Raw genomic sequence first — 230,686 nt, forward strand, 5'->3', positions numbered from 1 at the left:
GTTCTTCACGACCAAACCCGACGGCCACGGCACCGGCCTTGGCCTGTCGATGGTGTTCGGCTTCGCGCGGCAAAGCGGCGGGCATGTGTCGATAGAAAGCGAAGTGGGACACGGCACCACGGTGTCGCTGTTCTTTCCGCGCTGCTGCGAGGCGGAGACGCCGGAGACCGTCGATGGCACCGCGGCACCGGTCGGCGGCGGCGAAACGATACTCGTCGTCGAGGACGATGCCGACGTGCGGCTGACCGCGGTCGAAATGCTCGCGCAGCTCGGCTACAAGGTGCTGACCGCGTCGAACGGCGACGCGGCGCTCGAATTCATCGACAGCGACATGCCGATCGATCTGCTGTTCACCGACGTCGTGATGCCCGGCAAGCTGAAGAGCGTCGAGCTCGCGCAACGCGCGGCCGCGCGCACGCCACCGCTGCCTACGCTGTTCACGTCGGGCTATACGCGCGACGAAATCGTCCACCACGGCAAGCTCGACGCCGGTATCACGCTGCTGTCGAAGCCGTACCGGCGCGACGATCTTGCCCGTCTGGTGCGTAACGTTCTACGCGCGGGCGCCGCGCGCGTGGACCACGCGGCCGGGATGCGCGAAGCGCGTATCGCCGCATGCGTGCCGCCCGCCGCGTACGAAGGCGCCAACACGTGCGCTACTGCGAAGGGCCCGCGGAAAGCGTCGAACAAAGAGCCGAAGAAAAAGCCGCACAAGCCGATCCAGCCGCGTGCGGCCCACGAAGCCGCGCGCGTGCTGTTCGTCGAGGACGACACCGAATCGCGCGAGGCGCTCGGCGAACTGCTCGGCGCGTTAGGCCTCGCTTGCACCGCGGTCGCGAGCGCGGAAGCAGCGTTGCCGCTCGCGAACACGCAACGCTACGACGTATTGTTGACCGACCTCACGCTGCCCGGCATGTCCGGCCACGAACTCGCGCGCGCGGTGCGGCAAGTGCAGCCGGAGATACGCGTGCTGCTGGTGTCGGGGTACGGTCGCAGCGCGGAGATCGGGGCGGCGATTCCGGGTGCACGGCTACTCGGCAAGCCGCTCGATATCGCGCAGTTGCGACACGAGTTCGCGCAATGGCTCGACCACACCGAAGCGGCGTCCTAGATGCTATGAGGGAGAGCAGCGTCAGCTCCTTCAACGTGGTCGCGGTAATCCCCGGCGCGTCGCTGATGAAGGTTTGAAAAGCAACGCTAGCATCTCTGTGGGTCGTCACGCGCAACGAGAAATGGCATCGGCTGCCCGGCACGTTTCCGCCGTCGCAGACGTGCTACATCAGGTGGCTGCAATGGCGCCGCACGGGCTTGATGAGCGCGATTCTCGACGAGCTCGGCCTGAACGGTTGCGCGCTTGCATCGGCGTCTCGCGCGGATTCGGCGCCTCCGGCGGGGTCGACTGCCGACGCCTGAAATCGCGGCCTGGAATGGCATATATTGTTGGTAAGGATGAGTACCGCAACGGCGCGGCCCCGATCTGCATCAGCCGCGCGGGTGCGGGTATGATGCCGGGCGCGGTGCCCTCCGCACCCGCTTCCGATGCCGCGTTTTTTGCCACGAGAACCATCATGCCTGCCCAACACGACGAAGCACCCGGCGCTCACGACACGACGGACAAGCGGCAGCGCAAGACGCTGTCCATGTCCGTGCGCAATCTCCTGATGGTCGCCATTGGCGTCGTGATGTTCACGATCGTGTCGGGCGTCGTGCTGTACAACCCGATCATGTACGGCGACGAGATCCCGAACTTCGGCATCATCCTGATGCTGACCGTGCCGGTCATCGCGGGCGTCGCGTTTCGGGTCGGGCTCGACGCGTGGCTCGATCGCGAGTGAGCGGCAAGAACGCCACCGCCTCATCCCATCATGCCGCCTTGACCGGCAATACGACCCACACTTCGAGGCCGCCGCCGTCGCGCGGATGAAACTGCAGGCCGCCGCCGTGCAGCCGCGCGATCCGATCGACGATCGACAGCCCCAGCCCCGTGCCGCCGCTATGCGCACGCGCATTGCGGCCGCGCTGGAACGGCGCCTTCAGCTTCTCCAACTCCTCCGCCGTCAAACCTTTACCGCGATCGCCGACCGCAACCGTGACCGCGTCCTGCGTCGCCCACGTGCGCACCGCAAGCCCGCTGCCGCCGTAGACGATCGCGTTCTGCATCAGATTCATCAGCAGCCGCATCATGCTGATCGGCCGATAGCGAACGGCCGGCAAGCTGCCCAGCGACAGGTCGAACTCGTGCCCGAGCCCCGCGAAGTCGCCCGCGAGCCGTTCGATCAGCGCATTCAGATCGCCGGGCTGCGCTTCCTCGCGCTCGCCGCTGCCCGCGTAATCCATGAACTGCTGCAGAATCGTCTCGATCTGATCGAGATACGATTCGGCGGCGATGACGAAACTGCTGTCGGCCCCCTGCGGCATCGCCATCGCCATCGACAGGCGCAGCTTCGTCAACGGCGTGCGGATGTCGTGCGAGATGCCCGCGAGCATCAACGCGCGCGTCGCTTCGGCGTCCTGTAACGCGCGCGTCATCTGATTGAAAGCGCTGCCCACGGCGGCGATTTCGGCGGGGCCGTCGGTGGGCAGCGGCGCGGGCAGGTCGCCGGCGCTGACGCGCCGCGCCGCTTGCGTGAGCTCGTGCAACGGTTCGTTCAGGTGCAGCTGTATCGCGTAGCCGGCGAGCGCGGCGAGCACGCCGAGACCCAACGACAGGAAGATCGCCGCTTCGAGGCCGCTGCCCTGCGCGTCCTCGGGAACCGGCAGCGCGATCCAGTATGGCGCGCCGGCCAACGAACCGGCCGCGTGGTCGGACCCGGCAGCCGGCGCATGCATGCGAATCCACAGCCGCTGCGCGCCCTCGGTCTGCCACCGCACGGGCATATCGGCGGGCAGATGCTTCTGCAGGCTGTCGATGAAAACGCCGCGCTGATAGGTGCTGTACACATGCAACAGATCGTGCGGCGGTGTGTCGGTCGCTTCGGGCGGCAACTGCTCGCGCGCGTCGAGACGCGCGGTCAGCGCCGCGCGCGAGGCGGGCGGAGTGGCCGCGAGCAGGTTGTCGAGCGTCGTCACATAGGTCGCGAACACGGCCGCCGCGCGTTCGACGCGTGGCCGCTGCACGTAATGCAGCAGCACGACGATCGAGCAGATCTGGCTCAGCATCACGAGCGCGATCAACAGCGCGATATTGCGCGCGAGCAGCGTGCGCGGCAGCAGTGCGCGCGACAGTGAGCGCATCATGATTCGACATCGGCGACGAGCATATAGCCGACGCCCCAGACGGTGCGAATGAAACGCGGCTTCGACGGATCGTCCTCGACGATCTGCCTCAGCCGCAGCACCTGTACGTCGATGCTGCGATCGAGCGCGTCATGGTCGCGCCCTCGCGCACGCGCGAGCAGGTTGTCGCGGCTCACCGCACGATTCGGCGACGACGCGAGCGCGACCAGCAGCAGCATCTGCGCGGAATGAATCTCGAGCGGCTCGCCCGCGCGCGACAGCTCCTGCTTGCCGATATCGAGCGTGAAGTCGCCGAAACGCACGCGCTGCGACGTCAGCGTGAGGTCGCCCGCGGCCATCTTCTGGCGGCGCAGCAACGCATTGATTCGCGCCACCAGTTCGCGCGGCAGAAACGGTTTCGCGAGGTAGTCGTCGGCGCCGGTTTCGAGGCCGGTCACGCGATCGAGCGGATCGCCCTTCGCCGTCAACATCAGGATCGGCAAGGTCTGCCCTTGAGCGCGCAGCTTCGCGCAGATCTCGAGGCCGTCCTCTTCGCCGATCATCAGATCGAGTATCAGCAGGTCGAACGGCTCGCGCTCCAGGTAGCGATTCAGGCGCTTGCCGTCCTCGGCCGCGCGCACGTCGAAGCCATGACCGCGCAGAAAGCGCAGCAGCATGTTGCGCAACTCGGCTTCGTCGTCGAGCACGATGATCCTGGCGGGGCGTTCCATCCGAAAGCTCCTCGATAACCGAGCCGCTCAGTGTGCGGCCCCGCGTTCCTGCATGAATGCCTCGATCTGCGGGAGCGTGATGTAGCCGGCCTTCTGCGTGTCGATCTCGTCGAAATGACGCGCCAGCCGCGGCATGCCGGCCGCTGCCTGCTCGCGCGTCAGCTTGCCGTCGTGGGTGGTGTTCGCGCTTGAAAAACGCGTTTGCAACTGCTGCTCCATGCGCTCCATCCGCTGCTGGCCGATATCTTGTGGCGCGGCGGCCTGAGCGAACGCGACGGTGGACGCGCAGCACAGCAGCACGGTGGCGAGCAACTTCTTCATGACTGACTCCTTCGGTTGGAACATCGACCGTCGCCTGCCTGGGTGCCGCGAGCCGTTTCGATGACAGGCCGAATTGTTGGTCAGACGCCGCGCGATCGCAATTCGAGAATCATGTCGAATCATGTCACGGCACCGGGTGCCGCTGCAGCTTGACATCGAATGAAATGAGTTCGCAGTTTCGTTTTGCGGACCTGCTGCGTATCGTTTCGTCTGCCGTTCGTCGGCATTCACGTATCAGGAGTCCCAAATGACTATCCGTCTCGCCTGCGCCTCGACTTTCACCGCCCTCGGTCTCGCCTGTTCTTCCGCTGCATAGGGTCTGTTTACATATGGAACGCACGTGCGTTGCCGCGAGAAGGGCCGCTCGCAAGGACTGCGACGCCGCGAATACTCGACGTATTCGCAAGGAGCATGACGCAGCGAGCGGCCCTTCTCGCGGCAACCCCATTGCCTGGATTTCATTCCAGGGGAATGCCCGCTATCGGCCGCATGGCGGCGTCGCGCGTCGCTCACGTGGCGCGGCCACGCAGCGCTCCTTACTCCTTGCCCTGCGGCCGATAGCGGGCATTCGCACGTGCGTTCCATATGTAAACAGACCCTATGCGCGAGTCGTCGTGTATCTGCCCGCCGCCGTGGTCTACGCGCCGCCGCCGCGGCCGGTCTACTACCCGGTGCCGGTCAATCCCGTGTACGTATCGGCACCGCCTGTCGCCGTGCCTGTGGCGGCCGCGACCATCGTCGCGGCGCCGCCCGCGCTCAGCTATGCGGTGGTGCCCGCGCCGACGGTCAGCTATGCGCAACCGCTCGTGATCGCGCCGCGTTGAAAGCGCGCGCCGGGCCGTCGCGCGGGCGGTTGCGATCGCCCCGAGACCGGCCCACGCCGTTGACTCAGCATAGGACACGCGCCTCGCGGGCACGCCTGGTGAATTCCCGTTGTCCCGTTGAAAGGTGGAGCGCCGCGTAAAGCTTGCATGGAGTTTGCCGCTTCTTACCATCGCGCACCGCGCCAGGCGCGCGCCCGATGTGGCGCTCTGCGCCGGCACGGCTGATATTGACTACATATAGGCGGGATGGAACGGACCTTGCGATCCCTGTCAGATTCGCGCGCCGCTATCCCACCTTCTTTCGTGGACCTTTGTGATGAGCTACCAAGATATCGACAAGGAAATCGCCCACCTCGAAGTCGTTTTCAACGCACTTTCTGGGCGCGACCGTTTTCCGTTGTCGTACTGGCATCGTCGGCTGCATGCGTTGAACCGTTCGTCGATGGTGCCCGCGCAACGCCAGCGCGTCGCCCACCTCGAAGCAAGGCTGCGCTCGGTCGGCGCGCGACTGGACGAGCTCGCCGGCGCGACGCGCGTCGGTTCCTGCACAAGCCCGCTGATGGCGGGCGGGTCCGGCATCGGTTCAGCCAGTTAATATCCGCGCCCCAAGCGCCAGCGCGAGCGCGGGCACCATCACCAGCGCGCCGACTTTCAGAAACTTCATGAAGCTGACGTCTTCGCCTTCGCGGCGAATCGCGTTGAGCCACAGGATCGTCGCGAGCGAGCCGGTGATCGACAGGTTCGGCCCGAGGTCGACGCCGATCAACAGCGCGTCGATCACGCGCTCGGGGCTGTGCGCCTGCATCACGGTCGAACTCGCGATCAAGCCGGCCGGCAGGTTGTTGATCAGATTGCTGAGCAACGCGACGCTCGCGCCGGCCCACCCGGCCGCTTCCATTTCGTTGTGTTCGGTCGCGCGGCGCAACGCACCCGCGAACAGGTTGATCACACCGGTGTGATCGAGCATCTCGACCAGCACGAACAGCCCGGCGACGAGCGGCAACACGTTCCACGAAATTTCGCGCATCATCGGCAGCGGCGATCTGCGCTCCTTGATCAGCACGACGAGCGCGGTCAGCGCGCCGAGGATCGCGGTCGGCAGGCCTAGCTGGATGTCGTAGGCGGAGACCGTCAGCAGCGCGCCGGCCGTCACCGCGATGCCCGCGAGCGCGACGCGCCCGCTCGCCGAGAGCTCGACCGCGTCGAGATTTGCCTCGCAGACGCCAGCGAGCGCCTCGCGTTGCGTCCAGCGCAGCATCACGAAGGTCGCGGCGATCGACAGCACCGACGGCAGCGTGAAGCGCAGCATCCACGGTCCCAGCGGCGGCGTGTGATTGCCGTACAGCACGATGTTGGCCGGATTCGAAATCGGCAGCACGAAGCTCGCCGCATTGGCGACGAACGCGCAGACGAACAGCAGCGGCAGCGGCGGTGTCTTCGCTTTCTTCGCCGCCGCGAACACGGCGGGCGTCAGCACGACGGCGGTGGCGTCGTTGGAAAGAAACGCGGTGATCACCACGCCGAACAGATACACGAGCACGAACAGCTTGCGCGGCGAACTGCGCGCATGATTGACAGCGAGCACCGCGACCCAGTCGAACAGCCCTTCGCGGCGGCCGACTTCGGATAGCAGCATCATGCCGAACAGGAACAGATAGACGTCGGTGCCCTTGCCGATCGCTTCGACCGCGAGATGCAAGGGCAATAGGCCGAGGGCGACGAGCAGCACCGCGCCGGCGACGGCCCACACGGCTTCGGGCCATTTGAACGGCCGTGTGATCACGCCGGCGGTGGCGAGCGCGGCAATACTCCAGGAAAGAAAAACGGAATTCACGGCTTGACGCCCGGATATTGGGTTATGTCGGTGGCTGCGCAAAGCGCGCAACCTTGTTGTTCGGGGCAACAAATTACCACAGCGGTACCACGGCGAGCGCTCCATAGCAGTGTGCGTGCCTTCATGCGCGGACCTTTCAGCGCGCATGCCTCTCGACACGATTAACATCACCGCGACAACGATCTGTTCCCGCCCACCCGCCTATTCAGTTTGAATGGGCATCCCTACTATCCGCATTCTCACGCGGCTTCTCGCGAGCAACGGATAGAACACGATGCAAACACACGCTTGCGCTCCCACGCGCTACCACGGCGCGGCGATCGCACTGCACTGGCTGGTCGCCGCGCTGATGATCTGCGGCTTCTACATCGGCTGGATCATGACCGATATCCCCGGCTTCACGCCGACGAAGCTCAAGTACTTCTCGTGGCACAAATGGATTGGCGTGACCGTGTTCGCGCTGGCGCTGCTGCGGGTGCTGTGGCGCGCGACGCATCGCGCGCCCGCGCTCGATGCCGCGACGCCCGCGTGGCAGAAGGCCGCCGCGCATCTGGTGCACGGTCTGCTGTATCTGCTGATGCTCGCGATTCCGCTGTCCGGCTACTTCTACAGCTCGGCGGCCGGCATTCAGGTCGTGTATCTGGGCATCGTGCCGCTGCCGACGATCATCGGTCCCGATCAGGCGCTGAAGGCCGCGCTACGCACGCTGCACGTGCTGCTCAATTACGCGCTGCTCGCGCTCGTGATCATGCACGTGCTTGCGGCGCTCAAGCATCAGTTCGTCGATCGCGACGGATTGCTCGCGCGCATGGTGCCGTTTCTGAAGACCCGCGCATAACGATATGACGGCTTGAAGAAAGCCATAACTCCTGTCGATTGGTTACGACTGGTTGGCAATCAAATTCCTCGCGGTGTGCAATCAGGCCGCGAAGCTCGGATAGGATGCGTACCATCATGAAGACACCTTTTTATCTCTCCACTCGTCGCGCGACGCTCGCTTCTTTGGCGGTGCTTGCGCTGCTCGGCGCGAACCTCGCGCACGCCGACGTCGACCTCGCGAAAAGCAGCGTCATCGCTACGACCAAACAGATGAACGTGCCCGTCGACGGCAAGTTCAGAAAGTTCTCCGCGCAACTGAATTTCGATCCGGCGAAGCCTGCCGCGGGCAGCGCGAACGTGTCGATCGACACCGCGAGCTACGACCTCGGCGCCGACGACTACAACAAGCAGGCGCAAGGCAAGGAATGGTTCGACAGCGGCGCCTTCCCGAGCGCGACCTTCGTGTCGAGCTCGATCGCGCCGGCTGGCGGCAACCAGTACAAGGTGACCGGCAAGCTGACGATAAAAGGCAAATCGCAAACGGTCGTCGTGCCGGTCGTGATCGCGAGCCAGGGCGCCACGCAAACGTTCGACGGCTCGCTGCCGATCAAGCGCACGCAGTTCGACGTCGGCACCGGCGAATGGAAAGACACGTCGGTGGTCGCCGACGAAGTCGTCATCAAATTTCATCTGGTCGCGGCGAAGCAATAACCCACCACGCCGCAGCACCGCTTTACCCTTCGACCTCTGGAGTCCAACTTGAAGCAATCCTTCCTGCTCGCCGCCGGCGCGCTCGCCGCTGCATGCTCGTTCAACGCGATGGCCGCAGCCGAAACCTACCTGCTCGATCCGACGCACACGTCGCCGAGCTTCGAGACCGACCACTTCGGCGGCCTGTCGATCTGGCGCGGCAAGTTCCAGAAAAGCAGCGGCACCGTCGTGCTCGATCGCGCGGCGAAGACCGGCACGGTCGAGGCGACGATCGACATGACCTCGGTCGGAATCGGCAACGACAAGCTCAACGAGGAACTGGTCGGCGACAAGTTCTTCGACACCGCGAAGTTCCCGACCGCGACCTACAAGGGCACGCAGATCCGCTTCGACGGCGACAAGCCGGTCGAAGTGATCGGCACGCTGACGCTGCACGGCGTCACGAAACCGGTCAACCTGAAGATCGAATCGTTCAAGTGCATCCAGCATCCGGTGCTGAAGCGCGAAGTGTGCGGCACCGAATCGGTCGCGACGTTCAATCGCGACGATTTCGGCATCGATTTCGGCAAGGCGTACGGCTTCAACATGAAGACCACGCTGCATATCCAGGCCGAAGGCATCAAGCAGTAAGCGCATCACGCCCGGCACGGCCGGGCGCCGAACTACTGGATCGCGGGCTGCGCCGGCGCGTGCGACGCGCGGCGCGCCTCCAGCCACGCGACCAGCTCCTCGCGGCGCATGGCCTTCGCGAACAGCCAGCCCTGTCCGTACTGAACGCCTCGGCGCAGCAGATACTCGACCTGCTCGTCGCGCTCGATTCCCTCCGCCACGATCTCGACCCCTAATTCGTGCGCCATGTCGATGATATGCGGCGCAACGATGCTCGACGCCGCCTGTTGGGCGATCGTGTCGACGAACGATTTGTCGATCTTCAGAGCGTCGATCATGAAAGTCTGCAAATAGGCGAGGCTCGAATAGCCGGTGCCGAAATCGTCGATATAGACCGGGTGGCCGGCGCTTCGGAAGGCCGCGATCGTCTGCCGGGTCGCATCGGCGTTCAGGCAACTGCGCTCGGTCGCTTCGATCCTGATCTGCGCGGGACGCAGGCCGGTTCCGGCGAGCCTCGCGGTGATCAGGTTAAGAAAGCGCGGCGTGCGCAGATCCTCGCCGCTCACGTTGAATCCGCTTTCTCAACAACGCGTTGAACGACACGCGTGCGGCCGGCCGCGCCGGCCCTGACCGGAGGCGAGCGCGGCAAGGTACCATTACGGGCTGGCGGCGTCGCGACGCGCGCCGTCACCGCTTTCGTTCATTGCCATCGCCCGCTTCAACTCCCATGAATTCGCCAACCCGCCGCATCGCGCACCTCGACATGGACGCGTTTTACGCGTCCGTCGAACTGCTGCGCTATCCGGAGTTGCGCGGGCGCGCGGTGGTGATCGGCGGCGGGCGCAACAGCGCGCCGCAGGTGCTCGAAGACGGCAGCAGGCGCTTCGCGAAGCTGCGCGATTACGCGGGCCGCGGCGTCGTGACCACCTCGACCTACGAGGCGCGCGCGCTCGGCGTGTTTTCGGCGATGGGCATGATGAAGGCCGCCGCGCTCGCGCCCGACGCGATCCTGCTGCCGACCGACTTCGATTCATACCGCCACTACTCGCGTCTTTTCAAGGCCGCCGTCAGGACGTTCACGGACCGCATCGAGGATCGCGGCATCGACGAGATCTATATCGACCTGACCGACCTGGCGGGCGAACCGGCCGACATCGGCCGGCGCATCAAGGACGCCGTTCATCAGGCCACCGGTCTCACGTGTTCGATCTGCGTCGCGCCGAACAAGCTGCTCGCGAAGATCGGCTCCGAACTCGACAAGCCTGACGGCCTGACGATCCTCACGCCGGCCGATATACCGCTGCGCGTATGGCCGCTGCAGGTACGCAAGGTCAACGGCATCGGCCCGAAGGCCGCGCAGAAGCTGACCACACTCGGCCTCGCGACGGTCGGCGATCTGGCCGCCGCCGACGCCGGGTTGTTGCAGGACAACTTCGGGCGCAGCTATTCCGCCTGGCTGATGCAGGTCGCGCAGGGTCACGACGAGCGGCCCCTGGTGGTCGAATCGGAGCCGAAGTCGATCAGCCGCGAGACCACGTTCGAGCGCGATCTGCATCCGCGCCACGATCGACCGGCGTTATCGAGCGCGTTTACGGGGCTGTGCGTGCGTGTCGCCGACGATCTCGTGCGCAAGGGTTACGTGGGCCGCACGATCGGCATCAAGCTGCGTTACGACGACTTCCACACCGTCACGCGCGACCTGACGCTCGACGAACCGACCGCCGACGCGACCGAAATCCGCCGCGCGGCGACCGAATGTTTGCGACGCGTGGAGTTGAACCGCAAGCTGCGGCTATTGGGCGTGCGCATCAGCACGCTGACGTCGGCCAGCGAACAGGCGCTGAAGCCGCGCCTGCCGGTTCAGGCCGACTTGCCTTTCGCGAGCGACGAATAGGCGCTGTCGCCGGCGACGCCGGTCGCGTTCGCACGCATGGCCGGCACGTCGCCCGACGTGGACCGCGCCGACGCCGCCACCGAAAACGAGAACGTGTTGACGCCGTTGGCGCTGTGCGCGGACACGGTGCCGCGATGCATCTCCGCGATCGCCTTCACGATCGCGAGCCCGAGCCCGTGGTTTTCGCGGCTATTGGTGCGCGAGACTTCCGCGCGATAGAAACGGTCGAACAGATGTTCGAGGACGTCCGGCGCGATCGGCTCGCCAGGATTTGCCACGGCGACGCGCACCTGGTCGCGCATCGGTCCTTTCCCGCGCGCGATCGTCACGCTGATCGACGCGCCCGGCTCGCAATGCTGGATCGCGTTCATCAGCAGGTTCGTGCACGCGCGGCCGAATAGCGACCGGTTCACGCGCGCGAACGCATCGCCGTGCAACTGCGCATGCACGTGCGCCTCTTCGAGCGGAATCTCCAGAAACTCGAGCGTATGCGCGAGTTCCGCCGCGAGCGACACCTCGACGAGCCCCGTCGCGCGTTCGCCCTGATCGGCGCGCGCGAGGAACAGCATGTCGTTGATGATCGTGCGCATCCGCTCGAATTCTTCGAGATTCGATTGCAGCGTGTGGCGCAGATCGTCGACCGAGCGGTTGCGGGTCAGCGCGACCTCGGTCTGGCCGATCAGGATCGTGACCGGCGTGCGCAGTTCATGCGCGACGTCCGCGTTGAACGATTCGAGCCGGCCGTAGGCGCCGTCGAGCCGTTCGAGCGCGCCGTTGAACGAGTTCGCGAGGTCGTTCAGTTCGAGCGGCAGCGACGCCGTATTGAGCCGCTGCGAGCGGTTGTTCGGGCTGACCGCCGATGCGTCGCGCGTCAGACGCGTGAGCGGTGCGAGACCGATGCGCGTGACCGAGTAGCTGAGCAGCAGCACCGCGAGACTGCCGAGCGCGGACAACGCCGCGAGCGCCGAGCCGAACACGCGCATCGTGCGCAGGTTCGGTGAATAGCTCGACGCGACCTGCAACTGCACCGGCGGCCGCGCGGCGTTGGCGGGCAAGGTCACCGTCGAGGTCAGCATGTCGGGGCCGCCGCCCGCCGGCGCGATGCGCGCATAGCCGCCCGGCCAGCTCTTCGTGACGGTGCCCTGCACCGGCGTGCCGAAGTGATAGCTCGGGTCCGCGCTCGTCACCGAGTACACGGTGCTGCCGTCGTGCGGCGTCATGTCGGTGAGTTTTTCGCGGCACATCCGCCATTTTTCGGGCGTCACCGCGTGATAGACGATGATGCGTGCGATTTGCGTGCGATCGTCGAGCGACTCGCGCAGATGATGCTCGAGCTGCGTGCGCAGCACCAGAAAGAGCCCCGTGCCGACGAGCGTAAACACGAACAGCGCGACCAGCGCGAACATCGACGCGAGACGGCGGGCAATCGAACGGTTCATGATGTCTCGGCCTCTTCGCGCACTTCGAGCACGTAGCCCATGCCGCGCACCGTGTGCAGCAGCTTCGACGGGAACGGGCCGTCGAGCTTCGCGCGCAGCCGCTTGATCGCGGTCTCGACGACGTTCGTATGGCTGTCGAAGTTGACGTCCCACACGAGTTCGGTGATCGCGGTCTTCGACAGAATGTCGCCCTGACGGCGCGCGAGCACGCTGAGCAGTTGAAACTCTTTGGCGGTCAGGTCGAGGCGTACGCCGTCGCGCGTCGCGCGGCGGCCGATCAGATCGACGAACAGATCGCCGACGGAAATCAACGTGGACTCCTGCGAACGCGTGCGGCGCGCGAGCGCATGCAGACGCTCGACCAGCTCGAGGAACGAGAACGGTTTGGTCAGGTAGTCGTCCGCGCCTTCGCGCAGGCCGCGCACGCGGTCGTTCACGTGATCGCGCGCGGTCAGCATGATGACCGGCGTCGACTTGCGCATGCGCAGCGCCTTCAGCACGCTGAAGCCATCGCGCTTAGGCAGCATCACGTCGAGGACGATCACGTCGTAATCGAATTCGGTGGCCAGATGCATTCCTTCCTCGCCGTCGAGCGCGACATCGACGACCCAGCCCTGCTCTGTCAAACCGGAGCGCAGGTAGTCCACCACCTTGTGCTCGTCTTCAACGATCAGCAATTTCATCCGCGTCCCCATGCCACGTTTGGCGGTCAACTGTCCATTATACGAAACGCCCCTAACGCCCCTAACGCCTCGCGCCGATCCCACTCCCTCGGCACGGAAGCTCTGCCGGGGCGATTCAGTGTGCAGGAGCCGGCATCTCCCTCTGCTGCGCGCCGCCGGCTGGCGCTTGCTGCGGCGATGCCGTAGCACTGGCGACGTTCGCTGTCGCGTTCGTACGGGTAGCCTCGTTCCCGGCCATTGCGCCACCTTGCGCGCCGCCCTCCCAGCCGCCGCCGAGCGCCTTCACGAGCGCCACCGACAGCGTCAACTGCTGGCCGTGAATCTGCACGTCCGTGCGCTCGCTGGTCAGCAGCGACTCCTGCGCGTCGATCACGTTCAGATACGCGACGAGGCCGCCCGAATAGCGATCGTTCGCGAGCGACAGCAGCCGCTGCGCGTCCTCGACCGCCTCGCGCGACTGCTTCGCCGCGCCGTCGAGCACCGACAGTCCTGTAATGCCGTCCTGTACCTGCTGGAACGCGCTCAGCACGGTCTGCCGATAATTCGCCTCGGTCGCCTTGTAGCCCGCGCTCGCGTACTGGACGTTGGCCGCGCGCCGGCCGCCGTCGAAGATCACTTGACCGACCGTCGCGCCGAGCGTCCACATCAGCGTCGGCGCGCTCAGCAGATTGGCGAACTCGGTGCTCTCCCAGCCGATGCCCGGCGTCAGCGTGAGGCTCGGGAAGAACGCCGCCTTGGCCACGCCGATCTGCGCGTTGGCCGCCGCCATCGCACGTTCCGCCGAGGCGACGTCGGGACGCCTTTGCAGCACGTCGCTCGGCACGCCGAGCGGTACGGTCGGCGCCTTGATGTCGAGCACCTTCGGCTCGATCGCGAACTGCGGTGCCGGCACGCCGACCAGCGCGGCGATCGCATGCTCGAACTGCGCGCGCTGATTGAGCAGCAGTTGCGCCTGCACGCGCGTCGAATCGAGCTGCGATTTCTGCTGCAGCACGTCGAGGCCCGATACCGAACCGAGATCGTGCTCGGTGTTCACGTAGTCGAGCGCTTTCTGCTGTAGCTTCACCGACTGGTTCAGCACGTCGATCTCGCGGTCGAGCTCACGCAGCGAGAAGTAGTCGGTGGCGAGGTCGGTCGTCAGCACGAGGCGCGCGTTCGCGAGATCGTCCGCCGACTGTTCGGCCGACGCCTGCGCGCCCTCGACCTGACGACGGATGCGGCCGAACAGATCGGTGTCGTAGCTGATCGTCGGCCCGAGCTGGAGGTTGTTCTGCACCGTCGATTCGGTCGGCGTCGCGTAGTTCGTCAGCGGCCGGTCGTGCGAAATACGGAAGCGCGAGGCCTGTGCGTTGAAATCGACTTCCGGCACGCGCTGCGCGCTGGTGTTCGCGAGCGTCGCCTTCGCCTGCTCGTAGTGCGCGCTCGCCGCGGCGAGCGTCTGGTTCTGCGCGAGCGCCTGGGTTTCGAGCGTCGCGAGCGTCGGGTCGGCGAAGCCCGTCCACCAGTCCGGGGCGATCGGCGCATGCGACGGCGCGGCGACGCGCCAGAACGAATCGGTGTGCCATTCGGGCGGCACCTCGGCCTGCGGCCGCTGATAGTTCGGGCCGACCGTGCACGCGGCGAGCAGCGCCGCGCCGGCGCACGCGCTCAGCGCGGTGAAGACAGTGCCACGCGTACGCGCCTGGCGTGAAACCGCGAACATCACGACGCCCCCTTGCCGTTCTTCTGCAGCGGCTGCACCTGCACGTGATCGCCATCGGCAATCGAATCGCTCGGGTTGACGATGATGCGATCGCTCGGCGAGATACCGCTTTCGATTTCGAGCTGCTGTCCGAGGTCCACCGCGATCACGACCTTGCGCAGGCTCACGTTGCCCTTTGCATCGACGACCGCGAGGCGCGGACCCTCCGCGCGAAATAGCAGCGCGTTGCCGGGCACCGTGAGACGCGCATGCGCGGCGGCCGGCACCGCGACCTGCACGTACGCGCCGGGGCGCAGCTTGTCGTCGGGATTCGGCAGCGTCACTTCGATCTGCAACGAGCGCGTGGGTACGTCGATCGCGCCGGATATATGCGTGATCTTGCCGTTGAACTGCTGGCCCGGCAGCTCGGCCTGCGTGACCACGACCTTCTGCCCGACCGCGACGTTCTGCGCGTAGGCCTGCGGCAACTGCACATAGACGCGCAACGGGTCCGATTGAGCAAGCGCGAACAACGCACGGCTCGTGCCGCTGCCCGCGTCGATCAGATCGCCGACGTCGACGTTGCGCTGCGTGACCACGCCGGTAAACGGCGCGACGATCCGCTTGAACGATTCGAGCTGCTGCAGACGCTTGACGTTCGCATCGGCGGCCGCGAGATTCGCGAGGTCCTGCGTGTAGGTGCTTTGCCGTTCGTCGAGCTCCTGTTGCGACACCGCATCGCGCTGGCGCAGCTGCTGCCAGCGTTCCAGCGAGGTCTTCGCGAGCGCGAGGCTCGAATTGATCTGCTGACGCTGTGCCAGAGCCTGCGCGAGTTCCTGGTCGATTTCCGGCGTATCGAGCTCGGCGAGCAGTTGCCCCTGCTTCACGTGGGTGCCGATGTCGGCGTACCAGTGCAGCAGATAGCCGGTCGCGCGTGCGTAGATCGGCGACTCGACATAGCCGCGCAGCGTGCCCGGCAGCAGCGTGTCGCCGCCGCCCTCGGTCTGGGTCGGCGTGACGACATTCACGTACTGCGTGGCATTCTGCTGCGCGATCGCCGCGACTTCGCGGTTTTGCAGCACGTTCGCGATCACGGTGCGAAGTGTGCCTGCCACGAGCAGCATGAGCACGATCACGACGGCGATCTTCGCGCGCTTCCATTCGCGATGGCGCGGCGGCAGCCGGTGCTCTCCTTCTTCGGTTTCCCGCGCGGGGATCGCTAGCGATGCATGAGTTTTTTCGGTCATCTCAGTCAACCATCGTTTAACTTTTACGCGGGCGTCGCCGCACTGCTGGGTTCCGGTGCGGGGGTGTCACTATGGCCGCCACTGCCACCGCCGTTGCCGCCAGCGTCGCCACCGCCGTTGTCGTCGTCGCCGCCGTTCTTATGACGGCGCGCGAGCCACGAATGAATTCCCGCAAACACGAGCGGCACGAAAAACAGCGTCGATACGGTCGCGAACAGCAACCCGCCGATCACCGCGCGGCCAAGCGGCGCATTCTGCTCGGCGCCCTCGCCGAGACCGAGCGCCATCGGAATCATGCCGATGATCATCGCGAACGCGGTCATCAGCACCGGACGAATCCGGCTCGCGCCGGCTTCGAGCGCGGCCGTGAGCGGCGGCGCGCCGGCCGACAGCCGCTGGCGCGCGAACGCGATCATCAGAATACTGTTCGCGGTCGCGACGCCCATGGTCATGATCGCGCCGGTCAGCGCCGGCACGCTCAGATGGGTGCCGGTCAGGAACAGCATCCACACGATGCCCGCGAGCGCCGCCGGCAACGCGCTGACGATGATCAGCGGATCGACCCACGACTGGAAGTTCACGACGATCAGCAGATACACGAGCACGATCGCCATCGCGACGCCGATGCCGAGCCCAAAGAACGAACTGCGCATCGTCTGTACCTGGCCGCGCACGGTGATCGTGCTGCCGCGTGGCAGCGAGCCGCGCACCTCGTCGACGATCTTGTCGACCTGATTCGCCACGCTGCCGAGATCGCGCTTTTCAACGCTCACATACAGATCGATCACCGGACGGATGTTGTAATGCGTGACTTCCGCGAACTGGCTCTTCGGCGAGATCTGCACGAGGTTGCCGAGCAGTTGCGTCGGCCCGTTCATCGTGGCCGAGACCGGGGTGCGCAACAGTTCGTCGATCGAAGACACCTGGTACTGCGGCGTCTGCACCGCCACCTTGTATTCCACGCCGTTCCTGTTGTTGACCCAGAAGCCCGGCGACGTCTGCGAGCTGCCCGACAGCGAAACGAGCACGTTCTGCGCGACGTCGTTCGCGGTCAGGTTCAGTTGTTGCAGGCGGGTGCGGTCCATGTGCAGATCGATCACCGGTTCGTCGAGCTTCTGCTGGATATGCGTGTCGACGGTGCCGGGAATCAGTCGCACCTGCTTCAGCAGCTTGCGCGCGACGTCGAGGTTGCCCTGCTGATTCGCGCCCGAAATCTGCACGTCCACCGCGGCAGGCAGGCCGAAGTTCAGGATCTGCGTGACGATATCGGCCGGCTGAAAGAAGAACTCGACGCCCGGGAAACGCTGCGGCAGGATCGCGCGCAGCTTGTCCATGTAGATCTGCGACGGCTTGTGGCCTTCGTTCAACGCAATCTGGATCTCGCCGTCGAGCGTGCCCATCGTGCCCGCATTGCTATACGACAGGTTGATGCCGCTATACGGGACGCCGAGGTTGTCGAGAATCGTGCCCAACTCCCTGGGTGGCACGACTTCGCGGATCACCTTTTCGACCTCGTCGGCCAGCCGCGCGGTTTCCTCGATACGCGTGCCGGTCGGCGCGCGCATGTGCAGACGGATGTCGCCCGCGTCGACGCTCGGAAAGAAGTCTTCGCCGAGTGCAAAGAACAGGCCCATCGACAGCACGCAGAAACCGAGGAACAGCGCGCCGAACATCTTGCGACGCACGAGCAGGTTGCTCAGGATCATGATGTAAGTCGCGCGCATGCGCTCGAAGCCTGCGTCGAAGCGGTGATACAGACGCATGAACAGATTCGGCTTCGTGCCCGCCTTCGGCTTGTGCGCGTGGCCCATCAGCAGCATCGCGAGCGTCGGCACGAGCGTACGCGACAGGATGTACGAAGCGAGCATCGCGAACACCACCGCTTCCGCGAGCGGCACGAATAGATAGCGCGCGACGCCGGTCAGGAAGAACATCGGCACGAACACGATACAGATACACAGTGTCGAGACGAGCGCCGGCACTGCGATTTCGCCGGCGCCTTCGAGAATCGCATCGTGCAGATTCGTGCCCAAGTGCAGGTGCCGCTCGATGTTCTCGATCGTCACGGTCGCGTCGTCCACCAAGATGCCGACCGCGAGCGCGAGGCCGCCCAACGTCATGATGTTGATGGTCTGCCCGAGCGCGTGCAGCACGATCAGCGACGACAGAATGGACAGCGGAATCGAGATCGCGATGATGCAGGTGCTGCGCCAGTTGCCAAGGAACAGCAGGATCATCGCGGCGGTCAGCGCGGCGGCGGCCAGCGCTTCGCGCACCACACCCTGCACCGCCGCCTTCACGAATACCGACTGGTCGAACAGCGCGGTGATCTGCAGATCCGGCGGCAGCGCGGCGCGCGCGGCCGGCAAAATGGCTTTCAACGTATCGACGATCGACAGCGTCGACGCGTTGCCGTTCTTCAGCACCGACATCAGCACGCCGCGATGGCCGTTCTGCCGCACGATGTTGGTCTGCGGCGAGAAGCCGTCGCGCACATGCGCGACTTCACGCAGGTAGGTCGTCGCGCCGTTGACGGTGCGCACCGGAATGTCGTTGAGACCTTCCAACGTCGGCGGCGACCCGTTCATTTCGACCGTGTATTCCTTCGGCCCGATCTTGGCCGTGCCGGTGGGCAGAATCAGGTTTTGCGCGTTGAACGCGTTGACCACGTCGGCAGGTGTCAGGCCCTTGGCCAGCAGCGCGCGCGTGTCGAGGTCGACCGAGATCAGCCGCGATTTGCCGCCATACGGATATGGCACGGCCGCGCCCGGAATCGTCACCAGTTGCGGTCGCAGGAAGTTCAGCGCGGTGTCGTTGAGATCCTGCTCCGAGAGTTTTGGACTCGACAGGCCGAGCTGGATGACTGGAATGCTGGAAGCCGAGTAGCTGATGACCAGCGGCGCGGTGGCGCCCGGCGGCATCTGCTTCAATTGCGCCTGCTCGATGGCGACCGTCTGCGCGATCGCCGTCTGGATGTTCGCGTTCGGCTGCAGAAACACCTTCAGGATCGCGATGCCGGGGAGCGATTGCGATTCGATATGTTCGATGTCGTTGACCGTCGTGGTCAGACTGCGCTCGTTGACCGACGTGATGCGGGTGGCCATGTCTTCGGCCGACAGCCCCGTATACGTCCAGATGATGCTGACGACCGGAATGTTGATATCCGGCAGCACGTCGACGGGCATGGTGAACAGCACGAAGGGCGTCGCCAGCACGATCAGAATTGCCATCACGATGAACGTGTATGGCCGCTTAAGCGCTACGTTGACGATCCACATTGAAACGGGCCAGAGAAAATGCGGGTGGAGGGAGGGATTGAATCTGCGCTTATGCTAGATCGATGGCACCAACGCCTGCATGGCATGAAAATGGCGAAATCGTCAGGAAGCTTGTTGAAAGCAAATGCGCCATTTTTGAAGGCGAAGGGCTCTCGCCGAATTAGCTGCGAATTAGCCGCAAAGCAAACGTTTGTTGAATAAATTTACGCGCAGTTAATGAAACGTTTGCTGATACGCGGCACGTTTTTTGGCCGAAATGATATGAAACATGCTTTCAGATTGATTCGCAAGACGGGGCGATTTTGCTCCGTGCGGCCATCCCCTTCAACCAAAATAGGCCGGTCGACCTGAATGGTCGACCGGCCTTCATTTGCAGTTATCCGTGTCCTGGCGTCAACGCCCGCGACGCTTATTTGGCGAACAGCGACGACATATCGGCGAACGCCTTGAACTCGAGCGCATTACCCGACGGATCGAGGAAGAACATCGTCGCCTGCTCGCCGACCTCGCCCTTGAAGCGCACATGCGGCTCGATGATGAATTCGATGCCGGCCTTCTGCAGTTTGTCCGCGGCGGCCTGCCATTGCTCCATCGACAGCACCGCGCCGAAGTGGCGCACCGGCACCGCGTCGCCATCCACCGCGCTGGTATGACGGTGACCGACTTCGTCCGGCGCCAGATGCGCGACGATCTGATGACCGTAGAAATTGAAATCGACCCATGCGTCCGAACTGCGCCCTTCCGGGCAGCCGAGCAATTCGCCGTAGAACTCACGCGCGGCGGCGAGGCTATGAACAGGAAACGCCAGGTGGAACGGCGGCAAAGCGGTTTCGGCAACGCTCATGATAGGAAGACTCGCTGGGGTGGGTGTGAGGATGAATTACGACTGGCACGACTGGCAACCGGTTCAGTTGAAGCAAAGTTTAATCATGAATAAAAATGTTGAGAAACGATATATATTTGACCTGACCATCATCAAAATCGATTGATCGATCATGCTCAGCGAGTTGAAAACCTTCATCGCCGTCAGCCAGTACGGCACGTTCTCCGGCGCGGGCGCGCGCATCGGGCTCACGCAATCGGCCGTCAGCGCGCAGATGCAGCGGCTCGAACAGGAACTCGGCTTTCAGCTGTTCGATCGCACCGGCCGCTCTGCGACGCTCAACGAGGCGGGCCGCGAAACGCTCGCGCTCGCAGAGGAAATGATGACGCTCTATGCGCGGCTCTCCGAGCGCAGCGGCGGCGCCGCCGAAAGCGGCATGCTGCGGGTCGGCGCGATCGCGTCCGCGCAGGTGTCGCTGCTCGCCGACGCGCTCGCGCGCTTTCGCGACGACCGTCCCGGCTGGCGGATTCGCGTGGTGCCGGGCGTGTCGCTGGGGCTGCTCGGCCAGGTCGACTCGGGCGAGCTCGATCTGGCCGTCATCATCAAACCGCCGTTCGCGCTGCCGTCGGAACTCGAATGGCGCACGCTCGTCGCCGAACCGTTCGTGCTGCTCGCGCCGAAACAGCTTGCGCGCGGCGGCCGCTCGTGGCGCGAACTGCTGCGCAGCGAGCCGTTCATCCGCTACGACCGCGCGTCGTTCGGCGGACGGCTGGTCGACCGTTTTCTGCGGCGCGCGCGCCTTGGCGTGCGCGATGCGGTCGAGCTCGACGAATTGCAGGCGATCGTGCAACTGGTCGCGCGCGGCATGGGTGTCGCGCTGATTCCGAATACGGCCGGGCTCGGCAAATGGCCAGCGAGCGTCGTCGCACTCGAACTCGGCGATGCGAGCTTCGAGCGCGAGATCGGGCTCGTACTGCGGCCGCGGCATAGCCGGCCGGTGGTCGCCGATGCGTTGGCGGAGTGTATTGCGAGCGCGGCGCACGGTTGAGCGCTTTGCACGCCGCATTCGATGCGAGTTCGCTTCGGGTTCGCATCGAGTGTGCTGCCATACGTACGCGCAACTGTATCTGTGAGTCGCGCGCGACGGCGCGCAGAATCGTTGCTTCATTCAACCGGCTGTGTGGCGCGTTGCATTGCATTGTCGAACACGCGCTTCGCCCTTGCATTTGCCCGCCATGATCGCCAGCCCTCTGCTCACCGCCGATGTCCTGATCGCCTACAGCGCCTATTTCGTCGGCACCGTGAGCCCTGGGCCGAGCAATCTCGCGATCATGTCGCTCGCGATGAGCGCGGGCCGACGCGCGGCACTGGTGTTCGCGCTCGGCGTGGTGTCGGGCTCGTTCTCATGGGCGCTGCTCGCGTCGCTCGGGTTGTCGGCGGTGCTCGCCGCCTACTCGGAATGCCTCGTCGCGATCCGGATCGCGGGCGGCTTGTATCTGCTGTGGCTCGGCTTCAAGTCCGCACGCTCGGCGTGGAGCGCCGGCAAGCCGGCCGCGAGCGCGGCGCGCGTCGACGAACCGCTCGGGCGACTCTATCTGCGTGGCCTTTTGCTGCATCTCACGAATCCGAAAGCGGTGCTGGTGTGGCTGTCGATCGTGTCGCTCGCGATGTCGCCGGTACACGGCGCCGCGCACGTGACGCCGGTCGTGCTGGGCTGCATGGTGATCGGCGCGACGGTATTCAGCAGCTACGCGGTGCTGTTTTCGACGGCGTCCGCACGCCGTGTCTATACGGCGATCCGGCGCTGGCTCGATGGCTCGCTCGCGGTGATGTTCGGCATTGCGGGGGTCAAATTGTTGACGTCGAAGAGTTGAGGTGGGTCGGGCGCGTCTGGGTCGCCCGAGGCCGCGCTCTGCGATACTGGCGGTTCGGCTCCATCAACGACGGCACCCACCCACGCAACGATGAACGGCAACGACTACGACGCACCTTCTTCCAACCAACGCTCGCCGCTGCAAAAGCGGCTCTATCTCACCGGCACGGCGATCCTGGTCGTCAGCCTGATCGCCGCGGTGCTCATCTACGTGAGCGTGCCGCCGCCCGATATCGCGGTCGCCATGTACGGCATCGTCGATCCGCGCTATCAGATCGAGCTACAGCAGATCGGCGGCAACGCGGCGGTACTGATGGCGCAGTTGCATCAATGGTTCGATAGCTTGTGGCACGGTGTCAGGCTCGCTTATACGGTCGCGGCGCTGGGCGCCGCGCTCGCGGCTGGCTGCATTTTCATCGGCCATTTTTTCGCGGACGATTGAGTCGCGAGGCGCTCGCATCGAGGCGCTCTAGTACCAAGACCGAGTCACCGCCTGCGTTGTTCTTCTAGATATCGAAGTACAGGTAAAACTCCCATGGATGCGGACGCAATTTGATGGTGTCGATCTCGCGGCTGCGCTTGTAGTCGATCCAGGTCTGGATCACGTCGTCGGTAAAGACATCGCCTTTGCGCAGGAACGTGTTATCGGTTTCGAGCGCCGCCAGCGCCGCGTCGAGGGAGCCCGGCACCTGCCGTATATTGCGCGCTTCTTCGGGCGGCAGATCGTAGATGTTGCGGTCGAGCGGCTCGCCGGGATCGGTCTTGTTTTCAATGCCGTCGAGGCCGGCCATCAGCATCGCGGCGAAAGCAAGATATGCATTGGCCGACGGGTCCGGACAGCGAAATTCGACGCGCCGCGCGTTCGCCGAATCCGAATACATCGGAATGCGCGCCGCGGCCGACCGGTTGCGCTGCGACATCGCCAGATTGACGGGCGCCTCATATCCCGGTACCAGGCGTTTGTATGAATTCGTCGTCGGCGCGCAGAAGGCCATCAGCGCGGGTGCGTGCTGGAGCAATCCGCCGATGTACCAGCGGCACAGGTCCGAAGTCAGCGCCCAGCCGCCCGCGTCGTAAAAGAGGTTCTGTTCGTCTTTCCACAGGCTCTGGTGACAATGCATGCCGCTCGCATTGTCGGCGAACAGCGGCTTCGGCATGAAGGTTGCGACCTTGCCGTGCCGACGCGCGACGTTCTTGCAGATGTACTTGTAGATCATCACGTTGTCGGCCATGCGGGTCAGCGTCGTAAAGCGCATGTCGATCTCGTTCTGTCCCGCGGTCGCAACTTCGTGGTGATGCACTTCGATCTGTACGCCCGCCTGCTGGAGCGTCAGCGCGATTTCCGAGCGGATCTCCTGCAGCGTGTCATGAGGCGGCACCGGAAAATAGCCCTCCTTGTAGCGCTGCTTGTAGCCGAGGTTGCCACCGCCGTATGCGCCTTCGTCGCGACCGGTGGTCCAGTCGCCCTCGCCCGACTCGACGTAGTAGTAGCCGCAGTGCTGATCCTGGCCGAAGCGGATGGAGTCGAAGATGAAGAATTCGAGCTCCGGCCCGAAATAACACGTCGTCGCGATGCCCGTCTGGCGCAGATAGTTCTCCGCCTTTTTCGCCACGTAGCGCGGATCGCGCGAATACGGCTGCCGCAGCACGGGATCGACGACGTCGCAAATCATCGACAACGTCGGCGTGCCGCAAGCCGGGTCGACGAAGGCCGTCGCCGGGTCAGGCCGCAGCAGCATGTCGGACTCGTGGATCTCCTGAAAGCCGCGGATCGATGAACCATCGAAACCGATGCCGGCGCTGAACAGGTCGTCGTGAACCTCGGGAAGCGTGATCGAAAAATGCTGCCAGAGTCCGGGCAAGTCGGTGAATTTCAGATCGACCATCTGAATATCGCGCGCTTGCAGCAGGCCGATCACATCGCTTGCGCTTTGTGGTCGCGTGACGCGATAGCTGCCCGCTTCGACGGACGCCGCAAACGGCGATCCGGTGGTTCCTTGCGTACTGGCCATGAACTTTGCCCTCTTCCGCCCCATTACCGCCCGTGTACTTATAGTCCAACGTTAGTACGTCCACGCGCGAAAGCAAGGCGGCAGTGCGTGGACCTAGCGGTCTTGCTCCAGTGCCTTCAAATGAGCCTCGCCGGCATCTCTGGCAGCGGCGGAGGTCGCATACGTCTCGTCCGAAACGAGCGAGCGTTTGACCTCACGGGCCGCGAAGTCGACCAGCGTGATGACCCAGACATGCTCGCCACTCTGCTCGGCCGTTTGCACGAAAGCGCGCACGTCGCCCTTGTCCTCTGATTTCATCGTGACCTCCTTGTGGAAAAGTCGCGCGGAAAAAGGGGAGCGCGACAATAAAGCCGTTCGCGAGCCGCGGTGCTTTCCTCACGGAGCGCGTAGCTTGATCTTAGGCAATGGAATCGGTCCGATGACAGTTTTCTCGCTTCCGATGCCGAGCACAGCCGATGGGTTCGGCGGTGAAAGCGGCTTGCCCGCAATCATCTAAAGTCCTCATCGAGACCTTGTCGGCAGGCGCGGTTGCGCCGGTCGAGTAACGCGGACGGGCGTTCGACTGGGCGAGCCGTCTCCCCCAGGGACCTCAGTCGCGGAAATCGAGCTCATTCAGCTTGCGGCGTGGAACGGCGTTGGCCAGTCCGTCTTGCGAACGAGATGAGCGCCGCCCGAGGCAATTCTTCGACTGAAAGCGCCCATAGCGAATACGCAACGCTGCGCTGGAACAACAAGCCGACAGCAGCCCGAAGCTGCCCCTTGCCCAGCGCGTACACCGAGTCGGTCACGGCGACGGCACCGTGCATCAGAATGCTGGCATGCCGGTAGCATCCCATCATGCAGTCATTGCAGGGTTGCCGTTGATCGGGCAGGCGGTCGAGGTCGAAGACGGAGCCCATCGGCTCAGGCCACGCCTCGCAACGCCAAACATCGAGGTTCCAGTCGATATAAAAGTACTTGCTGCCACCGATGCATGGAACCAGTTGCTGTTCGCCGCGCACGAAACGCGCGACCTCGGCCAGCGCAGCGCTCGGGTCCATAACACGGAAATGCTTCTTGAGGCGCGCGATTGCGCTCAACGCTTCGAGTAGTTCGTCGGTGTTCAGGTCGACGAGTTTCGATTCTTCGTCGTAAACAAGCGGGACCCTCAGGGCCTGCCGACGAGTTCGGCAAGAAGCTTCATAGAATACGCTCGACGCGCTGCGCGTGATCCATTCTTACGCCAGCCTACGCCCCGACCCGTGACGGTCAGCGGATGGAAACTACGCACCGTTGAAGTTAAACAACCGCATAACGGCAACCACGCGCAAATGACGTTGCCTATCATGCGTACCGCGCTGTCAATCTGGCAGCAGGCACTGTCTATTTCCAGATTTGCACGCTCCCATCGAGATACCCAATCTCCTTCGTCTTGCTGCCCGTAAGCAGGCACGAGGTTGAAACGGCCCGAGTCCGGAGCGCAAGTCGGCTCACGTCTCGCAGATGTGCAAGGATTTCAAACGAGTCGGCGTTTTCGGTGTGACATCCCGTTTCAGGCTCCTGATAAACACGCGCCGCACAGTCGGCAACCGGCTTACGCCATCCCACAAGGCGACGGGAGGATCGGCGAACGAAGATCCGCCGGCAGGACAGAACCGACGCACGAATGTCCGCACAAAAGCATGGGCGACGGCTGCAAATGGCCCGGATTTTGCCGTCGCCCGGTCAGACAGGTTTCAGCTCTTTCTGGAGGTTTTCGGCACAAATAGCGTGGGTGTGTGCAGAACCTTCTCGCTTCCGCACTTTGGGCAAGCCGGATGAGCGTTTTCATGTTCAGCAAGATGCTCGGCATGTTCGAACATCTCACCGCACTTCTCACACCTGTACCGGTAAGTCGGCATGGCATTCCTCCAACGAGAATCCCGCACGTCGGGCTGACCAGATACGTCTACGACGTCGGCAATAACCATTCTAGTGCAGGAAAGTGCGAGAAACGCCTGCGTGCACCTCGCGCGCAGCGCTCATCGTATGGGGCGAATGTCAGTTTGCCCGTCGCCTACCAGCCGAAATACCTGCACGGCATCTTCCAATGTGGACGCCTGTTCTTGCATGCTGGCTGCCGCGGCTGCCACCTGCTCCACCAGGGCAACGTTCTGCTGGGTCATCTCGTCCATCTGCCCGATCGCGCGGTTGACTTCGCCGATGCCGGTACTTTGCTCGTTGCTCGCGTGGGTAATCTCACCCATCAAAGTGACCACACTATCGACAGCCGTGACGATTTCGGTCATGTCCCGGCCAGCCTGGTCGACCAGTTCGCCGCCTGCATTGACGTTGCCGACCGAGTCGGTGATCAGCGCCTTGATTTCCTTGGCGGCCGTGGCGCTGCGTTGGGCCAGGCTGCGCACCTCGGCGGCGACGACCGCAAAGCCGCGTCCCTGGTCGCCGGCGCGGGCTGCCTCGACGGCCGCGTTCAAAGCCAGGATATTGGTCTGAAAAGCAATTGAGTCGATCATGCTAATGATGTCGACGATCTTGTGTGAACTGCCGCGGATCAACGACATGGTGGTCACCACATGCCCCACCACGGTGCCGCCTTTGACCGCGAGATCGGAGGCCGAGGCGATGTGTTGGTTGGCGTCCGAAGCGCGTTCGGCATTGGCGCGGACCATCGCCGTCAATTGTTCCATCGTCGACGCGGTTTCCTCGAGCGAGCCAGCCTGCGCCTCGGTGCGGGACGAAAGCTCCGCGTTGCCGGCCGCAATTTCGCGCGCGCCCAGCGCGATCATATCGGAGGCACGTCGGACGTTGCCGACTACCGAGGCCAAACCGACACTGATGCCGTTCATTGCCTGCATCAACTGGCCCAGTTCGTCGCGCCGGCTGACATGAACTTGCGCGGTCAAATCGCCGGCCGCGAGTTTTTCGGCGGCGGCCTTCGCTTCGAGCAGTTGCATGCCGAGACCGCGCCGGGTCGTCACGAAGACCAGCGCGCTGACCAGCAGCGCGCCGAGTAGCCCGAAGCCGATCACCCCGGTTTGCAGGAAAGCGGGCAACGCCGCTCCCGGGCTCGATCGGTCGGGGGGGATCACGGCCTCCAGCAGCCGACCATAGGCCAGCAGAAGTACGGTATTGGCGGCCAGGGTAAGCAGCGCGAGTCTGGCTCCGATCGACAGGTTCCACACCTCACTGACGTCGAGGCCGACATACAGCGCGCCGATTACCTCGCCAGAACTGTCCCGGATCGGCTCGTACCGTGTCATGTATTGCTTGCCGAATAGCGTCGCGTAACCGGTGTAGGGTCGCCCGCCGCGCAGCATCCGATAGCCGGGATGCGAGCGGTCGAGTACCGTGCCCACGGCCCGCTCGCCGGTTTGCCTTTTGACCGAAGTGGCGACGCGCACGAAGTCGTCGCCAATTGCGACGAATAACGTGCCCGTCGCGCGGGTCTTGCCGGTGAAGTGGTCCACTTCGCCGTAGTTGAGGTTCAGCAGGGTGCTCCCGTTCAGCAGCCCGGGGGTCATGACACCGAGGATGTCGACACTGCTTGATTCGTCGCGTGAAAATGGAGCTGGAAAATACCCGGCGAGCGTTCGCGCGTGACGGCGCACCTGGGCCTTGAGCGGCAGCAGAAAGTACATGAAGTGAACCCCGTCGACTAAGTCAGCGAGCCGAATAAACCGGACGTTTTATTCTGAATTCATTAGACAGAATATTGCATGAGATGGCAATAGAGTGTGCTCGCTAATCTCAGCTCACTGAAAGGCGGCGCCAGGGCGAACCTCAAGAATATCGGCATGCGCCGTGGCGCTCCGCGCGGATCATAGATGTTTGACACGCCAGCAGCCTTCCGACGAAGAGCGCCACGACACCGCTGAGAAGCGTCGCGAGAACTATTTCGCGCCGCCATTCGGGGCGCCCGTCTTGCTGAAACCAGATCCACCAAAGCACGGCAATCAGTACCAGGCGTTTAAAGGTGTAGAGGTCGGCGATGGCTTGTATCGATTGGGTCGCGAAATGACCGAAGTGTATGCTGGACAGATATGTTTCGATGGTCGAATCGAAGCCGTTCATGTTCCTGTAATCGATATCTGCCAATCGAAGCGGAACGTCAGAATAATTGAGGCAAGCGACAACAAAAGAGGCGCAGACAACGTTTGCTAGCAATTTGCCCTTCCGAGGCGGTGTTCGCGGCATGCGCCGCCTCAGTGCGAAGCCAGGGCGGCCCGTTATGGCGCCCCCTTAACCCGCTCATGCGGATTCTCCACTCCCGCCATGCTCAGCGCCTCATGCAGCGTGCCGAAAATACAGCGCTCCTCGACGATCGGCGTGATTCCATGCCGATCCATATCCGAGCGCAAATAGCGATTCACCCGCGCAAAGACCACCTCGATCCCATTGCGCTTGAGCGCCGAACACAACTCGCCCACCGAGCGCGCCGCCGAATAATCGACATCCGTAATCGCGCTCGCGTCGACGACGAACCAGCGCACGGCGTTCGGTGCGTGATCGATCAGGCGGCGCGTATCGTCGACGAAAAAATGATCGTTCGCGTAGAACAGATCGGCGCCGAAACGATACACGATCAACCCCGGCGCGGTCTCCACGCCGGGCACCGCCGGCACCGGCACCCACATGCCGTCGCCGTTGGGCGCGAGCATCATCGTGTGGGGGCGGTAGCTGTGTCGCACGTGACGCAGCAACGACAACGCAACGGCGACCAGAATGCCGTGCTCGACGCCGATCAGCACGACCGCCGCCGCCGTGAACAAAGCCAGCGCGAATTCGCCGGGACTTTCGCGACGAATCGAAAAGAGCGACTGCAGATCGATCAGGCCGACCGCGATCGTAAACACGATGCTCGCGAGAATGCAGTGCGGCAGATACTGCAGATAGCGGCTGAAAAACAGCAGCACGACCACCACGACCGCCGCGAACACGAGCTGCGCGAACTGGCTGCGCGTGCCGGCGCGATCGGCCATCGCGGTCTGGGTCAGGCTGCCGTTGACGACGAACGCGCCGGAAAACGCCGCCGCCGCGTTGGCGGCCGCGATGCCGAGCAGGTCTGCGTTGGTATCGATCGGCTCGTGATAGCGGTCGGCAAACACCCGGCTCGCCGCGGCGCTTTGCGCGACGATCATCACGAAGCACGACGCCGCGACCGGCACGAGATCGAGCATCTGCTGCCACGTCACCGACGCAATCCGCAGCGGCGGCAATCCGCCCTCCACCGGTCCGAGGATGGAGATGCCGTGCGCGGCGAATCCGAACACATCGCTCGCGGCAATGCCCGCGACGACCGCGACCAACGGCACCGGCAGGCGCGGCCAGAAACGTTTGCAGACGAGAATCGCGGTCACCACGAGCAGCGAGATCGCCAGTGTCGGCCGATTGATCTGCGCGGCGTCGCTCACGACGAGCAGCAGTTGTTTCACGCTGCTCGCCGCATGTCCGGGCACGCCGAGCATGTCGCCGAGCATCGCGATGCCGACCTGCACGCCGACGCCCGCAAGAAAGCCGACCAGCACCGTACGCGACAGGAAATCGGCGAGAAAGCCGAGCTTGAAGATGCGCGCGACGAACAGCAACGCGGCCGTCAGCAACGCGACCATCGCCGCGAGCGCCGCATACTCGGCGCTCGACGCGGGCGCCATCGTCGAAAGACGACTCGCGAAGATCGTCGCGGTGGCCGAATCGGCGGCGACGACCAGATGCCGCGAAGCACCGAAGAACGCGAACGCGACGAGCGGCAGGAACACCGTGTAGAGCCCGGTGACGGCCGGCATGCCGGCAATGCGCGCATAGCCGAGGACCTGCGGAATATCCATCGACGCAAGCTGCACACCGGCCAGCGCATCGCGCGCCGCCGCAATCCGGCTCAAAGGAAGAACGCCCTTCAGCACGCCGGCACGCGCCGCCATTTTTTGCAGAGAATCTTGCATACGCGATGCTGACCTAAAACGAAAGTAATCGCGCATCGTGCCGCGAACCGGCGCGCCAAGGCAAGACTTATGAAAAGGAGAACGGGCTATTGACGAAAACGAAAACGAGAAAGCAAACCGAAAGAACGCAAACGATTGCTCCTTTCAAGCGCACAACAAACTAACGGACGTTAATCGCAAAGCGAAAATCTCCACGGCGCAGCCGCGGAAAAAACTCGCGAAGAAGATCTACCGTTTGAATTGCCCTGTCTGCGGGTCCACATGGCGCGCGAAACCGAACAGCGCAGCAATGCAGATCGGACAGGCGATCAGAAAGATGACCAGCATCACACTCACCCCGTAACAACTTGTTACCGGGAATTGTAAAGAAATTTGAAGTAAGTTTAATGAGGGAAAACCGCAAAGCACTATTGCGCAGGATTACGGGAGCCTTAAAAAGATCGTCGATGCGTAAGTGAAAACGCGAATAGGCCGCCACGGCGCGCGTCCGCGCGCCAGGCATCACACCGCCACGATTAGCCAAACCCTTCTACCGCTTTGCGCCGCGCGTATTTTTCTTCGGCATCGGCGCTGGCCCGACCGATTCGCGCATCGTCACGCTGAGCGGAAACTCGCGCAAGATCTCCCAGTTGGTGCCGTAACACTGGTTGATGAGCCAGCGCACCGCGTTTTGCGTAAGTTCCCCGGTTGGGATATGCACCGACGTGAGCCCGGGCGCCGCGTAGGCGGCCGAGTAGTCGTCGTCGTAGCTGATCACGGAGATGTCGTGCGGCACCGAAATGCCCGCCTGGTGAAAGCGCGCGAGCACGCTGACCGCCATCGTGTCGTTCGCGCAGAACAGGCCGGTCACGCGCCGCTGCGTCTCGAGCAGCTTCTGCGCGGCCGCGTAGCCGCCTTCGGGCGAAAAGTCGGATTCGATCAGCGTGACGTCGTCGCGCGCAATGCCGGCTCGCGCGAGTTCGGCGAAAAAGCCGTCGATCCGCATCACGTTGTCCGATGCGGTAGCGGGCCCGGAAATCACCGCGATGTCGCGATGCCCGTGATCGAGCAGCGTGCGCGCCGCGAGTTCGCCGCCGCGCCGATGATCCGCGCTGAACGACGCCTCGGGCCACTGCTCGAACGCGCGATTCAGGAACACCATCTTCGGATGCATGCCATGCAGCATGATCAGGTCTTCGTCGTGCAGATCGTGGCTGATCACGACCACGCCATCGCAATCGCGGCCGATCAAAAAGCGCACTGCCTCGATCGCCTGCTCGCGCGGCGACACCTCGCCGCAACCGGTCGCGACCACGACATGGCGCCCCACCGCGCGCAGCTCGGTGTCGGTCTGCTTCAGGATCGTGCCGTAGTAGGAACCAAAGAAGGTCGGCACGAAGATGCCGATGATGCCGAGCTGCTGCGTCGCCATCGCCCGGCCGATCGACGACGGGCGGAAATTCAGCGCCTCGATCGCCGCCTTCACGCGCGCCGCGGCATCGGCGGAAATCGGTCCCTTGCCGGAAATGGCTCGTGAGGCGGTCGACATGCCCACGCCGGCCAGTTCCGCGACGTCCTTGAGTGTTGCCACGCGGTTCTCCATCAAGCCTGTCTCGACGAGCCGCTTCGCGCGTGACGCGCCGCGGCGTTATAAGCGCGCGCCGCTCGCTTCGTCGAATAGCGAGACATGCGCGGCGTCGAACGAGAACGCCACGGTGTTACCCTCCGCAATCGGCGCTTTGGTCTGATCGATCGACGCGATCTGTTCGCCATGATAGTCGAGCCAAATCACGCGGTGGTTGCCCATCGGCTCCATCAGCGAAACTTTCGCGCGCTCGCTGGCGCCTTCCGTGATATGCACGTCTTCGGCGCGCACGCCGAGCACGCAGCGCACGCCCTGCGAGGGCGCCCCCTTGAACGCGTACGCCGAGACGTCGATCCGCACCTGCGCAGTGCAAAAGTGAAGCGCGCCGTCGCGCGTCTCGAGCGTGCCCCTCAGCAGATTCATCGCCGGCGAGCCGAGGAAGGTCGCCACGAACAGATTGTTCGGCCGCGCATAGACCTCGGCCGGCGTGCCGAACTGCTGGATCACGCCGCCGCGCATCACGGCCATGCGCGTCGCGAGCGTCATCGCCTCGACCTGGTCGTGCGTCACGTAGATCATCGTCGCGCCCAGGCTGTGATGCAGCTGCTTCAGTTCGCGGCGCAGTTCGGTGCGCAGCTTCGCGTCGAGGTTCGACAGCGGCTCGTCGAACAGGAACACGTCGGCCTCTCGCACGATCGCGCGGCCGATCGCGACGCGCTGCCGCTGTCCGCCCGACAACTGCGACGGCTTGCGCTTGAGCAGCGGCCCCAGTTGCAGCATCTCCGACGCGCGGGCGACACGCCGCGCGATTTCCGCCTTCGGCGTGCCGTTGATGCGCAGCGCGAACGACAGGTTGCGCTCGACGCTCATGGTCGGATACAACGCGTACGACTGGAACACCAGCGCGATGCGGCGATCCTTCGGATCGGCCCACGTCATGTCTTCGCCGGCGATCTCGATGCTGCCGTCGCTGACATCGATCAATCCCGCGATGCTGTGCAGCAGCGTGGACTTGCCGCAACCCGACGGCCCCAGCAGCACGACGAACTCGCCGGCGAGCACGTCGAGATCGAGGTTCTCGATCACCGTGCTCGAACCGAGGCGAATCGTCAGATTGCGGACCGCCACATTGGCGGGATGCGTGAGCGCCGCGGCGTCGGAGTCAACGTCAGCGCTTGCACCCGGCACGCCGGCCGCATCGATCGTATTAGCCATGTTTGCTATGCCCTACCCCTTGACGGCGCCCGACGCAATGCCGCGCACGAACCAGCGGCCCGAAATGAAATAAACCGCGAGCGGCACCAGCGACGTCAGGATCGTCGCCGCCATATTGACGTTGTAGAGCCGCTCGCCGGTCGTCGTGTTGATGATGTTGTTCAACTGCACCGTCATCGGTAGATTCTTCGTGCCAGCGAACACGAGGCCCAGAATGAAGTCGTTCCAGATGTTCGTGACCTGCATGATCAGCGCGACGACGATGATCGGCGTCGACATCGGCAGCATCAGTTGAAAGAAGATGCGCCAGAAGCTGCCGCCGTCGATGCGCGCGGCCTTGAACAGCTCCTGCGGAATCGACGCGTAGTAGTTGCGGAACAGCAGCGTCATGACCGGCATGCCGAACATCGTATGGATCAGCACGATGCCCGGCAGCGAGCTGAACAGATGCACGCTCGCGAGCACGCGCACGAGCGGATAGATCATTACCTGCACTGGAATGAACGCGCCGACGAGCAGCACGCCGAACAGCAGACCCGCGCCGCGCGGCCGCCAGAACGACAGCGCGTAGCCATTCACCGCGCCGACCATGATCGACAGCACCGTGCTAGGCACGACGATACGCACCGAGTTCCAGAAGCCGACGCGAATGCCGTTGCAATCGAGCCCGGTGCAGGCCGACTGCCATGCGGCGCTCCACGCGTCGAGCGTGAAATGCATCGGCAAGCCGAGCAGATTGCCGAGGCGGATCTCGCTCATCGGTTTGACCGACGTGACCAGCATCACGTAGAGCGGCAGCAGAAAGAACACCGCCGCGGTGAGCAGAAACGCGTAGATGCCCAGGCGCGCCGGCGAAAACGCCGAGCGGCGGGGCCGCGTGCGCGCGCGATGCGGCATGCCGCCTTTGAGCGTGGAATCGAGCGTGTTCATCCTCTCTCCCCGCGCAGCGCCGCACGGCTGCGTGCATAGAAGAACGGCGCGAGAACCGCCAGCACCGTCGCGAGCAGCACGATCGATGCGGCCGACGCAAGGCCGATGTTCGCGCGCCCGAACAGATAGTCCATGATGAATTTGGCCGGCACTTCGCTCGCAGTGCCGGGGCCGCCCTGCGTCATCGCGACGACCGCGTCGTACAGCTTCACGACCATCACGAACAGCAGCACGAACGCGGTCGAGATCGACGGTCCGAGCATCGGCACCACGATGCTCGCGTACACGCGCCAGCGTGGAATGCCGTCGACGCGCGCGGCTTTCCACAACTCTTCGTCGATGCCGCGCAGGCCCGCGAGCAACAGCGCCATCACGAGGCCCGAAGCTTGCCACACGGTCGCGATCACGATCGTGTAGATGACCCAGTCCTGATCGACGATCCAGTCGAAGCGCGCATGCGCGAAGCCGAGGTTGCGCAGCACCTGCTGCGCACCGAGCGCGGGATTCAGGATCCATTGCCACACGAGCCCGGTCGCGACGAACGACATCGCGTACGGATACAGAAACACCGTGCGCAACGCGCCTTCCGCGACCACGCGCTGATCGATAAAGATCGCCAGCAGCAAGCCGATCACCATGCACGCGATGATGAAACACGCGCCATAGATCACGATGTTCTGCAGCGACGTCAACCAGCGGTCGTTGTGAAAGAGCCGCACGTACTGCGTGAAGCCCACGAAGTCGTGCGACGGAAACGTGTGCGAATTGCTGAGCGACACGCGCGCGGTCCAGACCATCGTGCCCAGGTACGTGAACACGACGGTCAGGAGCATCGGCAGCAAGGCCAGCCAGACCGCGATCGAAAACCGCCGGTTCAGCGGCTTGTTTCGCGGTTTGGGGTGCGGCTTGCCTTGTGGTTTCGGACCCCCGGCTGGCAGCTTGAGCGCGTGCACGGCGAGGCCTAGCCCTTCAACGCGCTGGCGAACGCTTTCTGCGCGTCGTCGACGGACTCGTTCTTGTTCCAGAAGTTCGTCACGACGTCAGTCAGCGCACCCTGCATATCGGGCGACAGCAGCATTTCCGGATTCGGCAACTGGCGCGACTTGTCCTTCATGATCGCGATGCCCTCCTTGGCGCAGACGTCGAGGCTGCTTGCGTCGACGTCAGACCGGATCGGAATCGAGCCCTTCTTCGCGCTGAACGCGACCTGCGCGGACGGCGAGGTCATCACCGTGGCGAGCAGATTCTGCGCCTTGATCGCCGACGCGCTGTCGGTCTTCGGGAACACGAAGACGTCGCCCGCGACCAGATACGGCGAACGCGGACCGAAGCCCGGGAAGCAGCCGAAGTCCTTGCCCGCCGTTTGATTCGCCGCGACGAACTCGCCCTTCGCCCAGTCGCCCATGATCTGAACGCCGGCCTTGCCCGAAGTCACGAGCGCGGTCGCGTCGTTCCAGTTGCGGCCAGGCGAGCCCGGATCGACGAAATCGTGCAGCCGCTTGAACGACACGAGCACCTTCTTGAACGCATCGGAGTTCACCCAGTTCTGATCGTGATCGCGATAGACCTTCATATACAGGTCGGGGCCGCCCACATCAGCGAGCACCGCGTCGAACGTGATCTTCTCCTGCCACGGCTGGCCGCCGAACGCGAGCGGAATCACGCCCGCGCTCTTCAGCTTGCCGAGATCGGCGATGAATTCGTCGTAGCTTTTGGGCTCGCTCGCGATGCCCGCTTTCCGGAACACCGGCTTCGAGTAGAAGAACCACGCGGGCATGTGAATGTCGACCGGCGCCGCGTAGAAATGGCCCTTCACGCGGATACTGTCGAGAATCGACTGCGGGAAAATGCCGTTCCAGTTTTCTTTCGCGGCGACGTCGTCGACGTTATTCAGGAGTCCCTGGTCGATCAGATCGTGAAACTGCTTCGACGTATTGAACTGGGCGGCGGTGGGTGGATCGCCGCCGACGATCCGGTTGATCGCGGTGGCACGCGCCTGATCTCCGCCGGCGACTGCGTTGTCGACCCATTGGCCGCCGGCCTTGTCGTACGCGACGGCAAACTGCCGAATCGCGGCCGACTCGCCGCCCGAGGTCCACCAGTGAATCACGTTAGCCTTGAGCGGTTCCGCATGCGCGACGACGCCATACAGCGCCAGTGCCGCAACTACGCCTCGCAAGACCATTCTGTTGCTGTTCATTCCGTCTCCTCCAGGCTCAGCGCCCGTGTGTCAAGTCGAAATACCTTCCAGCTCCACCCGGCTTTACATCGTTGCTGCGTCGTTTTAATTGTGTTTATTGCGCTTGCGCGTTGCGATCTTCGAGGAATTTCGACACCAGCTCCGCGCTGCGCTTGACGGTACGCTTCTGCGTTTGGTAGTCGACGTGCACGATGCCGAAGCGCCGCTCATAGCCGAAAGCCCACTCGAAGTTGTCCATCAGCGACCACAGGAAATAGCCGCGCACGTCGACGCCCGCCTTGATCGCCTGATCGACCGCGGCGAGATGGCGCTTCAGGAACGAGATGCGCTGCGTGTCCTCGACGCGGCCGTCGATCACCTTGTCGTCCGATGCCATGCCGTTCTCGGTGATGTAGATCGGCGGCAGATTGGCATAGGTATCCCTGAAACCGGTCAACAGATCGCGAAGACCGTCAGGGTAAACCTCCCAGCCCATCTGCGTGCGCTCGACACCCTCGAGCGGCACGTCCTTGAAACCGTGCCCACCATCGCTCGCCACGTTGGTGCGGAAATAATAGTTGATGCCGAGAAAATCGAGCGGCGTATTGATCGTCTGCATGTCGCCTTCGAGCACGAGCGGCTCGCTGCCCGGCCACAACTCGAACAGGTCTTGCGGATACTCGCCCTTGAACAGCGGATCGAGAATCCACGCGTTGTGCTGAACTTCGAACAGCTCGGCCGCGCGACGGTCGGCGGCGCTGTCGCTATTCGGCGTGCCGCGCCCGACATTCGCGACGATGCCCTTGTGCGAGCGCGGATCGTTCGCGCGCAGCACCGGAATCGCGAGACCGTGCGCGAGCAGCAGATGATGCATGGCCTGCGCGGCGAAGCGCAGGTTCGAGAGTCCCGGCGCGTGATGGCCGTTGCCGTAGCCGAGGTACGCCGAACACCACGGCTCGTTGAGCGTCGCCCACGCATCGACGAGGCCGTGCAGCTCGCGGCTCATCAGATCCGCGTAATCGACGAAACGGTACGCGGTTTCGCGATTGAGCCAGCCGCCGCGATCCTCGAGATGCTGAGGCAGATCCCAGTGATAAAGCGTGACGAAAGTCGTGATGTTCTTCTCTTTGAGCCGTCCGAGCAGGCGCTTGTAGAAGTCGAGCCCCTTGCGGTTCGGCGTGCCGTTTTCGTCCATCACACGCGGCCATGCGGTCGACAGCCGGTACGCTTCGAGGCCGAGGCCCGCGAGCAGGTCGACGTCCTGTTCCCAGCGATGATAGTGATCGCACGCGACGGCGCCGGTGTCGCCGGCCAATACCTTGCCCGGTGTGGCCGAGAACGTGTCCCAGATCGACGGCAGGCGGCCGTCTTCGTTGACCGCGCCTTCGATCTGATACGACGCGGTGGCCGCGCCGAGCAGGAAATCCTGGCGCCACAGCGACGAATCGGCGGGCGGTGTGAATGGATCGGAATGCGGGTCGCCGTGAGCGGTTGGACGGGCGGCGTCGATGACTGCGGATGCGTCGTTTACCACGGATTCTCTCCTGCCGATGAGGTCGTTGAACCGGGTGTGGTGGAGCTCGAGGCGCTGGCGTTCGAACTTGCTGTGAACGCTTAAGTGGAAGCGCTTCCACACTGTCCAGCGAACGATAGCAGCGGGGAAATCGGCGCAGCAATCCGGGTTTGTCTGGAGGGGTTTCTGGCATGCGTGCGAGGGTGATGCGGCGCGCATCGGGGGTGTTCACTGCAACGGATAGTTACGGCTTCCGACGAAAATCCCTGGCAGCCGTGCAACGCAAAGTCTCGGATCGCCGACAATCGGCTTATCCACTGAAGCATGGAAGACGATTGCGATGAGCGAATTCAATCTGCCGGAACTCTACCGCGGCTATATCGCCTGCCTGAACACGCAGGACTGGTCAAAGCTGCGAGACTTCGTTGGCGAAGACGTGAAGTACAACGGCCAACGAATCGGTTTGTCGGGCTATCGCGAGATGCTGGAAAGAGACTTCCGCGACATTCCCGACCTGCACTTCGAGATTCAGATGCTGGTTTGCGAGCCGCCACATATCGCAAGCCGATTGCATTTTGACTGCACACCCATCGGCACGTTACTTGGGCTTCCCGTGCAAGGAAAACGGGTGGAGTTTTCCGAGAACGTCTTCTACGAGTTTGGTGACGGCAAGATCCGGCAAGTCTGGTCGGTCATCGATAAAGCCGCGATCGAGAGTCAGTTGTAGCGGCTCAGGGACACGCCGCGCTCAAACGTTTCTCTTTGGCATCAGCGCACCGCGTTCTCGGGTCCCTCGGTGTCGACCAGTCGCGCCGCGCGCTCCGCCCGCATTTCACTTCGATTCTTTTTATCGGGCGAATGCGCTCGTCTATGGCTTGTCGTCCTCGCGATCGGGGTCGATGTCGGGATCGAGCGGCGGCTCATCCGGATCCTGCGATGGACCGAGGTCGGGCAGATCCGTCTGCACGACGTCGGACTGATCCGGGCGGATCGGGTTTTCGTCCTTGTTCGGTGTGGTTGCCATGGCCGGTCCTCCTTAGGTCGTTGCCATGCTGAAGACGCAGCAAGTTCCGCTCCCGATCCAGACGCGGCCATGCCCGTTCCGGTCACAAGTCGAAGCCCATTTGCGCACGGCCAAGCTCGGTGAGATCGTCTGGCGTGGCGCGGCCGACGAAATCGACTTCGAAATGATCGGCCGGAAAATCCGGCGGGCTCCTGCCTTCGAGAAAGCCCGGCAGTTGCCGCTTCAGATACGCATCGTTCTTCGCGCAGCCCGGCAGCGAAGCGATATACATCACGTTGCTATAGCCGTTGCCGCGATGCGCGTCCTCGACCGCGTGAATGACGTCGCTATGCCAGAACACGGTGTCGCCCGCCTGCATCAGCGGAATCGACGACAGCGCATGAAACAGCGGCGCGTGATAGTCGGACTTGATCGACAGCGCGCGCCCCGGCAGCGCTCCGCACAGATCGTCTTCGGCGACATCATCCTGAAGCGCGCGCAACAGGATATAGACCATCGAGTTCGCCATCGGCACCAACTGCAGCGTGCCGTCGCCGGGACCCTGCGGCGTCAGCGCGGTCCAGCCTTGAAACGTGCGGAACATCGAGCAGACGGCCGGCGATGCGATCTCCTCGACTTCGGTTCGCCACGCGGCGTCGAACGGATCGTAGTCGCGCCAGTGGCCCGAGAACACATGGCGATAGACCTTGCGGAAGTTCGGCTCGATCCAGCGCTCCACCGAACCGCCGTCGCAATGCGCAGACAACCCGAGCGATTCCGAGCCGGGCGGCCGACGGCGCAGGCGGTCCGCATACACCGGCACATGGTTCGGATCGAAATGCACGCGCCCTTCGCTTTCGGTGCGCCACAGCCGGTTCAGGAACACGCGGGCCTGCGTGAGCTCGGTCGATTGCCGCGCGAGCACCTGCGGTTTCGACCAGTACACACCGTAGATTTGCGGCTTGCTCGAGGCGAGCTGCCCAAAGTACTTGTCTTCCGCGCGATTCTGCAGCTTTGCGTCGAGGTCGTTGCGCTCGACGTAGTCGGCGATGTCCTGATCCCATTGCTCGACGAGCGACCGGCCGAACACCTTGCGGATCACACAGGCGCCGCGCGCTTTGACGAGCGCGATCTGCTCGTCGGTGACCCGGTTCGCCACGATGTCGGCGAACTGGATTTCCGGAATGACCGGCTCGCCGCGCTCACGCAGCGTCGCGATTCGCTCCGCCTCCTTCGTCATCGCCGCTTCGACGTCGGCGAACACGTCGCGGTAGTTCGGCAGCATCGCGCGCAGTTGGCGCTTCGCTTGACGGATGGCTGGCGGCAGGTCGTCGATTTGCAAGGCCATGGCATCGTCTCCATGTGGTTTCTGATGCTTGAAGCGTACGCGAACGATCGCCGCCTGCGTGATACTATCCGGTCAAAGATTTGACGATTTCGGACATGAAAGCCGCTTTTGAACATGTGGATTTTGGCCGGGACTGTTCGGTCAGGGTTTACCACCGCCGGCTGCCCCGCATCCCTTTCGAATGGCACAACCATCCCGAGTACGAGCTGACGCTGACGATGAACAGTCAGGGCAAGCGGTACATCGGAGACTCCGTCGCGACCTACGGCGCGGACGATCTGGTGCTGGTGCCCCCGAATCTGCCGCACACTTGGGCCTCGAACCGTTCGATCGACGCGGCGCACCCGCAGGTCGCGATCGTCGTATGGTTCGACGGCGCGTGGGTGCGGCGACTCGCCGATGTCTGCCCCGAATACAACGGACTTTGCGACCTGTTGCGCAGAGCGGCCTGCGGCCTCGCGTTCGAAGACGGTGCCGGCACACGCATGCGCGAACACCTCGACCGCCTGCTGTCCGACAAACCGCGCGAACGCTTGCAGGCGGCGCTCGATGTACTGGATCTGCTGTCGGCGCTCCCCGCCACGCCGCTCGCGTCCCCAAGCGCATTCGACGCGCGAACCGGCACGCCGACTGGCCACGAATCCGATCAAATCAATCGCGTGCTCGCGTTGATCGAAACACAGTTCGCGCATCCGCTTCGGCTTTCCGCGCTGGCCAAGGCGTCGGGGCTTTCCGAGCGCTCGTTGACGCGGCATTTCACGCAGCATCTTGGCGAGAGCGTCGGGCGCTACGTGACGCGCGTACGAATCGGCCACGCATGCCGGATGTTGACCGATACGCAAGCGCCGATTTCCGTCATTGCGACGCGCTCCGGATTCGCGAACGTCGCGAATTTCAACCGGCAATTCAAAGCCGCCAAGGACATGACACCGGTTGAATTCAGGCAGCAGTTCGCGGGCGCGCGGCGGGCGGAGCAACAGATGTCGCCAATGCTCACCGAGCGCTCGCCTTCTCTGCAGAGACTTCGCAACAAAGGAGACGGCAAGCGGATGTCTCGGCCCGCGCGGGCCGGCCGGCAGTCCGAATGACCGGACTACTCGGCGAGCAATCCCTGCAGGCGCCAGACATTTTTTGCACGTCCGGGGGAGTACTTGCAGCAAGGGTGGGGCCAGGGATTTATGGCGCAGACTATGCGCTGGCGGCGAAATTTCAACGCGACGGCAACGCGCGGTTGGTCGACTGCAACACCCGACTCTGGAGGCACTCCATGAACGAACAAGCGATACGTGAAGCCTTGAACGCACACTGGCGAGCGTCGGCGGACGGCGATCTCGACGCCGAACACGCTATCTACGCCGACGATGCGATCTGCGACTATCCCCAATCAGGCGAGCGAATTCATGGACGAACCAATTTGCAGGCTCTGCGCGGCCATCATCCCGGCAAGCCATCGGGTTTCGCGATCAGGCGAATTCAAGGCGAGGGCAGTCTGTGGATCACCGAGTACACGATCAACTATCAGGGGCGCATCGCTTACACGGTCAGCGTGATGGAGTTCCGCGAAGGCAAGGTCGTCCACGAGACGCAGTATTTTGCTGATCCGTTCGAGGCCCCGGATTGGCGGAGTCAATGGGTTGAGCGGACCGCGTGAAAAACGCGCCGCCGCCGTGTAGGACCAAGGTCCGATTGATGGCAAACGCGCGCATGCGACTATGCTTCGAGGGGGCTGAAGCCCGAACTTGACGAGGTTCGCTATGCGGCAGGCCAAGATCGTTATCGTCGGCGCGGGGCTGGTCGGGGGATCGGCAGCCCTGTTCGTGGCGTTGGCCATTCCGAGCGCGAAAGTCGTCATCATCGATGTCGCGCGGGTGCGCGCTGAGGGACAGGTTCTCGATCTCGCCCACGCCGCGGCACTCTGGGGGCACAGCCGTTTTCGCGCAGGGGACTACGAAGACGCGCGTGACGCCGACATCGTCGTGATCACGGCCGGCGCCGGCGTCAAACCCGGCGAGACTCGCCTGCACCTTGCCAGAATCAATGCGGACATCGCGACCGAAATCGTCGGGCGGATCGCGCCGCTCGCGCCCGACGCCATCTATCTGATCGCGACCAACCCATGCGACGTGCTGACCGGCGCCGTTTACGACCAACTGCGTTGCGAGCGTGAACGCGTCATCAGCACGGGCACCTCGCTCGATACCGGGCGGCTGCGCTCCCTGCTGTCCGAGCGGCTCGGCGTGGTGGCCTCCGCGATTCACGCCTATGTGCTCGGCGAGCACGGCGAATCGGCCGTGATCCAGTGGTCCGCCGCAACGGTCTGCGGCATGCCCCTCGAAACCTTCCTGACGCGCAACGGCAAGGAGCTGGGCCCCGCCAGCAGGGATCTGATCCTGCGCTCCGTCCACGAGGCGGCGAAGCTCATCAAGGAAGGCAAAGGCGCCACCCATTACGGCATCGCCAGCGCGATAGGAAGGATCTGCGAGGCCATCGTGCACGACACCGATCTGATTCTCACGGTTGGCATCGTCCAGCCCGAAGTGGAAGGCGTACCGGACGTGTGCGTGTCGCTGCCAATGGTCGTCAATGGCGCGGGCGCGCGGTTGATCGCCTATCCGGAACTCGACCCTATCGAGCGCGAGACCTTGCTCGGTAGCGCGCGCATCGTCAAGGACGCGACGGAAAGCGTGCTCCACGTGCGGTGACGCCTTCCCGCGCACTCCGAAAATACCCAACCACGCCGGCACGAGGTCCATCATGGCTCCTACACCTGCCAAGGTTTCACGGCCCACCAGCTCGCCTCCCGCCACGCCGAAGCCCTCGGTCGGACTGCCGGCCGGCGTCTGGAAATATCTGGTACCGATCGCGGTCGGCGTCGCGCTGTGGTTTCTGCCCGCGCCCGCCGGCCTCCAGCCGAAGGCGTGGCATATGTTCGCCGTGTTCGTCGCGACCATTGCCGGCATCATGACCGCCCCGCTGCCGATGTCGGTGGTTGCCATCATCGGCTCGACCATTGGCGTGCTCGTCGGCGTTCTGTCGTTTGCCGACGTCACCAAATCCACCGGCACCGACCTCGTATGGCTCGTGATGCTCGCGTTTTTCATTTCACGCGGCGTGATCAAGACCGGCCTTGGCCGCCGGATCGCGCTTCTGTTCATGCGATTGCTGGGAAAGCGAACGACGGGGCTCGGCTACGGGCTCGTGTTGACCGAACTCGTGATCTCCCCCGCGATGCCGAGCATCACCGCGCGCGCGGGCGGCGTGATGTTGCCGATCACGCGAGCCATTTCCGAAGTGCTGGGCAGTCACGCCGACGATCCGGAATCACGCGTGAAGGTGGGACGCTACCTGATTCTCTGCGCCTTCCACGCGAACATCATCACGGCGGGCATGTTCATCACGGCGATGGCGGGCAATCCGCTGGCGGTCAGGCTGGCCGCGGACCAGGGCGTGTCGATCAGCTGGCTCGACTGGGCGTTGGCGGCGTCGATCCCCGGTCTGCTGTGCCTCGCCGTGATTCCGATCGCCATGCTGTGGATCGCCCCGCCGCAGGTCAGACGCACCCCCGATGCCACCGACCTCGCGCAACGAGAGCTCACGACGATGGGGCCCATCTCGGTCAAAGAAATCATCATGGCGTGCATCTTCGTTGGCTTGCTGGTGCTGTGGGTGTTCGGCGACGATCTCGGCGTCGGCGCGACGCTCGCGGCGGCGATCGGCGTTTCGTTGCTTTTCATCAGCGGCGTGCTGACCTGGCAGGACGCGCTGAACGAGAAGTCCGCCTGGGACACGATGATCTGGATCGGCCTGCTCATCATGCTGGCCTCCAAGCTCAACGAATATGGCATGGTGAGCTGGTTCGGCAAGGAATTCGGCGCGCATCTCGCGGGCTTTCCGATGCTGGCGGTCTATATGATGGTGGCGGCGATCTACGTTTACATTCACTACTTTTTCGCCAGCGCCACCGCGCATATCAGCGCGCTGTTTCCGCTCTCCATGGCACTGATGGTCGCCGCCGGTATCCCGCCCTTCGTCGCCGCAGTCTCGCTCGGGATTCTGAGCAATGTGAACGGCTGCCTGACGCAATATGGCATCGGCTCCGGTCCCGTCATGTTCGGCGCGGGCTACGTGACCCAGGGCGAATGGTGGAAGGCGGGATTTTTGATGAGCCTGTTTTACATGGTGGCCTGGCTGGTCGTTGGGCCGCTTTGGTGGAAGGTGCTGGGGCACGTATGAGACAACGCGACTTTCGCCGCGCGGCTCGTACGGCCCGCGCACACGTGATCCTGCTCCGCTTCCCGCTTCGTCAATCGCGAGCGGTCATGGCCCGCGCAACTTCCCCGATCGTCATCGATCGCCGCCGATCACCGCGACGCCGTCCGCAGCCCTGACGCCCGCGCCGGCCCTCCAATGCAACGCTTCAGTTGCCCGTGCCACTCGTCTCGAAGGTTCCCCGATCATAAGCTTCGCAATAAGCCTTCCAGTCCGCCGCGACCTGCGCCTCACACTGCGTCGCCAGATCGATCAACGGCAGTTGCCAATCGCGCCGACTGCCAAACGCGATCAGATCGTCCGCGATCGCCGACTTCTGCCGCCCTCCGCTGCGCAGATGCGCCCACGCGCTCAACTCGGCCATGCTGTTGATCACTGCCTCGAGCCGCGGCAGCTTGCCGTCCCAGTCGGCAAGCGCGACGCGATCTTCCGATGGCTGCAAGCTCCGCAGCACATAGGAGCGCTGGTGGAATTCCACCGCGTGCAAAAAGGCCTGCGAGACCGCCTGATTGCGCCGCTGCACTTCGACGACACGCTGTGCCTCGGTCTGCCACTTCGGCTGCGTCGCCGTCACGTGCGCACTCACCGATGACGGCAGCGCCTCTTTCAAATCGATCAGGTAGTTGCCATCGGGCGAGCCCTTGCCCTCGACCAGAATCACATAGCGATCGACACCGAGGCTGCCCGTCCCCGCAATGCGGCGCGCGACATCTAGCGTGCGGTAGAACTCGGGATTCGGCTCCGTCACCGCGAACTGCTGCATGAACTGCGCGACCGCGGCACGCCGTTCATCGCTGACGGGCAGCGCTTTCTTGCCGTCGACCTTCAGCATGCGCGTTTTGCCCTTGAGCACCGTGCGACGGTCCAGATGCGCGGCGCGCGTGCGGCTCGCGAGCGCGACGAACAGATCGCGCACCATGCCGGTCGCGGTCTCCGCTTCGATCCAGCGCGACTTGCCGTACGCGAGCGCGGCGCCGTAGGCATCGAGAGCGGTGTGGCACAGCGCGAGCGCTTCAGCGCGGCTCAGCTTCAGGTTGGCCGCGCCGACCAGCACGCTCGTCAACAGACGCACGAGCTCGTACGGAACCGGCGCGAGACAGGCTTCGTCGAAGTCGTTGTTGTCGAAGTAGACGAGGCGATTGTCGCCCTTGTAGCTGCCGAAATTTTCGAGGTGCATGTCGCCGCAGATCCACACGTGCGGCGCGTCGTCGAGTACGTTCGCGCGCGGCAGACGCGCATAGAACAGATGGCAGGTGCCGCGCAGAAACACGAACGGCGAGCCGCGCATGGCTTTGTATTTCATCGCGAGTCGTTCGGGGTCTCGCCCGGCGTTGAAGTTGGCGATGATCTTTGCGATATCGGACATAGCGGGTTCCGTTGAATGGGCAAGCTCGACGTGAGCTCCGTGCCTGCTGCTGTGACCTCGGGGCGTGCCGCGAATTCAATGCGCGTTCAACCGGGATGCAGTGAGGTGGCTGTCGTTGCTTGTCGCGGCAGTGGCGATCGGCGGGCTGCTTGCCTACGGGTATCGCCAGTGGGCGTGCTCGACAGGCTCGAACTTCGAGTTCTATGCATCGTTGTTGGCGTTCAACGCGACCGCGCTCCTGTTGCTGACGAACGCGCTATGTTGGTTCGAATACATGTCCAACGTCATCAATGTGTCGCATCCATTGTGCTTACGACCTGCTGGACTCACCCCTCCCCACCGAACCTGCGCCGATACGCCCCCGGACTCGTCAACGCGATCCGGCGAAAATGCCGCCGCAGCGACTCCTCCGACCCGAACCCCGCCAGCTCGGCGACGCGCGCCATCGGCAGCGGCGTCGCGGCTTCGAGCAACTCACGCGCAAGCGCGACGCGCTCCCTGACGAGCCATTCATAAGGCGCCATGCCGGTCGCGTCGCGGAACTGCCGTTGCAGCGTGCGCGGGCTCATCGCCGCGCGCCCGGCGAGCGAGCGCAGCGTATGCGGCTCGGCCGCATGGCTGCGCACCCAGTCCATCAGCTTCGCGATACGTCCGCTTTCGTCGGGCGGCATCGGGCGCGGCACGAACTGCGCCTGGCCACCCTCGCGATGCGGCGGCACCACGAGCCGTTGCGCGACGCGATTCGCGACCGCGCCGCCATGATCGCGCCGCACCAGATGCAGCAGCATGTCGAGCCCGGCCGCCGATCCCGCCGAGGTGATCACCTGCCCTTCATCGACATACAGCGCGTCGGGCTGCACACGCAGTTGCGGATAGCGCTGCTGCAACTTGTCCGCGTAGCGCCAGTGGGTCGTCACGGTCTTGCCGTCGAGCACGCCGGCCGCCGCGAGCACGAACACGCCCGAGCAGATCGAGCAGAGCCGCGCGCCGCGCTCGTAAGCCGCGCGAAGCCTGCGCAGCAGCGCGGCCGGCGGCACCTCGTCGGCATCGCGCCAACCCGGAATCACGATCGTGTCGGCGCTCGCGAGCAGCTTCAGCGTGTAGGGCGCGGCCAGCGTGATGCCGCCCGCCGCGCGGATCGGACCGGGCTCGCTCGCGCAGACCGCGAAGCGATACCACGGCACGCCGAGCTCGGGACGCTCGAGCGCGAACAGTTCGGTCACGCAGCCGAATTCGAAGGTGCAAAGCCGGTCGTAGGCCAGCGCGACGACGAGATGATTGTGCATGGCGCAATGTTACCGAAGATTGACGATCACGCCACTTACCGGGCGACCCGCCGCTCGTCACAATCGACCGTGCCTGAAACGCGCGCGCCCCACCACCCGATCAACTCACCCCTGTTTGCCATGACTCACGACAACCTCACCACCGTCCCGAACGCCGTCACCGCGATCCCCGCCGCCGACAGCGCCGCCGCGCTCGCGCACTTCCAGGCGTCGCTGCGCTTCGAAACCGATTGCGCCGACGTCCACGCCGCGCTCGCGAGCGGCGCGCCCGGCTTCGTGCTGCTCGACGTGCGCAGTCCCGCGCTGTTCGCGCAGGGCCACGTGCCGGGCGCGCTGAATCTGCCGCACGGCAAGATCGTCACGTCGAAGCTCGCGGCTTATGCGCCGGACACGCTGTTCGTCACCTACTGCGCGGGCACGCACTGCAACGGCGCGGCGCGCGGCGCACTGCGGCTCGCCCAGTTGGGGCGGCCCGTCAAGCTGATGGCGGGCGGCGTCACCGGCTGGCTGGACGAAGGCTTCCCGCTGAGCCGCGAGGACGCCGATCCGCCGTCCGATCCACGCTCCGATGCATAGCGTGACTCGCAATCCGACACGCGTTCCAGCGCGGCATCCGCCGCCGTCCGCGCGCCGGTTTTGCTTCTGTTCGCAAATCGCAAATAAGTTGAACAAAGTTCGAAAAGTGCCGATAACATGTCCAGCCGGACTCCTCCCGGCGGACCCAATATGCAGAGTTCATATAATTTCTGGCTCGTCGCGATTTCGTTCGCGGTCGCGACCCTCGCGTCGTACACCGCGCTCGATCTGACGGGCCGCATCTTCCTGCTCGGCTCGACGCGCCGGCGGCATGCATGGCGGCTCGGCGGCGCGTTCGCGCTCGGTGTCGGCATCTGGTCGATGCACTTCGTCGCGATGCTCGCGTTCTCGCTGCCTATCCCGCTCGGCTACGACCCGGCGACGACCGCCTGCTCGCTGGCCCTCGCGATCGGCGCTTCGTATCTGGCGCTCTCGCTGACGACCCAGCAGCGCCTGACGCCGGTCCGGCTGCTGATGGGCGGCGTGGCGATGGGGATCGCTATCGCCGGCATGCATTACACCGGAATGGCGGCGCTGCGCATGGCGCCCGCGATCCACTACCAGCCGGCATGGTTCGCGACCTCGATCGCGATCGCGATCGGCGCGTCGAGCGCCGCGCTGTGGATGGCGCGCGCGCTCAGCAACGAAGACGAGCGTCATATCGCGCGCAAACGTCTCGCCGCGGCGCTGGTGATGGGCGTCGCGATCAGCGGCATGCACTACAGCGGCATGGCCGCCGCCGACTTCGCGCCGGGCGCGATCTGCGGCGCGGCCAACGACATGAATGCGCAATGGCTCGCCACCTCGGTGGTCCTGCTCACGTTCGCGGTGCTGATCGTCACGCTGATGCTGTCGCGCTTCGACGTGCGCACCACCTTCCTGCTCGGCGCGGTGTCGCGGCTGAACGGCCAGATCGTGCGGCTCGCGACGCTCGACGCGCTGACGGGCCTGCCGAACCGCGCGACGCTGACCGAGCGGATCGAACGCGCGATCAGCGGCGCGCGCCGCCAGCGTACGTCGTTCGCGGTGCTGTTCATGGATCTCGACGGCTTCAAGACGATCAACGATTCGCTCGGTCACTCGGCTGGCGACGCGGTGCTGTCCGCATTCGCGCAACGCCTGCAGCAATGCGTGCGTTCGAGCGACACCGTCGCGCGGCTCGGCGGCGACGAGTTCGTCGTGCTCACTGAACATCTTACGTGCGGCGACGACGCGGCCGCGCTCGCCGACGGCGTGCTTCACCGGATGCGCCAGGGCACGTGGAGCGACGAACAACCGCTGCAGGTGATGCCGAGCATCGGCATTGCGCTCTATCCGCGCGATGGCGACAGCGTCGAGACGCTGCTCCAGCACGCGGACGCCGCGATGTACGAAGCGAAGCGCGCCGGCCGCGGCACCTACCGCTTCTTCGAGCGCAGCATGAACGAGGCCGCCACGCGCACGCTGCGGATCCAGCAAGTGCTGCACGACGCCTTCGCGAATGATCGTTTCTCGCTGCTGTTCCAGCCGAAATTTGAGCGCGGCGGCGACGCGCTCGCGGGCGCCGAGGCGCTGATCCGCCTGCACGATCCGGAGATGGGCGCGCTGATGCCGGCCGAGTTCATCCCGGTCGCCGAGCGCTCCGGGCAGATCGTGCAGATCGGCTACTGGGTCGTGCGCGAAACCTGCCGGCGCATTCGCGGCTGGATCGAACAGGGCCTGCCGGCGATGAAGGTGGCGATCAACCTGTCGCCGCGTCAGCTGTTGCAACCGGACCTCGTCGAGACGATCCTCGACATCGTCAGGAGCGAGGACGTCGCGTGCGAGCAGATCATGTTCGAGATCACCGAGACCGTAGCGATGCATGATGCCGCGCGCACCGTCGAAGTAATCCGCGCGTTTCAGGCGAGCGGCTTCGACATCTCGATCGACGACTTCGGCACCGGCTATTCGAGCCTCGCGTATCTGCAGCGCTTCCAGGTGAAGCAGTTGAAGATCGATCGCTTCTTCATCAACGGTCTCGACGCGAACGGCGCCGCGGGCAGCGCAATCGTGTCGGCGATCATCGCGCTCGCGCACTCGCTCGAAATGGACGTGGTCGCCGAGGGCGTCGAAACCCAATCGCAACTCGACAAGCTGTGCTCGATGATGTGCGACGAAGTGCAGGGCTACCTGCTCGGCAAGCCGATCAACGCCGACGACTTCGGCGCAATGCTCCGCGGCAGAACGATGGCCGCAAGCGGAGTCTCTATCTGAGCAGCGTCTCCCCCAACGCCGCGAGCCGTTCGGTCAACGCCTCGCTCGCACGCGTCATCGGCAAACGCAATTCGTTGCGCACCCATCCCCTCGCCGCGAGCAGCGCCTTCACCGGCGCGGGATTCGGTTCCGCGAACGCGAGCTGGATCTGCGGCACGAGCGCGTGAAAAATGCGTCGTCCTTCGTCGAGCTTGCCCTGCGTCAACGCGCGATAAAGCGCGACGAAACGCTCGGGCCGCCAATGCGCCGACGCCGCGATCGCCCCGCTTCCACCCGCGCACACCGTCGAGAAGAGCTCGAGGTCGTTGCCCGCGAGCACTTGCAGACGGCCGTCGCGAATCAGCGCGAGCGTCGTGTCGAGCGAACCGGCGCAATCCTTGATCGCCTGAATTCGCGGATGCACGGCGAGCGTCAGCAGCGTGTCGAGGTCGAGCCGCACGCCGGTGCGTTGCGGAATATCGTAGAGCACGACTGGATGCGCGCTCGCGTCCGCGAGTGCGCTGAAATGCGCGACGATGCCGTCCTGCGAGGGCCGGGTGTAATACGGCGCGGCGATTAGCACGCCGGCAATCGGCAACGGATTCAACTGCTCGATCCGCGCGCGCATGCTCGCCGTGTGATTGCCCGAGACGCCGACCAGCACCGGCAACGCGCGCCGCTGCGGCGACGCACTGACGGCTTGCACCGCGTCGAGAATCGTCGCGAGCACGGCGTCCTGTTCGGCGGCGTCGAGCGTGGCGGGCTCGCCGGTCGTGCCGAGCGCGACGAGCCCGGCCACGCCGGCCTCCGCATAGCGACGCACCAGCGCACGCAACGCGGCGTGATCGACGGCGCCGTCGGCGAACGGCGTGATCAGCGGAATCCAGATACCCGAGAAATCAGACATGTTTTCTACCTCGATGACGACCGTATCGATTCCGGGTCAGCGGTGCGAGGGAGAACAGAGGAGAAAGCCGCAGGCGGGCGGTCGACCGGTCGTTCCGTCGCACATCTGACGACGGAACAGCGTGCTCCGGTCAGATGAGCGGCTGTTTTTTGGCTTTGGCGCCGACGTTGCGCGAAACACCGATCGCGCGTGCGACCGCCGCGCTCGCCAGAGCGACGCGGGCGAAGGTCGAAGAACGGAGCGGGAACGTGGGGCCGGAGTGCATGGACCGCAGTGTAACCGCGAAACCCGCGTCGCAGGGTCTTCGGCGCCTCGCGAACCAGCTCGCGAAGGAAAACGCTTGACTTCTACGCGCCGGAAACTAATATACGCACCGCGTACATCAACGCGTTTTGCTGCCTTACTCCCGCCGACCCCACTTTTGCGACAGGTGCCCTCATGAGCGTTCCGCAACAAGCCTTCCTACGCGATGCGATGCGTCGCCTGAACATGACGCGCGATACGTTCGCTAACCGCATCGGCGTGTCGCGCCGGGCGCTGGATACGTGGCTGCTGCCGGACGACTCGCAGGAATCGCGGGCGATGCCGGAAATCGTCGAGCGTTTCGTGTCGGAGATCGTCGCGAACACGGAGCCGGGCGAAGGATATACGCAAAGCGTAGACTCGCAATCGCTCGCAAGCCAGATTCTGTTCGAGGGCAAGCCGCAGCTGCTGTCGGTCGATCAGTTTTCGCGCGACTCGGTCGAGGCGCTCTTTCGCGTCGCCGACATCATGCAGCCGATCGCCCGGCGCCGCAAAATCTCGCGCGTGCTCGAAGGCGCGGTGCTCGGCAATCTGTTCTTCGAGGCGAGCACGCGTACCCGTGTGAGCTTCGGCGCGGCGTTCTGCCGGCTCGGCGGCTCGGTGTGCGACACGACCGGCTTCACGTTTTCGTCGATGGCGAAGGGAGAATCGATCTACGACACGAGCCGGGTGATGAGCGGCTATGTCGACGCGCTGGTGATCCGCCACCCGGAGCAAGGCTCGGTGGCCGAATTCGCGCGCGCGACCAACGTGCCGGTGATCAACGGCGGCGACGGTCCCGGCGAGCATCCAAGCCAGGCGCTGCTCGATCTCTACACGATCCAGCGCGAGTTCTCGCGGCTCGGCAAGATCGTCGACGGCGCGCACATCGCGCTGGTCGGCGACCTCAAGTACGGACGTACCGTGCATTCGCTCGTGAAGCTGCTGGCGCTCTATCGCGGCATCAAGTTCACGCTGATTTCGCCGCCGATGCTCGAGTTGCCGGGCTATATCATCGAGCAGATTTCGCGCAACGCTCACGTGATCGAACAGACGCACGACCTGCGCACTGGCTTGCGCGGCGCCGACGTCGTATACGCGACGCGCATCCAGAAGGAGCGCTTCACCGACGAATCGTTCGAAGGCTACACGCCCGACTTCCAGATCAACCAGGCGCTCGTCGATAGCGTGTGCGGCGCCGAAACGCTGATCATGCACCCGCTGCCGCGCGACAGCCGGCCCGACGCGAACGATTTGAGCACCGACCTCAATCACGATTCGCGGCTCGCGATTTTCCGGCAGACCGACAACGGCATTCCGGTGCGGATGGCGATTTTCGCGGTGCTGCTCGGTGTCGACAAACAGGTCCAGCATTCGATGCGCGATGCCGCGTGGCGCCCGCCGGTCTACCTGGGACCGGACGACGCGGTGTTTCACGGAATCGATTGACGCGGATAGCCGTCCGCCGTCAGGCCGCGGCCGCGGCGTGCGCGTCACGCATTTCGCGCGCCGCCTGCCTGAACGTGCCGGCAAAGAACAGCACCTGATATTTGACCGCGTTCGACCAGTACTTCCACGTATGGCCGCCGGGCCGCTCGGCGTAATCGTGCGGCACGCCGAGTTCGACGAGCCGCTCGTGCAGCAGCCGGTTCGACTGCACGAGCGAGTCGTTCACGCCGCAATCGATCGTCAGCGCGATATGGTCGCGGCCGAAATCCTCCGCACTCGCGACGATCGCCTTGCGGTTCCAGAAGTCCGCATATTGCATCGGGTCGCCGAACACCCGCTCGATGCCGGGCTCGTCCTCGCTCCCGCGCGGGTCCACCGCACCGCTGATGCTGCCCGCCGCGCCGAAAGCGTCGGGCCGGTCGAGCGCAATGCGTAGCGCGCCGAAGCCGCCCATGCTCAAGCCCGTGATAGCGCGCGCCTGCTTCGTCGCGATCGTGCGGAAATGGCTGTCGATATAGGCCACCACTTCCGTACCCACGTAGGTTTCGTAGCGGCTGCGCGGATCGACGGGGCTATCGATGTACCAGCTGTCGCGGCCGCCGTCGGGCATCACGAGGATCACGTGATAGCGGTCGGCGAGCTTGCCGATATGCGAATTCGCGGTCCAGTCCGTGTAATCGCCGCCCGAGCCATGTAGCACGTAGACGACCGGAAAGCGCGCGGCCTGGTTGCCACGCGCGTATCGATCGGGCAGCACGACGGTTGCGTCGAACGTACGATGCATCGCCGCGCTCGGAATCGCGACGACGCGCGACTGGAACGCCCACGCCGGCGATGCGATCAGCATCAGAATGAGCCAGAACGTATGGACTGGATTCATGGTGAGTCGCCCCTTGCGCTTGCTTCCGGCTGCTTACGTTCGTCAGGCATCCGAAGAAGAGCGCCCCAGCATGCCTCGGCCTATGTCCGCGAACGACTGTAGCAATGGCGACTTACAACCAAATTTCAGCGAAACATACGATCCAGTCAGGCTTTGGTCGCTTCATCGGCTTCAGTTGCCGTCTCTGCGCCCGCATCTTCAACGTGCGCGGCAAACCCCACCCGCCCCGGCGCCAGATCGTCCCGCAATGTGAGCGCCGGAATCTCATACGCGCCGCCGTTCTGCGGCAGGAACGCGATCGGCGCGGCCGTCTACAGCGTGTCGAGCCGTCGCCCGAGCGCCTCGCTGACCTCGGCATACTTCGCATCGTCGACGCGGCTCGTGCGATAGACGACGAACGGCGGCAATACCTCGAAGCCGGGGTAATACAGCACACCGTGCTGGATCGGGAACAGCACGTCGTCGATCGGACCGTTGATGCCGCGTGCGCTGTAGTGCGACTCCCAGCCGCCCGTCGTGACGATCAGCATCGCGCGCTTGCCCGCGAAACGGCCCTCGCCATAACGCTCGCCCCAGCGCGCATCGGAATGCTCGCCGACGTCATACGCGAGACCGTACGCATAGACGCTGAAGTGGGCCGATGCGGTGATCCTGCAGTTTCCGCTGTGGTGCTCACGCGCGATGTCCTCGCTCTGCAGGCCGTTCTCGAACGCATGCTTCGATTCGAGCGACGCGACGAAGCGCTCGCCGCTGTGACGCTCGCTGGTGTCGTGTGCGTCTAGCGACGCTTTCCGGTTCATCGCGTACAGATCGGACACCTGCACCGTATGGCCGGCGCGTTCGAGATGGCGGACAGTGAAGTCCTTCAGCGAACCGTTCAACGATTTCGGTTCGGGATGCGCATAGATGATGAGAACGTTCATGATGGGACCTTCGTGGCTGAAAACAGTCACGATAGGCATCGCCGAGGTATATTGGAAATGAATTCCCAATATGTCAGGTATTGCCGTGGTTAATCTCAGAAGACTCGACCTGAACCTGCTGGTCACGCTCGTGTTTGCCCACAAAAAAAAGAAAAAAGAAAACAATAAAGATGAAAAAACCGTTGCCGACGCGACTCAATAAAGAACGAAAAATGCAAGCAAAACGAAAGATGTAGAGCCTCCGATTTACGGGCACAACCCAGCTAAAGGCGTTATCGGCAGGTGGATGTCAGTGCGGCGACCCGCTCCGAATGCTCGAATTGCGCCTCTCCCGGCATACCCCCCCCCCCCGCCGACCGAAGGACCAAATCCGATCCACCGTTGCGGGTCGCGCGCCGACTGATCCGGTCGCCACGTCGGCCAAAGCTGACGCTCGCCCGTTTGACGGCGAAGGCTGCAGGTCGCTTCGCTGCCGTTCGCAGGCAGATGTTGGCGAGCGGACACTTCTCGCGTTCAGCAAATGACAGTCCCAAAACCGCCTTAGTCGCCCGCAATTACGCCGACAGACGTCTCTTCCTTTAACACGCTGCTGAAGAAAACGGCTACTACTGGATCATTGACGACACCGGCTTTCCAAAGAAGGGACGTCATTCGGTCGGGGTGGCACGTCAGTACTTTAGGCAACTTGGAAAGCAGGACAACTGCCAGGTTGCAGTGAGCCTGTCGATCGCGACGCAACGCGGCAGCCTGCCGATTGCCTGGCAGCTGTATGTCCCAGCGGGCATTCCCGACGATCTGGCCTTCGAGACCAAGCCTCAGATTGCGCTGGCCCAGCTTCGCGAGGCTATGGCATCCGGCGTTGCACCGGGCATTGTGCTGGCCGATGCCGGGTATGGCGACGAAACCGCTTTCCGGGAAGGCGTAACGGAACTGGGTTTGTTGTACGCGGTAGGGATCCGGCCGGGCACCTCTGTGTGGGCACCAGGTACGGCGCCGCTTCCGCCCAAGCCCTGGAGCGGGCGCGGCAAGCCACCGACATTGTTGCGCCGTGCGCCCGGCTACGAGCCGATCGCCGTGAAGGAACTGGCCATGCAATTACCCGTAAGCGCCTGGCAATCCGTAACCTGGCGCGAAGGCAGCAACGCGGCACTTTCCTCGCGCTTTGCCGCCGTATGGGTTCGTCCCGCACATCGCGACTATTGGCGACGCACCGTTCGCGACGAAGAGTGGCTGCTTATTGAATGGCCTGATGGCGAACCGGAGCCGCTCAAATACTTTCTCACTACCGCGCCCGAGGAGGCGACACTTGAGCAGCTTGTGTTCGTGACCAAAATGCGCTGGCGCATCGAGCGCGACTATCAGGACCTGAAACAGGAGTTCGGGCTCGGTCATTATGAAGGGCGAGGCTGGCGTGGCTTTCACCACCACGCCACACTGAGTCTCGCTGCGTATGGGTTTCTGATGGCTCAGCGACTCCGAATGCAATCAGATGGACGCGATAAAAAAACTTCCTTGAACGCGCGCTGTCTGCCCTTCCCCCGGATTACATCCCCCGGGGCAGTCCAGCGCGCTCAACGCCACGTTCCTGATTCCATTACTACGTTGCGCATCCTGCTTGGACTAAGGATCATGCAACGATGGCTCTCTTCCTGTATGGCAATAGAGCGCGCAACTAATTATCTGACACAGTAAGATTAGGGAATCGTCATAGCGCCGTCGCAGTTATGACCATGGTTGCACCCTTCGCTATGTCATTGATCCGGTCTTGAGCACCGGCAATACGTTGATCTGCGTAGTCGTAGTCATTGGATTCGCCTCTTGCTGGTTCAACCGGCCGCAATCATGCGTACCGTAGCGCCACGATCAACAACGACGCGCGAATCATTCCAAGCGCCGCAGCGTGTCGTGCCGGGTCAGGCGCGCTCCAGCGCAGCGAGCTTCTTCCGACCACGGCATGCAGACCCGGAAAGACGCGGGCTTCCAACCGGGAATCTTCCGGTTTCCTCCATGCTCACCCGTGCATGGCATTACCGGAAGTCACCAGATCCAACGAGATAATCACCGCTCCCGGAACGCTTCCCGAGCCTTGAAAATCGGCTTCAGAATGTAGTCAAGAATGGTTTTCTCACCGGTACGGATGTCGACCGTCGCAACCATCCCGGGCAGAATCGGTAAGCTTTTTCCGCCTGCATGCAACTCACTGGAGTCTGTCAGCACAAGCACGCGGTAATACGTCGCATCGGGCCGGCCCGCGGCGGCCTTCTGGTCGTCCTTGAGCGTGTCGGGGCTGATGTGCTGAACCGTGCCTTTCAAGCCTCCATAAATTCCGTAGTCGTAAGCCGTAATCTTCACGGTGGACGGTTGATTAGGATGCAGGAATGCGACGTCCGAAGGCTTGATGCGTGCCTCGACGAGCAATTGATCTTCCAGCGGGACAATTTCCATGATGTGCTCGCCCGGCTGGATGACCCCGCCAATCGTGTTGAAGCGTATATTCTTCACCGTGCCGTACACCGGTGCAATCACAGTCGTACGCTGTAGAACATCCGCACGACCCACTACGGTTTCGCTGGTTTGCGCCAGTTCGAGTTCCAGCTTCGTGAGTTCCGAGTTTGCGTCGGCCTGAAATCTGTTGCGACGCTCGACGATCTGTGAGCGCAGCTCGTTTGCCTGCCGGCGCATGCGGAGCAGTTCGACTTCAGAAACAAGACCTTTGGCCGCCAGCGGCTCGGCCAGGCCAATTTCCTTGCTCGACAGCGAGTAGCTCTTTTCCAACGCGGCCACGCTATCGTTCAGTGCACGACGTCGCGCGTTGTAAGCAAGCGTCTCCTGCTTCACGACCGTAGGCACGGCTTTCACGTCGTCAGGAAACGTCAGCGGCTGCTCGTACGCCTCGGCACGCAAACGCGCAATCGTCGCCTTCAGTCCTACTGACTTGGACCACGCTTCGCGATAGCTCGTCTCGGCTCGCGTCGGATCGATCTTTGCCAGCACTTGTCCCTTCTTGACAATGTCGCCTTCACGTACGTCCAGTTGTTCGAGAATGCCGCCCTCAAGACTCTGGATGACCTGTTCGCGGCTCTTCGAAATGATGGTCCCCTCGCCGTGCGTTATCTCCTCCACGCGCGCAAAGTACGCCCAGGTCAGACCGCCGGCCAGGACCGTGAGAATGACGTAAAGCATGATCATTGAGCCCGGCGTCGACTGCGTCAGCAGCGATTCCCGGATGTCGCTCATGAAAGCAGCGTCGCCTTTGGCGAGCTTAGCCTTTTTCTTGCCTCGTTTGAAAATATTGAAGTTCATTGCGATTGCTCCTTGTTCGGTGCGCCTGCCTGCGTACTACCCGCTTGCGCAGCGGCTGCCGGTACCGTCTCTTTGGCGCTCATGATCCTGATCTTCGCGGCAACGGCCTGAGGCGCCACGGGCGTATTTGTTGCGGCCGCGACGCCGGGCGAGGTGCCCGGTCGCGCGCGCTTCGGCGTTCCATCCACCGCTGCCGGTTCGCTCTTGCCTGACAGCATCGCGAGGATCTTGTCCTTCGGACCATCGGCCACGACCTTGCCTTCTTCGACTACGACAATCCGGTCAACCAGGGCCAGCAAGGATGGGCGATGGGTCACCACAACGATCGCCTGCCCCGCAGTTGCACGCGCGAGATGTTCAAGGAAGAGCGCCTCGGTTTGGGCGTCCATTGCGCTCGTCGGCTCATCGAGCAACAGGAGCTCCGGCCGGGCAAGGAGGCTGCGGGCCAGCGACACCAGCTGACGCTGGCCACCGGAGATGCCCGCACCACCTTCTCCGATTGGGAGGTTGATACCCCGTGGGTGGCGGCTAGCGACATGATCAAGCCCTGTCAAACGTATCACGCGTAGAAACTCGTCGGCGCTCGCTTCAGGCCGTCCGATCATCACGTTTTCGCGCAGACTGCCGTGAAAAAGACGCGCGTCCTGGCCCACGTACCCCACAGCTTTGCGCCAGTCGGCGAGGTCAATCTGCTCAACGTCCAGACCGTCCGTGAACATCTGCCCTCCGACCGGCGCGTAAAGACGCGCCATCACACGCAGAAGGGTCGATTTACCGCTCCCAATGCGGCCCAGGATAGCAACCCGCTCGCCGGACTGGATGCTCAAATTGACGTCCTTCAGAACCGGCGGATTCGGTTGCATCTCCTGTGTGGGATACGAGAAGCAGACGTCCTTCAGGGTGATTTGCCCCGAGAGCGAAGGCTTCGGCAGATACGTGCGCGATGAATCGCGATCGACAGGCATCGCCATCAAGCTATTCAACGAATGTAGCGCGGCCTTTGCCTGCTGGAAGCGCAAGGCGAGTCCCATCACCTGGCTCAGCGGCGCAGTAATCCGGCCAGCCAGCATCACCGTACCGATCAACGCGCCTTGCGTGAGCTCGCCTGCGTCGATCAGGTAGACGCCGAACACGACCAGCACCACGGTCTGCAACTGCTGCAACAAGGTAATGAAGCTCGTCGCCTTGCTGGAAATCTGACGCGACTTCATCGAAGAAGATGCCGCCATCGCGCTGAAAGACTCCCAGCGCTTTTGCATATGCCCTTCGCCACCCACCGCCTTGAGTGTTTCCAGACCTTCAACCGATTCGATCAGCACACCCTGCTTGAGCGACGCCTCCTTGAGGTTCGCTTTCATGATCCGCGCGAGCGGCCATTGCACCAACAGACTCACACCGATGATCAACGGAATCATCAGCAACGGCACCCAGCCGAGCGAACCGCCGACCGCGAATACCACGCCTACAAAGACGAGCACGAATGGCAGATCGGAAATTGCAGAGAGCGTGGCAGAGGTTGCGAAGTCGCGCACCGACTCGAACTCGCGCAACTGGTTGGCGAATGACCCTGCTGACGACGGTTTGTGCTCCATGCGGATGGAGAGCGCCTGGCGGAACAAAAGCGTGCCCATGACCAGGTCGGCTTTCTTGCCGGCGACGTCGAGTAAATGGCTACGTACATGGCGCGAGATCGCTTCGAACAGCATCGCAATTCCAACCCCGATCGCGAGCGACCAGAGGGTGACGTAGGCCTGGTTCGGGACCACGCGGTCATACACGTTCATCGTGAAAAAGACGCTGGCAAGGCCGAGCACATTGATCAGCAATGCACCGAGCGCAGCACTCGCGTAGTAGCGTCGATAACGCCATAGCGTGCCCAGCAACCAGTGGCCGGCCGGTTCGACGCTATCCCCTTCGCGCAGTTCGACTTTGGCCGTCGGCTTGACAAGAATGGCGTAGCCCGAATAGATTTCGTCCATTTCCTCTTGGGTGTACTCCACGGGCTCGGGACCAATTTCCGGCACCATCACCTGATATAGAACGCGGCTTTTGGCTTCCTTGTCCGGATTCGCACGCCGACCCAGCAGGACGCAGCCACCCGTGCGGCGATGCAGCAAGATGACCGGCAGCACGTGCTCCGGCAGCAGTTGCAGACGACGCTCCACCAAGCCCGCCGTGAGGCCCGCGTTTGACAGGGAGTCGAGCGCCAGTGACGGCAAAAGCATGCCGCTCTTCGGCAGCCCCGCGGTGAGCGCCTGCGCCGTCTTGCCGCAACCGTAGCGCTCGCAGATCCACATCACGGAACCGAGGAGGCCGTCCTCGTTGGTGAGGGGCGCGGCAGCCTGTACGTCAGGAAAATCGTTTCGAGTCATGATCGTAACCGGTTAGATTGAAGTATGTGGTGCGACACCTGAACCGCAATCCAGACTCAGAAAACAATGAAGCAATGCTCGTCGTTTAAAGGATCGATTCGGCTAATTCGGGTGACCTGATGAACGAAACATGAGATTTCGTACTGGCTCCAATTGTCCGGATATCGGTGACCCCGCGAAATCAGACAGCCGCGACAACATAGTGAGACTGGTACGAATTTTTAGTTCGCAGTCTTTCACGAGCACTGATTTCCGCGCGCGATTGTCTGACCGGATAGGGCCGCCAGTATCAACGGTGGCCAACCCACTATTCGCCTGTTAATCTTGTATCGTTACTAGTAACATGAAGTTAAAGTCCGACGTTTGTCGATTTAAATTCGTCTCAGTGCGGTGAAACATGAAAAGGCACCGATTTAAGGTTAGAAACCTGACAGACAGGCTGACCAGCCCCAGGAAAACGGTCCCGCTTTCTCATAGTCGAATTGCTTATGCGGGCGCGTTGTAATGCAAGGCATTGTGCCCGGAGATAAAGGACGCCCCAAATGGAGAATGCCGCCATCCAGGTCATGTTTGCCGACGATCACCCTGCGATCGTTGCCGGACTGATTTACATGCTTGAAGAACACCGTACCATCAAGACAGTGGGCACCTGCACAAACTCGACCGAGCTCATCGCGGAACTGGGCACGCAGCCATGCGATGTACTGGTGTGCGATTACTCCATGCCGGGCGGCAATTACGGTGACGGCATTACGCTGTTTTCATTTTTGCGGCGCCGATACCCGGCCATGCGCATTGTCGTGCTGACGATGATCGACAACCCAGGTATCATCCGCTCGCTGCTCAAGCTCGGCATTCAGTGCATTCTGAGCAAGGCCGACCCGATGGAACATCTGGTCGCCGCGATTCACGGCGCATATGCGGACGCACGTTATTTCTCTCCAACCATTTCAAAGATTGTCTGGCAACTCAACGTGGATACGCCTGCCTCCGGCAGTCGAGCGCTTACTGCACGCGAATCCGAAGTGGTCCGACTCTTCGTGTCGGGACGGTCGGTCAACGAAATCGCAGCGCAACTCAAGCGCAGTAAACAAACCATCAGTTCGCAGAAAGCCAGCGCAATGCGCAAGCTAGGCGTGGGAAACGACATCGAGCTGATCAGGTGTTCGATTGACACGGCGCCTACCTTCGTACCGGAAGATGGTGCCCATGATGCGTCCGATCCGACGCAGCCACGCGACGGCAAACCCTGACGACGAGATGAGAGCGGCGACGAGGGCCTTTAAGTGCATACGCGACCGAGGGTAGCATCGCAACAAAAAACACTAAAAGCGCAAAAGCGATGAGTTTGGACGCGTGTGATGCGAAGACTGATCCGGTCAGATCTCCGACTGCGACCCATCGGTCGCCACACCGAGCCCGGCTTCGTATGCAAAGTGAAACAGGTCGGCGTCCCGTTCAATCCCGAGCTTTCGCATCGCGCGGGTCTTTTGGGCACTGATTGTCTGCTTCGTGCGATGTAGTCGATCGGCGATTTCATTCACAGACATACCTGACACGAACAGCCGGATGACTTCCGTTTCGCGCATGCTCAGCGTTTGGGTGCGTTCGTTCCGACCAGGAGAGGAATCCGGAATAGCGTCTTTCAGGCTTCGCGAGGTAGAAAGAAAGTAGGTGGCGCCCGCATAGACAGCGTGAATCGCGGAGATCAAATGGCTCGTGTCATGCGCTTTACTTAACACCGAATGCACGCCACGCTTTGACATTTCACGCGTAATGGCAGGGTTTTCGATAGTCGTGAAGACTACGATCTTGAGCGCCGGGTAGGTTCGTCGCAGGAATGCCAGCAACGTCAAGCCGTCCCCGTACTCTCCACCGGGCATCGCGTAATCGGTAATGAGGACATCGCAAGGGGCGCTGTTCAGCACCTTGATGAGCTCGCCGGAGTCTCCTGCCGTGCCTGTAATTTCCAGCGTAGGTACAGCGGAAAGTTCGTGCTTGATACCGGAAAGGAGTGCCGGATGATCGTCGGCCAGCACGACACGGATTTTCATTTTGCTCATGCAAAGCTCCGCGGAAATGGGATGAACCGGGCCGCGACGGCAAGCTCAATGTACCCGAATCTGACTTATCCGAGAATACCCTCTGGAAAACTGGAAAGCAAAAAAAGTGGGGCAAATTCGACTGACTGGAGAATTTATGGCTTTCCCTCGTATGTGTCGGATTTCCGAGGGCTGGCCACCTGGAACCGGGAGCCGGGCCATTGTCGACGTTGTCAGGTAGCTGAGGTCGTCGCGAAGAGGGTCAGATGAAGAAATCAAAATCGCCGCTTCACGGTCACCGCTTGTCCGCTGGCGTCATCAGCACGCCGTGCGTTGGTATTTTCTCTTTCAGTTGAGCTTGCACGTCATCGAGGATGCTCTTCGAGCGCAGCGTGGTCGTGACGTACGAGACGATCCGAGGCTGGCGCGACAGATTCCGTGCAGGCTTTGATGCCGCTTGAAAGCGGCCCGACGCGAGACAGATAGCACCCGGCATCTCGATGCGATGTTTTTGACGCCGCGCACCGAGCCTTCCCGGGGGTGTCCGGAATTTTGTGTAAACGGGTTGAGGTTTAACCCGGCACCAGCCGCTCTTCGAACTGGATCGTGAAGCGGTTCAGTGCGGCCTTCCAGTCGCGGATCGGCATCGTCCACTTCTTGCTGATGTTGTTCAGGGCCAAGTAAAACAGCTTGGTGACGGCCTCATCGGTCGGGAACGAGCTGCGGGTCTTGATCACCTTGCGCAGGCTCTTGTTGATCGATTCTATGGCGTTCGTAGTGTCCCCCAAGGGGACTTCCTCCGGGGCGTAAATCACCTTCCTGATCTCCGGTGGGTAATCGAAGAACGGAATCACCCGTGCCCAGTTGCGTCGCCAGCTCTGCCCGATGGACGGATAGTCCTTGTCCCACCTGGCCTCGAACGCGCCCAGCATCTGTTCGGCCATCTCGACGGTCGATGAAGTGTAAATCGTCTTCAGGTCGGCGGCGACTTCCCGCTGCATTTTCCACGGTACGAAGTTCAGGCTGTTGCGCACCATATGCACGATGCACAGTTGCACGGCCGCTTTTGGGTAGACCGCTTCAATGGCTTCAGGAAAGCCTTTGAGCCCGTCGACGCAGGCGATAAAGATGTCCTGCACGCCGCGCGTCTTGAGCTCAGTGATCTTGTCGTCGAAGCCCGTCCAGCGCGTCTGATGGCGCTCCACCAGCTTCGGCTCGAACGCCCCCTGACGGTCGCGCGGGATATTGAGCGGCAACTCGCCAAACTCCCCCTCCAGCGTCTTGGCGCTATGACCATTACGGGTGTTGCCCGTGGCATTGGTCACCGTTTCGCTCTTGCCATGGCCCAGGTGCTCGGACATCTACGTCTCTAACGCACGCTCCACCAGCATCTTGGTAAGCTGCTTGAGCAGGCCGTTCTCGCCTATCAGGTCTTCCGGCTTCTGGTAATTCGCCAGCAGGCTGTCTGCCACCTTGACGAGCTCAGGATCGGGTTTCTCTCTTTTATTGCGTTTCGCTACGGTCATTGATGCTCCTGTTGCTGGCAGTCTCCTGCCAAATGACCGTTTACACAAAACTTTTTACACCCTCCCGGGCCCCGAACAGTCATCAACCCACGCGTAAACGTGGGCGCCGCATGCGAGGCTTATTTGACAAACCGCCTCAGCATGCGCTGGCACTGGATCGTCACGTTGATAACCCATCCCGTGGACGTCCTTTCACCAGAATCAGATTTCTCAACCGACCTCAGGACACTCAGATTCTGATACCTCCGCAAGAATTTCACGCAGTGTTTTCGTGTCGGTCAGAACATCGGTGCGCAAACGGGCGCCAAGAGTCTCAATCATTTTCTGCGCCACCTGAACACCATCCTTCGATATCGTTATTTCCAGCCGGGCGCATTGATCTGCCAGGGCGTCATGCCCAAACACCGCTAACGCGCCTCGCAGCGAATGCAACTCAGCCAGCAACCGGGTTGCATCCCCGTCATTGTGTGCCGCACGGATCACCGTCAACGATGCCTCACACGACTTCCGGAACGTTTCACGCGTCTGTTCCGGGACGGCTCGCCCCCCCAGCATGCCGTCGCGCCTGGGCTCGCTTCCATCCGCTTCTATCACCACGCGTGGCACGCCAGTCACTTCCGACAGAACCGCCGACAACTCATCCAGTTGTAGCGGCTTGGTCACCACGCGTGCCATGCCGGTCGCCTCGCACCACGTTCGCACCTCCAGCGTTGCGCTCGCCGTGGCCGCCACAATCGGCATGTCCGGCCAGTGCACCTGTGCTTCGCGTGCCAGCGCGTAGCCGTCCAGTACCGGCATCGACAGATCCGTCAGTAGCACATCAAAGCGTTCCCGCGATAGCCAGTCCAGTGCGTGCTGCCCATCTTCTGCCGCCCGCGTCTCGCAGCCCAGCATCCTCAACTGCTCCTCGAACAGTTGACGGTTCACCGCGTTGTCCTCCGCGATCAGCACTTTCAACCGGCGCGACGACAGCACCTGCTGCGTCTCATCGCACGCCTGGAGCGCCTCGCCTTGCAAGGTGTACCGCAACGCCGCCACAAGCCCCTTCAGGCTGTAGCTCGAGACCCTGACTACCGGCTCTACCGCTACCGGATATGCCGGACCTTCCGTACTACTGTCGATCACCCACGACGACTCCGCTAACAAACCGCTTTCATCATCCGCGTGCCAGGTGTCACGCTCGCCGCAGAGGATCAGCGCGTCCGCCTCGTTCAACATCGCCGGGTGAAGTTGCGCCGGATGCCGGTATGCCTGCACCTGCAGCCCCCACGCCTCCAGCGCTGCCACTGCATACGTGTGCCAGGCGTCCGCCGCAGCCACGAACAGTATCCGCTCTCCCGCGAAACGCGGCATGTCCGACTCGCCTTCGCTCTCGCCCAGCGGCACCCGCGCCGTAAAGCAGCTGCCCTGATCTGGCTCGCTGCGCACGGCGATCGTACCGCCCATCGCGTCGATCAGCCGCGCGCACAACGCGAGGCCAAGACCCGTGCCGCCAAAGCGACGGTTGATCGTTGCATCCGTCTGGCTGAACGCCTGGAACAAAAGCGCCTGCTGTTCCGACGACATTCCGATCCCGCTGTCTTCCACCTCGATCGTCAACATCGCGTCCTGATCGTCCACGCCCGCCTCTACCGACAACCGCAGCGTCACCTCCCCATACGCCGTAAACTTGATGGCATTCGCCAGCAGGTTGTTCATCACCTGGCCAAGCCGAGTGGGATCACCCTGCATCGGCAGCACCGGCGACGTTCCGAACACGCCCGACAGCCTCACGCCCTTTGCGCGCGCCAGCGGTCCGAACATCAACAGCGCCCGAGACGCGACCTCCTGCGCGTCGAATGCGATCCGCTCCAGTCTCATCTCGCCGGCCTCGCTCCTCGAGAAGTCCAGCACATCACTGACGACCTCAAGCAGTCCGTCCGCCGAGGCCCGGATCGTCGTCAGACGGTCGCGCTGCAACGCATCCAGTTGCGAGCGCGACAGCAGTTCCAGATTTCCCGTGATTGCATTCAGCGGCGTGCGGATCTCATGGCTCATCGCCGCAAGGAACGCCGATTTCGCCGCGTTGGCGGAGTCGGCCGCCTGCTTCGCGTCACGTAGCTGCCGCTCCAGACGCTTTCCCGCCGTGATGTCCGTGAACGCCGTCACAAGCACGTCCTGTCCCTGGTAGCGCGCCGGCACAACGCTCACCGAGAGGTCCATCGCCCCGCCGTCGCGCGTAGGGAGCGTCAGTTCCTCGTGCAGCATGCCGTTCGCCCCCGTTGCCCCGCCGCGCTCCCGGTGACGTCGAACCAATTCCGCCGACAGCGTCTCGGTCGGCACGACTACCCGCGCCGCAGCGTCAATCATCGTCGGGCTGCGCAATAGCGCCTTTCCGCTCTCCACTGCGATCAGCCCCAGCCCCACTGGCGCCGTTTCGACCAGCATGCGGCTCAGGTGCTCACTCTCGAACACCCGTCGCGATCGCTCAATTGCCGGCCGGAAAACGCGTTGCTTGAGATAGATCAGAAACCCCCATACGACGGCAAGCGTCGCAAGCGTAAGCACAGCACCGATACCGATCTGTTTGCCGATGCCCGCAACAACGTCGCGCCACGTAAATACATAGACAAGCACCCAGCCCGTATCGCCAAGACGATCCGCAATCGTGAATACGCCGTCCCGCCAGGTTTCGCGTTGCATGCTGCCGGTCGCTCCCGCGACACCTAACGCCCGAACGCGATCAATCAATGCAGGGGCCTGCTCATTCCAGGCTGTGCTCGCTACTATTTCTCCTTTCTCTGACACGACCATATACGTGCCATCGAACCCGCCAACGGTCAGAGGTGCTGTCAAGATCTCCGGGTCGTATTCCGTCACGAGGATCGCAAACGGTGATCCGTCTGAGAACACCGGCGCGGCGATGCGAATCGCCATTTTTCCCGTCAAGGGACTGATAGCAGGCAGCATCCAGGATACGGGCCGACGATTATCGGGTTGCTCGCCCGCATGGATGCCGGCCAGACCATCCAGCCCATCCCCCAGATCCGCAATCAAATGCGCACGGCCGGCAGACGTCCCGGCCATCGCTGCCTGGTGGGGCAAGGGCGCAGACAGAATTCCGGCAATATTGTGCTGCGCACCATAGAAATAGCGGCTCGCCTGCTGGCCCCGCACCAATGAATTTACTGCGCTGACACGACCGAGTTGTGCAGTGAGACCAAGGTAGCGACGGCGTTCATCGTGGGTCAGGGATTTACCTGGCATGTCGAACAACAACGGCGGTTGTGCCGTGGACGTGGGCAATGGCACGAATGCGTACCCCTGACTGCGAAATCGCGTGATTAGCTCAAGATCGACCTGATCCGCGTCCTGCCACGCCAGCTCCGCGCTGACTAGCGCGGGGCGGAACAATGCTTCGCTCGAGTTGACTTCGCTCATGACGAGGTTGCGATCGACGAGGAAGTTCTGCCGCTCGGCTGCAACCTGCCCGCGTACCGCCGACAACGCCGCGAGCGTGAAAGCGAAAATCATCATGATCGTGGTCACCAATCCACCACCGAACACCAGCAGCTTCTTGTAGCGCTGCAACTGGTTCAAGGCATCATTCTGTGGAGCGGAGGACATGGCGGCACCGGTTCGTTCTGGAGACTGTCGATGCACCTTTGACAATCACACTGACGTAGCGCACCGAACCAAAACGATTATCGCGGCGCGAGAGCGGATCCGATCAGCCGCCCCCACAAATCAGACCCATGCGATGCGAAAGCAAATAATAATCAGACCCGTCAACGTGCCGGCGTGCGCACTGAGTGTGAGTCAAGACTTCGCGAGTAGGTTCGGACGAGTCAGTACTCGCGAACATTTTTGCCAACAGTAGTTCTTCACCCCTGCCTCACTCATCTCTGTGCAGACTGTATTGAGCGCAATGAAGATCCCGCATCGTGCTCGCTGACGATCATTCCGCGGTGCTTTTTCGGCATTAAGCAATAACTGGCTGTAGTCCTCCCACTACACGTTTTAGGCACGGCGAAGGACTCAGGCGAACCAGGCAAGTCGCTAGACGCTTCCTCTTGCGACATCCTCGTCACGGCATACGCGATGCCATGGGGATAGTACGGTGACGGCTTGAGGTTTTTAGCCTTCCTGCTGCGAAAGTATCCTGCACTCAGTTCAGAATCGTGGTCTTTACGACATTCGAAAATGCCGCCTCACCCGTGCAGGTATCTTCACGTTGCTGACATGTTGACGGGATCGCGGTGAGAAGCAACACAACACACCTGCCACAGACGTCATTTCTTACGCCGGCTACCGATTTCCGTCCGACGTGATTGGCTAGGCGGTGTGGCGATACTTGCGCATGGCCAGAGAATCGCTGGCTGGGCGTGGCATTGAGCTCACGTACGAAACGGTGCGACGCTGATCGGTGAAGTTCGGGCTTGCCATTGCTCGACGCATCCGTTCCACCGCGTTGGACCCGGCCAACAGGTGGCACCTCAACGAAGTGGTGATCACGATCGACGGCAAGCAGTACCCGCCGTAGCGTGCGATGGACCAGCCTGGCACGGTACCGGATGTACTCGCACAAAGCCGGCGCGAGTCGCATGCGGCGACGCACATCATGCGTGATCTGCTTAGGAAGCACCGCCGCGCTCCGCGTGTTCTGATCACCAGTAACGTGGAACCCCGACAGCACAAAGAATTGCACAACCGGGCGGAGAACTCGCACCAGCCGACGCGAGTGCGCGAAAAAGTGTTGCACGCTTCAAATCAGCGCGCTATCTGACGCGATTCGCGTCGGCTCATGCTCAGGTGAGCAATCGGTTCAAACGCTGCCGGTACAGCGCGAACGCGCAACAGAAGCGGCAGACACGCAAGGAGGCCTGCGAGGCGTAAGAAGCTGCAACCGGAAATCCGATTCCGGATCTCCTTGCCAACCAAGTGAGCCAAACTTATGTCATGCGATTTCGCATGCACGTCATTCGGCAAGTTGACATGCCAGTCACGGAAAATATCGACTGAAGCACGCGAGACTCACCGAGCGCGAAGCGACCGACTCATCCAGAGAAGCATAGTGTCGTAACTCAGACCAACGAGTCTTTAGGATTCTCTGCGTGGTTCAGCGTGCGTTCGGCGTTCGATGCTGTCCTGACCGTCGGGGCGTCGACCGTTAACGCCGCCAGTTGCTCACGCATGCCGCCCGTCATACCGTCGAACGCGATGCGCTGACTGGCCGTAAGCGGCGAAGCGCCAGTTCGGCTCGTCAATGCGAGTGGATCGGTAGGGTGATTGTTCCGCCGCACCTCGAAATGCAGGTGAGGTCCCGTGGACCTGCCGGTGCTGCCTACTGCGCCGAGTCGTTGTCCTTCAGTCACGGACGCGCCAACGCGCAAATCGCGGGCGAAGCTAGACAGATGTGCGTAATACGTCGTATAGCCTTGTGGATGATTGAGCACAACGTACTGCCCATATCCGCTTTCGTTGCCTACGAACTTCACGGTTCCCGAAGCCGCCGCCACTACGGGCGTCCCCTTCGGCGCGCTAAAGTCCACGCCGGTGTGAAAATGCTGCTTGCCGCCGACCGGATGGACACGATTGCCGAAAGTCGAACTGACCCTAACGTAATCGAGCGGCATCGAAAAGGGTTCAGCGGCAAGCCGCCGTCCGTCGAATGAATAATAGTCCCCGTTGGCGTGCCCCGGTGCGACAAACCACACGGCCTGGTAGACCTTAGCGCCTGAGCGGAGTTCGACTGCCGTCACGCGCCTGCGCTGTGGCGCCGCGGCATCGCGCCCGTGGAAAACGCGGTAGGTGTCGCCCTTCTGCGCGGGCGCCGCAACGTCGAGCCGGGAGGCAAAAATACGTGCAATCTGTTCCCGTATCTCGACAGGCACGTCGGCCCGCACCAGAGTATCGCGCAAGTTGCCTTCGATCTGCCCAGCGTATGACCCGATTTCGGCCTCCGGCGCGACAAGCGGCACAGCGCCAGATAGCGGACTATTTTGAGCCTCGCCAACGAACCCGCTGAACTTGCCGGCAATATCGGCCGAACCTTCGGACATCTGCCGAGGTCGCTCGACGGGTTGCGCAGCCGGCACGGTCACCCCAAGGCCAGACCAGATCGCGCTGGATGCCTTCACGCGATTGAATATTTCTGGTGCTGCAGTCGAAACTGATAGGCCGAGAATCGCGACCATGCCACACAGCACTCCTGCGCCCGCGATGGAACTCGCTGGAGATTTACATCTAGAACGCATAGAATTGCCCACTTCGATGGCAATGGCTTGCGCCTTGGGGAAAGTGTTACCTAGAAAGTGGAACGACATCATGTCAAAACCTCGCAGTCAAAATAGAGGGCTGCAGGCGTAAATGACAGTGCTTGAAACGCGCGGCAGCGGGCGGAAACGGGATAGAGCGAAAATCCAACAGTCTGGGTACCCTTCCGCGCTACACAATCCGGTCAGAAACCGTTGGAAAGGGTCCCTTCGCTATCTACATGCGAGTCCTAAAAGGGTTAATGCGATAGAGATAGAGTAAGGCGACGCCCCGTTTCGCCCTATGTGACCAATCCGAAAGAACTCTGTCCCCATAAGTATCGACCTGCGGCAGCGAGTCGCATCGCCCCCCCGCACGGCACAATCACGAAGCTCGACGACCTCAGACGAGCGCCAGAGGTTCATGGAGATTCGACTCTTCGCCCGCCCAATTTGCTTTGACCGGAGGCATGCAATTTCGGACTTGTAAAGCGGCGCGCCTTATACCTCCTCGCTTTTATCGGTTGTTCTTCACGGGATCGCCGGCGCAAGCTAGTGCATCCAACTTGCTGGGCTGATCCCCGCGCGATTCATGACGCCGACGGGTTTGCCAACAGGCCAATTTCGACTCATGGGAAAAATTGAGCATCTTCGGTGACATCGTGAACAAGCTGTTCCACGAGGCAAATCCCGACGCGAGGACGCCGACAGTTGAGCCTGCTCCTGATCCGGCACAGAAGCGTTGAATATCGCAAACAGCTGACGCAGGATCTGAAGTATTCCGGACACTTGAATGACTCGGCGAGCGTGATCCTCTGGCTGCATAGCGAGGTGACGGCGACGCTGGTCGCAAAGGGTGGCAAGTTTCCGCCCGATCTGGGCGGTTAAGCCACGCGTTGACAGAAAGTCCAATACGGGCCTCTTCTAATTCGCCAGAGCCCTAAAATTCATACGTGTCATATTGGCTGAATGCCGTGAATCGTGAAAACTGATTCGGAAAGGCGCACGGGCATGCACGGATCACATCTGCCGTCCCTCGCAGCTAACTCGGCGATGGCGCTTGCATTGACAGACCGCGACGAATACAGCTCATCGGCATAGACATGCCAGAGACGTCCGCTCTCGCTTTTTGCGATGACAAGTTCTACCGTTAGAAGCTGTTTCGAAATTAGTTAAACATCGGCTTGAGACACGCTCAACACATCAAAGCGCAAGCGAGAGAAAGGAAATCTTCATGGATATGGGCGTATCGTTCGTAGCGAATCTTCAGGCGTCGAAACGAGCGAAGCCACGGAATCGATCGTTCGACTGGCCAATGCGTTTCTCCGAGACCACTGCCGTGTGGCAAACCGATTTTTGCGAGCGCCGGCGTGACGCCATGTTTTTACAGGCGCTGTCGATGATTCTCAGAACTGTAGCCCCGGTCGCGCTGAACAGTTTACGGTCTATGCAGTGGACCTCCCCACTTGCCACGAATGCGCGCATGGGATCTATTGGAATGAAAAAACGGGTTTGCACAGCAACCGTGTGAACGGTACTAGTTTTGCCCCGCAAGGCGAGACGCTGGTGCGTGCGGCCGAAAAGCCCTTCAAGGTGCAACATGATTTCGGCGATCACCAACCGCGGTGAGTTGAACTTCATGATCTTCGAAGGAATGCTCAGGAATGCCACCTTCATCGAACTCACGAAGCGGTTTCTCAAACAGCTCACGCGCAAGATCTACTAGTGGTCTGCGTCAAACGGATTGCATCTTATTCAGCTTGGTGCGGGCACGCGTGACTTTCGCCAGAATGTCGGAAGCTTTAGCGGTCCAGATGAAGGGTTTTGGATCACCATTGTGCTTTTCAATGTACTGCTCGATCGTGCTGACCAACTCGGGTACCGAGCGAAAGGCTGACCGCCGTAGCTGGTTCTCGGACAGATCACGAAAGAAGCGTTCGACCATATTGAGCCAGGAAGCGCTGGTGGGCGTGAAATGCATGTGAAATCGTGGGTGCTTGGCCAGCCACGCCTTCACCTCGGGATGCTTATGAGTGGCGTAGTTGTCGGCAATCAAATGTAGTTCCTTACCCTTGGGGGTGCTGCGATCGATCTTGCGCAGGAAGCCCAGCCATTCTTGATGACGATGCTTCGTCTGGCACTGGCCAATGATGCTGCCATCGAGCGTGTTCATCGCGGCGAACAACGTCGTCACACCATTGCGCTTGTAATCGTGCGTCATCGTCTGACCTCGACCTCGCTTCATCGGCAAGCCAGGCTGGGTCCGGTCCAGAGCCTGAATCTGGGACTTCTCGTCACAACTGAACACCAGTGCGTGCTCAGGTGGATCGAGATAAAGGCCGACGATGTCCTCCAGCTTCTCGGCAAAGTGCTTGTCGTTCGAGACTTTGAAGGTTTCTATCCGATGCGGCTTGAGTCCATGCGCCTGCCAGATGCGCCTCACGCTCGCCTCGCTGACGCCGGCCACTGCCGCCATGCTGCGCGTACTCCAATGCGTCGCGTTATCGGGACGCTGCTGCATGGTCATCGCCACGATGGCCTTGACCTTGCGCGCAGAGATCTTCGGCTTGCGCCCGGGTCGCGTCTCGTCCCGCTCGATCCCCGCCACACCGTCCGCGATGAAGCGCGCTCGCCAGCGCGCCACCGTGCCTCGCCAGATACCCAACTGCACACCGATCTCTTTGTCTGTGTGGCCCAGTGCCGCGAGCAATATCATCTTGGCACGCTCGGCCAGTCGTACCGGAACCCTCCGCCCAGCCGCCCACGTTTCCAATTGTTTGCGCTGGCCTTCGCTCAGCTCAACTTTTGCCGCGATTCTCATGGGTTCTCCCTCATCACCTGGAAGGAGACTCGCAAATCGCGATTAAGTTGCATTATTTACGACGCACTACACTAGATGGTCGACGGCCATCCGGGCCGCATTGGTCTGCTGCTATCAAGATGTTTGCCGCCGACCAAGCACCGCGTCTGCGGTTGATCCGGCTGGCGAGCTATTTTCAGGAGCCTAATCCCAGACGAGACGCCCAACCAGGGACGTCAAGACTAACGCGATCGGCAAGATCTAACCGACCATCAAGACGGGAATGAGCCGGGATCAGCGGTGGCATCTGCATCGTCCGCAAAAGGAACTCCCGTGATTCGCAACCCTACTGCAGTAAAAGCATGTCGATATAGCACTCGATCGACTACGAACTAGTTAATGATTTCATCAGTGCCTTTGTAATTTTCATTATTAATTTACCAATACTTATCACGAAAATGCGCTTTTTTTCGGGGCCTTTTTACGAAGAGGCATCGATGATGCGGGCAGTCCATTAGAGAACTCGCGCTGAACGACAACTTGACAATACTTTTGAGGATTCTATGAGAATTGCTGTCCTAGACGACGATCAGGCACAAACCGACTTTTGCTCTCAGACGTTATCGCCGGCAGGGCATATCTGCCACGCGTTTTCCTCTGGCCGGGAACTGGCACGGCAACTGAGACGGCAGACCTTTGATCTACTCATACTCGACTGGAACGTGCCAGACATGTCGGGCAAAGAGATCTTGTGCTGGGTTCGAGGTAGCCTCTCTGAACGACTTCCTGTTCTGTTCATGACGAGCCGCAGCAGTGAAGCGGATATCTCGTCAATACTTAATCACGGAGCCGACGATTACGTCGTCAAGCCGGTCCCTGGAAGGGTCCTGCTCGCGCGCGTCAGTTCGCTGTTGCGACGCACCTATCAGCTCAGTGCTGCTGGGCGCGAAGTCTATGGAGATTACGACTTCGATCTGATTGCGAAGCAGGCGCTGCTTAAGGGAACCGCTGCTGCGCTGACCCCAAAGGAATTCGAACTTGCACTGCTGCTGTTCCAACACTTGGGCCGACCGTTGTCTCGCGCCCACATTCGCGATGTAATCTGGAATCAGATCGCCGAAATCTCGTCGCGGACAATTGACACGCACGTGTCGGTACTACGTGCCAAGCTCAATCTGCGCCCGGAAAACGGTTATCGGCTCGCAGCGGTTTACGGTTATGGCTATCGCTTGGCTCAGATGAATAGTGTCGAGACACTCGAGCGTACGTCCCATTAATCGCGCACCGATGACGTCAGCGGACAAATGGTGATCGTGAAGCCGCGATTTTGATTTCTTCTTCTCACCATCTTCGCGACGACCTCAGCAACTGACAACGTCGCTCGAGCGCAACGGAATAGAGGACGGACTGCGGTCGCTGGTCGGTTCGATTCCTGTTTCACATCTCGCGGTGGTGCAGGCTCGAAACCTTCCGTGCCATGCGCTGGCAGCGTCAAGCCTTGAGAGAAATTAAATACTTTTGAAACGTGGCGGATGAGCCGTTGCGCGTCTCGTGGCGCAAAGTGCGCCGGGTTTTCTTCGGTGAATCGCCAATGTCGTGCTTAGGTATTTGCGGGCCTCAGCCGGCGAGCGCGTGAAGAATGAATTTGCCACCTTTGACGACGCCCATACGAACGAGGCTTATCGCGCGGAGCCGCTCAATCAACCGTCTGCTTGATGGTGTTTGCCGTCGATAACGGCTATCAAACCGTTGTATTCGCCGCGCCGGGCCAGCGACGACAATGCCTATAGCCTTCCGGGAACATCAGAGTTCATTAAAGTTTTCCCCTGAAGTTGGGCAATGATTTTCCGCCGTCCTTTTGCAGAGGCTCGAAGCAGGAGGTTCATTGTTACTATAAATTCGCGCTCTTCATTCTTTTGGAGATTGACGAACGCGAGTAGCGCCTGAATAGTTGCGGCCTCTTTGTTATTCGACATTTCGATTTCCTTTGATCTTCACACTACATCGCAAGTTGTAAAACTGCCGAAGAAAAGAAAGACTTATATCGCCCTGAAAAAATCCACCAGAACTCAACAAAAATAACAGCCAAACGTTGCTAACTGAAGTTGCAAAGGTTGCCCGAGAACGCACTGCGTATTGCCGATACAAGCTCGCTGACGTCAGCACTCTTTAGAATAAGGGAATGCACTCCAATCCGCTCGAGCGACCGTCGAAGATCAGGGTCGCCATTCATACTGAATACGATGATCTTCAAATCCGGAAAACACTCTCTCAAGAACGCCAGATAGGGAACTCCGTCGCCGTATTCGCCTCCGGGCATCGCGTCGTCAGTGACAAGTACACTGCAGGGCACGCGAGCAAGACGTTCAACAACCTCAGTCGAGTCGCACGCAGTCGCTACCATTCTTAAATCAGTAGGTCCGCTCAGTACCATTCTGACACCCGATAATACGACAGGGTGGTCATCGGCCACAATAATATTGACTATTCCTTGCACTTTACTACCTCGCGATCTATCGGAAAGACAGTTTTTCGCGCCATCTCGTCTGAGTCGCGACTCCAGGTGCACAATCCAAAACCCTTCATTGCCGTGAGTTTTATGAATTCAGATCGCACTCGGAATATTCATGCTGGAATAAAAGCACTTTCTATGCAAATAGCATCAACCAACGCCTTTCATACATTCTATTTTTCTGAGTATCGACGGAAATGCGACGGGTGTTATTTTTCTTTTACACCAGTCGGACTCGTCATAAATTTGTTTTTGGTGTTGTGGCGGCGCATAGAAAGAGGCTGGAGTTGCTCCTGTAACTCAGGACGTGGACACCGTTAGCAGGCTGCGGAAATACACCCCAGCAGAAGCAACGTCCATCTCGCTGAGCGGTTGCCGCCGCAGATTTTCTGCATGGCGAAATTCCAGCGCCCATTCAACGCCCTTTTCGACGGCTTGAGGCGCATTTTTCGCCCGATTACCGCGATTTCCGCTACTGCGGGCGGACCTGCCCCAGAGAGCGCATGCGCACGAGGTTGTAGGCGGCCATGTTCAACACGAACATCTGGTCGACTTTTTTCAACCCGCGCACCATCACCTAGCGCATGCGCCCCACGGTCTTCGCCCAACCAAAGCCTTGTTCGCTCAGCTTGCGCTTTTGCTGCGATATCACATAGCCCACGCTGTGTGCGATGGCATCGGGCACTGCTGAACGACGACCCGAGGTGTTCTGTGCCACGTGCGGCGTGACCTTCATCTGCTGGCACGCTTCGATGAATTCGTGTGCGTCGTAACCCTTGTCCGCCCCCAGCGTGATTTGCGCAGCCGCGTCCTTCGCTGCTTGCCGCGCATCGTTGATCATGACCTTGGCCGCTTCACGTTCGGCATGCCCGTCAGCACGACTCACGCGGGCGTTGACCACCAGTCCATGGCGGTTGTCGGTCAGCGTGTGGTCCATGAAACGCAGTTCGCTGGCCGTCTTGCCCTTGCAGTAAAGCCGTGCGTCGGGATCGGTCGTCGACTCGTGCGTCTCGTTGCTCCGCCTGCTACCCCTGAAGTCGCCCCTCGCCGCTACCACCGTCGTTATCGCTGTCGTCACCGTCCTTGCGCACAAAGCTCTTGTGTCCCCGCCCACGCCTGGATCAGCGTGCCGTCCACGCTGAAGTGCTCGCCCGACAACCAGTTCTTCTTCTGCGCGATAGCCAGCACTTCACTGAAGAATTCGACCACCGCGTCGTGCCGGATTAAACGCTCGCGGTTTTTCGTGAACACCGTCGGCACCCACACCGAATCGTCCATCGACAGACCGATAAACCATCGAAAAAGCAGGTTGTATTGCGTTTGCTCCATGAACTGGCGTTCGGACCGGATGCTGTACAGCACCTGCAGCAGCATGGCCCGCAGCAGTTTCTCCGGCGCGATGCTCGGGCGGCCGCCCTTGATGTCAGCCTCATACATTCCGGCGAACAACCGGTCCAACTTCGCCAGCGCCTCATTCGCCATGACGCGAATCGAGCGCAGCGGATGTGAGTCCGGAACGAAATCGTCCAGCTTGCGCACGGAAAACAGACTTTCGGTGAACGTGTCGGCGCCGCGCATGATCTCCTTGGGGGGCGGGTGAGCTTCTCACATCAACGCTTTTGCTATCCGTCGCGATGACTTCCGCGCGAGGTATTTCCGCAATCTGTTAGGTTGATGGCGCAGCAGTTCGCCGGAACCCGCGAGCGAAGCTGCGCGTGCGATGGTCGATGTAGCCAGGGCCGTTGTCCGACAGCCGTTCAACGGCCGCACCCGCCTGGGTCGCTCCGAAGCGTCGCTCGACCGCAGCGAGCATCACATCACGCACGACGCGTCGTCATTATGTGCGCCAGTAGTCGCTGCCCAACGGATGTCACCTACCGGTCATGGCAGTCCAGCGCGAAGGTCCCACGTAACGGCGAGCCATCGTCACAACGGAACTCGAAGCCTTCTGAGCATCAGCGGGCATTGCTCCGATCAACGGCGACGAGTCCATCACGCCAACGATGCTTCGCGCTCGCGTGAACTGGATAAGGCTCGACGCTCTTGCGTGACAATGGCAGTACCAAGCCCGACATCAATCCTCAAGCCTGACATGGCGATATCGCATCCTAACGTCTGCGCTCCAGTTCATATATACTCGTCCGATTCGTCGACTCCTCCTTTCAACAAAATCGCTCGAATTCTTTCCACTAAATAGTACCAGGCATTGGCTGACGATTAGACACCCGTATTTGGGTATAACCTGACATTCGCGTCGATATCCTCTACGTGAATCGGGGAGGCCGAAAATCCGCTTTCATATGCAAACCTGAATAAATCAGCGTCACGTTCTATGCCCAGCTTGCGCATCGCCGCCCTTTTCTGTGCGCTCACTGTCTGCTTCGTCCGATTCAACTGGGCGGCTATTTCGTTAATCGTGACGCCGGACACGTACAGACGTACAACCTCGGCTTCCCGTCCCGAAAGATTGCGCGGAGGTATGGCTTGCGTTGGGCCGACTCTTCCGGGTTGCTCGCGTGAAGTCGGTGAAAAGTAGGTTGCACCCGCGTGAACTGCATGTATGGCGGTAATCAGATAGTCAACATCTTTCGATTTGTTCAGTACCGATTGGATACCAATTTTTCGCATCTTGGAAGCAATGGCGAAATTGTCGATCGTGGTGAAGACGATTATCTTAAGGTCGGGATATCGGCGCTTTAAGAACGAAAGCATGGCCATCCCGTCACCGTATTCTCCCCTAGGCATGGAGTAGTCTGTGATGAGAATGTCACATTCGACATTTGACAGAAAATTGACGATTTCCGTCGAATCCTGCGCCGTCCCAAGGACGCTGAGAGTATGGACTCTGGATAGTTCGTATTTGACGCCAGTGATTAATGCCGGGTGGTCGTCTGCAAGTATCAGCTTGATTTTCATTGCTCGCTCGATCGGTCAACTGCATTTATGAATCGAATTTTGGAATGCGTAATGTAACGGCGGCCATCGAGGGCAGGTATCTTACTAGCCTCATTCAATCCACCAAACTGCCTGACTGATCCGAAAAACCAACGGGATATATCTGGAGATAGCGCATTGTCGTCCGTATGATCCGACGACGGAGTGGTTCGTTTTCAACGAGCTTCGGGCGGCGAAAGCGTCAGTCGGATATTGCTGGGACGGTATGGAATTCACATACGAAACGGTGCGACGCTGGTCGGTGAAGACCCAAGGGTGTCTTCGAGGCGCAAGAAGCTGCAACCGGAAATCCGGTTCTGGATCGCTTTTTCTACTAGATTAGTATAACTAACGTCACTCACTTTCTCATTCACGTCATTCTGGCAATTTGACAATTTTTCAATTCCACATCGCTCGAAGATTCCAGGTCTTCTAAAACATCGGGGCTACCGTACAAGTTGGTCAAACGCCCGCACTGTGATTCTGAAAAATATTGCAGGCGCAAAAAAATGCCAGCTCTTTCTCTCGCTCATTGAACTTGATGTGAAACGTTCTTGTCAGACCAATCCTCATCTTGTTTTCATCTGCATGACTATCGATTGGATCATGCCCTGGTCGATACGCGCGATGAACTCGTTTCATTTTGCATAGCCTGTGTTCAAAGGGTCCACCTTGCGACCAGGCTTTACCTGATCAGGGAGTTAGTGGCCATGCATCGTCCCAAGAGCATGCTTCTCGCCGATATCGTATGGGCGCGAGAAACCGCTGAACGCGCGCCAGATTTCTTCACCACCCTGTCGCTCGGCCAAAATCCCCGTGTGCTCTGGATAGGCTGCTCCGACAGTCGGGTGCCTGCTGAAGCCATCACCCACAGTGCGCCGGCCGAGCTATTTGTCCATCGCAACGTCGCCAACCTTTTTCATCCGAGCGACAATAGTTACGCGAGCGTGCTCGAGTATGCCGTGCGCGCGCTGATGGTCGAGCACGTGATCGTTTGCGGTCAATACGGCTGCGGCGGTGTACGCGCATCTCTCCTACCGCCCTCTTCCGGAATGCCGCACGTCAACCGCCACATCGCACCACTTCGCGCGCTTGCCCACCGGCATTGCGCAGAGCTCGACTGCGAACCGAGCGACCGGGCGGCCGGCCGGCTCTCCGAGTTCAACGTGCTCGAACAGGTGAGGTTGCTGCGTGACACGGCGATCATCCGTGACAGCGTCCCCGCCCCCCTAGTGCACGGCTGGATCTTTTCTCTCACCGATGGCCGCATCGAGGAATTCGACTCTGGCTATTCCGCAGGTAGCACCCACCAGGACACACCACATAAGAACGCAGGCTGATCCACCACAATGAATCGCCCTCCAAATCACACTCCTTTTTTCCGTCCATCATGAATCTACGAGCATCACTCTCAACGCTCCCACTCGACCTGATTGCGGGTGTCGTTGTCTTTCTTGTCACGCTGCCGCTGTGCCTGGGTATTGCCAATGCATCTGGTGTTGAGCCCTTCGCAGGCCTTGTGTCCGGCATCATCTGCGGCCTCGTCGTCGTGGTTCTGTGCGGCTCGCCACTCTTTGTCAGTGGACCGGCGGCGGACCTCGTCGTCATTCGTCGAAGGCATTGCGCGCCTCGGCAGCTTCTTGGCCTTTCTGCTCGCCGTGCTACTGTCCGGCGCCATTCAATTTGGCTTCGGAATGGTGAAGGCAGGCCGAGTGGCCGCACATGTGCCTTCGCCCGTTATCAAGGGTATGCTTTCCGCCATTGGCATATTGCTGATCGTCAAGCAGTTGCCGTTCGCGTTAGGCATTGCAGGTGACCTTGATACGCCCGTCGGCAACATGCCATTCAGCCTCCGCGCACTAACCGCCTTCGCCGTCGCGACGGTGTCACTCGTCCTGCTAGCCAGTTGGGAAACCCGAGCGCTGCGACGCTTGAGGCTTGTGCGCCTAGTCCCTGCGCCGCTCGCCGTTGTGCTGCTCGGCATTGCCGCGACGCTGTTACTTGACATGCTGTCCCCAAGCCTCGCCTCGCCCGCCGAACACCGTGTCGCCCTGCCCGAGCTCGCCTCGATTGCTGCTCTCAGCGCCGCAATCAAGAGCGCTGATCTCGGGCCGAATTTCGCGCAACTACTAAACCCCGACATCTGGCGCGTCGCGTTGACGCTGGCGGTCGTCGGAAGTCTCGAGACGCTGCTGAGCCCGGAAGCCGTCAAACAGATCGATCCGAAGCGCCGCCCGACTCTGCCAGACCGGGAGCTGAAAACGCTAGGCGTGGGCAATCTGATTGCAGGAGCAACAGGCGGCCTGCCGATCACGTCGGTAATCGTGCGCAGCTCGGCGAACGTCAATGCAGGTGCACAGAGCCGCGTGTCCGCCATCGTGCACTTCATACTGCTGCTAGTCAGCGTGTTTGCACTCACCGGCCTGATTAATCAGATCCCCCTGGCAAGTCTTGCCGCGATCCTCATCCATACCGGCATCAAGCTCGCCAAACCGAGTTTGTTCCTGTCCGTTGCGAAACAGGGACCAGGTGCATTCGCACCGTTCATCGCGACGATAATCGGCGTGCTCGCCGTGGATCTCCTGTTCGGCATCGCGCTCGGACTCGCGGTCGTTGTCCTCATGGTCGCGTGTGCGAATTTGCGTGGTCCCGTTATGTTTGCGCAGCAAGACGACCACTACCTGCTGTCTTTCCGCAAGGATGTGTCATTTGTCGGCAAGGTGAAGGTCAAGCACTATCTATGGCAGATTCCTGACCAATCGGCCGTTATCATCGACACGACCCGTGCCGACTACATCGATCACGATGTGCGCGACCTGATCGACGCGTTCATCGTCGATGCACGGGGCCGCGGTATCACGGTCGAGATCAGGCTGCAGCCACATCACGCGAAAGAACGGAATGGACGCTGGCTGTTCCGCAACCAGACCTCGCGATAAGCATTAAATAGTGGAGCAGACACAGGGACGGGTTGTGCCACGATGAGGACCACTCATCTGCCCGACAGGTAGGAATGTTGGGCGGATGTCTGTGCAACGCCGCCATCGCCACAACCGGATTCACCGTCTGCTCCGTCAATCGCCGGCATACGAAATGGCGGCCGTGGCAGCGTGTTGTGTTGCGGGGCGTGGGCTGTTGGGTATCGCAGCCCCGATCGGGGCAAGCGACAGAGGTACGGAATGATGGTCAACTGGGGGATAGTGGAGGCACCTTGACGATCCGATCAGCTATTCCCGTCCGGCACGTTGCAACCTCGCTGCCTGCGTAGCAGATACAACCGAACCGACGATGCCCTACGTCGAAACGTGATGAGTCTCGACGCGTTTGGGCACTTAAGTAGCCCGCGAAAAGGTTGACGACTTTCTTGAGATGTTGGCGGAGTGGACGGGACTCGAACCCGCGACCCCCGGCGTGACAGGCCGGTATTCTAACCAACTGAACTACCACTCCTTTTCGAGGTTAACCTTAGCATGTCTGCCCGCGTTTTTCCAGCAAGAACCTTGCTCAAGAAGCACGAATCCGGATTGCGTCGCTACATGGAAGATGATCCCAACAAATGTCAATATGACCAGTATTACTAATCGTGCCAACGAGTAGCATGACTGCACGAATGTTTGTGCGACGCACACCGTCTTTTATCCTGGCCCCGCGCGATGCAATAAACCGGCGAGAGCGGCCTGCGTGCAGGCTTATGGCGGCTGCGGCATCAGGAATACACGGATGAAGAAGCTGTGCAGCGCGCCGACGATGAAGGCCTTGAACTTCAAGTGGATCAAGTCAGGATAGTGGCACTCAACTGGCTATCGAAAGCATCAATCATGTCCTGCGCCGCCCCGACACCCTCCTTCGATATCGCGACTTCCATTTGAGCGCACTGCTCTGCAAGCGTGCGGTATCCAAACACATTTAGCGCGCCCCGCAACGAATGCAACTCGGCGAGTATCCGGGCCGCGTCGCCGGCATCGTACGCGGCATGGATCGCCGCCAGCGCCTCTTCGCACGATTTCAGGAATGTAGCCCGCACGTGGGCTGGCATTGCACGGCCGCCCAGCATCCCATCGCGTTTCCTTTCCTGTTCCTGTTCCTGTTCCTGTTCCTGTTCCTGTTCCTGTTCCTGTTCCTGTTCCTCCGCCTGCACCGCCACACCCGGCACGCCGGTCACCTCCGACAGCGTTGCCGACAGCTCGTCCAGCTGCAGCGGCTTGGCCACGACCCGCATTACCCCGGCCGCCTCACAACGCGCTCGCTCCTCCTGCGTCACGCTCGCCGTCGCCACCACGATCGGCATTTCTGGCCAGCGTGCCTGTGCCTCTCGCACGAGCCCATAACCGTCCAGCACCGGCATCGCCAGATCGGTCACCAGCACATCGAAGCGCTCCCGTGAGAGACGTTCCAGCGCCTGCAGCCCATCTTCCGCCACCTGCGGCTCACACCCGAGCATCTTCAACTGCTCGCTGAACAGTTCCCGGTTCACCGCGTTGTCTTCCGCCACCAGCACCTTCAGCCGGCGCGACAATACCCGCTGTGTCTCTTTGCCCGCCGCCAGCGGCATGCCCTGCAAGGTATGGCGTAGCGCCGCCGCCAGCCCTTTCAGACCATAGCTTGAGACCTTCACCGCCCGTCCCGTCGCTACGGGATACGCCGGTCCTTCCGCGCTGCAGTCAATCATCCAGGACGACGCTTCCAGCAGACGACGGACGTCGTCCGCATGCCAGGTGTCGTGCTCGCCGCAGACAATCAGGGTATCCGCCTCCTCCAGCGTCTCCAGATCGAGTTGCGCAGGATGACGATACGCCTGTACCTTCAGCCCCCAGGCCTCCAGTGCCGGCACCGCATACGCGTGCCACGTGTCCGCCGCCGCGACGAACAGCACCTGCTCGCCCTCGAAGTGCGGCATATCCAGCCCAGGCTCGCCGTGACAGTCGCCCAGCGGCACCCGCACCGTAAAGAGGCTGCCCTCGCCGGGCACGCTGTGCACTGCGATCGTCCCTCCCATCGCATCCGTCAGCCGCGCGCATAATGCCAGCCCCAGACCGGTGCCACCGAAGCGACGCTTGATCGTCGTATCCGCCTGGCTGAACGCGCGGAACAGCATCGCCTGCTGCTCCGGCGATATCCCGATCCCGCTGTCTTCAACTTCGATCACAAGCTCTGGCTGATCATCACTGCCCGCTTCCGCCGACAGTCTCAATGTCACCTCTCCGTGCCCGGAAAACTTGATGGCGTTCGACAGCAAATTGTTCATCACCTGGCCAAGCCTCGTCGGATCGCCCTGCATCGGTTGAGTGGTCGATGTGCCAAATTCGCCCGACAACCTCACGCCCTTCGCCCGCGCCACCGGCCCGAACATCGTCAGAGCCCGCGAGGCTACCTCCTGCGCGTCGAACACGATCCGCTCGAGCGTCATCTCACCGGCCTCGATCTTCGAGAAATCCAGCACGTCGCTCACGATTGCAAGCAGTCCGTCCGATGAACCCCGGATCGTTTTCAGCCGGTCACGCTGCAGCGCATCGAGTTGCGAGTGCGACAGCAGCTCGAGATTCCCCAGGATCGCGTTGAGCGGTGTGCGGATCTCATGGCTCATCGCCGCCAGGAAAGCGGATTTCGCGGCATTGGCCGAGTCCGCCGCCTGCTTTGCTTCCCGCAGTTGCCGATTGAGGCGCTTTTCCACCGTCACGTCCGTGAACGCCGTCACCAGCACGTCCTCGCCCTGGTAGCGCGCCGGCACGACACTCACCGAGAGATCCATCGTCCCACCCTCGCGTGTCGGCAGCGACCACGCCTCGTGCGCCATGCTGTTTGTACCGGTTACACCGCTTACATCTGCGCGTTGCCGGTGACGGTGAACCAGTTCTGCCGAAAGTGTCCGTGCCGCCGGCAGGACCACCCGCGCCGCGGCCTCGATCATCGTCGGACTGCGCAACAACGGCTTACCGCTCTCCACGGCAATCAGCCCCAGCCCTACCGGTGCCGTCTCGATCAGCGCGCGGCTCAGGTGCTCGCTTTCGAACACGCGTCGAGAGCGCTCAAGAACAGGCAGGAACACGCGCCGGTTGAACAGTAGAATCAGCGACCACACCACGAGGAGGATCACTCCAGTCGTCGCGGCCGACGTTCCAATCTGACCAGTCAGTGCCCGGGCAATCGAGCGCCACGACTGCGCAAACACGAGCGTTGCGCCAGTCTCGCCGATTGGCCAGCCAAACAGCATGTGGCCGTCACGAAAGATCCTGCCTGTCGGCTCGACAATTCCTGCGACACCTAAAGCACGCGCGGTATCCGACGCCTTCGGGTCGACCGGTTGACGCGAAAATGAAGTGATAACCTGTCCATTGCGCGCGAAGAGCATAAGAGAGCCGTCAAGCCCACTCTCCCCTAGAGCGGCAGTGATAATGGTGACCGGTAACTCGTAAACAGCGACGGCGAACGGCTTGCGCTCCTTGTCAAACAGGGTCGCTGCAACTCGAACTGATCGCCTGCCGCTTAACGGACTATCGTAGGGAGGGAGCCACCGAAATGCACGCCCCCCGGTGCGGGGATCGAGCAAGGGCACGTCTCGCGGAACAAGGAGATTGCCGCCAGGTCCCGCGAGTGCAGAAAAAAAAGCAGCACGATCGGCAAGCAAGGTCGCCATCCGGGCATCGCCAGGCGATGGTACCAGGATGAGCAGTGGACGGTCAGGCCTGTACAACCAGAATGTCAACAGGCCTCCGTTTCGTTCGGAAGCTGCCGTCGCCGCCTGACTTATCTGTTTAGCAAGCCGAATGTACCGGGTTGCCAACAAATCAGGAGGCGTTGCAGACGAGGCACCCACCACGAGCACCGGCAGATGATCTGGGGCCTGCTGAAGACGAAGCATCTGGCCATTGCCTGTGAACTGTTCGATAAGGCGTGACTCGGCCTGTTCGCCGGCCCTCCAGGCGACCTCGATGAGCCGTACGCCGTTTTGCATAAGCACGACGTTGCGCGAGTTAAGGTCGGTGAGCCGGTTCACGCCGGACATCAGTTCTTGATGCTCGAGCGCAACATAGGTACGTACAGTGGCCACCGTGTTCAGGACGAACGCAACCAGCACCACCGCCGTTACCACTGCCCCGCCGCCGAACATCAACAAATGCTGATAGCGGCGAAAGCGGTCCAATACATTGCGTTGTGCGTATGGAGTCATAGGTGCCAGCGGAGTTGACGCTTTCGCCGGGTGCCCCCTCGAAGGAAGGTTCACGTGGCAGGTAACAACCTGATTATCCACCGCGCGGCGCAACAGCGAAACGCTTCTTTACACGCGTGCTGACGGCCAGTCCCGAAGCACCGAAGAAAATCGTTACCGACCTGTTACGCATTTACCTGACCGCAAAAGCAGAACTCGCCGCGCTGGCGAGCGTGAAGCACATCAACTGCTGCGCTGTTCGCTTTATCGCCAATAGTTCGCCGCGCAATGCGTGGCGTTTTTCATAGGCGTCGCCCAAGTTCCGTCCGTTAAGCTTTGAATGGTGGCATCGCCTGCCAATCTTCCGCCGCGTGAACGCTAATGTGACAACGCCGTTCTTTGCCCCGGTCGGGACTGCGATTGCCCCACAGCCCTTACCCAGCAGGGCGCCGACGCCGGGACCGGATTGACGAATTCTGCTACACCTCTCGGCGAGGTCAATCCTTCAGCGTGAGCGACAATACCCTCACCACCAGTTCCTGATAGCCGATACCAACCGCGCGAGCAGCCTTCGGCAACAGCGAGTGATCGGTCATTCCTGGTGATGTGTTCACTTCGAGGAAGTACGGCTTGCCCTCGCCATCCATCATGAAGTCGACACGCCCCCAGTCCCAGCAACCGAGCACGTCAAACGCGCGGCGCGCGAGTTGCTTCAGGCGCATCTCTTCCTGGGATGCCAGTCCGCATGGAATCAGGTACTGCGTCGAATCGTGAACGTACTTCGCGTCATAGTCGTAGAACTCGCCCGCTGGCACAATTTGGATGACCGGCAGATCGAGGTCGCCCGCAATGCACGCAGTGTATTCACCGCCGCCTTCGATACTCTTCTCGACCAGCACGATAGCGTCGAACTTTGCTGCTTCCGCGATCGCTGAGGGTAGCGCCTCGGCCGCTTTTACCTTGATCACGGCGACGCTTGAGCCTTCGCTCGCCGCCTTCACAAATAGCGGCAACCCGAGTTGCGCGACGATCTCCTGCGCACGCGCATCGTAATCGTCGCCGCGCATCACGGCCTCGAACGGCGGCGTCGGAATACCCAGTTGCTGCCACACAAGTTTCGCGCGGAACTTGTCCAGCCCGAGCGCCGAACCAAGCACGCCGCTGCCCGTATATCGGATCCCATAGAAATCGAGCGCGCCCTGAATCTGTCCATTTTCGCCGTAGCCGCCGTGCAGCACGTTGAACGCGCGCACAAAGCCCTCGTCCTTTAACGCTGACAACGGCCGCGTGGATGGATCGAAGGGGTGTGCGTCGACGCCTGCATCGCGCAGTCTCTGCAACACGAGACGACCAGAATTGAGCGACACGTCACGCTCGGCGGACACTCCACCAAACAACACTGCCACCTTGCCGAATCGCTTCGGATCGATACTGTCCATCGAGCTCCCTATTTATGCGCAAGGCACCTTTATCTTCTCGTCCGCTCATCGAGACTTTGACCAGCGAGGCCGGTATCTGGGGGTGCCCCTAACGCGCGACGAAAGACATAGCCCCCTGCTCAAACCCACGACCACCGTTTCGCGATCATCCCATCGCAGGCAACTCCGGCACGAGCCCGGTTTCGAAGCGTCATACAGCCAAGTCGGAACGGAAATTGAGGCGGCAACTTTCAACCACAAATCTCACTGTCGAAGCCAGGGACGCAGCGAATAACAAGCAACCAGCCGTGAACAAGTTTAGGAAAAATACCGTCAGGTGTCCATCGACAGTGGATGCTGTTCCGGGGCTAACGTAACGACGGAAACAACTACCCAAACGAAAGCGCGCGGTCTGTCCGATCGGCTGCCGCAGGCTGACGGCGACAACGACACAACGAGCTTTCGGACCACTACGAATCGGCTGCATGGGTCGCTTGACGGCATCAACGTCAGCCCCCACGCCCGGCCCGATTTGCTGACCAATGCTCCTCACCATGACAACGCCAGTCAGTGCTCCCTGGAGGTCGCACCTTTTCGTGGCTTACTTAACCTGCGACAGGTCAAGTTCTGCAAGCGCCATGTGGATTTCCTTCGCTGATTTCCCTTGAGCCAAAAGCGTTGCAGCGCGTTTCGCGTGTCCGGCGAGCAGGTGATGCTGCGGCCCGGGAGCATTGGCGTAGATGTGATGCGGCTTGAGGCCGGCGGCACGCAGACGGCGGACATAATACAGCTGGCTGTAAAAGGGAACCACACGATCCTCCGGATCAGAAATCACATAGATTTCCGGTCGTGGATCCCGGCGAATGCGCCCGATTTCGTCCACAGGATCGTAATAGCTCCGGGCATCATAAAGCAGTCGACCGGGGATTTCCCGCTTGTATTCCCAGTACGCCGCGACCTGTTTGGCGGAAACAAGGGCAGAAGAAACCACCGATGCCGCGACGTCTCCGCGTCTGTTCAGGAGCGCAGCGGCGATCTGGCCTCCTGCGGAATGTCCGGTCAGAATGAATGATGCAATGTTGTAACGCTCCTTGAGCATGTCCAGTGCGCGGTCCATCAGTTCGATCTCGCGATGCGTGCGGCGCATGTTATGGTCGCCAGAGGAGCCATAGATACCCGGCCGGGCAAGATAGAGCGTGGGACGGCCGGAATCAGCGGACCATTTAGCCATATCTTTCCCAATCTCCATGGGCGAAACAGACAGGTAGGATTGTGTAACGTACCTGACTCCCTTCGTCGTTCTCAGCATGACATCCCCGCTGAAATAAACCAGCACAGTGGGGCTTTCGCTGCCGGACAATCCATGCGCGTAGTATCGAATGCAATCTCCCTTGCCGTTGACTTCGACCCACAGGCTATCGGGCACTCGCGCGCAGTGTTCCGGTGAACTGAATGAACCGTTCAGGGCTTGTGCGGCATCGAATGGCTCGCGTCCCACAGGGATATTAAGCTCCCCAGGCCGTGGAGTCTCAAACGGCCCCAGTGTGGGTCGGTCCGCCAGACTGGGTTCGGTAACGCCCAAAACGCCAAAGACAACGAACAGGAAGCGCCGGAGTCTCCAGCGCAGAAGGTGCGATAAACGCCGACAATGTCGGCCAAACCATTTCATAAATAAGGTTCCGTGAGGTTATGCAGAAAAGACAGAAATGATCAACGATGGCCATGCGCGCAGGCAACGAACTCGCCTGCACCAGACGCAGGCGAGCACCTTGGGTAGTACGGCTGATTTGGCATTCGGGTCCCGTGCTGCGCGCAGACTACCCCGCGCGGCTTACCGCCATCGGGGTGAGCGCTGGAAGCTTTCGGGTCGTTCAGGCACGCCTGAAGACCCATTGCTCGCAGGGCCAGAGGTCAATGCTACTTTTGCGCGCCAGCCCTCAGCCACGCTACGACCTCATGGAGACGCGTACTGTTCGAGCCCTTGAGCAGCACTACGTCCTTGTCGACAAGCTCTTCTTGAAGTGCAAGCTTCAATTCGTCACGCGAATTCGTGTAGCGCCCACGGCGTGCAGCCGGCAACCGTTCCCAGAAGTCGGTATAGAGCTTGCCCATGACATAGACGCGATCGATCCCGCAACGCTCGACCACTGCAGCCAGGTCGGTATGAAGCAGCGACGCCTGGGGACCGAGTTCCGCCATCTCGCCCAGCACAGCGACTCGTCTGGCTGCATTCTTCATGTCCCGCAAATGTTCCAGAGCGGCCTGCATCGAGCCGGGATTGGCATTGTAGGCATGGTCGACAATGGTCACGTGCCGTCCGTCGAGCGTCAGCTCAAACTCCTCGCCGCGGCCGGACAGGGCAGCAAAGCGTGCGATCCGTTCGAGCGCAGGTTCGAACGGATAGTTGAGCGCCGACACAGCGGCAAGTACTGCCAGGCTGTTCAACGCCATGTGCAAGCCTGCGGCCCCGATCGGATAGGTGATATCGCGCCCTCTAATACGCGCATCGACCCGCTGCCCCGACGCGTCATGATCCACGAGTTGAAACTCGCTCTCGGCAGTCGTGCCGTAAGTAAAGATTTTCAGATCCCGTTCGATGGCCGCCTGGTAGACGGTATCCCATTCCAGCATGTCACGATTGAGCACCACGACACTTCCCGCAGACATGCCAAGAAAAAGCATGCTTTTGGTCCGGGCAATATCAGTGATTGTGCTGTTTTTCCCGAGGTGAGCAGGCTGGATGTTAGTGAAAATGCCGACGTCCGGGCGGGCAATGGCCGCGCTCTGTCTCATTTTTCCCACGGCAACTTCCAGGACGACATGAGGGGTGTCCCACTTGATTGACGCAAGATTCCAGCTCACACCTTGGGGAAGGTTTGCGTTGAACGCGCTCGCCGCTGTCGGACCGTAAGCATTGAGGGCGTCAGCCAGCATGGCCACGAGTGTGGTCTTGCCAGCGCTTCCGGTCACCGCCAGGACAGTGCCGCTCATCTGGCTGCGTGCATAGGCTCCCATCGCAAGAATTGCCGTGGCCGTATCTGCGACATGCAGGACCGGCAAATCGGCAAGTTGAGCCTGCACATCAGAATGGCTCGAGATAACACCCGCCGGGCGCGGCTGCATCTGTCGAATGACAGGAACAGGGATCCCCCGGCTTACCTCACCGGTTCGGGCAACCACGACGTTTCCAGGCTGCATGGCAGGCGCGTAAATGCAAAGGCCGCTCGCCGTCCACCCCAATGGCGGCTGCTTGAGCCACGTCCCCTGCGTGGCCGCCTCGATCAGGGAGGCGTTCCATTCCCGCGCCAGCGTTGAGGATACTGAATGCCGCTGCGACTCCAGATAGTTCAGATAGGCGACAAAACCCGATAGATAGTGCTCGACATCGTCAATGCGGACCCGGAAGGCATGGTGGCGAATGAAGAAGCTGCCGGTGATCCTGCCCGGATTGGCAAAGTACATGGCAAGTTCCGGCCAGAAATGGCCATCTAACAGGCGCTGCGCCCGCGCATGCAGTGCATGGAAGAACTTATCCAGATCGACCTCGGCAAGCAGGTGCTCCAGGCCGGGCTGCTGCTGCATGCGGCTAATCATCTGCTCGGCAGCCGTCATCAATTCAAGCAGGGTTGGAAACGTCGTCACCCTTTCAGCCACGAAATCAAGATAGGTGGCGAAGTTCTGGATTCCAAATTTGTAATACGCTTCCAGTGGCCTGTGACGGGTCAGTTCGTTCACACAATAGCTGAGCCAGTGGTCATGCGCCTTCCAGTGTTTTGCCTCGATGAAATGGCCGAACGCCTTTTCTACTGCTGCGAGCCACCTCGCATCGCCAGTCAGACCATAGAGGCGCATCAGGCCGAAGGCCGCTTCGCCGTCGTAATAGATGATCCGGAATGCCTGCTTAACCGACAGATCCGGATAGTTCAGCACATGGCTGAATTTGCCGGTGTCCGCATCCTGCATGAAGAGGATGCCTGTTGCGAGCTGTTCTAGCAGAGTCAGATATTCGTCTGAGCCGGTCAGCTGGCTGTATTTGACCAGCGCCAGAAGGCACACGCCGTTGCCACCCAGTTTGACTTCGCCCTGCCGGTCAACCAGAAACGCCGCGCGGGCACTGGACGGTAATTCCGCCGGCATGATGAGTTCATTGACGAGATAATGCAGCGCTGCGTCGATTGCTGTCTTGAGGTCGTTGTCCTGGGTCACTTCCCAGGCTTCGAGCATCGCATAGATCGAACTTGCATGACGCAGGGTGTTGTAAGTGCCGATTTCGCGATCGAAACAGGGATGCCAGCCATAGTGGAAGCGCCCGCCAGGCTGTACCTGGCCGGCCAGATAACGGCTGCCGGATGCGACGAGCGCCCTGACGTCTGCCGGCCGGAGATGTTCGATGATGCGGCGGCCCGCGTTCAGACCCGTCCCGTGCAGAAGGTGTACCTCCGGCGCTTGCAGGCTTGCGAACGCCCCGCGGGTCGAGAACACATTAACGTTTTGCTGATCCTCGAAATTCACGCTGGCAAGCTGGTGCCGAATGGCGGCATACCGTTCGAAGTTTTTTGTGTTCACAACCGCATGCGTCTGTGCCGGGCCGCCATACAGCATGGCATTGCCATTCAGTTCGGTCTCCAGAAAGGCATGCCTGAAATTACTGTCCAGCGACAGGCCGCAACGAAAATAACTGCGCCGGGTCTGTTCGAGGCGGCCCCGCAGTGCCTCCCAGGTCATGCCTTCAACGCTGGTAACCCAGTCCACCCGAAGCCACTGGACGACCAGTCCAGCCGCGCCGGCAGCCTGCGTCACGTGCTCCATGCCTGCGTCCCAGGCCTCGGCAAATGTCGCCGCCGTTGCGGTCACGACGTCGGCCCGCCGCTGCCCGTCGCTCCATGAAAAGAACAGGACAAAGGGCGGCCAGGACGCCGCAAGGGGATTGACCTGCGGTTCAACGACGGAGCGCAATCGCGTGAACAATGCGGCGAAGCCTGTGGGGTCGGGATGCGCGTGCTCAGACGGGGTAGATGTCATGTGGTTTTACCCTTGGGTAGAGGCAGCCAGCACGCCTGCGGCCAGATACCTGGCGACGATGTCTCGTCTGGCCGCAGCCATTAAAATCTTACCGAACACGATTTCGCCCTTCAGTATATACATTTGTTGTTCGAGATTTTTGCAGGGGCACGATCCGCGTGGATCGCAAGACTCATGCTCTGCACTCCGGCAAATTCTCCAGCCGCCAGGATCTGCATTTCAGCATCGCGAACCCTGAATCAACTGCAACTAATCCGTTGCAGCCCGAAGATCTGACTGCACCTGACAGTGCCCTTCATTTTGAATGATTCGTGTCTATCGGCGTTGTTCCGGTAGCCGCGAGCGCTCGCTGCCACTGTTCGATTAACTCACGTTTGCTCGATCGGGACGCAAACACGAACTCATTGAGCTTCCCGTTAAAAAATACCTGATCCCTGTCGCGCAACTCTGCATAGGCGAGCAGCACATTGATTGCAGGAATCTCTGTTTGTCTGGTCATCGCGACACTCCCGTTCTCGGAAGGCCCTCACCGTTTGCCCGGGCATGCGGTGAAGGCCGGTAGGTACGCGACCTTCCCGATTCAGGAAGATCGCGCCTCAGGACTCAACATCAGGGCTCAGCATCCCCCCCATGCCTTTATCGGGCCGGGCCCGACAGACTCAGTTGCACCACCACCCGGCGGTTGGGCTCATTGCAGGCAATCTTCTGCTGCATCGTGCCACTGCAGTCGGCGACCACCGGATCGGAATTGCCCGCGCTTTCCGCGGTGATCTTCTGCGCCGGAATACCCTGCTCGATCAGCATCCGGCGAACCGTCATCGCACGCTGCTCGCCAAGCTTCTGCGCCGCCGCCGCCGAGCCGATCAGGTCCGCGTGGCCGATCACCGTCACGGCTTGCAGCGAGGTGTTTTCCGCGCGAATCTGCTCAGCCAGATGTGCAATTGCCGCATGGCCTGTGACAGTCATGTCGCGATTGCCAGACTTGCCGAAGGCGAACAGCGTGTCGCCCTTGAGCGTGTATTCTTTCGCCGCGACAGGCTGCGCCACCGGAGCTGCCGTCACGGGGATCGACGCAGGGTCACACGCCTCCACTGCCGATGCGCGCGAAAGAACGTGCATCTGGGCGCGCATGCCTTGCAACTGGGCTTCGGCTTCGTTGCGCGGCACCATGATCGGTGCGTCATTGCTGCCAGCCGGCCCGACCTTCACGAAGTAGGTCATGCCGCCCTTCAGTTCTGCGCCGGATCGCCCGGTGGTCTTGCCTTTGTACAGCGGTGCGTCCTGAATGTAGGCGCCCAGCATGTGCTGGCCCGGCTTGACGCAGAAAATGCTATAGCCATTGGGCAGCAATGCGGTCTGCAGCTCGCCATCAACGTAGACGTCGGCAGCGGCCGAACGGCCCGCACCCGCGGATGCATCACGGTAGTAGACGATCTGCGCCTGCTGGGGGCCGACCTGTCCGACCGGCGCGTAGCTCTGGCCGAATACCTTGCCGGGCTGCGTACCGGCACGGGCCGTCGGCGCGGTGCCGGGTGCGGCTGCCTGGGTGACCGGCGGTTGCGGGTTAGAGAAAGTCTGTTGTGCGATGGCGGGCAAGGTACCCGCCGTCACGAGCAATGCGCCTGCGAGCGCACGCATCAGGGTTTGATTGAAAGTCATGATCAGTTCGTCAAAAACGGTCCCCCGGGCAACGCGATGCTGCTCAGGGAGCCTGATTAAATGGGTGGTGATTCCGGGTCCGCGACGCAGGTCATGCGTCGCGGACCATCCGGAGGTCAGTGGTTGTTCAGCACCGTCTCGACACCGTGCTGCACCAGCAGTTCGGCGTTCAGACCCGAATGGTAGAAGACGTCATACTCGATGCCACCCACAGTCGTGTTGCCAGACTGTTGCGTCCAGTCGCCGATGTCCTCCCCGTCCGGCAACAGATCAGACAGCTCGACCTTGTCACCCGCATCGCCCTTGACCATCACTTGCGTGCGGCCATCAGCAATGAACAGGTCCTTGCCGCCCTGCTCGAGCACATCGCCCAGCGACAGCTTGAGCGTGTTGTTACCCGTGCCGGTAATGTCGAACACTTCGATCGACGACACCACAAAGCTAACCTTGCCCAAGTCCAAGGTCTGGCCAGCGCCTGCCAGCTTCAGCGTGTCTAGACCGCCGTTGCCAAAGATGAACCCGGCGTCCATCACTTCATTAACGTCGTCCACCGTAAAGACGGTATTTGCATCGGTGCCGACGTAGGTGTCGAAGGGCTCGCGACCCGAGAGGAGGGTTCCCGGATTCACGACATGTAGCTGTTCCGTCTCGATAGAGGTACCGCTTTCCCCAACGATATAGTTAGAGCTATTGCCAGCAGCATCCATAACCGCAACCCCATATGCAGCACCTGACTCAATCGCTGCTATAGCACCGGACGTCATCTCCACGCTGGCCGATCCGCGAGCTATATCCGAACTAGTCACGTAGATGTGGAATCGCACGTCACCCACTGCAACCAGTAGGGTATCGCCCGCCATGGCACTCGGAGAAAGCGTCACGGTGAGGCGGCCAATCTCACCCACCATGTCATACGAGACCCCGAGTATCGACGACGGGGCAATCGTATCCAGCGTTACATTTTGTGACGCCACCTTGCCAATATTGCCAGCCGTATCGACCACGCGCGTCTGGATCGTCCAGGACGCGTTGTGCGCCGTATTGTCCTGGAATACCCAACTTCCCTTGTTGTCGACCATCGCATCCTGCCAGGTCTTGCCGCCATCCACTGACACCTGAACCCTCTCGTTGGCCGCGAGTTCTGTCGTCAGCTCGCCCATAATCAAACGGCCTGCTGAGCCATCATTGGTCAGGAAGTCGCCGCTGTCCATTCCGCTGTCCTTGCCCATGTATGTGATGGACGCCTCAGCAGTCGGCGCTACCGTATCCACGATCACCACGTGCGGATCCGACGGCTTGCTTTCGTTGCCCGCGGGATCACGCTCCACCACCGTGAATTCGTGCTCGCCTTCGCCCAGCGGCGTATCAGGCGTGAAGCTCCAGTTTCCGTCCTCGTCGACCTCCGTCTCGCCAATCGGCGTGCCGTTGTCGATCACGATGATCGTGTCACCCGGTTCGCCCTTGCCCACCAGCGTCGGCGTCGTGTCGTCCGTGCTCTCCCCATTGTCCACCGGACCCTGCGGACCCACGTCGTCAATGACTTCGTCAATTTCTGGCTTGTCCGGTCCCATCGTGTAAATCCTCACATGGGTAGTCGGACTCGGCGATGAGACGTGGCCCGCTGCGTCCGTCACCGTATAGGAGATGTCGAACGCCGTGTCCTGCCCGATCAGATCGTCTGCCGGGATCTTCACCTTGATCCCGGTGAGTACGTCGACCGCCCCCACCACGTGCTCGTAGCTCTTGCCGTTCCAGTCAATCGTGATCACGTCACCCGCGACCATGCCCGTATAGGCAGGGATCAACACCCACGTGCCATCGCTGGCCTCTGTCGCGTCGATTACACCGTCTGCCATCTCCGGTACTTCAGGTGCCTTCAGTACCAGTGCTGGCACTGTCGTATCGATGATCACCACGTGCGGCTCCGACGGCCTGCTTTCGTTGCCCGCGGGATCACGCTCCACCACCGTGAACTCATGCTCGCCCTCTTCCAGCGGCGTCTCAGGCGTGAAGCTCCAGTTGCCCTCCTCGTCGACCGTCGTCTCGCCAATCGGCGTGCCGTTGTCGATCACGATGATCGTGTTGCCCGGCTCACACCTGCCCCAGATGCCCTCCAGCGTCGGCGTCGTGTCGTCCGTGCTCGCACCATTGCCCACCGGACCCTGGGTCGGACCCACGTCGTCAATGACCTCGTCAATCGACGGCTTGCCCGGCGGCGTCGTATCCACGATCACCGTCCACGGATCCGACGGCCCACTTTCGTTGCCCGCAGGATCGCGCTCCACCACCGTGAACTGATGCTCGCCCTCTTCCAGCGGCGTCTCAGGCGTGAAGCTCCAGTTGCCCTCCTCGTCGACCGTCGTCTCGCCGATCGGCGTGCCGTTGTCGATCACGATGATCGTGTCGCCCGGTTCACCCTCGCCCACCAGCGTCGGCGTCGTGTCGTCCGTGCTCTCACCATTGCCCACCGGACCCTGGATCGGACCTTCGTCGTCAATGACCTCGTCAATCGACGGCTTGCCCGGCGGCGTCGTATCCACGATCACCGTCCACGGATCCGACGGCCCACTTTCGTTGCCCGCAGGATCGCGCTCCACCACCGTGAACTGATGCTCGCCCTCTTCCAGCGGCGTCTCAGGCGTGAAGCTCCAGTTGCCCTCCTCGTCGACCGTCGTCTCGCCGATCGGCGTGCCGTTGTCGATCACGATGATCGTGTTGCCCGGCTCACACCTGCCCCAGATGCCCTCCAGCGTCGGCGTCGTGTCGTCCGTGCTCTCACCATTGCCCACCGGACCCTGGATCGGACCTTCGTCGTCAATGACCTCGTCAATCGACGGCTTGCCCGGCGGCGTCGTATCCACGATCACCGTCCACGGGTCCGACGGCCCACTTTCGTTGCCCGCAGGATCGCGCTCCACCACCGTGAACTGATGCTCGCCCTCTTCCAGCGGCGTCTCAGGCGTGAAGCTCCAGTTGCCCTCCTCGTCGACCGTCGTCTCGCCAATCGGCGTGCCGTTGTCGATCACGATGATCGTGTCGCCCGGTTCACCCTCGCCCACCAGCGTCGGCGTCGTGTCGTCCGTGCTCTCACCATTGCCCACCGGACCCTGAACCGGACCTTCGTCGTCAATGACTTCGACAATCGACGGCTTGCCCGGCGGCGTCGTATCCACGATCACCGTCCGCGGGTCCGACGGCCCACTTTCGTTGCCCGCAGGATCGCGCTCCACCACCGTGAACTCATGCTCGCCCTCTTCCAGCGGCGTCTCAGGCGTGAAGCTCCAGTTGCCCTCCTCGTCGACCTTCGTCTCGCCAATCGGCGTGCCGTTGTCGATCACGACGATCGTGTCGCCCGGTTCACCCTTGCCCACCAGTGTCGGCGTCGTGTCGTCCGTGCTCTCGCCATTGCCCACCGGTCCCTGGATCGGACCTTCGTCGTCAATCACTTCGCCAATGACTGGCTGGTCCGGCGCATCAACATCCGCATCCGCATCCGCATCCGCATCCGCGTCAGCATCGGCATCGGCATCAGCATCCGCATCCGCATCCGCATCCGCATCCGCATCCGCATCCGCATCAGCATCAGCGTCCGCATCGGCATCCGCATCAGCGTCCGCATCGGCATCGGCATCGGCATCGGCATCGGCATCGGCATCAGCGTCGGCATCAGCATCAGCATCAGCATCAGCATCGGCATCCGCGTCCGCATCGGCATCCGCGTCCGCGTCCGCGTCCGCGTCAGCATCGGCATCCGCATCGGCATCGGCATCGGCATCGGCATCGGCATCGGCATCGGCATCGGCATCGGCATCGGCGTCGGCGTCAGCATCCGCATCGGCATCCGCGTCAGCATCGGCATTCGCATCGGCGTCCGCATCGGCATCCGCGTCCGCGTCGGAGTCAGCATCCGCGTCCGCGTCGGCATCTGCATCAGCGTCAGCATCCGCATCGGCATCAGCATCCGCATCGGCATCCGCATCAGCATCAGCATCAGCATCAGCATCAGCATCAGCATCAGCATCAGCATCAGCGTCCGCATCAGCATCAGCATCCGCGTCCGCGTCCGCGTCGGCATCCGCGTCGGCGTCGGCGTCGGCGTCGGCGTCAGCATCCGCGTCAGCATCCGCGTCCGCATCGGCATCCGCATCCGCATCCGCATCGGCATCGGCATCCGCATCCGCATCCGCATCCGCATCCGCATCCGCATCCGCATCCGCATCCGCATCCGCATCCGCATCCGCATCGGCATCAGCATCAGCGTCCGCATCGGCATCGGCATCGGCATCGGCATCGGCATCAGCATCGGCATCCGCATCCGCATCCGCGTCAGCATCGGCATCGGCATCGGCATCGGCGTCAGCATCCGCGTCGGCGTCAGCATCAGCATCCGCATCGGCATCCGCGTCCGCGTCCGCGTCAGCATCCGCGTCCGCGTCAGCATCGGCATCCGCATCGGCATCGGCATCCGCATCCGCATCCGCGTCAGCATCGGCATCCGCGTCAGCATCGGCATCCGCGTCGGAGTCAGCATCCGCATCCGCATCCGCATCCGCGTCCGCGTCCGCGTCGGCATCTGCATCAGCGTCAGCATCCGCATCCGCATCCGCATCCGCATCCGCATCGGCATCGGCATCGGCATCGGCATCGGCATCGGCATCCGCGTCGGCGTCAGCATCAGCATCAGCATCAGCATCCGCATCCGCATCCGCATCCGCATCGGCATCCGCATCGGCATCCGCGTCAGCATCCGCATCCGCATCCGCGTCAGCATCCGCGTCCGCGTCAGCATCCGCGTCCGCGTCAGCATCGGCGTCAGCATCGGCGTCAGCATCGGCATCCGCATCGGCATCGGCATCGGCATCGGCATCGGCATCGGCATCGGCATCGGCATCGGCATCGGCATCGGCATCGGCATCGGCATCGGCATCGGCATCGGCATCGGCGTCCGCATCCGCATCCGCATCCGCATCCGCATCCGCATCGGCGTCCGCATCGGCATCAGCATCCGCATCGGCATCGGCATCCGCATCGGCGTCCGCATCCGCATCGGCATCCGCATCGGCGTCCGCATCGGCATCCGCGTCAGCATCCGCATCCGCATCCGCATCCGCGTCGGCATCCGCGTCGGCATCCGCGTCGGCGTCAGCATCCGCGTCTGCATCGGCATCGGCATCGGCGTCCGCATCCGCATCCGCGTCGGCGTCAGCATCGGCATCGGCATCGGCGTCCGCATCGGCATCGGCATCGGCATCCGCGTCAGCATCGGCATCCGCATCCGCATCCGCGTCAGCATCCGCATCGGCGTCCGCATCGGCATCAGCGTCCGCATCCGCGTCGGCGTCAGCATCCGCATCCGCATCGGCGTCCGCATCGGCGTCCGCATCCGCATCGGCGTCAGCATCCGCATCGGCGTCAGCATCAGCATCCGCATCCGCATCCGCATCCGCATCCGCATCCGCATCCGCATCCGCATCCGCATCGGCGTCCGCATCCGCATCCGCATCCGCATCCGCATCCGCATCCGCATCCGCATCGGCGTCCGCATCCGCATCCGCATCCGCATCCGCATCAGCATCCGCATCCGCATCCGCATCGGCGTCCGCATCCGCATCGGCGTCAGCATCGGCGTCAGCATCCGCATCGGCATCGGAATCTGCATCAGCATCAGCATCGGCATCAGCATCCGCATCGGCATCCGCATCCGCGTCGGCGTCAGCGTCGGCATCAGCATCCGCATCCGCATCCGCATCCGCATCCGCATCAGCATCCGCATCCGCATCCGCATCCGCATCAGCATCCGCATCCGCATCCGCGTCCGCATCGGAATCAGCGTCCGCATCCGTATCGTCGTCAACTGCACCCGGCGGCGTCTGTTCATCCACTACAGCAGGAGCGCTGCCGCCATTACCACCACCGCTCGCGGCGGCAATCCCCGCACCCAGCGCGGCAAGCGCACCCAGGCCCAGGAGGCCGAAGCCCACCAGACCGACACCCGGCGCGGCGACGAGATTCGCGCCGAAACCGTTCAGTTGCGCCGCACCCAGAACCAGAGGCGAGTCCGCGCCATCCACAAGAAAAGCGGCCTCATGATCATCCTCGCCGTCCGCAGCGATATATTCGTGATACGACCCGTCTTCACCCAGGCCGACCAGCTCGCCTTCATTGCCGTAGAAGTCCTCAATGATCAGTTGCGGCTGGTCCAGCTCCGCCCCTTCCAGGCTGACCAGAAGATTCTTGCCGGAGCGTCGCACGGTAATGTTTTCGGGGCCGTGGCCGGTCTTGCTCTCGGCCAGAATGAATTTGCCACCTTTGATGGCGCTTACACGAACGGGAGCGCCCTGCGCGGACCCACGCAATTCAACAGTCTGCTTGATGGTGCTGCCGTCGACGACGGCCAGCTTCACTGAACTGGTACTCATGGTAGTAGTAGTGCCTCTTTGAGTGCCTATGCTGGTCCACCTGGCCAGCGTATAGATAGAAAATGGCGACATGGCAGTCGCAGGAGTGCTGCTCTACCTCCATTCTTGATGGGTGAGCAATAAAACGAAATATGACGAGTTCGAATTTCGACGAGACAGGAACGAGACATTTCCCGGCACGGGAATCGCGAGCAGCGGTGCCTATGCACGATTGCGTAAGGGCTAAACAGGCAGTAGTCCGATGTTTCTCGCCTCTGTGCGCCAGACGCAAAAAGGGCCGCCATCCAGAAAGGAAGGCAGCCCATCGCGAAGCCCTGTATCCGGTGCGGCTCTGATCCGCAACACCTAACCGCCGGAGCGCCCGGTCTCCAGCCAGTCAACCAGCGAACCCGCGGATGCGTGCTCCCGCAGTACCGCCGCGTAGCCATCGAAACGGTTCGTCACTTCGCTCACGCTGTTGCCGTAGTGATCGTTCTCCGCAAGGAGCACATCGAGCAGGGTTCGTTTGCCCAGGTGGTACCACTGTTCGAAGAAGGCCTTGCGCACCTGATCGGTTTCAGCGGAGAGGCGTTTGTACTGCTCCGCGCGGTCGAGCCCTGATCCGCAGTGCGTGGCTCATGATGACGCCCGCCGGGCACGGCTGCATTTGCCGAATGACAGGAATAGAGATCCCCCGGCCTGCATGGCAGGCGCGTAAATGCAAAGGCCGCTTGCTGTCCACCCCGATGGCGGCGTGAGCCACGTCCCCTGCGTAGCCGCCCCGATCAGGGAGGCGTTCCACCCCCGCGCCAGCGTGGAGAATATTGAATGCCGCTGCGATTCCAGATGGTTCAGATAGGGCGACGAAACCCGATAAATAGTGCTCGACGTCGTCAATGCGGACCCGGAAGGCATGGTGGCGGATGAAGAAGCTGCCAATGATCCTGCCCGGATTGGCAAAGTACATGGCGAGTTCCGGCCAGAAATGTCATTTAACAGGCGCTGTGCTCGCGCACGCAGTGCATGGAAGAATTTAGCCCTGAATCAACCGCAACTAATCCGTTGCAGCCTGGAGATCTGACTGCACCTGACAGTGCCCTTCATTTTGAATGATTCGTGTCTATCGGCGTTGTTCCGGTAGCCGCGAGCGCTCGCTGCCACTGCCTGATGAACTCACGTTTGCTCGATCGGGACGCAAACACGAACTCATTGAGCTTCCCGTTAAAAAATACCTGATCCCTGTCGTGCAACTCTGCATAGGCGAGCAGCACATTGATTGCAGGAATCTCTGTTTGTCTGGTCATCGCGACACTCCCGTTCCCGGAAGGCCCTCACCGTTTGCCCGGGCATGCGGTGAAGGCCGGTAGGTGCGCGACCTTCCCGATTCAGGAAGATCGCGCCTCAGGGCTCAGCATCAGGGCTCAGCCTCCCCCCATGCCTTTATCGGGCCGGGCCCGACAGACTCAGTTGCACCACCACCCGGCGGTTGGGCTCATTGCAGGCAATCTTCTGCTGCATCGTGCCACTGCAGTCGGCGACCACCGGATCGGAATTGCCCGCGCTTTCCGCGGTGATCTTCTGCGCCGGAATACCCTGCTCGATCAGCATCCGGCGAACCGTCATCGCACGCTGCTCGCCAAGCTTCTGCGCCGCCGCCGCCGAGCCGATCAGGTCCGCGTGGCCGATCACCGTCACGGCTTGCAGCGAGGTGTTTTCCGCGCGAATCTGCTCAGCCAGATGTGCAATTGCCGCATGGCCTGTGACAGTCATGTCGCGATTGCCAGACTTGCCGAAGGCGAACAGCATGTCGCCCTTGAGCGTGTATTCTTTCGCCGCGACAGGCTGCGCCACCGGAGCTGCCGTCACGGGGATCGACGCAGGGTCACACGCCTCCACTGCCGATGCGCGCGAAAGAACGTGCATCTGGGCGCGCATGCCTTGCAACTGGGCTTCGGCTTCGTTGCGCGGCACCATGATCGGTGCGTCATTGCTGCCAGCCGGCCCGACCTTCACGAAGTAGGTCATGCCGCCCTTCAGTTCTGCGCCGGATCGCCCGGTGGTCTTGCCTTTGTACAGCGGTGCGTCCTGAATGTAGGCGCCCAGCATGTGCTGGCCCGGCTTGACGCAGAAAATGCTATAGCCATTGGGCAGCAATGCGGTCTGCAGCTCGCCATCAACGTAGACGTCGGCAGCGGCCGAACGGCCCGCACCCGCGGATGCATCACGGTAGTAGACGATCTGCGCCTGCTGGGGGCCGACCTGTCCGACCGGCGCGTAGCTCTGGCCGAATACCTTGCCGGGCTGCGTACCGGCACGGGCCGTCGGCGCGGTGCCGGGTGCGGCTGCCTGGGTGACCGGCGGTTGCGGGTTAGAGAAAGTCTGTTGTGCGATGGCGGGCAAGGTACCCGCCGTCACGAGCAATGCGCCTGCGAGCGCACGCATCAGGGTTTGATTGAAAGTCATGATCAGTTCGTCAAAAACGGTCCCCCGGGCAACGCGATGCTGCTCAGGGAGCCTGATTAAATGGGTGGTGATTCCGGGTCCGCGACGCAGGTCATGCGTCGCGGACCATCCGGAGGTCAGTGGTTGTTCAGCACCGTCTCGACACCGTGCTGCACCAGCAGTTCGGCGTTCAGACCCGAATGGTAGAAGACGTCATACTCGATGCCATCCACAGTCGCGTTGCCAGACTGTTGCGTCCAGTCGCCGATGTCCTCCCCGTCCGGCAACAGATCAGACAGCTCGACCTTGTCACCCGCATCGCCCTTGACCATCACTTGCGTGCGGCCATCAGCAATGAACAGGTCCTTGCCGCCCTGCTCGAGCACATCGCCCAGCGACAGCTTGAGCGTGTTGTCGCCCGTGCCCGTCAGATCGATGACCTCGACGGACAACGGCGTCTGCCCAATGCGAGTCAGATCCAGAATCTCGCCTTCGCCGTCATGTTCGACGTGTACCTGACCGTCGTCTTGCACGGCGAGGACCGATTCTGCCGGGACGACCGGATCGGCCTCGGCGGTTGCTTCCTGGCTGTCCTGTGTGTCGTGATCCGCTACAGGGTTCTGACCAGAAGTAATGTCCTGGTCCAAAACCGCGTCCTGATCAACGACCGCGTCATCAGCAACGTCTTCAACAGACATTACAACTGCATCAGCACTCTGCTCTTCCTCGGTTATTGATAGACCGGTAACTCCCCCCCCAAAAGTCTCAAGCGTAATAGCGATGTCATCCACGAAGAAGTAGTCCTTGCCACCGGCCTGAGTGCCGTTGGAGCCAGAAACTAACTGGAACCCCGTAAAGACCATTCCTTCCGGCATAGTGAACGTGACCGTATGTGCCGTTTTCGATCCGAAGGTCCCAGTCAAGATTATCTTACCGTCGGTGCCGATGAACCTGATCACATTGCCACTGGTGTCACTATCGCCCACAGTGAATGTAATGGAGCTTGCGGTGTAGCCATCTTCCAAACCGACATACACGGCTCCGCACACACCCAACGCGTTGCTAGTGGGCTTAGTAATTGGCCCAACAAACCCGGCGGGGGATATCCCCTGCCAATCGCTCGCCTGATTGATAGTGCTGATGTGCAATAAGCCGAGGGTAAGTCCCTTACCAAGGGAACCAACCGGAGCCCCACTAAAGTCCTCATAAATTACGGTGGGGGTATCTGCCCCCAACGAGAAACCGAACGGTTCGCTCGGCTCGCTCTGGTTGCCCGCCGCGCCCGTCGCCACCGCCGTCAGTTCATGCGGGCCATAGGCCAGCGGCTGCTCCGGCGTGAAACTCCAATTGCCATCGTCATCAGCCGTCGTCTGTCCCAGGACCTGGTCACCGTCATACACCGTCACCGTGCTGCCCGGCTCCGCCGAGCCCCAGATTTTCGGCTGCGTGTCGTCGCTCGTCCCGCCCGGGGAGATCACCCCCTTCAGCGGGCCCACGTCGTCGATCACCGCCCAGATCACCGGCCTGATCACCGGCGGGGTCGTGTCCACGATCACCACGTGCGACTCCGAAGGCCTGCTTTCGTTGCCCGCCTCGTCACGCTCCACCACCGTGAACTGGTGCTCGCCTTCGTCCAGCGGCGTATCAGGCGTGAAGCTCCAGTTGCCGTCCTCGTCGACCTCCGTCTCGCCAACCGGCGTGCCGTTGTCGATCACGATGATCGTGTCGCCCGGTTCGCCCTTGCCCACCAGCGTCGGCGTCGTGTCGTCCGTGCTCTCGCCATTGCCCACCGGACCCTGGATCGGACCTTCGTCGTCAATCACTTCGCCAATGACCGGCTGGTCCGGCGCAGTCGTGTCCACGATCACCACGTGCGGCTCCGACGGCCTGCTTTCGTTGCCCGCGGGATCGCGTTCCACCACCGTGAACTCATGCTCGCCTTCGTCCAGCGGCGTATCAGGCGTGAAGCTCCAGTTGCCCTCCTCGTCGACCGTCGTCTCGCCAATCGGCGTGCCGTTGTCGATCACGACGATCGTGTCGCCCGGTTCGCCCTTGCCCACCAGCGTCGGCGTCGTGTCGTCCGTGCTCTCACCATTGCCCACCGGACCCTGAACCGGACCTTCGTCGTCAATGACTTCGACAATCGACGGCTTGCCCGGCGGCGTCGTATCCACGATCACCGTCCGCGGGTCCGACGGCTCACTTTCGTTGCCCGCAGGATCGCGCTCCACCACCGTGAACTGATGCTCGCCCTCTTCCAGCGGCGTCTCAGGCGTGAAGCTCCAGTTGCCCTCCTCGTCGACCGTCGTCTCGCCAATCGGCGTGCCGTTGTCGATCACGATGATCGTGTCGCCCGGTTCACCCTCGCCCACCAGCGTCGGCGTCGTGTCGTCCGTGCTCTCACCATTGCCCACCGGACCCTGAACCGGACCTTCGTCGTCAATGACTTCGACAATCGACGGCTTGCCCGGCGGCGTCGTATCCACGATCACCGTCCGCGGGTCCGACGGCCCACTTTCGTTGCCCGCAGGATCGCGCTCCACCACCGTGAACTCATGCTCGCCCTCTTCCAGCGGCGTCTCAGGCGTGAAGCTCCAGTTGCCCTCCTCGTCGACCGTCGTCTCGCCAATCGGCGTGCCGTTGTCGATCACGACGATCGTGTCGCCCGGTTCGCCCTTGCCCACCAGCGTCGGCGTCGTGTCGTCCGTGCTCTCACCATTGCCCACCGGACCCTGGATCGGACCTTCGTCGTCAATCACTTCGCCAATGACCGGCTGGTCCGGCGCAGTCGTGTCCACGATCACCACGTGCGGCTCCGACGGCCTGCTTTCGTTGCCCGCGGGATCACGCTCCACCACCGTGAACTCGTGCTCGCCTTCGTCCAGCGGCGTATCAGGCGTGAAGCTCCAGTTGCCGTCCTCGTCGACCTGCGTCTCGCCAACCGGCGTGCCGTTGTCGATCACGACGATCGTGTCGCCCGGTTCACCCTTGCCCACCAGCGTCGGCGTCGTGTCGTCCGTGCTCTCGCCATTGCCCACCGGTCCCTGGATCGGACCTTCGTCGTCAATCACTTCGCCAATGACTGGCTGGTCCGGCGCAGTCGTGTCCACGATCACCACGTGCGGCTCCGAGGGCCTGCTTTCGTTGCCCGCGGGATCACGCTCCACCACCGTGAACTCGTGCTCGCCTTCTTCCAGCGGCGTATCAGGCGTGAAGCTCCAGTTGCCGTCCTCGTCGACCTGCGTCTCGCCAACCGGCGTGCCGTTGTCGATCACGACGATCGTGTCGCCCGGTTCGCCCTTGCCCACCAGCGTCGGCGTCGTGTCGTCCGTGCTGCCGCCATTGTCCACAGGACCCTGAACCAGACCCACGTCGTCAATCACTTCGCCAATGACCGGCTGGTCCGGCGCAGTCGTGTCCACGATCACCACGTGCGGCTCCGACGGCCTGCTTTCGTTGCCCGCGGGATCACGCTCCACCACCGTGAACTCGTGCTCGCCTTCTTCCAGCGGCGTATCAGGCGTGAAGCTCCAGTTGCCGTCCTCGTCGACCTCCGTCTCGCCAACCGGCGTGCCGTTGTCGATCACGATGATCGTGTCGCCCGGTTCACCCTTGCCCACCAGCGTCGGCGTCGTGTCGTCCGTGCTCTCGCCATTGCCCACCGGTCCCTGGATCGGACCTTCGTCGTCAATCACTTCGCCAATGCCTGGCTGGTCCGGCGCAGTCGTGTCCACGATCACCACGTGCGGCTCCGAGGGCTTGCTTTCGTTGCCCGCGGGATCACGCTCCACCACCGTGAACTCGTGCTCGCCTTCTTCCAGCGGCGTATCAGGCGTGAAGCTCCAGTTGCCGTCCTCGTCGACCTCCGTCTCGCCAACCGGCGTGCCGTTGTCGATCACGATGATCGTGTCGCCCGGTTCACCCTTGCCCACCAGCGTCGGCGTCGTGTCGTCCGTGCTGCCGCCATTGTCCACAGGACCCTGAACCAGACCCACGTCGTCAATCACTTCGCCAATGACTGGCTGGTCCGGCGCAGTCGTGTCCACGATCACCACGTGCGGCTCCGACGGCCTGCTTTCGTTGCCCGCGGGATCACGCTCCACCACCGTGAACTCGTGCTCGCCTTCGCCCAGCGGCGTATCAGGCGTGAAGCTCCAGTTGCCGTCCTCGTCGACCTGCGTCTCGCCAACCGGCGTGCCGTTGTCGATCACGATGATCGTGTCGCCCGGTTCACCCTTGCCCACCAGCGTCGGCGTCGTGTCGTCCGTGCTGCCGCCATTGTCCACAGGACCCTGAACCAGACCCACGTCGTCAATCACTTCGCCAATGACTGGCTGGTCCGGCGCAGTCGTGTCCACGATCACCACGTGCGGCTCCGACGGTTTGCTTTCGTTGCCCGCGGGATCACGCTCCACCACCGTGAACTCATGCTCGCCTTCGTCCAGCGGCGTATCAGGCGTGAAGCTCCAGTTGCCGTCCTCGTCGACCTGCGTCTCGCCAACCGGCGTGCCGTTGTCGATCACGACGATCGTGTCGCCCGGTTCGCCCTTGCCCACCAGCGTCGGCGTCGTGTCGTCCGTGCTCTCGCCATTGCCCACCGGTCCCTGGATCGGACCTTCGTCGTCAATCACTTCGCCAATGACTGGCTGGTCCGGCGCATCAACATCCGCATCCGCATCCGCGTCCGCATCCGCATCCGCATCCGCATCCGCATCCGCATCCGCATCAGCGTCCGCATCCGCATCGGCATCGGCATCGGCATCGGCATCCGCATCCGCATCGGCATCAGCATCAGCATCAGCATCCGCATCAGCGTCCGCATCGGCGTCAGCATCAGCATCAGCATCAGCATCAGCATCAGCATCAGCGTCCGCATCGGCGTCAGCATCAGCATCCGCATCCGAGTCGGCATCGGCATCGGCATCGGCATCGGCATCGGCATCGGCATCGGCATCCGCATCCGCATCCGCATCCGCATCAGCATCAGCATCCGCATCAGCGTCCGCATCGGCATCGGCATCGGCATCGGCATCGGCATCGGCATCGGCATCAGCATCAGCATCAGCATCAGCATCGGCATCCGCATCCGCATCCGCATCCGCATCAGCATCAGCATCGGCATCCGCATCCGCGTCAGCATCCGCATCCGCATCGGCATCGGCATCGGCATCGGCATCCGCATCCGCATCGGCATCGGCATCCGCATCCGCATCCGCATCCGCATCCGCATCCGCATCCGCATCCGCATCCGCATCCGCATCCGCATCCGCATCCGCATCCGCATCCGCATCCGCATCCGCATCGGCATCAGCATCGGCATCGGCATCGGCATCGGCATCGGCATCGGCATCGGCATCGGCATCGGCATCGGCATCAGCATCCGCATCGGCGTCAGCATCAGCGTCAGCATCGGCGTCAGCATCAGCATCCGCATCGGCGTCAGCATCAGCGTCCGCATCGGCGTCAGCATCAGCATCCGTGTCGGCATCGGCATCGGCATCGGCATCGGCATCGGCATCCGCATCCGCATCCGCATCCGCATCGGCATCCGCATCCGCATCAGCATCAGCATCGGCATCCGCATCCGCGTCAGCATCCGCATCCGCATCGGCATCGGCATCGGCATCGGCATCGGCATCGGCATCGGCATCGGCATCCGCATCCGCATCCGCATCGGCATCGGCATCCGCATCCGCATCCGCATCCGCATCAGCATCCGCATCCGCATCCGCATCGGCATCCGCATCCGCATCCGCATCCGCATCAGCATCAGCATCAGCATCCGCATCAGCGTCCGCATCGGCGTCAGCATCAGCGTCCGCATCGGCGTCAGCATCAGCATCCGCGTCCGCATCCGCATCCGCATCAGCATCGGCATCGGCATCGGCATCCGCATCCGCATCCGCATCCGCATCCGCATCGGCATCAGCATCAGCATCGGCATCGGCATCGGCATCGGCATCGGCATCGGCATCGGCATCGGCATCGGCATCGGCATCAGCATCAGCATCGGCATCCGCATCGGCATCGGCATCCGCATCGGCATCCGCATCCGCATCCGCATCCGCATCCGCATCCGCATCCGCATCCGCATCCGCATCCGCATCGGCATCGGCATCGGCATCGGCATCGGCATCGGCATCGGCATCGGCATCAGCGTCGGCATCCGCATCGGCATCGGCGTCAGCATCCGCATCGGCGTCAGCATCAGCATCAGCATCAGCGTCAGCATCGGCATCCGCATCAGCGTCCGCATCGGCATCGGCATCAGCGTCAGCATCCGCATCCGCATCGGCATCCGCATCCGCATCCGCATCCGCATCCGCATCCGCATCCGCGTCAGCATCCGCATCGGCATCGGCATCGGCATCGGCGTCAGCATCGGCGTCAGCATCCGCATCGGCATCGGCATCGGCGTCAGCATCCGCATCGGCATCGGCGTCAGCATCCGCATCGGCGTCAGCGTCAGCGTCAGCGTCAGCGTCAGCGTCAGCGTCAGCGTCAGCGTCAGCATCCGCATCAGCATCCGCATCCGCATCCGCATCCGCATCCGCATCCGCATCGGCGTCAGCATCCGCATCAGCATCAGCGTCGGCATCCGCATCCGCATCCGCATCCGCATCCGCGTCAGCATCCGCATCGGCATCGGCATCGGCGTCAGCATCGGCGTCAGCATCCGCATCGGCATCGGCGTCAGCATCCGCATCGGCATCGGCGTCAGCATCCGCATCGGCGTCAGCGTCAGCGTCAGCATCCGCATCAGCATCCGCATCCGCATCCGCATCCGCATCCGCATCGGCGTCAGCATCAGCATCAGCATCAGCATCAGCGTCAGCATCGGCATCCGCATCCGCATCCGCATCCGCATCGGCATCGGCATCGGCATCAGCGTCCGCATCGGCATCAGCATCGGCATCGGCATCGGCATCGGCATCGGCATCGGCATCAGCGTCCGCATCGGCGTCAGCATCGGCGTCAGCATCGGCGTCAGCATCAGCATCCGCATCCGTGTCGGCATCGGCATCGGCATCGGCATCCGCATCGGCATCCGCATCCGCATCGGCGTCAGCATCAGCGTCCGCATCGGCGTCAGCATCGGCGTCAGCATCGGCGTCAGCATCGGCGTCAGCATCAGCATCCGCATCCGTGTCGGCATCGGCATCGGCATCGGCATCCGCATCGGCATCGGCATCGGCATCGGCATCGGCATCAGCATCGGCATCGGCATCAGCGTCCGCATCGGCATCCGCGTCCGCATCGGCATCGGCATCGGCATCGGCATCGGCATCCGCATCCGCATCCGCATCCGCATCCGCATCCGCATCAGCATCAGCATCAGCATCAGCATCCGCATCCGCGTCGGCGTCAGCATCGGCATCCGCATCGGCATCGGCATCCGCATCAGCATCAGCATCAGCATCCGCATCAGCGTCCGCATCGGCGTCAGCATCAGCGTCCGCATCGGCGTCAGCATCAGCATCCGCGTCCGCATCCGCATCCGCATCAGCATCGGCATCGGCATCGGCATCCGCATCCGCATCCGCATCCGCATCCGCATCGGCATCAGCATCAGCATCGGCATCGGCATCGGCATCGGCATCGGCATCGGCATCGGCATCGGCATCAGCATCAGCATCGGCATCCGCATCGGCATCGGCATCCGCATCGGCATCCGCATCCGCATCCGCATCCGCATCCGCATCCGCATCCGCATCCGCATCCGCATCCGCATCCGCATCCGCATCGGCATCGGCATCGGCATCGGCATCGGCATCGGCATCGGCATCGGCATCCGCATCGGCGTCAGCATCAGCATCAGCATCAGCATCAGCATCAGCATCAGCATCCGCATCAGCGTCCGCGTCAGCATCCGCGTCAGCATCCGCGTCAGCATCCGCGTCAGCATCCGCGTCAGCATCGGCATCCGCGTCCGCGTCCGCATCCGCATCCGCATCCGCATCCGCGTCGGCATCGGAATCGGAATCGGCGTCAGCATCCGTATCGTCGTCAACTGCACCCGGCGGCGTCTGTTCATCCACTACAGCAGGAGCGCTGCCGCCATTACCACCACCGCTCGCGGCGGCAATCCCCGCACCCAGCGCGGCAAGCGCACCCAGGCCCAGGAGGCCGAAGCCCACCAGACCGACATCCGGCGCGGCGACGAGATTCGCGCCGAAACCGTTCAGTTGCGCCGCACCCAGAACCAGAGGCGAGTCCGCGCCATCCACAAGAAAAGCGGCCTCATGATCATCCTCGCCGTCCGCAGCGATATATTCGTGATACGACCCGTCTTCACCCAGGCCGACCAGCTCGCCTTCATTGCCGTAGAAGTCCTCAATGATCAGTTGCGGCTGGTCCAACTCCGCCCCTTCCAGGCTGACCAGAAGATTCTTGCCGGAGCGTCGCACGGTAATGTTTTCGGGGCCGTGGCCGGTCTTGCTCTCGGCCAGAATGAATTTGCCACCTTTGATGGCGCTTACACGAACGGGAGCGCCTTGCGCGGACCCGCGCAATTCAACAGTCTGCTTGATGGTGCTGCCGTCGACAACGGCCAGCTTCACTGAACTGGTACTCATGGTAGTGCCTCTTTAAGTGCGTATGCTGGTCCACCTGACCAGCGTATAGATAGAAAATGGCGACATGGCAGTCGCAAGAATGCTGCTCTACCTCTATTCTTGATGGGTGAGCGATAAAACGAAATATGACGAGTTCGAATTTGGACGAGACAGAAACGAGACATTTCTCGGCACGGGAATCGCGAGCAGCGGTGCCTATGCACGATTGCGTAAGGGCTAAACAGGCAGTTGTCCGATGTTTCTCGTCTGTGCGCCAGACGCAAAAAGGGCCGCCATCCAGAAAGGAAGGCAGCCCATCGCGAAGCCCTGTATCCGGTGCGGCTCTGATCCGCAACACCTAACCGCCGGAGCGCCCGGTCTCCAGCCAGTCAACCAGCGAACCCGCGGATGCGTGCTCCCGCAGTACCGCCGCGTAGCCATCGAAACGGTTCGTCACTTCGCTCACGCTGTTGCCGTAGTGATCGTTCTCCGCAAGGAGCACATCGAGCAGGGTTCGTTTGCCCAGGTGGTACCACTGTTCGAAGAAAGCCTTGCGCACCTGATCGGTTTCAGCGGAGAGGCGTTTGTACTGCTCCGCACGGCTGAGCATGGTGTGCGCATCCTGATTTGCGGTGCGAATGCCATACTCGAGGTCACGCCGCTGCTGGTCGAGGCGCTGCCACGAAGCCTGTGCCCGGTGCCCTGCCGCAGCCGTCGCCGCCTGCGTCGAACCGCCGCGGAATGCGGCCCAGTTGAGCGTCAACATGGTTTGCCATGGCGCACGTTGTCCCGCGCCCGTGCCTCCGATTCCGGCATTCGCACTGACAACCCAATTCACCGACGGCAGGCCCGACGCTTTCACCACTTTGGCATTCAGGTCGGCCGCATTTGCCTCGGACTGAATCTGATGCAAGCTCGGATGAGCATTCACCAGCTCCAGGAGTTGCGGCAGATTGCCCGGTTGGAGCGGCCAGTCGCGCGCGTGCGGAATCGGCGGTACGCTTTCGCCCAGCAGCTTTTGCAACGCCAGTTCCGCATCACGTGCCTTCGCTTGCGCTGAATCGCGCGCAGCTTCAGCCTGCAGCAGACGCGCCTTGGCCTGCGTGAGTTCGCTGCCGCGACCACGGTCGACAGCCACAATTTCGCTGAGCATCTTCACGAGCGTGGCCATACGCTCAACAAATTGCTGGCTCACGTCAACGATCGTGCGCTGCTTGCCCAGTTCAACGAGCGTGCTCGTCACCTCGAACGCATTCTGATTGCGGGCCGCTACATAACTACTGAGCGCGGCATCCGAGAGTTGTTCACGACTTCCGATTGTGTTCTTTGTACGCCCCCAGTCGTACACCGTTGTCGTGACGTTCGCCGTCACTACGTTCCCGTTGTTGGAGCCATTTCGATTACCGGGACCAAATTGCACACCCTGTGTCTGCGAACCGATGTCGACTTGCGGCCACCGCAAGCCTTTCGCTTCGTCGACGTCTGATTTCGCGGCTTCGTAGGCGGCATACGCCTGCCCGACTTCGGGACTGCGCTTCTCCGCTTCCTCGACGGCGCCCAGGAAGATACGGCGCAGCGTGGCGGAATCCACCGGAGGCCCTCCCTCGCTACTGGACGGTTGCGTTTCGAGCCACTGTGAGAACGTCACCGGAGGAGCATGGCTTCCCGGAGTCGACGGCTGTTTAATCTCGACCGGAGTCAATCTGCTTGTAGTTGCTGCATCGCTCGCCAGCGCCAGATCAGACTTCGTTTGAGCGCCCGCAATGGCACTCGCCGGCAAGGCGAGCACGACCAGCAGCGACGAAACCAGCCATGACAGGGGGCGGAGCCGCAAACCGGAGAGGCCGTCCCCGTTGGTGAGGGGCGCGGCAGCCTGTACGTCAGGAAAATCGTTTCGAGTCATGATCGTAACCGGTTAGATTGAAGTATGTGGTGCGACACCTGAACCGCAATCCAGACTCAGAAAACAATGAAGCAATGCTCGTCGTTTAAAGGATCGATTCGGCTAATTCGGGTGACCTTGGTGAACGAAACACGAGATTTCGTACTGGCTCCAATTGTCCGGATATCGGTGACCCCGCGAAATCAGACAGCCGCGACAACACAGTGAGACTGGTACGAATTTTTCGTTCGCAGTCTTTCACAAGCACTGATTTCCGCGTGCGATTGCCTGACCAGATAGGGCTGCCCGTATCGACAGTGGCCAACCCATTGCTCGCCATTTTCATCGAACCGTTGGCGCGAGAGCGGCGTGTTGAACACGCGTGCGGCGAGGTGCGGATAGGGCACGTTCATGGCTGCGCTGAACAGTGAAGTTGTCACACGATTTCCTGCCGCAGTCGAAATTCCTGGTAGCAGCATCATTTCTGACTGGTTCGATACAATGCAAAATGTTATTTCCGCACTATCTCATTTATGTTCTTGAGATTTGCACGGAGATAGCCATGAAGCCTTTCTCTCCGATTGAATTTTCGAACTCGCACAGCCATGCAAGCATCCCGAACCATGCCCATCCGTCTCGTTCCCGTGGGCATGCTGTCGGTGCTGCGAAGTCTGTTTGGCGCGCGTCGCTGAAGATGTGCAACATATCTTCCCGGTTCACGCATTTCCGCCTGTCGGGGCGAGAAACTGTGAAGGAGAAGGGTAATGCTTAAGTGCCGACTGCTGCTTCATTAGCCACTTTGTCCGTCACCTTCAGGGCCTGAGGGCACGTAGTCTCGCTAAGGAATATCTTCACCACCGCAAATCGATCTTTGGTTTCGATCTGCTTGTGATTGTGATTTTGACAGAACCCACCACACTCCTTGTACGCGTGTTAGGCGAGAACGCCGGCAACTATCTGCCCGAATCTCGTCACTTTGTCGATGCGCAGCTATGCATATGAATCTCTGCGCGCCGATGACGGGATCAATGATCCGGACGATTCTCTACTGAAAGTGGCGGATTACGTGTCCGCCTTTAGCCGGCATTTTTATCGCGCGGACTTCGCGGGGTCATACGATCTGTCAATTCGTCGTCGGCGCGCTGCTTGTGCTAACCATCACCTGACATAGATGACGGTGTTCGAAGACAGCGCGATCAGGATCGATGCGCATGCTGCCGCCAGTGCGATCGCGCAATCCGCGAGGGTCTAAAGGTGTCGCGGCGATAACACTCATTGCCGCATCGGCTCTTGCCATAATCATGTTCATGTTGTCCTTCGGGCGGAGGCGCCGGCCGAAAGCCGACTACGCTCATAGCTCGCTACACATGGCCGACCACCAATGTGCAGACCTGTGACCACTGGCCCACCCTCGCGCAGTTCTGCAAGCTCGAACACGTGATCGTGTCGCCCGATGGCGGCAGCTTTTTCGGCGTCACCGACGAGACGCTCGCGAAGGTGGGTCTCGCGCGCAAGGTCGTGCTGTCGGTGCCGCACTTTCTGTTCATGCAGTCGGTGCTCGCGAGCACGGATCTCGTGGGGATGCTGCCCGCGCGTCTCGTGCGCGGCACGGACGCGCTGCGGATGGTCGAGCCGCCCGTCGAGGTGCCGGGCTACGAGATGGCGATGCTATGGCACGAGCGGGTGTATCGCGATCCCGCGCATCAATGGTTGCGGGAGTTCATCGCGGCATCGGTGTAATCAGCCCTTTTCAGCGCCGATCGCATTCAGTTGATCGAGCACCTCGTCGCTGAGCTTCAACTGCGCCGACTGCAGGTTTTCACGCAGATGAGTCACCGAAGACGTGCCCGGAATCAGCAGAATGTTAGGTGCCCGATGCAATAGCCAGGCAAGCGCGACCTGCATCGGCGTTGCCTCGAGCTTGCGCGCAAGCTCCGACAGCTCGGACGATTGAATCGGCGTGAAGCCACCCAGCGGGAAAAACGGCACGTAGGCGATGCCCTGCGCCGCGAGCGCATCGATCAACGCATCGTCGTCGCGATGCACGAGGTTGTAGTGGTTCTGCACGCACACGACCTTCGTGATGCGCTGAGCCTCGGCAATCTGTGCGGCCGTCGCGTTGCTCAGGCCGACATGACGCACGAGCCCGCGCTGCTGCAGCTCGGCAAGCGCCGTGACCTGCTTTCCGATCGAGCCCTCGCTCGGCTCGTTCACGTTGCCCATCATGCGCATGTTGACCACGTCGAGCGCGTCGAGCCCGAGGTTGCGCAGATTGTCATGCACCGCGCGCTCGAGGTCGGCGGGCTCCTGCGCCGGCAGCCAGGCGCCGGCGCCGTCGCGCACCGCGCCCACCTTCGTCACGATCGTCAGATCGCGTGGATACGGGTGGAGCGCCTCGCGGATCAACTGATTGGTCACGTGCGGCCCGTAAAAATCGCTGGTATCGATGTGGTCGACGCCCGATGCGACCGCCTCACGCAGCACCGCGAGCGCCGCGTCGCGGTCTTTCGGCGGCCCGAACACGCCGGGGCCGGCCAGCTGCATCGCGCCATAGCCCATGCGCCGCACCGGGCGGCCGGCTAGTGCGAAAGTGTCGACGGAGCTGAAGTTCGGCATGACGATCTCCTTGTGAAGTGATGAGCGGCAGTATCGCCGGAATTGCGTTGTTGAATAAAGCGGTCTAACGTGTACGGGTTGTTCAAAATTCTGCACAATCAATCGTCATGGAACTGAATGATCTGGCCGCCTTCGTTTCCGTCGCCCGCGCCGGCGGCTTTCGCGACGCGGCGCGCGTGAGCGGCGTGTCGGCGTCGAGTCTGAGCGTCGCGGTGCGGCGCCTCGAAACGAAACTCGGGCTGCGGCTCCTGAACCGCACCACGCGCAGCGTCGCGCCGACCGAAGCCGGGCTGCGTCTGATCGAGAAGCTGACGCCGCTGTTCGGCGAAATGGAAGCGGCGCTCGACGTGCTGAACGGCTTTCGCGACAAGCCGACCGGCACATTGAAGCTCAACGTGCCGTCGAGCGTCGCGCGCATCGTGCTGCCCGACGTGCTTGCGCGCTTTCTGAAGCAGTACCCGGATATTCGCGTCGAAGTGGTGGTCGAGGATGGGTTCGTCGATGTGCTGTCGATCGGGTGCGATGCGGGCATTCGCTACGATGAACGCCTCGAGCAGGACATGATCGCGGTGCCGATCGGCGCGCGCGTGCAGCGCTTCGCGACCGCCGCGGCGCCCGCGTATCTCGACGCGCACGGCCGTCCGCAACATCCCGGCGAATTGCTCGCGCATGCCTGCCTGCGCGGGCAATTCGCCAGCGGCGCGATGCCGACCTGGTACTTCGAGCGCGACGGCGAGCTGCTGCAATTGAATCCGACAGGACCGCTGCTGGTGCGGCCCGGCGCCGCGATCGACCTCGCGGTCAGCGGCGCGGTCGCGGGCCTCGGCATCATTCACCTGTTCGAAGACATGCTGCGCCCGCATCTGGACAGCGGCGTGCTCGAAGCGATTCTCGAACCGTGGTGGCAGTGCTTTTCAGGTCCTTTTCTTTACTATCCGGGCCATCGTCATGTGCCCGCGCCGCTGCGCGCGTTCGTCGATTTCCTGAAGGCCGACTCAGCAAGTGTCCCGGACGATGACGTGGCACGGCGTTGATGTCATCACACGACGGTGAACGCGGCGACGCGTGCCATATCAGCATCGTGGCGCGCAGAGCTGCGCGATCGTGGTCAGAAAGAGATCCGCGCCGATCGGCTTCAGCAGACATGCGCTGCAGTAATGCGCATCGCTGTCCGAAGGCGGCACCGCGGTATGGACCAGAATCGGTACGTTGACGGATAACGGCATCGATTTCAAACGGCGGCATAACTCCGCGCCGTCCATGACCGGCATCATCCAGTCCGTAACAATCAGGTCGGGAACGTGAGCGACGACACAAGCGAGTGCTTCGGCGCCATTGCTCGCGCAACTCACCTCATACCCTTCGCTCTCCAGAATCAACCGCCATGCGGCTAGAATTTCCGGTTCGTCGTCGACCAGCAATATCGAATACATCATGTTTTGCGGACAAAATTTGCCTTCTCGTCTGATCAGAGTCTCGCAAGAGGTGTTCCACGAACGGCAATTGCGCGGATAATGACGCGGGTTGCCGGCGCGCATCGGGTCGCGTGGCCGATCGGCCAGCGAAACAGGTTTGCGGTGCCCGCGCAAATCGAGGCGTTCGAACCGTTCGCGCGTTGTATGTTGTAGAAACTCCATTCCGGTATCCATCATGACCGACAGACGCGTGAGCCCGCTGCGCAACTTCGCCAACTTCATCCGCGCGGAACGGGGCGGCCTGACGCGGCAATGGATGCATGCCGTCTCCGCCGACGCCGATCTCGTCGAAGCGGACAAGCTCACTTATCGGCAACTGGCCGACCATCTGCCGGATATTCTCGACGAGCTGTGCCGGGCGCTCGATGCAGAAGATCTCGAGCGCGTCGAAACGTCGATCGAACGCGACGCGAAAAAGCACGGCAAGGTCCGTTGGCAGCAGGGCTACCGGATCGAAGAGCTGGTGCGCGAACTGGACCTGTTTCAGCAGGTGCTCTTCGAAGCGCTCGAAGAGTTCGTCGAACGCGACCGGACGTGCACGCGCCGTCACGAGAGCCGCGCGCGCCGCCTGATCGCCGAAGCATTCAGCGTGGTCAGGTATGAGTCGATCAAGGAAGTGGTCGCCGAACGCGATCGCAAGATCGACGAATACACGGGACGGCTCGAACGCGCGAATCACGAATTGACCCTCGAGCAACGGCTGGTCGGCGATCTATATGCATCGCGGATGCAGATTACGCGCAGCGTCGTGCACGATCTGCGCAATTTCCTCAACGCGTTTTCGGTCGCGCTGCAACTGATCGAGCGAGCGCCGTCGAAAGCCGATGCCGCATTGACGCTCGCGAACCGTCAGGCTGCCGACATGAAGCAACTGGTCGACCAGATGGTCGAGTACTCGGTCGTGCTCGGAGACTCCGCGCCGCTCGTGCTCGAAGACGTCGATTTGCGCGAACTCTTCGACGAACTCGTCGCGTCGACGCGACCGTCGATCGAGGCGAAAGGGCTTGCGTTGCGCAGCGCGTTCGACGCGGCGCTGCCGGTCGTCACGTCGAATCGGCTGAAGCTCAAGCAGATCGCGGTCAATCTGTTGACCAACGCGATCAAGTACACGAAGTCGGGGCAAGTCGAAATCCGGTTCGCGATGCATGGCGCCGAACACTGGGCGATTCGCGTCTCCGACACCGGCGTCGGCATTGCGCCCGCCGACGCGGAGCGCGTATTCGATGAGTTCGAGCGCGCGGCCTGCGACGAGATTCCGGGCACGGGGCTCGGGCTCGCGATCGTCAGGGAGTTATGCCGCGTGCTCGATGGGCAGATCGAGTTTGCGTCGCGCGAGGGCGTGGGGACCACGTTCGAGATCCGGTTTCCGCTGCGTCGAACCTTGGCCGCAATGTGATGCGTGGACGAGCGCTTCAACCAAGTCCGAATGTTTTCCTCAAGCTTGAATCGACGGGACCAGCGGGCATAAAGCGGCTTAACTTGCTCAGCAACGACGCCTGTCCGGCAGGCGTGCGACGCATCCGCCAAGCGCCAAGCGCCGCTTCGACAATAGTGTTTGCCACGCCCTCGGGCTGGGGGGCACCTTTGACACTGTTCACGACTGCGCTCATTGCAAGGGCACGCTCGCGGTCATAGTCGGCGATTTCCGAACCCGCCTGAGGCGCATTGATGTCGAGATTGGTCCTGGTAAAAGTCGGTTCGACCAGCGTTGCGCGTATGCCGAACTGGCGCACCTCATGATCCAGGGTTTCGGTCAGCCCTTCCACAGCGTGCTTGGACGCCGAATAGAGTCCCATTCTCGACAAGCTCGACTCCCGAGATAGGCGCCGCTTTTGCGATGCTGCGCACGGTGCCAAATACGCGGCACCCCCGCCTGGCAAACTTCTCGGCGGCGGCGCGTCCGATACCCGATGACACGCCGGTAACAACGACAACAGTGGAATTCGACATGAACAGCTCCCTTCAGGTGAATTGATGGTGTTTTTTTAACTGTCCGCGTCGAGCGCGTCCTGCAGCGTTTGCTCGGAAGGCTGCACCTGCTCATGCCGATCTTTGCGCAAGCCGGCGATACGCTCGGGTCGAATCTTGAACCAGATCGAATACATCGCCGGCAGGAAGACCAGGGTCAGAATCGTCCCGGCGAACGTACCGCCGATCAGCGTGTACGCGAGGGTTCCCCAGAACACCGAATGGGTCAGCGGGATGAAAGCGAGGATCGCCGCCATGGCCGTCAGGATCACCGGTCTGGCACGCTGCACGGTAGCTTCGACGACCGCATGGAACGGATCCAGCCCCGCCTGCTCATTCTGGTGAATCTGTCCGATCAGGATCAGCGTGTTGCGCATCAGGATGCCCGATAGCGCGATGAGACCGACCAGCGCATTGATGCCGAACGGCTGCCCGAACAGGATCAACGTCGGCACCACCCCGATCAAGCCCAGCGGGCTGGTCAGGAACACCATCACCATTGCGGAGATCGAGCGCACCTGGAAGATGATGATGATGAGCGTAACCGCCAGCATGATCGGGAAGAGCGGCAACATGGCTTTCGTCGCTTTAGCCGATTCCTCGATGGAGCCCGCCTCTTCGATACGGTAGCCGGTCGGAAGCCTGGCGATGATGGGTTGGAACTGCCTGGTGATCGCCGTCGATACGTCCGGCGGCTGAAGGTTGTCGGCGATGTCGCCCCGTACCGTGATCGTCGGCACGCGGTCCCGCCAGCGCATGACTGGTTCCTCCATGCGCACGTCCACCTTGCCCACCTGCGCCAGCGGAATGCGTTGCCCGTTCGCGCCAGCCAGCGTGAAGTCGCCGAGCCGCGCCGGGTCGAGACGAACATCGCCGGCCGAACGCGCGATGACCTGCACGGTTCGAATATCCTCACGCACGGCGGTGACGGGCACGCCGGTTAGCAGGAATTGCAGTTGTTGCGCCACGGCGCTGGATGTGAGCCCCACCGCCTGCAGACGGTCCTGCTGCAACGTGAAGTGCAGCGTGGGCGTGCGCGTACCCCAGTCAGCGTTGACCGTGCGCATCATCGGACTGGCGTCCATCACCTGCTCAACTTCTCCCGCAATACCGCGCAGCTTGTCCGGGTCCGGGCCAGAGATACGGTAGGCGACCGGGAACGGCGAATACGGACCGAACACGAGTTGCGTGACCCGCACGCGCGCCTCGGAGGCGAGACCGTTGGCGACTGCCTGACGCAGTCGCTGCTTCAATGCGTCGCGCTCATCCTGGCTGTCCGTGCGCACCACGATCTTGGCAAACGACGGATCGGGCAGTTCCGGCCCCATCGCCAGGTAAAAGCGTGGCGCGCCTTGCCCGACGTACGCGGTGACGATCCTGGCTTCCTTCTGCTTCGCGAGCCACGCTTCAACCTTCGTCGTGGCCGCGCTGGTTTGCGAGATCGACGTGCCATAGGGCATCTGCACCTCGACCAGCACTTCGGGACGGTCGGAGATCGGGAAAAACTGTTTTTTGACCACGCCCATGCCGAGGATGGCCAGCACGAAGAGGCCCACGACCGAACCGGCGACCAGCCATTTGCGCGCGATGACGCGCGTGAGCAGCTGACGGAAGCGGTTGTAGCGCGGCGTGTCGTAGATCGCGTCGTGACCGCCTTCGACCTTTTTGAAGTCGGGCAGCATCTTCACACCCAGGTAGGGCGTGAAGACCACGGCGACGACCCACGATGCGATCAGTGCGATGCCGACGATCCAGAACATGTTGCTGGTGTATTCGCCCGCGGTGGAGCGCGCGAAGCCATTGGGCATGAAGCCGACGGCGGTCACCAGCGTGCCCGCCAGCATCGGCGCGGCCGTATGGCTCCACGCGTAGGCGGAGGCGGCGATGCGGCCGTAGCCTTCCTCCATCTTTACCACCATCATTTCGATCGCGATGATCGCGTCGTCCACGAGCAGGCCGAGCGCGAGAATCAGCGAGCCGAGCGTGATGCGATCGAAGTTCTTGCCGGTCGCGGCCATCACGACGAACACCACCGCGAGTGTCAGCGGTACGGCCGCGGCAACGACGAGGCCCACCCGCCAGCCCATGCTGACGAAACTCACCAGCATGACCACCAGCAGCGCGACGAAAAACTTGAGCATGAACTCGTCGACCGCCGAATGAATGTTGACGGCTTGATCGGTGACTTTGGTCAGGCTCATGCCTAGCGGCAGCCCGGCGTTGATTGCGCCGACCTCGCTGTCCAGTGCCTTGCCAAGATCGAGCCCGTTCCAGCCGTCGCGCATGACGATGCCCAGCAGCAGTGCCGGTTCGCCGTTGTTGCGGATCATGAACGTCGCCGGATCTTCATAACCACGCGTAACGGTGGCAATGTCCGTTAGCTTCAGCGTGCGGCCCTGCGCTACGACCGGCGTGTCGCGGATCTTCTGCAGGTTGTCAAAGGCGCCGTCCAGGCGAATGAACACCTCCGGACCTTTGGTCTCCACGGAGCCGGCCGGCGTCAGGGCGTTCTGACCGTTGAGCGCGGCGAACACGTCCTGGGGACTCACGCCCAGCGTTGCCAGCCGGTCATGTGAGAGCTCGACATAGATCCGCTCCGCCTGCTCGCCGATGATGTTGACCTTCTTCACGCCCGGCACGTGCAGCAGCCGTTGGCGCAGCGTCTCGGCATCGCGAACGAGCAGGCGCTGCGGTTCACCCTTCGCCTTCAACGCAAACAGCGCGAAGGTAACATCCGCGTATTCGTCGTTGACCATCGGTCCGATCACGCCGGATGGAAGATTGCCCGCCTCGTCGCTGATTTTTTTCCGGGCCTGGTAGAACTGTTCCTGCACTTCCGACGGCGGCGTGCTGTCGAGCAAGGTCAAGGTCGTGAAGGCCAGCCCAGGCCGTGTGTAGGTCTCGGTCCGGTCGTACCAGCGCAGCTCCTGCATGCGCTTTTCGATCTTCTCGGCGACCTGATCGTGCATTTCCTGCGCCGTGGCTCCCGGCCATGCGGTGATGATGGTCATCACCTTGACCGTGAACGCGGGGTCTTCCGCCCGGCCCAGCTTGAAGAACGAAACGAGCCCGGCCAGTGAAATCAGGCAGATCAGGAACAGGGTGATGGAGCGCTCGCGCACGGCGAGCGCCGACAGGTTGAAACGGCCTTCGCTCACGGACGGGCTCCCTCGGCCGTCATGGCGACGGCTTGACTTGTCACCCGGACCTGCTCGCCTTCGCGCAGCAGCTGCGCGCCGAGCGCGACGATCCGGTCGCCTTGCCGGATCTCACCGGCGACGCGAGCACTATCGTCGTCCAGATGTTCGACAGTAACCGGCCGCCAGGCAACCTTTGCCGGCTCGCCGTTGATGACCCACACCCCCGGTCCCTTGCCCGCGTCAAACAGCGCGCCGATCGGCACCTGCAAACCGCCTTGCGCCGCGGAACGCGCGTCCGGAATCTGGACCGTGACGGTGGCGCCCAGTGGGGCGTCGGCCAGTTCTCCCTGCAGCACATACCGCGCTTCAAAGGTCCGGGTACGAGGATCCGCCGTATCCGAAAGCTGGCGCAGCGTCGCCGGCACGCTAACACCGCCGTTGCCGAACAGCGTGGCTTGGGCGACCGAACCGATTGCGGGGCGCAGGGTTTCGGGTAGCTGGATGACAGCCTCGCGGCGCCCGGCGTGCGCCAGGCGCACCACGGGCTGGCCGGCGCTGACGACCTGGCCCGGTTCGGCCAGCGTTTCCATCACGACGCCATCGCCGTCCGCCAACAGTTCGGCATAACCCGTCGCGTTGCGCGCAACGTCGGCGTCAGCCTCGGCCGCGCTGAGCTGGGCCTTGGCGGCATCGGCCGCCGCCTTGATCTGGTCGTAGGCCGATGCCGATATCGCGCCGGTGCCGCGCAGGTCGCGGTAGCGCTCTTCGTCCTGCGCGGTCTGCTGCGCCCGTGCTCGCGCGGCGGTGACTGCGTCCTGCCGGGCCTGCGCGGCAAGCCTCAGATCGATGGGGTCGAGGCGCATCAGCAGCTGGCCGCGTTTGACGGTTTGCCCGGCATCCACCAGCCGCTCGAGCACCTTGCCGGAGACGCGAAATCCCAGGTCGCTCTGCACACGCGCGGCAACGGTTCCGGTAAACGAACGGGAGGCGGGGATCGCCGCCCGAGCGATGGCGGTGCGCACCAGGGGCGCTTCGGTGCGCGGATCGGACGGTGCTTTTGCGCCGCAGGCGGCTAGCGCAAGTGCCAGTGCACAGACGACTGTAGAGGTAGCAAGGCGACGCCGGAGCATGAAAGACCCATTGACGGAGTGATCGGGGCTTTCATTATGGTTCTTGTGACCAAATTAGTCAATGGTCACAACCGAGATTTCCATCAAGGCGACAGACTGCGGAGCACGAGACCGGACAGTTGTGCAGGCGCGACCTTGGTGTAATCGAAGCTGTACTGCAGAAGCATTGGGTTGAGGTAGGGGCGCAACACCAGATAGATCGCCATCGCAGTCTCATCGAGGGGGGTTTTGCGCTCGAAGTCCCCGCTTTGCCGACCCTCCTGGAGGACGTCCCGAAGCAACTTCTGGACGCGCTCTTCATACGCAAGCACCGCCTGCCAGTTCTCCGTGGCCGCCGATGCGGCAATCTCATAAAGTTTGCGGTCCTGGAAAAACAGACGGAGGCTCGCTTCCGTGAAGACGTTGAACATCCGCCGCAGCTTCTCCGGTGGCAGATCGGTCTGTGCGACGGCCGACCTGACCTCGGTTTCGATCTCGTGCAGGCAGTTCGCGCAAATCCTCTCGCCAATGGCCTGCTTGGACTCGAAGAACTTGTAGATGTAGGCCTTGGAAAACCCGATCGCCTTGGCGAGGTCTGAGACCGTCGTTTTCTCGTAGCCATACCGGCTGAAGTGCTCGGTGGCGGCGACAACGATCTGGTCCCGTACCTCGTGGTCAGCGGGGCCGCGCGCCGGGATGGGGGAACTGGTGGCTTTTTTCATGGGAGTAGCATACAGGAATGGACAACCAGTGACTATTTGGTATTATAGTCACCACCGGAATCTTGCGAAGACGCTCATGCTACCCAAACCCATCCTTGCCGCGGTTATTGCCGCCAGTCTCTCGGCTGGCTGCGCCGTAGGCCCCGATTATGTCCGGCCCAATGTAGCCATGCCCGAGCAGTTCCAGGGCCAGGCCGCGGTGGATCACCGGCACGCGGCGGCCAGTGCCGACCTTGTCACGTGGTGGACGGGTTTCGATGATCCGCAACTGACACGATTCGTCACGCTCGCACTGGATCAGAACCTGGACCTCGCGCAGGCCGCCGCTCGCGTCTCGCAGGCGCGCGCGGGACTTGGCGCGGCGAATGCCGCGCTGCTGCCGTCCGGCACTGTCAGCGGGCAGGCGGCGCGAGTCTACCAGTCGGTCGAATCCCCCTTGGGGCGAGTCCTGAATTCGACGCCCGGTTTCGATCGCTACGGCAATGATTACGAGGCTAATTTCAACGCGAGCTGGGAACTGGATGTGTTTGGTGGCCTCCGTCGCGGGCGGGAAGCGGCACTTGCCGAATACCAGGCTTCGGAAGCCGGTGCGGCGGCCACTCGCCTGGCAGTGGCGGCGCAGACTGGCGATATTTACATCACGATTCGTGGATTGCAGGCCCGTCTGAAGGTTGCACGGCGGCAGGTGCAGACGCAGCAGGATCTGCTTTCGACCATCAACCTCCTGTATAGCAAAGGATTGGCGGCCGACCTTCAGGTGAGCCAGGCCGAAGGTGCGCTGTCCCAGGTTCAGGCATCCGTCCCGGTCCTCGAGGCGGGTCTGGATGCAGCGATGAACGCGCTGGATGTAATGCTGGGTTCACAGCCCGGCACGCATCGAGCCGAACTGGTCGAAGCTGGTGACATCCCGGTCGCCCCGCGGATCGCGGACACAGGATCGCCGGGTGAGTTGCTCAGGCGCCGGCCCGACCTGATCGTGGCCGAGCGTCGCCTCGCCGCATCGAACGCGCGCATTGGCGTGGCCATCGCCGAGTATTACCCCAAGGTGTCGCTCAGTGGACTGCTCGGCAGCGCCACCTCGGTGGCCAGCGGCAACCTGTTCAGTACCGGCGCCAATCAGGCCGCTGGCGTGCTGGGGCTGCGCTGGCGTCTGTTCGATTTCGGCCGCATCAATGCGCAGATCGAGCAGGCCAAGGGGCAGCAGGCGGAAATGCTGGCCGCGTATCGGCTCGCCGCGCTGCATGCAACCGAAGACGTCGAGAACTCATTCTCGGCACTCGTGAAGCGCGAGCAAGAGGCCGCGGTGCTCGCCCAGGGAGTGAACTCGCTCGGCCGGGCGCGAGCCGCCTCGTTCGCAGCCTATCAAAAAGGCGTCGTCAGCCTGATCGAAGTCTTGCAGGCCGACGACAACCTGCTACGCGCCTCGGACGAGCGGGTGCAGGCGCAAACGGAATCCGCACGCGCAGCCGTTGCTGCCTTCAAGGCGCTCGGTGGCGGATGGCAACCTCGCGAATCCGAAACGGTCGCCATCAAATAGCAACCCTACGCACCCAACGATTTGCGAGGAGCGTGGATTTTGGCCATCGTTCTTTGCCAGATGAGCGCTTTGCCGCATGCCACACAAACGAATGACGCGAGCAGAAAGCCGCGAGCGAACCCGGCGGCGCTTGCTCGACGCAGCAGCGTCGAGCATCGCCGAAAAAGGGTTTGCTGCGACTAGCGTGGAGGATATCGCAGCCCAGGCCGGCTATACCCGCGGCGCGTTTTACTCGAACTTCAGCAGCAAGAGCGATCTATTCGTCGAACTGCTCCGTCTCGATCACCAGAACATGCAAGAAAACTTGCAGAAGCTGCGAGACGCCGCACCGTCCAGCGAAAACCTGCAAGTGCAGCTCACCTTGTTGTACGCGCAGTGCTATCGCGACGACAACAACTACATCATCCGGGCTGAGGCACGTTTGCATGCCATGCGTGACGCGAAATTCCGACAACATGTGAATGCCTTATGCCTGCAAAAGCGCGACATGATCGCGTACTTCATTGAGCAGTTATGCAAGCGCCTCAACATACAGTTGCCGGGCCCTTTCGCCGACCACGCGCTCGCCGTTATCGCATTGGTCGACGGCATCCTCTACTTCAACATGACGATGCCCAATGATCTGTCGAACGCTTCGGCCGAAGCGATTTTTAGCAACGTTTTGACAAAGATGTTCTGCAATGCACCAGTCCTGACTGAAACATAGTTTGATCTTGCGCCTCCTCCGCAAATACCCGGTCAAGCGATTCAATCCATTAGTTGGTATCAGCCACACACCAGTCAATCAGTGAGGTCGTCGATGAACTGGACCTTGCGTTACCTGTGGCCGATGTGTCGTTTGTGAGTAAGAGTGCCATCACCCAGGCGCGGCAGCGTCGGCGTGGCGCCACTGGCGTGGCTGTTTCACGAATCAGCCAGAAACTGGGTTGCGCAGAATCAGGACCGATACCTCTTCAAGGGATTCTCGCTGTTCGCGATGGGGCTATCGCCGCATGCGTCTCGACACGCTGCCGACGATGCAAGCGGCGCTCGGCCTCTACGCATCGCTGGGATTCGAGCCCATCGACGCCTACGTGTTCAATCCGATCCCCGGCGCGATTTTTCTGGAACGCGATCTGACGCGGCCGCGTTCAATGTAATGGCGGTGCAGGCCGGACGCGGCCTTCAGGTATGCACTCGCTCATTGCCCCGTTCTGCTGGCTCAAGCCACGCACGACCACCTCGGACGAATTGCCGTCACGCCGCGCGAGTTCGGCCAGATCGAGCAACGCGGCGTAGCGCGCGGAACAGTCTCTCGCCGCGCCGGCGGCGGGGTTCGCGCGAAGGTCGTCGTTGGCGTCGCTGGCGTCGATGACTGCGTTGACCGCCAGCAACGTCGCCACGACGATCGTCGCGAGCGCGACCGTTTTGCGGAGCGCGCCCCGCCCAGCCCTTTGCGCTCGCGAGTGACGCTCCGCCTCAGCAGATGGTGGACACGAGCCCGCCATTTCGCACGTCGCGTCGCACCGCGCGGCGCGACGTGAGCGCCACGATTCTACGCAGGTTCTGATTCTCATCGCCGCGCTCATCGTCACGCCCAATGCGCCGGCACCCACACGCGCCCGACCCAATGGCCCGGCACCCAGACCGCAGCCCGCGGCGCGACGTAGACGGGACGCGGCGCGACGTAGACGGCCGGCGGCGGGGACGGCGCCACGACCACCACCGGCGGCGGAACATAGGCCGGCGGAGGCGTCACCACGACCGGCGGCGGCACGTACACGACCGGCGGCGGCACGACGACCGGCGGAGGCGCCACGACCACCACCGGCTTCGGCGCAACGACCACGGTCGTACCGGTCGCCGTGGTGGTCCCGCCCGCGACCACCACCCCACCTGTTACCACCGTACCGCTCGAGGTCACCGTGTGGCCTTGCGTGCCGGTCACGCTCGTCGAAGTCGTCACGACGCCGGGCGCGACCCGCGTCGCGGTGCCTGAGTGATAGACGTTGTTGTTGTCCGGACCCGTCACCGTGCCCGAGCGCGCGCAGGTCGAACCCGCGCAATTCGTCGACGCAGAATGATTGACCGTATTGCCGTTCGACCCGGTGATCGAGCCCGACGACGAATACTGGCCCGGCGCGGTGCGCGTCACGTCGCCGGACGTCGTCGCCGTTTTGCCGTCGGGACCGGTCAGCGTGCCGCTATGCGAGCAGGAGCCGCCCGCGCAGCTGGTGTCGCCCGAGTGCTGCACCGAGTTGCCATAGCGGCCCGTCGCGGTACCCGAGTTCGTGAACTGGCCGGGCGCCGTGCGCGTGACCGTGCCAGTGTTGCTCGCGACGCCGCCATAGGGACCGGCCACGCTGCCCGCATGCGAGCAGCTACCGCCGCCGCACGAGCCGTAGTGCGAACCGTTATAGACGCCGCGCGACGTGTACGCGGTGCCGTGACCCGACCACGCGAACGCCGATGCGCTGCCGAGCGCGAGCGCGGCGGCGGCCGCGCCGAGCACCGCCTTGCGCAGCGCGCCTCGCGCCATGCTGGCGCAGACCCTGTCGGAACCTGCGAATGAACGATTTTTCACGGTATGTCCTTGCTGGATTCGGGCCACTTGCGTCACTGCCGCGTGGCGACGAACGGACTATAGAAGGACACTCCGCGGAAATCATCACGGAACATATGTCGCGCTGTTTCACCGCGACGCGGGCCCGCCAGGCAAGGTTTTGCGGGCATTCGGCGGGAGCCGCGACATATTTCGACATAGTTTGCGAAACAGATGCGGCCGCCGGAATCGACTGCGGCCCCAGCCGCTCACTGCCCGACCGGCGTCACCTGCACCGCGGCGGCGGACACGAACGCCGCATGCACCGTGTCGCCGACCTTCACGTCGCTCAAATCGACGTCGGGCGCTGCTTCGAAGGTCTGGGTCTGATACGCGCCGCGCAGCGTCACGAGGCGCTGCTTGCGATCGATCTTCAGCACGGTCGCGAGCACCTCGGTCTGCCGCGCCGACTCGTACCCGCCCGACGCCGGCGCATAGCTCCGCCGGTCGGCCCGCTCGCGAATCCCCTTGCCCGCGCTGCTAGCCTTCTCGACCTTGGTGAGCAACGCATTCTTGTACAGCACGTCGACGCGATCGCCGATCCTCAGCTGATCGAAACCGGCAACCTGCTGGCTGACGAGCACGATCGCGACGTCGCCATGCGGACCCTTCAATGTCAGCGAACGGTTGCCCGCATCGATGGCGACGATCTCCGCCGTCATATGCACCGGCTGCGCCGCGCTGAGCATCGCTTGCGCGGTGCTCGCCATGTCGTCCTGCGCTCGCGCCGGCGGGGCCGCGGCCACCACCGCGCTGACCAATGCTGCAGCTATCGTCGCTGTTTTCATCCGCGTTCTCCTCCTGCAAGGTATCAATACGGCTTGACGGTCGGTCATGCACGTCGAGCGCAATCGCTTCGTGCTACGCAGCATTCGTGCCCGGCGTCATGAACTCCGCGCCTACAGGACAACCACGACCAACAGTATGACGCGAACGATTTGCCGACGGTATGCATCGGCATGGCCGCCGACAGCCATCAGAAACGCCATCTCGGCACCGTGCTATCCTGTATACCCATAGGGGGTATATGTATGGCACATCTGAGCATACACAAAGACGGCTTATTGAAACGCGTTCATCGCATCGCGGGCCAGGTTCAGGCTATCGAGCGTTCACTGGAGTCGGACGCCGATTGCGAAAAAGTCCTGCACCTGGTGGCCGCGACCCGCGGCGCAATGAACGGCCTGCTCGACGAGATCGTCGAGGCGCACGCGCGCGAACATGTCGCGCATCCGGACCTGACGGCCAGCCAGCGCAAGAAGGGAGTTGATGCATTGATCGGCGCAATCCGCCGCTATTCGAAGTAAGTTTGTATGACTGACCATCTGATCCGCAAACACGAGCACTCGTTTCTCGGCAGCGCGCACGACGACAACGCGCGCCGGACCCGCTTCGTCGTCGCGCTCACCGTTGTCATGATGATCGGCGAAATCGCGGCCGGTTACGTGACCGGCTCGATGGCGCTGCTCGCCGATGGCTTCCACATGGCGACGCATGCCGGCGCGCTCGGCATTGCCGCGCTCGCGTATGCGTTCGCGAGACGCAACTCGGCAAACCGCGCGTTCAGTTTCGGAACGGGAAAAGTGGGCGAGCTTGCCGGCTTCGCTTCGGCGCTGATTCTCGCGCTGGTGTCGCTTGGCATCGGCATCGAATCGGCGATCCGCCTCGTTCATCCCACCGGTGTCGCGTTCGGGCAGGCCGCGGTGATTGCGGCGATCGGGCTGGTCGTGAACATCGTCAGCGCGCTGCTGTTGTCGGGCGGCCATGCGCACCATGGGCATCACGATCATCACCATCATCACGACCATGCGCATGGGTCCGACAACAACCTGCGCTCGGCCTACGTGCACGTGCTCGCCGATGCGCTGACCTCGGTGCTGGCGATCGTGGCCATGCTGGCCGGCCGCTATCTCGGGTGGGTCTGGACAGACCCGCTGATGGGCATCGTCGGATCGATCGTCATCGCGCGCTGGGCATGGACGCTGATGCGCGACACGGCCGACGTGCTGCTCGACAGAACCGACGAGCACGTGGCCGGCGAAATCCGCGAAATCCTGGATTCGCACGGCGATGCCGAGATCGCCGACCTGCACGTCTGGCAGATCGGCCCGCAGGCGCGAGCGGCGATCGTCAGCGTGCGCACGCATGGCGGCGTTACGGCCGAGACGATCCGCGCGCGGCTCGCACCGGTGCATGAGGTCATGCATCTGACCGTCGAAGCGGCGTCATAACGCCTGCGCCCGGCGCAACAAGGCGCGATCAAAACAAAGGGCCGGCGTGTCTCGACGCCGGCCCTTCTGCTTTTTACTATTCAGCTTGCGCGGAGACCCGCCTAGCGCGGGGACCGAAGCTGGCGCTAAACCAGCTCACGCATCACACGCGCTCGATCGCGATCGCGATGCCTTGGCCGACGCCGATACACATCGTGCACAGCGCGAAGCGGCCCTGCGTGCGTTGCAGCTGATACGTCGCGGTCGTCACCAGACGCGCGCCGCTCATGCCGAGCGGGTGCCCGAGCGCAATCGCGCCGCCGTTCGGGTTCACGCGGGGATCGTCGTCGGCGACGCCGAGGGCGCGCAGCACCGCGATACCTTGCGAGGCGAACGCTTCGTTCAGTTCGATCACGTCGAACTGATCGATCGTCATGCCCAGACGCGCGAGCAGCTTCTGCGTGGCGGGTGCCGGGCCGATGCCCATCACGCGCGGCTCGACGCCGGCGGTGGCCACACCGAGCACGCGGGCGCGCGGCGTGAGGCCGAAGCGCTTCGCGGTCTCTTCATTGGCAAGCAGCAACGCCGCCGCGCCGTCGTTCACGCCCGATGCGTTACCGGCCGTCACCGTGCCGTCCGGACGCACGACGCCCTTCAGCTTCGCGAGCGTTTCGAGGCTCGTTTCGCGCGGATGCTCGTCCTGCATGACCGTGATCGGATCGCCCTTCTTCTGCGCGATCGTCACGCCGACGATCTCCTGCGCGAGCGTGCCGTCGCGTTGCGCGCGCGCCGCCTTCTGCTGGCTGCGCAGCGCGAATGCGTCCTGGTCGGCGCGGCTGATGTTGTAGTCGGTCGCGACGTTTTCGCCGGTTTCCGGCATCGAGTCGACGCCGTACAGCTTCTTCATCAGCGGATTCACGAAACGCCAGCCGATCGTCGTGTCGTAGACCTCGTTCTGACGCGAGAACGCGCTGGTCGCCTTGGGCATCACGAACGGCGCGCGGCTCATGCTTTCGACGCCGCCGGCAATCATCAGCGCGGCCTCGCCCGACTTGATCGCGCGCGCGGCGATGCCGACCGCATCCATGCCCGAGCCGCACAGACGGTTGACCGTCGAGCCCGGCACGTCCTTCGGCAGACCCGCGAGCAGCAGCGACATGCGCGCGACGTTGCGGTTGTCGTCACCGGCCTGGTTCGCGCAGCCGTAGATGAGGTCGTCGATCGCGGTCCAGTCGACGTTCTTGTTGCGCTCCATCAGCGCCTTGAGCGGCACCGCGCCCAGGTCGTCGGCGCGCACCGACGACAGCGAACCCGCATAGCGGCCAATGGGGGTGCGAATCGCGTCGCACAGAAATGCTTCGGTCATGGGATGTCTCCAGTTGAGATGCTGCGTGCGCTGCGCCTCGGCCGGCTTCGCACCGATGAGGCCGGTTCGAGGCGCCGAGGCATCGGCCCTGGGCGCCAACGGCCGCGGACGGGCAACTGCAAAATGGCGGCGGCGTAGCGCGCCGACACGTCGAAGCAGCTTAGCGCAGGATCGTGAACGATGGGCTTGGGATTGACGACCGATACGGCTGTCGCCTCTTCTTCGCCCTGCCTCGTGTTCTATATACGAACACAAGGTCATATATCGAACAAAACAGCCTCGATAATAGGCGGGGGCGCGAAAGCATGTCAAGCACGGCCGCAGCCGTGCCAAGCGACACCAGGGAATACGCGGAGGGGGTGATCTTCAGCGAACTTCGATTCCTTCATCGGCGATGTAGCCGCGAATCACGTCCGCGAAACTGCGCTCGGCCGCGAGCCCGAGCCGTTCGGCGCGCGACGTATCCCACGCGCCGGGCCAGCTGCCGACGATCTTCTCGATGCGCTCGTCGGGTTGCCGCACAATGCGGTTCGCGACCGCCTCGCCCGCGACCTCGCGCAGTGCCGCGATCATCTCGTCGACGCTGACCGACAAGCCCGGCAGGTTCAGCACGCGTTGCTTGCCAAGCACGGCGCCGTCGAGTTCGAGGCCGGCGATAAGACTCTCGATCGCCTTGCGCGGCGACAGCAACCACAGCCGCGTCGAACCGGCGACCGGACACACGGCCTCCTCGCCATTGAGCGGCTCGCGGACGATGCCGCTCGCGAACGACGACGCCGCCGCATTCGGCCGCCCCGGCCGCACGCTGATGGTCGGCAGCCGCAGCACGCGGCCGTCGACGAAACCGCGCCGCGAATAATCGTTGAGCAGCAGCTCCGCGATCGCCTTCTGCGCGCCGTACGACGACTGCGGATTGAGCGCGGTGTCGTCCTGCACGACTGCAGGCAGATCGCCACCGTAGACCGCGACCGAACTGGTGAACACGACGCGCGGTTGGTGCCCGCGCTGCCGGCAGATTTCGAGCAGCAGCCGCGACGCATCGAGATTGATGCGCATGCCGAGATCGAAGTCCGCCTCGGCCTGGCCGCTGACGATCGCAGCGAGGTGAAAGATCGCCGAGGTTTGATCGTCGATCACGCGTTCGAGCACACTGCGCTCCGCGATATCGCCGACTTCGGTGCGCACGCGCGCATCGCCGAAATCGTGTGCGCGCACGACGTCGAGCAACACGAGCCCGGTAATCGCTTGCGGTGCGCCGTGCGCATCTTTCAGCGTCTCGCGCGCGAGCAGCTCGCGCGCGAGACGCTGGCCGAGAAAACCGGCACCGCCGGTGATCAGTACTTTCATGGTTACGTGTGCGTCAGTGGTTGTCGGAAAGAGTCAACGCCCCGCATCGAGATAAGGCTTCAGCCAGCCAAGCCCCGCCGAGGTCCCCGCGCGCGGCCGGTATTCGCAGCCGATGTAGCCGTCGTAGCCGAGCGCATCGATCAGATCGAACAGGTACGGGTAGTTCAGCTCACCGATGTCGGGCTCGTGCCGCTCGGGCACACCCGCAACCTGGATGTGACCGATGCCGGCCATATCGCGTTTGAGCTTCATCGCGAGATCGCCCTCAGCGATCTGGCAGTGATAGCAATCGAACTGCACCTTCAGGTTCGGCGCGCCGACTTCGGCGCAGATCGCTTGCGCGTCGTCCTGTCGATTGAGGAAATAGCCGGGCATGTCGCGCGTATTGATCGGCTCGATGACGACCGTGATCCGTTCGGCTTGCGCGGCCCGCGCGGCATAGGCGAGGTTGTTCAGATACACGTCGCGTTGTGTTTTGCGCTGCGTTTTGCCCGCTTGATCGCCGGCGATCAACCCCGCCATCACATGCAGCTTGCGATTGCCGAGCACGCGCGCGTACTCGAGTGCCGTGTCGATGCCGCGGCGGAACTCGTCCTCACGGCCCGGCAACGACGCAAGGCCGCGCTCGCCGCCGCTCCAGTCGCCGGGTGGCGCATTGAACAGCGCCTGCGTGAGGCCATGCGCGTCGAGCCGCGCCTTCAGCTCGCCCGGGCGGAACTCGTAGGGAAACAGGAATTCGACCGCGTTGAAGCCGTCGCGCGCGGCGGCGGCGAAACGATCGAGGAACGCGTGCTCGTTGTACATCATCGACAGATTGGCGGCGAAGCGAGGCATGGTGGCAGCTCCTTCAAGACAGTGCGATACGGTGCGCGGCGTTCATCGGCAATGCGCGCTGCTACCAGCGCGCGCCGAACGCGGCACGGAGTTCTTCGATCGCGGCGGCGTCGAGCGGCGCGGGCCGCGGATTCGTCATCAGCCACAGGCGCGCGGTCTCCTCGAGTTCTTCGAGCGCATACGACGCGTGCGCGACCGAGCGCTCCCACACTACCGGCCCCAGACGTTCGAGCAACACCGCGCGCACCCGATCGGCCAGCGCAGCGATCTGCGCGGCCACTCGGGGATCACCCGGGCGTTCGTAGCGAATCAGCGGTACGTGGCCCACTTTCATCACGTAGTACGGTGTGATCGGCGGCAACACGTCCGCTTCGCTCCATACGCCCGCGAGCGTCAACGCGACCAGATGCGTCGAATGGGTATGGACGATGCCGCGCGCCTCGCCGTTGCGCGCATAGATACCGCGATGCAGCGCCAGCGTTTTCGACGGCTTGCCGCCCGACACCGCGTGGCCGTTTGCATCGACCTTCGCGATGTCGGCGGGATCGAGGCGGCCGAGGCACGCGTCGGTCGGGGTGATCAGCCAGCCGTCGTCGAGCCGCGCGCTGATGTTGCCGGCGCTGCCGACCGTATAGCCGCGTTGATACAGGCTCGCGCCGACCGCGCAGATTTCCTCGCGAACGCGCGCTTCGGCGCAGGTGTGAAGTGCCGGTGCGTCGCTCATTGCGCGGCTCCGTCGAGATGGCGCAGGGCCTTGTCGAAGAAGTCGGTGGCGCCGAAATTGCCGGATTTCAGCGCGAGTGCGAGCGGCTCGGCGCCGGTCGTCACCGTGGCCGGCACGCCCGGATCGATCTGCGCGCCGATGCGCAGCATGCGCACGTCGAGCGCCTGCACGACGGCGCCCGAAGTCTCGCCGCCCGCGACGACGAACTTGCGCACACCCCGTTCGCGCAGACCGCGCGCAATCGCCGCCAACGTCTTCTCGACCAGATGCCCGGCCTCGTTGACGCCGAGTTCGCGCTGCACGGCCTGCACTTCGTCGGGCGATGCGGTCGCATAGACCAGCACCGGTTCCGCGTGCACGAAGCGCTGTTGTGCGAACGCTAGCGCCTCGCCGACGACGTCCTCGCCGCGCGCCGCCGCGAGCGGATCGATGCGGAACGCGGGCCGTGTCGCGCACCAGGCGGCGACCTGCGCGTTGGTCGCCGTCGACGCACTGCCCGCGAGCACCGCCGACAAACCTTCTATACGCGGCAATTGCGGGGCATGGGTTTGCTCGCCGAGCAGACCCGCGCGCCGGAAGTTGGCCGGCAAACCAAGCGCGACGCCGGAGCCGCCGGTGATCAGCGCGAGGTCCGCGCAGGCCAAGCCGAGCGTGTGCAGATCGGCGTCGGACACCGCATCGGCAATCGCGATGCGCACGCCGTCGGCGCGCAACGCGGCGAATGCGGCACGCACGGCCGCATCGCCTTGCGCGAGCTGGTCGTAACGCACGAGCCCGACCTTCGATTGCGTTTGCCGCCGCAGCACGCGCACGAGGTTCGCGTCGCGCATCGGCGTCAGCGGATGGTTTTCCATGCCCGACTCGTTGAGCAGCGCATCGCCGACGAACAGATGACCGCGAAAAATCGTGCGGCCGTTCTCGGGAAACGCGGGACACGCGATCGTGAACGACGCGCGCTCAGCGAACTCGGCGGACAGCGCATTCAGCAACGCATCGGTCACCGGGCCGAGGTTGCCCGCATCGGTCGAATCGAAGGTCGAGCAGTACTTGAAGAAGAATTGCCGGCACCCTTGCGCGCGCAGCCAGGCGAGCGCGGCCAGCGATTGCGCGACCGCGTCGGCGGCCGGGATCGTGCGCGACTTCAGCGCGACGACGAGCGCGTCGGCGCCAAGCGCTGCGTTGGAGGTGGGCACGCCGATCGTCTGCACCGTGCGCATGCCACCGCGCACGAGCATGTTGGCGAGATCGGTGGCGCCGGTGAAGTCGTCGGCGATGCAGCCGAGCAGCGCGGGTTTCGTTTGAGCCGTCATGACCTCTTCCACGCCTATTGCTTCGTCGGCAATTCGATGCCTGGGAAAATCTTCACGACCGCCGAGTCGTCTTCGCCACCGTGGCCCGCCGTCGACGCCATCATGAACATCTGATGCGCGGCCGCCGACAGCGGCAGCGGAAACTTCGTGCGACGCGCGGTATCGAGCACGAGGCCGAGATCCTTGACGAAAATATCGACCGCCGACAGCGGCGTGTAGTCGCCCGCGAGAATATGCGGCACGCGGTTCTCGAACATCCACGAATTGCCCGCGCTGTGCGTGATCACGTCGTACAGCGCGTGCGGGTCGACACCTTCGCGCAGGCCGAGCGCCATTGCCTCGGCGGCCACCGCGATATGCACGCCGGCCAGCAGCTGGTTGATGATCTTCACCTTCGAGCCTGCGCCATGCGTGGCGCCAAGCCGATACACGTTGCCGGCGATCGCGGCGAGCACGTCTTCGCACGCGGCATAAGCGGCCGCGGGACCGGACGTCATCATCGTCATCTCGCCCGACGCCGCGCGCGCCGCGCCGCCCGACACCGGCGCATCGAGCATCTGCAGACCGGCCGCCTCGACGCGCTTGCCGAGATCGCTCGCGAACTCCGGCGCGACCGTGGCACTCGCGATCACGACGCCGCCCGGCTTCATGACCGCGAGCGCGCCGTGCTCACCGAACAGCACGGCCTCGGTTTGCGCCGCATTCACGACCAGCGTGATCACGACCTCGCACTGCGCGCCGAGCTCCGCGGGCGTCGCACAGCCGATGCCCCCTTCATCGACGAACGCCTGCAGCGCGTCGCGCCGCAAATCGCACGCGTGGACCCTGAAGCCCGCGCGCAACAGCGAGCGCGCGACGCCGAGCCCCATGGCCCCCAAGCCAATGACACCGACATTTCTCGACATGCATGACCTCTATGGATGGGTGCCGCATTCGTGGGTCCGCGCGCGTCGGAATCACCGCGCGCCTTCAGCGCGTCAGACGATGCCCGCCTCGGCAAGCCGCCGCGCCGCGTTGTACAGATGGGTCTGCGCGGCATTGCGCGCCGCCATCGGATCGCCGGCGCGAATCGCCGCGGCGATCGCCGCGTGCTCCTCGCGCACCTGCCGCGAGAAGTCCTCGCGCAGCGCCTCGTTGCGGCGCGTGACGACCGTGCCCGCTTCGAGGTACTGATTGAGGAACGTCAGCGTCTTCAGGAAATACGGATTGCCCGTAGCCGCCGCGATCGCGCGATGAAACGCGACGTCTTCGGCGACGCCGTCTTCGCCATTGCCGACCGCGCGCTCGATGCGCGCGAGCGCGGCGTCGATCGCGGCCATCTCGGCATCGCTGCGGCGCGTCGCGGCTTCCGACGCGACCTCCGCCTCGATCGCGCGACGCAGCGCGAGGATCTGCACGACCGAGCCCGGCTCCACGGCTTCCGCGTAGTCGATTCGCAGCGGGCGGATCGCGCCGTGTCCGGCGACGAACACGCCACTACCCTGGCGCGGCTCGACCACCCCCTCGTTCTTCAGTCGCGACAGCGCCTCGCGAATCACCGTGCGGCTTACGCCGAACTGTTGTGCGAGCACGGCTTCGGTCGGCAGCCTGGCGCCGCGCGCAAAGGTGCCCTTGTCGATCTGCTTCAGCAGTTGCTGCGCGACGGTGTCGCTCAAAGCGCGCGCGGGAATCTTGTCGAACATGGCGGATCGGTTGGACCGGGTGTCTCGAACTAGTCAGGTTATCGGGTCATCATACAAATTTGGAGTGGGAATCGCATCCACGCAAACCCTGGGGTTTTTGCACGAATCGGCGTTATTTGGCGAAATAGAAGGCTTAAGCTATCGTCTCGCCTTTGCGCCGCAACGCAAAACGCGTCGCCGCATCGAAACGATCGCGCGTCCTTCGCGCGCACTCTTCCGAACCCACCATCAAGGTCCATGAGCAAAGCCCTGCCGCCGTCTTCCGTCGCGCCCGCCAACGCCGAACCGGCCCCGGAGAAACCGGGCGACTCGTACGTGCAGTCGTTCGCGCGCGGCCTCGCGGTCATCCGCGCGTTCGACGCGACGCGGCCTGAACAGACGCTCACCGACGTCGCCGCGGCGACTGGCCTCACGCGCGCCGGCGCGCGCCGGATCCTGCTGACGCTGCAAACACTCGGCTATGTGGAAGCCGAGGGACGCCTGTTTCGTCTGACGCCGAAGATCCTCGACCTCGGCTTCGCGTATCTGACCTCGATGCCGTTCTGGAATCTCGCCGAACCGGTGATGGAAAGCCTGTCGGCGCAGGTGCACGAAAGCTGCTCCGCGGCCGTGCTCGATCGCACCGAGATCGTCTACGTGCTGCGCGTGCCGACTCACAAGATCATGACGATCAACCTGTCGATCGGCAGCCGCCTGCCCGCCTACTGCACGTCGATGGGCCGCGTGCTGCTTGCCTCGCTCGACGACGAGACGCTCGACGCGACGCTGAACTCGACGCCGCTCTACTCGCACACGCCGCGCACCGTCACCGACAAGCAAGAGTTGAAGAAGCTGATCGAGCAGGTGCGTCGCCAGGGGTGGGCGATCGTCGATCAGGAGCTCGAAGGCGGCTTGATTTCGCTGTCCGCGCCGATTCGCAATCGCCAGGGCCGCGTGATCGCCGCGATGAACATCAGCGGCAACGCACAGCGCAATTCGGCCAAACAGATGGTGAAGGCGTTCCTGGAACCGCTGCAGCGAGCCGCACAGACAGTCTCGGAGATGGTCGCGCGGCGCGGCTAATGAACGCTTCGTGGCTCTGGCCGCGCGGTGATGAGCAGCCGGGCGCGCACGCCTCGTGCGCGCCGCGTCGTTTGCATCAAGCGCTCACTGCGCGAGATAGCGCTCCACCAACCGCGCCCAGAACGCCGCGCCGATCGGCAGACTGCTGTCGTTGAAGTCGTAGTGCGGGTTGTGCACCATGCAACCTTCCTCGCCGACGCCATTGCCAATGCGCAGGAACGTGCCCGGCCGCTTCTGCAGCATGAATGCGAAGTCCTCGCTACCCATCAGGATGTCGGTCTGCTCGACCACCTTGTCGTCGCCCACCAGTTCGCGCGCGACCTGCACCGCGAAATCCGTTTCGGCATCCGTATTGATGACGACCGGATAGCCTTCGATGTACTCGACGTGCGCTTTGCCGCCATAGCTCGCGGCCTGCGACTCGGCCAACTCAGTGATGCGCTTCTTCAGCAACGCGCGCACCTCGGGGCTGAACGAGCGCACGCTGAGCTCGAGCCGCGCGCTGCCGGAAATCACGTTGTTCGCGGTGCCCGCGTGCATCGAGCCGACCGTCACCACGGCGGGCTGCGACGGATCGACGTTGCGCGCGACGATCGTTTGTAGCGCCATCACGATGCTCGCGGCGACCACGACCGGATCGACGGTCAGATGCGGACGCGCCGCATGGCCGCCGACGCCTTCGATCGTGATGATCGCCTTGTCGCCCGCCGACATGAACGGTCCCTTGCGGAACAGCAACACGCCCGGCTCGGCTCCCGGATGGTTGTGCAGGCCGAACACGGCGTCGCACGGGAAGCGCTCGAACAGGCCGTCGTCGATCATCTTCAGCGCACCGCTGTCGATGCCGCTTTCCTCGGCCGGCTGGAAATACAAATGCACGGTGCCCGAGAAATTGCGCGTGGCCGCGAGACGTTGCGCGGCGCCGAGCAGGATCGTGGTGTGACCGTCGTGGCCGCACGCGTGCATCTTGCCGTGGGTGCCGCTCGCGTACGGCAGGCCGGTCTGTTCGATGATCGGCAACGCGTCCATGTCCGCGCGAATGCCGATGCTGCGCTTGCCGTCACCCTCTTTCAGCGTGCCGACCACGCCGGTCTTGCCGACCCCGCGCGTGACCTGCCAGCCCCACTGTTCGAGTTTTTCCGCGACGAGCGCCGCGGTCTGCACTTCCTCGTACGCGAGTTCCGGATGGTGGTGAATCTGATGGCGAATCTCGCGCAGGCTCGCGGCGGCGGGTTCCAGATCGGACACTTCGGTCAAACGCGGGGTCTCGTTCATAGCTTGTATGGCTCCAGTGAGTAGCCTCGCACTATAGCCACGCTGTTTTGTTCGAATAAGATGCTATTTTTTTCACCCTGATTAACAGGCCTTATATACGGGGTTACCCTTATGAAGCTGCAGCAGTTGCAGGCCTTCGTCGCCGCCGCGCATCACCGCAGTCTGCGCGCCGCCGCGCGTGAGCTTGGCGTCACGCAGCCGGCCGTCACGCATACGATTCGCGAGCTGGAAAGCGCGCTCAACGCCGCCCTGATGGTGCGCAGCGTGCGCGGCATCGAGCTGACCGCGTGCGGGCTCGCGCTGTTGCCGCGCGCCGAGCAGTTGCTCGGCGACATGCGCCGCACGGTCGAGGCCGTCGAGCAGGTCAAGGGCGAACTGGCCGGCAAGGTCAGCGTCGGCACGATGCCATCGCTCGCGCTGACGGTACTGCCGCATGCGGTGTCGAGCTTTCGCGAGCGGATGCCGCTCGTGAGTCTGCATCTGGAGGAAGTGACGGTGCCCGACGCGCTCGCGCGTCTGCGCAACGGCGCGCTCGATCTCGCGGCGATCCATCACGTTCTGGCATTGGATAACGATCTGGTGCAGGTGCCGCTGTACTCGACGCAGTTCGTCGTCACGATGCGCGCCGGCCATCCGCTCGCGAACGTCACGCGTCTATCCGAGCTGCTCGACGCCGAGTGGATCGTCACGGTCGGCGCCGATCACTTCCCGCACAGCGTGATGATGGCGATGTTCAGCGCGCACGGCTTGCCGGTACCGAAGCGCTTGCTGCGCGCGCCGTCGTCGTTTGCAGTCACGCTCGGGCTCGTGTCGCAGACCGACGTGATCAGTTGCTTCACGCGGCCGCTTGCGCAGAGGGTCGCGCCGCTCGGCATTCGCGTCGCACAGATCGAAGACGCGTTGCCGAACTACGATCTGAGCATCATCTCGCGACGCGATCTGCTGCCGACGCCGGCCGTGCAGCAGTTCGTCGCATGTTTGCGGCAGGTGACGCGGGAGCGGATGGGAGCCGTGCAGTAAGGCCGCGTGCTTGCGCTACGCGCTCACCTGCTCCTTGAGCACCGTGATCAATGCGTGCCCCGCTTCTTCGAGCGCGCCGGAGTTGTCGATCGTCGTGCAGCGCACGCCGGCCGGCAACGCAAACGGCGCGCGCCGCGCGAGCCGCGCCGCGACCTGCTCCGACGATTCGCGCGCCCGCGCGCCGAGCCGTGCTTCGAGAATATGCGGCGCGGCGCTCACGTGCACCACTTCCGCGCGTGGATAGCGCGCGAGCGCATGCTGCAGGTACTGCCGCGAGCCGTTGACGACCACCGTGCAGCCGCGCGCGAGCCACGCATCGAGTTCGATGCCGATGCCATAGCGCAGCGAATGGCTCGACCATTCGAGCGCGAACAGGCCAAGCACCGAGCGCGCGGCGAACTCCTCGACACTTAGTGCAACATGCACCTCGCCATTGCCGCTCGGCCGCGTGATGTAACGATGCGCGAATACGAGCGGCTCGCCGGCGAGCCGCATGCGCGCGAACTGCAGCAGCGAATCCTTGCCCGCGCCCGACGGCCCCATCACATAGATCAAACGCCCAGTCATTGGCTGCTCACCTCGTCTTGCTGCTTGTTCGTGCGATCGCCAGGTTGCGCGCCGTGGCTGAACGGCAGCGGCTGCCATAGCACGAACGGCTCACCCGGCGCCGGCTCGACGAACAGCGCGGCCTGATCGACAGCGAGCGGCCCGAGCGCGGGCGTGCGCTCCCGCCACCATGCGAGCAGCGTCGCGCGCTCGTCGGCATCGGCGAGCGAACTGGACAACGTCATGTGAAAACGGAACTCGTCGAACACGTACGGATAGCCCCATTGCAACAGCAACGCACGTTGGCGTTCGCTGAGCGGCGCGGCGAGCCGTCGCTCGAGATCGGCCGCCGACGGCCGCGCGCACAGCCTGTCGAGCGACTGCAGCGCGTTCGACGCGAGTTCGCCAATGCGCGTCTCGCCATCTGCATCGGCCGGTCGCAACGCGACGAAGTCGCCCAGCGTGGCCGCCTCTACCGGCAACGTGAACGGCCGCTGCGCGAGCGCCCAGGCTCGCGCGGCCGCGAGCACGTCGGGCTGCGTGACGCCGGCGCCGAGCCGGAACGGAGCGACCAGCGTGCCATGCCAGCCATAGCGGCGCGGCGCGTCGGTCAACGCGGCGAGCGGGCGCGTCAGGCCTTGCGGCTGCGGCTGCGCGCGGCGCTCGCCGCTGTGCGCATCGCGGCCGAGCCATGTCGAGCCGGTCTGCCACCACGCCGATTCAACCGACGGCGCGTAGTACAGCGCGAAGCGCGCTTCGGCACTCCATACGGGGCCGCTCACAGGTCATGCTCCACGAGCAGTTGCACGCGATCGGCCGCGAAATGCGTGAAGCCGTATTTGACCGGCGTGCCCTGCAGATCGACGTCGACGTTCTCGACCCACAGCACCGGCTGCTGACGGTTGATGTTGAGCCGCCGCGCGACTTCCGGCTCGGGCAGCACGCTGCCGATGCGGCTCCACTTGCGCAGATAATCGTCCACGCCGAATTCGGCCAGCGCTTTCGTCGTGCCGCCGAGGCGTTGCACGACCTCCGGCAAATCCGGAAACCGCGCGGCCGGATACCAGCTGCGCGCGTACGTGAGCGGCACGCCGTCCGACTCGTTCAGCGATTCGATGCGATAGACCGCCGCGCCCGCGCGCAGACCCAACGCCTTCGCGACACTGGGCTCGGCCTTCACGCGCGCGGCCGACAGCATCGTGCCCGCGGGCGAGTGGTGTTGTTGACGCAGGTTCTCGGTGAAACGCGTACGGCGGCCGATCGAATAGTCGATCGCGCCGGGCTGCACGAACGTGCCACGCCCCTGCTCGACGCTGACGAGGCCGAGCGCGGCGAGGCCGAGCATCGCGCGGCGCACCGTGTGACGGTTGACGTCGAAGCGCTTCGCCAGCTCACCCTCGCTCGGCAGCCGCCCTTCTTCGCCGAACCCGCTTGCCGTGATCTCTGCGGCGAGAATCTGTTCGATCTGTCTCCAGACGGCCACGCCCGCGCCGCGTTCGAGCGTCGTGGCCGGCGCCGCGCTGTCGTTCGATGTCATGGTGCTGTCATTCCCTTCGGTTCAAATGATCGCCATGACGTGCATTGTAGTGCGCGAGCCGTGATGAAAATATGAATGTCCGCCGCGCACGACAGTCCAGACAACTATGCTTATAAACGTCTAGACGTTTAGATGAATAGATGCTTCAATGTCCACTCGCTGGATCGACAGGAAATCCGATGAGCCCGAGTTCCGTTCCGCCCCGTCCATCTTCTTCGCCGTTGCCGGCCGTGTCTTCGGCGGCGCGGCGCGCCTGGATGGCCGTGCTGACGCGCACGCCGCGCGCCGACCTCGAAGCCGCGCTGCAGCGCGCGCTGCAAGGCCGCCCCACCCCCGCCTACGACTGGCTGCGCCCCCCTGAAATCGGCCTCGCGATGGTGCGCGGGCGCATCGGCGGCAGCGGCGATCCGTTCAATCTCGGCGAAGCCACGGTTACGCGCGCCACGCTGCGTCTGCATGCCAGCGGCGACGCCGAAGCCACCGTCGGCGTCGCCTGCCATCTGGGACGCGACCGCCGTCGCGCCGAACTTGCCGCGCTCGCCGATGCCTTGCTGCAGATGCCCGAGCATCACGACAGCCTGCATCGTCGATTGATCGAGCCATTCGCCGCGCAACAGCAGGCCCGGGGCGCGCAACAGCAACAGGACGTCGCGGCGACGCGCGTCGAATTCTTCACGATGGTGCGAGGCGACTGATGGAACGTTCACCGATTGCGTTGTCCACGCTGACGCCGGGTTTCGCGGACCCGGTCCACGATACCCAGGCCGTGTTTCGCACGCTGCTCGACGCGTTGTCGCGGCCCGGCACGATCGGCGTGATCCGCGACGTGCTGCCCGAGTTGCGCAACACGCCGGTCGAACCCGCCGCGTTTGCCGCACTGCTGACGCTCTGCGACTACGCGACGCCGTTGTGGCTCGCGCAGCCTGATCCCGCGCTCGCGTCGGCGTTGCGTTTTCATACCGGCGCGCCGCTCGTCGATGCGCCCGGCAACGCCGCGTTCGCGTATGTGCACGATGCCGACGCGTTGCCATCGCTCGAAAGCTTCGCGCCCGGCAGCGCCGAGTCACCGGAACAATCGGCCACGTTGCTGATCCGCGTCGACGCGCTGACGGGCGGCGCAGCGGTCACGCTGAGCGGCCCCGGCATTCTGGATGCCGAAACGATTTCGCCGGTCGGTCTTCCCGCGCGGTTCTGGCAAGAACGCGCAATGCTCGCGCCGCTGTTTCCGTGCGGCATCGACTGTTATCTGGTTTGCGGCCCGCGCGTGATCGGCCTGCCGCGCACAACCGAAGCGAAGGTGAACTGATGTACGTTGCCGTCAAAGGTGGAGAACGCGCGATCGAAGCGTCGTGGCGCCTGCTCGACAAAGCGCGCCGCGGCGATACGCGAATCGCCGAACTGAGCGTCGCGCAGATTCGCGAGCAGTTGCGGCTCGCGGTCGCACGCGTGATGACCGAAGGCTCGGTCTACGACGAGGAGCTTGCGGCGCTCGCAATCAAGCAGGCGGCCGGCGATCTGGTCGAGGCGATTTTCCTGCTGCGCGCGTATCGCACCACGTTGCCGCGCTTCGGCTATACGCGCGCCATCGATACCGAAACGATGCAGGTCGAGCGACGCATCTCGGCGACCTTCAAGGACCTGCCCGGCGGCCAGTTGCTCGGCGCGACCTATGACTACACGCAGCGTCTGCTCGATTTCGCGTTGCTCGCCGATGGTGATGACGCGCGGCAGGACGTGACGCGCGGCAACGCGCCGGTTCCGCAAGAACCGCCAGCGCCAGAATCGATGCCGCGCGTCGTGTCGCTGCTCGACAAGGAAGGCCTGATCGAACAGGAGCGCCCGACTCCCGACGGCGCGGAACCCGGCGACCTGTCGCGTGAACCGCTCGCCTTTCCGGCGAGCCGCGCGACGCGTCTGCAAAATCTCGCGCGTGGCGACGAAGGCTTTCTGCTCGCGATGGGCTATGCGACGCAACGCGGCTACGCGCACTCGCATCCGTTCGCGGGCGAGATCCGCTTCGGCACGATCGCGGTCGAGATGGACCTCGACGAACTCGGCGAAGCGGTCGACATCGGCGATATCGACATCACCGAATGCCAGATGATCAACCAGTTCGCGGGCAGCGGCACGGTGCCGCCGACCTTCACGCAGGGCTACGGCCTCGCGTTCGGCCACTCGGAGCGCAAGGCGATGGCGATGGCGCTCGTCGATCGCGCGTTGCGTGCCGAAGAACTCGGCGAGACGCTCGCGTCACCGACGCAGGACATCGAGTTCATGCTGTCGCATAGCGACAACGTCGAGGCGTCGGGCTTCGTGCAGCACCTGAAGCTGCCGCATTACGTCGACTTCCAGGCGGAGCTGGAACTGGTGCGGCGTTTGCGCGCGCAGCATCGCAGCAACGATGAAACAAGCCGCGCCACCGACAAGGAGCAAGCAGCATGAACGCGCCCGACACCGCTGTTGCCAACACCTCATACGACAGCGCCGCGCACGGCTACAACTTCGCGTATCTCGACGAGCAGACCAAGCGCATGCTGCGCCGCGCGCTGCTGAAGGCAGTCGCCGTGCCGGGCTACCAGGTGCCGTTCGCGTCGCGCGAAATGCCGCTGCCGTACGGCTGGGGCACCGGCGGCATCCAGGTGACGGCCGCGATCATCGGCAGGACGGACACGCTGAAGGTCATCGATCAGGGCTCCGACGAAACCACCAACGCCGTCAACATCCGCCGCTTCTTCGCGCGCACCACGGGGGTGGCGACCACGCGGCACACGAGCAAAGCGACGATCATCCAGACGCGGCACCGGATTCCCGAAACGCCGTTGACCGAGCGGCAGATCCTCGTCTATCAGGTGCCGATGCCCGAGCCGCTGTACCGGCTCGAGCCGCGCGTCGCCGAATGCAAGAAGCTGCATGCGCTCGCCGATTACGGGCTGATCAGCGTGAAACTGTACGAGGACATCGTGCATCACGGCAGCATCGCGACCACCTACGACTACCCGGTGATCGTCAATCATCGCTATCTGAGCTCGCCGTCGCCGATCCCGAAGTTCGACAATCCGAAGATGCATATGAACGCCGCGCTGCAACTGTTCGGCGCGGGCCGCGAGCGCCGCATTCACGCGATTCCGCCTTATACGCCGGTGTGCAGCCTCGACTTCGACGATCATCCGTTCGAAGTGCAGAAGTGGCAGCACGCGTGTGCGCTGTGCGGATCGAAGGAAAGCTTTCTCGACGAGATGATCGTCGACGATGCGGGCACGCGCATGTTCGTGTGCTCGGACAGCGACTACTGTCACGGGCGGCGCGGCGATGGCGATAGCGACGGCGACGGCGCTATCGAAGCGCAAGCGCCGCTGCCCCACGCCACGCGCGAAGGAGAATCCGCATGACGCCGCTTCTGAGCGCACGCGCGCTCACCAAACAATATGGCGGCCGCAACGGTTGCCGCAACGTGAGTTTCGATCTGTATCCGGGCGAAGTGCTGTGCATCGTCGGTGAATCGGGTTCGGGCAAGACCACGCTGCTCAACACGCTGGCGCTGAAGACCGAGGCCGATAGCGGCTCGCTGCACTACACCGCGTCGCATGGCGACTCGCTCGATCTGCGCGCGCTGTCCGAGCCGCGCCGCCGTCTGCTGACGCGCACCGAGTGGGGCTTCGTGCAGCAGAATCCGCGCGATGGCCTGCGCAGCGGCGTATCGGCCGGCGCCAATATCGGCGAGCCGTTGATGGCGGTCGGCGCGCGCCACTACGGCGAAATTCGCCGCACTGCCACGCAATGGATGGAGCGCGTCGAGCTCGACCCCACGCGCATCGACGAATTCCCCGCCGCGTTTTCGGGCGGTATGCAGCAACGTCTGCAGATCGCGCGCAATCTCGTCACCGGTCCGCGTCTGGTGTTCATGGACGAACCGACCGCCGGTCTCGACGTGTCCGTGCAGGCGCGTCTGCTCGATTTGCTGCGCACGCTGAACTCGACGCTGCATCTGTCGGTGCTGATCGTCACGCACGATATCGGTGTCGCGCGTCTGCTCGCGCATCGGCTGATGGTGATGCAGGCGGGCGAAGTCGTCGAGGCGGGTCTGACCGATCAGGTGCTCGACGATCCGCAGCACCCGTATACACAAACGCTGGTTTCCTCGGTTCTGCCGGTTTGAGGCTCACGATGCAATCCACTGAGGTAGTCACTGAGGTAGTCAATGAAGCAGGCAGCGATGCCCGCCACGGCGAGCGCGCTTTCGCCGACAACGCGGCGCTGATGCTGCGCGCCATCGGCATCGGCAAGACTTTCACGCTGCACGGCCAGGGCGGTGTGCGGATCGACGCGCTCGCGAACGTGTCGCTCGAGGTCGAGCGCGGTGAATGCGTGGTGCTGGTCGGGCCGTCGGGTGCGGGCAAGAGCACGCTGCTGCGCTGTCTGTACGGCAACTATCTGGCGAGCACCGGCTCGATTGCGATTCGCGACACCAGCGATCAGGGTCGGCCCATTGCAATCACCCGTGCCGAACCGCGTGACATACTGCGGCTGCGCCGTCGCGTGGTCGGCTATGTGAGCCAGTTTTTGCGCGTGATCCCGCGCGTGCCGACGCTTGCGCTCGTCGCCGAGCCGCTGGTCTTGGACGGCGTCGCCGAACCTGAAGCCAGCGCGCGCGCCGCTGAATTGCTGGCGCGGCTCAACGTGCCCGAGCGTTTGTGGTCCCTCGCGCCCGCGACGTTTTCGGGCGGCGAGCAGCAACGCGTGAACATCGCGCGAGGTTTGATCGCCGAACATCCGCTGTTGCTGCTCGACGAACCGACCGCTTCGCTCGATGCGGAAAACCGCGACGTTGTGGCTGATCTGATCGTCGAGGCGCGCGAGCGCGGCGCGGCGATCGTTGGTATCTTTCACGACGAAGAGACCCGCAACAAGGTCGCGACGCGCCGCCTGGAACTGCGGCCGCCGGTGCGGCACTAAATTGACACCAGTCCCGACTGACTACGGAGCAAGTCGATGTTGATCAGCAACGCTCACATCGTGACGCGAGACGAAGAATTCATTGGCACCGTGCGCGTGGAAGACGGCGTGATTCGCGACGTCGAACGCGGCGCGGGTTTGGCGCGCGACGCCGAAGACTGGGACGGCGATTATCTGCTGCCCGGTCTGATCGAACTGCATACGGACAACCTCGAGAAGCACCTCGTGCCGCGTCCCGGCGTCGAATGGAATACCGACGCGGCCTTCGTGATTCACGACGCGCAGGTCGCCGCAGCCGGCATCACGACGGTATTCGACGCGCTCGCCATCGGCTCGCGCTCGAGCGTTGGGCTGCGTAACCGCGACGTGCAAACGCAATGCGCCGGTTCGCTGCTGCGGCTGTCCACGCGTCGACTGCTGCGCGCCGAGCACTTTCTGCATCTGCGCTGCGAGATCGCGACCGCCGACGTGCTCGAGGTATTCGATTCGCTGTGCGCGCATCCGCTGCTGCGGCTCGCGTCGGTGATGGACCATACGCCGGGCCAGCGCCAATGGCACGACCGGGAGCAATGGCGCCGCTTCCAGGAGCGCAACGGCAAGATGAGCGACGAGCGTGTCGCGAGCACGCTCGCCGAACTCGCGGTCGAACAGGAGCGTTACGCGGACGAGCACCGCCGCGAGATCGTCGCGCGTTGCCGGCGGCTCGGCATTCCGGTTGCGAGCCACGACGACACGCTGATCGAGCACGTCGAACAGGCGAAGGCCGAGGGCATCGTGCTCGCCGAATTCCCGACCACGCGGATCGCCGCGCAAGCCGCGCGCGAGCATGGCATTGCGACGATCATGGGCGCGCCGAACATCGTGCGCGGTGGCTCGCATTCGGGCAACGTGTCGGCGCTCGAACTCGCGCGCGCGGACCTGCTCGACATCCTGTCGTCGGATTACGTGCCGTCGAGCTTGCTGACCGCGGTGTTCGATCTCGTCGAAAAAGCGGGCTGGTCGCTGCCGCGCGCGATGGCAACGGTCTCTGCCGAGCCGGCGCGCACCGCCGGTCTCACGGACCGCGGCGCGATCGAGCCCGGCCTGCGCGCGGATTTCGTGCGCGTGACGATGCTCGACAAGCTGCCGGTGCCGCGCGCGACTTATCGCGCAGGGGTGCGGATCGTTTGAGTGGGCTGGTTGAGCGCGCCTGCGTCTCAGGTCGACAACGGCACACGCTCCGGCTCATTCGCGGCGCGATCGCGGCGTGGCAATAGAAAACGCTCAGCAGCGCGGGTAAGACCGCGTCACGCGGCGGGCTCCGCCTCGCGCCCCTCGGTCGCATCGCGCGCGGCGTGCGCCTGGGCGAGCTGGGCCTGGGCAGCCCTCGCCTGCCCAGCCTGTTCGTCGAGCCGCATGGCGAGCAGATCCTGATAGCGCAGATACGCGCAACGGCCCCCCGATTTCGCCGCATACATCGCGGCATCGGCGTTCAGCAGCAGTTCCTCGGCATTGCCGCTGTCGTGCGGGAACTCGCTGATGCCGATGCTCGCGCCGACCGTCATGCTATTGCCGTCGACGGTCAGCGTTTCGTTCAGCGCGTCCATGATGCGCTCGGCGATTTCTGGCGTGACCTCGGCCGCGCGCTGCCCTTCGATCAGCACGATGAATTCGTCGCCGCCGAGCCGCGCGACCACGTCCCCGGCATACAGCACGTCCTTCAGACGGCGTGCGACCGCGACCAGCACCTTGTCGCCGACCGAGTGACCGAACTGATCGTTGATCTGCTTGAAGCGGTCGAGGTCGACGAACAGCACGGCGAGGCCTTCGCGGCGGAAGCTTGCCTCCTCGATCGCGTTCTCGAGCTTCTGCATGAACAGCATGCGGTTCGGCAAGCCGGTCAGCACGTCGTGCGAGGCCAGATGCACGAGCTCGCTCTGCTTGCTGTGCAGCGTATCCATCTGCGCGCGGATTTCGCAACGCAAACGCTCGAAGCAGCGCGCGAGCACGCCGATTTCGTCGGTGCGTTTGAGCGGCAAGGTGTGCATCGCGTGGTCGGCGAACAGGTGCGTCGCCGCATACGCGAGCAGATGCAGCGGTTTGGTCAGCGCTCGCGCGAACAGGATCGCCAGCAGTACCGACAATGCGCTGAACACCAGCACCATGCGAATGATCCGCGTGCCGAGCTGATTGGCGCCGGTCAGCACGTCCTCGAGCGGCTTCGCGAGACCGAGCACGATGAAGCGGTTGCCCTCGGAACCGCCGAACGGCCGCCGCACGAACGCGAGCACACGGCCGGCCGCCTCGCCGGGTCTGGCGAGACCGTTGATGAGCACCTCGCTTTGGCGTTGCTCGAACAGCTGCTTCGTGGCGGGGAAGCTGTCCTGCATCAGCACGCGACGGCCGCGGTCGAAACCGAAGGTTTTCGACGCGTCGGGATGGATCAGGAAGTCGCCCCACTCGTTCGCCAGATAGACCTGATAGTCGCTCGGCAGATCGCTCTGCAAACGCCGCAGCATGCCGGCCAGATCGACATCGATTACGACGACGCCGACCACCGTGCCGCGCGCATCCGCGATCGGCGTGCCGAGACGCAGCGTCGGCTTGCCTTGCGCCGCATGCGTGCCGGATTCGTGATTGACCGAAATCGGCGACGTGTAGATGCGGCCCGGCGAAAACGCGAGCGTTTCGAATACGTAGGGAAACTGAGCTTTTTCCTGCAAATCGTCACCCTCTACGCGCACGAGGCCATCGCTGTCGCGATCGAAACGGATCAGTTCGAGACCGTGATGCTGCCGCGTGATCAGCCGCACCTGCAGATACTCCGGGTGGTGCAGCATGAAGCTCGAATACACCTGCGCGAGCCGCTCGCGGCCGAGGTTCGGGCCGATACCGTCGTCGGTCTGCGCGACGCTCACCGACGACGGCATCGTCGCGAGCACGAGCGCGTCCGCCGCGACGTCGTCGATCGATACCGCGATGCGCTGGCCGAGCAGCTCCGTCGACGTCTGCAGGCTGTGCTCCGCTTCGTTGACCAGCATCGTGCGATTCGCGCGATACGCGTAATAGCCGGTCGCGCCCGACGCCAGCACGCCGATGCACGCGAGCAGCACGGATAGCTTGAAGGTCAGGCCGCGATGCAGCATCAGAAGCGCTCCGAACGGTCGCCCGACACGATGCGCGTCCACAGTTGCTCGCGGCGCTCGATATCTTCCACCGGACTGATCCAGACGATGTGCGCGTTGGCGCTGCCTTCGGCCGGCTCGGTCAGCGTGTTCGCGAGCCCCTGGCGCTGTGTCAGCAACTCGCTCACGCTCGGCTCGAGCATGTAGTTGATCCATGCGAGCGCGAGCGGCTGGTCGCTCGCCGCGCGCGTCATCGACCAGCAATCGAGCCACGCGAGCGCGCCTTCGTCCGGAATCACGTAGCCGACGTCGGCGCCCGCGCGCCGCAGCAACTGCACCTGCTGCGTGCCGTAGTTGCCGAACATCAACGCGACCTTGTGCTGGATGAAAAACGCGGTCGCCTCTTCGGGCAGCGTGTAGTAGGTCAGCAGGTTGCGGCGCAGATCGACGAGCTTGTGCGCGATCGTGCGCATCTGCGCGGGGTCGAGTTGAAACGGATGCGGATAGCCGAGCGCAAGCGCGGTGAACGAGAAGTTGTGCTGCGCGCTATTGAAGTCGAGCACCTTGCCACGATAGCGCGGGTTCCACAGTTCGAGCATCGAATGCGGCGCAACCGGAATCTGCTTGCGATCGTAGATGAGTCCCATCGACGAATACGTGAACGGAATCGCGTATACCTTGCCCGCCGAGGTCAGGCCGTCGATCGAGCCGAGCGCCTGGAAACGCGGCAACTGCTTCTTCGTATTCGGCAGACTCGCGAGATCGAGCGGCGCGAGCAGATTCGCCTGCGTATAGCGGCGGATTTCGGCGGTGTTGGCGGCGAGTACGTCGAACGGCGGCGCGCCCTTGCTGTGCATCTGCGCCCACAGCGCCTCATCGGAATCGACGAGCGTGACCTCGACCTTCGCGCCGTAGCGCGCTTCGAACGCCTTCACGACGTCCGGGTCCGCATAGCCGGGCCATGCGAGAACGTGCAGCACTTTCTCGGCGGCCGCTGCGGGCGTCGCCGCGCCGAAACCCGCGCACAGCAATGCGCCTATCAGAACACGCGACACGCGGGGTAAAACCCCGGAAAAAACGTCGCACGCAAATCCGGATGCGCCAATCGATGAAAATCCCGATGTAACGCTCGACAAAAAACCGTCAAAAAACCGGCGCTGCAATAATGCCGCGCGAGCCCGCACGCCGGTGCTCGCGATTCGTCGCTTGAAAGTCTGTTTACAACGGCCTGTTCGATCCGCCGTGAACAACATCGTGTGCATGCATAACACCGTTGAGCAGAAAGGCCATGTGAGCGAGCGCAAACGCGCGGAATTTGAATCTTGACGGCCGTCCGACGACCTGCGCCCGAGCGATCCCCGCCTGCGCGGGCGGCCGGCGTCCAACGCGGGGAGCATCGATGATAGCGCCAAAGCCTTTGTTTTTGCACCGGTTCGAAACGGCCGGGCAAAAATATCGGTGCTGGTAATAACGTGCAAGGCAATAGCCTCGAGGCCGTTCTTAATTAACGGCAAATTCAGCCGCGAGCTTTAACGATCCGTCCACGATTCAAACTCGCGTTTCAAACCGGTTTTCGGCGAACTCGCGAGAAAACCGGCGTAAATCCCAGTCGATTACGCTCGCCGGCCCTTCGTATTACCGCTCGTGCATTGCATCCGCGTTACGCAAACCCTACCAACGGTGTACGATCCGGTCACACCGGCTGGGGCGCAAGCGTTGCTCTAGAGGGCCTCCTCCCGCGCCATCCGGTGTTTTACTAGCTTCCCAATATTTTTGAACTGATAAGCTTGGCGCGCGTTGCAGGCCACCCCGGCTTGCATCCTGACCAGAAGCCCGTTTGCGAGACGCGCCGGGCGTCCCAAGGCGGCACAACCGCCGAGGGCGTAATTGAACTACACCGAGGAGTAAAAACAGTGAAAAAACTGCTAGCGGCTTTGACGGTTGCTCTGCTTGCCACCGTCTCGATTGGCGCACACGCTAAAGATTGGTCGACGATCCGTTTTGGTGTTGATGCCAGCTATCCCCCGTTCGAGTCGAAAGGCGCGGACGGCAAGCTCGTTGGCTTCGATATCGACCTCGGCAACGAAATCTGCAAGCGCGTCGGTGCGAAGTGCGTGTGGGTGGAAAACGACTTCGACGGCATGATCCCGGCACTGAAGGCGAAGAAGTTCGACGGCGTGCTGTCGTCGATGTCGATGACGCCGCAACGCGCCGAACAGATCGCTTTCTCGTCGAAGCTGTTCAATACGCCGACGCGCCTCGTCGCGAAGCAGGGCTCGGGCATCCTGCCGACCGCTGAATCGCTGAAGGGCAAGACGGTGGGCGTCGAACAGGGCACCATCCAGGAAACCTACGCGAAGACCTACTGGGAACCGGCGGGCGCGAAAGTCGTGGCGTATCAGAACCAGGACCAGGTCTACGCCGACCTGATCTCGGGCCGTCTGGACGCAGCGCTGCAAGACGCGGTGCAGGCTGACCAGGGCTTCCTGAAGACGCCGCGCGGCAAGGGCTTCGCGTTCGTCGGCAAGGACCTCGACGATCCGAAGATCCTCGGCAATGGCGCCGGCATCGGCATGCGCAAGGAAGACACCGATCTGAAGGTGAAGGTCGACAAGGCGATCGCTGACATGATCAAGGACGGCACCTACAAGAAGATCGAGAAGAAGTACTTCGACTTCGACGTGTACGGCAGCTAAATCGCCCACGCGCGCCGCACGGCGCGCCGGCAGCTTGTCCGAAACGGGCTCCGCGACGCGGAGCCCGTTTTGTTTTGCGGCTCCACATCTAGCCGCATCAAGCCACATCGTGTGGCATATCGGCTAAGATCGTGCGAGACGCGGCTCCCCTGAGACAGGTTGCCGCAGTCCGCGCATGCGGACCACGCGCGCTGCCGGCGCGCATCTTTCCCCTTGCAATCAACCACCTAGCGCGGCTGCTCCGAACGGGCCGCGAAGCCAAAACCATGCAAACCCAGACCCATCCGCTGATTGCCCCGTCGCTTGGCACCGCCCGTGAACTGACGAGTTTCCACTACGGTCCCGGCGGCGGCCAGAAAATCTATATCCAGTCGTCCCTGCATGCGGACGAACTGCCCGGGATGCTGGTGTCGTGGTCGCTGCGACGCAAGCTGGCCGCGCTCGAAGCCGCGGGCAAGCTGCGTGGCGAAGTCGTGGTCGTGCCGGTGCCGAATCCGATCGGCCTTAATCAGCATCTGCTCGGCCAGATGCTCGGCCGCTTCGAAACCGGCAGCGCGCAGAACTTCAACCGCAACTTCTACGACCTCGCGGAACTCGTGCAGCCGTTCATCGAATCGCGTCTGACCAGCGACATCGACGCGAACCGCGCCGCCATCCGCACGGCGATGCGCGAAGCGCTCGACGCGCAGCAGCCGACCACCGAACTCGGCTCGCAACGCCTCGCGCTGCAAAAGCTCTCGTACGACGCCGACGTCGTGCTCGATCTGCATTGCGACTGGGAAGCCGCGATGCACCTGTACACCAATCCGGACCTGTGGCCCGAAGTCGAGCCGCTCGCGCGCTACCTGGACGCGAAGGCGTCGCTGCTCGCGCTGAACTCGGTCGGCAATCCGTTCGACGAAATCCACAGCTTCTGCTGGTCGGATCTGCGCGGCCGTTTCGGCGAGCGCTTCCCGATCCCGAACGGCGGCATCTCGGTCACGATCGAGTTGCGCGGCCAGCGCGATGTGTCGTACGAACTCGCGGAAAAAGACGCGCAGGCGATCATCGAGTATCTGACCTTGCGCGGCGTGGTCGACGGCGAGCCGGCGCCGATGCCGCCGCTCGAATTCGCGGCGACGCCGCTCGCGGGCGCCGAGCCGCTCGTCGCGCCGATCAGCGGCGTGCTCGTCTATCGCTGCGAGGTCGGCACGTGGGTGGACGTGGGCCAGCAAATCGCGGACATCGTCGATCCGTTGACGGACCGCGTCGTCACGATCAAAAACACCGTGGCCGGCGTGCTGTACGCGCGGCATCTGGCGCGTTTCGCGACGGCCGGCCTCGAATTCGCGCGCATCGCCGGCCAGACGCCGTTCCGCAGCGGCTCGTTGCTGAGCAACTGACCCCAGAGCCGCTGCGACCGTCGCTGCTGTCGCGGCCGGCCATGTAACTGAATTTTCACGCACCAGCTGAAATAACCGATCGCCCGCCGCCAGGCGGGCGATTCGCTGCCACGCGTCCAGCCTCGCTCCAGGGTCGACCGACCCGCCCCGCCACCGATACACCTGCCTCCGGTGCACACGCAAAGTGTCGCGCCGACACGACACCGTGAAAATAATTTTTCAGTGTCACAGACCTTACTCAGCGTTCCCTTAAATTGCCGGCCATCGCGCGACGTTGCCGCAGAGCAGCGCGTCGCGATCGCCAAAATTTGCTAACCCGGAGAAGTATTTTGAACAAGAAAATCCTGACCGCCGCTACGTTTGCCGTCTTCGCCTCCGCCGCTCACGCACAAAGCAGCGTCACGCTGTATGGCCTGATCGATGCCGGTATCAGCTACGTGAACAACTCGAAAACGGCCACCGGCCACAGCAGCCTGACCAAGTACGACGACGGCGTCGCGAACGGCAGCCGTTGGGGCCTGCGTGGCACGGAAGACCTCGGTAACGGCCTGAAGGCGCTGTTCGTGTTGGAAAACGGCTTCAACAGCGGGAACGGCACCGCCGGCCAGGGCGGCGCGATGTTCGGGCGCCAGGCGTACGTCGGCGTGTCGCAGAACAACGTCGGTTCGCTGACGTTCGGTCGCCAGTACTCGTTCTCGACCGACTACCTCGGCTCCAACTACGCGACCGGCGGCCAGACCGTCGCGGGCAACTACGCTTACCACATCAACGACGTCGACCAGCTCACGTCGAGCCGTATCAACAACTCGGTCAAGTTCAGCAGCGCGAACTTCTCCGGCCTGACCTTCGGCGCGATGTACGGCTTCTCGAACACGGCAGGCGGCTTTGCCGGCACGCCGGGTACGGGCACGTCCACTGCCCCGGTGGCAGGTTCGTCGCGCGCTTACAGCTTCGGCGCGAACTATGCGAACGGCCCGTTCGGTATCGGCGCGGCGTACACGGACATCCGTTATCCGGGCCAGGCATCGCCGGCCTTCTCGACTTCGCTGGCTAACGTCAGCTTCCCGACGATCGGCAACGGCCAGATCCAGGATCTGCGCACGGTCGGCGTTGGCGGCCGTTACGGATTCGGCCCGGCGACGCTGTGGGCCCTGTACACGAACACGCGCCTCGCACCGATCTCGGGTGGGTCGACCACGTTCGCCGCCTACGAAGCAGGCGCGAAGTACGCGGTCACGCCGGCTATCACGGCAGGCGCGGGCTACACGTACATGCACCTGAGCGGCGCGAACGTCGGTCACTGGAACCAGGTGGACCTGAGCGGCGACTACGCGCTGTCGAAGCGCACGGACGTGTACGTGCTGGGCATCTATCAGATCGCGTCGGGCCGCAACGGCACGCAGGATCTGCAGGCACAGATCGGTTCGAGCACGAGCTACTTCAGCACGTCGGGCGTCGGCGCCGACAACCAGCTGGCGTTCCGTGTCGGTCTGCGTCACAAGTTCTAAGCAGACGGTTCGCGGCAGGGAACACCTGTGTTCCCTGCCTGATTGAATCGATGGAAAGCGCCCTGCGGGGCGCTTTTTCTTTTGCGGCGCGAAATCGGTCGAGCAACGCCGGATTCTCGATCGCGCCCGTCAGCAATTCGACGAACGCCGGATCGAACGCGAGGCCTTCGAGACTGCATGCGATATCGAATAGCTGGGTCAGCTCGATTCCGCTTTGCCGTTTCGGCAACGATATCTGCCAAATATTGTAATTGTCTATAAATATCGTCCACCCCAACATCGGGTCACACGCTTCGATCCCGCGCCCGCGCCGCTCACGCGACACTGCCGGCGCGCCTCCCAATGCCGCCAGAGGACTTCGTCATGAGCATGGACTCCGTCACCACCGCCGACGCGCTCGCGCGGCACACTTCGCGCTCGAGCGTATCGCGGCTGATTCTCGCGACCTCGATCGGCAACGCACTGGAGTTCTACGATCTGGTCGTGTACGGCTACTTCGCGGCCGTGCTGTCGCGCACGTTTTTTCCGGTGCACGACCGCACCGTATCGCTGCTGCTCACGCTCGGCACCTTCGCGCTGTCGTATCTCGCGCGACCGATCGGCGCGCTCGCGCTCGGCTCGTTCAGCGACCGCAAAGGCCGCAAGGCATCGTTGACGCTATCGATTGCGATGATGACGCTCGGCACCAGCATGATCGCGTTGATGCCGTCGTATGCGGCGATCGGCGTGCTCGCGCCGATTGGCGTATTCGCGTCGCGGCTGTTGCAGGGATTCTCGGCGGGCGGCGAGTTCGGCAGTTCGACCGCGTTTCTGATCGAACATGCGCCGGAGCGCAAAGGCTTCATGGCGAGCTGGCAGTTCTCGAGCCAGGGCGCGAGCACGGTGCTGGCGTCGCTGTTCGGCGCGGTGTTGACGAGCACGCTGACGACCGCGCAACTCGAAGGCTGGGGCTGGCGCATTCCGTTCCTGTTCGGCATGCTGATCGGTCCGGTCGGGCTCTACATTCGCCGCCGCATCGACGAAACGCCGGAGTTCGAGCGCGCGGAAAAATCCGCCGCGCCGGTGCGAGAACTGCTCGCGACGCAAAAGGAACGGGTGCTCGTGTCGATCGGCGTGCTCGTGCTGACCACCACGGCCAACTACATGCTGCTCTACATGCCGACCTACGCGGCGCGGCAGCTCGGACTCGCACCGTCGTCGGGCTTCATCGCGACGCTCGCGGCCGGTCTGATCATGATGATGCTCACGCCGCTCGTCGGTCATCTGTCCGACAAGGTAGGCCGCGTGCGCATCATGCTCGGCGCCGGCGTGCTGTTCTTCGCGACCGTGTATCCCGCCTTCGTGCTGATGAACGCGCGCCCGTCGCTCGGCTCGTTGCTTGCCGCGGTCACGTGGGTCGCGTTGCTGAAAGCGACCTACTTCGCGCCGATTCCGGCCTTGATGTCCGAGTTGTTCCCGACCCGCACGCGCACGACCGGCATGGCGTTCGGCTACAACATCGGCACCACCGTGTTCGGGGGCTTCACGCCGCTCGCCGTTGCCGCGCTGATCGCGGCGACCGGCAATAATCTCGCGCCCGGACTCTATCTGATGCTCGCGGCCATGCTCAGCCTTTTCACCGTGATGTGGGCACGCGTGCGACTGCACGCACGGTGAGTCTCTGCCTCGCGGGCTTCGTTGAACCGACAGGAACTTATCCATGCAAGACCGTTTGCAGCAAGCCGTGCAGTTCGCGGTGGATCATGAATCGCTTTGGGACCGCCATGTGGGTGGCGCATGGGGGGTGCACGTAAACGACCCGCCGCCGTGGAACAGGCTGCTCGGTCCCGTGCATGATCGCGGGCCGGTGTCGGGCGCGATCGCCGTCGACGGCCGCGTGCTGACGAGCTGGGGCGAACCGGATCGCGCCGACCTGACCTTCAGTGTCGCGAAGATGTACCTCGCGCTGCTGGCCGGCGTCGCGCACGATCGCGGCCTGTTGCCCGACGTCGACGAACCGGTGCGCGTGCGCGTACCCGACATCGGCTTCGACGACGAACACAACGCGCCGATCAGCTGGGCGCATCTACTGCAGCAAACGAGCGAATGGCGCGGCACGTACTTCGGTTTGTCGGATCAGGCGGATCACTACCGTGCGGTCAATTTCGCCGCGCCGCCCGATGGCAAAAAAGGCGATCTGCGTCCGCCGCAACGGCCGGGCACGTACTGGGAATACAACGACGTCCGCATCAACCAGTTCTCGCTCGCGCTGCTGCATCTGTTCCGTCAGCCGCTGCCCGAGGTGTTTCGCGAAGCGATCATGCGGCCTTCGGGGGCGAGCGAAAACTGGCAATGGGTCGGCTACGACAATGCGTGGGTCGAAATCGACGGGCGACGCATGCAGTCGGTGCCGGGCGGCACGCACTGGGGCGGCGGCGTATCGGTCAGCGCGAACGATCAGTTGAAGGTCGCACAGATGCTGCTCAACGACGGCGTCGCGAACGGCCAGCGCGTGCTGTCGTCCGAATGGATCGCGCGCATGCGCACGCCGTGCGCGATCGCGCCGTTCTATGGCTACCTCGTGTGGCTCAACACCGGGCGCAAGGTGTTCCCGAACGTGCCGGAGTCGAGCTATTTCGGTGTCGGCGCAGGCAGTTCGTTCACGTGGGTCGAACCGGAGCGGCGCATGACCGTGGTCGTGCGCTGGCTGAATCCGGCCGCGGCGAACGAGTTCTTCGGACTCGTGCTCGACGCGGTCGACAACCTCGGCCAATAGCCATTAGCGGCGCACCATCCAAGGCAGCTGCGCCGCGAACGCCAACCACAGGTCATCAAAAAATGCGGGCGATGCACGAATGCATCGCCCGCACGGTCATGGGCCGAGCCGTTGCCGTTGCAACGGCGCGTCAGTGCGAATGCCGCGGCACCGCGGAACCTCGACACCCCACGAGGAAGTCGAGGTCGCAACCCTCGTCGGCCTGCAGCACGTGATCGATATACAGGCGCCGGTAGCCGCCACCTTCCGGCGGCGGGGGCGGCACATGCTGCGCGAGACGGCGCTCGAGTTCCGCGTCGCTGACATCGAGGTGCAGCGTGCCCGCGTCGCAATCGAGCTCGATCCAGTCGCCGTCCTGCACCGCGGCGAGCGGGCCGCCGGCCGCCGCTTCCGGCGTCACGTGCAGCACCACGGTGCCGTAGGCGGTGCCGCTCATGCGCGCATCGGAAATGCGCACCATGTCCTTCACGCCCTGCCTCAGCAGCTTCGGCGGCAGGCCCATGTTGCCGACTTCGGCCATGCCCGGATAACCCTTCGGCCCGCAGTTCTTCATCACCAGCACCGAATTCGCGTCGACGTCGAGCGTCTCGTCGACGATGCGCGCCTTGTAGTGCTCCAGGTTCTCGAACACGACCGCGCGTCCGCGATGCTTGAGCAACTCGGGTGTCGCCGCCGACGGCTTCAGCACCGCGCCGCGCGGCGCGAGATTGCCGCGCAGCACGCGGATGCCGCCATCGGCGACGAGCGGCTTGTCGAGCGGACGGATCACTTCGTCGTTGGTGTTGGGTGCATCCTTCACGTTGTCCCACAGCGACTTGCCGTTGACCGTCAACGCGTCCGGATGCGGCAGCAGGTTCCCTTCGCCGAGCCGGCGCAGCACGGCCGGCAGGCCGCCCGCGTAATAAAACTCTTCCATCAGGAAACGGCCCGACGGCATCAGATCGACGATCGTCGGCGTGTCGCGGCCGATGCGCACCCAGTCGTCGAGATCAAGATCGATACCGATGCGCCCCGCGATCGCCTTCAGATGAATCACCGCGTTGGTCGAGCCGCCGATCGCCGCATTGACGCGAATGGCGTTGACGAACGCCTCGCGCGTGAGGATCTTCGACAGCTTCAGGTCTTCGAGCGCCATTTCGACGATCCGGATTCCCGACATATGCGCAAGCACATAGCGGCGCGAGTCGACCGCGGGAATCGCCGCGTTGTGCGGCAGCGACGTGCCGAGCGCCTCGGCCATGCAGGCCATCGTCGACGCGGTGCCCATCGTGTTGCAGGTGCCCGCCGAGCGCGACATGCCCGCCTCGGCCGACAGGAACTGATGCAGATCGATCTCGCCGGCCTTCAGCGATTCGTGCAGCTGCCACACCGCGGTGCCAGAGCCGATGTTCTTGCCGTCGAGCTTGCCGTTCAGCATCGGGCCGCCGGTCACGACGATCGCCGGCACGTCGCAGCTCGCCGCGCCCATCAGCAGCGCGGGGGTCGTCTTGTCGCAGCCGGTCAGCAGCACGACCGCGTCGATCGGATTGCCGCGGATCGCCTCCTCGACATCCATCGCCGCGAGATTGCGCGTGAGCATCGCGGTCGGACGCAGATTCGATTCGCCGTTGGAAAACACCGGGAACTCGACCGGGAAGCCGCCCGCTTCATAGACGCCGCGCTTCACGTGCTCGGCGAGCTTGCGAAAGTGCGCGTTGCACGGCGTCAGCTCGGACCACGTGTTGCAGATACCGATCACGGGACGCCCGTCGAACTCATGATCGGGAATGCCCTGATTCTTCATCCAGCTTCGATACATGAAGCCGTTCTTGTCAGCCGTGCCGAACCACTCGGCCGAGCGCAATTTCCGCTTTTTTTCCGACATACTAGGTCCTTGATGCATGTGCCGGGACCCCTCACCGGCCAATTTGACTGAAGCGGCCCGCCCGACGCTACGGCGCAAGCTTGCCGCTCAGTGTCCAGGGATGGTGAAGTGTACGGAGCGAGTTGATATCTTTCCAATTATATTTTGGGTGATATCGATATCAATTCTGGTATCCACCCACAGGGTTCGCGGTGCGGCGCGGCTGGCGATCAGACTGTGCCGGCCTCAGGCGTCGCCGGACGCCCGCTTACGGCCGGCTTTCGGTAGTGCGCCGCGCACGTTCTGCTTCAGATGATTCTGGTTATAGTCGATTGCGGCGCGCACCAGCGCTTTCAGTGCGCGCTCGTCGACCCCGTCGCTCTCGAAGAAGTCGATAGCGCGCCGCGCGTTGCCTTCGAGGCCCGCGTTGAACAAGCCGTCCGGGTCGGCCAGACCCGCGCCATGCGCGAAGGTCAGCTTGACCTTGCCCTTGTGGGCGTTGGCGACCGCGATCATGCCGTCGCGCGACCAGACCGGACTACCCATCCACTTGAATTCCTCGACGATGTCCCGATCCGCTGCGAGCATGCACTGGCGGATGCGAGCGAAGGTCGCGCCGCGCCAGTCGGTGAGTCCCGCGATCAGTTCGTCGATACGTTCGGATGCGTTCATTGGAGTGCGGCCCTCGTAAGCGGGGAAACGAAGCGGTTGAACCGATAGGATGCCGTAACGACTCTGTCATTGTAATCTCCGCCTGGATTCGTGGCTGGCGCACCGCCGTTCCACGAGCGCGCTCAATACGACGACGCGATTTCAAACATCGAACGTACCGCGATACTGCTTATCCGCATCCGGGCATCGCTTCACAGTTTGCCCGCAGGCTGCAGCATCGGACGGAGAAACGACAGGGATCGATGATTCGTCAGGCGCTAGTCGTCGCGTTTCCGAAATGCAGCCTCTCCGGCATCTGACACCTCGACCCACTTCGGATCGGGAGCCGCGCCGGGGACGTAAGTGTCGTTCCAGTTCCACCACTTGTACGGTCGGCTCTGCGGGTAGCCCTCCGGCGAATCCTCCCACGTCTCCTGCCGCCCGAGCGCCGTCATGTCAAGGTAGCTCCAGATCGTGCCCATCGCCTCGTCCCCACGGCCGTTAATGAAGTACGTTCGGAACACCCGCTCGCCGTCCCGGATGAACGCGTTGTGGCCGTGCCATTCGTCCACGCCGAAGTCGGCGTCGAAACTATCGGTGATGGTGTACCAGGGGATCATCTCCCAGCCCATCCGGGTCTTCAGCCGCGCGATATCGGCTTGCGGCGCGCGGGACGCGTACACAAGCGTAGTGTCGCGAGCGTGCAAATGGGCAAGGTGGGAGACCTGATCGGCCCCCAGGGAACAGCCAATGCACGCATGCTCCGGCCACCCGTGCACGCCGGGCTCGAAAAAGGCGCGATAGACGACCAACTGGCGGCGGCCGTTGAACAGGTCGAGCAGGCTTACCCTGCCCTCCGGGCCGTCGAACGCATACGTTTTTTCCACGGCAAACCATGGCATCCGCCGTCGCTCGGCGGCCAGCGCATCGCGGGCACGTGTCAAGGCTTTCTCCTTGACGAGCAGCTGCTCGCGCGCGGCCTCCCACTCTTGCCGCGACACAATCGGTGGTGTCTTCATGGCAAGCTGTCCATCTTTCCCACGCTTCTCAGGTGACTTGATCGTCGTCATCGTAACCTCCGGGTTAGAGCGATGTCCTGTGCGTTCGGGTCGGAAGGCGATTCGCTCACCGGGCATCGCTCGCTACTGATGATGGGGTAGTTTAGGCCGCCGGACATCGAATGATGGGAGTGACAAATGTGACGCGATTCAGGTGCGGCTTGATTCAGAAGGAGCAGCGCTAGCGACCTCGATTCATCGTTGGTCAAAAGGCGATGGAATCCCGTGGGTAGCCAAGCGACCGCTTAGCGGATCGGGGCAGACTATTGTGTCCGCCAACCCATATTCGCCCACCACCAGGAGGTGACGATGAACGCGATCCACGAGCTCTACCCCTATCTGCGCGTGCGCAACGCCGCACGGGCTATCGAGTTCTACGCGCAGGCATTCGGCGGCGTCGAGCAGTTTCGCCTGACCGAGCCAGGCGGCCGCATCGGTCATGCCGAAGTGAAGATCGGTCCCGCGACCGTGATGCTGTCCGATGAATATCCCGAGCACGACATGCTCGGACCGACCGGCGACAGCCGGCCGAGTGTGCTGCTGCATATCCACTGCGACGACGTCGACGAGCTGTTCGCACGAGCGGTTGCAGCGGGCGCAACCGTGGTCCGCCCGCTAACCGATCATTTTTATGGCGAGCGCTCGGCGACCGTGCGCGATCCATTCGGCCACGAATGGATGCTCGGCGCGCAGATCGAAGCGCTCACGCCTGAAGAGATGCAGCGCCGTTACACGGCGCTGTTCGACAGCTAGTGGATTGTTATATTGGGCTCCTCGCGCTTAATCCCCCGATGCGTGAGCTCTTTTTACATCCCGCCGAACGGCTTTTCCACCGTGAGCTTGTTGGTCACCGAAGTCACCCCCGGAACACCCTTCGCGATCTCCGCGACCTGATTGATCTGGGAAACGTCGGTGACCGTGCCGTTCAGCGTCACCGCGCCGCCTTTTGCGATGACGCTTATATTGCCGGCGCTGATCTCCTTGTGCTTGCCGATCGCGGCATACACCTGCCGACGCAGCGCGCGATTGGCTTGCCTCGAGCTGACGGGAGCGGCTGCGCTAGCTGACATCGCGGGTGCGCCCGAAGCTGCACTAGCCGTCTGGCCCGACTGCGACCATGCGTTGCTCGACGCGGCCAGAATCAATATGGCAATCGCCAACGCGCGTGCCTGAATGCTTTTCATCGAATACTCCAGTTGTTATAGGCGACGTAATCAGAAGTTATGGCGGATGCCGACCATGGCCGCCGTGGTGGACATGCCAGGTGCAACCGGTGCGCCATAGACGATGGTCTGGTTCATGGTCCCCCTGTTGTTGACATAACCCACCTGCGCGTAAGCCTTGGTGCGCCGGGACAGGTTGTATTCCGCGCCCACGGCGAACTCACCCGAATGGTTCGCCGAGTTGTTCTTGTCTTTCAAGTAGTAGTACCCGGACGTGATCTTGAAACGCGGATTGAACTGATAGCCGAGGCCCCCCGAGATCATTTCGAAGTCCGCGGTGTTGGTATGGGCCGGGTTCTTGCCTGCGCCGTACGAGGCCGACACCGAAAATCCGGCGATCGTGTACATCGCACCGAAATAGTAGAAACGGTTGTTCGCAAGCCCGGTCGCGGGGATAGCGGGCGCCGCCGGGTAGGTGATCGGGTACGGATTGGTATCGTGGCCGTTGTAATACAACGCGGACAGATTCAGACCGTAGTTCGAATACTTGAGCACGGCCGACTCGCGCGTACCGCCCTGGAACTGACCGGCGACGCCGCCCGGCGCGTACTCGAGCGCGAGCGAAGCGCCATGGAATTTCGGCGAGTTGTAGACGAGCGCGTTGCTGTCGTACAGCGCGCCGATCGGCGCGTTCGTGCTCGTGCCAGGCCAGCCGGCCGCCTGATTGATGCCCAGCCACGCGGTCAGAACACTGCCGAAATACTGCGCGCCGCGGACGTCGGTTTCCGCCATCGCGTAGATCATCGGAATGATCTGCCGGCCGGCGTCGAAGGTACCGAACGGCCCCGATGCGCCGACCGTCGCGAACTGGTTGAAGATCGCCGTGGTGCCCGGCGTGTCGGACAGACCGAACTTGCCGTTCGTGGTGTTGAACGCGCCCTGCAGCTTGAAGTTGATCTTGTAGCCGCCGCCGATGTCTTCGCTTCCCTTCATACCCCAGAAGCTCGAATAGATACCGCCGTCCTTCAGCTGATAAATTTTGCCCGTGTTCGGCGCGTGCGGCAGAAACGTAGCGGCCGATGTGCTCTGATACAGCAGCCCCGTATCGACTACGCCATAAAGCGTCACTGACGACTGCGCATGAGCCGCGGTGGCGAAAACGGCCAACACGACAGCGCTGCTTGACTTCAACTTCATTGTGTCTCCTTCGCGTACCGGCGGTGGCGCAAAAGCCGATGCTGCGGTCGCTTCAAATGGTTGGTGGTTTTGTGTGCGCCGGGCGTACCCGGTCGCGTTGTTGTTGCGTGAATCGAACTGCGTTGCTGCGAGAGCCGCGCATCAGGGCAGGTAGTAGTTGCCGAACTGATCGCGTAACTGGTTCTTCAGGACCTTGCCTGTTGCGCCGATAGGCACCGTGTCGACGAACACCACTGCATCGGGAGTCCACCAGCGCGCGACCCGGCCGTTGAAGAAGGACAGCAGTTCGTCGCTGGCCAGCTCGCTGCCCGGCTTTTTCACGACCAGCAGCAGCGGCCGTTCGTCCCACTTAGGATGCCGTGCGGCGATACACACTGCCGTCGAGACTTCCGGATGCAGATAAGCGACGTTTTCGATCGCCGCCGAACTGATCCATTCGCCGCCCGACTTGATCACGTCCTTGCTGCGATCGGTGATCTGCATGAAGCCGTGCCGGTCGATCGTCGCGATGTCGCCGGTCGGAAACCAGCCGTCGCACAATGGCGACTCGACGTCGGCGCCGAAGTACTGCTGCGTGACCCAGTGACCGCGCACCTGCAGATCGCCAGCGCTCTCGCCGCCCCACGGCAATTCATTACCGTGGGAGTCGACGATCCGCATGTCGATGCCGAACAGCGCGCGTCCCTGCTTCGCCTGAACCTTATACTGATCTTCCATCGGCAGCGACTGCTGATGCGCCTTGAAGCTGCAGACCGTGCCGATCGGGCTCAATTCGGTCATGCCCCACGCGTGCAGTACCTCCACCCGGTGGCGCTTCTGGAACGCCTCGGTCATCGCGGTCGGACACGGCGCCCCGCCGATCACCGTGCGTCGCATCGACGAGAAGGTCCCGCCCATCGCATCGACATGCGTGAGCAGTCCCTGCCACACCGTCGGCACGCCGGCCGACAGCGTCACGTGTTCCGTTTCGATCAGTTCATAGAGCGACTTGCCGTCGAGCGCCGGCCCCGGAAACACCAGCTTCGCGCCGACCATGCAGGCGATATAGGGCAGTCCCCACGCGTTCACATGGAACATCGGCACGACCGGCAGGATCACGTCGCGCGCGGAACAGTTCAGCGAATCGGGCAGCGCCGCCGCGTAGGTGTGCAGCACGGTCGAACGATGGCTATACAGCACGCCCTTCGGATTGCCGGTGGTGCCCGACGTGTAGCACAGCGACGACGCGCTGTTTTCATCGAGCAGCGGCCATTCGAAAACGTCGTCGTGCAGTTCGAGCAGATCCTCGTAGCACATCAGCATGCCGGTCAGGTCGTTCGCTTGCGGCATGTGCGCGCGATCGGTCATCGCCACGAATACTTTCGGGCTCTTCACCCGGGGCGCGACGCTCTCGATCAACGGCAGAAAGGTCAGGTCGAAGAACACGACACGATCTTCCGCATGCTCGATGATGTACGCGAGCTGGTCGACGTGCAGTCGTGGGTTCAGCGTATGCAGCACGGACCCGGAGCCCGACACCGCGAAATAGAGCTCCATGTGGCGATAGCCGTTCCACGCGAGCGTCGCGACGCGCTCGCCCTGGCCGACGCCGAGCGTCGACAGCGCATTGGCCATACGGCGCGCGCGCTGCGCGAGGTGCCGATACGAATAACGATGGATGTCTCCTTCCACGCGTCGCGACACGATTTCCTGTTCGCCGTGATGGCGCTCCGCGTGTGTGAGCAGCGCGGAAACCAGCAGCGACTGCTGCATCATCAAGCCTTGCATCTTTCCGTCTCCTGATTGGTTGTGGCGTCTCGGGCCCGGCCTACCGGCCTTACGTTGCCGCGCTGCCGGCTCGCGCTTGCGAGGGCGTCGGGTTCGGCGCGTCGAGACTCACCACCACCTTTGAATCCACTATGTCGACCGGGAAGGTCGTCACGCTCAATCCGCCTGTTCCCGCCATGCAGCCCGTGCGCACGTCGAAGCGCAGACCGTGCGCCGGACAGCGCAACATGCAGCCTTCCAGCTGGCCGCTCGACAGCGCGGCCCCGTTGTGCGGACATGTGTTGTCGATGGCGTGAAGCGAGCCTTCGATGTTGAACAGCACGATGCTGCGGCCATCGATGAAGGCCAGCTTGCGCTGGCCCGGCGCGAGCTCGCCGGCAACACCCACCACGATCCGACGCGACATCCCAGACTCCTTCTGATCCGACGCGGGCCGCGTCACATCAGTACCAGGCGGCGAATCAACGTCTCCGCCATCGGCCATTCGCCAAAGCCCGAAGCAGGGTTGAGGTGCCCCACTTCGCCGAGATCGACGAGGCGGCTGCCCCAGTCCTGCGCCATCTCCTGCACCCGCTCGAACCGCCCGAGCGGATCGTTGCGGCTCGCGCCGACGATGCTCGGAAACGGCAGCGGCTTGCGCGGAATCGGCAGCCAGCCGTTCTGCTCGAGGGTATCCAGCTCCGGATAGCCCGCCGGCATCGGCGTCTCGAGGTCCGCGGGCGCCGCGAGCAGCGCAGCGTGAATCTCGCGCTTGTGCTGCGCCGCCCATTGCACGGTGATCATCACGCCAGCGCTATGCGCGACCAGAATGACCGGGCCGTCGATCCGCGCGAGCGTGGCATCGAGCGCCGCGACGCGTGCCGCGCAACTGAGCTTGTCGTGCTCGAGCGGCGGCACCGACAGCGCTTTCGGCAGCCGTTGCTGCAGCAGGGTTTGCCAATGCTCCGCGACGTGGTCACGCAGACCCGGAACCATCAGAATGGTCGGTTTCAATTCGTAATTCATGGGAAGCTACCTGCTAGTTCAGTACGGCTTGTCGCCGACGATGCCGGCGCGCTCCATCTTGCGGTGGCACGGCGGGTAGTCCATCACCGCATAGTGCTGCGTGCTGCGGTTGTCCCAGATCGCGATGCTGTTCTTCTGCCAGCGCCAGCGCACCTGGTACTCGGGGATGTACGCCTGGCTGATCAGATAGCGCAGCAGATCGCCCGCGCCCGGATTCGCGTCCTGCCCGAAGCGCACTCGCTCCGGCGTATGAAAGTTCGTGAAATGGCTCGTGAAAGCGCTCACGAACAGCACCTTCTCCTCCGTTTCCGGATGCGTGCGCACGACCGGATGCTCCGCGTCCGGAAATTGCGCCTTCAGCGCGAGACGCTTTTCGATCGGCATCGCGGCACCGAAGCTCGCCTCGATGCTGTGGCGCGCGCGCAGGTCCGCGATCTGAGCCTTCACGTACGCCGGCAGCTTCTCGTAGGCGAGGACCATGTTCGCCCACATCGTGTCGCCGCCGACGGGGGGACACTCGACGCAGCGCAGCACGGCACCGAACTGCGGCGCTTCGCGCCAGGTGGCGTCGGCATGCCACGCGTTTTCGTAACGGTCGTTGGGCTGATCCGGGGTCTTGTAGATACGCACGAGGCCCGGATTTTCCGGATCGCTGCCCGCGACCGGATGGTCTTCCAGTTCGCCGAAGCGGCGCGCGAACGCCACGTGTTCGGCACGCGTGATGTCCTGGTCGCGCAGGAACAGCACCCGGTGCTTCAGCAGCGCCGAGCGGATTTGGGCAAACAGGCCATCGTCGTAGACGGCGTGGGCGAGATTCACCCCTATCAGTTCGGCGCCGATCGAGCACGTCAGTTGTTCGACTCGCATGGCTAGCTCCTTAGATGACGAAGATCGACGAACCCGTCGTCTTGCGCGATTCCAGATCACGATGGGCTTGCGCCGCATCTTCGAGCGCGTAGCGCTGATTCAGCTCGATCTTGATGCGTCCCGAGGCGATGAGCCCGAAGATTTCGCCGGCAAGCTCGTCCTTCTCGGCCGGGTCGGCGATGTAGTCAGCCAGCGCCGGGCGGGTCAGATAGAGCGAGCCTTTCATAGCCAGCAGTTGCGGATTGAACGGCGGGATCGGGCCGGAGGCCGTGCCGACGCAAACCAATAGACCGCGGCGCTTCAGCGAATCGAGCGAAGCCTCGAAGGTGTCTTTGCCGACGCTGTCGAACACGACGTTCACGCCGACGCCATCGGTCAGTTCGCGCACGCGCCTGGCGACGTCTTCGTGGCTGTAGTTGATGATGTGATCGCAGCCGTGCGCGCGAGCCACCTCGCCCTTGGCCTCGTTCGAAACCGTGCCGATCACGGTCAGACCCAGCAGCTTCGCCCATTGCGAAACGATCAGGCCGACACCGCCGGCGGCGGCATGCAGAAGGATCGTGTCGCCCGCCTTGAAGTCGTGAATGCGGCGCATCAGATACGCGCAGGTCAACCCGCGCATGGTCATGCCGGCAGCCGTTTCGCAGTCGATCGCATCGGGCAGCCGGATCAGCGGCGCGGCCGGAATCAGGCGTTCGGTGCTGTACGCGCCGAGCGTGTTGAGGAAGCCCGTGTAAGTCACACGATCGCCCACCGCGACGTTCGTGACGTCCGGGCCAACGGCCTCGACCACGCCCGCGGCCTCCACGCCCATCCCCGCGGGCAGCGGGACCGGATACAGGCCGCTGCGAAAGTAGGTGTCGGCGAAATTGAGGCCCACTGCCTGATGGCGCAGGCGAACCTGACCGGGACCGGGGTTGCCCACTTCGACGTCCTCGTAGCGCAGCACGTCGGGACCACCGGTTTCATGAAAGCGAACTGCCTTTGCCATGTTGACTCTCCAATTCTTTACTTGATCTGCACTTTGCAGAATTCGTTGCGCCAGCGGCGCAGTTACAGGTTCCGTGCTCCGCGCCGTCCGCGCGGCGCCATGCGATGTCAGCGTGCGGCCTGCTCGCGCAGCGTGTTCAGCCGATCCAGATCGCCCGAGTAGTTCCGTTTGCCGATCATGAATGCGGCGGCCGCGACGAGCGGTGCGAACGGCACCAGTTGCAACGCGCCCAGCAGTCCGATCCGATCGGCGATGATCCCCGTGAGAACAGCCGCCGGCGCGAGGCCCAGCAGGTTGTTCGCGAGCGTCAGGGTCGCAAACGCCGAGGCGTGAATCGTCGGCGGCGTGAGGTTCGCCACCATCGCACCCGACGGGCCGCTCGCACCGGCGCAGAAGAACATGCCGGCGCCGATCACGACCAGTTGCCACGGCCCCGCGGGCATCCGCAAGCCAATCGCGAGCAGGACGAAACAGGCGAGGCAGAAGGCGATCGCGGCGCTCCACTTGCGTTCCCGCATGTTCTTGCTGAGCCGGTCGGCGAGGTTTCCGCACACCACCATGCCCACCCCGGTCACCAGCACGAACACCGCCGCGCACATCGCAGCCTTGCCGGTGGCCATGCCGTAATAGCGATTCAGGAAGCTCGGCATCCATGCCCACACAGCGGCGGGAACCAGCAGATGGAGGCCGCTGCCCACATAGGCGCACACCACGGACTTCGTCGAAAACAACCCCTTCATCAGCGCGCGCAGGCTCATGCACATGCCGCGCGATTGCGCCTGCCTCGTCACGCTCGCCGGCTGCAGCGGCACAAGACGCTTTTCGGTGACGACGAGGCGGTAGATCACGACCAGCACGACCCCCATCGCCGCCATGGCGCCGAATGCCGAACGCCAGCCGAGGTGAGCCGCCACCGCGCCGCCGAGCGCCATGCCCAGCACCGAGCCGAACGCGCCGCCCGCCATGAAGGTGCCGGTCAGCGTGGAGCGCAGCCGGACCGGAAAGATGCTCAGAACAACTGCGATACCGACACTGCCATAGGCCGCTTCGCCGATTCCGACAAAGGCACGCGCCAGCAGCAACTGCCCATAGTTCGCCGAGATCGCGCAGCCCACCGTCGCGAGACTCCACATCGCCGCCATCAGCACGATGCTCTTCACGCGGCCCCAGCGGTCGGCCAGAACCGACAGCGGGAACGTGAGCACACCGACCATCAGCGCGACCACGCTGCTGAGCGAACCCAGCTGCGCATCGGACAGATGCCACGCCGCCTTGAGCGGCGGAAACACGGCATTCAACACTTGCCGCGACATATAGTCGGAAAGCAGCAATCCGACCGTCAACGCAAACACCACCCACGCATAAGCGCGCACGTCCGTCTGAGCTGCCGAAACTTCGCCCGTCGTGGGCGCTGCATGCTGAACGAGCATATTTTGTCTCCTTCCACGCTGACTCCCTGGCGGCCGCCTTGCCCGCATGGGCCGACGACTGTTATGGATTCAGCTATCTGCTCCCCGCTATGCACCGGAAGCGTTAGCCATGAAGCCCGGCCTCGGCCAATGCGCCGGCCCGGGCTCCTGGTGATCACGCCGCGCGAAGCGGCAGGTTCCTGACACCGGCCTGGCGGTTCGGCGCCATGCCGTTGGCGACCAGCGTCTCTTCGACCGTCTCGTACTGCACACCAATACGATAGATCTCGCGCGCTTCTTTGCCAGTGGCAATTTCGCGTCCCAGTTCGCGCGCGACGCGCACGCACTGCTCGATCTGCTGCACCGACGTGAAGCGCTTGCCGTGCTGATCGATGATCGTGTCCTCGATGCCGCAGCGCGGATGCAGGCCCATCGACATCGCCATCATGTTGAACGGCAGCACGTTCTTCAGCAGCGACTCGGCGGTGAGCGTGCAGCCATCCGGCGCGCGATGCACGAAGTTGAAGAAGTTGAATGGATTGGGGCCGTCGAAGCCGCCACCGATGCCGATCCACGTCAGGTTCAGCGGGCCCTTGTAGACGCCCTTGCGCACGAGGCGTTCGAGCGTTTCGAGCGCGTGAATGCCGGTGAGCTGGAAGTGCGGCTGGATGCCCGAAGCCTGCAGGCGGCGCAGGTGTTCCTCGACCCAGGCGGGGCCGGCCGGCACCGTCATTTCACTATAGGCGGCCATGAACCCGGGGTTGGAAAGCGAGGTGCCTGCCAGATACTCCGGATAGAGCAGCTCCATGATGTTCATTTGCGTGGTGTTGATCGCGACCGTCACCTGATCGGGCTTCGGATCGAGATCGGCCAGCATATGACGCGTGTCGTCGGACAGCCACTTCGCGGCTTGTCCGTCGTCTTCCGGTGCAAACGAGATCGAGCCACCGACCTGAATGATCATGTCGGGCACTGCCGCGCGCACACCCGCGATCAGTTCGTTGAACTTCGACAGGCGCTTCGAGCCCTTGCCGTCCAGTTCGCGCACGTGCAGGTGCAATACCGTGGCGCCGGCGTTGTAGCAATCGACGGCCTTCTGGATCTGCTCGTCCATCGTCACGGGAATGTCTTCCGGGAAGTCCTCCGGCATCCATTCCGGGCCGTAAGGGGCGGTGGTGATGACTACCTTGTCCTGATTCTCAGGGTGCAACGAATCGTCGAGAAATTGCATTTGTTTGCCTCCATCCAGTTTTGAAGTGACGGTGTTCCGCTATCGCGAGGTCGCATGAAAACTTGCTGGAACACATCGAACGACATGTGCCCACAATACGGCAATCGCGCGCTACACTTTTATGATTGGACGCCATCCTTTTAGCGATTCGTGCCACTGCGCGTTAACACCAATAATTGCGCGAAGCAAGTGTTTAATGACTAGAAAAAATACTCAGCATGGTGAATCGTCCGGAGAAACTACGATGGAAACGATGGTGACGTCGGTAGCCATGAGCGGCTATTTCGAAGTGACGCGACGGCTTGGACTCAATCCGGTCGAGCTCGCGAAGCAGGCCGGCATCGACGCCGGCGCGCTCGCGAATCCGGACGATCGCGTATCGGCCACCGCCTGTTGCCGGCTACTGGAAATGACGGCCGAAAAGGCGTCGTGCCCGACCCTCGCGCTGCAAATGGCGGAAACGCGGCAGACCTTCGGCAGCGGCGTGATCAATGTCCTGCTCGCGCACAAACGCACGCTGCGCGAAGTGTTGCTGGCCGCGGCCGAATACCGTCATCTGCTCAACGAAGCGCTGGCGGTGTACGTCGAGGACGCGGACAATACGGTCACCATTCGGGAGGAACTCGTCGTCGAACGGGGTACCCCGACAAGGCAGGCGATCGAACTGGCGCTCGGCGTCCTCGCGCGGCACTCCGGTGCTCTGCTCGGCAAGTTCTGGAAACCGCGCGAGGTCCACTTCACGCATCCGGCGCCCAAAGACCTGACGTTTCATCGACGCTTCTTCGGCTGTCCGCTGGTGTTCGGCAGCGACTTCAACGGGTTCGTCTGCGCAAGCGCCGATCTCGACTACCCGAATCCACTGGCCGATCCTGAACTCGTGCGCTATGCGGAAAGCCTCGCCTCTCCGCTGAACGTGAGCGCCGCGGAATCGGCCGCGCTGGAAGTGCGCAAGGCGATCTACCTGCTGCTGCCGCTCGAGCAGGCGAACGCGGAGCTGGTTGCACGTTATTTGCATCTGAGCGTGCGCACCATGCAACGGCAGTTGAATTCGGCCGGCACCAGCTTTTCGGATCAGGTCGAGGAAGTCCCGCGGCGAACTCGCCGTGCGCTACATGAGCAATCCCACCTATCCGATCGGACGGGTCTCGGCGCTTCTCGGCTACGCGCAACAGGGATCGTTCACGAACTGGTTCGTGTCGCGCTTCCACATGACACCGCGCGACTGGCGCGCGAGCCATGCGAAGTGACGGCCGGTGGCAGTGAAGACAAAAAAACGGAGGGTGATGCACTGAGCATCACCCCCCGTTCTTGCCGCACCCGCTATCGCCATCCGATCACTCGGCGCGAAGCTTCACATAGCGCCCCGGTGCGCTCTCGATTGCCTTGTACTTCCTATTGCCGAGCTTCGTGCGTGCCTCGACCTGCTCGCCGGAATGCTGCTTGACCCAGTCGATCCAGTGATTCCACCAGCTGCCGCGCTGCTGAACCGACGTTGCGAGCCACTCGTCGGCGTTCTCGTCGCAGGTATCGTTGGTTCGGTAGCTGCGCTTGTTCTTCGAGGCCGGATTGATCACACCCGCGATATGGCCGCTTGCCCCCAGCACGAACTCGGTTTGCCCGCCCACTAGTTGCGTCGACTGATAGGCGGACCGCCACGGCACGATGTGATCTTCCTCGGCCGCCATCAGATAGCTTGGAATATCGATGTTGCCGAGATCCACCGGCGTGTCGCAGAACTTCAGTTTGTTCGGCACGCGCAGACTGTTTTCGAGGTACATGTTGCGCAGATAGAAGCTGTACATCGGACCGGGCAGATTGGTCGTGTCCGCGTTCCAGTACAGCAGATCGAACGCGGCCGGGGTTTTGCCTTTCAGGTAATTGTTCACGACATACGGCCAGATCAGATCGTTGGCACGCAGCGACTGGAATACGAAGCCGAGTTCGCGTCCGGGATAGAGCCCGCCGCCACCGATCGCATGCTCGCGCATCGCCACGCCCTGCTCGTCGATGAACACGCCGAGATCGCCCGGGTCGGTGAAGTCGAGCAACGCCGTCAGCAGCGTCAGGCTGGCCACGGAGTCGTCGCCGTTCGCACGCATGACCGCCAGCGCCGACGACAGCATCGTGCCCCCCACGCACCAGCCCAATGCATTGACCTGGTCGGCCCGGCTAATCGCACGCGCGACGCTGATCGCCTGCATCACGCCGTCCTCGAGGTAGGCGTCCCACGTGGTCTGCGCCATGTCCTGCTGCGGGTTGCGCCAGGACACGACGAACACCGTCAGGCCCTGCTCGCAGGCGAAGCGCACGAAGGAATTCTCCGGCTGCAGATCCAGGATGTAGAACTTGTTGATGCACGGAGGAACGATCACGAGCGGCCGCGCGGCGACCTTCGGTGTCAGCGGCTCGTACTGGATCAGCTGAAACAGATCGTTCTCATAGACCACCGCGCCACTGGACGTGGCAACGCTGCGGCCCACTTCGAACGCGCTTTGATCGGTAATCGAAATCGAGCCGCTGCCCAGATCGTCGAGCAGATGCGTAACGCCCGCGAGCAGGCTCGATCCGCCCGATTCCACCGCCGCCCGGAGGACTTCGGGATTCGTCGCGACGAAATTCGCGGGGCTGGCGAAGTCGATGAACTGGCGCATGAAAAAGCGCAGCTTGTGCTTGCCCTTTTCGTCGAGCGCGCTCGCCTCGACGAACTCCGCGAGTGCCCGGGCATTGATCAGATAGCTCTGTTTAAGAAGGCTGTACCAGCCGTTGCTGGACCAGTCGTCGGCGTGAAAGCGCCGGTCTCCCTGCTCGGGCTCGGCGACCGCCTTCAACTCCGTGCGCCCGCCGATCAATCCGGCGACGGCGTCGCTCCACAGTTGCGCCTGCTGTTGCAGATAGTGGGCGCTCGTGTGGGTCACGGAGCCTCGCGCGATCGGCCCGTTGAAATCGAAGTCCGAGCCGTCGGTGTCGGGCACCGTCGTCGCGTATTCATCCTTAACCGGCGAAAAACGCCATAAATCGAAGCCGGCATTGACCCAGCCCGTGGAAAACTCATGTGGCATGCTGAATGGCATTCTCATGGCGGGGCTCGCTATCATGCTTTGCTGACGGCGCAAGCCGCGTCCTCGACGACACGGTCGCGGCAGGTTGTCGGCATGACCACGGCGTCGCCTTCGATCACCACCTTGCCGCCGACCGTGCAAACGGTGGACAGCACCACGCGGCGCTTGTCGTGAATCAGTTCCTTGACGGTCACTTCGGCCTGCACGGTGTCGCCGGGTCGAACCGGCGACTTGAAGCGCAGGTTCTGGCCGAGGTAGATCGTGCCCGGGCCGGGCAGCCGCCCCGCGATCGCCGCGGAGATGATGCTGGCGGTCAACATGCCGTGAGCGATGCGCCCCTTGAAGGGTGTGGTTTGCGCAAACTCCTCGTTGATGTGAACCGCGTTGATGTCTCCCGACGCGCCCGCGAAAAGCAGAATGTCCGCCTCCGTGATGGTCTTGGCGAACCGGGCACTCATGCCCGGTCGCAGGTCTTCGAAATCGTATCCGTTAAGCTCATTCATGATTATTCCGCTTGCTGGGCGCGCATTTGCCCTCTCTTCTGGCACGTACTGCGCGTTGTGCCGGACGCTAACCGCTGGATGCGGTTAGCCGAGCGCCTGCTCGAGTTCCGGCACGAGGGTGAACAGATCGCCAACGAGGCCGTAATCGGCGACGCCGAAGATCGGCGCTTCTTCATCCTTGTTGATCGCGACGATGACTTTCGAGTCCTTCATGCCGGCCAGATGCTGGATCGCACCCGAGATGCCGACTGCGACGTACAGTTGCGGCGCGACGATCTTGCCGGTCTGGCCGACCTGATAGTCGTTCGGCACGAAGCCCGCGTCGACCGCCGCGCGCGATGCGCCCAGTGCCGCGCCGAGCTTGTCGGCCAGCGGCTCGAGCACCTTCATGTAGTTCTCGCCATTGCCCAGACCACGGCCACCCGACACGATGATCTTCGCGCTCGTCAGTTCCGGACGATCGAGCTTCGTCACTTCGCGGCTCACGAACTGCGCGAGGCCTGCGTCGGCTGCCGCTTCGATCCTCTCGACCGCTGCGCTGCCGCCAACGGCTGCGACGGCATCAAAACCGGTCGAGCGCACGGTGATGACCTTGATCGGATCAGCCGATTGCACGATCGCGATTGCGTTGCCCGCATAGATAGGACGCTCGAACGTGTCGGCGCTATCCACTGCCGTGATGTCGCTGATCTGCGCGACGTCGAGCTTCGCGGCGATACGCGGCGCGACATTCTTGCCGTAGGCGGTAGCCGGCGCGAGGATGTGCGTGTAGTGCTTCGCCGCATCTTGCACGAGCGTCAGGACCGTCGCTTCGACGTTTTCTGCGAGGCCTGCGGCCAGTTGCGGCGCATCGGCGAGCAGCACCTTGCTGACACCAGCGATCTTCGCGGCGGCATCGGCCGCGCCCTGTGCGTTATGCCCCGCGACCAGCACGTGAATATCACCGCCGATCTTCTGTGCCGCTGCGATCGTGTTCAGCGTCGCGGCCTTGATCGACGCATTGTCGTGTTCTGCAATTACCAGGTTCGTCATTTGCTCTGTCTCCGTGTCGACTGGAGTTAGCGCTTTAGCGCTTACTCCAGTCCCATGCAACATAGTTGCCGTTCTACTTAAAGCACCTTCGCTTCGGTCTTCAGCTTCTCGACCAGCGTCTTCACGTCCGGCACCTTCACACCGGCGGAGCGCCTGGGCGGCTCGGCGACTTTCAGCGTCTTCAGACGCGGCGTGACGTCGACACCGAGGTCTTCGGGCTTGACCGTTTCCAGCGGCTTTTTCTTCGCCTTCATGATGTTCGGCAGCGTCACGTAGCGCGGCTCGTTCAGGCGCAGATCGGTCGTCACCACGGCGGGCAGCGTCAGCGACAGCGTTTCCGCGCCGCCGTCCACTTCACGCGACACCGTCGCCTTGCCGTCCGCCACGACAAGCTTCGACGCGAACGTCGCCTGCGGCAGATTCGCGAGCGCGGCGAGCATCTGGCCGGTCTGATTGGAGTCGTCGTCGATGGCCTGTTTGCCGAGGATCACCAGTTGCGGCTGCTCCTTGTCGACGAGCGCCTTGAGCAGCTTCGCGACGGCGAGCGGCTGCAGGTCTTCACCAGATTCGATCAGGATCGCGCGATCCGCGCCGATGGCGAGCGCGGTGCGCAGCGTTTCCTGCGCCTGCGCAACACCGGCCGACACGGCGATCACTTCGGTCGCGACGCCCGCTTCCTTCAGACGCACCGCTTCTTCAACCGCGATTTCGTCGAACGGGTTCATCGACATTTTCACGTTCGCGATATCGACGCCCGTACCGTCCGATTTCACGCGGACCTTCACGTTGTAGTCGACCACTCGCTTGACTGCTACAAGAACTCTCACGACACTCTCCTTCCCACACCGATAGGGCCGAGCCCTACCGCTTTGAATGACACATTACGTCCGTTGATCGATCAGAACTGGTCTTCGCGCAGCGCCAGCGCGCCTTCGCCATCGCGAGCACCGCGAACCGCCGCTTCGAGCGCGATTGCACGAGGCAGCACCTGCGTCGCGTAGCTATGCGCGGTCGCGATCTTCGCGTCATGGAAGGACGGATCTTCGTCGCGCTTGTCGGCCGCCAGCACGAGCGACCGTGCCACTTGCCAACCCGCGAGCACGATACCCGCGAGCATCAGATAGGACACACTGCCGGCGAACACCGCATTCGGGTCGCTTTTGACGTTCTCGACCACGTAGCGCACCGCGCTGTACAACGCCTCGCGGCCGGCGGACAGATGACGATGCATCGCCTGAAAAGCCGCGCTCGAACCATACGAGGGGTGCGCTTGCACCGCGGCCAGGGTCACGTCGATCTGCGCGAGCAGCATCCCGGCCACCTCGCCGTTGTCGCGCATGGTCTTGCGGCCGACGAGGTCGTTGGCCTGGATCGCCGTCGTGCCTTCGTAGATCGGCAGAATGCGCGCATCGCGGTAGTACTGCGCGGCGCCGGTTTCCTCGATGAAGCCCATGCCGCCGTGCACCTGCACGCCGAGACTTGTCACCTCCAGCGACATCTCCGTGCTCCAACCCTTCACGATCGGCACCAGGTATTCGTAGATCGCCTGATGATTCGCGCGCGTCGCGCCGTCCGGATGACGATGCGCGAGATCGCAATGCGACGCCGACACATAGGCCAGAGCGCGTGCGCCTTCGGTCAGCGCGCGCATCGTCGAGAGCATGCGCCGCACGTCGGGATGCTGGATGATGGCGACCGACTGCTTCGCGGAGCCATCCACGGGACGGCTCTGCACGCGCTCCTTCGCATACGCGACGGCCTGCTGGTACGCGCGATCCGAGATCGCCACGCCCTGTACCCCCACGGCGAAGCGCGCGGCGTTCATCATGATGAACATGTACTCCAGACCGCGGTTCTCCTCGCCGACGAGCTGCCCGATCGCGCCGCCGTGATCGCCGAACTGCAGCACGGCGGTCGGGCTCGCCTTGATGCCGAGCTTGTGTTCGATCGATACGCAGTGAACGTCGTTGCGCTCGCCGAGCGAGCCGTCTTCGTTGACGAGGAACTTCGGCACGACGAACAGCGAAATGCCTCTCACGCCTTCAGGCGCGCCCGGCGTGCGTGCGAGCACCAGATGCACGATGTTTTCCGTCATGTCGTGCTCGCCCCAGGTGATGAAAATCTTCGTGCCGAAGATCCGGTACGAGCCGTCGCCCTGCGGCTCGGCGCGGGTGCGCACGAGCGAGAGGTCGGAGCCGGCTTGCGGCTCGGTCAGATTCATCGTGCCGGTCCAAACACCTGCGATCATCTTCGGCACGTAGCGCTGCTTCAGCTCCTCGCTACCCGCCGTCAGCAGCGCTTCGATCGCGCCGTCGGTCAGGAGCGGGCACAGCCCCAGCGACAGGTTGGCGGCGTTGAGCATTTCGATGCAGGGCGTCGACAGCAGCTTGGGCAGATCCTGACCGCCGTATTCAGACGGATGTTGCAAACCCTGCCAGCCGCCTTCGCTGAACTGGCGAAACGCGTCCTTGAAACCGGCCGTGGCGGTCACCACGCCGTCCTTCCAGGTGCTCGGGCTGCGGTCGCCGTCGACGTTCAGCGGCGCGAGCACGCCTTCGTGCAGCCGCGCGGCCTCTTCGAGCACCGCACGAGCGGTGTCGGCGGTTGCGTCCTCGCAGCCGGGCAAGCCCGCCAGTTGGTCGATTCCGGCCAGTTCCGTGAGTGCAAACAACATTTCTTTGAGAGGCGCGACGTAGCTCATTACCATTCTTCCGATCAGATAGTCCGTAGGGAAAGTCACCCGTCTGGCACCGATGCGGCCGGGGTAACGTATGGCTGAATCGTAGCGTCGGACAGGCCCTGCCCGGTTGTCCAAACCGGACGATCTATTGACATCTCTGGCCACGTCGGAGGGAGTAAGCGCCCCGTGGGAACTGCGTCGGCGGGTGTTGCCGACGCATCGATATGACGCGATCAGCCACCCCGGCGATAGGCCGCCGGGGTGCTGCCGGTCCAGTGACGGAACGCTCTGTGGAATGCGGTGGGGTCGCCGAAGCCGACGTCGCCCGCGATGATGGCGATGGGCTCGCGCGTGCCCGTCAGGCGCTGGATCGCGATGTCGCGGCGCAATTCGTCCTTGAGCATCTGGAACGCCGTGCCCTCGGCGGCAAGATGACGGCACAGCGTTCTGACCGAGCAGTGCAGGCCTTCCGCCGCCTCTTCGATGGACGGGACGTCGGGCAGCCGGGACGCGAGATGTTCCCGCACGCGATGACTGAACAACTGCTCGTTGAACGAAACGAAGATCCAGTCTTCCGGCGCGCGAGCGAGAAACCTGCGCAGGTTCGCCTTGCGCTGACGCACGGGCAGGTCGAAATAGCTGCTGCTGAACTGCATCGAGGTCTGATTGCAGTCGAACTTCGCCGGTCCGGGAAACAGATAAAGATACTCGAGCGCGTGAGCGGGACGGGGAAAGGCGAACTGCACCTGCAACAACGCAATCCGTTGACCGATCAGCCAGGACGCGATCCCATGCGCAAGCTTCAGCATCAGCTCCTGGCCCAGCATGCCGGGTTGCGCTCCCGTGCTTCCCGGACGCAGCGCCAGGCTCGCGACGAGGTCGCCGCGGCGCGACTCGAAGCGGAAGTCGTCCAGCACGAGATGGAAGAACTGGCCGAACCGGTGCATCGCGGATTCGAGATTCGGCGCATCCAGCAGGCTCAGGCAGAGAAACTTGAGCGCGCCGCTGCGCAGCGGGCGCGAGAAAACGCCGGGCATCTCATCGTCGAGTTCGATCGCGAGCGAGCGGTAGAGCGTGGAGAACTGTTCCTCGGTGACGCGCGCTCCAGGCTGGTCCAGAAGCGCGCGCGGAATGTTCGCGCCCGACAGATGCCGGTCGACGATATCCGGCCGCGTCCCGACGCTGCCGAGGAACCCGTTGACGAGCGAGATCGGTACGGTTGCGCCAGGAGCTTGCATGAGAAGGTTCCGCGAGGCGAAGACGCATCAGCATAGCGCCTCCCGCCGCATCGTGGCGAGGGTTCGGCGAATCGCTACGCGAGTGCCGCGTTCGGGGCCCGGTGGTTCCGGTAGCTTGCCGCCTATTGCGCCGATGCGTGCGAGCGCAGATATGGCACGTAGCCGTTCTGAATCTTCAGGATCTTCTCGGCGCACGCGTCATAGTCGTCGCCCTTCGCGCTGTCGGGCCCATACATGCCGCGGCACTGCGCGAACAGCGACAGCGTCGCGCCGCCCGTGCTCTTGTTCGCGCGGGTCGCTGAGAAAGCGGCTTTGCCCGAATCGTCGGGCACGTCGGTATCGATCGCGACCGCGTCCGCGCGGATCACGCGCGTGTCGGAATGCTGCTCGATATAGCGTTTCGTCGCCGCCCACGCGGCATCGCAATTCGCCGGTGTGCAGTCGATCACCGCGTCGCGTTGCGCGGCGCGGAGGTTCGGCTCGCTATGAAGGATCTCCTGCTGGGCGCGCTGCGCCTGCTTTTCCGGGGACGAGCAGGCGGCCAGTGCGCATGCGACGAGTGCGAAGGCAGCGATCTTTTTCATGAGTAGACTTCGGAGGCCATGGTCGAGCGCGATTATAGCGGTGCGGGGAAAGCGATTGCGTATTCACGACTCACATGCTGGGTTGGTAACTTCGGTTGGCGTCATCGCCCTTAGGTGTTCGCCACCAGCAACTCCTCCGCATTGCCCGGCGGTCGCAGCCCATCCGTCCGAGCCGCGAAGTAGCGCTGCGTCAGATCGGCCGCGGACACGTGCCGCGCGTCGTCAAAGCCCGCTTCGCGCGCCATGGCGATCATCCGCTGCGGCATGAAGAAGCTGATGAACGGTGTACCGCTCGCACGCGCGCCCTTCTCTGCCATTTCGAGTCCGGGGCGCACGTCCGGGTCCGCCATCTCCAGCGGCAACAGGAACGTCATCGCGAACGTCGAGCCGCGCGCCAGCCCGGCCACTTCGCGCAGCGTCGCCGCATTCGCCTCTTTCGTCAGATACATGCTGACGCCGGTCGACACGACGACGGCCGGCCTGGTTTCGTCGAAGCCTTCGGCGACGAGACGCTGCCGCCAGCTATCGCCCGCTTCGAAGTCGACCGGCACGAAACGCAGCCAGTCCGGCAGGCCGAAACCAAGCTCGCCGAGCCGCTGACGCTTCCACGTTTGCGGTCCCGGCGGGTCGACCTCGAACACGGTGAGCCGCGACGCAATGTCGGGCCGGCGTTGCGCGAAGCTGTCGAGACCGGCGCCCAGAATCACGTATTGATCCACCCCGCGCCCGGTCTGCTCGACGACCAGATCCTCGATAAAGCGTGCGCGCGCGACGATCGACGCGCGAAACGGCCGCGTGAACCGCGGATCCATATCGCCGCGGCTGCGCCAGTCTTCGGCGGGCGCCAGCAACTGCAAGCCGACTTCGTCTTCGAGCACGTGCGGCGGCGCGTCGGCCTGCACGTGCAGCGCACGCCACAACGCGACGCGCGCGGCGGTGCTGTCGGGTGCGATGTGTCGTGGATCGCTCATGGTATTTGCCCGCTTGGGTTGATGTGCCAATGCCACCGCTGCTCAATGGAACAACGGCAGCGCGAGAAACAGTTTGATGACGATCGCGTTGACGATGTCCATGAAAAACGCGCCCGTCAAGGGCACAATCAGGAACGCGAGATGAGAATGGCCGAAGCGGTTCGTGATCGCCTGCATGTTCGCGATCGCGGTCGGCGTGGCGCCAAGTCCGAGGCCGCATTGCGCCGCGCACAAAACGACCGCGTCGTAGTCGCGGCCCATCGCGGGGAACGTGATGAATACCGCGTAGAGCGCCATCAGCAGCGTCTGTGCCGCGAGGATCGAGATGATCGGCACCGCGAGCGCGGCAAGCCCCCAGAGGTCGAGCCGCATCAGCGCCATCGCGAGAAAGAGCGCGAGCGCGACGTTGCCGACAAGCGCGACCGCGTGCTGGTCGATCCGCACACGCAGGAGCGCGAGCACGTTGCTCAGGATCACGCCGATGAACAGCGTGCAGACGAACGTCGGCAATTCGAACGCGGTGTCCGCGATCCAGTCGGCAAACATTTCGCCGCCCGCGAGGCAGATCGAGATCAGCGCGAGCGTCGTGATGATCGCGGCGGGCGTGGTGGCCTGCTGCGCCTTCGGTTCTTCGAAGACCAGCGTTTCGTCCTTTAGCTGTTTGACGCGCAGCAACTCGTCGGCGCTGATCCGCCGCATCAGCAGCCGTGCGATCGGACCGCCGAGCACGCCGCCCATCACGAGGCCAAACGTCGCGCAGCCGATCGCGATCTCGGTCGCCGACTCCAGTCCGTGACGCTCGGTAAAGATCTGGCTCCAGGCGGCGCCAGTACCGTGGCCGCCCGACAACGTGACCGAGCCGCCGAGAATCCCAAGCAGCGGATCGACGCCGAGGGCGAACGCAAGCAGCAAGCCGACCACGTTCTGCAGGATCAGCAGCCCGCAGACCAGCGCGAGAAAGCGGATCAACACCGGGCCGCCCGCCTTCAAACTCGATAGATGCGCATTCAGACCGATCGTCGAGAAAAACGCGAGCATCAGCGGCGCCTGCATCGTCGAATCGAACCTGACCTGCACGTGGGTGGTGAGGCGCGTGATCAGCACGCAGATCGCGACGATGAGCCCGCCTGCCACCGGCGCCGGAATCGAATAGGTCCTTAGCACGCCGATCCACTGCACGAGCTTTTCGCCGAGCAGCAGCACGAGCGACGTCGCGACCAGCGTGGCATATACGCCAATAGTCATGAATGGCCTCCGAGCGGGAGCATGACAACGTTTTCTGTTTTCCCGGCGCGACGCCGCGGCGCATCGGGATGCGGCAAGGCTATGTCGTCATCCGGAGCGCGCGCGAACCTGCGACATCTTAGCCAATCCGTCCAGGCAAAGTATGATTTTTCTTGAGTTTTATCCGGCAAGGTCGGAGCCCGTATTGGGTTTCTCAGTACACGGAGTGACCGACAGATTCTCGCACTGACGTGAATTCAAAGTAGCGGGAATAGGAGATGCGTAGCTCTGCAGGATAGCCCGACGAGCGCTGTCTAATTGCGTCGCAAGTATTAATCGGATGCCACCCAACCAGGAGATGTCATGAAACCAATCCTCTACCGCCGGCTTCTCGCGAGCGCGATCACGATCGCTATCGCCGCGATATGCGCGAGCTGCAAGCCCGCCGATAAGGCGGGTGGAACAGCCAACGCGGATTCGGCGGCGAGCAGTTCGCCGTCCGCCGCAAGTCAGTGACAAACAGATGACTGCATTGCCGTGCGTGGACGTGGCAGTCCTGTCCACGCACCTCCACCCTGCTTCACCGCTTTGCTATTGCGGCAACGCATAGGCAATCACGTAGTCGCCGAGCTTCGTACCGAATGAGCCGTGACCGCCTGCCGCAATCACCACGAACTGACGTCCGTTGACCGAATAGCTCATCGGCGTTGCCTGCCCGCCGGCGGGCAGACGCGCCTGCCAGAGCTGCCTGCCGTTGTTCACGTCGAAGCCGCGAATGTAGTTGTCGGCCGTCGCGCCGATGAACGCCACGCCGCCCGCCGTGATGATCGGGCCGCCGAGCATCGGCATCCCCATCTTGAACGGCAACGGAAGCGGTGAGCTGTCCCGCACCGTTCCGATCCGCTTCTTCCATACGATCTGGTTGGTCTTCAGATCGATCGCCGAAATGAAGCCCCAGGCAGGTTGCTTGCAAGGAAGACCGACCGGCGACATGAACGCATTCAGTGTCACGCCGAACGGAACGCCGTATTGCGGCTGAATTCCGGTCTCCGTCCCCGAACCTTTCGCGCCCGGTATCGGCTGAATCGGATTGCCCGGGCCACGCGGAATCAGCCGCGAAACGAACGGCAGCGCAATCGGATTGGCGACCGCAATCTGGCGATCTGTGTCGACCGCCATGCCGCCCCACTCGAACATGCCGAGATTGCCCGGAAAGACCAGCGTTCCTTGCTCTGATGGAGGTGTGAAGGTGCCTTCATAGCGCAGCTTGTGGAACATGATCCGGCATACCAGCTGGTCGTACATCGTGGCGCCCCACATGTCGGCATCGGTGAGATCCTTCGATGGCCGGAAGGTCAGTCCGGAGAACGGCTGGGTAGGCGAAACATGGTCGCCGGGCGCCGCACCCTGCGGCACCGGACGCTCCGGAGCCGGCACCACCGGCACGCCCGTGCGCCGGTCGAGCACGAACAGGTTGCCGGTTTTGGCGGGCGCATACACGACAGGCACGGTATTGCCCTTGACGTCGGTAATGTCCGCGAGCGTGGGCTGCGATGGCAGGTCCATGTCCCACAGGTCGTGGTGGACCGTCTGATAGAACCACGCGAGCTTGCCCGTCGACGCGTGCAGCGCGAGCAGGCCGCTCGCGAAACGCTCCTGCTCCGCCGTCCGGTTGCCGCCCCAGATGTCCGGCGTGGTCACGCCCATCGGCAGATAGACGATGTCCAGCTTGGGATCGTATGCAGCGGGCGCCCACGAGTTCGGGGACGTGAGCGTGTAGTGACCGCCGGCGGGAGGATTCTGATTCGGGTCCTTCGCGCCCGAGTCGAACGCCCACAGCAGTTCGCCGGAACGCACGTCGAAGCCGCGGATCACGCCCGACGGCTCGCGCGTCGAATAGTTGTCCTCGACCGCGCCCGCGACGACGATCACGTCGTTCGTGATGACCGGCGGTGAGGTCGGCTCATACATGCCGGGGGTCGTCACCGGCTGGTTGTGCTGGAGATCGAGATCGCCGCCGTTGGCAAAGGTTTTGCACAGCGCCCCTGTCTCCGCGTCGAGCGCATACAGGTGGCCATCGTTGACGGGCAGATAGATGCGGCGCATGCAGGCCCCCGCGGTCGCGGCAGTCGCAGCGGACGCAGACGCTGGTTGCTGCTGAGCGGGCGCCGCGGCCGACGCTGCCTGCTGATCCGGCGCAGCGGCCGATGCTGCCTGCTGCTCCGGCGCCGCGGCCGATGCTGCCTGCTGATCCGGCGCGGCGGCCGATGCGCCCGAGGGCTGATCAGCCGTCGGCGCGGGACCGGCCGCGGAAAGATCGACGTAAGCCACACCACGGCAGGTCACGTGCTGGAACGACGGATCGGCCTTCAGCTGCGGATCGAATTTCCATTTCAACTTGCCGGTCCGCGCATCCAACGCCCATAGGATCTGATGCGGCGAGCATAGAAACAAGGTCTCGCCGATCTTGATCGGCGTGACTTCGTCCGTAATCTCGACGGGGTCGTTGGGGCCTTTGCTATCCCCGGTCCGGAAGATCCACGCGACCTGTAAGTCCTTGACGTTTGCAGGCGTGATTTGAGTCAGCGGGGAATAGCGGGTACCGGCCTGGGTGCGCGCGTAGGCCGGCCAGTCGGCGGCGCTATCACCGGTCTCTGCGGGGGCCGCCGATGCCGCACTGAAGCTGCCGTTGACCGTTTGCGGGTCGTTGAAGTTCGCGTAGACGAGCACGCCCGCCCAGACAGCCAATGCAACGACGAGCGAACCCATGCCGAGCCCGCGTGCGCCCTCCATCCGCCAGCTCACGAGCAGCAGTAGCCACACGCCGAAAATGACCAGCACCCCGGAGCGCGGAGCCAATGCCCAGAAGTCCGTGCCGGACTCCCACAGTGCCCAGACCGCGGTCGCAATCATCACGAGCGCATAGAGAACGAGCGCAGCGGGCTTGCGCCGGTAAAGCAACCACGTCACTACTGCGAGCAGCAGGCCCGTGATCAGGTAGTACCACGACCCGCCTACGGCAATCAGCCATGCTCCGCCGATCACGAGGTAAAGCGAAGTGAGCGCGAGAAACACAAGTGTGATTGCACCGATGACGACTGACCAACCGGGCTGTCTCGACATGATGATCTTCCACCTTAATCAAGAACGACGTGCGCGCGCAGACCGCAAAAGATGGGCCTGGTCTGTCCTGTTGTTCGATGCAGGCGCCTGACTTCTCGCGGGTTATCGCGCGTGCAGCGATGAGATCGAACCTGCCGCGGACATGCAACCGATACCTCGCTATCTGACCTGTTGGCCCAGGTGGTCGAGAGCGTAGCGTCGGCAATGCTCAAGATATGCCGCTTCGTTGGCGACGGTCAATTGAATCATGCTGCGCCACAGCGATGATCGGTGAGCTTCCAGCCCGCTCGCTCCAACGCGATATGCACGGCCGGCACGGGACCGAGACCGAACATGCCGGGCTCGACGGCGGCGATGCCGAAAGCCGCAAGACGCGCACTCGGTTCGATGCCCCTGGCGTCGGCATAACCGCGCTCGGCCACGACCATTGCCGCCGCACCGCTGTTCAGGCCGGGCGCATTGCCCGCCGTGATCGTGCCATCGGGACGGAACGCGGGACGCAGCTTTGCCAGCGTTTCCACGGTCGTTTCCGGACGCGGCTGCTCGTCGCGCGTGAACTGGATGCTGCCCTTGCGCCCTTCTATTTCGACGGCGACGAGTTCGGCATCGAATGCGCCGCGTTGCGCCAGGCGATCGCCATGGCCCTGAGGCGCGAGAAGATCGCCGTTTCGACCGCGCATCCATTCGCGGCGTCGGCGCACGTACCGCACGCGATCCGGCTCGCGCTCGGCTCGGTCAGCTTGACGACGCTCGAGCAGTCGCTGCAAACGGTCGCGCGGGTCATTGCCGACCAGACCTACTGATCGAAGACTGCGCTGGGCCGCCCCCATCATCCCGGCGCGGCCCAGCGCGCATTGCGACGTATCGCCTGTGGCGGTTGTCCAAACGCTCGAGTGAACGCATCGCGCATGCGGCGCGGGTCGGAAAATCCGGTCTGCTGGGCGATCTGTTCGACCGTATGGCGGCTCCTTTCCAGCATGAGTCGCGCGGCTTCGAGACGCAGTCTCTCGACGGCCTTGGCGGGAGATTGCCCCGTCTCCGCCCGGAACGCGCGGCTGAACTGACGCGGGCTGAGCCGCGCCACTTCGGCCAGTTGTTCCACCAGCAGCGGTTGCGCGAGATTCTTCCGCGCGTACGTCAGCGCGGACTGAATGCGATCCGATTTCGCATCGAGTTCCAGCAACGCCGAATGCTGGGACTGACCACCGGCGCGTCGATGAGAAACGACGAGCGTTTGCGCGACCGATCTCGCAACGTCCACCCCCAGATCGGCCTCGACCAGCGCCAACGCGAGATCGATTCCCGCCGTCATGCCCGCCGACGTCCAAATCGAACCGTCGACCGCGTAAATCCGGTCTTCCTCCACACGGATGCGCGGAAAATGCTTCCGCAGCGCGGACGCATAGACCCAGTGCGTGGTGGCGCGCTTGCCGTCGAGAAGGCCCGCTTCGGCCAGCACGAAGGCGCCCGTGCAAATAGCGGCGACGCGCCGGGCCGTCGCCGCGCTGTGACGTGCGTAGGCGAGCAGCCCATGGGACGGCCGCGCCGCGCCCGGATCGCCGCCCGCGAAAAGGACCGTGTCGAACGTTCGCTCTTCGAAGGGTTCGGTCATCACCGTGGGACCACCGATCGGTCTGACCGGCGCGCCATGTTCCGACAGCGTGAGTACTTCGTAGAACGATTCACCGAATTTCTGATTGGCAAACGAAAACACCGGCTGCGCGGCGAGCGACATGGCATGGAACCCATCGAACACGACGAACGCGACTGACGGCACGGCGATTCCTTTGAGTGGTGTCCTGAAACCGTAGTTTCTACGTCCTTTGCGATCTCGGCGGCCGCCCATATAAATGCGCTATGGATGCCCGGATTTGATTGAACGCGAATGAGCGGACCTCGACGATCCTTCCGCACCAGCGGTCGACCGACTCTTTCAGTTCCCATTCTAGTCACCGTTTCTTTATCGCAGGTCAGGAGAACTCCTCATGAAAGTCCTCAAATCTCTACTCGTCACCGCGCTGATGGCGGCGCCCGCCATCGCGAACTTGCCGGCGACCGCGCTTGCGGCCGAAGCGGCCGCGACGTCTGCCGCGTCGACGGACGACACGGCGATCCGACCGTTCACGGCGCACTTTTCCGACGCGCAGCTAGCCGACCTGAAGAAACGCATCGCGCAGACGCGCTGGCCGCAACCGGAGACGGTGTCGGATCGGTCGCAAGGCGCGCAGCTCGCGAAGCTGCAGGCGCTCGTGCAGTATTGGGGCACCGGCTACGACTGGCGCAACGCTGAAGCGAAGCTCAACGCGCTGCCGCAGTACGTGACCACGATCGACGGCGTCGATATTCACTTCATCTGGGTACGCTCGAAAAATCCCGGTGCGTTGCCGCTCATCATGACGCATGGCTGGCCCGGCTCGGTCTTCGAAGAGCTCAAGGTGATCGGACCGTTGACTGACCCGGTAGCGTACGGAGGACGGGCGGAGGATTCGTTCGATCTGGTTCTGCCATCGATGCCCGGATATGGGTTTTCGGGCAAGCCGGCAACGGCCGACTGGACGCCTGATCACATCGCGCGAGCATGGGAAGAACTGATGCGGCGGTTGGGCTATCAGCACTACGTCGCGCAGGGCGGAGACTGGGGCTCGGCGATCGCCGACAAGATGGCCGCGCAAAAGCCGCCGGGCTTGCTCGGCATTCACGTCAACATGCCAGCGACTGTCCCGCCCGAAATCGCAAAACGGCTGAAGGCAGGCGATCCGCCGCCGCGCGGACTTTCCGACAAGGAGAAAATCGCCTACCAGTCGCTGAACAATCTGTACACGCGCGGCGGCGGCTATGCGGCGATGATGGTCACACGTCCGCAGACGATCGGCTATGCGCTCGCGGACTCTCCGGTCGGGCAGGCTGCGTGGATGTACGACAAATTCGCGGACTGGACCTACAGCGGCGGCGATCCTGAACGGTCATTGAGCAAAGACGAGATGCTCGACGACATCACGTTGTACTGGCTGACCAATACCTCCACGTCGGCGGCGCAGCTGTACTGGACCAACAACGCGAACAACTTCAATAGCGTGAACATCTCGATCCCAGCCGCCGTGACGGTGTTTCCCGGCGAGATCTATCAGGCGCCCCGCAGTTGGACCGAGCGCAGCTATCACCACCTCATCTACTTCAACGAAGTGAACAAGGGCGGCCACTTCGCGGCATGGGAACAACCGCAACTTTTCTCGGAAGAAATTCGCGCGGCCTTCAGGTCGCTGCGCTGATCGCTGTCTCGCACGGCGTAACGTTCGAAGGAGATTCGCAATGTCGAATGAAATCAACAGGCGTCGTCGACGCCTTCTCGGGAGCGCGACATCCACAGCGTCGCCGAGGCTTCGCTGCGGATCGCATCGGCGGGCTATCGGGTGATCGTTCCACACTTGCGCGGTTATGGCACTCACAGGCGAAGTCGGCCAGATTGAATCAGTGCTGCACGAAGTGGATCCGCAGCATGCGCTAAAGATCAATAGGCGGGCGGCCATTGCCGCGCTTCGGATAATGCGGCTCGATCACCGCGCACAGTTGCGCCCATGGCACGATCGCGTTCATCGTGTCGAGAAACTCGTCGCGCCGCGTGCGTTCGCGGTGCGTCTCGAAACCCGTTCCCTGATCGGCTGCCATCGCCAGCGTCTGCTGCTTCATCCTGTTTCGCCTTCCTCGTTCGATCCGATCTCTGACGCCTGACGTACCGGTTCGGTGGACTTAATTAGCGTTGCCCTGGACGGGTCTGGCTTGGGTAGTCCCACATAGCATCTCTGCCTTGGCCAACGGACGGACAGCAGCGCGAGGAAGTTCTCGTGCTGCTCGCAGTTACGATGAAGCGTCTGGATGGGCGGGCACCGTGAATTGAAAGATCGCGCCGCGCGGCACGTTCGCGCTTGCCCACAATCGGCCGCCGTGCGCCTCGACGATCGAACGGCAGATCGGCAGCCCCATCCCCAAACCGGTCGGCTTGGTGGTGTAGAAAGGAGCGAAAAGGCGCTCGGCACTGTCCGCGGCAAAGCCAGGCCCCGAATCGAGCACCGTCACGAGTACACAGCCCGAGTCGGCTCTTGCCGTGCTGATGAGCAATTCCCGCACGCCATCGCTGACACCGCTCATAACCTCCATCGCGTTGATGAGCAAGTTAAGGAGGACTTGTTGCAACTGGACCCGATCTCCTTCAATTAGCGGTAATCGGTCCGCGAGATGCGTCTGCACCGAGGCGCCGTGCTTCCACGCTTCGCCACGGGTGAGCTCAATCACCTCGCGGATTGCCTCGTTGATGTCCACCGGTTCCTTCCGTGGCGGCGTCTTCCTGATCAGTTCATGGATGCGGCCGATTACGTCCCCCGCTCGGTTACCGTCGTTGACGATCCGGCCGAGCGCCTGCCGGGCCTTCTCGACTTCAGGAGGCTGGCCGGCGAGCCATCGCAGCGCCGCCTGGGCGTTGGTGACCGTCGCGGCGATCGGCTGGTTGACTTCATGAGCGATCGAGGCCGTGAGTTGGCCCAGGGTTGCGACACGATTCGCGTGCGCCAGCTCCCTTTGCACCTCCCGGTAACGCCGATCGCTCTCGTGGGCTTCGGTTTCGGCACGCTTGCGCTCGGTCAGATCCACGACGAATGCCACACCTTCCGTCCCGCTTGCGTCAAACGTGGCCAAACCGACCAGAACGGGCACACGGCTACCGTCCCTCCTGATGTACTCCTTCTCGTAAGGCTGGGCGCGCCCCGTCTGCCCGGCCTCCACCAGGGCCCGTTCGCTGCGCGGGAGCCATTCCTGCGGCGTCAGATCCCTCCAGCCTACGCGACCTGAGCCTATATCTTCACGCTCGTATCCCACCATGCGCAGAAATGCGTCATTGGCCTCGAGAATCTCACCATCGAAATTCCAGACAATGATCCCGATGATGTTGGCATCCACGAGGCGCCGGATCTTCGACTCGCGTTCGAGCAGTGTTTGTTCGGTGCGTTTGCGCTCGGTGATATCCATTACCGCGCCCACGAAACGGAAGCGATCCGGATCACAGCCGTTCACGCCATGCGCCACAGCTCGAACATACTTGATAGAAGCATCAGCCATCAGCAGACGATGCTCGACCGTAAATGCCTTCCTTTCGCTTGCGGCGCGGTCAATGATTTGCTGCACACGGACACGATCGTCCGGATGCGTCCGGTCGATGATGGCCTGCACGGTGGGCTTGATGGCAGCGTCGAGCTCGAATATTCGATAAGTCTCATCTGACCAATAGATGTCGCCGCTCGATGGGTTCCAGCCAAAACTCCCTGTGTGGCTCAGTCGTTGGGCTTCCGCCAGATACATCTCGCTCCGGTGTAGCGCCTGCTCGACGTTCTTGCGTTCGGCTCGCTCACTTGCTTCGCGCAGCGCGCGCCGCACTGCGGGCACCAGCCTCGACAGCCGCGTCTTCAGAACGAAATCGGTAGCGCCACTCTTCAGCGCCTCTACCGCCAGTTCTTCGCCAAGCGTGCCGGAAACCAGGATAAAGGGCACCTCGGGACGTTCGCGCAGAGTGACCTCCAATGCCGAGAGGCCGTCGAACGCCGGAAGTTTGTAATCCGCGAGAATCAGGTCGATTCCAACGGTTTTCAACGCAGCCTCGAAGTCCGCACGCGATTGCACGCGAACGATTTCGCAGCAGAGATGATCGGCTTGAAGGAACTCTTGAATGAGTTCGGCGTCATTCGCGTTATCTTCCAGCAACACAATGCGAAGCCCCGACATTATTGCCCCTTCCTCATGCTGCCTGGCGGCGGCTCATTGATGACTGCCCAGAATACGCCTAGCTCCTTGATGGCATTTATAAATTCATGAAAGTCGACCGGCTTTACTACGTACGCGTTTACCCCGAGTTTATAGCTTCGCATCATATCTTTCTCTTCGTGCGACGACGTGAGCACCACCACGGGAATGAGCTTCAAACGTTCGTCCGACTTCACTGTGTCCAGGACTTCCAAGCCATCGACCTTGGGGAGTTTCAGATCCAGTAACATGACTGAAGGGTTCTCGTCGTAGCGATCGACAAATTCCTCCCTGCAATAGAGGTAATCCAAGGCTTGCTGTCCGTCTCTGGCAACCACTACCTCGTTTGCCAAGTTACAGTCTGACAGCGCGGCCAGAGTGAGTTCGACGTCTCTCGGGTCATCCTCGACGAGCAGAATGCGTCCTAGTTGGTCCATGGTGTCCTCGCAGTCTTTGCCGTTGCACCGTGTGCCTTAGGCACTGAAAAATAGAAAGTAGCGCCCTGATCCACCCCCCCCTCTGCACGGACCTTGCCTCCGTGGCGGACGATGATGCGTTGAACGATAGCTAGTCCGATGCCAGTACCTTCAAACTGCTCCGGGAGATGCAGACGTTGAAAAACGCCGAACAGTTTATGCGCATACCGCATGTCAAAGCCTGCACCATTATCTTTCACAAACACCTCCACCACGTCTTTATTCGGGTCCACGCAACCAATCTCGATTTCGGCCCGCGTTCGCATGCGTGTGAATTTGACCGCATTGGCGACGAGATTGGCGATAACCAGTCGGAGCATGGGACGATCCCCGTAGCAGACCGGAAGAGGGTTGATTGTCCATACAATGTCTCGCCCGCTCGTTTCTTGCCCGATCTCCGCAACGACCTCCTTGACGAGCTGATCGAGGCTCACCGGCGTCTTTGTGGTCTCCACCTGTCCGACCCTGGAAAAGGCCAGCAAATCGTCGATCAGGTTACTCATTCTTTTTGCCGCCTCGACAATCGTTTGTATGTAGCGACGACTTTTATCATCGAGCGAAGAGGCCGCCTGTTTTTGTAGTAGCTCGGAGTATCCGATCACATGGCGAAGTGGCGCGCGTAGATCGTGCGAGACGGAATAGGCGAAGGATTGCAGTTCCTTGTTACTCGTTTCAAGCTGCTCAGCCCGCGCGGTGACTTCCTGATTGAGCCTGTGAATCTCGCTTTCTTTATGCTGACTCTGTTGCAATTCGGCCTGAAGGCGATCGCTGGTGTGACGAAGCTCAGTTTCGATTCGCCGTCGCGCAGCGACGAAACCGGCAAAGATCAAGCCCCATGCCGTGAAAACTAAAAAACGCGGAAAATCTTTGCTTTGAAGACCGATGGTGTACAGCGGCGCAGAAAGAAAATAATCGTAGGATGCCACCGATAGCACGACTGCCAGCACGGAAGGTCCTACCCCTCCGTACCAGCAAGCAACCCCGATGGCGAAGTTAAAAGGGGACCCGTAGATGTCGTGGATCCCGAAAAACCGGAACACGAGCGCCAGCCCAAGTGCAGCCCCAACGCAGACGACGGATAAGCCGTAGCGCAGAATCGGTGAGCGACTTTGCAAGTCCAGGTGCAAGTGCGCCAAGCTTCGCCTCATTTCCAAAGGTGCGGATCCCCTGAACTAAAAATTATAGTCGTCCCAGTTCCGATAGTTGAGCAGGCGGGGACGCCCCAACGCGGATGCGTTGGCGAGCCGGCTCATGCTTGTGCCCGTTGTCCGCCTCGATCATCGCGATGGTGCGGGTGTGGTCCACCAACGATTCGTCTGCCAAATAGACCGCCAGAAGTCTTCCGTTAAACCGATCAACACCGCTTGACAAACATGGATAGGCAAATCGGCGAATGGCAGCTCAGGGGTTCAGTAGCTGCCGCAGATGGGGTGCCGGGTTCAATGGGTCGGAAGTACCCATTCGGCTCTCTGGAGAAGCGGTCATTGGCAGGCTCCAGCCTGACTTCGCGCCGAAGAGGCGAGGCAGACAGGAAGCCTTCCACCATGAAGGTACGGACGCCGCGCGTCAAGACGGGCTGCAGACCACCGCGGTCAGCAACAACGGAATCACCGTGCGAACGGTAGCGTTGCTGCCAGCATCGCGCACGCGCGATTCGACCGCGTCGCTGGGAGCGGACAGCACAGCGCCGTACAGCGGGCCCGCGAACGCATTGCCGCGGCCCTTCTTGAACGTCCCGTCGTCCTGCTCGTACCCAAGCACGGCGTAGACACGAAAGCCGAAGGCCGTTATGTCGCTGCCTTGCGTTGGCCGAAACGCGTTGACCGAATTCGCCTCAACGTGCATCGGATTCGGGTCGATGTACTGGTTGTTGATGAGCTGCCCGATAAACGCGTGTGGACTCGCCCTGCAGTCGAATTGCCCATCAAGCGCGTACGCGTGCGCCGCGACTGGCCGGAAGCCTGCGCCTGACACCAGCAGTATGACGAGTACTTTTAGAAGACGGATTGCCATGGTGAACTTGCCAGAACCGCGGGGTCGACCGGCAAAACACGAGCCAGCCTGTAGTCTCGTAGATTTTCGCCGTCCGCGTGTGCGTGTTATGAGCGAACGATGCAGTTGGGGTAGGAGTCGGCTCAGCGGCTCGGCTCCGACCATGTCTGACGAATGGCCGATGTTCGCATGCGTACGCCGCTGTGATTGGCCTCGCACGAGCGTCTGAGGTTATGTGCCATCCCTGACATGCAGCGCGCCCATTGCGCTCCGGTCGCACCGCGGCCCGCGCCGCCGAATCCCGCGCCGGTCATCCCAACCGCGAGATGGACCTTCCTGTTTCCCCATCGGCGCGCAAGCGCACGGACGTCCTTGGCGGGCACGCCGGTTTCGCCCTCCTGCCACTCGGGCGTCTTGGGAACGCCGTCGGTTTCGCCCAGAAGATAGGCCCTCCACTCGTCGAACCCGGTCGTGCGGGTGGCGATGTAATCCTCGTCGTACAAGCCCTCCATGACCCATACGTACATGATGGCGGTGGCGAGAGCAGCATCGGTTTGCGGTCGGACCGGAATCCAGCGCCCGCCCAGCAACTGCGCGGTAGGGTTGCAGTGTGGGTCGATATGAACGAACTCTATGCCGAGGTCCTTGGCCCACAGGCGCCGCGGCGTGCCCTCGAATCCCGCGTAGGCCCCGTTGGTACTTTCGGGATCGCAGGACCAGAACACGATCATGTCGGCTTCCTTCAGGCAATCCTCGACGCCACCATTGCCGGATGGCACGCCGACGCGCATCGAGTTAACGAAATGCTGCATGGCGCCCCAGTACCAGCCTTCCCAGCTATCCGGATTGGCCGCGACCCGGGTGAAGCCGATCAACCGCGCAAGGGTCACAGCGCAGATCCAGTCAAGCGGCAGCCCGGTGCCATGCATCCCTTTCAGGCTCGCACCGCAGCGCGAACAACTGGCAACCTGCCCTTTCAGACGCGAAGGTTTGCGAAATAGCAGATCGCATTCCTGGCAGGCAATCAGTTTCTGACGCTCCATACGGACCGACCAGGATGAATTTTCTGGTGTCATTCGACGCGGCTGAAATGCCGGCTCATTTATGTTGTGGGTGCCTAACTAGCGCCTGGCACCACAGCTACTCTCGATGGATGGCGACCCGGTCAAGGGCCGCTCATCCCGAACTCATCGAGGGACGATCATTCTCTTGACGCGGCTACCGGCTGCCCGGCCGGCAGTTCGCCCATCGACTGGAACAGCGCCGCAGTATCGCTCATACGCTGGCTTGCTGCGCGAATCGAGCTGAGCTGTGCACTTAGAAACCGCTGCTCACTGGCATACTGTGCCGTAGAAGGCAGGGAGCCCATGCGATGGCGCGACGCCGTATCATCGAATGCCGCCCTCGCGGCCTCCGCCGCCGCTTCCGTCGACGCGAGTGTCTGTGCGTCGTTTTCCAGTGCGGCAAGCGAATCCGCGACATTCTGGAACGCCGACAGAACGGTGGACTTGTAGTTCAGCACGGCCGCATCGTAAGCGTCGATCGACGCCTTGCGGTGCGCGAGCAGCGCGCCGCCATGGAAAATCGGTTGCGTCAGGCTCGCACCAATGGCCCAGAGTCCGCCCGCGCCTGAGAGCACCGCCGGCCAGCTAAAGCCGCCGCGGCCCATCGAGGCCGTCAGCGACAGGCTCGGAAAGAGCTGCGCGATCGCAGCGCCGACATCGGCGGCTGCGGCCTTCAGGGCGGCGTCGGCTGCCTGTACGTCGGGGCGCGAACGCAGCAGGACCGACGGCACCTCGACAGGCACGTGTTCGGGCAACACCAGGCTGTCGAGATCGGGAACGGCCGGGGCGTTGTCCGGCGTGCGGCCCATCAGCACCGCGAGCGCATGGAGGGCTGTGGCGCGCTGCTGGCGTAATGCAGGAAGACTCGCCGCAGCCGTAGCCGCATCCTGCGTCGATGCGAGCGCCTGCGCACGGGAAACTGACCCGAGTGCGTACCGCTGCTGGTCCTCGTTCGCGACCGTCCTGGCCACGGCGACGAGCCGTTCGGTGAGCGCGATCTGGCGATCGAGTGCCGCCACGCTGATCGTCGTACCGACGATGTTTGCCGCGAGCGCGCGCCGCGCCGCCTCCAGTTGATACGCCTGCACGTCGACGCGAGCGGCGCTGGCCGCGTTCGCCGAACGCGTCGCACCGAACAGGTCAAAGGTGTAGGACGCGAGAACCTGTCCGGCAAAAAAGTTATAGCGAACCTCGCTGGGGCCAATGCCGGGCACAAGCGGTGTACGCCCGCGATCGACTTGTGCGGCAGCATCGATTGAAGGCAGCGTCGATGCGCCGACCTGGGCGCGCAGTTCCTGCTGCGCGGCTGCGAGCGTCCGCTGCGCAGCCCCGAGCGTGGGGCTGTTGCGCAAGCCTTCCTCGACCAGTGCACTCAGCGCGTCCGACCGGTAAAGCTGCCACCATTGCGGAACGCCCACTGCGCCGATATCGAACTGCTGCGCCACGCCGCCCGCTGCGACGGTCTTCGCCGGCTGTGCCTCGGCACCGTAGTGCGCAGGCGAAGGCATCGCCGGGGGCGCGCCGCTGGGACCGAACGAGCAGGCCGTCAATGCGAGTGCCGCTGTCACGGCAAGAACGGATGTTCTATACACGAGGCTCATGCTCAAATCTCCGTATGCTCGTCCACGACCGGTTGCATTCCGCGCTCGTCGTGCCGGACCCTGAAGCACGCCGCGTACAGCGCGGGCAGGAAGAACACGGTCAGTACTGTGGCGATCGTGATACCGCCCATCAGTGCGGTCGCCATCGGACCGAAGAAGCCCGAGCGCAGCAGCGGAATCAGCGCGAGGACGGCGGCGGCCGCCGTCAGCATGATCGGCCTGAAACGCCTTATGGTTGCGCCGATAATCGCGTCGAAGCGCGCATGCCCTGCCGCGATATCCTGATCGATCTGGTCGACCAGAATCACGGAGTTGCGCATGATGATGCCGAACATCGCAATCACGCCCAGCAGCGCGACGAAGCCGAAAGGCTTGCCGAACAGCAGCAGCGCGGCCACGACGCCAATCAGGCCGAGCGGCGCCGTCAGCACGACGATGAAGGTCCGCGCGAAGTTCTTGAGCTGGATCATCAGCAACAGCAGCACGGCGATGATCATCAACGGCATTTCGGCATTGATCGACGTCTGGCCCTTCACGCTTTCTTCGACCGCGCCGCCCACCTGAATGCGATAGCCGACCGGCAGCCTGGCGGTTTCCGCCGCGAGCGCACGTTCGATGTCGTGGGTCACGTCCATCCCCTGCGCGTCGCCGCGCACGTCCGCCTGCACCGTGATGGTCGGCTGACGGTCGCGTTGCCAGATGACGCCGTACTCTTGCGTATCGCGCACGTGTCCGAGCGAACCGAGCGGCACCGGGCCGTGGGGCGTCGGAATCGCGAGGCTCATAAGCTGCGCCGGATTGACACGTTCGCTCTTTGGCGCACGCAGATCGACGTTGATCAGCTTGTCGCGCTCGCGGTACTGCGTCACCGTGTAGCCCGATAGCGTCATCGCGAGGAAGTTCGACACGTCCTCCGAGGTGACACCAAGCTGGCGCGCCCTGTTTTGATCGATCTCGAACGAGATCGAGCGCTCCGCCGGCTCGTCCCAGTTGAACTGGACGTTGCGCGTGCGGGGATCGGCGCGGACCTTGTCCGACACTTCTTGAGCAAGCGATCGCACGGTCGCGATATCGTCGCCGCTCACGCGGAACTGGATCGGGAACCCGACAGGCGGACCATTCTCGAGCCGGGAGACACGCGTGCGCATGCCGGAGAAGTCCTTCTCGAGCATGCCGTCGAGCCAACGCATCAGTTCCTCGCGCTTCTCAACGCTTTTAGCCGCAATCACGAACTGCGCGAAATTCGGCTGTTGAAGCTGCTGGTCGAGCGTCAGGTAAAAACGCGGCGCGCCGGTGCCGACGAAGTCGACGAAGTGGTCGATCCCGGCTTTGCCGTCGAGCACCTTTTCAAGGCGCTTCGCTTCACGCAGCGTCGCTTCGAACGAGGCGCCTTCCGGCAACCGCAGATCGACCAGCAGTTCCGGCCGTTCCGAGTTCGGGAAGAACTGCTGCGGCACGCGCGTGAAGGCCAGCATGGAAATCGCGAAAAGCACGACGGTGACGCCGAGCACGACCCATCGACGCTCGACGCACCACGCAACCCATCCCGACAGGTGCCGGTAGAAGCCGGTGTTGCCGATTTCATGCGGATCATGGTGTGCACCGCCGGGTTGAGGCTTGCGTTCCGGCAGCAGGTGATAACCCAGCAACGGCACCAGCACGACGGCCGCGAACCACGAAACGATCAGCGCGATGGCCGACACTTCGAAGATCGAACGCGTGTATTCGCCCGTGCTCGATTTGGCGAGCGCAATCGGCAGAAAGCCGCATACGGTGACGAGCGTGCCCGTCAGCATCGGGAATGCCGTGCTGGTATACGCGAACGCTGCCGAGCGCGCCCGGCTCCAGCCTTGCTCCAGCTTCACCGCCATCATTTCGACGGCGATGATCGCGTCGTCGACGAGCAGACCCAGCGCGAGCACGAGTGTGCCGAGCGAGACCTTGTCCAGGCCGATATTGAAGATGTGCATGCACAGCGCGGTTGCCGCCAGCACGATCGGAATCGTGATCACGACGACCATGCCGGTGCGCAGACCGAGCGAGACGAGGCTCACGACCAGCACGATCGCCACCGCTTCGCCAACCGATTTCACGAACTCATCCACCGATTGCTTGACCGCGTGCGGCATGCTCAAAACCGGAGCGAGTTTCAGACCCGCCGGCAGCGTGGCCTGCAGTTCGGCGGCTTTTGCATCGAGCGCCTTGCCGAGGTCGATCACGTCGCCGCCCTTTTGCATCGTCACGCCGATGCCGAGCACCGCCTGGCCGCCGACGCGCATCTGGGTCACCGGTGGATCGTCATAACCGCGTGTGATCTTCGCGATGTCGCCCAGCCGGAACGTGCGCTTGTTGATGGTGATCATCATGTCCGCGAGTGCCTGCACGTCCTTGAACGCGCCGCTCGGACGCACGAACACGCGGTCGTCCGCGGTCGTGATGGTGCCGACGGGCGCCACGGCATTCTGTGCGTCGATCGCCTGAGCGAGCTGTTGCGGCGTGATCGAAAGCCGCGTGAGCTGCGCATTCGATATCTCGACGAAGATGTGCTGATCGGGGTCGCCAAAATAGTCGACCTTCGCCACACCGGGTATGCGCAGCAGGACTGTGCGCAGCTTGTCAGCGTAGTCGTGCAGTTGCGCCGGCGAAAAGCCGTCGCCTTCAAGCGCATAGATGTTGGTGTAGACGTCACCGAATTCATCGTTGAAAAACGGGCCGACGGTGCCCTTCGGCAGCGTCGCGGCAATGTCGCCGACCTTCTTGCGCACCTGATACCAGGTTTCCGGCACTTCCTTGACGGGCGCGGAGTCCTTCATGGCGAAGAAGATCATCGACTCGCCGGGGCGCGAGTAGCTCTTGATGTAGTCGATATACGGCGCCGCTTGCAGCTGGCGGCCGATCCGGTCCGTGATCTGTTCCTGCACCTCGCGCGCAGTCGCACCAGGCCAGTAGGTCTTGATCACCATCGTCCGGAAGGTGAACGGCGGATCTTCCGACTGCGCGAGTTGCGTATAACCGATCACGCCGAAAAGCGTGGCGAGCCCGATCAGAAAGATCACGAGCTGCTGATGACGTAGCGCCCAGGAGGAAAGATTGAAGCCGCCTTCGCCAGATTTGTCTGCCCCGGAAGACGGGACGGGCGCGCTGTTGCCTGCGGATTCACTGTCGCGCGCCCTCATGACGGGAAGTCCTCGGGATGAAGCGGGGGCACCACCTGCACATGCTGGCCCGCGCTCACGGCGTGTGCGCCCTGGAGCATGACGCGGTCGCCGTCGCGTAGGCCCGATCTGATCGAGACGGTGCGCTCGTCATATCGCTGGATAGTGACCGGGCGCAGTTCGAGTGTGTCGCTGCCGGCGCGCACCACCCAGACAGCGGGATGCTCACCCTCGTGAAAGAGCGCCGTCACAGGCAGCGTAAAAATCTGCCCCACGGGCGCGTCGCCGACGACATCGAACCCCACAATCGCCGTCATGCCGAGGCGCACGTCGCGGCTCGGGGCGGCCAGCGTCAGCTTGACGCGCCAGGTGCGGCTTTCTCGATCGGCAGCAGCCGATACCTCGCGCACGCGCGCCTCGAAGGTCTTGCCGGGTAGCGCCGGCAGCGTTACGCGCGCCATGCTGCCGACTGTCAGCGAGCTCAGCGTGCGCTCGGGCGCGTCGCAGACGATGTCTACGTCGCCCGTCCAGTCGAGGTGATAGATCGATTGGGTTCCCTGAACGTTCTGGCCCGTGTCGGCGTCCTCCGAGGCAATCACGCCGTCGTGGTCCGCTGTCAGCGTCGCATAGCGCAGATTGTCCGAGGCGAGCGCCATCTGGGCGAGCGCCGAGTCGCGCTGGGCGAGCGCGGAGGCGTAGGCGTCCTGCGTCTGTTCAAGTTGCGCCGGCGCGATCAGGTTCGCCTGCGCCTGCGCCTGATCGCGGTCGAGCTGCTGCTTCGCGTAGACAAGTCGATGTTCGGCGGCATCGAGCTGGGCTCGTGCGTTGGCCAGGTTATTGCGCAGGTCGGTCGGGTCGAGCAGTGCAACAACCTGTCCCGCCTTGACGGCATCGCCGAGATGAACCCGCCGTTCGATGATTTTGCCGCCCACCCGGAACGAAAGCACCGTCGAGTAGCGCGCCTGCACCTGAGCCGGCAGCGACGCACCTACCGCGCGCCCGTCGGCGTGAACGGCCAGAGCGACCACGGGCTTCGGCTCAGGAGCGGCGGCTTCGCGCGACTGGCATGCCGACAGCAGGATTGCGCTGCAAGCCGCGACCATCACGTGCGTCCGCTTGGGCGATCGTATGAACGAAGATAAGAAGATACGTGCAATTTCAGGCGCGACAGGAACGGAATGTTTCACGATGTTCACAAGGCAGAGGATTGATCCAGGTAAAAAATTTCCCGATGCTGTAGACCCGCCATGCAATGAAGCACGGTTCGCCGTCAGCATGGGCGCGCAAACAATCTCTATCAGTACGTTGGATTCCTACATATCGCCATGGCATGCCGGCGACATGCGCCCTGCCGATGGGACGCGCGCACTCAGTGTCTGATTCGCGCGCTTACATGCATACTTGCCTCACGGGTCTTTTGCTCTCTACGCCGGCATCGACAAAACTACCGATAAATCGCCTGCGCCAGCGCGCAGGGCCCGGTCGAGTTCCTCCTCGGCTATCAGCTGCCGGTGCAGCACCGCCTCTCTTAGCATGCTGCATCTGGAATGCGCACCGGGTATGCGAGCACTCTTGCCGCCAATATAGGGATTTGCCGCAGTCGCCATCGCGCGACGACACTCGGGCATCTCCCGGATCTGTTCGGAATTGGCCGCGATCTCCCTGATGCAATGCTCGGCCAGCGTCTTGCATGGATGCACCTGAACCGATTCAGCCGCGAACGTGACCGCGACGTCGCTAGCCAAAATCCGGAGTGCCATCTGACGGACGACATCGGAAATCACCGCATTCGGTCTGCCAGGCGTGACAAAGGAGTCGGTCCGCATCCACGCGAGATCGATTTCTGGCACGTCGAATAGTGCCCGGATGGATATCAGATGGAGGTCACTGCACGCGTTCGAAAGCTCGACGGCGATGTCGGTCAAAATGCCGGAAATCCGCAAATACGCGGCGCGTTCCTGGGTTCTTTCAATCGGAGTTGACGCCATAGGCAAACCGAGCGCGGTCATTGCGTTTACTGCATCAACCGCTTCAACTTCAACCGCTTCGACTTCATATCCGGAATGGGCCGTAGCGCCCGCGTCAATCGTCGCGCGAAGATAGATTTCACGAAGCTGCGCGGATGACGCTCGCAACCTGACCATCTGTTCGTCCAGCATAAGCGCATGCGTCAAAAACTTGAAACCCAGCGTGGTGTGAACTGCATCGTATAACTGGGTGGTTCGGTCGAGTTGCAGCAAATCGCGGAATTCCTCCGCCTTTCTGACGAAGGCCGACCGCAACGCATCGCACCCGTCACATAGGTGTTCAATCGCAACGCAGATCGAGATCCTAAGTGCGGTCGAATAGACATTGCCGCCTCCGGGACACATGCGCGCACCTGGATCCAGATGAACATAGTCGCCGCGCGGACGACCCAGAAGTTCAAGAGCGCGGTTGCATATCACCTCGTTGGCGTTCATGTCGTTCTCAGTGTCAGCGCGGCCCTGAGTCACATCGACGAAGCACTGGTCACACAAGCGTCCTTTCTGCGCCGCCACGCAAGAGGCGACGATTGCGTCACCAAGTGAGGGTTCGAGTCGATGCAACTCGGCATTCACTTCTGCGACAGCCTGCTTGACTGCCGCCAGCGCATTCCGCAGGTTTGGGTATGCGCCTACCGGCGTCCCCGATATGGGACAGTTCTCGACGGCGCCAGGCGTGTGAATGCCATATCGCGCTTCCTCGGGTATTTCCCGCTTGCCCAGCGAATCGTATTCGACCCGGAAACCTGGTCTGCCGATCTCCATATTCACTCCTTCCAAGGACGAGTGCTTGCATGAGACACGCAATAGCCAATAGCGGCCGCTCTGCTTATCAAAGGCAGAGCTGGTTCGGACGGGGTTCGTCGGTATGCGTTCCGGTCGAACGAGGCGAGAAGCTATATTCGCGGCAGGCATTGGTGCCTGGATAGAGCCAGTTACGCAAAATGTTTGACATGTCACTTCCTTAGCAGCCGTTGGTGAGACCACGATCTCGTGAAGCCGGTGTATAGCCGCATGTTGATTTCCGGCGCCCAATGCGGGTAATTTCTGACGGCTAATCGGAGTGCACCGACTCGGCGCAGAAACGGGCCGAGGAAATACCCCGGTTTCGCAGTCGATGACTATCGCGAAGCCAAGGCGCGCGGACGCTAAAACGCCATTGGGGTCGATGGGGCAACGCAAAAAATACTCATCGCACACAGGAAAGAGAAAACTTTAGCGGCATGGCGAGCGCCGAGTAGCGCGGCAATGCCTGGGCCAACAACACCGGTCTTGTCGACACCGCCGAGGTGAACGCAGCGTCACCGATGTTCAACAGGAAGTCAGATACTGTCTGGATGAGCGTTCGCCAGAAGACGACATGCGTCGCAGCGGTGACAGCGAATCCGGTATTTCGCCGTTTGACGTCCCGACGCCAAGGATGTGCTTGCGCAAACTGTAATGCCTTCACTCGTGCTCGTTCGTCAAACATGGATTACTTCTCCAGGAGGGTGTGACGGGATCTCCATTATCAGTATGCGTATCGAGGTCTGGCTCGCACGCTACCGTGCATCCGAGCCGCGCGAATGCCACTGGACCATCACGTTTCGGACGCCGCCGGATGAATCAGACTCCGTCGATCGCCCCTGTGCAAAGGCGCCGTCCACATTTCCCACGATAGACGCTAGCGACCCAGGAAGATATCGTACCGTCGGTTATCGCGCTTCTACCTGCCCGTCTAAAGCCTATACGGCGGTATAGCGCAGGCGGCGACAGGGATAAGACCAATCCGCTCAGGTGTAGGGTCCAATACCGTCGTTCAGCAGCGTGCGGAAAGCCGGCGTGTACCCATGCGTGTTGTTCCGGTGGCCGCGATAAAGCGATTCGTTTTTTCGCCATCTCATCGCTCGTGCCTGCACCGCAGCAGCTATCGTTTTACCGAGATATCGGTGACGAGCCAAACGTTTGTCGCGTCCGTCGAGGTATCAACATATACCGTCACCAATACACTGGAGCGAAGCGGCCGCGACTGCCTCCTGGAAGTGCGCGACGACGGTCGTGGCGAAAACGGACGTCGGTTTTCCTCGCAAACGACGGAACCTGGTCGCGACGCACGCTTCACTATCCTGTGGCTGATCAATCAGCATGCCACCGGCCGCTACGACTCGCGAACCCTCGCATCAGACGAACCCGTACCGCTTACCGAGAGCGGCGAGAAGATCTGGCCACTGATCGACGCTGGCGCCGTCGTGAATCTCCTCAAGTTCGCACAGCAGATCGACAATGCCCGGATCGTAGGCATTGACGTTGGATGCATACAGCGCCTGCAGCAGCTTGCCGTCCCGGGCGTGCCGATAGTACGAAATGCCGATCCCTTCGATGTCCGGGTGATAGAACTCGTCGCTAACGAGCGATCCGACCGCGCACACGCGGTCGTTGTCGCCGCGCAGCCGGCATGAGCCGTTCTCGTCCTCCGAGACGGCCCCCTGGTTAAGCAGATGAGCGCTGACGCGCTCGTAGATCTCTCTTGCGCACTGCATCACGACACCTGCAACCCTCAAGCAGCGGCTTTCAGAAACGTGGCCGACAGGGCAAATTGTCGAGCAATTGATGCCAGCCGCTCACTCCATTCCCATGTGCCAAATACATCGTGGACGTTCTGCAGACAACTAAGCAATTCGACAGTCACCGGATCGGACACATCGATGCGCGAGCGAAGCAGCGCGCGCTTGAGCGCCGCGACACCGATATCCATATAAGCCGGCACGTCCTTTGGCGGTTTTGCGACGTAGCGGATGGGCACGCCTTCCATTGCCGTCATATAGTCGCGCGGCTTAATGAAGCTGCCGACCGGACAGCTACCGCAGTAGCCTCGATAGGCGCCGCCGCCGCGAGGCAGCAGGGAGGCTCGCGCCTGGCCGAATAAATGCTCTACAGCGTGGTCGAAAATCTCCTGACGTGTCAGGAAGCTCCGGCTTTTCATGTCCACCTCTTTGCGTCTTTCGCATCGGTCAGTCGTTGACAACGGGCAGCCTGCGCTCTAAGTATCAAACGTCGCCGCCGGAACAAAGGGGCTGCTGCGAATACAAGCGACGCGAAGTTTTGACGGAACCTCGATTTGGCTCGAAGCCGCCTGCGCTAGTCAGACCGGAGGCCGTTGTAGGCGCAAAGCGCGGCTGCATCGGGCATGGGTTTACGGTACAGCCGCGACCGAAATTGGGCTATCACACGGAAGGAAGGAACGCCTCTACGTTGGGATGCACCGGCACAGTGCTCAGTGTTGCGTGAACATACGGGCGTATAGGCTCTGCCTCCGAGATTTCGATAACGATTGCTTACGCGACGCGAGTGGGCGACTGTGGAGCCGTAGCCGCATGCTGCTCGAGCAGCTCTTCCGGGTCACCGCGCCAAAGCGGGGGCTCTACGCCGCGATATGGTGAGCGTGATCGTTGCCCGCGAGCGCCGGATACCATCGCTCGAAGCATGAGACACCGGCGTGGGGCTGCGCGACCGAGAGCTGGAACACCTTTTTTGAATCGTTTTATACGACGAAAGCGGGAGGCAAGGGCATGGGCCTTGCCATTTGCAGGTCCATTGCCGAGAGTCATGGCGAGCGCATCGACGCAGGCGCCGAACAAGCCTGGCAGTGCGGTGTTTCGCTTCGCCATCCCTGTCGAACGGCACGATTGTCCGCGTGCAGCAACTCAGCGCGCCTAAGACCGCAGGTTTAAAGCCCGCGGCGGCAGGGGCGGTTTGCGGCTGCGTTTGTGCTGCCGGGGCATGCAGCGGCCAACAGCAGCTGTTTTCCGGTATCTCCTGCTCTTGTGCTGCCCCCGCGTCAAGCGGGGCCGGGTGGCTGCGCTTGCCAAGGCGCGCAGAGGTAAATCTGCAGCACGCCTCTGGCATCGACGACATAGTAAGCTCCGAACAGAGGGTGTATCCCTCGCCCCATGCCGCGGTTCATGTTCTAGCCGCTTCGTGCGATGCATTGCAGACGTAGATGCAAGGGTAGCGGGCCGCTTGGGCGGCGGCAAACCTCCATTCGGACATTTACCTACTCCCGTTTTACCGTGTCATACTTGAAACGCGTCTTACGGGCGCAAAAAGGCGCGGATGCGTCTCTGTCAAGCGGGCGAAATGTTTCATCTGTCCGCCGCATTGTGGCGTGTTGAGGACTCGTTTATGGCTACCGATCGGCATGTACCGTCGTCCACGGGTGGAATCCGCGGCTCGACAGTCTTCGTCGTCGACGACGAAGAGTCCATCCGCCTCGCGCTGTGCGATCTACTGGAGTCCGTCGGGTATTCCGTCGAGACGTTCTGTTCCGTGCAGGAATTCGTGACGTTTCGCAAACCCGCCGGCCCGAGCTGTCTCATCCTCGATGTCAGGCTCAAAGGCGAAAGCGGTCTGGCGTTCCAGCAGGCGATGGAACGCGAGGGACTGCAAATGCCGGTTCTCTTCATGACGGGACACGGCGACATGGAAATGTCGGTGCGAGCAATGAGAGCTGGTGCATTCCATTTTTTCCCGAAGCCATTTCGTGACCAGGATATGCTCGACGCGGTTTCCGAGGCAATTTCGAAAGACTCGCAACGCCTCGAAAAGGAACACAGCCTCGCGGCTGTACGCGCCGCGTATGCCTCGCTGACGCCGCGCGAACGCGAGATCCTGGCGCTGGTGGTCAGCGGAATGCTCAACAAGCAGATCGCCGCCCAACTCAACCTGAGCGAAATCACGGTGAAAATCCATCGCGGCCAGTTGATGAAAAAAATGGACGCGCGCTCACTCCCGGATCTCGTCTTCAAGGCCGCCGCACTCGAAATTGGGCGGCAACAAACAAAGCCGCGCCCTTAGGCTCGCGCCAGCCGCCATTGACGGAAAGAGGTCCGAAAACGCTGTTTTGAGCGCCCCTGCCTAAATCCCGACGTTGCCGAGTGCTCGTTTCAGGAGCGCCGCGTCCACGGGCTTGTCGAGCAGCGTGATGGCTGTGCTGGACTGCACCTGCGCTCGCAGCGCGTCGCTGGGAAACGCGCTCACGAAGATCGTCGGCGGCGCGGCGCCCAGTGCGACAAGACGGTCAAGCAACTCCAGTCCTGACATGCCGGGCATGCGGACGTCGGAAAGCAGGACTCCGTTTTCGGTGCGACGGTGCGACGCCCGCGCCGCCAGATAGTCCGCAGGCAGCGAGTAAGTTTCGGTCGAATAGCCAAGCGATTGCACCAGGCTTTCGAGCGCCAGGCGGGATGATTCGTCGTCGTCGACAATCCAGACGATCCCGGAAACGGAAGCCCGCGGCTGTCGTTGCGAGGGGCTTCGGGAGGACATAAGGTCGCTTGCCAATGATTGCTTATTCAATCTAGACCCCGGAGCGTCGACTTGTCCATCATACCGACGTATGTCTGACTATCCCTTCCGGAATGATGAGACGCAGTGCGTCGGCCCCCGCATCGAGACTTGCCGGGCGCGCCCTCGCCCAGGGTTTCATCGTACGAGCGCCGTCCAAGGAACCTTGAGTACACCTCTCGTGGCTAATCTGACCGCCGCGGTGCTGCCTCGGAATGTTGCCCCCGAACCTCTTCTGACTGTCCCCATATCTTTTCCTTACGGTTGCTAGAGTCTTCTGCAGAGCGAGACGCGCAGGCCGGCAAGTTCCATTACCGATTATCGCGACTGAACTGCTCCACGGCGGCCCGCGTCGACGTTGTCTTCAAACGCAAAAACCTACGCTTCGGATCTTTCAGACCGACGGTAAGCCGAGCCATACCGACGTATGAGCTCGACAAACAACGGTGGGCGAAAGTCCAAACGCTCGCAGAATGGATTCGATACTACCCGGCCGTCTATCTTGGCAATCATAGGCGGTGCTGCTGACAAGTCGACTCCCTTTAAAGGCACGACAGGTCCCGCCCCCGCCTATCGGTGAGCGTTGACCTGCAAGTTGTTCTGTGCGTCGACAGGCTCAGATGCGTTACGTGTTGGAGACACACGTTTTCGTCTCGGCATGCCCGTCAAAGGTTAAGCATGTTTAGCAAACGCACAGGTCATCGCTGTTTTCCGCGGGCGGAAACAAAGGCGTCCAACGGCAACAGCATCGGCCGACCGGCCGGGCTCGCAGTCACCATTTCGGCGCTTGCTGTCTGCTGGTGGGAATTGATCAAGATAACTTTGGACTTCGCATTGACCGACAGCGACGCGGCACTCGGCGCGACAGTAGGCACAAGACTGATCGTGGTGGTGTCTGGACTCGCGGTCGTAGGCGACGTCCCCTTCGCGCGGCCCGTTTTCTGTTTTCTGTGCGCGATGAGCGTGCTTGCAGTTGGTCCGGCCATCCCGCTTGAGCTCACAGACTCGCTCCTGGTACCAGCCGTCTCGTTCATCGACTGCGTAACGAAAACATTGTTTCTCGCTTGCGCGTTCTCCTCGTCTGGCAGGAATGGTCGTGACAAGCGCAACCATAGTCACGTTTTTGAAGTAGCCGTACTGCCGCCACGCGACTGACGCGCCGACAACGCTTTTTCCCCAACCTTCATTTTGAGGTGACTTTCATGTCCAACTGTTTGCATAACTGGATCTACGTCGGCGCAAACGCTTACGACGAATACACCTATGTCCCATGGCTTAAGCGGAACGTCTACCGGAGAACCGTCGACCTTTGCAGAGTTTGCATCCAATAGTAGTCGATACATTTCTATCCGACTTCCCTCATTTCACCGGTAGCACTCGACGTCAAGCGGCCTTTCTGAGGTCCGAGTGCTCGTCTTGTTCAGTTTGCGCAGGAGTGTTTACTCGCCTCTGGAGGTCTTCGCACGCATGCTCGAAGCCGCTTCACTGCCTCCGCCTGCGTTTCATTAACCCCGTTGCGCTTCACCCTTGAAACCGCCCAGGGTTATCCCCCTTCATTGCCGGCCTGCGATAAGCATCATCGATGCGTCACGTGTGGCAGACTTGTCTACATGATTGGCGGCCTTTGCGCCGGACAGCGCCAGCGACTCGGCTATCCCGGCATCGGCAGATGGTCCGCGGTCGCCAATGCACTGCACAAGTGGTGATACGCCACCGCGGGGGCTCCTTGCGGCGACCCGCAAGTCCGCTGCCCCAGCGCGACGATGACTCGCGGCGGCCTGGGCTGTATCTTGTTTGGATGGCACTCCGAGCGGCATTTGGGTACGTCTTCAATTGGGTCGATCGACCCCGGGCGGACCGTTAGGGAGCAGCATGAGGGCGTTGATTCTGGCATGCGTATGCATGCCGTCGGTTATCGCGGCGCAGGGTTTGTTGACTCCCCCCGTGTCCACCGCCTCTTCCGCCTCGGTCACCGCGATTGTCGCCGCCGCGAGTAACCACCTGGCCGAAGCGAAGCGTGTGGTCGATGCGGCGGCGCAACCCGCTGCACCCTGGAACGGGCCGCGCAACGGGCCGCGCGCGCAACCCGGGAAACGCGTCGCCATCGTCGCCGAGGATTTGCGCAACGGCGGCATCGTCGGGGTGGTCGACGGTGTGCTGGAGGCGGCCAAGGTCATCGGCTGGAGCGTAAAGATATTCGACTCCGGCGGCACGCCGGACCTGCGGCTGAAGATGCTTGCGAATGCGCTGGCAAGTGGTCCAGACGGCCTGATCATCGTCGGTGGCGACGCACGCGCCCTGCTGCCAGGGCTACGGCCGTTTGCCGAGCGGAGCATTCCGATCGTCGGCTGGCATGTCGCGGCCCGAGCCGGACCGGTGCCTGGCACGCCCGTGGCGATGAACGTGACGACGGATCCGCTCGAGGTCGCGCGCGTGACCGCGCTGGCGGCCATCGTGCAGTCCGGCGGGCATGCGGGAGTCATCATCTTCACCGATTCCAATTTCCGAATTGCGCAAGGCAAGGCGGATGAAATGGCTGCCGTCGTGCGCGCGTGCAGCGGCTGCACCTTGCTCGATGTGCGCGACGTGCCGATCTCGCGCAGCCAGGAACTGATGCCGGGCGCGACACGCGCCTTGCTCGCGCGATATGGCAAGCGCTGGACATATGCGCTGGCCGTCAACGACATCTACTTCGACTACGCCGCCCCGGTGCTGACCCAGGCCGGAATGCCGAACGCCGCCATGGCCATGCTGTCGGCTGGCGACGGCAGCGAGTCCGCCTTCCTGCGTATCCGGACGGGCACGTTCCAGACCGGCACCGTGGCCGAACCCCTGAATCTGCACGGCTGGCAGTTGGTCGACGAGATGAACCGGCTCTTTGCCGGCGGAGACGTCACGGGTTACGTGTTTCCGGTGCATCTCGTGACGGCGGACAACATCGCCGCGGACGGTGGTGATCGTCTGATTTACGACCCCGCCAACGGCTACCGCGATATTTATCGCCGCGTCTGGCAACGCCCATGAAACTACCGCGCCCCCAGTCGCTCACCGCTCAGTTTGCGCTCGTCGCTTCGTGCCTGGCCGCCCTGGTGGTCGCGGTCGGTGTCACGACCATTTACTCGTTGGCCGGTTCGGCCCACGCGATCCGCCAGTTGGCCGAAGAGCGGTTGGCGCGCCAGGAAGATGCACAGGACCTGGCGCAGCGCACGCTGATGATCGAACGCCTGGCATTGCAGTTGTCCAGTGACGATACGGTGGACGCTGTGCGCGAGACGCATCGGCATGTCATCGAACAGCTGGCATCCTTTGACCGCCTGGTAGACCGTCTGGCATCCGCGGCGAGTGACGCCGTCACCGTCGATGCGCTGGCGCTGCATCGGTCCAGCCAGCGCTTCCGCAACACAGTCAACATCGAGGCGCAGGTGCGCGAAACCGCGCTGCGCGCCGCAGCCGCGCCGGCGTCCTCGTCGCGGCCCGGCGCGTCATTGGCCAGCCTGGACGACGATCTGCGCCGCCAGGCCGACGCCTTGGCGGCCGCGGCGCGCCAGCAGTCGGATTATTTCACGCGCGCCTACCGCAAAGCGGTCCAGTCTTTGGCCGAAGACTCGGACCGCACGCGCAGGTGGGTCATCGGCGAAGTTGCGGTGAGCCTGCTGCTTGCCTGGCTGATCGCCCGCGCATTCCTCGGTCGCCACGTCGTGGCACGGCTGCGCCGAGTCAGCCACTTCCTGCGGCACGGTGACGTCGACAGCGTGCAAGCCGGCGTCCCCGTTCACGGCGGCGACGAGATTGCCGATATGGCGCGCGCCGTCGAGCAGTTCCTCGAAGACCGGCGCCAGCGCAGGCAGGCCGAGGATGCGCTGAAGGAACTCAACGCCGAACTCGAGGCACGTGTCACGCAGCGCACGGCCGAACTCACCACGGCGCTTGCGGGCCGGACGGCCGAGATCGCCGAACGACAGCGCGCCGAAGAGGCAGCGCAAGCGAGCGAACATTTCCTGGACAGCATCATCGAAAACATCCCGGATGTAGTCTTCGTCAAGGATGCAGTGACCCTGCAGTTCGTGCGCTTTAACAAGGCAGGAGAGCAACTGCTCGGCTACCGGCGCGAGGAACTCATCGGCAAATCCGTCCATGACCTGTTTCCGGTTCAGGAGGCCGATTTCTTTGCGCTGAAGGATCGTGCCGTGCTGGAGTCGCGGCGGATGGTCGAGGTGCCGGAGGAACGGGTTCTAACGCGTCATGGGCCGCGCCTTGTACACACGATGAAGATCCCGATCTTCGATGCGCGCGGCGAGCCGCAGTTCCTGCTCGGCATCTCACGCGACATCACGGAGCAAAAGCGCGCGGAAGCCGAGCTACGGGAGAGCGAGCGGCGCTACCGCGAAGTTCAGACGGCGCTGGCGCACGCGAATCGCGTGACGACGATGGAGCACCTCGCGGCCTCGATCAGCCATGAAATCAAGCAGCCGGTCGCGGCGACCGTCGCCAATGCTCAGGCCGGGCTGCTTTGGTTAGGTGCCAATCCGCCGGTTCTCGAGCAAGCCCGGCAAGCGTTCGATCGAATCATCAAGGACGCGAAGCGCGCCAGCGAGGTCACGAACCGGGTTCACGGTCTCGTCCGGAACGTCCCGCCGTTCAAGCAAAGCCTGCAGATGAACGAGGTGATCCATGAGGTCATTGCCCTCACGTCCAGTGAGGTTGCGAAAAGCGGCGTATCCACGCGGATGCAGCTTGCGGAGGACTTGCCGCCCGTTGAAGGCGATCGCGTCGAACTCCAACAGGTCATGCTGAACCTCATCATCAACGCCGTGGAGGCGATGAGCGTCGTTGAGGACGGCCGGCGGGAAATGATCATCAGCACCGCCAACGACAATTCGGGCCACGTCCTCGTTTCCGTGCGCGATTCGGGACCCGGGTTCGCGGTCGACAACGTGGAGCATCTCTTTGAGCCGTTTTACACGACGAAGGCTGGCGGCATGGGGATGGGGCTCTCGATTTGTCGTTCGATTATAGAAGCGCACGGAGGACGTCTGTCGGCGAGCTCGAACGAGCCCCGCGGCGCCGTGTTTCAGTTCACCCTGGCCGTGTCGCCATGCCCGTCCGGTGTCACGACGGATGCAGACGTTCGTTCACGCGGTGCCATCGACTGAAATGGGTGTGCGCCGTGAAAAAGCGGCGCTTTCTAGCGGGCGCAAGCGCCGCCCGACAACCGCTCCCGCCGGAAGCAAACGGCGCAGCTATGGAGACAACGAAGTCCTTCGCGACCATCACCCACAGCATGCGGGCATGCTTGTTGGCAATGGCGATCAGCGTTTTGTGATAGCCGTTGCGTTCATGGAGCTGCCTGATCCACCGTTGCCGGCTAGAGGCTGATCTCGTGCATATGAACCGGGTCAGTATGTTGGGAGAGCTGGCCGCCTCCCTGTCTCACGAGCTAAAACAGCCCATTGCCGCGATAGTCACCTCTGCCGGTTCCTGCTTGGGGTGGCTCCAGCGGGATGAGCCCAATGTGGAAAGGACGTGCGAGAACATCGCAAGGATCATCAAGGACATGGGATTAACGATCTGCCGTTCGATTGTGGAGTCGCACGCAGGACGGCTGGAAGCCGCTCCAAACGATCCGCGCGGTGCCATCTTCCGCTTTTCGTTGCCGGCTGAGCGCGTGGGTGCCTCAGCTTCCTGAAGGCGCTGTGATTATGCAAAGGCCGGAATTCATGCTAGCCGCTGCCCACCAGCTCTCCACCTGGCTTCCGACCAACTACTTTCCATAATCGACAACTTTGCATAATCGGCGTTTGCAGCCGTTTGTCCATGCGGCGAGTCAATCCGACTTTTGACCCGAATTGTGGTTGTCCGGCATGACGCTGTCCGACTGCGAGCTAGCCTTTTTCACTCGGCGGCCTCAATTGTGAAGTGCAACACCTTGGATCTGCTAAGGTGCGCACATGAATTCGCGAACATATCAGCAGTTGCAGCCTGAAGAACGTCTCACTATTGCCAGCATGAAACAGCAGGGGTTGAGCGTTCGGGTCATGGCCCGAAAGCTCCGCCGCTCGGCTTCGAGCGTAAGCCGCGAGCTGGCACGCAATACCTGTGCTGTGCGTGGCTACGCTTCGGTTCACGCGCAGGCCATCAGTTCGAGCCGTCGGGCGGCGGCCTCCCGCGTCCAGCAGGTAGCTGACTGCGAAAGCGGTTTCGTGCGGCGTGTAAGAGAACGGCTCGCAGGCGGCCGTAGTCCTGAGCCCGGCGGCGTCGATGTTGTCCTTGACTGCGACGGGCACCCCATAAGCGGCATCTGCCCAAGCCATTCGCCGCCCAGCGCTTCACGGCGCGCAGTCGTGCCGATTCGGGCGAGCGCTTCACACATTTCGCATCGACAGGCATCGAACCGGCACTCGTAGGTGCACTTGTATTCAAGATTGGACGCACGAGCGCAAAATCTCCTGTCACAGTGAATGGGCTTCCGGACCGCTCCGAGCGCGGCGAACTCCCACCGCGCCAGACCGTCATCGACGTTTTGCGGGACATCAAAAATAGTCACCGCCAGGAAGCATGGATTTCCTGATTGTCCGGTTGCAATGAATCGGAAAGCGAGTGCGGTCCTCAGCCTGGTAGCTAACGACCTACCGCGGTGCACAAGTCGCCAACAGGTGCAGCCATCGCGACGGGCACCATATCGCGGTCTTTTGGCCACTGTGGATGACCAGACTACTGCCGACGGATTAATTATGCGCCTCGTTACAAGCTGCCATTACCGGCATATGCGATGTTCTCCGCGCTGTCGGCGACCGTTGTCTTTGCGGCGCAAAGCGATCCGCGGAAACACGGAGCGAGCGACCGTGACCTGTCCGGTCACATGCCGCGCGATCTATACTGTCGCGACAAAACAGATTCATTCGTGCGCCCTCCTGAACCGTCGATTGAGCGCTGAACCAACGCGGCTTTACGTCCGTCGGTGCTTCGCGCGTCCATCAGAGACCAGACGAAAATGAATGTCCTTCGTTTCCCTAACGGACGGGCGATGATCGCGATGTCGATACTGGCGTTGCTGATCTTCTTCGCCGATACCGTCACGGTTCTCGACATCGCCGTCGCCACGTTGTATGTGCTTGTTGTGCTGCTGTCGGCGAGATTCGGATCGACGCGCACGGTCATGCTGGTGGGCGCAGGCTGCATCGCGCTCGCGGTGATCAGCTGGGGGCTCACCCGCCCTGCCGGCCCCATCCTGGAGGGCATCGTAAATGAGGTGATCAGCAATCTCACGATTGCACTGGTGACCGTTCTCACTATCCGCAGCCTTCGCACAGAACAGCGGCACCGATATCAGGCCAGCCTGCTCGAACTGACGCGCGATGCTTTCTTTACGTGGGACATGAGCGGGAAGGTCCTCTACTGGAACCGTGGCGCCGAAGCACTGTACGGCTTCGACCGGGCAGCGGCCATAGGCAAGGTCGTGCACACATTGCTCAACACGCAATTCGTCGTACCGCTCGAGCAGATCGTTGACCGGCTTCATCAACACGATAGCTGGGAAGGCCAGTTCGCCAGGCGTCGCGCCGACGGCGCCCCGCGCATTGTGACTTGCCGTCTCACCTTGCAGCGGGATGCGGCCGGGCGCGCTTCCATGGTCCTCGAGACCAACAATGACATCACCGAGCGCGTACGGCTCGAGGACGCGCTGGAGCAGGCGCGATCCGACCTGGTTCGTATGAATCGGGTGCTCGTCCTGGGCGAGTTGACGGCGTCGATCGCGCACAAGATGAAGCAGCCGATCGCGGCGATGATGACGAGCGCGACGGCGGCGCTGAACTGGCTCGATCACGACCCGCCGGCGATGCGAAAGGCTGCTCAGGCGATCGCCCGCATCGTCGATGATGGCAACCACGCAGTCGAGGTTATCGCTCGTGTGCGTTCGCTTGTCAAAAAGGCGCCGACGCGTGCTGAGCGTTGGGACGTGAACGAGGCGGTGGACGAAGTGATTGCACTAACCCGCTCCGACGTCGCACGCAACGGCATTCAGTTACGGCGCGAACTCAAGCAAAGCTCGCTCTCGATCAGCGGCGACCGCGTTCAGGTGCAGCAGGTGCTGATCAACATGATCGTGAATGCCATCGAGGCAATGCATGGCGTCGTCGACAACCACCGCATACTGACGGTTACGACCGGAGTCGACGGGCACGGCTATGCCTTCATGCAGGTTCGCGATACGGGCGTCGGAATAAACGAAGCAGACCTCCCACACCTGTTCGAGTCGTTTTATACGACGAAAGCGGAGGGAATGGCCATGGGCCTTGCAATCTGCAGGTCGATTGCGGAGGCCCACGGCGGACGCATCGACGCTGAGCAAAACCAGCCTCGCGGAGCGGTATTCCGGTTGACCCTGCCAGTCGAACGACATGAATCTTCTGGGGCTGCTCCCGCGCATATGGCTTGACCCCCACGCGGTCAAGGGTTTCCCCCAAACACTTCTACTGCCGAATCCATCGTACGCAGGCCGCGGACACGCTATCCACGCCGCGCGGCCAAAATTGCAGCAGGCATCGTTCGCTGCGGCAAAAAACGATGTGCGCGGTTCAGAGAGTCGCTGCGTCGTGCACCACGCAGGCCAGGATCATCGCTTCCGCATTGATGGGCGTTGGGCGTGAGGTCGGCTTGTAGACGGCGTCGCCGGGATTGATCGCTTGCCCGCTCATCGCGCAGAAGCCCGGCATGCGGGCGCGCGCCATGCGCCAGGCCTGGTCGCCGAAACAGCCGCGCGTCGCATCGCGCCAGGCAATCGTGGCCGTCGACGACGTCGGACGGTCGATCAGCGTCACTGCGGCGGTAAAGCATCCATCGGCACAGTGCGCCTTCTGACGGCGCTGCTCGGCCCCTTCCACAGCGGCCAACAGGCGCGAAGGTGTCCCCAGCTGACAGATGGTCTGCGCCCACGGATCCATCACGTTTTCGTTTGCCAGCATGTGGAAACTCCTTGCGAAAGCGATCGGGTTAGCATTGCTTCTGGACTTTGGGACGCGGCGAAGGGCAGCGCGCCGTTCTCCTCCCGCGACGGGCATGCTGGCGACTTATCCACCATTCACAGTCCGCGTCTCGTCAGTCGGTAACAGCGGCTGGCCGCGGCCTTCGTGATGCCAAGCATGCATCGGCCGGGCGCGAACGTTGTTCTGCATCGTCTGCTGCGCGCCATTGCGCGCGCCAGGTCGGGCCGTGCGGGCCGTGCGGGCCGCGCCTGGCCGCGCCTGGCCGCGGGCATAGAGAGATGGTCTGAAGCACTCTTGCGATGCGAACGACATATTTCTCTCCATATGTTGCAAGCCAGTCCGGTTTTTATGCTCAACCGCTCGTGCGACTCTTCCAGACGTCGATTCCAGCATACGGATCCCCGCAAGCGGCCGCAAAGCTGCGTTTGGATATTGACCTCATACCTGGGGCTATGCCGTGTCATACTTCTTGGCGTCTCATTGCCTGGATCGGCCGCGACGCGTCCCGATCGGGCAAGCGAAGTGTCTGAACCTTCGGGCGCGCTCTTCAAGGAATTTGTTATGGCTACCGATAGGCATGCGCCGCCGTCCACGAGCGGAATCCCCGGCTCCACAGTTTTCGTTGTGGACGACGAAGAGTCCATGCGTCTGGCGTTGCGTGACTTGCTGGAATCAGTGGGGTATCGCGTCGAGCCGTTCGGTTCCGTCCGCGAATTCCTGGATTTTCGCAAACCCGGCGGTCCTAGCTGTCTCATCCTTGATGTCAGGCTGAAAGGCGAGAGCGGGCTGGCCTTCCAGCAGGCGATGGCGCGCGAGGCATTACATATGCCGGTGCTTTTTATGACCGGTCACGGGGACATGGAAATGTCGGTGCGTGCAATGAAAGCCGGCGCGTTCCATTTTTTCCCGAAGCCTTTCCGCGACCAGGACATGCTCGACGCGATTTCCGAGGCAATATCGAAAGACGCGCAGCGCCTCGAAAAGGAACTCCGCCGAAATGTTCTACGCGAGGCCTATAAGTCGCTCACGCCGCGCGAGCGCGAGATCCTGGCGCTAGTCGTCAGCGGAATGCTGAACAAGCAGATTGCCGTCCAGCTCAACGTAAGCGAAATCACCGTCAAGATCCATCGCGGTCAGTTGATGAAGAAGATGGGCGCGCACTCACTCGCGGACCTCGTGTTCAAGGCCGCCGCACTCGACATCGGCCCCCAGCAGGGACATCCGCGCCCCTGAGCGCTATCTGGAGACCGTGACAGAAGAGTTCGACACAGCTCCGGCCTTGCGCGTCACCATTCAGATCCGGATATTGGCGAGCTCGCGCTTCAAGGCTATCGCGTTCACCGGTTTGTCGAGGAGCGCGACAGCCGGGCTCGCCTTCCCCCCGCAAATGCAACCGTCGCTGGGGAACGCGCTCACAAAGATTGTCGGCGGCGCCGCGCCCAGCACGACAAGACGATCGAGCAACTCCAGGCCCGACATCCCGGAATAGCCAATCGACTGCACAAGGGTTTCGCTTGCGAGGCGCGACGATTCATCGTCGTCGATGATCCAGACCGTCCCAAAGACGGGAGTCGGCAGCTGCTGTCTGGATGGACTTCGTGAGGGCAAGCATCGACCTGTCCAATATACCGGCGTATGTTCCGCTATCCCTTCCGGAATGCATAGCCAGAAGCTCGGCACGACATTGCGGCTTGTGGTGCGCGCCATCGCTCGAAACGCTGCCCATGTCCGTTCGAGGTTGTAGCCGCCCTATGCCGGGCGGGCCGCGTCGTCCTCAATCCCGAAACGCCACCGTTGCTGACCAACAAGCAGTCATGTCGTGGACATGCCATCGGGCCGTATGACGCCACCCCACGTCTGTAGCGACTGGGAAAGAACCCTGCACCTGCGGCATCTCTCATTGGGCCCGCCGGTAGCGCGAGCGATACCGGCGTATAGCTGCGGCAAACAACGGTTGGCAGAAGTCGAAACATTCGGAGAATGGATTCGATACCAATCTTCGTCCTATCTTGGCAACCATAGGCGGTGCGGCTCGAAGAGTGACTACTTCGAAGTTATGACAGGTCCGCCGTCCCGTCTGTCGGAAGCAATGCCTCGCAAGCTGTTCACGCGTCGACAGCAATTCGCAAATTGCTGTCGAACGCGCTTTCTCGTCTCAGCATGCCCGCGCGAAGGTTGAACCATGCTCAGCAAACGTACAGGTCATCGCTTTTTTCCGCAGGCGGAACCGCACGCGAGCGGCTGCAGTCAGCCGACCGGGCGCGCGGTCATCATTGCAGCGCTCGTCGTCTGCTGGTGGGCACTGATCGAGACAGCTCTGGACTTCGCAATGACAGACGGCGACACCGCGCTCGCCACGACGATAGGCACACGGTTGATCGTGACCGTGTCCGGGCTCGCGGTCGTACTCGAAGCACGAATCGCACGTCCCTTTTTCTGCTTTCTCCGCGCGATGAGCATACTGGCGGTCGCACCGACGATTGCCCTCCAGTTCAACGACTCGCTGCTCCAACCGGCCGTGTCTTTCATCGGCTGCGCAACAAAAGCGCTCTTTCTCATCTGCGCCTTTGTGTCCGCAGAGAGAAGCCATGGCCGCCGCCACCGCACCGGTAATCACGCGTGCCCACTATCCGTGCTGTCACCGCGCATCCCAAGCGTAGACAACACTTTTCGCCCGACTTCATGCCAAGGTGACTGACATGGCCAACTCCTTACACCACTGGATCTACATCGGCTCAAACGCATATGACGAATATACGTTTGTCCCTTGGCTTAACCGCAACGTTTACCGGAGAACGGTCGACCTGTGTCGAGTCTGCATCCAGTAACCGCTTATCTGTTTCTCTCCGCCTGTCTGATCTCACTAGCTGTACATGGTTCGAAGATCGTCGTGCAGCATGTCAGGCCACCTGTCTTTGCCACGTTGCGACGGAAACTGCTGTTCATCTGTTCAAGCAGTCCTCCACCCACCATGGATCGGTACCGCCGCGGCGCTAGGTCGCAGGCTGCAGAAGCAGCGATGGCTTCTTTGGCCGGTAGCCTGGAGCTTCCCGCTTGGCTTCATTGCGATCCTGGCAGGCTGGTTTACTGCTGAGGTTGGCCGGCAGCCATGGGCCGTATGGGGCGTTCTGCGTACCGCGAACGCATTGACGCCCGGCCTTCTCCGCGCACTTCGCAGCTGCGACGCTGGCGCTTTATGTTGCGGTCTACGGGTTTATCTTCTGCTTCGGCATCTACCACGTCCTTCGGATCGTGACGAGCGGTGTGACGACAGGTGAGGTGATTGGCTTCTGGAATGGAAACGCGATTTTTCAGATTATCAGTTCTGCGAAGCCGTTTCCCAAGCAGCGACAGTCGCCTACCGCAACGCTTGGCGACCGTGCCGATTCGCATTGGTAACTAGGGGAACAATCATGCTTGAATGGCTCCGGTTACTAGCATTCATCTTCGCGCTTGTCGCCTAGGTCTTACTTGACGGCTTCGATCTCGGGGTGCCCTACATCATTCCTTTTCAAGTCACATTGTCTGATGCCGCTGCGCCGCCGGCGAGCCAGACGTTCATGTTCTGGGGCGCAGGGCTTTTCGTGCTGCCGCTCATCGTGCTCTACACGTGTATCGCGTATTCGGTGTTCCGGGGCAAGGTCTCCCAAGACCAGGCCTATCACTGAGCCGCCCCACTCAATTCATTCAAGGACTGACAATGAAAGTCGCGCTCTTCATTCCCTGTTTCATTGACGCGTTCTTTCCTGATGTGGGCATTGCGACACTGCAATTGCTGGAACGCCTCGGCTGCGACGTCGACTATCCACTGGATCAGACGTGCTGCGGGCAGCCGATGGGCAACAGCGGCTGCGAGAAGGAAGCCGTCGCCACCGAAAACCTCTTCGTGCGCAACTTCACCGGCTACGACTACATCGTCGCGCCCAGCGGCAGTTGCGTGCACCACGTGCGTGACCATTTGAGCGCGGCAGACCAGACGCCCGATGCGCTGGCAGTGCGGTCCAACACCTACGAACTGGTGGAGTTCCTGCACGACGTGCTGCAGGTACGAGAGTTCCCGTGGGCCGAATTTCCGCACAAGGTCGGCCTGCACAACAGTTGCGGCACGCTGCGTTCGCTGCGCACCGCGAAGATGTCAGAGATCGATGAGCCGTTTTTCTCGAAGCCATTGACCCTGCTCAGGGGTGTCAGGGGCATCGAGTTCATCCGGCCTGACCGTCCCGACGAGTGCTGCGGGTTCGGCGGCACGTTCTGCGTGTCGGAGGAGCCGGTGTCGGCGCGCATGGGCGCCGACAAGGTCCGCGATCACAAGCGCAATGGCGCCGAGTACATCGTGTCGGCCGATTCGTCGTGCCTCATGCACCAGAAAGGTTGCTCGGACCGTCTCGAGCTGGGCCTGAAGTTCATCCATATCGCGCAGATTCTCAATGGAGCACAAGCATGAAACGTGTTGACCATGTCGGCTCTTCGGAGAAGTTCATCGCTGACGAAAAGCACATCCAGTTCCACGACAAACGCCTGTGGGAGCTGCGCACCGGACGCGACGCAGAGGTGCATGGCATCGCCGAGTGGGAGGAGTTGCGCTCGCTCGCCTCGGGGATCAAGGAGCATACGCTCACGCACCTCGCGGACTATCTGGAGCAGTTCGAGCGTAATGCGACGGCCAACGGCGTGACTGTGCATTGGGCCAAAGATGCCGAAGAGCACAACCGCATCGTCTACGAGATCCTGAGTCAGCGTCACGCGAGGCTGCTTGTCAAGAGCAAGTCGATGCTGACCGAAGAGTGCGAGATGCGCCCGTACCTTGAGGAGCGCGGCATCACCGTCGTGGAAACGGATCTGGGTGAACAAATCCAGCAGTTCGATGACGAGCTTCCCTCGCATATCGTGGTCCCCGCCGTGCACAAGCTCGCCACGGACGTAGCGAAGATCTTCTCGGAGAAGATTGGCACCAACCCGAACGAGAGCAACATCCCTAAGCTTGCCGAAGCGCAGAGAAAAGCCACGCGTCCGCTTATCCTCAACGCCGACGCGGGCATGACCGGCTGCAACTTCGCGGTTGCGGAAACGGGCGGCATTACCGTCTGTACCAACGAGGGCACCGCGGACCTGAGCGCGAACGTGCCGCCGCTGCATATAGCGTCGATCGGCATCGAGAAGCTGATTCCGAAGCTCGAACATCTCGGCGTCTTTATCCGCATGCTCTCGCGCAACGCCATCGGCTCGCCGATCACCCAGTACACGTCGCACTTTCGCGGTCCACGCAAGGATAGCGAAATGCATTTCGTGCTGGTCGACAACGGCCGTTCAGAACGGCTCGGCATGGACGACTTCTGGTATTCGCTCAAGTGCATCCGCTGCGGAGCGTGCATGAACACATGCCCTGTCTACCGGCGCAGCAGCGGCCTGAGCTATGGCGGTGTCTATTCGGGTCCGATCGGCGCGATCATCAATCCGACTTTCAACCTGAAGAAGTACAGCTCGTTGCCCTTTGCCTCGACGATGAACGGCAGCTGCACGAGCGTGTGCCCCGTCAGGATCAACATACACGAGCAGATCTACAAGTGGCGGCAGATCGTCGCCGAGCAGCACGAGCTTCCGTTCGTCAAGCAGGAGGCCATGAAGGTGGCCGGCCAGGTGCTGTCGCACCCGGCGCTGTACCGGGCGGCCGTCAAGACAGCCGGGACGGCCGTTTCCGTGTTGCCGCGCGCCGTGCTCTACAACCCGCTCAATGCGTGGGGCAGGCACCGTGAGGTGCCTGAAGCGCCCAAAGAAACATTTCGCGATTGGTATCTCAAGAGGAGCAGTAAATGAGCAGCCGCAATATGATTTTGTCCCGTTTGCGCGAGGTCTCACCCGTGCCGCGCCGCTTGCCGGAGGTGCCGATGTTCGATAGCGCATTGCCACCGGAGGTGAAGAGCTTCCGCAAATCGCTCGACCGGCTTGGCGGCGTCTGGTGCCTACTGCCGGAGGACACCAGCCTCGAGCAATTTGTCCGCTCGCGTTTCCGCGATGCCACGGTGTTCTGTTCAGCGACGCCCGAGTTCACGGGCACGCGTGACATCGCGTTGGTTGACGATCCCCGTGCGCTCAATGACGTGGATGTCGGGATCGTGCGCCCGGCGTTTGCTGTCGCCGAGACAGGGTCCATCTGGCTGAGCGAAGCGCAATACAACGTCAATGCACTCGGCTACCTGTCGCAGCATCTGATCGCGTTGCTGGATCCCGCGGATATCGTGGGCAATCTGCATCAGGCGTATCACCGCAAGGAGTTCTTCGAGGCCAACTACGCGGTGCTGATGAGCGGCCCGTCGGCGACCGCGGACATCGAGGGCGTACTGGTTCGCGGTGCGCAGGGTATCCGGTCGCTGACGGTCATACCGGTCGCGAGGCCGGGTACCGCGCGCTAGGGCAGGACACCTCCATGAACGGTTTAGCCGCCAGCCGCGACGCGACGATACGGTTCCTGAGCCACGGACGGCATCGCCTGCCCCTGTCCGAGGCCTTCAAGGCCGGCCTCATCTGTGCCGCGCCCGCTGGGGATTGCTCAGACGCGGGCGTAAAAGAACGCAGCGCCGGGGGAGAGGCGCTGCCGTTCCGGGCATGACAGGGCGACGAACCGCAGGCGATTGCGCGTTGCGACCCGTTGCGTTTCAGCTTCCAGCAATACCCTCAGGCGGGCTACTGCGATAGTCCGATCCGCTGCTGCTCCTGGGAGATGAAATCGGCGGCAATGCGGTTGTACGCGGCAGGCCGCACGTCATGGATATCGCCGGACTGAAGCAAGTCACCTACATAGACCTTGCCGTTGTATTCGACGTAGGTCACGCTGTTACCACCCGGCGCGAGATAGCGGTAACGGCCACCATCCGGCTGTACAGAAGCCTCATCGATGCTCCGCGTCAATTTGCAGTGTGCGGTCCACTGCCAGCAGCCTCACTGGATCGGTCTTCTTCCACTGTGATTTCGGCACGAGCACGGACCATTCGGTGTTGGCCGTATTGTGGAAGAACGCCGCCACGCCTACGTAGTTCACTGCGTCGCCGATCGGCTCCGAGATCTTCAATGTCTGCCCCGGTCTCAGCGTCACGTCCCGGCTCCAGAGCGTCGCGGCCTTCAGCGCCTCGTTGCCCGCGAGCAGCTGCGCGTAGGTCGCTGTGACGAAAGGCTTGTCGTCCTTCAACTGGTAGATGCGCAGCACAACCGGAAGCGACGCGCCACGCACATCCTCGTTCAGTGCGCCGCGTGCCGTCACCACGAGGTTCATCTGTTTGACTTTCGTCTCGAACACCGCGCGTGTGACATCCACGGTGCCGTCCTTCACCGACTGCCAGGTCCCGCACCCGCTGACCGCAAGCGCGAAGACCACACCGGTCACGCATCGTCTGATCCGGGTTTTCATCAGAAAGGCGCTCCTTCGAAATCGGTGCGCGGGTAGACCGTCTCCTGGCCGTCGATGCTCAGTACCAGTTGCATGGAAACATGAAGGCTCGCGTAGCGCCCCAGAAAGTGATTGAGCACTTCGCCGAATAGCGCAGCATCGCCCGGCCCGTCGAACGCGGTCGGATCGAGTTCGACATATGCGCACGCAATACGTTGTACGTATGCCCGCTCCACCTTCTGCTTCTCGGAGAAACGGACCTCCCCGATCGCGTCGATACGACGCGAGACCCCGTCGTCTGGCGTCCAGTCGTAGAGTTCCAGCGTCTCACGCAGCGCCGGTGCGCCCTCCATATGGATCCGGTTCAGTTCGTTCCCGCCACCCGCCGTAAAGTGCCCCAATACGCGCCAGTCGTAGCCCGGGTAATAGCGCGGCGGATAGAGCGGCATGGACGGTGCCGTGAGGTTGCGCACCGATGCAATCCCGGTGAAGTCCGATACGGTTTCAGTGATCGTCGCCTCGGCCAGCGCCATGCGCGGGAGACGCCCGTTATTGGCGAGCGCGCGTACCGTCAGGTAGCGGTCCGGATCGGGACGGTCCTCGTCGTTCTCTGCGTGCCGGTACGTTCCGGCCCATAGCTGCCCCGCCAGCGTGACCCAGAGTTCCCGCCCAAGCGGACCGAAACGCGTCGACGTATGGAAGTAGCGCTCAGGCTTTTCGTGACGCAACGCCCAGCCACGATGCCGGAAACTCGTAAACGCCCGGTAGTCGTGCCGTGCGCTGTCCTCCGGGTCGGCGGCGATCACTGCGAGTACATCGTACGGCTCGACATGAGAGGCGATGCCAGGCTGTACGCGGATGCAGTGCTCCCTGTCGTGCCAGCCGACAGGTTCCAACGGCAACGCATCGACCTCAAACAGGTTGATGACAGGCGTGCAGAACAGGCGGAAATTCTCGCGGCTGACGGGATAGTCGCCAGCCATCCGGGCATCGAGTTCAATCTCGAAGGTCATCTGCGCTTCACCCGCCGGCAGCGCCGCAGCATCGAACCCGCACAGGTCGACGAAGTGGAACTTTTGCGGGAACACAAAATACTCCAGCATCGTCTGCTCGCGGTCCAGTTGCCCGTCGCGCTTCGCGTCGGTGACTGGCCATAGCCGCGTCGACGGGCCGAAGCCTGCCGCCTCGAAATGCACCCCGTCCAGCGGCTGCAAGGCGCCGTCCCGTACGGACGGCAGACGCAGCCCGATTGACGCGACCTGCCGCGTCAGCGCCGCGTATAGCGTAGCCGCAGCGGGCCGGTCGCCATGCAGGTACAGGCGGATACGCGACAGGTCCATGCGCTCGCGCTGCTCCCCGAGCCAGAGACCAAACGTCAGGCGGATCACCGTACGCCCGTCGGCATGTACGGCGACGACGGCATCCTCTACCGAGAGCGGTAACAGCTCGACGGGCTGCGTCGTCCGGTACACGCACTGAACCTTATCGGGACCGACGGGCGTTGAGCGTACGACGGCTCCGGCGGGGATCGGCACCGCAGTTGCGCCCGTTCGGTTCAGCGGCGTGCATTCGATGATCGACAGCGACGGAATAGCGCGCGCCGCGTGCTCATAGAGGTTATCGAGCAGCGCGTCGGTCACCTCGGGCATCCCGTCGTCGAGCTTCATGCGTAGCCGCGCCGAGAGAAATGCAAAGGCTTCGTTCACCGCGCGCACAGCCCCCTCAGGTTCGCCGTAGAGCATCCCCATGCGACGCGCGGCGTCAGGCTGCGCCTGCGCCAACTCGCGGCCTGCCTCGCGCAGGTAGCGCATCTCTTCGTCGTAGTACCTGAGGAACGGATTCTCGTGCTCAGTCGGGTTTTTCTTCCAGGGTGCGGTCATGGTTGCAATTCCGGTGGCAGGGGAGGAAGCATCGGTGCGGCACCAGCCTTGCCGACAACAAAAATCCTTTCGGGCATCTGGAAGCCGCGCAGCTTCAGCAGTTCGAGCGGACCGGCTCCGACCTGGGTGCGCAGCACGTAGCGCAACGCCTCGCCATTTGCGTCGTTCCACGTGAGCTGGAAGCGGGTACTGTCGAGCTGCTTCACATCGGCTTTCGCGAGCAGGCGCAGGAATGCCCAGTCGCCCGTCGAATCGAACGCCTGCCTCAGGCCCGCGTTGAGTGTCTGCCACGTCAGACCCGCATGCCCGTTCAGCCCGTCGCCGGGCCAGGCCAGCGGCGTCCAGCTTTCCTGCTGGTTAAAGTAGACGATCTGCTTGCCGTCGACCGACAGTTCCGAGCGCGTCACGTCCCGCGTCGGCAAGGCCATCATCTCGAAGCGCTCGTTGGCATCGCCCTTTATGTAGAGTTGCGCGCCGACCGTCGAGAGCTGGCGCAGGCCTGCAAGGAACCTCGGATCGAACTGGAGTGCCTGTGGTGCCAGTTCGTTCGGTGTCCAGTGATCGCCTTCGAGCTTCAGCACGCCCGCGAGTTGCGTCGAGATGAAACGGGCGACCAGGCCAGTGTCGGGACGCACGAAGCGCCCGAGTTCGGCGAAAGACGCATCAGCCTGTGTGTCGAAAAACGGATAGCGTCCGCTCATCGTCGCGTTGAATGGTGCGGCCACGCTCGCGCGCCACGCCTCGTTCAGGCTGGCCGCCGCCGGTTGCAGGATCGTCTGCCACGCGGCTTCGAGCAGCTGCGCGAACACCGCATTGCCAAAGCCTGCCCATGCGGAGCCGAGACTTGCGGCTGTCAGCGCCGCATCGTCACGCGCCTGAGACAGCTCCGAGAGCTTGCCCTGGAAGACCGCCTGCGCGAGCGAGCGCGCCATCGCCTGTGTGTCGGGACTGCCTGCGATCTGCTGCAGCTTCAGTCGCATCGTGGTGACCGCCGTCAGATAGCGCGACAGGCTGACGCCGCTGAGCGCAACATTCGCCGACGCGCCCGCCTTGCTGTTTGCGCCGTTCGTCGCCGCAACACCGGTCTCACCCATCAGCGCGAGCAGCGCACCGAATGATTTGTCCAGCGGACTGACGGTCGGTGTCTGTGCGTCGTCGTTGCCGATCAGGCTTTGTGCCTTGCGGACCAGCGTATCGGTCAGCGCCTGCGAGGGTCGTCCCGCCTGCGCCTGATACTGCACCGACTTCATCAGCGCGATCAGCGGCGAGGTCTGCGCATCGGCGAGACGGGTGAGCTGGTCGATCGCACCGTTCAGGTTCTTCGCTGGCTGCCACTGGAGACTGTTGAGCATGGTCTGCCAGGCGGCGGTGTACTCCGCGAAGTAGCGCGCTGTCAGTCGCTGCTTCAGTTCTTCGGCCGCCCGCTTCTCGTCGATGGCGGCGCTGGTGCGGATCGCACCCTGTGCGAGGGTGTTACCGATGGTCTGCGATGGCTGCGCGCCGGTCAGCACCCAATCGCCGCTCACGCGTCGCTCGCGCGCCGCCTTGTCGATCGCGTCCGCAATCATGCCGTCCCATGCGGCCCGCGTGTAGATGCCTGGCACCGTCTGGGACGTATTGAAAAGCCCCTGCGCGTCCGCACCGTTGAGCAACGTCTGGAGTGATGCGTCCGCGTACTTGCCTTTGACCTCGTCGAGGATGCTCTGGTACACCGTGTCGTCGGCCGATGCGAGACCCATCTGAGTCACCAGCATGTTGCGGGTCGTGCTCACGAGGCTCGCGTCGGGTGTGATGCGCCATTCGGGGTGGGCCTTCAGGTGGTCGGCGTAAAACGCGGCGAGTCGGCGGCCCGTGTCGTCGCGCTCGCCCTCGGGCATGTCCACCGGGCGTCGCCACAACGCGACAAGCGAGCGGCGCAGAAATGCGGCGTCGGCGCGGGCAGGGTCTCCAAGCATCAGGTACGTTTTGAGCGCGTTGTAGGTGCTGCCGCGCGCCTCCTGTGACTGCAGCGCGTCGGCCCGCGCTTCGCCCGCAGCCTTCAGCAGGTCGGTGATGGTTTGCACGACCGGCGCCTGCAGATTGCGGGTCGTGGCGATACGGTATGGCGGCCACATCGCAGCGAGAAGGGCGTCGTTCGAAGAAACGCCCGCGCGCAGGTACCAGGGCGCGCCATGTTCCCGACGGTACGCAAGCTTTTCCATCAGCTGCTGGAGCGCGAGCTGGGCTCGCCAGGCCTCGGCGGTTTGCGGTTTTGCATCGACAGCGGCCTGCGCTGTCTGACTGGCCTCACGCATCAACTGCCGGTTGCCGATGAAGGACACCGTCATCCATACGCACCACAGGATCGCCGCAGCCGTGACGAGCGTGGCGAGCGCGTTGGGCCAGTAGAAGCCGACGCGCCGGCCCCGGTAGTTGGGCGCCCCCGCCGCGATCTCGCGCCATACCGGCAGCAACGCGGCGGGCTGTGCGCGCATGACGGTTATTGCTGGTGGCATGTCGACAGGCTCGCCGGGCGTCCCATCGCCGTTGGCTACCGGCACCGGTACGACGGTCGGCCCCGGAAAAACCGGCGCGAACATGACGCCCGCAAGCGGCGCGCGCAGCCAGTTCGATGCAGCCAGTCGCCGAAGGCCATCGACGATGCGCTCGCAATGGTCGCCGACGTACTGCGAGATCTCCATCAGCCAGGTCATCCGGAGGTTGTTGCGGGTGCAAAGGTGTACGCCCGCGTCCGCAGACCTCTGCTCGACCTCGTTCAGCAGTTCCGGCGCAAGGGCGGCGGCCTCCTGCGCCTGCCTGCGCCACTCGTTCGGCATGAAGGTGCCGACGGCATCGAAGCGCTCCGACGGGCTACCGTGCGCCTCGACCGGATGCAGGAACGTAACGGGCGCGGCCCAGCCAAGCGCAGTGGCGATGCCCGAAAGTGCACGGGGCAGTTCGGTATCCGTATCGTCCGCGCGTGCGACATGAACGACGCCATCAACCGGGTAGCGGCGGCGCAGTTGCCGGATCTGTGCGAGCCACTTCGCCGCCTCGATCCCGTCCGGCGACACATGCACGAGGATGGTTTCGTCCACGTGCATGACGCCCGCCTGCTTGAGACCGGGCACCACCTGATCGATGCGTTCGTCCGGGCCGTTCACCAGCAGCCAGCGCAGGCGGCGTTGCCAGCGCCAGCCGTGCGAGATGCGTAGCTCCTCATACACGCGCTGCAGCCGCACATCGCGCTTGAGCGGTTTTGCTGCCTTTGCGTGATCGCCGGTTTCAGAGCGGAACAGTCTGGCGGCCCCGCCGTATGCGCCTGTCGATACCGCGAACAGATGGGCGATCACGATGATGACCAGCACGATCGGGATGCCAATCAATAGCCGCGTGCGAGGCGCGCCATCCGCGATGCCAAGGCGGTCACTCCCGAACCAGACCAGCAGGAGTGCGGCGATGGCGAGGACGAGCGCTGCGAGGGGCATGCCCCAGATCGCCGCACGGCTCGGCGCCGGTTTGCTGGCGGCGGCTTCAGGCTCCGTGTACTGCAGGTTATTTTTGTGAGTCGTCATGCGTGGAAGCGTTGGTTTGTTCTGCGGGTATGACGTGGAGGATGGCCGACTGCAGACCGTCGACAACCAGTTGCGGGCCGTCTGCTGCGCCAGCCTCGATGGCCGCAGCAATCGCCAGCAGGCCGTTGGCTGCGCCGGCGTCGCCAACAATACGATCCAGGCGGCACTGCGCGGCATCCTTCGAAGCGGCCTGAAAACCGGCAGCAGCCAGAGCCCGGTCGCAGTGCTCAACCGGGCGCGTAATCCACGCGCGCGTCACTGCTGCTGCCCTGGCCTTGCCCCATATGGCGGCATTCGCGAAGCCGTATTCAACCTCACCGTCGATCCCCTGGACGGGCCGGTGCAGCGCCGCTTTCGGGCTGACCTCCGGGGGGAGCCTGAAGTAGCCGGGGCCGAAGAGCACTGCAGCGCATCCTTCGGCACAGCCTTCGTCGATGGCATCGTCGTACCACGCTGCCGCGACGGCGAGAAGCGGACGGCACTCGCGCGCATCGAGCCAGGCATCGGCCACCAGCAGCCCGTCAGATGCCGGGACAATCTGTACCTCAAGCGGCGGCAGCGCCGCCAGCCGCAACGCGTCGCGGACCTGAGCCACGCGCAGGCCCGCAATCTTCGGCCCGGCCAGCACGCGCACCTGCGGCCAGTACGCCTTTTCGTATCGGGTTAGTGCCTGGATACTTCCGGCCAGCGGCTCAAGCACAGCACGGATCATCTGGACAGCGGGAGCGGTCTTCGTCAGTACGCCTGCGCCGCCCTCGCTTTCCTCTTCACCCGCTATGGGCAGCCCGGCCAGCAGCGGATCATGATCCTCGAAGCGGTTGCACAAGACCTTGCCCGATCCATGGCGGGCGCTCTGCATCTTCAGGAGCGATTGCTTGCCAGCGAGAACTTCGGCCAGGGATTTGCGCGCGAGCGGCAGGCAGTAGCCTGCCTCGAGTACGTGCAGCGGGCGCTGCGCGAATCGGATTTTCTCCGCCAGCCAGCGATCACGATGATGGTTGCGCCAGTACGCGCGATACCACAACGCCTCGTAGCCCGCGCGAGCAAACCCGAGCAGGACCAGGAACAACCCGTTCGGCGCCCCCACCACCCAGCTCCAGAACTTGAGGCCGTTTGCAGACTCGCCCTTCGGCCACACAAGCAGCACGATCACGGGGCCGAACACGTTACAGACGAAGCAGGTAACCGCCCATGGCCAGAAGCGCATCCTTGGCGGATACGCGCTGGAGTGTCCGGCAGGAGAAAGATCGACCGGCATTACGCGATATTGACGTTCTGCAGCGACGAGATCAGGCGGCAACCGCACGCGCAGCGGTAATGATGGAAGGCAACCTCCTTGCCGTCGCGGT

The 230,686-nt window shown here is 62.7% G+C and carries 186 protein-coding genes, 1 tRNA gene and 19 pseudogenes (2 of these 206 only partly in view); 78 read left to right on the top strand and 128 right to left on the bottom strand.

Going from position 1 to position 230,686, the window contains the following annotated elements; genetic code table 11:
- Window positions 1-1,111, top strand: partial view of a response regulator gene (locus tag OKW27_RS16435; RefSeq protein WP_429334100.1) — the 3' end only. It extends 1,550 nt beyond the left edge of the window; the window shows 1,111 of its 2,661 coding nt (coding positions 1,551-2,661); its start codon lies off the left edge, out of view; the stop codon is at window positions 1,109-1,111.
- A gap of 457 nt (window positions 1,112-1,568) precedes the next feature.
- The gene (locus tag OKW27_RS16440; RefSeq protein ID WP_090810108.1) at window positions 1,569-1,835 is read left to right on the top strand and encodes a hypothetical protein; all 267 of its coding nucleotides are present in this window, start codon (window positions 1,569-1,571) and stop codon (window positions 1,833-1,835) included.
- 28 nt (window positions 1,836-1,863) lie between these two features.
- Here OKW27_RS16440 and OKW27_RS16445 read toward each other — a convergent pair whose 3' ends face one another.
- Genes OKW27_RS16445 through OKW27_RS16455 form a run of 3 tightly spaced genes read right to left on the bottom strand, consistent with a single transcriptional unit; the run spans window position 1,864 to window position 4,268 of the window.
- A complete protein-coding gene (locus tag OKW27_RS16445; protein ID WP_429334101.1) occupies window positions 1,864-3,237 on the bottom strand; it encodes an ATP-binding protein in 1,374 nt (457 codons plus the stop codon).
- Window positions 3,234-3,947 (bottom strand): response regulator, encoded by a 714-nt coding sequence (locus OKW27_RS16450; RefSeq protein WP_090806371.1) that lies wholly within the window; start codon window positions 3,945-3,947, stop codon window positions 3,234-3,236. Before OKW27_RS16450 ends, OKW27_RS16445 begins: the two co-directional genes overlap by 4 nt.
- 27 nt (window positions 3,948-3,974) lie before the next feature.
- Window positions 3,975-4,268, bottom strand: a complete 294-nt coding sequence (locus OKW27_RS16455; RefSeq protein WP_429334102.1) for an EF-hand domain-containing protein — start codon at window positions 4,266-4,268, stop codon at window positions 3,975-3,977.
- A 614-nt stretch (window positions 4,269-4,882) separates the two neighbouring features.
- Between OKW27_RS16455 and OKW27_RS16460 the strand changes: the two genes are divergently transcribed.
- Together OKW27_RS16460 and OKW27_RS16465 are read left to right on the top strand one after the other, a co-directional pair.
- Complete coding sequence (locus OKW27_RS16460) at window positions 4,883-5,092, top strand: hypothetical protein (protein WP_429334103.1); 210 nt, start codon at window positions 4,883-4,885, stop codon at window positions 5,090-5,092.
- Between the two features lie 316 nt (window positions 5,093-5,408).
- Complete coding sequence (locus OKW27_RS16465) at window positions 5,409-5,687, top strand: hypothetical protein (protein ID WP_090806375.1); 279 nt, start codon at window positions 5,409-5,411, stop codon at window positions 5,685-5,687.
- On the opposite strand, the gene OKW27_RS16470 is transcribed toward OKW27_RS16465, so the two are convergent.
- The gene (locus OKW27_RS16470; RefSeq protein ID WP_429334104.1) at window positions 5,676-6,926 is read right to left on the bottom strand and encodes an arsenic transporter; all 1,251 of its coding nucleotides are present in this window, start codon (window positions 6,924-6,926) and stop codon (window positions 5,676-5,678) included. The genes OKW27_RS16465 and OKW27_RS16470 overlap by 12 nt on opposite strands.
- 274 nt (window positions 6,927-7,200) lie before the next feature.
- On the opposite strand from OKW27_RS16470, the gene OKW27_RS16475 reads away from it, so the two are divergent.
- The 3 genes from OKW27_RS16475 (at window position 7,201) to OKW27_RS16485 (ending at window position 9,086) form a co-directional block, all read left to right on the top strand.
- Window positions 7,201-7,764 (top strand): cytochrome b, encoded by a 564-nt coding sequence (locus OKW27_RS16475; RefSeq protein ID WP_090806379.1) that lies wholly within the window; start codon window positions 7,201-7,203, stop codon window positions 7,762-7,764.
- 116 nt (window positions 7,765-7,880) lie between these two features.
- Complete coding sequence (locus OKW27_RS16480) at window positions 7,881-8,456, top strand: YceI family protein (RefSeq protein ID WP_429334105.1); 576 nt, start codon at window positions 7,881-7,883, stop codon at window positions 8,454-8,456.
- 48 nt (window positions 8,457-8,504) lie between these two features.
- Window positions 8,505-9,086 carry a YceI family protein gene (locus tag OKW27_RS16485; RefSeq protein ID WP_429334106.1) on the top strand — a complete coding sequence of 194 codons (582 nt, stop codon included), beginning with the start codon at window positions 8,505-8,507 and terminating at the stop codon, window positions 9,084-9,086.
- 32 nt (window positions 9,087-9,118) lie between these two features.
- Here the strand turns inward: OKW27_RS16485 and OKW27_RS16490 are convergent.
- Window positions 9,119-9,634: pseudogene (locus OKW27_RS16490) on the bottom strand (EAL domain-containing protein); the annotation flags it as partial.
- 158 nt (window positions 9,635-9,792) lie between these two features.
- Between OKW27_RS16490 and dinB the strand changes: the two are divergent.
- Window positions 9,793-10,959 carry a DNA polymerase IV gene (gene dinB / locus OKW27_RS16495; protein WP_184065303.1) on the top strand — a complete coding sequence of 389 codons (1,167 nt, stop codon included), beginning with the start codon at window positions 9,793-9,795 and terminating at the stop codon, window positions 10,957-10,959.
- On the opposite strand, the gene OKW27_RS16500 is transcribed toward dinB, so the two are convergent.
- From OKW27_RS16500 to OKW27_RS16525, 6 genes are all read right to left on the bottom strand, one after another.
- The gene (locus OKW27_RS16500; RefSeq protein ID WP_429334107.1) at window positions 10,926-12,398 is read right to left on the bottom strand and encodes a heavy metal sensor histidine kinase; all 1,473 of its coding nucleotides are present in this window, start codon (window positions 12,396-12,398) and stop codon (window positions 10,926-10,928) included. The genes dinB and OKW27_RS16500 overlap by 34 nt on opposite strands.
- Entirely contained in the window at window positions 12,395-13,081 is a 687-nt protein-coding gene (locus tag OKW27_RS16505; protein ID WP_018424874.1) for a heavy metal response regulator transcription factor, read from the bottom strand. Before OKW27_RS16505 ends, OKW27_RS16500 begins: the two co-directional genes overlap by 4 nt.
- 115 nt (window positions 13,082-13,196) lie before the next feature.
- Window positions 13,197-14,783 carry an efflux transporter outer membrane subunit gene (locus OKW27_RS16510; protein ID WP_429334108.1) on the bottom strand — a complete coding sequence of 529 codons (1,587 nt, stop codon included), beginning with the start codon at window positions 14,781-14,783 and terminating at the stop codon, window positions 13,197-13,199.
- Window positions 14,783-16,009, bottom strand: a complete 1,227-nt coding sequence (locus OKW27_RS16515; RefSeq protein WP_429334109.1) for an efflux RND transporter periplasmic adaptor subunit — start codon at window positions 16,007-16,009, stop codon at window positions 14,783-14,785. Before OKW27_RS16515 ends, OKW27_RS16510 begins: the two co-directional genes overlap by 1 nt.
- Before the next feature lie 23 nt (window positions 16,010-16,032).
- Window positions 16,033-19,287 carry an efflux RND transporter permease subunit gene (locus OKW27_RS16520; RefSeq protein ID WP_429334110.1) on the bottom strand — a complete coding sequence of 1,085 codons (3,255 nt, stop codon included), beginning with the start codon at window positions 19,285-19,287 and terminating at the stop codon, window positions 16,033-16,035.
- Window positions 19,288-19,696: 409 nt separating this feature from the next.
- The gene (locus OKW27_RS16525; RefSeq protein WP_008918388.1) at window positions 19,697-20,131 is read right to left on the bottom strand and encodes a VOC family protein; all 435 of its coding nucleotides are present in this window, start codon (window positions 20,129-20,131) and stop codon (window positions 19,697-19,699) included.
- 151 nt (window positions 20,132-20,282) lie between these two features.
- On the opposite strand from OKW27_RS16525, the gene OKW27_RS16530 reads away from it, so the two are divergent.
- The 3 genes from OKW27_RS16530 to OKW27_RS16540 all read left to right on the top strand — a co-directional run bounded on the left by OKW27_RS16530 (window position 20,283) and on the right by OKW27_RS16540 (window position 22,425).
- Window positions 20,283-21,158 carry a LysR family transcriptional regulator gene (locus OKW27_RS16530; protein WP_187613976.1) on the top strand — a complete coding sequence of 292 codons (876 nt, stop codon included), beginning with the start codon at window positions 20,283-20,285 and terminating at the stop codon, window positions 21,156-21,158.
- A 187-nt stretch (window positions 21,159-21,345) separates the two neighbouring features.
- A complete protein-coding gene (locus tag OKW27_RS16535) occupies window positions 21,346-21,984 on the top strand; it encodes a LysE family translocator (RefSeq protein ID WP_429334111.1) in 639 nt (212 codons plus the stop codon).
- Between the two features lie 90 nt (window positions 21,985-22,074).
- Complete coding sequence (locus tag OKW27_RS16540; RefSeq protein WP_429334112.1) at window positions 22,075-22,425, top strand: hypothetical protein; 351 nt, start codon at window positions 22,075-22,077, stop codon at window positions 22,423-22,425.
- Between the two features lie 64 nt (window positions 22,426-22,489).
- Here OKW27_RS16540 and glnA read toward each other — a convergent pair whose 3' ends face one another.
- The 13 genes and pseudogenes from glnA to OKW27_RS16605 form a co-directional block, all read right to left on the bottom strand.
- Complete coding sequence (gene glnA / locus OKW27_RS16545; RefSeq protein WP_429334113.1) at window positions 22,490-23,995, bottom strand: type I glutamate--ammonia ligase; 1,506 nt, start codon at window positions 23,993-23,995, stop codon at window positions 22,490-22,492.
- Between the two features lie 93 nt (window positions 23,996-24,088).
- Window positions 24,089-24,292, bottom strand: coding sequence for a hypothetical protein (locus tag OKW27_RS16550; RefSeq protein ID WP_090806402.1), 204 nt, complete (start codon window positions 24,290-24,292; stop codon window positions 24,089-24,091).
- A 311-nt stretch (window positions 24,293-24,603) separates the two neighbouring features.
- Window positions 24,604-25,074: a hypothetical protein gene (locus OKW27_RS16555; RefSeq protein WP_429334114.1), complete on the bottom strand. Its 471-nt coding sequence runs from the start codon at window positions 25,072-25,074 to the stop codon at window positions 24,604-24,606.
- A 636-nt stretch (window positions 25,075-25,710) separates the two neighbouring features.
- Window positions 25,711-25,944 carry an FmdB family zinc ribbon protein gene (locus tag OKW27_RS16560; RefSeq protein ID WP_425199391.1) on the bottom strand — a complete coding sequence of 78 codons (234 nt, stop codon included), beginning with the start codon at window positions 25,942-25,944 and terminating at the stop codon, window positions 25,711-25,713.
- A 51-nt stretch (window positions 25,945-25,995) separates the two neighbouring features.
- A complete protein-coding gene (locus OKW27_RS16565) occupies window positions 25,996-27,612 on the bottom strand; it encodes a methyl-accepting chemotaxis protein (RefSeq protein WP_429334115.1) in 1,617 nt (538 codons plus the stop codon).
- Between the two features lie 199 nt (window positions 27,613-27,811).
- A pseudogene (locus OKW27_RS16570) lies at window positions 27,812-28,045 on the bottom strand (phosphatase PAP2 family protein); the annotation flags it as partial.
- A 155-nt stretch (window positions 28,046-28,200) separates the two neighbouring features.
- Window positions 28,201-29,913 carry a SulP family inorganic anion transporter gene (locus tag OKW27_RS16575; RefSeq protein ID WP_429334116.1) on the bottom strand — a complete coding sequence of 571 codons (1,713 nt, stop codon included), beginning with the start codon at window positions 29,911-29,913 and terminating at the stop codon, window positions 28,201-28,203.
- 529 nt (window positions 29,914-30,442) lie between these two features.
- A complete protein-coding gene (locus tag OKW27_RS16580) occupies window positions 30,443-31,495 on the bottom strand; it encodes a LacI family DNA-binding transcriptional regulator (RefSeq protein ID WP_429334117.1) in 1,053 nt (350 codons plus the stop codon).
- A gap of 45 nt (window positions 31,496-31,540) precedes the next feature.
- On the bottom strand, window positions 31,541-32,692 hold the full coding sequence (locus OKW27_RS16585) for an ABC transporter ATP-binding protein (protein WP_429334118.1): 1,152 nt from the start codon (window positions 32,690-32,692) through the stop codon (window positions 31,541-31,543).
- A 12-nt stretch (window positions 32,693-32,704) separates the two neighbouring features.
- Window positions 32,705-33,622 (bottom strand): carbohydrate ABC transporter permease, encoded by a 918-nt coding sequence (locus OKW27_RS16590; RefSeq protein ID WP_090806412.1) that lies wholly within the window; start codon window positions 33,620-33,622, stop codon window positions 32,705-32,707.
- On the bottom strand, window positions 33,619-34,575 hold the full coding sequence (locus OKW27_RS16595; protein WP_429334119.1) for a carbohydrate ABC transporter permease: 957 nt from the start codon (window positions 34,573-34,575) through the stop codon (window positions 33,619-33,621). The genes OKW27_RS16590 and OKW27_RS16595 overlap by 4 nt, the downstream gene beginning before the upstream one ends.
- Before the next feature lie 8 nt (window positions 34,576-34,583).
- On the bottom strand, window positions 34,584-35,822 hold the full coding sequence (locus OKW27_RS16600) for an ABC transporter substrate-binding protein (RefSeq protein WP_429334120.1): 1,239 nt from the start codon (window positions 35,820-35,822) through the stop codon (window positions 34,584-34,586).
- 94 nt (window positions 35,823-35,916) lie between these two features.
- The gene (locus OKW27_RS16605; protein ID WP_090810118.1) at window positions 35,917-37,335 is read right to left on the bottom strand and encodes a GH1 family beta-glucosidase; all 1,419 of its coding nucleotides are present in this window, start codon (window positions 37,333-37,335) and stop codon (window positions 35,917-35,919) included.
- 319 nt (window positions 37,336-37,654) lie between these two features.
- On the opposite strand from OKW27_RS16605, the gene OKW27_RS16610 reads away from it, so the two are divergent.
- Entirely contained in the window at window positions 37,655-38,041 is a 387-nt protein-coding gene (locus OKW27_RS16610) for an ester cyclase (protein ID WP_429334121.1), read from the top strand.
- Between the two features lie 141 nt (window positions 38,042-38,182).
- Here OKW27_RS16610 and OKW27_RS16615 read toward each other — a convergent pair whose 3' ends face one another.
- Together OKW27_RS16615 and OKW27_RS16620 are read right to left on the bottom strand one after the other, a co-directional pair.
- The gene (locus tag OKW27_RS16615; protein ID WP_167368690.1) at window positions 38,183-38,338 is read right to left on the bottom strand and encodes a hypothetical protein; all 156 of its coding nucleotides are present in this window, start codon (window positions 38,336-38,338) and stop codon (window positions 38,183-38,185) included.
- Between the two features lie 82 nt (window positions 38,339-38,420).
- On the bottom strand, window positions 38,421-39,665 hold the full coding sequence (locus OKW27_RS16620; RefSeq protein WP_429334122.1) for a DUF1479 domain-containing protein: 1,245 nt from the start codon (window positions 39,663-39,665) through the stop codon (window positions 38,421-38,423).
- Window positions 39,666-39,760: 95 nt separating this feature from the next.
- Between OKW27_RS16620 and OKW27_RS16625 the strand changes: the two genes are divergently transcribed.
- The 4 genes from OKW27_RS16625 to OKW27_RS16640 all read left to right on the top strand — a co-directional run bounded on the left by OKW27_RS16625 (window position 39,761) and on the right by OKW27_RS16640 (window position 43,898).
- Entirely contained in the window at window positions 39,761-40,753 is a 993-nt protein-coding gene (locus OKW27_RS16625) for a helix-turn-helix domain-containing protein (protein ID WP_429334123.1), read from the top strand.
- Window positions 40,754-40,932: 179 nt separating this feature from the next.
- Window positions 40,933-41,316: a nuclear transport factor 2 family protein gene (locus tag OKW27_RS16630; RefSeq protein WP_187613963.1), complete on the top strand. Its 384-nt coding sequence runs from the start codon at window positions 40,933-40,935 to the stop codon at window positions 41,314-41,316.
- 103 nt (window positions 41,317-41,419) lie between these two features.
- On the top strand, window positions 41,420-42,367 hold the full coding sequence (locus OKW27_RS16635; protein ID WP_429334124.1) for a lactate/malate family dehydrogenase: 948 nt from the start codon (window positions 41,420-41,422) through the stop codon (window positions 42,365-42,367).
- 52 nt (window positions 42,368-42,419) lie between these two features.
- Window positions 42,420-43,898: a DASS family sodium-coupled anion symporter gene (locus OKW27_RS16640; RefSeq protein WP_429334125.1), complete on the top strand. Its 1,479-nt coding sequence runs from the start codon at window positions 42,420-42,422 to the stop codon at window positions 43,896-43,898.
- Window positions 43,899-44,082: 184 nt separating this feature from the next.
- Here OKW27_RS16640 and OKW27_RS16645 read toward each other — a convergent pair whose 3' ends face one another.
- Both OKW27_RS16645 and ftrA read right to left on the bottom strand, forming a co-directional pair.
- A complete protein-coding gene (locus OKW27_RS16645; protein ID WP_429334126.1) occupies window positions 44,083-45,300 on the bottom strand; it encodes a DUF2252 domain-containing protein in 1,218 nt (405 codons plus the stop codon).
- Window positions 45,301-45,626: 326 nt separating this feature from the next.
- Window positions 45,627-46,586, bottom strand: a complete 960-nt coding sequence (gene ftrA / locus OKW27_RS16650) for a transcriptional regulator FtrA (RefSeq protein WP_187618914.1) — start codon at window positions 46,584-46,586, stop codon at window positions 45,627-45,629.
- Between the two features lie 120 nt (window positions 46,587-46,706).
- Here ftrA and OKW27_RS16655 point away from each other — a divergent pair, with 120 nt between their 5' ends.
- Both OKW27_RS16655 and OKW27_RS16660 read left to right on the top strand, forming a co-directional pair.
- On the top strand, window positions 46,707-47,162 hold the full coding sequence (locus OKW27_RS16655; protein ID WP_429334127.1) for a rhodanese-like domain-containing protein: 456 nt from the start codon (window positions 46,707-46,709) through the stop codon (window positions 47,160-47,162).
- A 150-nt stretch (window positions 47,163-47,312) separates the two neighbouring features.
- The gene (locus tag OKW27_RS16660; RefSeq protein ID WP_429334128.1) at window positions 47,313-49,397 is read left to right on the top strand and encodes a putative bifunctional diguanylate cyclase/phosphodiesterase; all 2,085 of its coding nucleotides are present in this window, start codon (window positions 47,313-47,315) and stop codon (window positions 49,395-49,397) included.
- Here OKW27_RS16660 and dapA read toward each other — a convergent pair.
- The gene (dapA, locus tag OKW27_RS16665; protein WP_429334129.1) at window positions 49,390-50,283 is read right to left on the bottom strand and encodes a 4-hydroxy-tetrahydrodipicolinate synthase; all 894 of its coding nucleotides are present in this window, start codon (window positions 50,281-50,283) and stop codon (window positions 49,390-49,392) included. The two genes, OKW27_RS16660 and dapA, sit on opposite strands and share 8 nt — an antisense overlap.
- Window positions 50,284-50,721: 438 nt before the next feature.
- On the opposite strand from dapA, the gene OKW27_RS16670 reads away from it, so the two are divergent.
- Window positions 50,722-52,014: an aspartate carbamoyltransferase gene (locus OKW27_RS16670; protein WP_090806434.1), complete on the top strand. Its 1,293-nt coding sequence runs from the start codon at window positions 50,722-50,724 to the stop codon at window positions 52,012-52,014.
- 19 nt (window positions 52,015-52,033) lie between these two features.
- On the opposite strand, the gene OKW27_RS16675 is transcribed toward OKW27_RS16670, so the two are convergent.
- Complete coding sequence (locus OKW27_RS16675) at window positions 52,034-52,894, bottom strand: alpha/beta hydrolase (protein WP_429334130.1); 861 nt, start codon at window positions 52,892-52,894, stop codon at window positions 52,034-52,036.
- 311 nt (window positions 52,895-53,205) lie between these two features.
- Window positions 53,206-53,817, bottom strand: coding sequence for an NAD(P)H-dependent oxidoreductase (locus OKW27_RS16680; protein ID WP_429334131.1), 612 nt, complete (start codon window positions 53,815-53,817; stop codon window positions 53,206-53,208).
- Window positions 53,818-53,887: 70 nt separating this feature from the next.
- Between OKW27_RS16680 and OKW27_RS16685 the strand changes: the two genes are divergently transcribed.
- Complete coding sequence (locus OKW27_RS16685; protein ID WP_260321389.1) at window positions 53,888-54,019, top strand: hypothetical protein; 132 nt, start codon at window positions 53,888-53,890, stop codon at window positions 54,017-54,019.
- Window positions 54,020-54,414: 395 nt separating this feature from the next.
- Window positions 54,415-55,406, top strand: a pseudogene (locus OKW27_RS16690) (IS701 family transposase); the annotation flags it as partial.
- 469 nt (window positions 55,407-55,875) lie between these two features.
- Here OKW27_RS16690 and OKW27_RS16695 read toward each other — a convergent pair.
- Window positions 55,876-57,120 (bottom strand): HlyD family type I secretion periplasmic adaptor subunit, encoded by a 1,245-nt coding sequence (locus OKW27_RS16695; RefSeq protein WP_429334132.1) that lies wholly within the window; start codon window positions 57,118-57,120, stop codon window positions 55,876-55,878.
- Window positions 57,117-59,492 (bottom strand): type I secretion system permease/ATPase, encoded by a 2,376-nt coding sequence (locus tag OKW27_RS16700; protein ID WP_429334133.1) that lies wholly within the window; start codon window positions 59,490-59,492, stop codon window positions 57,117-57,119. Before OKW27_RS16700 ends, OKW27_RS16695 begins: the two co-directional genes overlap by 4 nt.
- A 542-nt stretch (window positions 59,493-60,034) precedes the next feature.
- Here OKW27_RS16700 and OKW27_RS16705 point away from each other — a divergent pair.
- Window positions 60,035-60,745, top strand: coding sequence for a response regulator transcription factor (locus OKW27_RS16705; RefSeq protein ID WP_090809611.1), 711 nt, complete (start codon window positions 60,035-60,037; stop codon window positions 60,743-60,745).
- Between the two features lie 126 nt (window positions 60,746-60,871).
- Here the strand turns inward: OKW27_RS16705 and OKW27_RS16710 are convergent, their stop codons facing one another.
- Window positions 60,872-61,555, bottom strand: a complete 684-nt coding sequence (locus tag OKW27_RS16710) for a response regulator transcription factor (protein ID WP_090809609.1) — start codon at window positions 61,553-61,555, stop codon at window positions 60,872-60,874.
- A 245-nt stretch (window positions 61,556-61,800) separates the two neighbouring features.
- Here OKW27_RS16710 and OKW27_RS16715 point away from each other — a divergent pair.
- Window positions 61,801-62,066, top strand: a pseudogene (locus OKW27_RS16715) (IS6 family transposase); the annotation flags it as partial.
- 40 nt (window positions 62,067-62,106) lie between these two features.
- On the opposite strand, the pseudogene OKW27_RS16720 reads toward OKW27_RS16715, so the two are convergent.
- Together OKW27_RS16720 and OKW27_RS16725 are read right to left on the bottom strand one after the other, a co-directional pair.
- A pseudogene (locus tag OKW27_RS16720) lies at window positions 62,107-63,060 on the bottom strand (IS256 family transposase).
- 210 nt (window positions 63,061-63,270) lie between these two features.
- A complete protein-coding gene (locus tag OKW27_RS16725) occupies window positions 63,271-66,666 on the bottom strand; it encodes an ATP-binding protein (protein WP_429334134.1) in 3,396 nt (1,131 codons plus the stop codon).
- A 667-nt stretch (window positions 66,667-67,333) separates the two neighbouring features.
- On the opposite strand from OKW27_RS16725, the pseudogene OKW27_RS16730 reads away from it, so the two are divergent.
- Window positions 67,334-67,935, top strand: a pseudogene (locus tag OKW27_RS16730) (IS6 family transposase).
- 188 nt (window positions 67,936-68,123) lie between these two features.
- On the opposite strand, the gene OKW27_RS16735 reads toward OKW27_RS16730, so the two are convergent.
- Window positions 68,124-69,368, bottom strand: a complete 1,245-nt coding sequence (locus OKW27_RS16735; protein ID WP_429334135.1) for a M23 family metallopeptidase — start codon at window positions 69,366-69,368, stop codon at window positions 68,124-68,126.
- A 636-nt stretch (window positions 69,369-70,004) separates the two neighbouring features.
- On the opposite strand from OKW27_RS16735, the gene OKW27_RS16740 reads away from it, so the two are divergent.
- Entirely contained in the window at window positions 70,005-70,181 is a 177-nt protein-coding gene (locus OKW27_RS16740; RefSeq protein WP_425199435.1) for a DUF3597 family protein, read from the top strand.
- Window positions 70,182-70,488: 307 nt separating this feature from the next.
- On the opposite strand, the pseudogene OKW27_RS16745 reads toward OKW27_RS16740, so the two are convergent.
- Window positions 70,489-70,770: pseudogene (locus tag OKW27_RS16745) on the bottom strand (transposase); the annotation flags it as partial.
- A gap of 123 nt (window positions 70,771-70,893) precedes the next feature.
- Here OKW27_RS16745 and OKW27_RS16750 point away from each other — a divergent pair.
- Window positions 70,894-71,019, top strand: coding sequence for a hypothetical protein (locus tag OKW27_RS16750; protein ID WP_260328425.1), 126 nt, complete (start codon window positions 70,894-70,896; stop codon window positions 71,017-71,019).
- Between the two features lie 9 nt (window positions 71,020-71,028).
- Here the strand turns inward: OKW27_RS16750 and OKW27_RS16755 are convergent, their stop codons facing one another.
- Window positions 71,029-72,114, bottom strand: coding sequence for an IS630 family transposase (locus OKW27_RS16755; RefSeq protein ID WP_429333246.1), 1,086 nt, complete (start codon window positions 72,112-72,114; stop codon window positions 71,029-71,031).
- 542 nt (window positions 72,115-72,656) lie between these two features.
- Here OKW27_RS16755 and OKW27_RS16760 point away from each other — a divergent pair.
- Entirely contained in the window at window positions 72,657-73,370 is a 714-nt protein-coding gene (locus OKW27_RS16760; RefSeq protein ID WP_090809603.1) for a response regulator transcription factor, read from the top strand.
- Between the two features lie 507 nt (window positions 73,371-73,877).
- Here OKW27_RS16760 and OKW27_RS16765 read toward each other — a convergent pair.
- The 5 genes and pseudogenes from OKW27_RS16765 to OKW27_RS16785 form a co-directional block, all read right to left on the bottom strand.
- On the bottom strand, window positions 73,878-74,069 hold the full coding sequence (locus OKW27_RS16765; protein ID WP_429334136.1) for a hypothetical protein: 192 nt from the start codon (window positions 74,067-74,069) through the stop codon (window positions 73,878-73,880).
- 119 nt (window positions 74,070-74,188) lie between these two features.
- Window positions 74,189-74,662: a response regulator gene (locus OKW27_RS16770; RefSeq protein WP_429334137.1), complete on the bottom strand. Its 474-nt coding sequence runs from the start codon at window positions 74,660-74,662 to the stop codon at window positions 74,189-74,191.
- A 415-nt stretch (window positions 74,663-75,077) separates the two neighbouring features.
- A pseudogene (locus OKW27_RS16775) lies at window positions 75,078-76,183 on the bottom strand (IS5 family transposase).
- Window positions 76,184-76,307: 124 nt separating this feature from the next.
- Window positions 76,308-76,632 (bottom strand): annotated as a pseudogene (locus tag OKW27_RS16780) (IS3 family transposase); the annotation flags it as partial.
- A 190-nt stretch (window positions 76,633-76,822) separates the two neighbouring features.
- Complete coding sequence (locus tag OKW27_RS16785) at window positions 76,823-77,521, bottom strand: response regulator (RefSeq protein WP_429334138.1); 699 nt, start codon at window positions 77,519-77,521, stop codon at window positions 76,823-76,825.
- Window positions 77,522-78,249: 728 nt separating this feature from the next.
- Between OKW27_RS16785 and OKW27_RS16790 the strand changes: the two genes are divergently transcribed.
- Both OKW27_RS16790 and OKW27_RS16795 read left to right on the top strand, forming a co-directional pair.
- Window positions 78,250-78,879, top strand: a complete 630-nt coding sequence (locus OKW27_RS16790) for a carbonic anhydrase (protein WP_429334139.1) — start codon at window positions 78,250-78,252, stop codon at window positions 78,877-78,879.
- Window positions 78,880-78,929: 50 nt separating this feature from the next.
- Window positions 78,930-80,478 (top strand): annotated as a pseudogene (locus OKW27_RS16795) (SulP family inorganic anion transporter).
- 434 nt (window positions 80,479-80,912) lie between these two features.
- Here OKW27_RS16795 and OKW27_RS16800 read toward each other — a convergent pair.
- Window positions 80,913-80,989 (bottom strand) — tRNA-Asp (locus OKW27_RS16800).
- A 322-nt stretch (window positions 80,990-81,311) separates the two neighbouring features.
- On the bottom strand, window positions 81,312-84,707 hold the full coding sequence (locus tag OKW27_RS16805; protein ID WP_429334140.1) for an ATP-binding protein: 3,396 nt from the start codon (window positions 84,705-84,707) through the stop codon (window positions 81,312-81,314).
- A 116-nt stretch (window positions 84,708-84,823) separates the two neighbouring features.
- Between OKW27_RS16805 and OKW27_RS16810 the strand changes: the two genes are divergently transcribed.
- Window positions 84,824-84,994 carry a hypothetical protein gene (locus tag OKW27_RS16810; RefSeq protein ID WP_429334141.1) on the top strand — a complete coding sequence of 57 codons (171 nt, stop codon included), beginning with the start codon at window positions 84,824-84,826 and terminating at the stop codon, window positions 84,992-84,994.
- 189 nt (window positions 84,995-85,183) lie between these two features.
- On the opposite strand, the gene OKW27_RS16815 is transcribed toward OKW27_RS16810, so the two are convergent.
- The 6 genes from OKW27_RS16815 to OKW27_RS16840 all read right to left on the bottom strand — a co-directional run bounded on the left by OKW27_RS16815 (window position 85,184) and on the right by OKW27_RS16840 (window position 96,129).
- Window positions 85,184-86,125 (bottom strand): D-alanine--D-alanine ligase, encoded by a 942-nt coding sequence (locus tag OKW27_RS16815; protein WP_429334142.1) that lies wholly within the window; start codon window positions 86,123-86,125, stop codon window positions 85,184-85,186.
- A gap of 580 nt (window positions 86,126-86,705) precedes the next feature.
- Window positions 86,706-87,773 carry an alpha/beta hydrolase family protein gene (locus OKW27_RS16820; RefSeq protein WP_429334143.1) on the bottom strand — a complete coding sequence of 356 codons (1,068 nt, stop codon included), beginning with the start codon at window positions 87,771-87,773 and terminating at the stop codon, window positions 86,706-86,708.
- A gap of 248 nt (window positions 87,774-88,021) precedes the next feature.
- Entirely contained in the window at window positions 88,022-91,126 is a 3,105-nt protein-coding gene (locus OKW27_RS16825) for a Mur ligase family protein (protein WP_429334144.1), read from the bottom strand.
- Window positions 91,127-91,421: 295 nt separating this feature from the next.
- Entirely contained in the window at window positions 91,422-91,625 is a 204-nt protein-coding gene (locus OKW27_RS16830) for a hypothetical protein (RefSeq protein ID WP_143037275.1), read from the bottom strand.
- 137 nt (window positions 91,626-91,762) lie between these two features.
- Window positions 91,763-92,785, bottom strand: a complete 1,023-nt coding sequence (locus OKW27_RS16835; RefSeq protein ID WP_090809575.1) for an OmpA family protein — start codon at window positions 92,783-92,785, stop codon at window positions 91,763-91,765.
- 116 nt (window positions 92,786-92,901) lie between these two features.
- On the bottom strand, window positions 92,902-96,129 hold the full coding sequence (locus OKW27_RS16840; protein WP_429334621.1) for an Ig-like domain-containing protein: 3,228 nt from the start codon (window positions 96,127-96,129) through the stop codon (window positions 92,902-92,904).
- Between OKW27_RS16840 and OKW27_RS16845 the strand changes: the two genes are divergently transcribed.
- Window positions 96,028-99,192 carry a hypothetical protein gene (locus OKW27_RS16845; protein WP_429334145.1) on the top strand — a complete coding sequence of 1,055 codons (3,165 nt, stop codon included), beginning with the start codon at window positions 96,028-96,030 and terminating at the stop codon, window positions 99,190-99,192. The genes OKW27_RS16840 and OKW27_RS16845 overlap by 102 nt on opposite strands.
- 357 nt (window positions 99,193-99,549) lie before the next feature.
- Here the strand turns inward: OKW27_RS16845 and OKW27_RS16850 are convergent, their stop codons facing one another.
- The 5 genes from OKW27_RS16850 to OKW27_RS16870 all read right to left on the bottom strand — a co-directional run bounded on the left by OKW27_RS16850 (window position 99,550) and on the right by OKW27_RS16870 (window position 106,154).
- Window positions 99,550-99,750, bottom strand: a complete 201-nt coding sequence (locus OKW27_RS16850) for a hypothetical protein (protein ID WP_018417429.1) — start codon at window positions 99,748-99,750, stop codon at window positions 99,550-99,552.
- Window positions 99,751-99,760: 10 nt separating this feature from the next.
- Window positions 99,761-100,150, bottom strand: a complete 390-nt coding sequence (locus OKW27_RS16855) for a hypothetical protein (protein WP_429334146.1) — start codon at window positions 100,148-100,150, stop codon at window positions 99,761-99,763.
- Window positions 100,151-100,283: 133 nt separating this feature from the next.
- Window positions 100,284-100,487 carry a hypothetical protein gene (locus tag OKW27_RS16860; RefSeq protein WP_429334147.1) on the bottom strand — a complete coding sequence of 68 codons (204 nt, stop codon included), beginning with the start codon at window positions 100,485-100,487 and terminating at the stop codon, window positions 100,284-100,286.
- A gap of 136 nt (window positions 100,488-100,623) precedes the next feature.
- Complete coding sequence (locus tag OKW27_RS16865) at window positions 100,624-101,646, bottom strand: OmpA family protein (protein WP_429334148.1); 1,023 nt, start codon at window positions 101,644-101,646, stop codon at window positions 100,624-100,626.
- 116 nt (window positions 101,647-101,762) lie between these two features.
- On the bottom strand, window positions 101,763-106,154 hold the full coding sequence (locus tag OKW27_RS16870; protein WP_429334622.1) for an Ig-like domain-containing protein: 4,392 nt from the start codon (window positions 106,152-106,154) through the stop codon (window positions 101,763-101,765).
- Here OKW27_RS16870 and OKW27_RS16875 point away from each other — a divergent pair.
- Window positions 106,053-110,189 (top strand): hypothetical protein, encoded by a 4,137-nt coding sequence (locus OKW27_RS16875; RefSeq protein ID WP_429334149.1) that lies wholly within the window; start codon window positions 106,053-106,055, stop codon window positions 110,187-110,189. The genes OKW27_RS16870 and OKW27_RS16875 overlap by 102 nt on opposite strands.
- 349 nt (window positions 110,190-110,538) lie before the next feature.
- On the opposite strand, the gene OKW27_RS16880 is transcribed toward OKW27_RS16875, so the two are convergent.
- The gene (locus OKW27_RS16880) at window positions 110,539-112,083 is read right to left on the bottom strand and encodes a TolC family protein (RefSeq protein ID WP_429334150.1); all 1,545 of its coding nucleotides are present in this window, start codon (window positions 112,081-112,083) and stop codon (window positions 110,539-110,541) included.
- 182 nt (window positions 112,084-112,265) lie between these two features.
- A complete protein-coding gene (locus tag OKW27_RS16885; RefSeq protein ID WP_429334151.1) occupies window positions 112,266-112,502 on the bottom strand; it encodes a hypothetical protein in 237 nt (78 codons plus the stop codon).
- 621 nt (window positions 112,503-113,123) lie between these two features.
- Here OKW27_RS16885 and OKW27_RS16890 point away from each other — a divergent pair.
- Window positions 113,124-113,228 carry a BCCT family transporter gene (locus OKW27_RS16890; RefSeq protein ID WP_429334623.1) on the top strand — a complete coding sequence of 35 codons (105 nt, stop codon included), beginning with the start codon at window positions 113,124-113,126 and terminating at the stop codon, window positions 113,226-113,228.
- On the opposite strand, the gene OKW27_RS16895 is transcribed toward OKW27_RS16890, so the two are convergent.
- Window positions 113,186-113,371 (bottom strand): hypothetical protein, encoded by a 186-nt coding sequence (locus tag OKW27_RS16895; protein ID WP_184060756.1) that lies wholly within the window; start codon window positions 113,369-113,371, stop codon window positions 113,186-113,188. The genes OKW27_RS16890 and OKW27_RS16895 overlap by 43 nt on opposite strands.
- Before the next feature lie 95 nt (window positions 113,372-113,466).
- Here OKW27_RS16895 and OKW27_RS16900 point away from each other — a divergent pair.
- Window positions 113,467-113,802: pseudogene (locus OKW27_RS16900) on the top strand (LysR substrate-binding domain-containing protein); the annotation flags it as partial.
- Here OKW27_RS16900 and OKW27_RS16905 read toward each other — a convergent pair.
- Window positions 113,803-114,678 (bottom strand): aldo/keto reductase family oxidoreductase, encoded by an 876-nt coding sequence (locus OKW27_RS16905; RefSeq protein ID WP_429334152.1) that lies wholly within the window; start codon window positions 114,676-114,678, stop codon window positions 113,803-113,805.
- A gap of 107 nt (window positions 114,679-114,785) precedes the next feature.
- Here OKW27_RS16905 and OKW27_RS16910 point away from each other — a divergent pair, with 107 nt between their 5' ends.
- Entirely contained in the window at window positions 114,786-115,712 is a 927-nt protein-coding gene (locus OKW27_RS16910) for a LysR family transcriptional regulator (protein WP_429334153.1), read from the top strand.
- A 39-nt stretch (window positions 115,713-115,751) separates the two neighbouring features.
- Here the strand turns inward: OKW27_RS16910 and OKW27_RS16915 are convergent, their stop codons facing one another.
- On the bottom strand, window positions 115,752-116,315 hold the full coding sequence (locus tag OKW27_RS16915) for a response regulator (RefSeq protein ID WP_429334154.1): 564 nt from the start codon (window positions 116,313-116,315) through the stop codon (window positions 115,752-115,754).
- A 13-nt stretch (window positions 116,316-116,328) separates the two neighbouring features.
- Between OKW27_RS16915 and OKW27_RS16920 the strand changes: the two genes are divergently transcribed.
- Window positions 116,329-117,549, top strand: a complete 1,221-nt coding sequence (locus OKW27_RS16920) for a sensor histidine kinase (RefSeq protein ID WP_184060689.1) — start codon at window positions 116,329-116,331, stop codon at window positions 117,547-117,549.
- Between the two features lie 16 nt (window positions 117,550-117,565).
- On the opposite strand, the pseudogene OKW27_RS16925 reads toward OKW27_RS16920, so the two are convergent.
- From OKW27_RS16925 to OKW27_RS16940, 4 genes and pseudogenes are all read right to left on the bottom strand, one after another.
- A pseudogene (locus OKW27_RS16925) lies at window positions 117,566-118,103 on the bottom strand (SDR family NAD(P)-dependent oxidoreductase).
- A gap of 35 nt (window positions 118,104-118,138) precedes the next feature.
- Window positions 118,139-121,279 (bottom strand): efflux RND transporter permease subunit, encoded by a 3,141-nt coding sequence (locus OKW27_RS16930; protein WP_429334155.1) that lies wholly within the window; start codon window positions 121,277-121,279, stop codon window positions 118,139-118,141.
- Window positions 121,276-122,391, bottom strand: a complete 1,116-nt coding sequence (locus OKW27_RS16935; RefSeq protein ID WP_429334156.1) for an efflux RND transporter periplasmic adaptor subunit — start codon at window positions 122,389-122,391, stop codon at window positions 121,276-121,278. Before OKW27_RS16935 ends, OKW27_RS16930 begins: the two co-directional genes overlap by 4 nt.
- Window positions 122,392-122,474: 83 nt before the next feature.
- Window positions 122,475-123,092 (bottom strand): TetR/AcrR family transcriptional regulator, encoded by a 618-nt coding sequence (locus tag OKW27_RS16940; RefSeq protein WP_429334157.1) that lies wholly within the window; start codon window positions 123,090-123,092, stop codon window positions 122,475-122,477.
- 76 nt (window positions 123,093-123,168) lie between these two features.
- Between OKW27_RS16940 and OKW27_RS16945 the strand changes: the two genes are divergently transcribed.
- From OKW27_RS16945 to OKW27_RS16960, 4 genes and pseudogenes are all read left to right on the top strand, one after another.
- Complete coding sequence (locus OKW27_RS16945; RefSeq protein ID WP_429334158.1) at window positions 123,169-124,629, top strand: efflux transporter outer membrane subunit; 1,461 nt, start codon at window positions 123,169-123,171, stop codon at window positions 124,627-124,629.
- 76 nt (window positions 124,630-124,705) lie between these two features.
- Window positions 124,706-125,335 carry a TetR/AcrR family transcriptional regulator gene (locus OKW27_RS16950; RefSeq protein ID WP_429334159.1) on the top strand — a complete coding sequence of 210 codons (630 nt, stop codon included), beginning with the start codon at window positions 124,706-124,708 and terminating at the stop codon, window positions 125,333-125,335.
- A 68-nt stretch (window positions 125,336-125,403) separates the two neighbouring features.
- A pseudogene (locus OKW27_RS16955) lies at window positions 125,404-125,608 on the top strand (transposase domain-containing protein); the annotation flags it as partial.
- A 13-nt stretch (window positions 125,609-125,621) separates the two neighbouring features.
- Window positions 125,622-125,768: a hypothetical protein gene (locus OKW27_RS16960; protein ID WP_184060679.1), complete on the top strand. Its 147-nt coding sequence runs from the start codon at window positions 125,622-125,624 to the stop codon at window positions 125,766-125,768.
- Here OKW27_RS16960 and OKW27_RS16965 read toward each other — a convergent pair.
- From OKW27_RS16965 to OKW27_RS16975, 3 genes are all read right to left on the bottom strand, one after another.
- Complete coding sequence (locus tag OKW27_RS16965) at window positions 125,760-126,011, bottom strand: hypothetical protein (protein ID WP_429334645.1); 252 nt, start codon at window positions 126,009-126,011, stop codon at window positions 125,760-125,762. The genes OKW27_RS16960 and OKW27_RS16965 overlap by 9 nt on opposite strands.
- 188 nt (window positions 126,012-126,199) lie before the next feature.
- Window positions 126,200-127,147: a hypothetical protein gene (locus OKW27_RS16970; RefSeq protein WP_429334624.1), complete on the bottom strand. Its 948-nt coding sequence runs from the start codon at window positions 127,145-127,147 to the stop codon at window positions 126,200-126,202.
- Between the two features lie 272 nt (window positions 127,148-127,419).
- On the bottom strand, window positions 127,420-127,998 hold the full coding sequence (locus OKW27_RS16975; protein WP_429334160.1) for a hypothetical protein: 579 nt from the start codon (window positions 127,996-127,998) through the stop codon (window positions 127,420-127,422).
- A 171-nt stretch (window positions 127,999-128,169) separates the two neighbouring features.
- On the opposite strand from OKW27_RS16975, the gene OKW27_RS16980 reads away from it, so the two are divergent.
- Window positions 128,170-128,517: a metal/formaldehyde-sensitive transcriptional repressor gene (locus OKW27_RS16980; protein WP_429334161.1), complete on the top strand. Its 348-nt coding sequence runs from the start codon at window positions 128,170-128,172 to the stop codon at window positions 128,515-128,517.
- A 6-nt stretch (window positions 128,518-128,523) separates the two neighbouring features.
- The gene (dmeF, locus tag OKW27_RS16985) at window positions 128,524-129,441 is read left to right on the top strand and encodes a CDF family Co(II)/Ni(II) efflux transporter DmeF (protein WP_429334162.1); all 918 of its coding nucleotides are present in this window, start codon (window positions 128,524-128,526) and stop codon (window positions 129,439-129,441) included.
- A gap of 142 nt (window positions 129,442-129,583) precedes the next feature.
- Here dmeF and pcaF read toward each other — a convergent pair whose 3' ends face one another.
- The 7 genes from pcaF to OKW27_RS17020 all read right to left on the bottom strand — a co-directional run bounded on the left by pcaF (window position 129,584) and on the right by OKW27_RS17020 (window position 136,683).
- Window positions 129,584-130,786, bottom strand: coding sequence for a 3-oxoadipyl-CoA thiolase (pcaF, locus tag OKW27_RS16990; protein ID WP_184039328.1), 1,203 nt, complete (start codon window positions 130,784-130,786; stop codon window positions 129,584-129,586).
- 366 nt (window positions 130,787-131,152) lie between these two features.
- Window positions 131,153-132,133 carry a D-erythronate dehydrogenase gene (gene denD, locus OKW27_RS16995; protein ID WP_429334163.1) on the bottom strand — a complete coding sequence of 327 codons (981 nt, stop codon included), beginning with the start codon at window positions 132,131-132,133 and terminating at the stop codon, window positions 131,153-131,155.
- Window positions 132,134-132,166: 33 nt separating this feature from the next.
- On the bottom strand, window positions 132,167-132,967 hold the full coding sequence (gene otnI / locus OKW27_RS17000; RefSeq protein ID WP_429334164.1) for a 2-oxo-tetronate isomerase: 801 nt from the start codon (window positions 132,965-132,967) through the stop codon (window positions 132,167-132,169).
- A 61-nt stretch (window positions 132,968-133,028) separates the two neighbouring features.
- Window positions 133,029-133,691 carry an aldolase gene (locus tag OKW27_RS17005; protein ID WP_184060667.1) on the bottom strand — a complete coding sequence of 221 codons (663 nt, stop codon included), beginning with the start codon at window positions 133,689-133,691 and terminating at the stop codon, window positions 133,029-133,031.
- Window positions 133,688-135,001, bottom strand: a complete 1,314-nt coding sequence (gene otnK / locus OKW27_RS17010; protein WP_429334165.1) for a 3-oxo-tetronate kinase — start codon at window positions 134,999-135,001, stop codon at window positions 133,688-133,690. The genes OKW27_RS17005 and otnK overlap by 4 nt, the downstream gene beginning before the upstream one ends.
- Window positions 135,002-135,015: 14 nt before the next feature.
- Window positions 135,016-135,906, bottom strand: coding sequence for an L-threonate dehydrogenase (gene ltnD / locus OKW27_RS17015; protein WP_429334166.1), 891 nt, complete (start codon window positions 135,904-135,906; stop codon window positions 135,016-135,018).
- Window positions 135,907-135,978: 72 nt separating this feature from the next.
- Entirely contained in the window at window positions 135,979-136,683 is a 705-nt protein-coding gene (locus tag OKW27_RS17020) for a FadR/GntR family transcriptional regulator (protein WP_429334167.1), read from the bottom strand.
- A gap of 237 nt (window positions 136,684-136,920) precedes the next feature.
- Between OKW27_RS17020 and OKW27_RS17025 the strand changes: the two genes are divergently transcribed.
- Window positions 136,921-137,745: an IclR family transcriptional regulator gene (locus OKW27_RS17025; protein ID WP_090810481.1), complete on the top strand. Its 825-nt coding sequence runs from the start codon at window positions 136,921-136,923 to the stop codon at window positions 137,743-137,745.
- 84 nt (window positions 137,746-137,829) lie between these two features.
- Here the strand turns inward: OKW27_RS17025 and OKW27_RS17030 are convergent, their stop codons facing one another.
- Window positions 137,830-139,020: a M20 aminoacylase family protein gene (locus OKW27_RS17030; protein WP_429334168.1), complete on the bottom strand. Its 1,191-nt coding sequence runs from the start codon at window positions 139,018-139,020 to the stop codon at window positions 137,830-137,832.
- A gap of 111 nt (window positions 139,021-139,131) precedes the next feature.
- Here OKW27_RS17030 and OKW27_RS17035 point away from each other — a divergent pair, with 111 nt between their 5' ends.
- Window positions 139,132-140,040, top strand: coding sequence for a LysR family transcriptional regulator (locus tag OKW27_RS17035; protein ID WP_090809528.1), 909 nt, complete (start codon window positions 139,132-139,134; stop codon window positions 140,038-140,040).
- Window positions 140,041-140,055: 15 nt separating this feature from the next.
- On the opposite strand, the gene phnN is transcribed toward OKW27_RS17035, so the two are convergent.
- Genes phnN through phnF form a run of 3 tightly spaced genes read right to left on the bottom strand, consistent with a single transcriptional unit; the run spans window position 140,056 to window position 142,123 of the window.
- A complete protein-coding gene (gene phnN, locus OKW27_RS17040; RefSeq protein ID WP_090809526.1) occupies window positions 140,056-140,607 on the bottom strand; it encodes a phosphonate metabolism protein/1,5-bisphosphokinase (PRPP-forming) PhnN in 552 nt (183 codons plus the stop codon).
- Window positions 140,604-141,368, bottom strand: coding sequence for a DUF1045 domain-containing protein (locus tag OKW27_RS17045; RefSeq protein ID WP_429334169.1), 765 nt, complete (start codon window positions 141,366-141,368; stop codon window positions 140,604-140,606). Before OKW27_RS17045 ends, phnN begins: the two co-directional genes overlap by 4 nt.
- Window positions 141,365-142,123, bottom strand: a complete 759-nt coding sequence (gene phnF, locus OKW27_RS17050) for a phosphonate metabolism transcriptional regulator PhnF (protein ID WP_090809521.1) — start codon at window positions 142,121-142,123, stop codon at window positions 141,365-141,367. The genes OKW27_RS17045 and phnF overlap by 4 nt, the downstream gene beginning before the upstream one ends.
- 179 nt (window positions 142,124-142,302) lie before the next feature.
- Between phnF and phnG the strand changes: the two genes are divergently transcribed.
- Genes phnG through OKW27_RS17085 form a run of 7 tightly spaced genes read left to right on the top strand, consistent with a single transcriptional unit; the run spans window position 142,303 to window position 148,246 of the window.
- Window positions 142,303-142,818 (top strand): phosphonate C-P lyase system protein PhnG, encoded by a 516-nt coding sequence (gene phnG / locus OKW27_RS17055; protein ID WP_429334170.1) that lies wholly within the window; start codon window positions 142,303-142,305, stop codon window positions 142,816-142,818.
- Window positions 142,818-143,429 carry a phosphonate C-P lyase system protein PhnH gene (gene phnH, locus OKW27_RS17060; RefSeq protein WP_429334171.1) on the top strand — a complete coding sequence of 204 codons (612 nt, stop codon included), beginning with the start codon at window positions 142,818-142,820 and terminating at the stop codon, window positions 143,427-143,429. Before phnG ends, phnH begins: the two co-directional genes overlap by 1 nt.
- On the top strand, window positions 143,429-144,565 hold the full coding sequence (locus OKW27_RS17065; RefSeq protein WP_429334172.1) for a carbon-phosphorus lyase complex subunit PhnI: 1,137 nt from the start codon (window positions 143,429-143,431) through the stop codon (window positions 144,563-144,565). Before phnH ends, OKW27_RS17065 begins: the two co-directional genes overlap by 1 nt.
- Window positions 144,562-145,512: an alpha-D-ribose 1-methylphosphonate 5-phosphate C-P-lyase PhnJ gene (locus OKW27_RS17070; protein WP_429334173.1), complete on the top strand. Its 951-nt coding sequence runs from the start codon at window positions 144,562-144,564 to the stop codon at window positions 145,510-145,512. The genes OKW27_RS17065 and OKW27_RS17070 overlap by 4 nt, the downstream gene beginning before the upstream one ends.
- Window positions 145,509-146,279, top strand: coding sequence for a phosphonate C-P lyase system protein PhnK (gene phnK, locus OKW27_RS17075; RefSeq protein ID WP_429334174.1), 771 nt, complete (start codon window positions 145,509-145,511; stop codon window positions 146,277-146,279). Before OKW27_RS17070 ends, phnK begins: the two co-directional genes overlap by 4 nt.
- An 8-nt stretch (window positions 146,280-146,287) precedes the next feature.
- Window positions 146,288-147,076, top strand: coding sequence for a phosphonate C-P lyase system protein PhnL (phnL, locus tag OKW27_RS17080; RefSeq protein WP_429334175.1), 789 nt, complete (start codon window positions 146,288-146,290; stop codon window positions 147,074-147,076).
- 36 nt (window positions 147,077-147,112) lie between these two features.
- Window positions 147,113-148,246 carry an alpha-D-ribose 1-methylphosphonate 5-triphosphate diphosphatase gene (locus tag OKW27_RS17085; protein WP_429334176.1) on the top strand — a complete coding sequence of 378 codons (1,134 nt, stop codon included), beginning with the start codon at window positions 147,113-147,115 and terminating at the stop codon, window positions 148,244-148,246.
- 116 nt (window positions 148,247-148,362) lie between these two features.
- On the opposite strand, the gene OKW27_RS17090 is transcribed toward OKW27_RS17085, so the two are convergent.
- Both OKW27_RS17090 and OKW27_RS17095 read right to left on the bottom strand, forming a co-directional pair.
- Entirely contained in the window at window positions 148,363-150,201 is a 1,839-nt protein-coding gene (locus tag OKW27_RS17090) for a diguanylate cyclase domain-containing protein (RefSeq protein WP_429334177.1), read from the bottom strand.
- Window positions 150,201-151,442: an extracellular solute-binding protein gene (locus tag OKW27_RS17095; RefSeq protein ID WP_429334178.1), complete on the bottom strand. Its 1,242-nt coding sequence runs from the start codon at window positions 151,440-151,442 to the stop codon at window positions 150,201-150,203. Before OKW27_RS17095 ends, OKW27_RS17090 begins: the two co-directional genes overlap by 1 nt.
- 651 nt (window positions 151,443-152,093) lie before the next feature.
- On the opposite strand from OKW27_RS17095, the gene OKW27_RS17100 reads away from it, so the two are divergent.
- From OKW27_RS17100 to OKW27_RS17120, 5 genes are all read left to right on the top strand, one after another.
- The gene (locus tag OKW27_RS17100) at window positions 152,094-152,876 is read left to right on the top strand and encodes an ABC transporter substrate-binding protein (RefSeq protein WP_184039263.1); all 783 of its coding nucleotides are present in this window, start codon (window positions 152,094-152,096) and stop codon (window positions 152,874-152,876) included.
- Between the two features lie 266 nt (window positions 152,877-153,142).
- Window positions 153,143-154,258 (top strand): succinylglutamate desuccinylase/aspartoacylase family protein, encoded by a 1,116-nt coding sequence (locus OKW27_RS17105; RefSeq protein WP_429334179.1) that lies wholly within the window; start codon window positions 153,143-153,145, stop codon window positions 154,256-154,258.
- A 329-nt stretch (window positions 154,259-154,587) separates the two neighbouring features.
- Complete coding sequence (locus tag OKW27_RS17110; protein WP_429334180.1) at window positions 154,588-155,766, top strand: porin; 1,179 nt, start codon at window positions 154,588-154,590, stop codon at window positions 155,764-155,766.
- Window positions 155,767-156,129: 363 nt separating this feature from the next.
- Window positions 156,130-157,422 (top strand): MFS transporter, encoded by a 1,293-nt coding sequence (locus tag OKW27_RS17115; RefSeq protein ID WP_429334181.1) that lies wholly within the window; start codon window positions 156,130-156,132, stop codon window positions 157,420-157,422.
- Window positions 157,423-157,465: 43 nt separating this feature from the next.
- Window positions 157,466-158,521, top strand: coding sequence for a serine hydrolase domain-containing protein (locus OKW27_RS17120; protein ID WP_429334182.1), 1,056 nt, complete (start codon window positions 157,466-157,468; stop codon window positions 158,519-158,521).
- Window positions 158,522-158,651: 130 nt separating this feature from the next.
- Here the strand turns inward: OKW27_RS17120 and OKW27_RS17125 are convergent, their stop codons facing one another.
- The 3 genes from OKW27_RS17125 to OKW27_RS17135 all read right to left on the bottom strand — a co-directional run bounded on the left by OKW27_RS17125 (window position 158,652) and on the right by OKW27_RS17135 (window position 162,085).
- Window positions 158,652-160,385: an IlvD/Edd family dehydratase gene (locus OKW27_RS17125; RefSeq protein WP_429334183.1), complete on the bottom strand. Its 1,734-nt coding sequence runs from the start codon at window positions 160,383-160,385 to the stop codon at window positions 158,652-158,654.
- Between the two features lie 225 nt (window positions 160,386-160,610).
- Window positions 160,611-161,036, bottom strand: coding sequence for a DUF1801 domain-containing protein (locus tag OKW27_RS17130; RefSeq protein ID WP_429334184.1), 426 nt, complete (start codon window positions 161,034-161,036; stop codon window positions 160,611-160,613).
- A 257-nt stretch (window positions 161,037-161,293) separates the two neighbouring features.
- Window positions 161,294-162,085 (bottom strand): DUF899 domain-containing protein, encoded by a 792-nt coding sequence (locus OKW27_RS17135; protein ID WP_429334185.1) that lies wholly within the window; start codon window positions 162,083-162,085, stop codon window positions 161,294-161,296.
- 297 nt (window positions 162,086-162,382) lie between these two features.
- Here OKW27_RS17135 and OKW27_RS17140 point away from each other — a divergent pair, with 297 nt between their 5' ends.
- On the top strand, window positions 162,383-162,826 hold the full coding sequence (locus OKW27_RS17140) for a VOC family protein (protein WP_184060608.1): 444 nt from the start codon (window positions 162,383-162,385) through the stop codon (window positions 162,824-162,826).
- A gap of 53 nt (window positions 162,827-162,879) precedes the next feature.
- Here the strand turns inward: OKW27_RS17140 and OKW27_RS17145 are convergent, their stop codons facing one another.
- The 9 genes from OKW27_RS17145 to OKW27_RS17185 form a co-directional block, all read right to left on the bottom strand.
- Window positions 162,880-163,257 (bottom strand): BON domain-containing protein, encoded by a 378-nt coding sequence (locus OKW27_RS17145; RefSeq protein WP_090809465.1) that lies wholly within the window; start codon window positions 163,255-163,257, stop codon window positions 162,880-162,882.
- A gap of 30 nt (window positions 163,258-163,287) precedes the next feature.
- A complete protein-coding gene (locus OKW27_RS17150; protein WP_429334186.1) occupies window positions 163,288-164,433 on the bottom strand; it encodes a porin in 1,146 nt (381 codons plus the stop codon).
- A gap of 141 nt (window positions 164,434-164,574) precedes the next feature.
- Window positions 164,575-166,200, bottom strand: a complete 1,626-nt coding sequence (locus tag OKW27_RS17155; protein ID WP_429290864.1) for a 3-(methylthio)propionyl-CoA ligase — start codon at window positions 166,198-166,200, stop codon at window positions 164,575-164,577.
- 49 nt (window positions 166,201-166,249) lie between these two features.
- Window positions 166,250-166,606 (bottom strand): Rieske (2Fe-2S) protein, encoded by a 357-nt coding sequence (locus OKW27_RS17160; RefSeq protein WP_090810467.1) that lies wholly within the window; start codon window positions 166,604-166,606, stop codon window positions 166,250-166,252.
- A 32-nt stretch (window positions 166,607-166,638) separates the two neighbouring features.
- Window positions 166,639-167,205, bottom strand: coding sequence for an RBBP9/YdeN family alpha/beta hydrolase (locus tag OKW27_RS17165; RefSeq protein ID WP_429334187.1), 567 nt, complete (start codon window positions 167,203-167,205; stop codon window positions 166,639-166,641).
- A gap of 18 nt (window positions 167,206-167,223) precedes the next feature.
- Window positions 167,224-168,072, bottom strand: a complete 849-nt coding sequence (locus OKW27_RS17170; protein ID WP_429334188.1) for a TauD/TfdA dioxygenase family protein — start codon at window positions 168,070-168,072, stop codon at window positions 167,224-167,226.
- A 10-nt stretch (window positions 168,073-168,082) separates the two neighbouring features.
- Window positions 168,083-169,063, bottom strand: a complete 981-nt coding sequence (locus OKW27_RS17175; protein ID WP_090809459.1) for a quinone oxidoreductase family protein — start codon at window positions 169,061-169,063, stop codon at window positions 168,083-168,085.
- Window positions 169,064-169,170: 107 nt separating this feature from the next.
- Entirely contained in the window at window positions 169,171-170,493 is a 1,323-nt protein-coding gene (locus tag OKW27_RS17180; RefSeq protein WP_090809457.1) for an MFS transporter, read from the bottom strand.
- A 154-nt stretch (window positions 170,494-170,647) separates the two neighbouring features.
- Window positions 170,648-171,703 carry a 3-keto-5-aminohexanoate cleavage protein gene (locus OKW27_RS17185; RefSeq protein ID WP_090809455.1) on the bottom strand — a complete coding sequence of 352 codons (1,056 nt, stop codon included), beginning with the start codon at window positions 171,701-171,703 and terminating at the stop codon, window positions 170,648-170,650.
- A gap of 244 nt (window positions 171,704-171,947) precedes the next feature.
- Between OKW27_RS17185 and OKW27_RS17190 the strand changes: the two are divergent.
- Window positions 171,948-172,950, top strand: a pseudogene (locus OKW27_RS17190) (AraC family transcriptional regulator).
- Window positions 172,951-173,037: 87 nt separating this feature from the next.
- Here the strand turns inward: OKW27_RS17190 and phaC are convergent.
- The 9 genes from phaC to gltS form a co-directional block, all read right to left on the bottom strand.
- On the bottom strand, window positions 173,038-174,780 hold the full coding sequence (phaC, locus tag OKW27_RS17195) for a class I poly(R)-hydroxyalkanoic acid synthase (protein ID WP_429334189.1): 1,743 nt from the start codon (window positions 174,778-174,780) through the stop codon (window positions 173,038-173,040).
- A 14-nt stretch (window positions 174,781-174,794) separates the two neighbouring features.
- Window positions 174,795-175,265, bottom strand: a complete 471-nt coding sequence (locus OKW27_RS17200; protein WP_429334190.1) for a MaoC family dehydratase — start codon at window positions 175,263-175,265, stop codon at window positions 174,795-174,797.
- Window positions 175,266-175,349: 84 nt separating this feature from the next.
- Window positions 175,350-176,297, bottom strand: a complete 948-nt coding sequence (locus tag OKW27_RS17205; RefSeq protein WP_429334191.1) for an electron transfer flavoprotein subunit alpha/FixB family protein — start codon at window positions 176,295-176,297, stop codon at window positions 175,350-175,352.
- A gap of 77 nt (window positions 176,298-176,374) precedes the next feature.
- The gene (locus OKW27_RS17210) at window positions 176,375-177,124 is read right to left on the bottom strand and encodes an electron transfer flavoprotein subunit beta/FixA family protein (protein ID WP_187613944.1); all 750 of its coding nucleotides are present in this window, start codon (window positions 177,122-177,124) and stop codon (window positions 176,375-176,377) included.
- 71 nt (window positions 177,125-177,195) lie between these two features.
- Window positions 177,196-178,998, bottom strand: a complete 1,803-nt coding sequence (locus OKW27_RS17215; protein ID WP_429334192.1) for an acyl-CoA dehydrogenase — start codon at window positions 178,996-178,998, stop codon at window positions 177,196-177,198.
- A 212-nt stretch (window positions 178,999-179,210) separates the two neighbouring features.
- Window positions 179,211-180,215 carry an AraC family transcriptional regulator gene (locus OKW27_RS17220; protein ID WP_090809441.1) on the bottom strand — a complete coding sequence of 335 codons (1,005 nt, stop codon included), beginning with the start codon at window positions 180,213-180,215 and terminating at the stop codon, window positions 179,211-179,213.
- 122 nt (window positions 180,216-180,337) lie between these two features.
- Complete coding sequence (locus OKW27_RS17225; RefSeq protein WP_090809439.1) at window positions 180,338-180,799, bottom strand: hypothetical protein; 462 nt, start codon at window positions 180,797-180,799, stop codon at window positions 180,338-180,340.
- Between the two features lie 110 nt (window positions 180,800-180,909).
- The gene (locus OKW27_RS17230) at window positions 180,910-181,770 is read right to left on the bottom strand and encodes a class I SAM-dependent methyltransferase (protein WP_187613947.1); all 861 of its coding nucleotides are present in this window, start codon (window positions 181,768-181,770) and stop codon (window positions 180,910-180,912) included.
- 42 nt (window positions 181,771-181,812) lie between these two features.
- Window positions 181,813-183,015, bottom strand: a complete 1,203-nt coding sequence (gene gltS / locus OKW27_RS17235) for a sodium/glutamate symporter (RefSeq protein ID WP_429334193.1) — start codon at window positions 183,013-183,015, stop codon at window positions 181,813-181,815.
- 342 nt (window positions 183,016-183,357) lie between these two features.
- On the opposite strand from gltS, the gene OKW27_RS17240 reads away from it, so the two are divergent.
- The gene (locus OKW27_RS17240; RefSeq protein WP_167368756.1) at window positions 183,358-183,510 is read left to right on the top strand and encodes a hypothetical protein; all 153 of its coding nucleotides are present in this window, start codon (window positions 183,358-183,360) and stop codon (window positions 183,508-183,510) included.
- 75 nt (window positions 183,511-183,585) lie between these two features.
- Here the strand turns inward: OKW27_RS17240 and OKW27_RS17245 are convergent, their stop codons facing one another.
- Together OKW27_RS17245 and OKW27_RS17250 are read right to left on the bottom strand one after the other, a co-directional pair.
- Window positions 183,586-186,117 (bottom strand): glucose/quinate/shikimate family membrane-bound PQQ-dependent dehydrogenase, encoded by a 2,532-nt coding sequence (locus tag OKW27_RS17245; RefSeq protein WP_429334194.1) that lies wholly within the window; start codon window positions 186,115-186,117, stop codon window positions 183,586-183,588.
- Between the two features lie 266 nt (window positions 186,118-186,383).
- Window positions 186,384-186,737, bottom strand: a pseudogene (locus OKW27_RS17250) (acetyl-CoA C-acyltransferase); the annotation flags it as partial.
- Window positions 186,738-186,746: 9 nt separating this feature from the next.
- Between OKW27_RS17250 and OKW27_RS17255 the strand changes: the two are divergent.
- Window positions 186,747-186,920, top strand: a pseudogene (locus tag OKW27_RS17255) (PLP-dependent aminotransferase family protein); the annotation flags it as partial.
- 26 nt (window positions 186,921-186,946) lie between these two features.
- Here OKW27_RS17255 and OKW27_RS17260 read toward each other — a convergent pair.
- Window positions 186,947-187,894 carry a GlxA family transcriptional regulator gene (locus OKW27_RS17260; protein WP_429334195.1) on the bottom strand — a complete coding sequence of 316 codons (948 nt, stop codon included), beginning with the start codon at window positions 187,892-187,894 and terminating at the stop codon, window positions 186,947-186,949.
- A gap of 208 nt (window positions 187,895-188,102) precedes the next feature.
- On the opposite strand from OKW27_RS17260, the gene OKW27_RS17265 reads away from it, so the two are divergent.
- Window positions 188,103-189,386 carry an epoxide hydrolase family protein gene (locus tag OKW27_RS17265; protein ID WP_429334196.1) on the top strand — a complete coding sequence of 428 codons (1,284 nt, stop codon included), beginning with the start codon at window positions 188,103-188,105 and terminating at the stop codon, window positions 189,384-189,386.
- 202 nt (window positions 189,387-189,588) lie between these two features.
- Here OKW27_RS17265 and OKW27_RS17270 read toward each other — a convergent pair.
- From OKW27_RS17270 to OKW27_RS17310, 9 genes and pseudogenes are all read right to left on the bottom strand, one after another.
- Window positions 189,589-189,804: pseudogene (locus OKW27_RS17270) on the bottom strand (IS5/IS1182 family transposase); the annotation flags it as partial.
- 168 nt (window positions 189,805-189,972) lie between these two features.
- Window positions 189,973-191,886, bottom strand: coding sequence for an ATP-binding protein (locus OKW27_RS17275; protein ID WP_429334197.1), 1,914 nt, complete (start codon window positions 191,884-191,886; stop codon window positions 189,973-189,975).
- Window positions 191,886-192,341 (bottom strand): response regulator, encoded by a 456-nt coding sequence (locus OKW27_RS17280; RefSeq protein ID WP_429334198.1) that lies wholly within the window; start codon window positions 192,339-192,341, stop codon window positions 191,886-191,888. Before OKW27_RS17280 ends, OKW27_RS17275 begins: the two co-directional genes overlap by 1 nt.
- Window positions 192,329-193,516, bottom strand: coding sequence for an ATP-binding protein (locus OKW27_RS17285; RefSeq protein WP_429334199.1), 1,188 nt, complete (start codon window positions 193,514-193,516; stop codon window positions 192,329-192,331). The genes OKW27_RS17280 and OKW27_RS17285 overlap by 13 nt, the downstream gene beginning before the upstream one ends.
- Window positions 193,517-193,946: 430 nt before the next feature.
- Window positions 193,947-194,393, bottom strand: a complete 447-nt coding sequence (locus tag OKW27_RS17290) for a hypothetical protein (RefSeq protein ID WP_429334200.1) — start codon at window positions 194,391-194,393, stop codon at window positions 193,947-193,949.
- A gap of 227 nt (window positions 194,394-194,620) precedes the next feature.
- A pseudogene (locus tag OKW27_RS17295) lies at window positions 194,621-195,259 on the bottom strand (molybdopterin-dependent oxidoreductase); the annotation flags it as partial.
- Window positions 195,260-195,573: 314 nt separating this feature from the next.
- Entirely contained in the window at window positions 195,574-197,037 is a 1,464-nt protein-coding gene (locus tag OKW27_RS17300) for an efflux transporter outer membrane subunit (protein ID WP_429334201.1), read from the bottom strand.
- A gap of 2 nt (window positions 197,038-197,039) precedes the next feature.
- Entirely contained in the window at window positions 197,040-200,213 is a 3,174-nt protein-coding gene (locus OKW27_RS17305; protein ID WP_429334202.1) for an efflux RND transporter permease subunit, read from the bottom strand.
- The gene (locus tag OKW27_RS17310; protein WP_187620071.1) at window positions 200,210-201,295 is read right to left on the bottom strand and encodes an efflux RND transporter periplasmic adaptor subunit; all 1,086 of its coding nucleotides are present in this window, start codon (window positions 201,293-201,295) and stop codon (window positions 200,210-200,212) included. Before OKW27_RS17310 ends, OKW27_RS17305 begins: the two co-directional genes overlap by 4 nt.
- 25 nt (window positions 201,296-201,320) lie before the next feature.
- Between OKW27_RS17310 and OKW27_RS17315 the strand changes: the two genes are divergently transcribed.
- Window positions 201,321-201,572 (top strand): hypothetical protein, encoded by a 252-nt coding sequence (locus OKW27_RS17315; RefSeq protein WP_143037265.1) that lies wholly within the window; start codon window positions 201,321-201,323, stop codon window positions 201,570-201,572.
- Between the two features lie 44 nt (window positions 201,573-201,616).
- On the opposite strand, the gene OKW27_RS17320 is transcribed toward OKW27_RS17315, so the two are convergent.
- The 4 genes from OKW27_RS17320 to OKW27_RS17335 all read right to left on the bottom strand — a co-directional run bounded on the left by OKW27_RS17320 (window position 201,617) and on the right by OKW27_RS17335 (window position 205,178).
- Complete coding sequence (locus tag OKW27_RS17320) at window positions 201,617-202,981, bottom strand: lyase family protein (protein WP_429334203.1); 1,365 nt, start codon at window positions 202,979-202,981, stop codon at window positions 201,617-201,619.
- Between the two features lie 424 nt (window positions 202,982-203,405).
- The gene (locus OKW27_RS17325; RefSeq protein ID WP_429334204.1) at window positions 203,406-203,687 is read right to left on the bottom strand and encodes a hypothetical protein; all 282 of its coding nucleotides are present in this window, start codon (window positions 203,685-203,687) and stop codon (window positions 203,406-203,408) included.
- A gap of 688 nt (window positions 203,688-204,375) precedes the next feature.
- Window positions 204,376-204,735 carry a hypothetical protein gene (locus OKW27_RS17330; protein ID WP_429334205.1) on the bottom strand — a complete coding sequence of 120 codons (360 nt, stop codon included), beginning with the start codon at window positions 204,733-204,735 and terminating at the stop codon, window positions 204,376-204,378.
- Between the two features lie 17 nt (window positions 204,736-204,752).
- On the bottom strand, window positions 204,753-205,178 hold the full coding sequence (locus tag OKW27_RS17335; protein WP_090810464.1) for a hypothetical protein: 426 nt from the start codon (window positions 205,176-205,178) through the stop codon (window positions 204,753-204,755).
- Between the two features lie 466 nt (window positions 205,179-205,644).
- On the opposite strand from OKW27_RS17335, the gene OKW27_RS17340 reads away from it, so the two are divergent.
- The gene (locus tag OKW27_RS17340; RefSeq protein ID WP_429334206.1) at window positions 205,645-205,926 is read left to right on the top strand and encodes an ATP-binding protein; all 282 of its coding nucleotides are present in this window, start codon (window positions 205,645-205,647) and stop codon (window positions 205,924-205,926) included.
- A 451-nt stretch (window positions 205,927-206,377) separates the two neighbouring features.
- On the top strand, window positions 206,378-207,049 hold the full coding sequence (locus OKW27_RS17345; RefSeq protein ID WP_429334207.1) for a response regulator transcription factor: 672 nt from the start codon (window positions 206,378-206,380) through the stop codon (window positions 207,047-207,049).
- Window positions 207,050-207,109: 60 nt separating this feature from the next.
- Here the strand turns inward: OKW27_RS17345 and OKW27_RS17350 are convergent, their stop codons facing one another.
- Window positions 207,110-207,550 (bottom strand): response regulator transcription factor, encoded by a 441-nt coding sequence (locus tag OKW27_RS17350; RefSeq protein WP_429334208.1) that lies wholly within the window; start codon window positions 207,548-207,550, stop codon window positions 207,110-207,112.
- A 666-nt stretch (window positions 207,551-208,216) separates the two neighbouring features.
- Between OKW27_RS17350 and OKW27_RS17355 the strand changes: the two genes are divergently transcribed.
- The 6 genes and pseudogenes from OKW27_RS17355 to OKW27_RS17380 all read left to right on the top strand — a co-directional run bounded on the left by OKW27_RS17355 (window position 208,217) and on the right by OKW27_RS17380 (window position 215,975).
- A complete protein-coding gene (locus OKW27_RS17355) occupies window positions 208,217-208,693 on the top strand; it encodes a hypothetical protein (RefSeq protein WP_429334209.1) in 477 nt (158 codons plus the stop codon).
- 717 nt (window positions 208,694-209,410) lie between these two features.
- Window positions 209,411-210,562: a substrate-binding domain-containing protein gene (locus OKW27_RS17360; RefSeq protein WP_429334210.1), complete on the top strand. Its 1,152-nt coding sequence runs from the start codon at window positions 209,411-209,413 to the stop codon at window positions 210,560-210,562.
- A complete protein-coding gene (locus tag OKW27_RS17365) occupies window positions 210,559-212,691 on the top strand; it encodes an ATP-binding protein (protein ID WP_429334211.1) in 2,133 nt (710 codons plus the stop codon). The genes OKW27_RS17360 and OKW27_RS17365 overlap by 4 nt, the downstream gene beginning before the upstream one ends.
- Before the next feature lie 248 nt (window positions 212,692-212,939).
- Window positions 212,940-213,224 carry a histidine kinase dimerization/phospho-acceptor domain-containing protein gene (locus tag OKW27_RS17370; RefSeq protein WP_429334625.1) on the top strand — a complete coding sequence of 95 codons (285 nt, stop codon included), beginning with the start codon at window positions 212,940-212,942 and terminating at the stop codon, window positions 213,222-213,224.
- Between the two features lie 262 nt (window positions 213,225-213,486).
- Window positions 213,487-213,699: pseudogene (locus OKW27_RS17375) on the top strand (helix-turn-helix domain-containing protein); the annotation flags it as partial.
- A gap of 863 nt (window positions 213,700-214,562) precedes the next feature.
- Window positions 214,563-215,975: a two-component system sensor histidine kinase NtrB gene (locus tag OKW27_RS17380; RefSeq protein ID WP_429334212.1), complete on the top strand. Its 1,413-nt coding sequence runs from the start codon at window positions 214,563-214,565 to the stop codon at window positions 215,973-215,975.
- A gap of 139 nt (window positions 215,976-216,114) precedes the next feature.
- Here OKW27_RS17380 and OKW27_RS17385 read toward each other — a convergent pair whose 3' ends face one another.
- Entirely contained in the window at window positions 216,115-216,501 is a 387-nt protein-coding gene (locus tag OKW27_RS17385; protein WP_429334213.1) for a DUF3331 domain-containing protein, read from the bottom strand.
- A gap of 582 nt (window positions 216,502-217,083) precedes the next feature.
- Between OKW27_RS17385 and OKW27_RS17390 the strand changes: the two genes are divergently transcribed.
- Window positions 217,084-217,755: a response regulator transcription factor gene (locus tag OKW27_RS17390; protein WP_429334214.1), complete on the top strand. Its 672-nt coding sequence runs from the start codon at window positions 217,084-217,086 to the stop codon at window positions 217,753-217,755.
- Window positions 217,756-217,815: 60 nt separating this feature from the next.
- Here the strand turns inward: OKW27_RS17390 and OKW27_RS17395 are convergent, their stop codons facing one another.
- A complete protein-coding gene (locus tag OKW27_RS17395) occupies window positions 217,816-218,229 on the bottom strand; it encodes a hypothetical protein (RefSeq protein ID WP_429334215.1) in 414 nt (137 codons plus the stop codon).
- Between the two features lie 475 nt (window positions 218,230-218,704).
- Here OKW27_RS17395 and OKW27_RS17400 point away from each other — a divergent pair, with 475 nt between their 5' ends.
- The 7 genes from OKW27_RS17400 to OKW27_RS17430 all read left to right on the top strand — a co-directional run bounded on the left by OKW27_RS17400 (window position 218,705) and on the right by OKW27_RS17430 (window position 223,129).
- On the top strand, window positions 218,705-219,220 hold the full coding sequence (locus OKW27_RS17400) for a hypothetical protein (RefSeq protein ID WP_429334216.1): 516 nt from the start codon (window positions 218,705-218,707) through the stop codon (window positions 219,218-219,220).
- Window positions 219,221-219,419: 199 nt separating this feature from the next.
- On the top strand, window positions 219,420-219,800 hold the full coding sequence (locus OKW27_RS17405; protein ID WP_429334217.1) for a cytochrome ubiquinol oxidase subunit I: 381 nt from the start codon (window positions 219,420-219,422) through the stop codon (window positions 219,798-219,800).
- A gap of 213 nt (window positions 219,801-220,013) precedes the next feature.
- Window positions 220,014-220,190 (top strand): hypothetical protein, encoded by a 177-nt coding sequence (locus tag OKW27_RS17410; RefSeq protein ID WP_429334218.1) that lies wholly within the window; start codon window positions 220,014-220,016, stop codon window positions 220,188-220,190.
- A 32-nt stretch (window positions 220,191-220,222) separates the two neighbouring features.
- On the top strand, window positions 220,223-220,966 hold the full coding sequence (locus tag OKW27_RS17415; RefSeq protein ID WP_429334219.1) for a (Fe-S)-binding protein: 744 nt from the start codon (window positions 220,223-220,225) through the stop codon (window positions 220,964-220,966).
- A complete protein-coding gene (locus OKW27_RS17420) occupies window positions 220,963-222,336 on the top strand; it encodes a lactate utilization protein B (protein ID WP_429334220.1) in 1,374 nt (457 codons plus the stop codon). The genes OKW27_RS17415 and OKW27_RS17420 overlap by 4 nt, the downstream gene beginning before the upstream one ends.
- Window positions 222,333-222,932, top strand: a complete 600-nt coding sequence (locus OKW27_RS17425; RefSeq protein ID WP_184037102.1) for a LutC/YkgG family protein — start codon at window positions 222,333-222,335, stop codon at window positions 222,930-222,932. Before OKW27_RS17420 ends, OKW27_RS17425 begins: the two co-directional genes overlap by 4 nt.
- 14 nt (window positions 222,933-222,946) lie before the next feature.
- Window positions 222,947-223,129, top strand: coding sequence for a hypothetical protein (locus OKW27_RS17430; RefSeq protein WP_429334221.1), 183 nt, complete (start codon window positions 222,947-222,949; stop codon window positions 223,127-223,129).
- Between the two features lie 74 nt (window positions 223,130-223,203).
- Here OKW27_RS17430 and OKW27_RS17435 read toward each other — a convergent pair whose 3' ends face one another.
- From OKW27_RS17435 to OKW27_RS17460, 6 genes are all read right to left on the bottom strand, one after another.
- On the bottom strand, window positions 223,204-223,350 hold the full coding sequence (locus OKW27_RS17435) for a hypothetical protein (protein ID WP_184072472.1): 147 nt from the start codon (window positions 223,348-223,350) through the stop codon (window positions 223,204-223,206).
- A gap of 58 nt (window positions 223,351-223,408) precedes the next feature.
- Entirely contained in the window at window positions 223,409-223,924 is a 516-nt protein-coding gene (gene tssJ, locus OKW27_RS17440) for a type VI secretion system lipoprotein TssJ (protein ID WP_429334222.1), read from the bottom strand.
- The gene (gene tssF / locus OKW27_RS17445; RefSeq protein ID WP_429334223.1) at window positions 223,924-225,783 is read right to left on the bottom strand and encodes a type VI secretion system baseplate subunit TssF; all 1,860 of its coding nucleotides are present in this window, start codon (window positions 225,781-225,783) and stop codon (window positions 223,924-223,926) included. Before tssF ends, tssJ begins: the two co-directional genes overlap by 1 nt.
- Window positions 225,780-229,337, bottom strand: a complete 3,558-nt coding sequence (locus tag OKW27_RS17450) for an ImcF-related family protein (RefSeq protein ID WP_429334224.1) — start codon at window positions 229,335-229,337, stop codon at window positions 225,780-225,782. Before OKW27_RS17450 ends, tssF begins: the two co-directional genes overlap by 4 nt.
- Window positions 229,318-230,490 (bottom strand): hypothetical protein, encoded by a 1,173-nt coding sequence (locus tag OKW27_RS17455; RefSeq protein WP_429334225.1) that lies wholly within the window; start codon window positions 230,488-230,490, stop codon window positions 229,318-229,320. The genes OKW27_RS17450 and OKW27_RS17455 overlap by 20 nt, the downstream gene beginning before the upstream one ends.
- Before the next feature lie 104 nt (window positions 230,491-230,594).
- Window positions 230,595-230,686: the end of a PAAR domain-containing protein gene (locus OKW27_RS17460; protein WP_429334226.1), read on the bottom strand. The gene runs 169 nt beyond the window's last position; the window shows 92 of its 261 coding nt (coding positions 170-261); the start codon falls outside the window, past its right edge — the gene reads right to left on this strand; its stop codon occupies window positions 230,595-230,597.

It is taken from the genome of Paraburkholderia sp. 35.1 (genome assembly GCF_050436525.1).
GTDB lineage: Bacteria > Pseudomonadota > Gammaproteobacteria > Burkholderiales > Burkholderiaceae > Paraburkholderia > Paraburkholderia tuberum.

What these genes read in the sequence shown, in the direction of transcription:
- OKW27_RS16535 (WP_429334111.1), top strand. Translation starts at nt 21,346, where the DNA reads ATGATCGCCAGCCCTCTGCTCACCGCCGATGTCCTGATCGCCTACAGC.
- OKW27_RS17130 (WP_429334184.1), bottom strand. Translation starts at nt 161,036, where the DNA reads ATGAACGCATCCGAACGTATCGACGAACTGATCGCGGGACTCACCGAC.
- OKW27_RS16880 (WP_429334150.1), bottom strand. Translation starts at nt 112,083, where the DNA reads ATGACTCGAAACGATTTTCCTGACGTACAGGCTGCCGCGCCCCTCACC.
- phnN (WP_090809526.1), bottom strand. Translation starts at nt 140,607, where the DNA reads ATGACTGGGCGTTTGATCTATGTGATGGGGCCGTCGGGCGCGGGCAAG.
- OKW27_RS17400 (WP_429334216.1), top strand. Translation starts at nt 218,705, where the DNA reads ATGCTCAGCAAACGTACAGGTCATCGCTTTTTTCCGCAGGCGGAACCG.
- OKW27_RS16785 (WP_429334138.1), bottom strand. Translation starts at nt 77,521, where the DNA reads ATGAAAATCAAGCTGATACTTGCAGACGACCACCCGGCATTAATCACT.
- OKW27_RS17355 (WP_429334209.1), top strand. Translation starts at nt 208,217, where the DNA reads ATGTTTAGCAAACGCACAGGTCATCGCTGTTTTCCGCGGGCGGAAACA.
- OKW27_RS16865 (WP_429334148.1), bottom strand. Translation starts at nt 101,646, where the DNA reads ATGACTTTCAATCAAACCCTGATGCGTGCGCTCGCAGGCGCATTGCTC.
- OKW27_RS17115 (WP_429334181.1), top strand. Translation starts at nt 156,130, where the DNA reads ATGAGCATGGACTCCGTCACCACCGCCGACGCGCTCGCGCGGCACACT.
- OKW27_RS16805 (WP_429334140.1), bottom strand. Translation starts at nt 84,707, where the DNA reads ATGACTCCATACGCACAACGCAATGTATTGGACCGCTTTCGCCGCTAT.
- OKW27_RS16550 (WP_090806402.1), bottom strand. Translation starts at nt 24,292, where the DNA reads ATGAAATCAGAGGACAAGGGCGACGTGCGCGCTTTCGTGCAAACGGCC.
- OKW27_RS16710 (WP_090809609.1), bottom strand. Translation starts at nt 61,555, where the DNA reads ATGAGCAAAATGAAAATCCGTGTCGTGCTGGCCGACGATCATCCGGCA.
- ltnD (WP_429334166.1), bottom strand. Translation starts at nt 135,906, where the DNA reads ATGTCGAGAAATGTCGGTGTCATTGGCTTGGGGGCCATGGGGCTCGGC.
- tssJ (WP_429334222.1), bottom strand. Translation starts at nt 223,924, where the DNA reads ATGAAAACCCGGATCAGACGATGCGTGACCGGTGTGGTCTTCGCGCTT.
- OKW27_RS16760 (WP_090809603.1), top strand. Translation starts at nt 72,657, where the DNA reads ATGAGAATTGCTGTCCTAGACGACGATCAGGCACAAACCGACTTTTGC.
- OKW27_RS17125 (WP_429334183.1), bottom strand. Translation starts at nt 160,385, where the DNA reads ATGTCGGAAAAAAAGCGGAAATTGCGCTCGGCCGAGTGGTTCGGCACG.
- OKW27_RS16735 (WP_429334135.1), bottom strand. Translation starts at nt 69,368, where the DNA reads ATGATGTCGTTCCACTTTCTAGGTAACACTTTCCCCAAGGCGCAAGCC.
- OKW27_RS17240 (WP_167368756.1), top strand. Translation starts at nt 183,358, where the DNA reads ATGAAACCAATCCTCTACCGCCGGCTTCTCGCGAGCGCGATCACGATC.
- dapA (WP_429334129.1), bottom strand. Translation starts at nt 50,283, where the DNA reads ATGTCTGATTTCTCGGGTATCTGGATTCCGCTGATCACGCCGTTCGCC.
- OKW27_RS16640 (WP_429334125.1), top strand. Translation starts at nt 42,420, where the DNA reads ATGGCTCCTACACCTGCCAAGGTTTCACGGCCCACCAGCTCGCCTCCC.
- OKW27_RS16950 (WP_429334159.1), top strand. Translation starts at nt 124,706, where the DNA reads ATGCCACACAAACGAATGACGCGAGCAGAAAGCCGCGAGCGAACCCGG.
- OKW27_RS17415 (WP_429334219.1), top strand. Translation starts at nt 220,223, where the DNA reads ATGAAAGTCGCGCTCTTCATTCCCTGTTTCATTGACGCGTTCTTTCCT.
- OKW27_RS17090 (WP_429334177.1), bottom strand. Translation starts at nt 150,201, where the DNA reads ATGCTGCATCGCGGCCTGACCTTCAAGCTATCCGTGCTGCTCGCGTGC.
- OKW27_RS16790 (WP_429334139.1), top strand. Translation starts at nt 78,250, where the DNA reads ATGCATCGTCCCAAGAGCATGCTTCTCGCCGATATCGTATGGGCGCGA.
- OKW27_RS17065 (WP_429334172.1), top strand. Translation starts at nt 143,429, where the DNA reads ATGTACGTTGCCGTCAAAGGTGGAGAACGCGCGATCGAAGCGTCGTGG.
- OKW27_RS16465 (WP_090806375.1), top strand. Translation starts at nt 5,409, where the DNA reads ATGAGCTACCAAGATATCGACAAGGAAATCGCCCACCTCGAAGTCGTT.
- OKW27_RS16915 (WP_429334154.1), bottom strand. Translation starts at nt 116,315, where the DNA reads ATGGAGTTTCTACAACATACAACGCGCGAACGGTTCGAACGCCTCGAT.
- OKW27_RS16480 (WP_429334105.1), top strand. Translation starts at nt 7,881, where the DNA reads ATGAAGACACCTTTTTATCTCTCCACTCGTCGCGCGACGCTCGCTTCT.
- OKW27_RS17095 (WP_429334178.1), bottom strand. Translation starts at nt 151,442, where the DNA reads ATGCACACGATGTTGTTCACGGCGGATCGAACAGGCCGTTGTAAACAG.
- OKW27_RS17245 (WP_429334194.1), bottom strand. Translation starts at nt 186,117, where the DNA reads ATGTCGAGACAGCCCGGTTGGTCAGTCGTCATCGGTGCAATCACACTT.
- OKW27_RS16975 (WP_429334160.1), bottom strand. Translation starts at nt 127,998, where the DNA reads ATGAAAACAGCGACGATAGCTGCAGCATTGGTCAGCGCGGTGGTGGCC.
- OKW27_RS17085 (WP_429334176.1), top strand. Translation starts at nt 147,113, where the DNA reads ATGTTGATCAGCAACGCTCACATCGTGACGCGAGACGAAGAATTCATT.
- OKW27_RS17155 (WP_429290864.1), bottom strand. Translation starts at nt 166,200, where the DNA reads ATGCAAGGCTTGATGATGCAGCAGTCGCTGCTGGTTTCCGCGCTGCTC.
- OKW27_RS17315 (WP_143037265.1), top strand. Translation starts at nt 201,321, where the DNA reads ATGAACGAAGATAAGAAGATACGTGCAATTTCAGGCGCGACAGGAACG.
- OKW27_RS16830 (WP_143037275.1), bottom strand. Translation starts at nt 91,625, where the DNA reads ATGACCAGACAAACAGAGATTCCTGCAATCAATGTGCTGCTCGCCTAT.
- OKW27_RS17035 (WP_090809528.1), top strand. Translation starts at nt 139,132, where the DNA reads ATGAAGCTGCAGCAGTTGCAGGCCTTCGTCGCCGCCGCGCATCACCGC.
- OKW27_RS16695 (WP_429334132.1), bottom strand. Translation starts at nt 57,120, where the DNA reads ATGAACTTCAATATTTTCAAACGAGGCAAGAAAAAGGCTAAGCTCGCC.
- otnK (WP_429334165.1), bottom strand. Translation starts at nt 135,001, where the DNA reads ATGACGGCTCAAACGAAACCCGCGCTGCTCGGCTGCATCGCCGACGAC.
- OKW27_RS17070 (WP_429334173.1), top strand. Translation starts at nt 144,562, where the DNA reads ATGAACGCGCCCGACACCGCTGTTGCCAACACCTCATACGACAGCGCC.
- OKW27_RS16575 (WP_429334116.1), bottom strand. Translation starts at nt 29,913, where the DNA reads ATGCAAGATTCTCTGCAAAAAATGGCGGCGCGTGCCGGCGTGCTGAAG.
- OKW27_RS16660 (WP_429334128.1), top strand. Translation starts at nt 47,313, where the DNA reads ATGCAGAGTTCATATAATTTCTGGCTCGTCGCGATTTCGTTCGCGGTC.
- OKW27_RS16765 (WP_429334136.1), bottom strand. Translation starts at nt 74,069, where the DNA reads ATGTCGAATAACAAAGAGGCCGCAACTATTCAGGCGCTACTCGCGTTC.
- OKW27_RS17030 (WP_429334168.1), bottom strand. Translation starts at nt 139,020, where the DNA reads ATGAACGAGACCCCGCGTTTGACCGAAGTGTCCGATCTGGAACCCGCC.
- phnL (WP_429334175.1), top strand. Translation starts at nt 146,288, where the DNA reads ATGCAATCCACTGAGGTAGTCACTGAGGTAGTCAATGAAGCAGGCAGC.
- OKW27_RS17300 (WP_429334201.1), bottom strand. Translation starts at nt 197,037, where the DNA reads ATGAGCCTCGTGTATAGAACATCCGTTCTTGCCGTGACAGCGGCACTC.
- OKW27_RS17425 (WP_184037102.1), top strand. Translation starts at nt 222,333, where the DNA reads ATGAGCAGCCGCAATATGATTTTGTCCCGTTTGCGCGAGGTCTCACCC.
- OKW27_RS17200 (WP_429334190.1), bottom strand. Translation starts at nt 175,265, where the DNA reads ATGAATGAGCTTAACGGATACGATTTCGAAGACCTGCGACCGGGCATG.
- dinB (WP_184065303.1), top strand. Translation starts at nt 9,793, where the DNA reads ATGAATTCGCCAACCCGCCGCATCGCGCACCTCGACATGGACGCGTTT.
- OKW27_RS16505 (WP_018424874.1), bottom strand. Translation starts at nt 13,081, where the DNA reads ATGAAATTGCTGATCGTTGAAGACGAGCACAAGGTGGTGGACTACCTG.
- OKW27_RS17135 (WP_429334185.1), bottom strand. Translation starts at nt 162,085, where the DNA reads ATGACGACGATCAAGTCACCTGAGAAGCGTGGGAAAGATGGACAGCTT.
- OKW27_RS17385 (WP_429334213.1), bottom strand. Translation starts at nt 216,501, where the DNA reads ATGCTGGCAAACGAAAACGTGATGGATCCGTGGGCGCAGACCATCTGT.
- OKW27_RS17345 (WP_429334207.1), top strand. Translation starts at nt 206,378, where the DNA reads ATGGCTACCGATCGGCATGTACCGTCGTCCACGGGTGGAATCCGCGGC.
- OKW27_RS17275 (WP_429334197.1), bottom strand. Translation starts at nt 191,886, where the DNA reads ATGTCGGGGCTTCGCATTGTGTTGCTGGAAGATAACGCGAATGACGCC.
- OKW27_RS17450 (WP_429334224.1), bottom strand. Translation starts at nt 229,337, where the DNA reads ATGACGACTCACAAAAATAACCTGCAGTACACGGAGCCTGAAGCCGCC.
- OKW27_RS17320 (WP_429334203.1), bottom strand. Translation starts at nt 202,981, where the DNA reads ATGGAGATCGGCAGACCAGGTTTCCGGGTCGAATACGATTCGCTGGGC.
- OKW27_RS16860 (WP_429334147.1), bottom strand. Translation starts at nt 100,487, where the DNA reads ATGACCAGACAAACAGAGATTCCTGCAATCAATGTGCTGCTCGCCTAT.
- OKW27_RS17380 (WP_429334212.1), top strand. Translation starts at nt 214,563, where the DNA reads ATGATCGCGATGTCGATACTGGCGTTGCTGATCTTCTTCGCCGATACC.
- OKW27_RS16600 (WP_429334120.1), bottom strand. Translation starts at nt 35,822, where the DNA reads ATGAACAGCAACAGAATGGTCTTGCGAGGCGTAGTTGCGGCACTGGCG.
- OKW27_RS16525 (WP_008918388.1), bottom strand. Translation starts at nt 20,131, where the DNA reads ATGAGCGTTGCCGAAACCGCTTTGCCGCCGTTCCACCTGGCGTTTCCT.
- OKW27_RS17280 (WP_429334198.1), bottom strand. Translation starts at nt 192,341, where the DNA reads ATGGACCAACTAGGACGCATTCTGCTCGTCGAGGATGACCCGAGAGAC.
- OKW27_RS17405 (WP_429334217.1), top strand. Translation starts at nt 219,420, where the DNA reads ATGTCAGGCCACCTGTCTTTGCCACGTTGCGACGGAAACTGCTGTTCA.
- pcaF (WP_184039328.1), bottom strand. Translation starts at nt 130,786, where the DNA reads ATGACCGAAGCATTTCTGTGCGACGCGATTCGCACCCCCATTGGCCGC.
- OKW27_RS16510 (WP_429334108.1), bottom strand. Translation starts at nt 14,783, where the DNA reads ATGTTCGCGGTTTCACGCCAGGCGCGTACGCGTGGCACTGTCTTCACC.
- OKW27_RS16655 (WP_429334127.1), top strand. Translation starts at nt 46,707, where the DNA reads ATGACTCACGACAACCTCACCACCGTCCCGAACGCCGTCACCGCGATC.
- OKW27_RS16945 (WP_429334158.1), top strand. Translation starts at nt 123,169, where the DNA reads ATGCTACCCAAACCCATCCTTGCCGCGGTTATTGCCGCCAGTCTCTCG.
- OKW27_RS16670 (WP_090806434.1), top strand. Translation starts at nt 50,722, where the DNA reads ATGAGCGTTCCGCAACAAGCCTTCCTACGCGATGCGATGCGTCGCCTG.
- OKW27_RS17430 (WP_429334221.1), top strand. Translation starts at nt 222,947, where the DNA reads ATGAACGGTTTAGCCGCCAGCCGCGACGCGACGATACGGTTCCTGAGC.
- OKW27_RS16625 (WP_429334123.1), top strand. Translation starts at nt 39,761, where the DNA reads ATGAAAGCCGCTTTTGAACATGTGGATTTTGGCCGGGACTGTTCGGTC.
- OKW27_RS16645 (WP_429334126.1), bottom strand. Translation starts at nt 45,300, where the DNA reads ATGTCCGATATCGCAAAGATCATCGCCAACTTCAACGCCGGGCGAGAC.
- OKW27_RS17360 (WP_429334210.1), top strand. Translation starts at nt 209,411, where the DNA reads ATGAGGGCGTTGATTCTGGCATGCGTATGCATGCCGTCGGTTATCGCG.
- OKW27_RS17020 (WP_429334167.1), bottom strand. Translation starts at nt 136,683, where the DNA reads ATGTTCGACAAGATTCCCGCGCGCGCTTTGAGCGACACCGTCGCGCAG.
- OKW27_RS17335 (WP_090810464.1), bottom strand. Translation starts at nt 205,178, where the DNA reads ATGAAAAGCCGGAGCTTCCTGACACGTCAGGAGATTTTCGACCACGCT.
- OKW27_RS17120 (WP_429334182.1), top strand. Translation starts at nt 157,466, where the DNA reads ATGCAAGACCGTTTGCAGCAAGCCGTGCAGTTCGCGGTGGATCATGAA.
- OKW27_RS17205 (WP_429334191.1), bottom strand. Translation starts at nt 176,297, where the DNA reads ATGACGAACCTGGTAATTGCAGAACACGACAATGCGTCGATCAAGGCC.
- OKW27_RS16445 (WP_429334101.1), bottom strand. Translation starts at nt 3,237, where the DNA reads ATGATGCGCTCACTGTCGCGCGCACTGCTGCCGCGCACGCTGCTCGCG.
- OKW27_RS17165 (WP_429334187.1), bottom strand. Translation starts at nt 167,205, where the DNA reads ATGAATTACGAATTGAAACCGACCATTCTGATGGTTCCGGGTCTGCGT.
- OKW27_RS17185 (WP_090809455.1), bottom strand. Translation starts at nt 171,703, where the DNA reads ATGCAATTTCTCGACGATTCGTTGCACCCTGAGAATCAGGACAAGGTA.
- OKW27_RS16590 (WP_090806412.1), bottom strand. Translation starts at nt 33,622, where the DNA reads ATGAACACGCTCGATTCCACGCTCAAAGGCGGCATGCCGCATCGCGCG.
- OKW27_RS16635 (WP_429334124.1), top strand. Translation starts at nt 41,420, where the DNA reads ATGCGGCAGGCCAAGATCGTTATCGTCGGCGCGGGGCTGGTCGGGGGA.
- OKW27_RS17225 (WP_090809439.1), bottom strand. Translation starts at nt 180,799, where the DNA reads ATGAAAAAGATCGCTGCCTTCGCACTCGTCGCATGCGCACTGGCCGCC.
- OKW27_RS16680 (WP_429334131.1), bottom strand. Translation starts at nt 53,817, where the DNA reads ATGAACGTTCTCATCATCTATGCGCATCCCGAACCGAAATCGTTGAAC.
- OKW27_RS16895 (WP_184060756.1), bottom strand. Translation starts at nt 113,371, where the DNA reads ATGAACATGATTATGGCAAGAGCCGATGCGGCAATGAGTGTTATCGCC.
- OKW27_RS16920 (WP_184060689.1), top strand. Translation starts at nt 116,329, where the DNA reads ATGACCGACAGACGCGTGAGCCCGCTGCGCAACTTCGCCAACTTCATC.
- OKW27_RS16450 (WP_090806371.1), bottom strand. Translation starts at nt 3,947, where the DNA reads ATGGAACGCCCCGCCAGGATCATCGTGCTCGACGACGAAGCCGAGTTG.
- OKW27_RS16540 (WP_429334112.1), top strand. Translation starts at nt 22,075, where the DNA reads ATGAACGGCAACGACTACGACGCACCTTCTTCCAACCAACGCTCGCCG.
- OKW27_RS17420 (WP_429334220.1), top strand. Translation starts at nt 220,963, where the DNA reads ATGAAACGTGTTGACCATGTCGGCTCTTCGGAGAAGTTCATCGCTGAC.
- OKW27_RS16725 (WP_429334134.1), bottom strand. Translation starts at nt 66,666, where the DNA reads ATGTCCTCCGCTCCACAGAATGATGCCTTGAACCAGTTGCAGCGCTAC.
- OKW27_RS16675 (WP_429334130.1), bottom strand. Translation starts at nt 52,894, where the DNA reads ATGAATCCAGTCCATACGTTCTGGCTCATTCTGATGCTGATCGCATCG.
- OKW27_RS16825 (WP_429334144.1), bottom strand. Translation starts at nt 91,126, where the DNA reads ATGACATCTACCCCGTCTGAGCACGCGCATCCCGACCCCACAGGCTTC.
- OKW27_RS17140 (WP_184060608.1), top strand. Translation starts at nt 162,383, where the DNA reads ATGAACGCGATCCACGAGCTCTACCCCTATCTGCGCGTGCGCAACGCC.
- phnK (WP_429334174.1), top strand. Translation starts at nt 145,509, where the DNA reads ATGACGCCGCTTCTGAGCGCACGCGCGCTCACCAAACAATATGGCGGC.
- OKW27_RS17170 (WP_429334188.1), bottom strand. Translation starts at nt 168,072, where the DNA reads ATGCGAGTCGAACAACTGACGTGCTCGATCGGCGCCGAACTGATAGGG.
- OKW27_RS16585 (WP_429334118.1), bottom strand. Translation starts at nt 32,692, where the DNA reads ATGGCTAATACGATCGATGCGGCCGGCGTGCCGGGTGCAAGCGCTGAC.
- OKW27_RS17025 (WP_090810481.1), top strand. Translation starts at nt 136,921, where the DNA reads ATGAGCAAAGCCCTGCCGCCGTCTTCCGTCGCGCCCGCCAACGCCGAA.
- OKW27_RS16700 (WP_429334133.1), bottom strand. Translation starts at nt 59,492, where the DNA reads ATGACTCGAAACGATTTTCCTGACGTACAGGCTGCCGCGCCCCTCACC.
- phnH (WP_429334171.1), top strand. Translation starts at nt 142,818, where the DNA reads ATGGAACGTTCACCGATTGCGTTGTCCACGCTGACGCCGGGTTTCGCG.
- OKW27_RS16820 (WP_429334143.1), bottom strand. Translation starts at nt 87,773, where the DNA reads ATGAAATGGTTTGGCCGACATTGTCGGCGTTTATCGCACCTTCTGCGC.
- OKW27_RS16630 (WP_187613963.1), top strand. Translation starts at nt 40,933, where the DNA reads ATGAACGAACAAGCGATACGTGAAGCCTTGAACGCACACTGGCGAGCG.
- OKW27_RS16520 (WP_429334110.1), bottom strand. Translation starts at nt 19,287, where the DNA reads ATGTGGATCGTCAACGTAGCGCTTAAGCGGCCATACACGTTCATCGTG.
- OKW27_RS16835 (WP_090809575.1), bottom strand. Translation starts at nt 92,785, where the DNA reads ATGACTTTCAATCAAACCCTGATGCGTGCGCTCGCAGGCGCATTGCTC.
- OKW27_RS17230 (WP_187613947.1), bottom strand. Translation starts at nt 181,770, where the DNA reads ATGAGCGATCCACGACACATCGCACCCGACAGCACCGCCGCGCGCGTC.
- OKW27_RS17395 (WP_429334215.1), bottom strand. Translation starts at nt 218,229, where the DNA reads ATGGCGCGCACCACAAGCCGCAATGTCGTGCCGAGCTTCTGGCTATGC.
- OKW27_RS16875 (WP_429334149.1), top strand. Translation starts at nt 106,053, where the DNA reads ATGCTCGCCTTCGTCCAGCGGCGTATCAGGCGTGAAGCTCCAGTTGCC.
- phnF (WP_090809521.1), bottom strand. Translation starts at nt 142,123, where the DNA reads ATGACATCGAACGACAGCGCGGCGCCGGCCACGACGCTCGAACGCGGC.
- OKW27_RS16815 (WP_429334142.1), bottom strand. Translation starts at nt 86,125, where the DNA reads ATGGACAGTATCGATCCGAAGCGATTCGGCAAGGTGGCAGTGTTGTTT.
- OKW27_RS17005 (WP_184060667.1), bottom strand. Translation starts at nt 133,691, where the DNA reads ATGAGCGACGCACCGGCACTTCACACCTGCGCCGAAGCGCGCGTTCGC.
- OKW27_RS16970 (WP_429334624.1), bottom strand. Translation starts at nt 127,147, where the DNA reads ATGGCGCGAGGCGCGCTGCGCAAGGCGGTGCTCGGCGCGGCCGCCGCC.
- OKW27_RS16750 (WP_260328425.1), top strand. Translation starts at nt 70,894, where the DNA reads ATGATTTCGGCGATCACCAACCGCGGTGAGTTGAACTTCATGATCTTC.
- OKW27_RS17145 (WP_090809465.1), bottom strand. Translation starts at nt 163,257, where the DNA reads ATGAAAAGCATTCAGGCACGCGCGTTGGCGATTGCCATATTGATTCTG.
- OKW27_RS17265 (WP_429334196.1), top strand. Translation starts at nt 188,103, where the DNA reads ATGAAAGTCCTCAAATCTCTACTCGTCACCGCGCTGATGGCGGCGCCC.
- OKW27_RS16500 (WP_429334107.1), bottom strand. Translation starts at nt 12,398, where the DNA reads ATGAACCGTTCGATTGCCCGCCGTCTCGCGTCGATGTTCGCGCTGGTC.
- OKW27_RS17175 (WP_090809459.1), bottom strand. Translation starts at nt 169,063, where the DNA reads ATGGCAAAGGCAGTTCGCTTTCATGAAACCGGTGGTCCCGACGTGCTG.
- OKW27_RS16530 (WP_187613976.1), top strand. Translation starts at nt 20,283, where the DNA reads ATGCTCAGCGAGTTGAAAACCTTCATCGCCGTCAGCCAGTACGGCACG.
- OKW27_RS17330 (WP_429334205.1), bottom strand. Translation starts at nt 204,735, where the DNA reads ATGCAGTGCGCAAGAGAGATCTACGAGCGCGTCAGCGCTCATCTGCTT.
- OKW27_RS17310 (WP_187620071.1), bottom strand. Translation starts at nt 201,295, where the DNA reads ATGGTCGCGGCTTGCAGCGCAATCCTGCTGTCGGCATGCCAGTCGCGC.
- OKW27_RS16440 (WP_090810108.1), top strand. Translation starts at nt 1,569, where the DNA reads ATGCCTGCCCAACACGACGAAGCACCCGGCGCTCACGACACGACGGAC.
- OKW27_RS16980 (WP_429334161.1), top strand. Translation starts at nt 128,170, where the DNA reads ATGGCCGCCGACAGCCATCAGAAACGCCATCTCGGCACCGTGCTATCC.
- OKW27_RS16855 (WP_429334146.1), bottom strand. Translation starts at nt 100,150, where the DNA reads ATGTACTTTGCCAATCCGGGCAGGATCATTGGCAGCTTCTTCATCCGC.
- OKW27_RS16685 (WP_260321389.1), top strand. Translation starts at nt 53,888, where the DNA reads ATGTCAGGTATTGCCGTGGTTAATCTCAGAAGACTCGACCTGAACCTG.
- OKW27_RS16755 (WP_429333246.1), bottom strand. Translation starts at nt 72,114, where the DNA reads ATGAGAATCGCGGCAAAAGTTGAGCTGAGCGAAGGCCAGCGCAAACAA.
- OKW27_RS17290 (WP_429334200.1), bottom strand. Translation starts at nt 194,393, where the DNA reads ATGGCAATCCGTCTTCTAAAAGTACTCGTCATACTGCTGGTGTCAGGC.
- OKW27_RS16705 (WP_090809611.1), top strand. Translation starts at nt 60,035, where the DNA reads ATGGAGAATGCCGCCATCCAGGTCATGTTTGCCGACGATCACCCTGCG.
- OKW27_RS16910 (WP_429334153.1), top strand. Translation starts at nt 114,786, where the DNA reads ATGGAACTGAATGATCTGGCCGCCTTCGTTTCCGTCGCCCGCGCCGGC.
- phaC (WP_429334189.1), bottom strand. Translation starts at nt 174,780, where the DNA reads ATGAGAATGCCATTCAGCATGCCACATGAGTTTTCCACGGGCTGGGTC.
- OKW27_RS16845 (WP_429334145.1), top strand. Translation starts at nt 96,028, where the DNA reads ATGCTCGCCCTCTTCCAGCGGCGTCTCAGGCGTGAAGCTCCAGTTGCC.
- phnG (WP_429334170.1), top strand. Translation starts at nt 142,303, where the DNA reads ATGAGCCCGAGTTCCGTTCCGCCCCGTCCATCTTCTTCGCCGTTGCCG.
- OKW27_RS17365 (WP_429334211.1), top strand. Translation starts at nt 210,559, where the DNA reads ATGAAACTACCGCGCCCCCAGTCGCTCACCGCTCAGTTTGCGCTCGTC.
- OKW27_RS17105 (WP_429334179.1), top strand. Translation starts at nt 153,143, where the DNA reads ATGCAAACCCAGACCCATCCGCTGATTGCCCCGTCGCTTGGCACCGCC.
- OKW27_RS17370 (WP_429334625.1), top strand. Translation starts at nt 212,940, where the DNA reads ATGTTGGGAGAGCTGGCCGCCTCCCTGTCTCACGAGCTAAAACAGCCC.
- OKW27_RS16615 (WP_167368690.1), bottom strand. Translation starts at nt 38,338, where the DNA reads ATGGCAACCACACCGAACAAGGACGAAAACCCGATCCGCCCGGATCAG.
- gltS (WP_429334193.1), bottom strand. Translation starts at nt 183,015, where the DNA reads ATGACTATTGGCGTATATGCCACGCTGGTCGCGACGTCGCTCGTGCTG.
- OKW27_RS17305 (WP_429334202.1), bottom strand. Translation starts at nt 200,213, where the DNA reads ATGAGGGCGCGCGACAGTGAATCCGCAGGCAACAGCGCGCCCGTCCCG.
- OKW27_RS16905 (WP_429334152.1), bottom strand. Translation starts at nt 114,678, where the DNA reads ATGCCGAACTTCAGCTCCGTCGACACTTTCGCACTAGCCGGCCGCCCG.
- OKW27_RS17180 (WP_090809457.1), bottom strand. Translation starts at nt 170,493, where the DNA reads ATGCTCGTTCAGCATGCAGCGCCCACGACGGGCGAAGTTTCGGCAGCT.
- OKW27_RS16960 (WP_184060679.1), top strand. Translation starts at nt 125,622, where the DNA reads ATGCGTCTCGACACGCTGCCGACGATGCAAGCGGCGCTCGGCCTCTAC.
- OKW27_RS17220 (WP_090809441.1), bottom strand. Translation starts at nt 180,215, where the DNA reads ATGCAAGCTCCTGGCGCAACCGTACCGATCTCGCTCGTCAACGGGTTC.
- OKW27_RS16935 (WP_429334156.1), bottom strand. Translation starts at nt 122,391, where the DNA reads ATGCTCCGGCGTCGCCTTGCTACCTCTACAGTCGTCTGTGCACTGGCA.
- otnI (WP_429334164.1), bottom strand. Translation starts at nt 132,967, where the DNA reads ATGCCTCGCTTCGCCGCCAATCTGTCGATGATGTACAACGAGCACGCG.
- OKW27_RS16455 (WP_429334102.1), bottom strand. Translation starts at nt 4,268, where the DNA reads ATGAAGAAGTTGCTCGCCACCGTGCTGCTGTGCTGCGCGTCCACCGTC.
- glnA (WP_429334113.1), bottom strand. Translation starts at nt 23,995, where the DNA reads ATGGCCAGTACGCAAGGAACCACCGGATCGCCGTTTGCGGCGTCCGTC.
- ftrA (WP_187618914.1), bottom strand. Translation starts at nt 46,586, where the DNA reads ATGCACAATCATCTCGTCGTCGCGCTGGCCTACGACCGGCTTTGCACC.
- OKW27_RS16620 (WP_429334122.1), bottom strand. Translation starts at nt 39,665, where the DNA reads ATGGCCTTGCAAATCGACGACCTGCCGCCAGCCATCCGTCAAGCGAAG.
- denD (WP_429334163.1), bottom strand. Translation starts at nt 132,133, where the DNA reads ATGAAAGTACTGATCACCGGCGGTGCCGGTTTTCTCGGCCAGCGTCTC.
- OKW27_RS16940 (WP_429334157.1), bottom strand. Translation starts at nt 123,092, where the DNA reads ATGAAAAAAGCCACCAGTTCCCCCATCCCGGCGCGCGGCCCCGCTGAC.
- OKW27_RS17160 (WP_090810467.1), bottom strand. Translation starts at nt 166,606, where the DNA reads ATGTCGCGTCGGATCGTGGTGGGTGTTGCCGGCGAGCTCGCGCCGGGC.
- OKW27_RS16565 (WP_429334115.1), bottom strand. Translation starts at nt 27,612, where the DNA reads ATGTACTTTCTGCTGCCGCTCAAGGCCCAGGTGCGCCGTCACGCGCGA.
- OKW27_RS17150 (WP_429334186.1), bottom strand. Translation starts at nt 164,433, where the DNA reads ATGAAGTTGAAGTCAAGCAGCGCTGTCGTGTTGGCCGTTTTCGCCACC.
- OKW27_RS16580 (WP_429334117.1), bottom strand. Translation starts at nt 31,495, where the DNA reads ATGGAGAACCGCGTGGCAACACTCAAGGACGTCGCGGAACTGGCCGGC.
- OKW27_RS17390 (WP_429334214.1), top strand. Translation starts at nt 217,084, where the DNA reads ATGGCTACCGATAGGCATGCGCCGCCGTCCACGAGCGGAATCCCCGGC.
- OKW27_RS17325 (WP_429334204.1), bottom strand. Translation starts at nt 203,687, where the DNA reads ATGTTTGACGAACGAGCACGAGTGAAGGCATTACAGTTTGCGCAAGCA.
- OKW27_RS16475 (WP_090806379.1), top strand. Translation starts at nt 7,201, where the DNA reads ATGCAAACACACGCTTGCGCTCCCACGCGCTACCACGGCGCGGCGATC.
- OKW27_RS16610 (WP_429334121.1), top strand. Translation starts at nt 37,655, where the DNA reads ATGAGCGAATTCAATCTGCCGGAACTCTACCGCGGCTATATCGCCTGC.
- tssF (WP_429334223.1), bottom strand. Translation starts at nt 225,783, where the DNA reads ATGACCGCACCCTGGAAGAAAAACCCGACTGAGCACGAGAATCCGTTC.
- dmeF (WP_429334162.1), top strand. Translation starts at nt 128,524, where the DNA reads ATGACTGACCATCTGATCCGCAAACACGAGCACTCGTTTCTCGGCAGC.
- OKW27_RS16515 (WP_429334109.1), bottom strand. Translation starts at nt 16,009, where the DNA reads ATGACCGAAAAAACTCATGCATCGCTAGCGATCCCCGCGCGGGAAACC.
- OKW27_RS17215 (WP_429334192.1), bottom strand. Translation starts at nt 178,998, where the DNA reads ATGAGCTACGTCGCGCCTCTCAAAGAAATGTTGTTTGCACTCACGGAA.
- OKW27_RS16560 (WP_425199391.1), bottom strand. Translation starts at nt 25,944, where the DNA reads ATGGTTATTGCCGACGTCGTAGACGTATCTGGTCAGCCCGACGTGCGG.